Below are 189,178 nucleotides of genomic sequence, written 5' to 3' on the forward strand. Positions count from 1 at the left end.
ACCTGGGCGCCGGGGCGCTCGCCGGCGCCGCCTGATCCGTCCAGAAGCGCGCCCGCCCCGGCCACGACGGAGGTCCCGTGAGCAGGGCCGGAGCCAGGGCCGTGAACGGCACCGGCACCGGGCTCGGCGCCGTCCGGCACGAGGATGTCGACGGCCGCGGCGTCGGCCACCCGGCGCACCAGGAATCCGGCCAGTTCGGCGCAGACGGTCCGTTCGTCGAGCCGGGTGCCTATCTCCATGGCGGCGTGCTCCAGGGCGTCGATCCTGGCGAGGACGGCCTCGTACTCCCCCTCCTGCAAGGACCGCTCCCCCGTTCGTTCCGACACCGCGCCTCCACCACCGTTCCGCTCACCCCCATTCCATCAGCGGCCCGCCCGACCCGCGCGCGGCACCCCCCGGACCAGCAACAGGTCACCCTCCGTGAGGCCCTGGCCTGCGGAGCTCCGGGGCCGTCGGCGGCTGGCGGACGCGGTGGGTTCCCGGGTCGTGAAGACGAGATCGTCTCGTTGTGCCGCTGAGCCGTGCCGGGGCCCGCGCCGGACGGTACGCTGCGACTACTGGCGGGTAACCAAAGCGCGCTCCGGGGGGACCTTCACATGACGACCGGTCACTTCAGCTCCGTCGACGACGTCGCCGCACGGCTCGCCGCCGCCGGCTATCTCGCCTCGCCCGCCGTCGCCACCACGGTGTTCCTCGCCGACCGGCTGGGCAAGCCGCTGCTCGTCGAGGGACCCGCCGGAGTCGGCAAGACGGAGCTCGCCAAGGCGGTCGCCGAGGTCGCCGGGGCGCGGCTGGTCCGGCTCCAGTGCTACGAGGGCGTCGACGAGGCCCGTGCGCTCTACGAGTGGAACCACGCCAAGCAGCTGCTGCGGATCACCGCGGGCCGCGACGAGAGCTGGGACGAGACGCGCACCGACATCTTCGGCGAGGAGTTCCTGCTCCCGCGCCCCCTGCTCACCGCGATCCGCTCCGACGAGCCGACCGTGCTGCTCGTCGACGAGACCGACAAGGCCGACGTGGAGGTCGAGGGGCTGCTCCTGGAGGTCCTCAGCGACTTCCAGGTGACCGTGCCCGAGCTCGGCACCATCACCGCCACCCAGCGGCCCTTCGTGGTCCTCACCTCCAACGCGAGCCGCGAGCTCTCCGAGGCGCTCCGCCGCCGCTGTCTGTTCCTCCACATCGGATTCCCCGAGGAGGAGCTGGAGCGCCGGATCGTCCGGAGCAAGGTGCCCGGCATCGACGAGGCGCTGGCCGCCTCCGTGGTGCGGGTGGTGGGGGCGCTGCGCGCGATGGACCTGCGGAAGGCGCCGTCGGTGGCCGAGACCGTCGACTGGGCCCGCACGCTGCTCGCGCTCGGCGCGGACACCCTCTCCGAGGAGGTCGTACGCGGCAGTCTGGGGGTCATCCTCAAGCATCAGGAGGACATCCGGACGGCGGCCGCCAAGCTCGACCTGGACGCGGTGTGAACTCCCTCCCCAGCGGCCCGGAGCCGGCCGGCACGGCCGATCGGGTCACCGGTCTCGTCCGGGCGCTGCGGGCGCACGGCCTGCGCATCGGCACCGGCGAGACCGTCGACGCCGGCCTCGCCCTGGAGGCGGTGGGCTTCGACGACCGGCAGCGGATGCGGGAGGCGCTCGCCGCGACGCTGCTGCACGGCGAGGGCCAGCGGCGGGTGTTCGACCGGGTCTTCGACCTGTACTTCCCGCTCGTCGAGGGGCGGACGCAGGAGCAGGAGCCGGGGCCGCCCGAGGACGATCCGGCGGCCGCCCTCGCCGACCTGCGCGACCGGCTGGCCGCCGCCCTCGCCGCGGCCGACGAATCCGCGCTGACGGTGCTGGCCGGCGAGGCCGTGGGCGCGCTCGGCGGGTTCGGCGCGACGCCCGGCTCGGACGGCTGGTCCTCGTACCAGACCCTGTCCCGGCTGCGCCCCGAGACCCTGCTGGCCCGGATCCGCGCGGCGCTGCGGGAGGGCGGCGGCGGGCGCGAGCCGGAGTTCGGCGACCGGCTCACCGACGACGAGATCCGGCGGCGCATCGAGGACTTCCGGGAGCGCGTACGGACCGAGGCGCGCCGCCGGGTGGCGTTGCGCCAGGGCCGCGACCAGGTGGCCCGGCGGGCCGTCGCCGCGACACCGGACCGGGTCGACTTCCTGCTCGCCGGACGGGAGCAGCTGGAGGAGCTGAGGCGCACGGTACGGCCGCTGGCGCGCAAGCTCGCGACCCGGCTCGCCGCGCGCCGCCGCCGTGCGTCGCGCGGTGAGATCGACCTGCGGCGCACCCTGCGGCGTTCGCTGTCGACCGGGGGCGTGCCGGTGCGGCCGGTGCTGCGACGGCGGCGCCCCGGGCGGCCCGAGCTGGTCCTGCTCTGCGACGTGTCCGGCTCGGTCGCGGGCTTCGCGCACTTCACGATGCTGCTCGTGCAGGCGCTGCACGACCAGTTCAGCCGGGTACGGGTGTTCGCTTTCGTCAACCGGGTCGACGAGGTCACGGACCTGGTGGCGCGCGGCCGGGCGGACCCGGCGGGGCTCGGCGAGCGGATCCTCGCCGAGGCGACGCTGACCGGCTGGCACGGGCAGAGCGACTACGGGACGGCGCTCGGCGAGTTCGCCGAGCGCTACGCCGACGCGCTCAGCCCCCGGACCGTCGTGTTCGTCCTCGGCGACGCCCGCACCAACCGCAGCGACCCGAACCTGCCCGCGCTGAAGTCCGTCGCGGACCGGGCCCGCCGGGTGTACTGGCTGAACCCGGAACAGCCCGCGCTGTGGTCCACCGGCGACTCCGTCGCCCACGCCTACGCCGAACTGGTCGACATGCGCCCCTGCCGCAACGCGGGACAGCTCGCCGAGCTCATCGGCCGGCTGCTCCCGGTCTGAGCGGCCTGATCAGGGCGGACCGCGTCGTACCGGGTAGCGTGGCCCGCATGGAACTCTTGGGTGAGATCACGGTCGGCCGTCCCCTGCTCGTCCTGGCGGTCAAGGAGGAGGCGCAGCACCTCGACACCGACCTGCCGGTGCTCCTGACCGGCATGGGCAAGGTCAACGCCGCGACGGCACTCGCCTCGGTCCTCGCCCGCGGTCCGCGGCCCTCCGAGATCGTCAACCTGGGCACGGCGGGCGCGCTGCGGCCCGGCTGGACGGGCACCCACGTCGTCGGCACGGTGATCCAGCACGACCTCGACGGCGAGCTGCTGGCGACTCTCACCGGCGAGACGTACGGGGCGCCGATCGCTCTGCGGGAAGGCGGCGACGTGGTCCTCGCGACCGGCGACGCGTTCATCGCGGACGAAACCGCGCGGGAGCGGCTCGCGCTGCGGGCGGCCCTGGTGGACATGGAGGGGTACGCCCTCGCGACCGCCGCCGCCCTCGCCGGGGTCCCGCTGCGGATCGTCAAGCACGTGAGCGACGAGGCCGGCGAGGGCGCCGCCCGCAGCTGGCGCGAGTCGGTCGCCGAGTGCGCCCGGGCGCTGGCCGACTGGGCGGAGGCCAACACCCCGTACCGCGGCTGAGCCCCGCCCCCACCCACGTCAGGCCTGGGCTGCGGACCCCGCCGGGCCTCCCCCGCGCGGCTCCGGGCCGCCGGGAGCCCGGCCGGCGGCGGGCCGCCGGGGGGCCCGGGCGTGCCGCAGGCAGGCGTCGGCGCCTCGGGGCGCCCACCGGCCGAACCCCCCTCCTGACGCCCGGAGTTCCCTTCCTCACGCCACCCCGGCGTCCCTTGACACGGTGGAACCGGCCCTGCCTAAGGTGGGGCGTTCCCTTCCGGACCCGTGGAGGCTCCCGTGCACGCACCGATCGCCGCGCAGCGCCGTGGCCGTCGTGCCGTGCCGACGGGGGCGCTGCTGAGCTGCCGGCGGCATGTCGACTTCTGCCGCACCGCCTCCGCCATCTGTCCTTCCGCGCACCGCTGACCCCACCCCCCGCCGCGCGCCCGCGCCGCGGTGACGGGTCGTCGCATGCCGCACATCCGCTGACCCGCCGTCGGGCGCCACGGCTGCTGCTCGCCGTGCCGTGACGTCGCCGCACCGCTGTGCCCGTCCGGTCGCCGCAGCACCACCGCGTCGTGTCACCCGGCGCGGCCGGGTCGCCCTGTCGCCGCCGTGCCGTCGGCCCGCCGTGCCGCCCCACACGTTCGGAAGGACCTCCATGCCTCACCCCGCCCTGCACCTCGCCGTCGAGATCGACGGTGACGGTGCCCACCCGGCCGCCTGGCGCCGGTCCGCTCACGCGCCGGGAGCGCTGCTGACCCCCCGTCGGGTCGCCAAGGTCGCGGCCGTCGCCGAGAATTCCGGCTTCACCCTGGTCACCCTGGACGACGACGTCCTGCCACCCGGCTCCGCCGCGTCGGGCGGTCCCGCGGGCCGGCTCGGCGCGGTGGAGCGGGCGGCGTTCATCGCCGCCTCGACGAGCGTGATCGGGGTGGCCCCGGTGGTCGCGACCACCTACGCGGAGCCGTTCCACGTCTCCACCCGCCTGGCCTCGCTCGACCACGTCTCGGTGGGCCGGGCCGGTTGGGTCGTCGGGGTGGAGGACGCCCCGGAGGCCGCCCGCGCCTGGGGCAGGCCCCGGGTCGAGGGCGAGCAGGGCCTGCGCCGCGAGGCGGTGGACGGGCTGCGGGTGGTGCGCGACCTGTGGGACTCGTGGGAGGACGACGCCGTCATCCGCTCGGTCGCCACAAGCCGCTACCTGGACGGCGGGCGCCTGCACTACATCGACTTCACGGGCGAGGAGTACAGCGTGAAGGGCCCGGCGATCGTGCCCCGCCCGCCGCAGGGCAGGCCGGTGGTCCTCGCCCCCAAGGGGCTCGTCCCCCCGGAGCTCGTCGACGTCGCGCTCGTCGAGGGCTCCTCCCCCGCGCTGCTCGGGCGGGCCGCCGCCGCCTCCGGCGCGCCGCTCGCCTTCGCCGAGATCGAGGTGGCCCTGGACACGCCGGGCGAGTCGGCCGCCGAGCGGATCGCCGATCTTGACCGGTTCTCGTCCTGGGACTCCGCGCCGGGCCGGCCGCCCGGCCGGCTGCGCTACACCGGCTCCGCCCAGGGGCTCGTCGCCCTCCTGGAGGAGTTGAGCGTTCTGGTCGACGGAGTGCGGCTGCACCCGCTGGTGCTCGACGAGGACCTGGGGGTCCTCTCCCGTCTGGTCCTGCCCGAGCTGTTCGTCCGGCGGGTGGCCGCGCGCCCGCTGCCGGGTACGACGCTCCGCACCTCCCTCGGGCTCCCCCGCCCCGAAAGCCGCTTCGCCACCGCCACCGCCACCGCCACCACCGCGGCCACCCCCACGCCCGCCCGGGAGGAGAACCGATGACCGCCACCGACCCGCACGACGTTCCTCGCCCCGACGCCCAGCTGCACTTCGGCGTCTTCTTCCAAGGCGTCAACCACTGGACGATCTGGTCCCATCCGGAGAGCGGCTCGCAGATCGACCCGGCCTCCTTCCGCCGGGTCGCGCAGACGGCCGAACGCGGGCTCTTCGACGCCTTCTTCCTCGGCGACGGACTGCGGCTGCGCGAGACCGGCGGCGAGATCCACGAGCTGGACGTCGCCGGACGTCCCGACTCCCTCGCCCAGCTGTCCGCACTGGCCGCCGTCACCCGCCGGATCGGTCTGGTCTCGACGTCCAACACGACGTTCAACGAGCCGGTCGACCTCGCCCGCCGGCTCGCCGGCCTCGACCTGTTGTCGGAGGGCCGGGCCGGCTGGAACGTCGTCACCACCGACAACGCCTGGACCGGCGCCAACTTCCGGCGCGGCGGCTTCCTCGACCACGCGGACCGCTACCGGCGCGCCGAGGACTTCCTCACCCTGGCCCGCGCGGTCTGGGACGGCTGGGCGGACGGCGCGGTGGCCGACTCCGTCGACGCCCGCACCTGGTCGGTGCCGGGCACGATCGGCCGGGTGCGGGCCGCCGGCCCGCACTTCGACGTGGACCTGGCACCGACGCTGCCGCGGAGCCCGCAGGGGCATCCGGTGATCTTCCAGGCGGGCGACTCGCCCGACGGCCGGGACTTCGCGGCGCGCAACGCCGACGTCATCTTCTCCGCCCACGGCCAGGACTTCGACGACGCGCTGGCGTTCGCCGGGGACATCCGGCGCCGGCTGCGCGCGGCCGGGCGGGCCGAGGACGCGCTGCGGATCCTGCCGGGCACCGAGATCATCATCGGGGCGACGGAGAAGGAGGCCGAGGAGAAGGCGCGCTGGGTGCGGCTCGAGCAGGTCACCCCGGCGACGGCCCTGGCCGTCGCGGCCCGGCTGTGGAACATCGACCTGTCCGACCGGGACGCGGACGGGCCGCTGCCTTCGGAGGACCCGGTGGTCCTGGAGAACACCGGGGCGTTCGGCTCGTCGCGGATCGCCGATCCGCGGACGGTGGTCGCCGAATGGCGGGCGAAGGCGGAGGCCAACGGCTGGTCGCTGCGGGAGACGGTCATCGAACTGGGGCCGCAGCGCGGGCACGTGGGCACGCCGTCGGGTCTCGCCGAGAAGTTCACGCGCTTCGCCCGGCACGGCGCGGTCGACGGGTTCAACATCTCGCCGTATCTGATCCCGGACGGTCTGGACGACATCGTGGACCTCCTGGTTCCGGCCCTCCAGGAGCGCGGGGCGTATCGGACGGCGTACACGGGCCGCACGCTGCGGGAGCACCTGGACCTCGCCCCGGTGGCCTGACCGGGCCGCGGCGCGACGCGTCCGCATCGCGGACGGCCGACGCGCGGTCAGCATGCCCGGCCCATGGCGGAAGGAGCCACCAGAGGGCGCATGAAGGGCGCGCGAGACACCCGAACGGGACGGCGGGGACACCGATAGCCCGGTTTCGCACGTGCAGCAGCGGGCCGGGGCCCGAGACGTCCCCTAGGGCAGGGCGTCCGGCCCGCGCACGGCGGCCGGTTCCGGCGGGCGCACCACGAGCACGGCGGCCACGTCGTCGTCGAGACCGTCCGCACTGTAGAGCCCGAGGTCCTGGTGGAGGAGGTTCAGGACCCGGCTCCCGGGCTCGTCCGCCCAGCCGCGCAGCCGTTCCTCGAGGGGGTAGAAGTCACCGGCCCGGTCCCGGGTCTCGCTCACCCCGTCGGTGAACAGCAGGAGGCGGTCCCCCGGCCCGAAGGGCGCCTCTTCCACGTGGTGCCGGGAGGCGCACAGTCCCGCGAGGTTGACGGGCAGGGAGGGGTCCGCGAAGGGGACGGCGCGCACCCGGCCCGCGTGCTGGAGCAGCGGCGCCGGGTGGCCGCAGCTCAGCAGGCGTACGAGGTCGCGGTCGTCGGGCAGTTCCAGCAGGAGGACGGTGGCGAAGCGTTCGGCGGCGTCGGAGTCGGGGTCCCAGGCGCCGTAGCGCTGCAGACCCTCTTCGAGGCGGTCGGCGAGGGCCGCGAGATCGGGGGCCTCGGTGACGGCTGCGCGGTAGGCGCCGAGCAGCACGGCGGCCGTCTCGACCGCGCCGAGGCCCTTGCCCTGGACGTCGCCGAGCATGACGCGCACGGCGCCCGGGACCCGTACGGCCTCGTAGAAGTCGCCGCCGATCCGGGCCTTCGCCGCGGCGGAGACGTACAGGAGGTGGAGTTCGACCGAGCCGAGGCGGGGCGCCAGCGGGCGCAGCAGCACCCGCTGGACGACCTCGGCGACCGCGGTCACCTCGCTCAGGTCGCGTTCGTAGCGGGTGCGGGCCCGACTGACCCAGAGGGCCGCGAGGGTGACGGCGGCCAGCACCAGTTCGGCCGCGACGACGTCCGTGGCGGGATCTCCCTGCGCCATGCCCAGGAACACCCTCAGCACCATGGCGAGCAGCCCGATCGCGAGGGTGCCGCGCTCGCTCCAGGTGATGGCGGCGAGCGCCGGGCCGATGACCAGGAGGCGGTCGAAGTGCTGCCCCTCCGAGTTGATCAGGTCGGCGATCACCACGAGGGCGAGGGCCAGGACGGGCAGCGCGAGGCCGAGGTTGAACTGGGCGCGCGTCCCCGTCGCGGCGGGGAGGCGGTGACCACCGGTGGGCATTCCGTGATCGTACGTACGGATCCGCACGATGTGTGGGCGTTACGGCCCCGCTGGCGTGTCCGCGACCCGCGGTCGGGGGCCGTGCTCCCGGCTCGGCGCGCCCGGCAGGCGGAGGGCTGCCGGGACGGCGAGCGCTCCGACGGCGGCGAGGGCGGGCAGGGCTGTGCCGGAGGGGAACAGCAGGGTCGCCAGCGCGACGCCGATGACCGGGCCGGTGTTCATCGCGGTCTGCTGGAGCCCGCCGGCGACCCCGGCGTGCTCCTCCGCCGCGTGGTGCACGACCACGGAGGTGGCGGTCACCATGACGGCCCCGAACCCGGCGCCGATCAGCGCGGCGCAGCCGCCGGTGGCGAGCGCGGAGGCGGTCACCTCGGGCCGGGCGAGCAGCAGGACGCCCACGGCGAGCAGGACGGCGCCGCCGGTGGCGGTGGCCCGCGCGCCGACGCGCTTCTTGATCAGGACGCTGAGCGGCGCCCCGGCGATCATGAGCAGGGCGAGCGGCACCATCCGCAGGGCGGTGGGGAGCGGGCCGAGGCCGAGGGTGTCCTGGAGCAGGTACGTGGCCGTGAACAGGGTGCCGGAGAGCGCGGCCGACACGGCGAGGAGGGCGGCGAGACCGGCGGCGACCGGGCCGGGCCGCAGCATGTCCGGGGGCAGCAGCGGCTGCGGGGCGCGCCGCTCGTGCCCGACGAAGGCACTGGCGGCGAGCACCGCGAGGACGAGGGAGGGCGCGGCGCCGGCGGCGGGCCCTCGGACGATCCCGTGCACGAGGCAGGCGAGGGCGAGGCCGAGCAGACAGGCGCCCGGCAGGTCGAGCGCACCGGCTCCGCCCCGCGTCGCCGCCCGGGGCGGTTCGGGCACGGCGAGGCACAGCAGCGCGATCGCCAGGGTCGGCGGCACGCCGATCAGGAACACGGCCCGCCAGCCGTGGACGTCGACGAGCAGCCCGCCGACCAGCGGCCCGCCGGCGGCCGCCAGGCCGATGGCGCTGGTGCGCAGCGCGACGGGCATGCCGAGCCGCTCGGCCGGATACGCGGCGCGCAGCATCCCCAGGGTGGCGGGCTGCAGCAGCGCGCCGGCGACGCCCTGGAGGACGCGCAGCGCGACGACCCAGCCGATCCCGGGTGCGACGGCGATTCCGGCGGACGCGCCGGCGAAACCGAGGCAGCCGAGCGCGAAGATCCGACGATGCCCGTAGCGGTCCCCGAGCCGGCCGGCGAAGACCAGGAGGCCGGCGACGGCGACGAGGTAGCCGGTGCTGGTCCACTGCACCTGCCCGGTGTCGGCGCCGAGGTCCGCCTGGAGCGCGGGCTGGGCGATGGTGAGCACGGTCCCGTCGAGCGCGACGACGGCGGCGCCGACGACGCTGCAGGTGAGGGCGAGGGGGCGGTGGAGCGCGGGGAGGCCGCCGCGACGCCCGCTCATCGCCCGCCGCCCACGGCTGCGGAGGCCGGACCGGCGGGGGGGCCGGGCCGTCCGGCCGCCGGTCCGAGGTGGGCGTCGAGCGCGGCGGCGAGCAGCGGCGCCACGTCGTCCGTGCCGGTCGCGAGGCGGAGGCTGCCCCAGCGCCGGAGCTGGGCGATGCCGTGGAGGTTGGCCCACAGGGCGCCGGTGGTCAGGACGGGGTCGGCGGCGTCCGGGCGGGCCAGGGCGACGAGCTCGGCGAGGTGGGCGAAGAGCGGGAGGCTGGTGTCGCGCAGGCCGAGCCGGCCGCTCTCCAGCAGGTCGTGACGGAACATCAGCTCGTACATCCCGCCGCGGGTGTGCGCGAAGTCGAGGTAGGCGCGGGCCAGGGCCGCGATCCGGACGCGCGGTTCGCCCTCGGTCACGGCCCGCACCTGGGCGCCGAGCTCGTGGAACCCCTCGCGGGCGATGGCGGAGAGCAGGTCGAGATGGGTCGGGAAGTAGCGGCGGGGCGCGCCGTGGGAGACACCGGCGCGGCGGGCGATCTCGCGCAGCGAGAGGGCGTGGACGCCCTCCGCGTCGACGAGGTCGACACCGGTGCGGACGAGCCGGTCGCGGAGTCCGGTCTCCGGGGAGTGGGGGTCTGCAGTCATGGCACCTGTCCAGTCGATCAAGGTAGACACTGTCTACCCCACTTCGTAGACACTGTCTACCTTGATCGCCCCCACAGGTCCGTTACACTGATCCGCAGCGAAGGGGAGTAGCCCTGCGAACCGGTCGTCGACACACTGGAACCTCCGGGTTCCCGGTGACCGGGTCCGTGCGGAAGCGCGGGCGGGCGAGACCTTCGGCCAGGCAGTACGTCACGTCCGCATCCCTGTGGGCGTGGTCCGTCATGCCGGGCCGAGTGGTCCTCCCGCCGCCCTTCGAGGCGCCGTGCCGGGCCCGGGTCCGGTCCGAGCAGAGAGCCCCGGTATGCACCTCGACCCCTTGGCGATCATCACCGCCTTCGGGCTGATCTTCCTCGCCGAACTTCCCGACAAGACGATGTTCGCGTCGCTCGCCATGGGCACGCGCATGCGTCCGCTGTACGTCTGGTTCGGCACCTCCACCGCGTTCATCGTCCACGTGGCCATCGCCGTCGGCGCCGGAAGCCTGCTCGGCCTCCTCCCCGGCTGGTCCGTCAAGCTCGTGTCGGCCCTGATGTTCGGCTTCGGCGCGTTCATGCTGCTGCGCGGCGGGGACGACGAGGGCGAGGAGGACGCCGGCGGCAAGACGGTGACCGGCTTCTGGCCCGTCTACTCCACGGCGTTCATGGCCGTGTTCATCAGCGAGTGGGGCGACCTGACCCAGATCACCACGGCCAACCTCGCCGCCACCAACGGCACCTGGTCGACCGCGATCGGTTCCGCCGCCGCCCTGATGAGCGTCTCGGCCCTCGCGCTCGTCGCCGGCCGCTTCATCGCCAAGCGCGTCCCGCTGAAAACCGTCCAGCGCATCGGCGGCGTGTGCATGGCGGCACTCGCCCTCTGGTCGTTGGTGGAGATCTTCACCGCCTGACGTCCAGACGCCCTCACACCCTGACGCCCTGACGCGTCCCCCGTCCGTCAGCAGGACCCGGAGGGGACATGCCCGCCGCCCTACGATGCGGGCATGTCCGCCATCCGCGAACCGGCCGACCGCCTCACGGCCTTCGGCAACCAACTCGTCGACGTCCACCTCTACCTCCGCGAGGAGCTGACCCGCCTCCGCGAGGAGGTGGCCGCGCAGCTCGCCGCAGGCGGGGAGCGCCCCCGCGAGCTACGGGCCCACTGCCTCGCGTTCTGCTCCGCCCTCACCCGCCACCACACGGCCGAGGACGAGGGGGTCTTCCCCGCCCTCGCCCGGCGCCACCCCGAGCTGCGTCCGGTGCTCGACGAGCTCGCCCGGGACCACGAGCAGGTGACGGAGCTCCTGCGCGCCGCCCAGGAGCTCGGCGACGGCCTCGGCGCCGGGCCCGAGCCGGATCCGGCCGAGGTACGGCGGACCCTCGGCGAGCTCGACGGGCTCGTCGCCCTGGTCGAGTCCCACTTCACCTTCGAGGAGCGCAAGCTCGTGACCGCGCTCAACGCGCTCGACGAGCCGCTGCCCGGGGACTTCGCCCTCCGCGACCTGACGGAACGCTGAGCGCGCCGACGCCGGATCCCTTGCTGAAGGTGTGAATCACTGCTTCACTCCTTCCATGCCCTACCGACGCACGCCCGCGGTCCAGGCCCGTCTCGACGCACAGCGCACCGCGATCGTCGAGGCCGGCCTCGGTCTGCTCTCCGAACACGGCTACGCCGGCTGCACGATGGCCGCCGTCGCCGCGCGGGCGGGAATCGCCACCGGGAGCGTGTACCGCCACTTCCCCAGCAAGGCCGAACTGTCCGTGGAGCTCTTCCGGACCGTCGTGGGACGGGAGGTCGCCGCCGTGTCCGAGGCGGCCGCCCTCGCCTCGCACCGGACGGCCGCCGACCGTGTGGTCGCGGTCATCGAGACCTTCGCGAGCCGTGCCCTGAAGGCGCCGCGGCTCGCCTACGCACTGCTCGCCGAGCCGGTCGACCCGGCCGTCGACGCCGAGCGGCTGGTCTTCCGCCGCGCCTTCCGCGACGTCTTCGCCGAGCGGATCGCCGCCGGCGTGCGGGACGGCGAGCTGCCGCCGCAGGACGCCCGGCTCACCGCCTCCGCGCTCGTCGGCGCGGGCGCGGAGGCGCTCACCGGCCCGCTGACGGAAGGGGCCCCCGGGCCCGGCACCGTTCCCGCCCTGGTCACCTTCACCCTGCGAGCCCTGGGAGTACCCGATGCCGACCACGCATGAGGTCACCAACCAAGTTCCGCCGCTCACCGACTACGACGTCTCGGCCGACCCGGCCCTCCTGGAGTCGCTGCGGCGCGAGGGCGCCGGCTGGGCCGAGACCGAGCTCCGCGAACTGGGCGTCCTCGCCGGCGGCCGGCAGGCCCAGGAGTGGGGGCGGCTCGCCGAGCGCCACTCCCCCGTCCTGCACACCCACGACCGGTACGGACACCGGATCGACGAGGTCGAGTTCCACCCGTACTGGCACGAGCTGATGACGGTCGCCGTACGGCACGGCCTGCACGGCGCTCCCTGGTCCGACGGGCGCGCGGGCGCCCATGTGGCGCGCGCCGCCAAGGTGTTCGTCTGGGGACAGGCCGACCCGGGGCACCTGTGCCCGATCTCGATGACGTACGCGGCGGTGCCCGCGCTGCGCGCCGAGCCGGAGCTCGCCGCGGAGTACGAGCCGCTGCTGTCCTCCCCGTACTACGACTTCGGCCTGCGGGTGCCGACGGCCAAGCGCGGGATCATCGCGGGCATGTCGATGACGGAGAAGCAGGGCGGCTCCGACGTCCGTGCCAACACCACCCGCGCGGTGCCGACGGGCGAGGCCGGGACGTACGCCCTCACCGGGCACAAGTGGTTCACGTCGGCCCCGATGTCGGACGTCTTCCTGACCCTGGCCCAGGCGCCGGGCGGCCTCTCCTGCTTCCTGGTGCCGCGTGTGCTGCCGGACGGCTCGCTCAACACGATCCGCTTCCAGCGCCTCAAGGACAAGCTGGGCAACCGCTCCAACGCCTCCAGCGAGATCGAGTACGAAGGCGCCCTCGGCCACCTCGTCGGGGAGGAGGGCCGCGGTGTCGCCACCATCATCCGCATGGTGAACATGACCCGGCTCGACTGTGCCGTCAGCTCGGCCTCCGGCATGCGCCTGGGCCTCGTCCAGGCCGTCCACCACGCCACCCACCGCAGCGCGTTCGGCGCCCGCCTGGTCGACCAGCCGCTGATGACCAACGTGCTCGCCGACCTGGCCGTCGAGGCCGAGGCCGCGACGATCGCCTCGCTGCGCCTCGCTGGCGCCGTGGACCGCGCGGCGGCGGGCGACGAGGAGGAGGAGCAGCTGCGCCGCCTCGGCCTCGCGGTCACCAAGTACTGGGTCTGCAAGCGCGCCCCCGCCCACGCGGCCGAGGCCCTGGAGTGCCTCGGCGGCAACGGCTACGTCGAGGACTCGGGCCTGCCCCGGCTCTACCGCGAGTCCCCGCTGCCCTCCATCTGGGAGGGCTCGGGCAACGTGGCCGCGCTCGACGTGCTGCGCGCGATGGCCAAGCAACCCGCCGCCGTCGAGGCCTTCTTCGCCGAGGTCGACCGGGCGGCCGGTGCCGACCGGCGCCTGGACGCGGCGGTGGCCCGCCTCCGCAAGGAACTCGCCGACCTCGGCGACCCAGCGGCCCTCCAGTACCGGGCCCGCCGTCTCGTCGAGCGCCTCGCCCTCGTCCTCCAGGGCTCGCTCCTGGTCCGGCACGGGCACCCGGCGATCGCCGACGCCTTCTGCGCCTCGCGTCTCGACTCCGACTGGGGCATCGCCTTCGGTACGCTCCCTCCCGGCCTCGACACGACGGCGATCATCGAGCGCGGCGCGCCGGGCTTCCCCGGGGCCTGACGGCGGACGTCGGCGTGGGCGACCGGGGAGGCCTCGGCCGGTGCGGGGACGCGTGATCGTTCCGCACCGCTGGGCTGACTCCCGCGTGCGAGGCTGGTGCAGGACGTCCATCCCTCAGGCGAGACGGAGGCCTTGGTGAGCACGGAACCCGCACGCTCCGAGGAAGCCGCGGTCCGCGCGGAGCTCGACCGGGCCGCGGAGAAGGTCGCGCAGCAGGTGATCTCCTGGCGGCGGCACCTGCACCGGCACCCCGAGCTGTCCAACCGGGAGGAGAAGACCGCCGCGCTGGTGGCGGACCATCTGCGCTCCCTGGGTCTGGACGAGGTCCGCACGGGCATCGCCGGCCACGGCGTGGTCGGCGTCCTCCGGGGCGGCCGGCCCGGACCGTACACGGTCGCGCTGCGCGCGGACACGGACGCGCTGCCGGTCAAGGACCTGTGCGGGGTCGACTTCGCGTCCGAGACGGTGGACGCCGACTACCCGGGCGGCCCCTTCCCCGTCTCGCACGCGTGCGGGCACGACTGCCACACCGCCATGCTGATGGGCGCGGCGAGCGTGCTCGCCGGCGTGCGCGAACGCCTCTCCGGCACCGTCCTGTTCGTCTTCCAGCCGGCCGAGGAGGGGCCGCCGGTCACCGAGGAGGGCGGCGCGAGGGCGATGGTGGCCGCGGGCGCGTTCGCCGACCCGGTGCCGACCATGGTCTTCGGCATGCACGTCACCCCGTATCCCCAGGGGTACGTGGGCTACCACGTCGGCAACCAGTACGCGGCCTCCAGCCTCGTCAGGATCGTGGTCACCGGCAAGCAGGTGCACGGCTCCACGCCCTGGCAGGGCGTCGACCCGATGCCGGCGGCCGGCGCGATCCTCACCGGGATCGGCCAGATCTACCGGCAGGTCTCCGCCTACGCGCCGGTCACCGTGACGATCGGACACGTCGAGGACGTCGGCCGGTTCAACATCATCGGCCAGACCGTCACCCTGTGGGGCACGATCCGCTGCGCGGTCGAGTCCGACATGGCGGAGGTCCAGCGGCGGCTCACCACGCTCGCGGAGCACTCGGCCGCGGCGTACGACGCCACGGCGACCGTCGAGCACCTCCAGCCGGTGCCGCCCGTGCACAACGCCGAGGAGTGGGTGACCGCCGGACTGCCGACCCTCCGCCGGGTCGTCGGCGAGGAGCGGGTCGTCGCGACCGGCGCGACGCTCGGCTACGACGACGTGTCCGAGTTCGTGAACCGCTTCGGCGGCCTCTACGTGACGCTCGGCGTCCAGGACGCGACGCTGGACGACGCCGGGCACCCCGTCCCCGTCCCCGGCGGGCGCGGCCTGGTCACCAACCACAACCCGCACTTCTACGCGGACGACGACACGCTGGTCACCGGCGTACGGCTGCACGCGCACATGGCGTACGACCACCTGACCGGTGCCCTGACGACGGGCTGACGACGGCACAGGACGACGAAGCGGCCCTCGCATTGCCCGTTCGCGAGTTCCCCCGCGGACCGGCCGCGGCCCGCCTAACGCACGTCCTGCGCCGTCCTCCGGGGGCGCCGCCGGAGGGCGCCCACGTACACGCCGAGGAGGATCAGCGGGGTGCCCAGGAGCAGCGAGGCGGTCAGGGGTTCGGCGTCGAGCCAGGCGGAGAGCACGATCGTGACGACGGGGATCACGACGAAGACGTACGCGGCGCGGGACGCGTCCCAGCGGTGCACCACGAACAGGTAGAGCACGAAGGTGAGGACGGAGCCGACGACGACCAGGTAGGCGAGCGCCCACCAGGTGGCGGTCCGGTCCGGGAGGCGCCACGTGTCCCCGGCGGCGGCCGAACCGGCGAGGAGGAGGACGGAACCGGCGCTCATGCCCACGGCGTTCATCGTCACGGGGTGGACCTCGGGCAGCCGCCGGACGAGCACCGTGGCCTGCGCGAAGCCCAGCACGCTGCCGAGGATCGCCAGGAAGGACAGCACCGGCACGTCGCCGGTCAGGGGGGTGCGGGAGATGACGGCCACGCCCGCGGTGGCGAGGACGGTGCCGAAGGCGGCGGCGGCCCGGAAGCGTTCGAGGCCCTGGGCGACGGCCAGGAGCAGGGTGGCGAGCGGAGTGAGGGAGAGGACCGTCTGGCCGAGTCCGGCGTGGATGTGCACGAAGGCGTAGTACGCGAGGGCGGACGTCACGCCGAAGTTGAGGACGCCGAAGAGCGCCGCCCCGGCCAGGGCCCTGCCGCGCGGGAAGGACATCCTGCGCAGGCCCATCACGGCGAGGAGCACCAGGGAGGACACGCCGAAGCGGAGGGCGGCGCCCCACAGGGGGTCGAGCTCACGGTTGCTGAAGCGGACGCCGACCGCGTTGCCTCCCGCGAGGAGCGAGACGGCTGCGAACGCGGCGAGCGTCAGCCGGTCCTCGGTGCGCTGCACCGCCTCACCGTAGCCCCGGCTGCTCCGCTCCTCCGGCGGGGACACGCGCCGCCGTCTCGACGAAGGCCCTGATCAGGGCGTTCTCGCTCGCGGTCGCCCAGACGAGGCCGTAGGCGAGGGGCGGGGCGTCGCGGAAGGGCACGTACGCGATGCCGGGGCGCGGGTGGTAGCGGGCGCCACGGGCCGCGCCCGGCGCGACGCCGCGGCCCGCGCCGACGAGGGACAGCACCTCTTCCCAGGTGGCGGCCGCAGGGCCGTGGTGGATCACGGCCCCGGACGGGGTGCGGGTCGGGTAGTGGGCCTCGCGCCAGGCGCGGGAGTGGGCACGGCCGGTGGTGACGAGGGTCTGCCCGGCGAGGTCCTCCAGGCCGAGCGAGGTACGGCGGGCCAGCGGGTGGGCGGCCGGGACGAGCAGCATCCGGTCCTCCCGGGCGAGCACCGGCCCCGCGGTGAGCCCGGGGACGCCGACGGGGAAGGCCGTGTATTGGACGTCGAGTTCGCCGTCCTCGACCGGCCGGGTTCCGGAGTCGACGGGCACTTCGCGGAGGGTGAGCTCGCAGCCCGGGTGGCGGGCCAGGAAGGCGTCGGTGGCGGCGGTGAGCAGCTCGCCGCCCCACGGGGAGCCGAAGCCGACCCTGAGCGTGCCGAGCAGGCCGCGCCCGGCGGCGGTGGCGCGTTCGAGGGCGGCCAGGATCTGGGCGTGGGCGGGGCGGAGTTCCTCGTGGAGGCGGCGGCCGACCGGAGTGAGGGCGACACTGCGGCTGGTCCGGGCGAAGAGCAGGGTGCCGATGCGCCGCTCCAGCTTCTTGACGGTCTGGCTGATCCGGGCCGGGGAGACGCCGAGGCGTTCGGCCGTGCGGCCGAAGTGCAGCTCGTCGCCGAGGGTCAGAAACGTCTCCAGCTCGTGCCGTTCGAGCATCCGCGGCCTCCCTTCGTCCCGTTCCGGCCCTGGCCCGTCCGCGATCGTTAAGTCTCGCTGAACGCCGCTTGCATTCTTTCACCTTGATCGGCCGGATCCCGGGGCGGGAGCCTGATGCCCATGCCCCTCCCTTTCTCCCGCCCGGGTACCGCCACCGTCCCGGCCTCGACTCCGGCCCCGGCCCCGGCTTCCGCCCCGGCCCCGGCCCCGGACCCGGCCCCCGTGAACGTTCTGCTCCTCACCCTGGCCGGGGCCGTCACGGTGGCGAACATCTACTTCCCTCAGCCCCTGCTCGCCGCCGTCGCCCGCGGGCTGGCGGTCTCCGACCGGACGGCGGGCCTGGTCGCCACGGCGGCGCAGATCGGATACGCGCTGGGCATCCTCCTGCTCGTTCCCCTGGCCGACACCGCGCGGCTTCGGCGCCTCACCCGGGCCCTGCTCACGGCGACCACGGCGGCGCTGCTGGTCGCCGCCGCGGCGCCGAACGTCCTGACCCTCCTGCTCGCGACGCTCGCCCTGTCGACCACGACGGTCCTGCCGCAGATCCTCACGCCGGTCGCCGCCGCCCTCGCGGGTCCCGAGCGGCGCGGCCGAGTGGTCGGCGTCATCGGCCTGGGCCTGACGCTGGGCTCCACCCTGTCCCGTACCGTCTCGGGCGCGGTCTCCGACGCGAGCGGCAGCTGGCGGACCGCCTATGCGGTGGCCGCGGCGGCGACGGCGGCGCTGCTGTGGCTGCTGCCGCGCGCCCTCCCGGAGCGGCTCGCCGCGGCGGGCCGGCCCCGCGTCCCGTACGGGCGGATGCTGGCGGGGCTGCCCCGGCTGCTCGGCGAGCACCGCGCGCTGCGGGTTTCGGCGCTGCGGGGCGGATGCGTGTTCGCCGCGTACAGCGTGTTCTGGGCGGCGTCCGCCTTCCATCTGGCGGCCCCTCCGCTGGGGTACGGGCCGGGTGCGGCGGGTCTGTTCGGGCTGCTGACCGTGCCCGCGGCTCTGGCCTCCGCGTACGCGGGGCCGCTCACGGACCGGTACGGCGCGGGGCCGGTCGGAGGCTGGGCGCTGGGGTGTGTGGGTCTCGGCCTGGCGGTCGCGGGCCTGGCGCCCGCCTCCCCCGTCGCCCTGGTGGCGGGCGCCGGGCTCGTGGTGCTCGGGACGAGCTCCTGCCAGGTGGCGAACCAGTCGCGGGTGCTCGGACTGGGACGCGACGTGGCCGCGCGCGTGAACACCGTGTTCATGTTGGCGACGTTCGGCGGCGGCGCGCTGGGCTCGCTGACCGCTGCCTGGCTGTACGGGGCGTACGGCTGGACGGCGGTGGTGCTCGCGGCCGTGGGCTTCTCGGCGCTGGGCCTCCTGGCCGGAAGACGTCGGCCCCGAGTTGCGTGACGCCCGGTACGCGCAAGGCTGGGTTCACCGGTCCGCGCACCCGCAGGGAGACACGATGCAGCAGCCCGCCCCCCTCGACCTCGGCGCCCTCGTCGACGAGCACCTGGCGAAGGCGCGTACGGACGCTCATGGTCGCAGCGCCCATCTGGTGGTGCACGACGGGGTGCTCCGGCAGAGCGTGATCGCCCTGATCGCCGGCATGTCGCTGGACGAGCACAACGCGCCGCCGGCGGCGAGCCTCCAGGTGCTGCGGGGCCGGGTGGAGCTGACGGCCTCGGGGCGGTCGGAGGAGCTGGCGGCGGGGCAGCTCCAGATGATCCCCAAGGAGCGTCACGGGCTCACCGCGCTGGAGGACGCCGTGGTCCTGCTGACCGCCGTCAACGACTGACCGCGGTCACCCGATCCGGTCGAGGTCCTCGGCGTAGTGGGCGATGGCCTCGTGGTACTGCCGGACGTGCGGGTCGTCGCTGGTCTCGGCGAGCAGGCGCAGCAGCAGCCGGACGGCGTCGTGGTGCTCGCCGGTGTTGTACAGGGCCATGGCGAGGAAGGCGCGCAGGGCGCCGTCCTCGGGGAACTCCTCGGTGCCGCGCCGCAGGGTGGCGACGGCCGCCTCGTAGCGGCCGAGGGTCCTGTAGGTGCTGCCGAGGCCGAGCAGGGCGCCCCTGCGGTCCTCGGACGTCAGGCCGCCGTGTGCGGTGCGCGCGGCGAGGGCCCTTTCGTAGTACGGGACGGCTTCTGCCTCCAGGCCGAGGACGTCGTGCGCCCAAGCGGTCTGGTAGGCCACCTCGGCGTCGTCGGGAAGGCGCTCGGCGAGCGCGACGAGCCGGTCGCGGGCCTCCTCGCGGTGGCCGGCCCCGCGCAGGGCGACTGCCTCGGCCAGCGACGCGTCCCTCGTGGCGGTGCGGGCGTGGTCGTCGGTGCTCATGGAGGCATCCTCGCAGGTGGCCGGGGCGGGGCGGACGGCGGCTGCCAGGTCGTGGCACGCCATACCCGGGCGCGCCTTCTGTGGCTGCCGAGCCCATAGGGAGCGGGTTCGCACCGGCTCTACCCTCCGGCGCATCCCCACCCGTTCGAGCCGCACGGGAGTCCTGATGCGACCCACACGAGCACCACACCTCCGACGGCCGCGGCGCCTGGCGGCGCTGCTGCTGTCCGCCGCCACCGCCCTGCTCCTCGCCGCGCCCGCGTCCCCCGCCGCGGCCGCGGCGCCGGCGCCGGTCCCGGGCACCCTGACGCCCTACGCCATCGGCGCGGTGTACACCGCCGGGGTCTCCTCGGGCGGCTACATGGCCACCCAGCTGCACGTGGCCTACTCCGGGACGGTGTCCGGTTCGGCGGCCTTCGCCTCCGGCCCGTACGACTGCGCGCGCGGCAGCCTGCCCACCGCGCTCAACGCGTGCATGAACACGACGCAGGACCTCCAGCTCGCGCAGCTGGAGCAGCTCACCCGCGACCGGTCGGCACAAGGGCTGGTGGATCCGGTGGCCAACCTGGCGGGCGATCCGGTGTACGTCTTCAGCGGGACGAACGACTCCACCGTGAAGCAGCCGGTCGCGACCGCGCTCTCCGACTACTACACGCACTTCGGCGCCCGGGTGCGCTACCAGCGCACCACCCCGGCCGGTCACGCCTGGATCAGCCCGCTCGGCCCCAACGCCTGCGGGGTGACGCAGACTCCGTTCCTGAACGACTGCGGTGTCGACGCCGAGCGTGAACTGCTCGGCCATCTCCTCGGCTCGGTGGCCGCGCCCGCCGCCGCGCCCTCGGGGACCCTGGTCCGCTTCGACCAGAACGCGTACGCGCCGGGCGGCTCGGCCGCGGCCCTGTCGATGGGCGACGAGGGCTTCGCGTACGTCCCGGCGTCGTGCGCGGGCGGCGCGGCCTGCTCGCTGATGGTGGCGCTGCACGGCTGCAAGCAGGGGTACGCGTACCAGGGCTTCGGGACCCGTTTCGTCGAGGGCAGTTATCTCAACGAGTACGCGGACACGAACGCGATGGTCGTGCTCTACCCGCAGGCGGCCCCCACCAGCACGCTGGAGAACCCCAACGGCTGCTGGAACTGGTGGGGTTATCTCGGCGACTCGGCGTACGCGCGGCACGGCGGGAAGCAGATCGAGGCCGTGATGGGCATGGTCCGGGCGCTGCGCGGCGACACTCCCCCGCCGCCGAGCGGTGCCGGCTCGGTGACGCTGCCGAGCGTGGACGCGCAGGACGGGTACGTGAAGGCGGCGGCCGACGGCTCGGGCCCGGCGGTCGGGACCCTGGAGGACACGTACGGCCTCGCGCTCGGCCGGGGCACGGACGGGAAGGTGAACCGGACGCTGCTGTCCTTCGACACGTCGAGGATCCCCGCGGGCAAGGAGGTGACCCGGGCGTATCTGACGGTGTCCCGGTCGAGCGGCTCGGGCGATCCCTGGGCCTCGCCGGCCGGCAACCGGCTGCTCGTGGACGTGCGGACGGGCTGTTTCGGCGGGTGCGCGGTGGAGTCCGGCGACTGGTCCGCGCCGGCCACGGTCGCGGGAGCGGCGGAGATCGGGGCGTTCTCGTCGGGGAGCGCCGTGTCCACGGATCTGTCGCCGGCCGCGCTCGCGGCCCTGGACCGGAGCGGGACGACCCAGCTGCGGCTCGGCTTCGCGTCGGCGCCGGCCTCCACCGCGTACCTCTTCGTCAACCGGGCGGCGCCGGTGACGCTGACCGTCGAGTACCGCTAGCGGGCGTGCCCCGTCCCGGGTCCGGTCCGGCGGATCAGGGCGGGACCCGCCCTGGGGGTCCGTTCACCGCTCCGGCGTCACGAGCACCAGGGGGGTGCCCGTGCAGGGCGTCAGGCGCAGGGCGCCGTGGCGGTGGACGGCAGGCGGTGCCGCGAGCACCGCGCGGAAGTCGGGCCCCTTGGTGAGGGAGCCGGCCAGATGGGCCGGGTCCGTGGAGGCGGCGACCCGGCCGCGCGCGTTCACCAGGCGGGCCGGTTCGGGCAGTTCCTGGAGCACGGGGAGCACTGCGGCCTCGAAGTGGCGCAGGTACACGTCGGCGGCGGCGACCCCGACGAACGCGCCGCCGACGTGGACGGGCGCGCTGAGGGTGAGCCCGTACTGGTCGGAGCAGAGGTAGTCGACGTAGGGCCCGGCGACGGCCCGGCGGCCGGTCTCGCGGGGGAGCTCGTACCAGTCCCAGTGGGTGTAGTCGGAGTACGCGGAGTGCTGCGGGTCGAGGTCGAGCAGCAGCGGCCGGACGGTGCCGTCGGGGGCGCGCTGCCACCACTCCAGCCAGGCGGGCACGTCGGCGAGCAGGCCCGGCCGGGCGACGAAGCCGACGCCGGAGACGAGCGGGTGCTCGGCGAGGCGCCGGTGGAGCGCGGGCCGGAGGGCGGCGAGGTCGGCGGAGACAGGGGTCCCGTCGGCGGCCCCCCGGCCGGACAGCAGGGCCTCGGTGTCCGCGCCGGTGGCGGCGACGGCGGCGAAGACGCCTTCGAGGGTGTCGCGCACGCGTTCCGAGACGGCGTCGGCGAGCCCACCGGTCGGGTCAGCGGCGGCTCCGGCGGGGCGGGCGAGCCCGGTCGTCCTGGCCATCGGGGTCCTCCTCGGGACGCGGCTCGGGTGCGCGGGTGGGGGGCGCGAGGCGCAGGGCGACCAGTCGGCCCACGGACTCGCGTACGCACTGCTCGGCCAGCATTCTGGCGAGCTCGTCGGCCTCATCCTGCACGGCGGAGATTACGGAGCGGTGACGATCCGCCACGCATGCGAGATACGCGGTGTCGTCGAGGACGAGGACGAGGAGGGCTCCCAACTCGGCCTGGAGCGCGATCTCCTCGCGGGTGAGCCGGGCGGACTGGGCGGCGGCGGCGAGTTCGACGTGGAAGCGGCCGTAGAGCCGGCTGCGCGCCGCGGGGTCCTCGGCGTGGGCGAGGTCGTCGACGGTGCGGGCGAGCGGGCGCAGGTCGCCCGGCTGGGTGCGCTGGGCGGCCAGCAGGGCGGCGGCGCCGGAGACGGCGGCCCAGTGGTCGCCGAGGTCGCGCAGCTCTTCGGTGGACCAGTCGGCGAGCCGGGCCCGCAGGCGTTCCTCCGGCGGCCCCTCGGGGAGGGTGACGAAGCTGCCGCCGCCGCGGCCGCGCCGGGTGGTCACGAGGCCCTGCTGGCGCAGGGCCATGAGGGCCTCGCGGAGGGTCACGGTCGAGACGCCGAGCTGGCCCGCCAGGTCGGTCTCGCCGGGCAACTGCTCGCCGTCGGCGAGGAGTCCGAGCTCGATGGCGTCGCCGATCCGGCGCACCACGGTGTCGACCCGGGCCCGGGTGTCGACGGGGGTGAACACGGCCCTGTGCGCACCGCCCCGTGCGCCTTCGCCCCGTCTGCCGTCCGGTCTCACGTCCCACCACCTCGCGCGTTGACTCAGGCTTTACCTTAAGGGGGTCTTGAGATTTGAACTATGACTTCATATGTTTACGTCCACTCCTCAGAACGTCCCCCCGCTCCAGAAAGGTTCCCGATCATGGAGGGAATGGCGATCCGGCTCTCAGGACTCCGCAAGAGCTACGGCCGGACCGAGGCGGTGGCCGGGGTGGACCTGGAGTTGGCCGACGGGGAGTTCTTCTCCATGCTCGGCCCGTCCGGCTCCGGCAAGACAACCGTGCTGCGGATGATCGCCGGCTTCGAGACCCCGAGTGCGGGCACCGTCGAACTGGCCGGCAAGGACGTCACCCGCCTGGCGCCCTTCGAGCGTGACGTGCACACCGTCTTCCAGGACTACGCGCTCTTCCCGCACATGACGATCGAGCAGAACGTCGCCTACGGCCTCAAGGTCCGCGGCGTCCCGACGGCCGAGCGTCTGGTGCGTTCCCGCGCGGCCCTCGCCCAGGTCCGGCTGGAAGGACTCGGCCGCCGCCGCCCCGGCGAACTGTCCGGCGGTCAGCGCCAGCGCGTCGCCCTGGCCCGCGCCCTGGTCGGGCGCCCGCGGGTGCTGCTGCTCGACGAACCGCTGGGCGCCCTCGACCTCAAGCTGCGCGAGCAGATGCAGGTCGAGCTCAAGGCGATCCAGCGGCAGGTCGGGATCACCTTCGTGTTCGTCACGCACGACCAGGAGGAGGCCCTGACCATGAGCGACCGCATCGCCGTCTTCCACCAGGGCCGCGTCGAACAGGTCGGCACCCCGGCCGAGATCTACGAGCGCCCCGCCACCCCGTTCGTCGCGGGATTCGTCGGCACCTCGAACCTGCTCAGCGGCGACACCGCCCGGACCGTGGTCGGCGCCCCCGGCACGTACAGCATCCGGCCGGAGAAGATCCGGGTCGTCAAGGACCCGGGCGCGCCCGCCGAGGCGGGTCACGCGCACGCCGCCGGGACCGTCGCCGAGGTCGTCTACCTCGGGGACGCCACCCGGTTCCTCGTCGACCTGGACGCCGGCGGCCGTCTCACCGCCGTCCAGCAGAACCTGGAGACCTCCTCCGCCGACCTCGCCGCCTACCGCGGCGCCCGGGTGGGACTCCAGTGGCACCCGCGGCACGCGGTACCGGTCCCCGAAGCCGCCCCCGTCACCCCGTGACACCGCCTGCCCGTGGCCCCCGGAGCACCAGCTGCCCGTGGGCTCGTGGCCCCTGAGCACCTCCTGCCCGTCTGCCCGTCTGCCCGTCTGCCCGTCTGCCGGTTGGCCCGTTGGCCTATGGACCCACGGGCCTATGGAACCCCAGGAGCCCATGCGCCTGTGGGCTCGTGGACGCGCAGGCCTTCGGCACCGCTCCCGCACCACTCGCCGTATGGACCGCTCCCCCGTCCCCCGCACCACTCCCCGTACCGCCCCCTCACGCAACGGAGAACCCCGTGCGCCTGCACCGCTCGCTCCTGACGGCCGCCGCCGTCTCCGGCCTCCTGCTCGTCACCTCCTGCGGCTCGGCCGATCAGGCGGGGTCCGGGTCCTCCGGCGGCCTCAACCCGCCCGATCTCAAGGCCCCCACGTCGCTCGGCGCGCCCGAGGGGCAGGTCAACCTCATCGCCTGGGCCGGTTACGTCGAGGACGGCTCCAACGACCCCGCGGTCGACTGGGTGACCGGCTTCGAGAAGCAGACCGGCTGCCAGGTCAAGGCCAAGACGGCCGCCACCTCCGACGAGATGGTGGCGCTGATGAAGACGGGTGAGTACGACGCCGTCTCCGCCTCCGGAGACGCCTCGCTGCGCCTGATCGCCTCCGGAGACGCCGCCCCGGTCAACACCGCGCTCGTCCCCCACTACGCGGATGTCTTCGCAGGCCTCAAGAACAAGGAGTGGAACTCCGTCAAGGGCGTCGCCTACGGCATTCCGCACGGCCGCGGCGCCAACCTCCTCATGTACGACACGGCGAAGGTCACCCCCGCCCCGGACTCCTGGTCGGCGGTGTTCGACCGGGCCTCCGCGCACAGCGGCAAGGTCACCGCGTACGACTCCCCCATCTACCTCGCCGACGCCGCGCTCTACCTCAAGGCCACCAAGCCGGAGCTCGGCATCAAGAACCCCTACGCGCTGGACCAGAAGCAGTTCGACGCCGCCGTCGAGCTCCTGAAGGCACAGAACAAGCACGTCGGCGAGTACTGGAGCGACTACCTCAAGGAGATCTCCGCCTTCAAGAGCGGCGACTCCGTCGTCGGCACCAGCTGGCAGGTCATCGCCAACCTGGCCAAGTCCGAGGGCGCCAAGGTCGAGGCGGTGCTCCCGAAGGAGGGCTCCACCGGCTGGTCCGACACCTGGATGGTCTCCGCCAAGGCCAAGCACCCGACCTGCGCGTACAAGTGGCTCGACTGGATCGTCTCGCCCAAGGCCAACGCCCAGGTCGCCGAGTACTTCGGGGAGGCCCCCGCCAACGCCAAGTCCTGCGCCGAGACCGCGGACAAGGCCCACTGCACCACCTTCCACGCCACCGACGAGGCCTACTGGAAGAACGTCCACTTCTGGACCACGCCCATCGAGCAGTGCCTCGACGGCCGCACGGACGCCAGGTGCGTGCCGTACGCCAAGTGGGTCCAGGCCTGGAACGAGATCAAGGGCTGACCCGTCGCATGACCTCGCTCTCCCCCGTGACGCGAGCCGCCGACGCCGACCGGTCCCCCGGTCCGGCCCGGCGGCTCGCCGGGGCCCTCCACAAGCGGCCCCGGGTCCGGCTCGCCGCCCTGCTGACCGCGCCGCTGCTGTGGCTCGTGCTCGCCTATCTGGGCTCGCTGGCCGCCCTGTTCCTGTCCGCCTTCTGGACCACCGACTCCTTCACCTCCGAGGTCGTCCGGGTCTGGTCGGGACAGAACTTCCAGGAGCTCGTGAGCTCCCCGGTCTACCGGACGGTCGCGCTGCGCACCGTCGGCGTCGCCCTCGCCGTCACCGCTCTGTGCGCCGTCATCGCCTTCCCCGTCGCCTTCTACACCGCCCGGGTCGCGAGCCCGCGCCGCCGGCCGCTGCTCGTGGTCGCCGTCCTCACCCCGCTGTGGGCCAGCTACCTCGTCAAGGTGTACGCGTGGCGGCTGATCCTCTCCGAGGGCGGTCCGCTCGACTGGGCGCTGAAGCCGCTGGGGCTGAGCGGTCCCGGGTACGGGCTCACGGCCACCGTCCTGGTGCTGACGTACCTGTGGCTGCCGTACATGATCCTGCCGATCCACACCGCGCTCGAACAGCTGCCGGACAACCTGCTGCACGCCTCGGCAGACCTCGGGGCACGGGCCGGGCGGACCTTCTTCTCGGTCGTGCTGCCGCTGGTGTGGCCGGCGGTCGCGGCCGGGTCGGTGTTCACCTTCTCGCTCAGCCTGGGCGACTACATCACGGTGCAGATCGTCGGCGGCAAGACCCAGCTGTTCGGCAACCTCGTCTACTCCAACGTCACCCTCAACCTGCCGCTCGCCGCCGCGCTCGGCACGGTGCCGGTGGCCGTCATCGTGCTCTACCTGCTCGCGGTGCGCCGCACCGGAGCACTCCGCAGCCTGTGACCGGCCCCGCCCGCCCGTGGAAGGACACCCGATGAACCTCTCGCGCCCCGCGCGGATCGCACTGCGCACCGCGGCCGGGCTCGGCTTCGCGGTGATCTATCTGCCGCTGCTGCTCGTCCTGATCGGCTCACTCAACCCGGACCGCTCGGCGAGCTGGCCGCCGCCCGGGCTCACCCTGAAGTGGTGGACCGCCGCCTGGGACAACGAGGGTGCGCGCGAGGCCCTGTGGACCTCGGTGCGGGCGGGGCTCGCGGCCACCGCCGTCGCGCTCGTGCTCGGCACGCTCATCGCCATCGCGGTGCAGCGGCACACCTTCTTCGGGCGCGAGGCCATGTCGTTCGCGGTGGTGCTGCCGATCGCGCTGCCCGGCATCGTCACGGGCATCGCGCTCAACTCGGCCTTCGGCACGGTCCTCGAACCGTTGGGGGTGGGCCTCGGACTCTTCACCGTGATCGTCGGACACGCGACGTTCTGCATCGTGGTCGTCTTCAACAACGTGGTCGCGCGGCTGCGCCGGCTGCCCGGCTCCTACGAGGAGGCGGCGATGGACCTGGGCGCGCACACCTTCCGCACCTTCTGGGACGTCACCTTCCCGCTGCTGCGCTCGGCGCTGCTCGCGGGCGGGCTGCTCGCCTTCGCGCTCTCCTTCGACGAGGTCGTGGTGACCACGTTCACGGCCGGCCCCGGGGTGCAGACACTGCCGCTGTGGATCTTCGACAACATGACCCGGCCTCAGCAGGCCCCGGTCGTCAACGTGGTGGCCGCCCTGCTCGTGCTGCTCTCCGTGCTCCCGATCTACGCGGCCCAACGTCTGTCCTCGGACACCGCGGGCGGCGGACGGGTCTGACCGGCCCCGACCGGCGCCCGCGTGCGCCCTTCCGCACGCCGTGCACGGCGCTCTCAGAGCCGCTTCTTGACCCACTCCAGGGTGACCCTGAAATTGGCCGTCGTACTGCCCTGGACGACGAGCGCGGTGAGGACGCCGCTGTCGATGCCGAGCTGGCACCCGAACTCCACGGTCGCCCGTTCGGGCGCGGCGGTGTGCAGGGCGTCGCCGAGCTGTGCGGCGAAGGAGGACAGGGCGCTGGTGAACCCCGACAGATCGGGCAGCCGGCCGCCCCGCCCTTCCGGTTCCACGGCGTCCTGCCCGACGGGGCCGAGCGGCTGCGCCTCCACGTACAGCACGCCGTCGGCGAGTTCGACCTTGGTGATCTCCGTCATCATGACTCCTGGTGTGCGTCGTCGTCCCATCGGGTCGTGAGGCCGTCGGGTCGTGGGGCCGTCGGGTCGTGGGGCCGTCAGAGGGCGGGCCGGAGGGTGCCGGCGGCGGCTCCGCTGCCGGTGGCGGCGGAGCCGAAAGCGCTGCCGCGGCCCCACTCGGGCCAGCTCAGGTTCCAGTCGCCGTAGCCGTTGTCGAAGGGCGTCATCGCCCGGCCGGATCCGTTGACGACCCGGACGACGTCGCCCTCGCGGACGGTGCGGAAGAACCAGGCGGCGTCCTCGGTGCTCATGCCGGTGCAGCCGTGGCTGACGTCCTCGGCCCCCTGGGCGTCGAGCGACCAGGGGGCGGCGTGCAGGTACTCGCCGCTCCAGGTCACCCGGGTGGCCCATTGGACCTTCAGGTCGAAGAAGTCCTTGCTGCCCCGCGCGATGCCGATGGAGTCGCCGCGCATGCGGACCGTCGCCTCCTTGCCCAGGACGACCTTGGTGCCCGTGCGGGTGCGATAGCCCTCCTTGCCGGTGGTGACCGGGATGACGCGGACGACCTGACCGTCGCGCGAGACGGTCATGGTGTGCGCGGCGACGTCGGTGACGGCCTCGATCCGGTCGCCCGTGGTGAGCGTCAGGGGTGCGGAGGGGCCGCCGAAGAGCCGGTCGGTGACGCGGACCCGGTCGAGGGCGCTGCGCATGCGGATGGTGGCGTGCGCGGGCCAGTAGTCGCGCGGCCGGTAGTGCAGGGTGGTGGGGCCGACCCAGTACCAGGAACCTTCGACGTGGGGTGCGGAGCTGACACGGAGGGAGCGTTCGACGGCGCGCCGGCCGCTGGTGTCGCCGGCGGGGACGGGGTGGCTCAGCTCGGCGGTGAGCGGCTGGCCGACCCCGTACGTGCGGCTGCCGGGGCCGAACTCGACGGTGAGCCGCTCGCCCTCCGGGGCGGCGGCGGTGCGCAGGTCGAGCCGGGCGCGGTGGCGGGCCGGTTGGCCGCCGTCGGTGCGTTCGACGAGCATGCGGGCGGTGTAGCGGCTGTCGGCGGCGAGCGGCGCGACGCTGGTCCAGCGGTTGCCGTCGGGACTCACGGTACCGGCGACGCGGCGTCCCTTGTGGTCGGTGACGGTGACGTCGGCGAGGCGGCCCGTGGTGCGCAGCACGAGGTCGAGGGGACCGGACGCGGTCCGGGTGTCGACGCCGAGCGTCCGGCCGTCGAGGACGATGTTGCGGCGGTGCGCGGTGCACAGCCCGCGGTCGGAGGGGCACGCGCCGACGGAGAGGAGGACGCTGCGGGGCTGGGCGGTGCGCGCGCCGACGGTCGCGGGCTGGGCCGCGTTGAGGGCGAGCACCGCTCCGGCGGCGACGGACAGCGCGCTCCACCCGTTGATGTTCCTGCGTGACGACACGTCGGACACCCCGCCCTTCCACACCGGTGCTGACCTGGCCTTACCCGTGTCATCAAAACGGATGAGGGCCGGAAAGTATGATCAACTGACCTGGCGTGGCGTGCGAGAGGCCCGCGAGACGACTCGAATGCACCAATGCGGGCCGCGCGAACGCGGCCGCGGGCCGAAAGGTCAGCGCGGGACCTCGGGCAGCTCCTCGCCGGTCTCCAGGAGCGACTTCAGACTGGAGATCAGCGCCGGCCAGCCCTCGCCGACGAGGCTGCGGATGGTGCCGCCGGGCATCAGGTCGTCGTGGACGACGGTGAGTTTCACGATGTCCCCGGCGGGTTCGATGACGTAGCTGACCTTGGAGCGCCCCTCCTCGACGAGGCGGATCAGGGCGTCGTCGTCGAGGCCGACGGACGCGGCCCATTCCGTGGTGAAGGTGTGCCACGTGTACGAGAGGAGCCGGCCGGGGTCCGCGGCGAGGACCACCTGGTCGGGGTCGGAGGTGATGCGCCCGCCCTCCTCCCAGGCCATGGGCGAGCCGACGATCCAGTCGGTCTCGAAGGCCACGCCCCAGTAGCGGCGGGTGAAGACGGGGTCGGTCAGCGCCTTCCACAGCTCGTCGGTGGTGGTGCGGATGTACGTCGTGTAGACGAACGCCTTGGTGTCCATGCTTCCCTTGCCGTCCATCGGAGCTCGCTCCCTTGCTGACATCGGACCGGCGGACGCACCCGCGTCCGCGCGCTCACGGCCGGAGGGCCGCGGCCACGAGCCCCTCGATCTGCTCGGTCCCCCCGCCCACCGCCTCCTCTCCGGCGACCACCCGGTCCAGGACCAGGCCGTCCACGCAGGCGAGCAGGGTGAGCGTGCGGGCCTCGGGATCCGCCACGCCACGGGCGGCCAGGAAGGTCCGGACCGCGTCGCGCCCCGGGTTCTCCCTCGGCACCAGGATGTCCCGCAGTTCGGGGTCTCGCACGCTCTCCAGGACGCAGGCGTAGCGGGCGAGCGAACGGCGCCGTCCCTCTCCGCCCGTCCGGGCGGCGACGAGGGCGGCGAGTCCGCCGACGAGGTCCTCCGGCGTCCGGAGGGCGGGGGCCTGCTCGGCGGTTGCGCGCAGCTCGGCCTGGTCGAGCTCCACCAGCCTGCGGACCAGCGCGGTGAGCAGCGCCGAACGGGTGCGGAAGTACGCGGAGGTGGTTCCCGCCGGCAGGCCGGCGGCGGCGTCGACGGCGCGGTGGGTGAGACCCCGCATGCCCGCGTCGGCGAGGACGCCGAGCGCGGCGTCGGCGAGCAGGGTGCGGCGGTCGGGTGAGGTCACCCCCTCTTTCTACACCTGTAGAGGCCGGCGTACGCTACACCACACCTCTTCTACAGGTGTAGAAGAGGTGCGAGGAGAGGGGCAAGAACCATGGGACGGACCGCCGTCGTCGTGGGCGCCGGGATCGGTGGGCTCGCCGCCGCCGTCGGACTTGGGCGCATCGGCTGGGAGGTGACGGTCGTCGACCGCACGCCCGTCCTCGCCGACGCCGGGGCCGGGATCTCGCTCGCCGCCAACGGCGTCCACGCCCTCGACGCGCTCGGCGTCGGCGCGGGCGTACGGGCCGCCGGGCGCGGCCAGTACACCGGCGGCACCCGCACGCCCGGCGGCTCATGGCTGGCCCGGATGGACGGTGCCGCGCTCGAACGCGCCGTCGGCTCCCCCATCGTGGGCATCCCGCGTTCCGCACTCCACGGGCTGTTGAGTGGCGCACTGCCGCCGGACACCGTGCGCACGGGCGTGACGGTCGCGGCCGTGACCCCGCTCGGCCGCGACCGGGCACGCGTGGAGACCGATCCCCCGAGCGGAGCTCTGGAGGCGGATCTGGTCGTCGCCGCCGACGGGATCGGCAGCCGCCTGCGTACCGCCCTGTTCCCCGGCCATCCGGGTCCGGTGCACAGCGGCTCGACCGTGTTGCGCGCGATCACGGAGCGCCCGGTTCACCTCCTCAGCGACTTCGAGCTCACCTGGGGACGCGGCGTGGAGTTCGGGCACATCGCGTTCACGGACGGACGGGCGGAATGGCACGCGGTCCTCAACGCGCCCGCCGGGGTGCTTCACGAGGACCCGTTGGCCGCACTCCGCCGCCGCTTCGCCCGCTGGCACTCCCCCGTCCCCGAGCTGCTCGCCGCGACCCGCGCCGAGGACGTCCTCCACCACGACATCGCCGAACTGGCCACTCCTCTGCCGTCCTTCGTCGCCGGCCGTGTGGTGCTCCTCGGCGACGCCGCCCACGCGATGACCCCGAACCTCGGCCAGGGCGCCTGCCAGGCACTGGAGGACGCCGTGGTCCTCGCGGCGCGGCTCGACGGGACGGCGGACATCGACGGCGCGCTCGCCCGGTACGACACCGAGCGGCGGCCCCGCACGACGGCGGTCGCCAGGGCCGCCCGCAGGGCCGGGCGGATGGGCCAGCAGCTGAGTCACCCGCTCGTGGTCCCGCTGCGCAACACCCTCCTGCGGCTGGCACCGTCGGGCGCCTCGATCCGGGCGATCTTGCGGCACGCGGCCTGGACCCCGCCCCTCACCAGGCCTTTCGCAGGTGAATAGGTGTGGAGGAAACTATTCAATTGGCTGCTAATTTATCCGGATGTCTCTCAAGCACGCGGTCCTGGCGGCTCTCCTGGAGGGCGAGGCGTCGGGGTACGACCTGGCCAAGCTCTTCGACGTGGCCGTGGCCAACTTCTGGGCGGCCACGCCGCAGCAGCTCTACCGGGAGCTCGACAAGCTCTCCGAGGCCGGCCTGATCGCGGCGCGCGTGGTGCAGCAGGAACGCCGCCCCAACAAGCGCATGTTCACCCTCACCGAGTCGGGCCTGGCGGACCTCGTCGCGTACACCGCGCACCCGCCCAGGCCGACGGCGGTCCGCGACGAGCTGATGGTCCAGGTCCAGGCGTGCGACGAGGGCGACACGGCGGCGGTGCGCGAGCACGTACGGGAGCGGATGGAGGCGGCCCGGGCGAAGCTCGCGCGCTACGAGCGCCTGCGGGAGCGGCTGCTGGACGGACGGGACGAGGCCTCGTACCTGCGCGGGACCGCGCGCGTGGGACCGTATCTGACGCTGATGCGCGGTATGGCGTTCGAGGAGGAGAACGTGCGCTGGGGCGTGCAGGTGCTCGGGATCCTCGCCGACCGCGAGGCCGCCCGGCAGGAGGCCGGCCGAGGATAGGCCCATCCATCGGTCTGCCTATGCTGGACGGCGTGAGCCATAGGCAGCGGAATGGGCAGGACCGGCCCGCCGGCGACCCGGCGAACGGCACGGAAATCCGGTCGGCCGTGTCCGCGTCGCGCGGGCCGCTCGACCTGTCGCTCCTGCGGACCTTCCTCGCGGTACACCGCACGGGCTCGTTCACTGCGGCAGCACGGCTGCTGAGCCTGTCGCAGCCGACGGTCACCACCCAGATCCGGGCGCTCGAACGGCGCCTCGACCGTGAGCTGTTCGAGCGCGGCCCGCGCGGGACGGCACCGACCCCGTACGCCGACGAGCTCGCCGCGCAGGTCGCGGGGCCGATCGACGAGCTGGCCGCGGTGGCGGACCAGGGCCCGGGCGGCGCCCGGCCGGCACCGCAGCCCGTCCATCTGGCGGGGCCGGCCGAGTTCCTCTCCGTCAGCGCGCTGCCCGTCCTGGCGCCGCTGGTGAGCGAGGGCGTACGGCTGCAGGTGACGCTCGGACTCACCGACGAGCTGCTCGACGGGCTGCGGGCCGGGCACCACGACCTGGTGGTGGCCACCTACCGGCCGCGCGGCCGGGCCCTGGTCTCGGTACCGCTCTCGGACGAGGAGTTCGTCCTCGTCGCCTCCCCCGACCGGGCACGGCGGATCGACCTGGAGGCGCTCACCACGGACGGCCCCGGCGCGCTGCGCGGCGTCCCTATGGTGATGTACGCCGAGGACCTGCCGATCGCCCGGCGCTACTGGCGGCACGTCTTCGGACGCCGGCTCACCGGCGAGGCCGCCGTGACCGTCCCCGACCTACGGGGCGTCCTCGCGGCCGTCACGGCGGGGGCGGGCCTCGCCGTGCTGCCGCGCTACCTGTGCCGTGCCGAGCTGGAGTCGGGCCGGCTCGTGGCCCTGCTCGAACCCGAGGACCCGCCCATCAACACCGCCTACCTGGTGCAGCGTCCGGGGGCCCCCGACAACCCGCACGTCACGCTCGTCCGCGACCGGCTCCTCCAGGCCATGCGGGACTGGTGACCCCTGCCTACCGCCGGGTAGCCCCGTGGGGTAACCTCCGTGCGCATGAACGTCGGTGACATCGTCGAGGACTTCACCCTTCCGGACGAGACGGGGCAGCCCCGCTCGCTCTCCGGGCTGCTGACCGAGGGCCCGGTCGTCCTCTTCTTCTACCCGGCGGCGCTCACCCCCGGCTGCACGGCGGAGGCCTGCCACTTCCGCGACCTCGCGGGCGAGTTCCAGGCCGTCGGCGCCCGGCCCGTCGGCATCAGCACGGACGAGGTGGCGCGCCAGCAGGAGTTCGCCGACCGGCACTCGCTCGGCTATCCGCTCCTTTCCGACCCGTCGGGCGAGATCCGCGACCGCTTCGGGGTGAAGCGGGGCTTCTCGCTGGCTCCCACGAAGCGGGTCACCTTCGTCATAGACGAGGACCGCAGGGTCCTGGAGGTCGTCCGCAGCGAGCTGCGGATGAGCGCCCACGCGGACCGGGCGCTCGCGGCGCTGCGGTCGCGGGGACACTGACCCGCGGGCCCTTCACGTCGCCACGGCGGAGGAACCGGCGGGTCGACGGCCGTACCCGACCTGCGCGCGCGGTCGGCGACGGCGGTCACGCACGAGTGCACCGTCCATGCCGACACGCCCTCCACCGTGCCGCACCCGGAGCGGATCACGACGTGCGGGGTCGCGGGGGTTCGGCCAGACTCGCTGGTACGCGAGGCTTCCCAGGCCCCACCGGGAAACGGAGTACAGGCATGGACGACTACCCCCTGCTCGACCTCTTCTGGACCATGCTCTGGTTCTTCCTCTGGATCATGTGGCTCTTCCTGCTCTTCAAGATCGTGACCGACATCTTCCGCGACCACGAGATGAGCGGCTGGGGCAAGGCCGGCTGGCTGATCTTCTGCATCCTCCTGCCCTTCCTCGGTGTGCTCGTGTACGTCATCGCCCGCGGCAAGGGCATGACCCAGCGCGACCTCAAGCAGGCCAAGGAATCAGAAGCGGCCTTCCAGGAGTACGTCCGCAAGGCGGCGGGGACGTCGGCGGGCGGCAGGACCGGCAGCGCGGACGAGCTGGCACGGCTCGCGGAGCTGAAGGACAAGGGAGCCATCACGGAAGAGGAGTTCCTGAGGGCGAAGGCCAAGGTCCTGTCCTGACCCGGCCGCACGGCGACGAGGAGGCGCCGGTCCGGCTCGCCCGCTCGCTGCTGCGCGAGGCGGTCGCGGAGCCGGGCCGGCTGCCTGAGCTGCTCGCCGCGTTCGGAGCCCGCCACATGGGCCCGCGGGCCGCGCGGTCGGTGTCCCGGCTGCGCCGGGACCTGCCGGGCGCGAGCCCGGAGGAGCTGCGCACCACGGTGGTGGCGCGCGGCGTGCGGAGGGTCTCGGCCGAAGGTTCGTTCGTGGGCGGGCCGTTCCTCGTCCTCGTACCGTTCGCGTTCTGCGGGGCACTGCTCTCCCAGGCCCGGATCGCGCTGGAACTGGCGGCCCTGGAGGGCCGGGACCCGACGGACCCCGAACGGGCCGCCGAACTCCTCGTCCTCCAGGGCGTGTACGCGAACACGGACGCCGCCCGGACCGCGCTGGCCACCAGGGGCACCGAGGAGCACGAGCGGCCCGGCCGGACGGCCGCCCTCTGGGAACTGATCATGCGGATGGCCCGGCTGCTCGGGTTGATCACCCCCTCGGCGGGCACGAGCGGCCTGCTCGTGCGGACCGGCCAATGGGCGCTCGTGGGCGCGGTGTTCCTCGTCGGGCTGGTCGCACCGCTGGTGTGGCTGCCGTATCTGGCCTTCAGCTACCACCGCTCCACGCTCACGTTCACGGACCGGGCGGCGGTGTTCTACGCGGGTGCCGCGCCGCCGCCCCGCGCCTCCCGGATCGATCCCGGTACGGTCTCGGCACTCCTGCGGGCCCTCGTGTCGCTGCTCGTGCCGGTCGGGGCGCTGCTCGTGGTGGCCCTCACCGACACGCAGCTCGCCGGCAGCCGGTGGCCGCTCCTCGTCCTCCTGCTCTTCACCGCCTCGGTCACGGTCGGCGGCTGGTGGGTCTGGCGGAGGGCCGGCCGCAAGGCCGGGGACGACGAGGAACGCCGCAGCGGATGAGCGCTCGCGCACACGGGGACCTCTAATACGAATCGCACATGCGTCTTTGATACGGTCATGCCGTGCGGTTGACGAAATTCACCGACCTGGCGCTGCGTGCCGTGATGCGCCTGGCGGTCTCCGAACGGGACGCGTACCCCACCACGCGCGAGGTGGCGGAGTCCATGGCCGTGCCCCAAGCCCACATGGCGAAGGTGGTCACGCGACTGCAGCACCTCGGCGTGATCGAGGCGCGGCGCGGCCGCGGCGGCGGCCTGGCCCTCACCGAGCTCGGCCGGCGCTCCTCGGTCGGCTGGCTGGCCAGGACCCTGGAGGGCGACGACGAGGTCGTGGCCTGCGAGGGCGATCCACCGTGCCCGCTGCGGACGGCCTGCCGACTGCGCGGCGCGCTGCGCGAGGCCCAGGAGGCGTTCTACCGCACGCTCGATCCGCTCACCGTCGCGGATCTGGTCGGGTCACCGACCGGACCGGTGCTCGTCGCCCTGTCCGCCGGTCGCCCCGCCGACTGACCGCTTCCCCGACCCGTACCGCGCACGTGCGCCCCGCGCCGCGCGCGGTTCACTCCCCCCTTTAAATACGTAGATCATCTACCAGATATGGAGTCGCGATGCTGTCCGAGCAGGCCACCCCGGTCGTCCGTGCCACCCTCCCCGCCGTCGGAGGCGCCCTCGACGAGATCACCGAGCGCTTCTACGCGGGGATGTTCGCCGCCCACCCCGAACTGCTGCGGGACCTGTTCAACCGCGGGAACCAGGCCACCGGCGACCAGCGCAAGGCGCTCGCGGGCTCCATAGCCGCCTTCGCCGGAGCCCTCCTGGAGAGTCCCGACACCCGCCCGGACGTCATGCTCGCGCGGATCGCCCACAAGCACGCCTCGCTCGGGGTCACCTCCGAGCAGTACAAGGTGGTCCACGAGCACCTCTTCGCGGCGATTGTCGCCGTCCTCGGCGACGCCGTGACTCCCGAGGTCGCCCAGGCCTGGGACGAGGTGTACTGGCTGATGGCCAACGCCCTGATCGCCCTGGAGGCCCGCCTCTACCAGGAGCGGGGCCTCACCGAGGGGCAGGTCTGGCAGCCGATGGAGATCACCGGGCGCCACGAGGAGACCGCCGACACGGTCTCCTTCTCCCTGCGCCGCCCCGACGGGCGGCCGGCGGCGGCGTTCCGGCCCGGACAGTACGTGAGCGTCCAGGTGACGCTGCCCGACGGCGCCCGGCAGATCCGCCAGTACAGCCTCTCCGCCGCACCCGGCCGCCCGGAGTGGCGGATCACCGTCAAGCGCGTCGACGGCGACCCTGCCGGCGAGGTCTCCTCCTGGCTGCACGCACAGGCGCGCGTCGGAGACCAGGTGACGGTCTCCGCCCCCTTCGGGGACCTGGTCCTGCCCGACGGCGACGGCCCGCTGCTGCTCGCCTCGGCGGGCATCGGCTCCACCCCGATGCTCGCGATGCTCGACCACCTCGTCGCGACGGGCACGAACCGCCAGGTCGTCGTCGTCCACGCCGACCGTTCCCCGGCCTCCCACGCGCACCGCGAGGAGCTGCTGCGACTGGTCGACGCGCTGCCGCAGGGCACGCTGCACCTCTGGTACGAGGAGCCGGGCGCGGCGGACGCCGCGGAGGGACGGGCGGACATCACGGCGCTCCACCTGCCGGAGGGCGTGACGGCGTACCTCTGCGGCCCCCTGCCCTTCATGCGCGCGGTCCGCGGCGACCTCCTCGCCGGCGGCGTCGCAGCGGCGGACGTCCACTACGAGGTCTTCGGTCCCGACCTGTGGCTGGGCACCGCGGCCTGACCGCGCACCTACGATCCCACGCCCCATAGCTCTATCCGCCCGGATATTGCATAGTGATGCCGCGAATTCACCTCATGATCAGCGGTAGGAGTGGGCGGATGGGAACGGCGCACAAGGCGCTGCGGGGACCCGCGGGCGCGGTCCGCGGGCTCGCCCTCGACATCGGCAGCTCCCGCACCCGCGTGTGGGCACCGGGCGCGGGCGTGCTCGCGGACGTACCGAGCGGCCCGGTCCGGCGCGGCCGGGTCACGGACGCCACCCCGCACCAGGACCTGCTGCGCAGGGTCGCGGCCGCCGCCTTCGGCGACTCCCCGCGCGACACGGTGGTCATGCTCTGCCACCCCGTCCTGGCCGACTCCGAGCAGCGCGAGGCGGCGCGCCGGATGATCACCGGACTCGGCCCGACGCGGGTCGTGTCGGTGGACAGCGCCCGGGCGACCGCCGCCTACGCGGGTCCCGCGGGCGGCGGTCCGCTGCTCGTGGTCGACCTGGGTGCGGAGCTCACCGAGGCGACCCTGCTCGTCGACGGCATGGTCCAGGACGCCCGACTGGCCGAGGTCGGCCTCGCCGACCTCGCGGAGCGGGGCGGCGCACCGGCGTCCCTCGTCCACACGGCCGCGGACATGGTGATGGACCTGTGGCGGTCCGACACCACGGGCGCCGTGCGCGGCGCCCTGCGTCGCGGCGTCCTGGTGACCGGCGGCGGAGCCCTCCGCCTCGACCTGACCAGCCGTCTCGCGCTTCGCCTGGGCGTGCGCCTGCGCCTCGCGAACGACCCGGCCACCAGCACCGTCCGCGGCGCCGGTCTGCTTCTCGCGTCGGCCTTGCGTCACCCGGGGGCGGACCGCCGCTAGCACGAGCGCCCGCCCGCCTCCCTCGCGGCTGTACGGGAGACGGGCGGGCGTTCGCCGTGGCTGCCGGGTTCAGCAGCCGGTGGCCCAGGTGTGGGAGTCACCGCGGTCGTTGGCGGCGCCGTTGTAGCCGACCTCCTGGCCGGGGGCGAGGCAGATCGTCATTGCGCCGCCCTGCCAGGCGGACTCGTAGACCCGGACGTAGTCCTTGATCCCTGGGCCCGAGATGCCGTGGTTGGCCCACGACGAGTCGGTGTCGGCGATCCAGCTCTCCCACCAGCCGTCGTCGCCGCTCCAGTTGGCGCGCTGACCGCCGAAGTTCGCCTCCTGCCAGGCGCAGAACTCCCCGGAGGGACATTCGGCGGCCGCTGCCGGGACGGTCAGGGCCAGTCCGCCCACGAAGGCGAGGAAGGCTGCGGTGGTGGGGCCGAGGAGTCGCTTCATGAAGCGTCGATGCCTTTCGTTTCGGTGGGGTCGGCGGACAGCTCGGCTGCCCGCCGCAGCGCGTGGGCACGCAGCTGCTCGTATGTGGCGACCTGGTCGCGGTGGAGGGTGCGTACGGTGGCCAGCTCGGCCGGTTCGAGCCGCGCCCGTACGTCGGCCAGACCGCTCTCGCGGGCGCAGCGGTCGGCGACGGCCGGGTCCGGCCGGCCTTCGCGCGGCCCCCCGGCGGGCGCGGCGCAGCGGGTCCATCGGTCGAGCGCGGCGCGGTGCGCGGGATCGGCCTTCATCCGGGCCTGGGCCTCGGCGCGCAGGTTGTCGACGGTGACCTGGGCGCGGAACCAGCGGGTCTGGTCGCCGTACAGGTGCGCGCGGGCGCCGGCGACGCAGCCGTCGCTGTTGGCGGTGACGGTGAGGCCGGAGGCGAGGGTGAGGGAGAGTTCGCGGGGACCCTTGCCGAACAGGGCGGCCTGCAGGCGCCTGTCCTCGGCGGGGGCGCGGGCACGGGAGGCCGTGGTCAGGGCGAGCCCCTGGGCGCCGAGACACTCGACCACCAGGTGGTGTTCGGCGGCCTTCAGCAGCTGGTCCTGCTGCTGGCGGTCGGCGGTGGCGGCGGGCGGGCCCGCGGGTCCCGGGCGTACCGCGGCGCACCCGGCGAGCACGAGGGCGGCGGCCGCAACGACGGCGCTGCGAGTGGCGTGGCGCATGATTCCCCCTGGTGGCAGACCTGGACCGAGCCGGCCGGCGAGGTGATCACCGCCCGTTTCGTGGCGATCAATGCCCGGTGCCACGCGGGCCATGCGGAGCTCCGCGCCGACTCACCCGAAGGGGTCGAACGCGCCGGAGCGCGCGCCGCCGAAAGGGCGTCCGCGGGGCTTGCGGCATTCGCCGCACGATGGGGCGTGAAGACGACAAAGCCCCGGTTGGACGGGGGATTCCAACCGGGGCCGATTGCCGTGACGTAAGGAAGGGCGGTCACCTCTGGGGGGGAACCTGGGGACCGGGCCCCTTCACCGTCACATACTGATGAACGGTAAACCATCCACGATTGTTCCGCCCTGTCCCCTGTGCCGGATGTGAGTCACCTCACCCCGTTTGCTCGACTCAGTCGTCCTTCTCGGGGCGGTAGACCACGCCGGGCTCGGCCTTCCCGGGCGCGAGGAGCTGTGGGACGGTCACGAAGGTGTAGCCCTGGCGCTTGAGCTCGTCGATGATCCCGGGCACGGCGGGGACGGTCCCGTCGTAGATGTCGTGCAGCAGGATGATGCCGTCACGGTGGGCCTGGTCGAGGACGCGCTGACGTATCAGGGCGGAGTCGACGGTGGAGTAGTCCTTCGCGGTGATGCTCCAGAGGACCTGGGCGAGGCCGAGGTCGCGACTCACCTCGGCGACGGTGCCGTCGGTGCGCCCCTGGGGCGGGCGCATGAGGGTGGGCTTGCGTCCGGTGATCCGCTCGATCGCGTCCTGCGTCCGGGAGAGCTCGTCACGGACCTCGGCGGCGTCGAGGTCCGTGAGGATGCGATGGCTCCAGGTGTGGTTGGCGACCTCGTGCCCCTCGGCCGCGATGCGCTTGACGACGTCGGGGTAGCGGTCCACGTGCTTGCTGCCGAGCAGGAAGAAGGTGGCCGGGACCTGCTTCTCCTTGAGCGTGTCGAGGAGGCGGGGCGTGTCCTTGCCCGGCCCGGCGTCGAAGGTCAGGGCTATGCACTTCGCCGTGGCGCAGTCGACGGCCCCCGCCGCGCTCCCGCCCTTGCCGTCGCCACCGATCCCGCTGTCCGTACCCGCCTCGGCGCGCGCCTCGCCGGGGGTGACCCGCTCGGCGGAGCAGCCGCTGAGCGCGAGCACCAGCGACGCGGCGGCGACGAGGGCGAGGGCCGGTCCCCGACGCCGGCCCTGCGTGGTTCGGAACATGTACGTCTCGCTTTCCCCGGAATCGTTCGTTCGCCTGCCGGGTCCCACGCCTGGTCATGGCGGCGCCCGACGGCTCGCCGAGGACTATACACACGGTGTATACGCGGGAAAGCGAGGGGGTCCGTACATCCGTCGAGGGGTCCGTACATCCACGGGGAAGGCGTCAGCGGGGAAAGCGTCAGCGGGGAACGCCCCCGTGGGGAAAGCGTCGAAAAGGCCGCTGCGGGCATGACGGCCCCGGGCGGCGCCCGTCCGCTCCGCCCGGGGGTCGGGGACTCGCCCGTCAGCGAGACGCGAGGAGGAGCCGCGCCTCGGTCTCCTGATCACCGGAGACGGACTGCAGGGACTGGATGTCGAAGGCGCGTGCCAGCACCTTCTCCACCTCGTCGACGGCGTGGTAGCCACCGGTGAGCACCGCGCCGACCATGCCGTCGAGCGGAGCCGGGCCGGCTTCCTCGTGCCGACCGCCGGCCGTGTCAAAGGTGGCCGTCCATACGGTGGTGGCCGGCGCGGTGGCCGCCTGCGGGCCGGGCGCCGTCATGTCCTCGACCTCGTAGGTCCGGTCGAGGACATCGAAGACCGCCTGGGCGTCCTCCCGGCTGCAGTCGCTCAGCTGCACGGTGACATCGGTGTCGATGTGCAAGTCGTACACGTCGCTCATCTCCTCGTGTGCCGCTTCCAGCATCCCTCTCGGCGAGGCATCCCGCGAGGTTCGTGCCACGGTGGGAGAAGACGGACATGGGAGGTGGCGTGGCCGGAGACGGACGAGGATCCACGGACCCCACGGGGCGGGACGGCGACGGGCTCTACCGTGGCCGCCACGAAACACCCGACGAGCGCGCTGACCGGCGCTGGACCGAACTGCTGCAGGAGATCCGGGTCGCCCAGACGGGCGTACAGCTGCTGTTCGGCTTCCTTCTGACGGTCGTCTTCACCCCCCGCTTCCCCGAACTGTCCGACTACGACCGGACGCTCTACATCATCACGATCTCCCTGTGCGCCACCGCCACGGGGACGCTGATCGGCCCCGTCTCCTTCCACCGGATCGTCGCGGGCCGGCGGATCAAGCCCCGGGCCGTGATCTGGGCCGCCCGACTCACCTTCGTGGGCCTCATCCTGCTCTTCGCCACCCTGGGTGCCGCGCTGCTGCTGGTGCTGCGCGTGGCCACCGGAGCGACGTTCGTCCCCTGGCTCGTGGCCGGGATCCTCGTCTGGTTCCTCCTCTGCTGGTACGTCCTGCCGTTGTGGGTGCGCAACCGCTACACCTCCCGCGACGACGACTGACGGCCTCGGGCCGGGCCGTGGACGGGGCCTCGGGCCGGGCCGCGGACGGAGCCTCCGCCCGGGCCGTGGACGGGGTACTCCGCCCGGGCCGCGGACGCGCACCCTCGCCTCAGCCGGTGGCGAGGACCGTCTCCACGCCGTCCGCCTCGGTGGCGGACTTGTCCGGGCGGTGCCGCACGACCCGGGCGAACCGCAGCGTCACCCCGGCCGGATACCGGGTGGAACGCTGCAGTCCGTCGTAGGCGATCTCGACGACGAGCTCCGGCCGCACGCGCACGGTGAAGCCGTCGTCCGACACGGCGAGTTCACCGAGCCGCTGGGTCTGCCAGCGCAGCATCTCGTCCGTCAGCCCCTTGAACGTCTTCCCCAGCATCACGAACGTTCCGTCCGCCGCGCGGGCGCCCAGATGCAGGTTGGACAGCAGCCCCGTGCGCCGCCCGTGGCCCCATTCCGCGGCCAGCACCACGAGATCGAGCGTGTGCACCGGCTTCACCTTCAGCCACGTGCGCCCCCGCCGCCCGGCGACGTACGGCGCGTCGAGCGCCTTGACCAGCACGCCCTCGTGGCCGCGGGCGAGGGTGTCCCGGAAGAACCGCTCGGCCATCTCGACCGCCGCCGGGTCGTCGGGCTCGACGACGACGGTCCGGCGCACCCGCAGCGGCTCGGGCAGCAGCCGGGCGAGCACGTCGTGCCGTTCCCGCCCGGGACGGTCCACCAGGATCTCGCCGTCCGCCGCGAGCACGTCGAAGAACACGGGCGACAGCGGCACCGCGGCGGCGGCGCCTGCCACGTCGACCCGGGAGCCGACCCTGGAGGCGATGTCCTGGAACGGCAGCGGCCTGCCCGTCCCCGGGTCGACGGCGATCACCTCGCCGTCCAGCACGAACTCGTCCCCACCGGTCTCCCGCGCGGTCGCGACGACCTCGGGGAGGCGGCCGGTGATGTCGTCGAGCGAACGGGTGTAGACCCGGACCTCGTCGCCCTGCCGGTGGACCTGGATCCGGATGCCGTCGAGCTTCTCCTCGACCGCGCACGGCCCGAGGGCCGCGACGGCCTCGGCGACCCCGCCCGCCGTGTGGGCGAGCATCGGCTGCACGGGGCTGCCCACCCGGAGGGTGAAGGTGTCGAGGACGGCCGGCCCTTCCGCGAGCACGGCCCGGGCGACCCGCGGCAGCGAGCCCTCGAGCATGACGGCCCGCCGCAACTCCTCGGGCGCGATCCCGGCAGCCCTGGCGACACCTTCCAGGGCGATGGCGTCGAGGGCGCCCTGACGGACCTCACCGGAGAGCAGGCGGAGCAGGAACTCCTGTTCCGGCAGGGTCGCCACGCTCAGCAGGTCACGAACCAGCCCGGCCCTCCTCGCCGTCGCGCCCGCCCCCGCGACGCCGGCCAGCTCGGTCATCGCGGTGTCGACACCGGCCAGGGTCAGCTCGGGCTCGTCGGCGGGCGGCACGGCCGGCGGCAGCACGTTCTTGAGCACGCTCCAGCCGACCCCGATCCGTCCCTGGGGGAGCCGCCCGGAGAGGTAGGCGATGACCAGCGGGCTCTCGTCGGGCTCGGCCTCCGCGAAGAGTTCGGCCAGCAGTGCGATCTTCCGCGACCGCGCCGACGTGGCGGCGACCTGCCCCGACACCTCCGCGACTCGGGCAAGGAGCATGCGCCCATCGTGCCCGCGCGCACCCCGTGCCGCACCCCGACCCGCCCGTCCCTCACACGCCCGGCCGCGACCCGGCCTCCTTCCGCCCGCGCAGCCGGTCCAGCAGACTCCGCCGGGTCCGCCTGCCCGGCGGTCGCGGGACACCTGGAGGCCGCGCCGGACCGGGCACCGTCGGGCCGGCGTCCCCCGGCCGACCCGACACCGGTCCCGCGTCCGCCGAGCCCGGCCGCGGGTCGGGCGCCGAGCCCCTGGCCGCCCCCGCCCCATCGCCGACCAGGAACGCCGCCCTGGGCCGTACCGCGTGCGCGGAAGTCGGAGGAAGCGCAGCAGTGGTCGCGCCGAAGGACACGACCGGGGCCGCTCCCGGCATCGGGGCCTGCCGGTCGGCGCGGGCCTCGTCCAGGGCGAGGGCGAGGCTCATCCGGTGCCACAGGATCTCGTCCGGGTCGTCGGCGACGAGCAGTCGGTCGGCGATCTCCCGGGCGGCCGGGGCGTTCGGTCGCCAACTGGGCGGCGTGGGGCGGAAGCGGTCCAGATAGGCCCGCTCGAAGGGGTCGTCGATCACCTCGGCCACGTGGATCGGGTCGAGGAGGGAGGCGATGGCCGCGGCACGGACCCACGGGTCGCCGCTCGACCGCAGCAGCATCCCGAGTCTCCGCGCCCGCCAGTTCCTCGGCCTCCAGTCCTCACGGCCGTCGGCCCTGGTGCGCACGTCCAAGGGCAGCCTGCCCGTGAGCAGCCCGGGGTGCGTGAGGGCGAACTCCCCCAGGTCGGCGGCCGGATAGAGCCACACGACGGCCCGGTAGCGGTTGACGTAGAAGCGCACGGGGCTGAAGTGCCCGGTCCTGGCCAGTCGGGCGAACCGGTCATGGGTGACCGCGAGCAACCGGGCCCCCTCGGCCGTGCCGACGGACCGGACCCGCTCGCGCAGTCCGTCGGGGAAGTCCGGCGCCCCTCTGAGCCGTTCGATCTCGCTGCGGGCCACTCGGCCCCGCGTCGGATCGCCGAGCGGGCCGTCCGCGGTGCCGGGCTCGGAACCCGGCACCGTGCGGACCATGCCCAGCTGCACGGCGAGCTGGAACTCGTCGCGCTTCAGCGCCAGTTCCTGGGCGGCTCGCCCCGGCGCCACCGTGGGCGCACCGCCCTTGTCGAGCCTGACGGCACGCCCGGCCGTCCTTTCCGCCGGCTCCCGAGTCGCCACCCGCCTCGCCTGTGGCGTCACCGCCGGATTCTCGGTCGTCCTCCCAGCCGCCTTGTCGACCGCCCTCTCGGGTGAATTTCCGGCTGCCCGATCGGATGTCGTACCGACCGCCCGCTCGGGCGCCTTCCCGGCTGCCTTCCGAGGCGTCTTCTCGGTCGTCTCTCGCATGGTCATTGCGGTCGGCCTCCCCCGTGCCACGTCCATCTCGAACACTTTCGGTGATGAACATAACGCAGAGTGACGACCGCCCGCCTCCCCTGTGGACAACCGGCTGTGGACAACCTCAGACTTCGTCCCCACCGCCCTTGCCGCCGGGCTGGCGCGCCGCGACGCCCAGGTGCTCGCCGACCCGGTTGACCAGCAGCGTCATCTCGTAGGCGACCTGACCGACATCGGCCTCGGCGGCGCTGAGGACGCACAGGCAGCTGCCTTCGCCGGCCGCCGTCACGAACAGCAGGGCCTCGTCGAACTCGACCATCGTCTGGCGCGCCCGGCCGGCCTTGAAGTGCCGGCCCGAGCCGCGGGCCAGGCTGTGCAACCCCGACGAGACCGCGGCCAGGTGCTCGGCGTCCTCCCGCTCCAGGCCGCTGCTCGCGCCCGTCACCAGGCCGTCGTTCGACAGCACGAGCGCGTGCCGTATGGAGTCGACCCGGCCGGTCAGTTCGTCCAGGAGCCAGTCGAGTTCGCGGTCCAGCGCCATGGGTGGTCCTCCCCCTGTGTAGTGCATGCTTCCGATCAGCCTTACGCACTGTCGTGGACAGGGCAAGCACCCCTCGCCGCCCGCGCGCCGCACCGACGGGCGCCGCCCCTTGTCCACGGCTCGACGTCCTCGCCCGGGGAGTCCGTCCGCCGATCGCTCAGCCGACCGAGTCCAGGAGCCGCGCGGTGTGGACCCGCCCCGCGTACTCGACCAGCCGGATGAGGACTTCCTTGCCGGAATCACGGTCCCGCGCGTCGCACAGGACCACCGGCGTGCCCCGATCCAGGTCCAGGGCACGCGAGACGTCGTGCGCGCCGTAAGTCCGCGAGCCCGCGAAGCAGTTGACGGCCACGACGAACGGGATCCTGCGGTGCTCGAAGTAGTCGACCGCGGGGAAGCAGTCCTCAAGGCGTCGGGTGTCGGCGAGGACGACGGCACCGAGCGCGCCCTGGGAGAGCTCGTCCCACAGGAACCAGAAGCGGTCCTGCCCCGGCGTCCCGAAGAGGTAGAGGGAGAGTCCGGAGCGGATGGTGATGCGGCCGAAGTCCATGGCCACGGTCGTGGTGGTCTTCTGGTCGACGCCGCCGGTGTCGTCGACGGACTCCCCGGCACGGCTGAGCTGTTCCTCGGTGCGCAGCGGCCGGATCTCGCTGACGGCACCCACGAGGGTCGTCTTGCCGACCCCGAAGCCGCCGGCGACGAGGATCTTCAGTGCGAGTGCCGTGGTGTCCACGTCGCCCGGCGGGGTGCTCTCAGAGCGCTCGTAGGCCATCGATGACTTCCCTCAGGATCCGTTCGTGCGGGAGCTGGGCGGGTGGTACGGGTCTGCTGACCTTCACGAAGCCGGCTTCGAGGAGGTCGCCCAGGAGGACCCGGACGACCCCGACGGGCAGGTCTGCGTCGGCGGCGAGTTCGGCGACCGACTGGGTCTCGGCACGGCACAGCGTGAGCAAGGACCGGTGCTCGGGGCCGAGGAGCGACTCCTCGGCCGTGCCCGGCGGCTGGTCGTCGACGACGACGAGCGCGATGAGGTCGAACCGTACGTTGCTCGGTCCTGGTTTGGTACGCCCGCCCGTCATCGCGTACGGCCGGACCAGCGGCCCGGCGTCGGCGTCGTACCACCGACCGCCCGGCACGGCCTGGCCGTGGCCGGTGCTGTCTTCGTTCATGGGTCTCTCCGGTCAACCGGCGGCCGGCGGGGTCACCGTGAGCCGCGGCGGGGTGTGCAGGTGTTCGCCGACCCGCTTCACCAGGCGGGCCATCTCGTAGGCGATGAGGCCGATGTCGGCGTTGACGCCACTCAGCACGGCCAGGCAGGAGCCGTCCCCGGCGGCGGCGACGAAGAGGAAGCCGTCGTCCATCTCGACCATGGTCTGGCGCACGCCGCCGGTGTGGAACTGGCGTCCGGCGCCCTTGGCGAGGCTGTGGAAGCCGGAGGCTATGGCGGCCAGGTGCTCGGCGTCCTCGCGGCTGAGCCCGCTGGAGGCGCCGACGGCGAGGCCGTCGTTGGAGAGCACGACCGTATGACGCACCTCGCGGACGCGCATCACGAGGTCGTCGAGGAGCCAGTCGAGTTCGCCGGAGCGGTGGTGGGAAATCCTCTCGTGGTCGATCATTCGTCGTCTCCTTCACTGCCGGGGTCGCTGGGTTCGTGGCCGTGGCCGGTGCCGAGGGGGCGCCTGGGGCCGGGCGGGGTGTCCTGGACGCCGCCGCCGGGAACCGGACCGCCGGAGAGTGGCCTCTCGGAGAGCGAACTCCCGGCGCGTGCACTCCCCGAGAGCGGACTGCCGGTGAGCAGGCTGTCCGGGAGCGGGCTGCCGGTGAGCGGGCTGCCGGAGCGCGGGCTGTCCGGGAGCGGGCTGCCCGGGGCCCGTCCGCCGCCCCTCTGCCAGCCGTCGCGGTAGGCGGACATCCGGTCCCTGACCTGCTCCGGGGTGCGCTCGACGGCCCCTTCGGGCGCGGCCGGTGCGGCATACGGGCCGGGTTCGGGCGCCTCGCGCAGCTGCGGTACGAGACTCGCCTGCCGTATCCGCCGTGGCAGGTCGCCGCCCGTGTCCTGCCTCGGCGCCGCGGGCCCTGCGGCCGGGTCGGCCGGTCCCGCGGGGGGCGTCGCGGGCGGGGGCGATGCCTGCGGCAGCGTGCGGGGGGCTCGCTGGCGCAGGGCGGTCACACCGGCCGGGGGCCGGGCCGGCTCCGGGGGCGCAGCGAGGGCGGGGATGCGCGGCGGTCGCGGGGTGCCGGGTCCGCGCTCGTCGGCCGCGCCGACAGCGGGGACCGGTGCCGGGCGGGGGCCGGGTACCGGGACTCCCCCGGTCGCGGGGCCAGCGGCCCGGGCCACGGGCTCGGCGGCGGAGGCGGCGGTGACACGGGCGGAGGCCGCGCCCGAGCCCGAGCCCGAGGCCGAGGCGGAGGCGGAGGCCGCGCCCGAGCCCGAGGCCGAGGCGGAGGCGGAGGCCGAGGGGTGTGCGGCGGTCCGGCCGGGCGGGAGGGCACCTTGCAGCAGGTCGGTGGGGAGCAGCACGACGGCGGTGGTGCCGCCGTAGGGCGAGGTGCGCAGGTGGACCTTGATGTCGTGCCGCGAGGACAGCCGGCTGACGACGAACAGGCCGAGCCGGTCGCTGTCGAAGAGGTCCATGGCCTCGGACTGGGCGATGCGGGCGTTGGCCTCCGCCAGGCTGTCCTTGCCCATGCCGAGCCCGCGGTCCTCGATCTCCAGGGCGTAGCCGTTGCCCACCGGTTCGCCGCTGACGCGCACCTTGGTGTGCGGCGGGGAGAACTGGGCGGCGTTCTCGATGAGTTCGGCGAGGAGGTGGGTCAGATCGGCGACGGCGCCGCCGACGACGGCGGCATCGGGAAGCTGACGCAGCTCCACGCGCGCGTAGTCCTCGATTTCGGAGACGGCGGCGCGGACGACGTTGGTGAGCGGGACGGGCATGCGCCAGGCACGGCCGGGCGCGGCGCCCGAGAGGATGATCAGGCTCTCGGCGTGTCGGCGCATGCGGGTGGTGAGGTGGTCGAGCCGGAAGAGGTCACCGAGCTCGTTCGGATCGTCGACGCGCCGCTCCATGCTGTCGAGCAGGTTGAGCTGACGGTGCACCAGGACCTGGCTGCGACGGGCGAGGTTGACGAAGACGCCCGAGATTCCGCTGGCGAGTTCGGCACGTTCGACGGCCGCCGAGAGCGCGGCGCGGTGCACGGTGGTGAGCGCCTCGCCGACCTGGCCGATCTCGTCCACCGGGGCGGACCCGGGCGGGGCCTCGGCCTGGATGTCGATCTCCTCGCCGGCCCGCAGCCGGCGCATGGCGGCGGGAAGTTTGCGGCGGGCGATCTCCAGGGCGCCGTTGCGGAGGCTGACGAGTTCGACGACCAGGCCGCGGCCGATGCGGACGGAGATCACGAGGGAGGCGGCCACGGCGACGAGGCCGAAGACGACAGCGGCGCCTCCCGCGCTGAAGGCGCCCCCGCCGAAGGGGTCGTAGCGGTCCGCGGCACCGGCGCGGGCGGCCTTCGTGACGCCGGTGATGCCGTCGCGTACGAAGGTGTGGGCGGCGTCCCACTCGCCGGAGGTGACGGCCTGCGCGGCGCGTCGGCCGGGGGCGGCCGCGCGCACGCGCTCCTCCGCGGTCTCCAGCTGCCGGTAGGCGGGCTGGGCGGTGAGGTTCCGCCAGGCGGTGCGCTGCGGCTCGGGCAGGTCCGCGGCGGCGGACTCCGTCAGCGTGCGCCGGGCCTCGACGGCGCCGCCGAACTCCCTGAGCCGCCCTGCGTCGAGCTGGCCCGTGAGGTGAGCGGAGCCGAGCAGCGCGTCCTCACGGGCGAGCATCTCCCCCGCGCGGGCGAGTTCGAGCAGGACGCGGGCCTCGGCACCTGACCCGGTGTCCTCGATGCCGGAGAGTGCGCCGCCGACGGCGAACCCGGCGGTGATGGCGGCGGTGTACGCGTCATAGACCTGATCCCCGTCGGCGCGGCCGTCGACGGCCGCGGTGCGCAGCCGGCCCAGCCCTTCGGCCTTGACGACGAAGTCGGCGACCCGTGTCGACACGTCGGCCGGCAGGCTGCCGCTGTCGCCGACCGTGTGCCGCTCGTCGAGGCGCAGCCGGGCGACGGCGGCGTCGGTGGCCCCCACCAGGTCCTTGAGCTCGGCCGCGCGCCCGCTGCCGGGGGCCGCCGCCTGGCGTACGGCGGCACGGCGTTCGTCCTGGAGAGCGGTGATCGCGAGGACCACGGGCCGCCGGACGTCGGTGTCCACGGACTGCAGGAGCCGCAGCCGTGCGATGTCCTGGGCCGTGGTGACGGTGGCGAATCCCCACAGGGCGAGCAGCGAGACGACCGGGACCATGAGCAGTGAGACGATCTTGGCGCGGACGGTGCGGGGGCGTAGTCCCCGGCCCCGGACACGCGTCGCCGGTTTGAGGGCGCGGGCGAGGGCGGGGTCGGGGTCGGGGGCTGCGTCACGGCGGCCGTAGGGCCCGGGAGCGGGGAGGTCGGGAGCCGGTCCGCCGGCCCGGGGCCCACTCGTCATGGACGCACCGGGCTCGGCATCGGCGGGCCGCTCGCTCGGCACCGTCTCGTCGGCGGGCGGCCCGGCGTGGGCACGTCGCCCGCGGGCCGCCGTGGGCGGCTGCGCGGGGGCCCCGGCGTCCGGGGTCCTGCGGGGAGTTCGCATGGCCTCCTCGTTCCTTGGTTCACGGACCTGGCGGGAGCGGGCGGGGTCCGCTGGTGCTGTGGCTTACGGCGGCTGGTGCGCGGGGGGCGCGGCCGGGGGGTGCGCTATGGCGGTCGGCGAGTCCGGCTCCGTATGGGAGAAGGAGCCAGAGGCTGACGGGACGGCGTGGACGGGCCGACGGTCTGGACGTCTGGCTGGTCTTCGGGAGGAGAGGGCGGTCCGGAAGAGCGGCGGCGGGGACGACCGATCGGACAGCGACCTGAGGCGAGCGACGGGGACGGGGCTCGGACAGACGCGGTACGGCAGACGCCAGACGGCAGACTGCGGGCGACCGGTGACGCGCGAGGTGACCGGGGTGCCGGGAGGCAGCGACGGCCTCAAGGGGGCAGGCGGGGTCGGTGAGCAGGAGTTCCCACGCCGCCTCGGGTCCCGAGGGTCCGAGGGTCCGCGGGTCCGCGGGTCCGCGGGTCCCGCGAGGCCCGCGAGTCCGAGCGCCCCAGGGTTCTTCACGCCCCACCCGCCCCGGCGTCTAGGCTCCCCGGGCGTCCGCCGCACCGTGCACCGGACCCGATGGATGGGCGTAAGCCGGTGCGGCGTCACCTTGGCGCGGCCGGGGCGGCGTCGCCTGCGGCCGGAAGCCGGGCGGCGCGACGTCCACCGCCCGCTCGTCCGGTTCGGTCAGGCGCTCGGCGGAGACGTAGGCGGCGCGCTCGCCGGCCGTCGGCGAGAGGGCGACGAACGCGGAGGTGATGAAGAGGTACGAGCCGAGGCCGACGGCGAGCGGGAAGATGAACTGCATGACCGTGGCGCCGGGGAGCTCGGCCGCCGAGGGCTCGACCTCGACGCGCACGGCGAACATGCCGGTGTAGTGCATGCTGCTGACCGCCGCGCCCATGACGAGCGAGGCGAGGGCGACGGCCGCCGGCGCGTGGATGTTGAGGGCCGCCCAGAGCGCCGCCGTCGCCGCGACCACCGCGATGCCGACGGAGAGGGCGACGAGCGCCGGGTCGTACCGCACCTGCCCGTGCAGTCGCAGGGCCGCCATGCCCATGTAGTGCATGCTCGCCACGCCGACGCCCGTCGTCAGGCCGCCGATCAGCAGCGACCGGACCCGGTCGCGGCCGTATCCGACGGCGAACACGCCGACTCCCACCACGCCCATCGCGATGAGCAGGCTGAGCAGGGTGAGGGGGACGTCGTAGCGGATGTCGGTGCCGGTGACGCCGAACCCGAGCATCGCGACGAAGTGCATCGTCCAGATGCCGGTGCCGATGGCGGAGGCGGCGGTGAGCAGCCAGTTGCGGCGCGACCGGCCGGTCGCGTCGAGGGCGCGTACGGTGCAGCGCAGCCCGAGGGCGGCGCCGATGCAGGCCATCGCGTACGACAGCACAGGTGTCAGCCAGCCGTAGGTGGCGTGGTCCAGGTGTCCCATGGCTCAGGGACGCTAGTGCGCCCCCGGGGGCGCACCAGGGGCGCATTTCGAAAGCTGATGGAATATGACATCCGGATGTTCCTGAACGATCGCGACGGGCTCGAACGTGCACACAGAACGTTCACTCCCACGAGGTAAATCTGAGGATCACACTCCTGGAAACTCACGCCTGTGAGTGATTCCAACCTGGGAGATCATGGGGCACATGAGCGATGACCCCACACAGGTACGGGAGTTCTTCGGCGCCCGCGCCGCACACTGGGACGCCCGGTTCCCCGACGACGGCCCCGCCTACGCCGCCGCCGTCGCCGAGCTCGGTCTGCGCCCCGGCGACGCCGTGCTCGACGCCGGCTGTGGCACCGGCCGCGCGCTCCCGCCGCTGCGCGCGGCGGTGGGCCCGAGCGGCACGGTGATCGGCGCGGACCTGACGCCCGAAATGCTCACCGAGGCGGCCAAGGCCGGGCGCGACGAGGCAGGCGAGCTGGTACTCGCGGACGTCGCCCGCTTGCCCCTGCGGGACGGCGGGCTCGACGCCGTGTTCGGCGCGGGGCTCGTCTCCCACCTCGCGGACCCGGCCCGTGATCTGCGGGAGCTGGCCCGCGTGACGCGGGAGGACGGGCGACTCGCACTCTTCCACCCGATCGGACGCGCCGCGCTCGCCGCCCGTCACGGACGACGACTCACGGGCGACGACCTGCGAGCCGAACCCAACCTCCGTCCTCTCCTGGCCGGTTCGGGGTGGGAGCTGACTTCCTACGCGGACGAGGACGACCGTTTCCTCGCGCTCGCGGTGCGCCGCACCGTGTGACGGTCCCACCCTGAGGACCCGACCCGGAGGCCTTGAGCCGGAGGACCCGACCCGGAGGCCTTGAGCCGGAGGCCTTGAGCCGGAGGCCTTGATCCCGAAGAGTCTCGATCCCGAACGCGATGGGCGGGGCGGGAAGAGCCACCCCTGACCGCGATCTTCGCGCGCGCCTGCTCCTGGGGTCGCGAGGACCTCGGGCACCCGTCACCCCTCACCCGTCACCCCTCACCCGTCACCCGCACCGTCCGACCGGCCGACCGGCCCCACCCGCCGACCGGCCGACCCGCCAACCGGCAGACCGGCAGACCGGCCGACCCGCCGACCGGCCGGCCGACGGTCGGGATGTTCCCGCAGCAGCTCTCGACGGGCGGGTTACTCACTGGTTAGGGTGCGCCGACGACCAGATGGGGAGGCTGACGTGGGTGAACCGGAACCCGCCGCGACCGGCGCGGGGCACGGCGACGGTGACGACGACGCGCTGTACGTGCTGACGGCGGCGCTGCTCACGCCCGCGCAGTTCCCGACCGTGCTCGGCGACGACTACGCGGCGGCGTGCGCGGCCCTGTACCTCGAACCGTATGCGGAGGGGTACGGGCTCGTGCTCGGCCAGGACGGTCAGGGGGCGCGTTGGACCGTGATCGTCGACGACGTGTCGCTGGTCGCGGTGGCCATCGCCTCCTGGGACTGCGGGATGGAGTACGACCTCTCCCCCGACGAGCGGTCGGTCGTGACCGCGCTGCCCGGCTGGCCGCTCGCCGTCGCGACGGCAGCGCCCGGCCTCCCGGCGCCCCACGACCCGGAGCCTGAGGAGGGCGATCCGGCCCCCCTCTCGCCGCCGGACGGCGAGCGGTGGGGGCCGGCCCAGCGGCGCCTGGGCGCGGACATGGTGGCGCTCCAGTGGGCCGAGTGGCGCTCCCAGATGGACGAGCCCGAGGACGGCGGGGCGGCGGAGGGCGCAGGCCCGGCCCCCGAGGACACCCGCCCGGAAGGAACGGTCCCCACGGACGTCGTCGCGGGCGAGAAGGCCCCGGATGCCGGTGTCGCCGCCGGCCCCGGCCCGTCCACCGGAGTCCGCCGGGCACTCGAAGAGCTCAGCGGGTACCTGAGGGAGGCGCCGCCGGTCGGGCGGGTGCGGTCGAGCTTCGCCGGGGGCGAGGCCCGCATGCTGCGCGCCGACGGCCCCGGTTGGTCGCTGGTCGCGCGGACCGACGACATGGCGTTCGTGCTGCTGGACGACGAGCCGCACGAGGTCCTTCCGGTGACCCGAGGCCCGAAGCTGCCCGCGCTCCTGGAGGCGCTGGACGCGATGGCGGTCCGGCCGAGCTGAGCGCGCCCCACATGGCGAGGACATCCGAGGTGTGGTGCAGGCCCATGGTCTGGTGATCGGGGCACCCACAGGATGTGGCGGCGCGCTCGTCGGCGCGCCCCCATCCGTACCGTCGTCCCATCGGAGGCCCGCCATGCGCCTGTCCCGAGGCGTTCCCCTGCTCGCCGTGCTCCTGACGGGTCTCACCGTCCTCGGCCCGGCCGCTCCCGCCGGGGCGCGCGAGCCCGGTCACTGCGCGCGGCAGCACCGGCTCGACGTGCCGGGGGCCGCGCACCAGGAGACCACGTGTCTGACGGATCTGACGACAGCAGGGCTCGCGGGCACGCCGTACACCGACATGGCCGATCAGGCGGGCCTCTCGGCGAAGGGCACGGTCAACCCCTCGGGGGTGCCCGGAGTGCAGATCGACGGCTACTTCCCGGACGACTCGCGGCTGAACGCCACCCACGGCTGGGCCCACGACGCCCAGTTCGTGATCCGGCTGCCCGACCACTGGAACGGCGGCCTGGTCGTGACGGGCGCACCCGGCACGCGCCGTCAGTACTCGACGGACGCGCTGATCTCCGACCAGGTGATCGCCCAGGGCTTCGCCTACGCAGCCACCGACAAGGGCAACACCGGACCGGACTTCTTCACGGACGGGCGTGAGCCCGGCGACGCCGTCGCCGAGTGGAACCGGCGGGTCACGGAGCTGGCGCGGGCTGCGAAGAGGGCTGTGCTGCAGCGCTACGGCACGGGCCCGCGGCGCACGTACATGACGGGCATCTCCAACGCCGGCTATCTGACCCGCTGGCAGCTCGAGAACCGACCCGAGCTGTACGACGGCGGCGTGGACTGGGAGGGCGTGCTGTGGAGCACGCGCGGCCCCAACCTCCTCACCAGCCTGCCCGTCACGGTCGCGCGACACTTCGGGACGGCCACCGACGAGGATCTGATCGGGGCCGGCTTCGCGCCCGGGTCACGCTTCCTGTGGCCGTACCACGACAAGGCCTACTGGGGCCTCACGCAGAAGATCTTCCGGGCCGAGTTCGACCCCTCGTACGACCCGGCCTGCCCCGGATCGACGGCCGGCTCGACCCTTGAGCAGATCCTCGCGCCCTGCGCCTCGGACGCCGCGTACGCATACGCGGCGCGCCCCGCTTCCGTACGGAAGGCGGTGGCGAAGGTCGCGCTCACCGGGCGGATCGGCAAGCCTCTGATCACCTTGCACGGCGACCTGGACACCCTGCTGCCGATCGCGACCGACTCGGACGTGTACGCCCGGATGATCGACGCCCGCGGGCGGGGTGCGCTGCACCGCTACTACACCGTCCAGGACGGGACGCACACCGATGGTCTGTACGACACCTACCCGGACCGGCTGCGCCCGATCCTGCCCTGCTACCGCTCGGCGTTCACCGCGCTGACGCGGTGGGTGGAGGCGGACGTGACGCCGCCCGCGGACCGGCTGGTCGCGCGGCCCGCGGGCGGTGACGTGGTCAACTCCTGCGCGCTGGCCTGAGGCGCGGGCGGCCCCGTCCGTGCCTGACGTCGGCGCGGACGGCCCTGCCCGTTCCCGACGTCGGCGCGGACGGCCCCCTCCGCTCCCGACATCGGCGCGGACGGCCCCCTCCGCTCCCGACATCGGCGCGGACGGCCCGGCCCGTTCCCGACGTCGGCGCGGACGGCCCCCTCCGTTCCCGACGTCGGGCGCCGTCAGACCATCTCCAGGGGGCGGTGCGGCTCCGCCGGCAGCTCGACGCGGATCGGGTCGCCGGGCCGGACCTCCCCGCCGGTCAGCACGACGGACATGATCCCCGCCTTGCGGACGACCTGCCCGCTCTCGTCACGGCCGAGGACCTGCTTGAGCAGTCCGTGCTGGTAGTTGTCGATCTGCGCACACGGGTTGCGCAGACCGGTGACTTCCACGACGGCCTCGGTGCCGAGGTGCAGCCGGGTGCCGGTCGGCAGGCCGAGCAGGTCGATACCGCGGGTGGTGACGTTCTCGCCGAGGTCGCCCGGAGCGACCTCGAAACCGGCGCCGGCCACGTCGTCGAACAGTTCCGCGTGGATCAGGTGCACCTGACGCAGGTTGGGGACGGTCGGGTCCTTGGCCACCCGGGAACGGTGCTTGACGGTGACGCCGGCGTGCACGTCGCCCTCCACGCCCAGACCGGCGAGGAGCGTGATGCTCTCCCGGTTGGGCTTGGTGAACGAGTAGACGCCGTTGCTGCTGACCGTCGTGACGGTGCCTTCGGGCGTGGCTGCACTCATGAGGTGGAGTCCCCCTTCTCTCCTGCGGTGATGTCGCGCCCCCGACCCTACGCGAGGCCCTCCGGCCGCAGCGGGGCCCCCACCTCGTGCAGGTGGCCGAGCGCCTGGCGGTAGGAGTCGACGAAGCCGGTCTCCGTGTAGGGGATGCCGATCGCCTCGCAGTGCGCACGCACCGCCGGCTGGGCGAGGCGCAGATGGGGCCTCGGCATGCTCGGGAAGAGGTGGTGCTCGACCTGGTAGTTGAGGCCGCCGAGGAACCAGTCGGTGACGGCCCCGCCGCGGATGTTGCGGGAGGTCAGGACCTGGCGGCGCAGGTGCCCCCAGGAGTCGCCGTCCGGGTGGGCGTCGGGCATCTCCATACCCTTGTGGTTCGGCGCGAAGGCCATACCCAGGTGGACGCCGAGCAGCATCTGGTGGAGCAGCGCGAAGACGAGGGCCTGGAGCGGGGTCAGCAGAGTGAGCAGCAGGGTCGCGTAACCGACGAGGTGAGCGAGGAGCAGGGCTCCTTCGACGAGGCGTTCGCGCCCGGTGCGGTAGGGGCCGGTCCGGGAGAGCAGGGCCTGGATCCCGTACACCTTGAGCGCGATGCCCTCCAGGGTGGTCAACGGGAAGAAGAGCCAGGCCTGGTGGCGGGTGAGCCAGCGGCGCAGTCCCGTGCGGTCGGCGGTCTGGTGGGCGGCGAAGACGAGGACGTCGGCGGCGACGTCCGGGTCCTTGTCGAGATGGTTGGGATTGGCGTGGTGACGGTTGTGCTTGTCGTTCCACCACTCACGGCTCATGCCCAGGAGCAGATTGGCGTGGACGAGCTGGAGGATCCGGCCGAGCCTGCGGTGGTCGGTGATCTGGGAGTGGCCGGCGTCGTGGCCCACGAAGGCGGCGCGGGCGGAGAAGAGCGCGAGCGGCAGGGCGAGCGGCAGCGCCCACCAGGACGGTCCGATGAGCGCGAGGCCGACGAAGACGGCGGCCAGGCCCAGGAGGTTGACCACGATGCCGCGGGCGTACCAGCCGGGGCGGCGGTCGAGGAGGCCCTGTTCCTTGACAGTCCGCAGGAGCGGGGCGAACTCGCTGCCGCCGCCCTTGCCGTGGCCGCCGGCGCCGGCGACACCCTTGCCTCGGCGTCGGGCGGGCTTCGGAGGTCCACTCGGGTCAGCTGCGGAGGGAGGCACGGTGAGCGTCGCGGTGGCCTGGGGCATGGCGGTCTCCGGGGTCCGTGGAAGTGTCCTGGAAGAGGCCGTCGCGCGGGCCGCGTCGGCTCCATGAAACGTACGGATCGGTGATCGCCCGGGACCATGGCGTCACCACCCGGGCCGGCTCGGGGGGCGCCCGGGGGGCGGGGGTGGGGTCTTCCCCACCTCTCGCCCTCCCTCCCCTCCCTCGCCGCCCCTTGGCGCCCCTTGGCGCGCCTTGGCGCGCCTTGGCGCGCCTTGGCGCGCCGCTCCGGCGACGCGTGACACGGATCACTCCGCCCATGCCCACATGAAGGGATGCCTTCCTGTACTCTCGGCCGCTCGGCCCAGTAGTCAAATTTGAGGAATGCGTTGTCGCAGTCTCCGTCGCAGTCGTCGTCCTCGCTCCACCCCGATGAACTCGCCCGCCGATCCGTCCTCTTCCTGCCCGCCGACCCGCCCCGCGCGGGCCGGGTCGCCTTCTGCTCCACCGACGCCTTCCCCAACAGCTCACCCAACAGCTCGCCGCACATCTCGCCGGACATCTCGCCGGATGACTTCCCCCTCACCTCCCCCGACGTCTCGCCCGGCACCCCCTGGCCCGCAGAGAGCGGAACCCTCGCCGCTGTGACGGTCGTCGGCGACGACCTCCGGGCCACGCCCGTGCCCGCGCTCCTGTTGTCCGTACGGGATGCCCTGCCCGTCCTCGCGCGCGCCCGGTTCACCGCGAACGCCTCGGCCTCGGCGGCCTTCTGGGGGGCGGCCTCCCTGTTCTCGCTCGACCTGGTCGCCCGGGGACTGCTCCTCCCCGGCCTCACCACAACCGATCTCGACGCCTGGCGGGCCGGGCCCCTCGGACCGGAGGAGCTGGCCGCGCTGCGTGACCTCGCCGCCTCCATGCCGCCGTCGGCCCACGCCGTGCCGCTGCCGGAGCCGGACGAGGACGGCGGGCCGCTGCTGCCCGAACCCGAGTTTCTGCTACGGGCGTTCGCCGACGCCGTCGCCGACACCCTGCCCCGTACTCCGGCCGCGCCCCTGGCGGCGGGCGGACCCGCCTTCGCGGCCGACGAGCGTCACGAGCCGAAGGCCCTCCCCCACCAGCGCGCCTGGGCGGCGGACGTCGCGGCAGGCCACGACGCCGGCGTCCGGCTGTCGCTGCGCGTGGAGTTGGTGACCGGTGGGGCACACGACGATGCGGACGGGCCCGGCGAGGCCGAGGATGCTGACCCGGCTGCCGATGAGGCAGGGGAGGCCGGGAAGACGTACGCCGACGACACCCACGCCCCCTCCTTCCGGGTCGTCCTGCAGATGCACGGCGCGGCCGACCCGGCCCTCGTCGCGGATGCCGCCGACGTGTGGGCGGGGACGACTCCGGCCGGCGCCGCCTTCGACGCGCGGGCCCGGATGGACGCGCTGCTCGCGCTGCGCCGGGCGGCACGGGCCTGGTCTCCGCTGTCCCCCCTGCTCACCTCCGCCGTGCCCGACGCGGTCGACCTCGCCGACGAGGAGGTCGCCGAACTCCTCGGCCCGGCCGCCCGTGCGCTCGCCGCGTGCGGCGTGCGGGTGCACTGGCCGCGGGAGCTCGCCCACCGGCTCACCGCCCGCGCGGTCATCGGACCGCTCGACGAGGACGGACCGGGATCGGGCTCCGACTCCGACTCCGGCTCCGCATGGGGCTCCGGAGCCGGCCGGCGCTCCGGAACCGGCTCGGGCTCCGGTGACCGGGGCGACTCCCTGCCGTCCTTCATGTCCGCCGACGCCCTGTGCGCCTTCAACTGGCGTTTCGCGATCGGTGACGAGGAGCTCACGCGCGCGGAGCTCGACCGGCTCGCCGAGGCCGGGCGTCCGCTCGTACGGCTGCGCGACCAGTGGGTGCTCGTCGACCCGGACGATCTGCGCCGTGCACGCGAGCGACAGGACCGCACGTTCACCCCGGTCGACGCGCTCGGCGCCGTCCTCACCGGCACCACCGAGATCGACGGCCGAACCGTCGAAGTCCAGGCGACCGGCTGGATGGAGCGGCTGCGAGCACGGCTCGCCGACCCCGAGGGCGGCGAACGGGAGATCGCCCAGCCGCCGGCGCTGGCCGCCACCCTGCGCGACTACCAGCTGCGCGGTCTCGGCTGGCTGCACCGGATGACCTCGCTCGGACTCGGTGGCTGTCTCGCCGACGACATGGGTCTGGGCAAGACGATCACCCTGATCGCACTCCACCTCCACCGGCAGAACGACCCCGCCACGGCCGGACCGACCCTGGTCGTCTGCCCCACCTCGCTGATGGGCAACTGGCAGCGCGAGATCGAGAAGTTCGCGCCCGGCACGCCGGTGCGGCGCTTCCACGGCGCGTCGCGCACGCTGGAGGGCCTCACGAACGGCGCGCCGGCAGACGGCGGTTCGGCCGACGCGGGGGCGGTCGTCGCCGCGTCGGCCGCCGCGGAGTCGGTCGGCGGAGAGCCGATCGACGGCGAGTCGGGCGTCGGCGGACCGGACGTGGGCGCGTCGGGCGGCAGCGGATCGGTCGACGGCGGCTTCGTCCTCACCACGTACGGCACGATGCGGCTCGACGCCGCCCGCCTCGCCGGCGTGCCGTGGGGCCTGGTCGTCGCGGACGAGGCGCAGCACGTGAAGAACCCGTACTCGGCGACCGCGCGCGCTCTGCGCACGATCGGGTCGAAGGCGCGGGTGGCGCTGTCGGGCACGCCCGTCGAGAACAACCTGTCCGAGTTGTGGGCGATCCTCGACTGGACGACCCCGGGCCTGCTCGGCAGGCTCGGCGCGTTCCGCACGCGGTACGCCTCGGCCGTCGAGGGCGGCTCCGATCCGGGCGCGGCGGCGCGACTCGCCGCGCTCGTCGGGCCGTTCCTGCTGCGGCGGCGGAAATCGGATCCGGGCATCGCGCCGGAGCTCCCGCCGAAGACCGAGACCGACCACGCGGTCACACTCACGAAGGAACAGGCGGGTCTCTACGAGGCGGTGGTGCGCGAGACGCTCGCCGCCATCGCCGAGTCCGACGGGATGGAGCGGCGCGGCCTGGTGGTCAAGCTGCTGACCGGGCTCAAGCAGATCTGCAACCACCCGGCGCAGTACCTGAAGGAGGAGCGGCCGCACATCGCCGGCCGTTCGGGCAAGCTGGAGCTGCTCGACGAGCTCCTCGACACGATCCTCGCGGAGGACGCGAGCGTGCTCGTCTTCACGCAGTACGTCGCAATGGCACGCCTGTTGGAGGAGCACCTGGCGGCGCGGGGCGTGCCGACGCAGTTCCTGCACGGCGGCACGCCGGTCGCCGAGCGCGAGGCCATGGTCACGCGCTTCCAGGACGGCCTGGCCCCGGTCTTCCTGCTGTCCCTGAAGGCGGCCGGCACCGGCCTCAACCTCACCCGGGCCGGACACGTCGTGCACTACGACCGCTGGTGGAACCCGGCCGTCGAGGCGCAGGCCACCGACCGGGCGTACCGGATCGGGCAGACCCAGCCGGTGCAGGTCCACCGGCTGATCGCCGAGGGCACGATCGAGGACCGGATCGCGGCCATGCTGGAGCGCAAGCGGGCGCTGGCCGACTCGGTGCTCGGCTCGGGCGAGTCGGCCCTCACGGAGCTGACCGACGCCGAGCTGGCCGAGCTGGTGCGACTGCGCGGGGAGGGCGGACGATGAGCGGGTACGAGGCCGACTACGGGCACGAGGACGGCCACGGGCAGGAGAACGGCTACGAGCAGGAGAACGGCTACGTGCGCGGGAACGACGAGGAGCGGACCTTCGCGGCGCTGGCGCCGGCACAGGGCGGGTCCTTCGCCCGGACCTGGTGGGGGCGCGCGTGGCTGAAAGCCCTCGAGGACACGGCGCTCGACGGACAGCAGCTGAAGGCCGGGCGGCGACACGCGCGGGCCGGAGCGGTCGGAGCGGTGTCCGTGCGACCTGGCCGGATCACCGCCGTGGTCCAGGACCGCGACGGCACGGCCCACCGCAGCGACGTGCTGCTCCAGGAGCTCTCCGACGAGGAGTGGGACCGGCTCGTCGATCTCGCGGTCGACAGCGCGGGGCACATCGCTGCCCTCCTCGACCGGGAGCTGCCACCGCACCTGGTGGAGGACGCGGCTGCCGCAGGTATCGAACTCCTGCCGGGAATAGGCGACTTGGAACCGGAATGCGACTGTGAGGCCTGGGACCACTGCCCTCACACGGCCGCCCTGTGCTACCAGGTGGCGCGGCTGCTCGACGAGGACCCGTTCGTGCTGCTGATGATGCGCGGGCGCGGCGAGCGGGCGATCGTCGAGGCGCTGCAGGAACGCAGCTCGGCGCGTGCGGCGGGTGTCGAGGAGGCCCGCGGCGAGCCGCGCCAGGGCGACGGCGCGCGGGGCGGCTCGGGCGTGTCGGCGGCGGAGGCCTTCGCGGCGCGCGACATCCTGCCGCCGCTGCCGGCCCCGCCGGTCCCGCCCGCGTCCCCGGGCGAGCCACCGTCCCTGGACACGGAGACCGATCCGGAACCGGGAATCGACCCGACGGCCCTGGAGTTCCTCGCCGCGGACGCGGCGGCGCGGGCCCACCGGCTGCTCTCCGGCGCGGCCGCGCCCGGTGAGCCGCCGCTGACGGCTGCTCAGGACGCGGTACGGCTCGCCGCCGGCGCCCCGGCCCCGTGGATCGCGGCCCGCCTCGCCGAGGGCTCCGGGCGCACCCGTACCGACCTGGACCTGGCCGTACGAGCCTGGCACCTCGGCGGTACGGCCGGCCTGGCAGTCCTGGAGGGGGACGGGACGCCGAGCCCCGAGATGCTCCGCCGCGCCGAGGCGCGACTCGCGGAGTCCTGGGAGGAGGACGAACGTCCCGCCCTCCACCGAGTCGCCCCCGCGCACTGGACGGTGCTCGGCACGGACACCCAGCTCCGCCTCGGTGAGGACGGCCACTGGTGGCCGTACCGCAAGGAGCACGACCGCTGGACCCCGGCGGGCCCGGCGGAAAAGGACCCGGCGGCGGCGCTGGCGGGGGCGGTGCCGGTGACGCCGTAGGCGGGACCGGCGGAGGGGGGCGGGCACCCACGACGCGCTGGTGGTCTCACGCCGCCTCGCCCCGGTCGCCGACCGCCTGACGTCTGCCGGCGACCGCGCCCTCCTGCTCGACCACCGGCTGACGCACTCGGCGCTTCAGGGCCTGTCCGACCCCCCGGCCCGCCGGACCGATCCTGGCCGCGCGCCCCCGCGGCGGTCACTGCAGGGGTGCCGTCAGCTTCCGTCCCGTACCGGACGGGACGGCGAGGCTGCAGGCGACCGTGTCCGTGCCGAGGAGGTAGCTGGTGCGGTAGGGGTACTGGACGAAGGTCGTCCAGCGGGTGCCGAGCGGCTGCTCCGCGGCCTTGGCGCGCAGCGGCGCCCGGCACAGGGCGGCCGCCGCGTCCCGGACCGCCTCGTCGTCGGCGAAGCGGCCGGTGAGCCGGAGCCGGGCGACGAGTTCGGCGTCGTGCGGCGCGTCGCAGCCGCGCCGCACGACCGTGCCGGGCGCGTCGCGGTCGATGTCGAAGCAGTCGCCGACGCGCAGCGCGTCGTACGACGTGCGGGCCTGCGCCGCCGGGTCGCGGCGGGTCGCGGTCGGCCGCGGTCGGGGGCGCACGGTGCCCGTGGGTGCGGCGGAGGCGGTGGGCGAGCCCGAGGCCGACGCGTCCGTGCGGCCCCGGTCCGTACGGGACGGCGAGGTGCGGTGGGACGGGCCCGCGGGCAGCGGCGAGGGGCTCTCGCCCTGGGCGGAGGGCTGCTGTCCCCGGGGACGGGAGCGCGCCCCCTCACCGGCGCCGTCGTCCGGGTCCTGCGGCGTGTCGGGCCCGGCGGCGGACGGCTGGAGCGGCGTGGCGCGCAGGTCACCGTCGCCCGAACCGCCACCGCCGTGCGCGGTGACGGCGACGGACAGGGCGAGGATCGCGGCGAGGGCGGCGACCGGCAGGACGACGACGCCCGGCCGTCGTGGCGGCCGGGCGTCGCGGGACGGGGATTCCGTCGACGGGCGGAGCATGGGATTCAGGGTCGCCCGCCTTCGCTGATGTGGCGAGCGATACCGGCGAGTTGGGCCCCGCTCGTACAGAACCGTGACAATCCCGCAGCTCGCACGAGACCCGGAGCCCGCCGCAACTGTGCCTACAGACCGAGCTGGCGCTCGGCCGCGTCGACGGTCTGGGCGAGCAGCACGGCGATGGTCATCGGGCCGACTCCGCCGGGGACGGGGGTGATGAGGGAGGCGCGCTCGGCGGCGCTCTCGAAGTCGACGTCGCCGACGTTGCCGGGGTTGTAGCCGGCGTCGATGACGACGGCGCCGGGCTTGATGTCCTCGCCCTTGATGAACTGCGGCTTCCCGACGGCGGCGACCAGGATGTCGGCCTCGCGGATCGCGGCGGACAGGTCGGTGGTGCGGGAGTGGCAGTAGGTGACGGTCGCGTCGCGGCCGAGGAGCAGCAGGCCGGCCGGCTTGCCGAGGATGGCGCTGCGGCCCACGACCACCGCGCGCTTGCCGCTGAGCTCGACGTCGTACGCGTCGAGCAGCCGCATGATGCCGCCAGGGGTGCAGGACTCGAAGCCGGGGAGGCCGAAGCCCATGGCGGCGAAGGAGGCCATCGTGACGCCGTCGACGTCCTTCTCCGGGGCGATGGCCTCGAAGGCGGCGCGCTCGTCGATGTGCGGGCCGACCGGGTGCTGCAGCAAAATGCCGTGGACGTCGGGGTCCTCGGAGAGTGCCGTGATCGCCGCGACGAGCTCCTCGGTGGTCGTCTCGGCGGGTAGCTCGACGTGCTGGGAGCGGATTCCGGCCTTCGCGCAGCGGTTCTGCTTCATCTTGACGTACGTGACGGAGGCCGGGTCGGCGCCGACGAGCACGGTCGCGAGGCAGGGGGTGACGCCGGTACGGCGGGTGATCTCGGCGGCGCGCACGGCGGTCTCCTCGACCGTGCGGCGGGCGAGCGCGGTGCCGTCCATGAGGCGTGCGGTGCTGGTGGACATGGGCCACTCCTGGGCGTCGTCGAGGAACGGTGGTTCGCCCAGGCGCACGGCTGCGACACGGCCGCGCCGGGTACGCGCGTCCGCCGGACCGCTCCCCGGTGGTGATCCACCTCAAGCGCCAGTCACGGCCCGAGCACCACTGTACGTGACGGGACTGGGGCGGGTACCGGTCAGGGCGCACCTGCGGGCCTGCCCGGCGGCTTGTCGGCAGGCCGCGCGCGCACGACGATGACGGCCACGTGACGAACGACCTCGCCGGGAGGCCGAGTTGAGCGACGGGTGGGCGGCAGCGACGCGAGCCGGTGCGGCGGCGGGCGCCGGTGGGACGGCGGGAGCCGGTGCGGGGGCGCCGGTCGGTCGGGGGGCGCGATCCGGTGGGGCCGGCGCGGCCCGGCCGGCCGGGCTGCGGGGCCGGGCCGGGTCGGAGGGCCCGGCCGTGTCGGAGGGCATGGCCGTGTCGGAGAGCATGGCCGGGGCGGAGGGCATGGCCGGGGCGGAGGGCATGGCCGGGGCGCAAGGCACGACCGGGGCGGCGGTGCGGCGGGCGCACGAGGCGTTCACGGCGGGCGGCGGGGGCCGGAGCGGTCCGGGCACGCTGCCGGTGTCGCCGTCCGTCCGGCCGCTGGTCGCCGAGTCGTGGCGGCGCTCCGTACGGGCCCGGGTGAGCCCGGACGGCGCGGCCTGCATCGAGCTGGACGAGGAGGAGCTGGCCGGGCACAGGGAGGGCCATCCGCTGGCGGCGGTGATGCCGGTCATCCGCGAGCTGATGGGGGCATACGCGCGGGACGGCGAGCATCTGCTCGCGGTGTGCGACGCGGCCGGCCGGATGCTCTGGGTGGAGGGGCACCCGGGGACGCTGCGGAAGGCCGGCGGGATGAACTTCGTCGCCGGCTCGCGCTGGTCCGAGACGGCGGCCGGGACGAACGCGCCGGGGACCGCCCTCGCCGTCGGCCGACCGGTGCAGGTGTGTGCGGCGGAGCACTTCCGGCGACCGGTGCAGGCGTGGACCTGCGCGGCGGCGCCCGTGCACGATCCGCACAGCGGTCGGGTCCTGGGGGCGGTGGACATCACCGGCGGAGACGGGCTCGCGCATCCGCACAGCCTGGCGTTCGTGCAGGCGGTGGCACGGGCCGCCGAGTCGCAGCTCGCCCTCGTCTCCCCCGCCCCGGCGGCCGGCGGCCGACCGCGGCTCACGACACTCGGCCGGGACGAGGCCCTGTTGCACGTGGCGGGGCGGCGCCTGCGGCTGAGCCGTCGGCACAGCGAGATCCTGGTGGTCCTGGCGCACCGGCCGGAAGGGGTGGGCGGTGACGAGCTCCTCACCCTGCTCTACGAGGACGAGTCGGTGACTCCGGTGACCCTGCGGGCGGAGCTGTCCCGCCTGCGGGGGCTGCTCGGCCCCGAGGTGCTGGCCTCGCGCCCGTACCGGCTGACGGAGGAGGTGGACGCGGACTTCGCGACGGTGGACCGGCGGCTGGCCTCGGGCGCGCTCGCCACCGCCCTCGCCGAGTACGCGGGCCCGCTGCTGCCCGGTTCGCGGGCGCCGGGGGTGGTGCGGCTGCGGGAGCGGCTCGCCGGGCGGTTGCGGGCGGCCCTGGTGGACCGGGGCGATCCGGGGCTGCTCGCCGACTGGGCGTACAGCGCGTGGGGCGAGGACGACCTGGCGGTCTGGCGGGCGCTCGCCTCCGCCGTTCCGGCGGACCGGGCCGCGGCCGTACGGGCGGGGCTCGACGCCCTCGACGCCGAACTGGGATCCGGCGCAACGGGGTTGCAACGTCCGGCGGCCCACACTCGCCGCTGAGCGCCGGCCAGGGACGGCCGGACGCGGTCCGAGGGAGGCCATGCCCATGACCCGTTACGCCGCACCCGGTGCCGAGGGTTCGCCCATGTCGTACGAGGCCCGCTACGACCACTGGATCGGTGGTGAGTACGTCGCCCCGGCGCGCGGGCGGTACTTCGAGAACCCGAGCCCGGTCGACGGGCGTCCGTTCACCGAGATGGCCCGCGGCACCGAGGAGGACGTGGAGCGCGCGCTGGACGCGGCGCACGCGGCGGCACCCGGCTGGGGCCGCACGGCCCCGGCGGAACGCGCCCAGGTCCTGCTGCGGATCGCGGACCGGATGGAGGCGTCGCTGGAGGCGCTGGCGGTCGCGGAGAGCTGGGAGAACGGCAAGCCGGTGCGCGAGACGCTGGCCGCCGACATCCCGCTGGCCATCGACCACTTCCGCTACTTCGCGGGTGCGCTGCGCGCCCAGGAGGGCGCGCTCAGCGAGATCGACGAGGACACCGTCGCGTACCACTTCCACGAGCCGCTGGGAGTGGTCGCGCAGATCATCCCGTGGAACTTCCCCATCCTGATGGCGGTCTGGAAGCTGGCGCCCGCCCTCGCCGCGGGCAACGCGGTCGTCCTGAAGCCGGCCGAGCAGACCCCGGCCTCCGTCCACTTCTGGATGAGCCTGGTGGCGGACCTGCTGCCGCCGGGCGTGGTCAACATCGTCAACGGCTTCGGCGAGGAGGCTGGCAAACCCCTCGCCTCCTCGCCCCGCGTCGCGAAGATCGCCTTCACGGGCGAGACGTCGACCGGTCGGCTGATCATGAAGTACGCGGCGGAGAACCTCAAGCCGGTCACCCTGGAGCTGGGCGGCAAGTCGCCGAACATCTTCTTCGACGACGTGTGGGCGGCGGACGACGACTTCCGCGACAAGGCGCTGGAGGGCTTCACCATGTTCGCCCTCAACCAGGGCGAGGTCTGCACGTGCCCCTCCCGCGCCCTGGTGCAGCGCGGCGTCTACCACGAGTTCCTGGAGGCGGCGATCGCCCGCACGGAACGCATCGTCCCCGGTCACCCCCTCGACACCGACACGATGATCGGCGCGCAGGCCTCCGACGACCAGCTCAGGAAGATCCTCTCGTACCTGGAGATCGGCCAGCAGGAGGGCGCCAAGATCCTGACGGGTGGCCAGCGCATCGAGTACGGCGGGGACCTGGCGGGCGGCTACTACGTCCAGCCCACGATCTTCGAGGGCGACAACCGCATGCGCGTCTTCCAGGAGGAGATCTTCGGCCCGGTCGTCGCCGTCACGTCCTTCACGGACTTCGACGACGCCGTCCGCACGGCCAATGACACCCTCTACGGCCTCGGCGCCGGCGTCTGGACCCGCGACACCACCACCGCCTACCGCGCCGGCCGCGCCATCCAGGCCGGCCGCGTCTGGACGAACTGCTACCACGCCTACCCGGCCCACGCCGCCTTCGGCGGCTACAAGCAGTCGGGGGTGGGTCGCGAGACCCACAAGATGATGCTGGACCACTACCAGCAGACGAAGAATCTGCTGGTGAGCTACTCGCCGAAGAAGCTCGGTTTCTTCTGAGCGCCTTGGAGGGTATCCCATATGGCAACCCTTGACCGCGCGGAGTTTGACGGGTCGACGCCACCGCGGTCCCCGGCGAGACCGGACGGCGGTATGGCGCAGATGAACGGCTCGACGGCGAGGCTGTCGTGCATGTTCGCGTCGGACAGGGTGAGCTCATCAGGAACCAGACGCTCCGATAGAGCAGCACTCACGGCCGGAATCGTGCCGCACGAACATCAAGTACACGAGACACCGCTAAGCCTTGATCGGTGCGGCCGATCTGGCGGCCTGCTCGATCTTGGCCCAGTAGGCCGCGCGGGCTTCCTCATCGATCTGCTTCTCGTGTTCGGGGCGCATCCCGGTCCGGCCGTCGAGGCCCTCTCGCAGGATATCGGCATGCCCGGCATGCCGGTTGGACTCGCCGAGGACGTGGACCATGACGGCGAACAGGTTCGTGTTGGGGTAGGTTTCCGGCCACCACTGCACGTGGCCGGGGGCGTCGAGGGAAAGCTCGTTGATCGTCGCGTCCGAGTGTTCCCACGTGCGCCGGTAGAACCCGATGATGTGATCGCGGGTCTCGTCCTCGGTCGCCCACAGGTCGCTGCCGTCGGAGTCCTGCCACCGGCACAGCGGTTCCGGGGAAGGGCGGTCGAAGACCTCGCCGAAGTACCTGGCCTCGACGGTGGCCACGTGTTTAACCAGGCCGAGGAGGTTGGTCCCGGTCGCCGTCAAAGGTCGGCGGACGTCGTATTCGGACAAGCCGTCGAGTTTCCAGAGCAGCGCCTCGCGGTCCCGCCGCAGTCTCACGTGCAGGTTGTCCTTCGCGAATTCATCGATCATGCGGCTTGAGCCTTCCATGGGTCGTTCGTGGTCTCAAGATCCTGTACGTGGTCCGCGACGGGCGGCAGAGCCGAGGTGGGCCGGTGCCAGGTGAGGATCCAACCGGCGGTGAGCGCCGCCGCGCCGCCTGCCAGGGCGATCGCGCCGCCTGTTCCGATGCCTGCGGCCACCGAGCCGAAGCAGGCCGGCCCGATGCCCTGAAGCGTCATGCCGCCGGAGCCGAGCAGGCCGAAGGCCTGGCCCTGGCCCTGGCCCTGGCCATCCTGCGGCAGGGCGTCCAGGAGCGGCCGTTGCAGGCCGAGACCGTAGGCGAATCCGAAGCCGCAGAGCAGCAGCAGACAAAACGAGACACCCAGTCCGGGCGCGGCAGCGAAGCCGACCAGCGGCAGTCCCATCAGCGCAGTCAACGGGACTACCAGTCGCTCCCGGGTGGGTGGCCGTAGCAGTCGGCCCACCAGCAGGTCACCGACGAGCATGCCCACCGGCAGACAGCCCATCAGCACCGCGTACCAGCCGGGCGCGAAGTGGTGTCCTCCCGCGTAGGCGACGATCAGGCCTTCCGCGCCGGCTACGAACGCGGGCGGTAGCCACTGCGCCAGCATCAGTCGTCGTACCGTGTGTTCGCGCAGCAGCCGGCCGGCACCGTGCAGGCTTGCCCGGACGGCCCCGCCGTCGCCCCGAGCGCTGCCGGGTGTGCGGCCGAACGCTCCTGGCAGTCGGGGCAGCCGGAGGCGGATAGCGAGCGCGCAGCCCAGGTAGCCGGTTCGGACTGAAGGCGCAGTCCACGGAGAGGGCCGGAGCCGATCCCGGGATGGAGTAGTCCAAATCTTGCTCAAGGCCGGGCCTGCGCCCGCCGCCCGGGCCTGGGAGGCGTCTAGCTTGTCCTGATATGAATGTCGATCGTGACTGTGGGTCAGAGGTATCTGTCGCGCGTCGCCGACTGGTGCGTGCAGGGTTGCGCGGGGCCGCGGCGTTAGGGGCGGGGCTGGTGTGCGGGGCGTCGGCAGCCTCGGGGTCGCGAGCCGGGGCGGCAGCCGTTGGCAGGGCGCAGCCGTGCGGGCCGGGGCGTGCGTGGCGTGAGCTGGTGGCGGGGAACCGGCGGTGGCGAACGTTTCACGAGAGCCATCCGGACCGTGCCGGTAATGTGCGCCGGGAGCTGGTGGGTGGGCAGCACCCGTTCGCTGTGGTCCTGGGGTGCGTGGACTCGCGGGTGCCGCCGGAGTTGGTCTTCGACCAGGGGCTGGGTGATCTGCTGACCGTGCGGTCGGCGGGCGAGGTCCTGGACGAAGCGGTCCTGGGCAGCATCGCGTACGGGGTGCTGGAACTGGGCGTCCCGCTGATCGTCGTCCTGGGTCATCAGGGGTGCGGGGCGGTTGCCACGGCCGTGCACGCCGAGGCCGGCAGCGCTCTCCCGGCGCACATCCGCTACCTGGCGGAGCGGATCCCGCCGGCGATCGATCACGGGCTCGAGGGCGAGGCCCGGATCGACGCGGCGGTCACCGAGAACGTGCGCCGGGTCCGGGCGCGCCCTACCGCTGAGCCGGACCTCGCCGCTCGGGTCGCTGACGGTTGCCTGGCCATTGTCGGTGCACGCTACGAGCTGACCAGCCAGCTGGTGCGCAAGGTGCCCTGATCAGCCATGGTTGGTGAACTTCCCGGCGGACCCGCACCAGCTAGACTTGCAGAGTTATGCAATTTACTAGTTCTGGATATGGTGGACGGGGGTTGCGGTGTGGCCGGATTCGAGGAAGCGGCGCTGGAACGGGTCCGTGTGGCGCGGGCTCGTATCCAGGCTGCGCAGGAGGCTGACGATGCCTTCGAGGAGGCACAGGCCGCGGAGGAGCTGGAGGACGCGCTGCGCGTGGCCCACGACCACGGCGTGGCCACCGACGCCGGGGACAGCCGATGAACCTCGCGGTGCCTTCGGCGGGTCTGGGGTGTCGGTGATGGCCAGGCACCTCCGCGGGCCTCAGCGAGCTCGTGACCAACGCCGTCCGGCACGCTCAGCACTCCCCGGACGCAGAAGTCACCCTCCACATGACCGAGCACCTGCTTGTGGCCTCCGTCGGGGACTTGGACTCGCGCCCGATAACGCCGGCCGAAGCCGGCCGGGCGGCCGGGCAGGGGCTGCGCACGGTGGCTGACCTGGCGCGGACGTTCGGCGGTGACGTCCGTATCGAGCCTTCCTCCGGCGGGTGCGGCAAGACCGTTGTCGTCCGCTTCATCCTTCCGCAAGGCACGCCGTGACCAGCAGCAGTAGAGAGGCCGTCCAGTTGCATGAGATCACTTACCTCGGCATCGGCCCTGAGCCTGAGGTCCGCACGGTAGAGGCAGGCAAGGTCGTGGCCGTCATCGAGTACGCAGGCGAGCACGGCATGCAGTTTCTCGTTCGTCCGCGCCGCGGCCCGGTCGGGGAGCCGGGCACCAGGAAGGAAGACGCATCATGACGGACAACCCGCCCGAGAAGGACACGGCTGCGGAGCACGAGAAGTGGAAGGAGAAGGGCGTTGCGATGCGGGCCTTCTTCTACATCTTCGGCACGCACGTGTTCGCCGGGTTCATCTGGTTGCTGTTCTACGTGGGCGAGCACGCCCAGAAGTGACACCGGGACCGAATGGGGATCCAGGCGCGCCTGGAATGGGGGTTCGGCATGGGAGAGAGCGGCCGTCTTCCGGTGTCAGAAGCGCGTTGAACCCGCACTGATGGAAGACGGCCGCCGCTTGGGGGTGCCGGCCCTGCAGGGCCGGCACCGTGGGGCACCGTTCAGGTGTGGCGGCCGGCCTTGAGGTCGGCCAGGAGTTCGGCCTGACCCTCCAGGACGCCGGAGAGGATGCCGCGGGCGACCCGCAGGAGCTCGGCGATCTGGGGATGGGTCAGGCTGTAGTAGACGTTCGAGCCTTCGCGGCGGGTGACCACCAGGTTGGCCTTGCGCAGGACGGCCAGCTGCTGGGAGAGGCTCGCGGCCTCGACCCCCGCCTCGGGCAGCATCTCGGCGACCGCGTGCTCGCGTTCGGACAGGAGCTCCAGAACGCGGATGCGCACCGGGTGCCCCAGCGTTTTGAAGAACTCCGCCTTCAGCTGGTACAGCGGCGTGCTCACCCGGGTACCTCTGTCCTGACTGCCCATCTCATCCACCAGGAACCGTTCCGTCGTAGGGGCATCCGTTCACCCCTCTTCATACTTCGTGACCTCCACAATTGCAGATCCCTGCAATTCGTGGACCGGCGGGGGTGCCTCCGTGACATTCGACATGCCGCTCATGGTGCAGGTGCCCTTCGTCGTTCTCGTGGAGGGTGGTGCCGGTCTCAGGTGAGGGCGGATGCCTCGGGCGACTGCGGGTCGGGCCAGTCGTCGGTGGTCCACTGCTTGACCGTCCCACGAGCTCCGTGGGCGGCCAGAGCGGCGGCGAGGTCGCAGTGGACGGGCACGGGCGGGCAGGTCGCATCGGGGACGAGCGAGCCGTCGGCGGGGATCGCGGCGAGCTCGAGCCGGCGTCCGCTCTCGCTGAGGCGGCGGGCGGCCTGGGCGACGGCGATCTGCCCGCCGACCGACCAACCCAGCAGTCCTGTCAGGTCGAGAATGACCGGGCCGGTACCCCGGGCGAGCGCCCATCCGATCGCGCCGGCGAACCGGTCGGTGGCGTCCGCGCCGAGATAGCCGGCCAGGGACAACACGCCCAGGTCCTGACGGGTGGTGTAGCGCCATTCGATCGTCATCGTCAGCTCCTCGACATCACAAGGGAAGGGTGATCCAGATGGCCTTGCCACGCCCGTCCGCATCCGCCCGCACGACAGCGGTGCCGCCGAGCTCCATCGTCAGCTCCACCACCATGGCCAGGCCGCTGCCCGGCGCGGTGCCGGGCGCACCGAACAGAGCGGGCTGGTAGGGGTGACGGTCGTGGACGGCGAACGCAAAAGCGCCGGGTCCGTGGGCGTAGGTCACGGTGATCATCGGTGAGGACACAGCGGCGTGACGGACGGCGTTGGTGACCAACTCGGCCACGATCAGCAGCGCCGGTCCCACGCTCGGATGGCGAAGACCCACCCCGCATTCCACGAGGACCAGCTCGGTGGTCTCCCGGGCGATACGCACGGCCGAGCCCAGGGCCGGCACGTCCAGCACATGCCGGTAGGGCATCGCCTCGGCCTGAACACTCACCGGCCCGCCCCCGAGACCGTACGGGCCGGACGGAACCCGGACACGGACTGCGGGTGCAGGCGCAGCAGGGTGTCGTGCGGGCCGTGACTCCAGCCGGGCAGGGTACGCCGGTAGTGGGCGGCCTCGTCCGGGTCGGCGATGACCTCAGCCGGCCCGTGGGCGCTGACCGTCCAGCCGGTCCCCACCGGGGAGCGGATCTCATCGACCTGGTAGGTCAACAACGCCCGGCCGGGGATCGTGGCGGCCTGTACCGGGGCTCGGACGACGAGGCGTCCATACTCCATCACGTGCGCGGCGGGCCGTACGACGGCCACCTCCCGCTGGACGTGGACGAGGCGACCCTGGGCGGAACCTTCGAGGAGCCACAGGGCCTCGGTGCCGGAAACCTCGATCATGCGCAGGTCGGCGGGGACGGTCATCGTGCGGCCTTCCGGATGCGGTGCGGTCGGTGATGCGTACGGGGCAGCAGTCCCGCCTGCTCCAGGTACTTGCGGGCCCCAGCGATCGCCTCCGGGGTGGTGGCGTACTCGCGGCCCTCCAGGCGCAGCAGCTCCAGTGCGCCGACGGCGTCCAGGGCCTGGCGCTGACCGGGCCGGATACCGGAGGTCATCACGGCGACGCCACGCCGGTTCAGCTTCTCCACCGCGTCTTTCAGGACGAGGGCGCCGGTGGCGTCGAGGGTGGTCACCCGCGCCATGCGCAGGATGACGACCTTCACATCGGCGACCTCGGACAGTTCGAGGAGGAAGCGGTGGGCTCCGGCGAAGAAGAGGGGGCCGTCGATGCGGTAGGCGACGATGTGCTCGGCGAGCAGGGCGTGCTCCTCGTCGCTGTGCTCGCCGGGCAGGTCGGGGCGGAAGTCGACCTGCTCCATCCGGGCCTGGCTCGCCACCGCCTTCAAGGCGAGGGCCCCGGCGACGACGAGGCCGATGATCACGGCGTACACGAGGTCGAGGATCAGTGTGGCGGCGGCGGTCAGGACGAGGACGGCGGCGTCGGAGCGGGTCGCCTTCGCCATCGCGCGCAGCGAGCCGACCTCCACCATGCGAATCGCCGTCGCCAACAGCACCCCCGCCAGCGCCGCGAGCGGGATCTTCGAGACGAGGGGGGCGGCGGCGAACACGATCACCGCGAGGACCACGGCATGGGCGAGCGCGGCCAGCCGGGAGGAGGCGCCGGTACGGACGTTGACCGCGGTCCGGGCGATGGCAGCGGTGGCGGGCACGCCGCCGAACAGCGGGGCCGCGAGGTTGGCGACGCCCTGCCCGAACAGTTCCTTCTCCGGGTCGTGCCGCTGCCCCACCGTCATCCCGTCCGCCACCGTCGCGGACAGCAGGGACTCCAGCGCAGCGAGGGCCGCGACCGCGATCGCCGGGGCCAGCAGCGACCCGGATGCGGAAGCATCGAGGAAGGCCAGGGACGGTGCGGGGAGCCCGGAGGGAAGGTCACCGATCGGGGCCGCCGCGTCCAGGTGGAAGAGCTGCGCGACCGCGGTGGCGGCAATGACCGCAACGATCGAGAACGGGACCGTCGGCTTCCACCGGGCGCCGGCCAGCATCACCGCCGCGACACCCACTGACAGGCCGATCGCCGTCCAGTTCGGGAAGGCCACGAACTCCACGAGCGCCCGCCAGGCCACGATCAGGACCTTCTCGCCCTCCGGCTTCTCGACGCCGAGCGCGTTGGGTATCTGCTGGAGGCCGATCACGCACGCGATCCCCAGGGTGAAGCCCTCCACCACCGGTGCCGGCACGTACCGCATGTACTGCCCGGCCCGCAGCAGCGCGAGACCGACCAGCAGGACACCGGCCATCAGACCTACGGTGAGGACGCCGCCGGGTCCGTACTCGGCGACGATCGGCACCAGGACAACAGTCATCGCACCGGTCGGCCCGGACACTTGGAGGTTCGACCCGCCGAACAAGGCGGCGAGCGCACCCGCGACCACGGCGGTGGCCAGCCCCGCCTCCGCGCCCAGACCGGAGGACACCCCGAACCCGAGCGCGAGGGGAAGGGCGACGATCGCCACGGTCAGGCCGGCCAGCAGGTCCCGGCGGGGGCTACGTGCCATCACCGCGTAGTCGGCCCGGGCGGGCAGGACGGAGCGAACCCGACCCAGCACGGCCGTCACCGCAGTGTTCACGCTCACGAGGCCGCAACCTCGGACTCGCGCAGTTCCTCCAGCAGCACGCTCTGCCCCGTCAGGACCTCGGTCAGGATCCGCCGCGCCGCCAGCATCAGCTGCGCCACGTCCCCGCCCGCCGGCTCGTAGACGACCGTCGCGCCGTTACGGGTCGAGGTGACGATCCCCGACCGGCGCAGGACCGCGAGCTGCTGGGACAGGGCGGAGGGCTCGACCTCGATCGCGGCCAGCAAGTCCCGCACCGGCATCGGCCCGTCCTGCAGCAGCTCCAGAACCCTTATCCGCACCGGGTGCCCGAGCATCCGGAAGAACTCGGCCTTGGCCTGATACAGCGGAACCGGCACGGTCTCGCACCCTTCTCACCACCCCGAACGGGGCAAACGCCTGGTGCTGTGCCCGCGGCTACCTACGGACACAGCACATGCAGGATGTATGAAATTGCAGACTTTTGCAATTTGGTATTATGGCTACTCCATCGCGCGGGTGCCCGACGGTCGGCCAGCCGGCCTGCTCCAGGGTGCTCCCGCTTCCCGACGTCCAGAAACCTGCGTGAATGAGCGACATCCTGCCTCCGTGTCCGAAGTGCTCCAGTGAGTACACCTACGAGATGAACGCTCTGGTGGTCTGCCCGGAGTGCGGCCACGAATGGGTACCTGCAGAGAGCGCTGAAGGCGACGCCGGCGCCACCGGGGAGCGGGTGGTCAAGGACGCGGTCGGCAACGTGCTGTGTGATGGCGACAGCGTGACTGTCGTGAAGGCGTTGAAGGTCAAGGGCAGCCCCTCGGGCATCAAGGCGGGCACCAAGGTCCGCAACATCCGCTTGATCGACGGCGTCGACGGCCACGACATCGACTGCCGGATCGAGGGTTTCGGAGCCATGCAGCTCAAGTCGAGCGTGGTCAAGAAGGCCTGACCCGCGCATCGCGCATCCAAGATTGCCGTCTCCGCTGTCTGGAGCCCAGAGCGCACTTCCCCGCCCCCTCCGCCGGCCTGGTGACGAGCACCCCCGTGGCCGGCATAGGAGCGGGTCATGCGGCGGGGGTGCCGTGCAGGGTCTCGGTGTCGACCCGGACGCCGAGCGCTTCACGGAACCGGGCGGCGCGTCCGGCGCGGGTGTCGCCGGGGACGTTCCACCCTGGGCATCGGCCCCGGCCTCCACGCTCAGCACCGGCGGCAGCGAGGACAGGGAACCCCGACCAGGCCGACGTCGGAAAGACCCAGATCCGGCATTCAGCCCCGAGCTGTAGGGCTACATCTCACAGCTGCACATCGCCATCTCCGGATTCATCGCGGCAACCGGCCTCGCCGTGGCAGCCCTGTGGCCTGGTTCGGCGTGCGCCACGGCCACCTGTGGGCGTGGGTCACCGCCGTCGCGGCGCCCGCGCCCCGTAATAGCCGAGTAACGGCCTCTGTCTAGCGTGCCCCTCACCCCCGAAACATCTCCGAGGAGCACACCCTGATGCACCTGCCCCTGTCACCCCGGCGCGCGTCTGTCGCCTGGGCCGCGGCCGCGCTCGTCGCCGCCGCAGTGTTGACCGGCCCGCCCGCCACCGCGGCCGGCTCCCCGTCGTCCGCCCACGTGGACTCCGCCCTCCTGGACGCGGTGGAGAAGGGCGGTGAGGCGTCGTTCTTCGTCGTGCTCAAGGACCAGGCCGACCTGTCCGCCGCCAAGAAGCAGAAGACGCACGCGAAGGCGGCCGAAGCGGCGTACGAGGAACTGCGCGCGCACGCCGGGGCCAGCCAGCGCCCCCTGACCTCCTTCCTCGACGAGGAGAGGGTCGGCCACACCGACTACTGGATCGCCAACGCCGTCCAGGTGACCGGTGGGCGGGACCTCGTCGAGCGACTCGCGAAGCGTTCCGACGTCGCCTCGCTCGTCAAGTCGCGGACCTACCGGCTCGACGAGATCGAGACGTCCGACAAGGAGGTCGCGTCGTCGCGGCTGAACGCGGACGGGACGGACTCCGGCGTCGACGGCGCTCCCGAGTGGGGCATCGCCGACATCAACGCCGACGACGTGTGGAACCAGTACGAGAACCGCGGCGAGGGCATCGTCATCGCCAACGTCGACTCGGGCGTGCAGTTCGACCACCCGGACCTCGTCGCCGGCTATCGCGGGAACGACGGCAACGGCGGCTTCACGCACGACTACAACTTCTACGACCCGACGGGCCAGTGCGGCACGAGCGGTGTCCCCTGTGACAACAACGGGCACGGCACCCACACCATGGGCACGATGGTCGGCAAGAACGGCGTCGGTGTCGCGCCGAACGCCAAGTGGATAGCCGCCAAGGGCTGCGAGTCGTCGTCGTGTTCGGACGCGTCGCTGCTGGACGCCGGTCAGTGGATCCTCGCGCCGACCGACCACAACGGTCAGAACCCGCGCCCGGACCTCGCGCCGAACATCGTCAACAACTCCTGGGGCGGCGGGGACACGACCTTCTACCAGGACATCGTCGAGGCCTGGAACGCCGCGGGCATCTTCGAGGCGTTCGCCGCCGGCAACGACGGCAACGGCACCACCTGCTCCACCGCGCACGCTCCCGGCTCGCAGGCTCCGTCCTACGGCGTCGGCGCGTACGACTCCTCCGGGAAGATCGCGTCCTTCTCCGGGTTCGGCCCGTCTCTGGTCGACGGCTCGATGAAGCCCGACATCTCGGCGCCCGGCGTCAGCATCCGCTCCACCTGGCCGGGCTCGTCGTACAACACCATCAACGGCACCTCGATGGCGACTCCGCACGTCGCCGGTGCGGTCGCGCTGCTGTGGTCGAGCGCGCCGTCGCTCATCGGCCACATCGACGAGACGCGCGATCTGCTCAACGAGGGCGCCCGGGACACCGACGACACGCACTGCGGCGGCACCGCCGACATGAACAACGTGTGGGGCGAGGGCAAGCTCGACATCCTCGCTTCCGTCGACAAGGCTCCGCACACCGCCGTGACGGTCACCGGCAAGGTCACCGACAAGGCCACCGGTTCCGCCCTGCCCGGCATCGTCGTCAAGGCCACCGCGGGCTCCGACACCCGTACGGTCAGCACCGGCCCCGACGGCGCCTACCGCCTGTCGCTCTCCCCCGGTACGTATGACTTCAGCCTCAGCGGCTACGGCTACGCCACCGGGACGGTGTCCGCCGTCGAGCTGGTCACCGGCCGGCCACTGACGCAGGACGTCGCGCTCGACGCCGTACCGACCCACGGGGTCTCGGGCACGGTCCTCGACGTCACCGGCAAGCCGCTGCCGGGCGCGAAGGTCGAGCTGAACGGCTCGCCGATCGCCTCCGCCACCACCGACGCCCGGGGCGCCTACAGCTTCGCCAAGGTCGCCGAGGGTTCCTTCGGCCTGACCGTGACTCCCGCCGCGCCGGTCCTGTGCAATGGCGTCCACACCGGCTCTATCACCGTCGGCACCACCGATCTGATCAAGAACGTGCAGGTCCCGGCCCGCACCGACCACTCGGGCATCAGCTGCGCCCCGGCCTCGTACTCCTGGATCGCCGGCTCCAAGAAGCTCGCGCTGAGCGGTGACGAGGACGCTGCCACGGTCGCGCTGCCCTTCCCGGTGAAGCACTACGGCGTCTCGTACACCTCCGCCTCGGTCACCACCGACGGGCTGGTCGACTTCCTGTCGTCGCGCGTCGGCGACTACGACAACACCGCCCTTCCGACGGCCGGTTCGAACGGCGTGAAGGGCGTCATCGCCCCGCTGTGGGACGACCTGACGCTGGACCGGAAGTCGACCGTGCAGACCGCCACCACCGGCACCACCGGCAACCGCAGGTTCGCCATCGTCTGGAACAACGCCGCCTACGCCGACGGCACCTCGGGCCGCGCCACCTTCGAGGTCGTCTTCGAGGAGGCCACAGGAGCCGTGACCGTGCAGTACCGGTCGGTCCCGGACAAGGGCGCCGGCGCCACCGTCGGCATCGCCGACCAGGCCGGCACCGACGCCCTCCAGTACGCGTACAACCAGCCGGTCCTCACCGACGGCACCGCCATCCGCTTCTCGCAGGGAGCCAAGTAATGCGATCCCCTCTCTCCCGCCGAGGCCTCCGGCTCGCCTCCGCCCTGGTCGCGGCGGGGCTGTGCCTGAGCGCCGCCCCGAACGCCCTCGCCGACGGTGACAGCGGCACGGCCATGACGCTGACCAGCGCCGAGGCCCAGACGCTGGCCGACCATTTCGCGCTCGACCCGAGCGCCGACGCCACCGCGCAGAGCACGGTGAGCCCGGACTACGACGGCGCCCCGACAGCAGCCGCCGAGGACGGCGGCACGACGGCCACCACCGACGCTTCCGGCAGCGCCTCACAGCTGGTCGGCGCGTCCACGGACGCCGCCGACCCGACCACCAAGGTCACCTTGACCGGCACGTCCACGCTGGAAGGCGTGCGCGGCATGGGCGCCACGGTGCCGGTCGGCGAGAACGGCGACTACTTCACCGTTCACAGCATGGGGTACGTGCAGCGTCACGCCGCCGACGGCAGCGAGAGGTGGGCGCGGACCAGCAGCTCGTTCTACACGGACTGGCAGGTGAAGCCGGCCCAGGTGTGGCGGGTGGAGCCGTACCCGGCCCAGATCCTGATGGGCTACAACGCGGTCTCGCCGTTCTCGGCCACCTCCGACTCGGGCTACTCCACGGGTGACCTGACCGGCGACGGAACCCCGGACCTGGTGTTCTCCGCAGTGGTCGGCGCCAACCCCTACCCGCGTCCGTTCGTCGTGCCCGGCTCCTCGCTGAACGTCGGCACGTTCGTCACCGTCCTGGACGGCGCGACCGGCAGGACGGTGTGGTCGAAGCTGTACAACCGTGCCTCCCTGGTCAAGATCGTCGACGGGACCCTGCTGGTCGCCGACGCGCCCCGGATGAACAGCGACTCGCACATCCCGGCCGGAGCCACCGCGACCCTGACGGGCATCCGGTTCTCCGCAGCCGCCGACGGCACGCTCACCCCGGCGCGGACATGGACGTACGACACAGGTGAAGCCCGCAGGGCGAACTGGGGCGACATCCAGGACCTGGGTCGGGGCAAGGCCGCTGTGTCCTGGAACCTCTCCAAGGCCACCGGCGTCGCCGGCCGCGGCCGCACCCTCGTGCTCGACACGGCGGACGGATCCGTCGCCTGGCAGACCGACAGCACGCTCTACCAGCGCAAGCTGCGCCTCGACGCCGGTCGTGGACGGATCGTCGCCCTGGAGCAGGCGGACGCCACCGACGGCATCCGGTACGAGGTCGCCGCGTACGACCTCGGGACCGGCGTGCGCGCCACCCTGGACCGCCGCGAGAACGTGGTGCCCACCGCACTGGCCGTCGGAAACCTCGGCGCGAAGGACGGCGACGAGTACGCCGTCGCGGAGTCCTCGCTCGACGCGTACCGGTTCGTCAACGCCAGCACCGTGCGCGCCGTGGACGGCACCGATCCCGGCAAGGTGCTCTGGTCGAACACGATCAAGCGCGATGCCGCCAACGCCAAGGACGGGCCCAGCGTGTGGGGCCTGCGGGTGGTCGACGGCAAGCTCGTCACCACCGCCCAGGACGACCGCGCCATCCTCGGCGCCGACAACACAGGCGGGGCACGCTACGCCTCGGTGACCGTGTTCAACGGTCAGGGCTCCGTCCGGTGGCAGGAGAAGGGCGTCGCCGGCGCGCCGATGTACCAGGACGCCTACGCCGACGACCAGGGCGTCCACGTCCGCGTCGTCGACCAGGCGCAGAACGTCCGCACGTTCAAGCTCGCCAACGGCAGGACCGAGAAGGTCACGCCGCTGCAGGCCGACATCGCGTACGCCAAGGCCACCGACCTGGACGGGGACGGCACGAACGACCTCGTCATGGGCGGATCGTCCAACGGCGTATGGGCCTATTCCGGGCCGTCGCTGGCGGGCGGCGGCCAGCCGCGCAAGCTGTGGCAGGCCACGGTGCCCGGTGCCGTGCACGGCATCGAGACCGGTGACGTCGACGGTGACGGCAAGCCCGAGATCGTCGTCGCGGCCGACACCGCGACGGTCGTCCTCAACGGCGCCACCGGCAGCACGATCGCCACGATCGCGGCCGGCGAAGGTCGGTTCGTCCGCTCGGCGCGGCTCGCCGACCTGGACTCGGACGGCGCGCTCGACATCCTCGTACCGACCGACAAACTGCGCGCCTACGACGGCCGGGGCGACGAGCTGTGGGCGTACAGCGCGCCGGCGTCGGCGGGCGACGTCCGCTTCACCGACCCGTCGGTCAACGACGGACAGGTCTACGTGTCCTATGCCGGCCTCGGCGCGTGGGACCTGGAGACGCCGGTCACGAACGCCCTCGCGCTCAGCGCCCGGACCGGCGAGGTCCGCTGGAGCGTCGCGCCCAAGGCACCGGAGACCGCGGTCGACGGCATCCGCACCGCGATCCCCAACGAAGGCGTCCTCGCCTCGAAGGAGATCCCGTACGCGGACGGGCACGCGGTGGTCTACCTGTGGGCCGTCCGGGCCCCGCTCAAGCTGTCCACCGACGCCCCCAGCCCGCGCAACTACTTCGAGATCCGGGACGGCCGGACCGGTGAGGTGCTCCACTCGGGCTTCGCGGGCGGCCTGTGGACGCACAACAACTACTTCGCCAAGGACGGGGTGCTGTACGAGGGCGGCACGGCGGCCTTCCGACGCTACGAGGCCGGCGGCAAGGACTCGCAGGCCGGTGTGCTGCCGCAGTCCTACGGCGGCGGGTTCGCCACCGGACCGGGCGGCCGCGAGCTGCTGATCGCCGGTACCGAGGGCGGTCTCTACCTCTGGGACCCGAGCATCTTCGAGTCGACGGCCACCTGGGCCCCCTCGGTCGGCAGCATCGGCCTCATGGGCGCGCGCAACTACCTGGCCGCCGATCTGGACGGCGACGGGGTGGACGAGGCGCTCACGCTCAACGGTGACGACTTCGGCATGCACCGGATGGCCGAGGAGTTCGGCGGTGGCTACCTGATCCCGGACAACGGCATCCACCAGGTCACGACGTACAAGCTCTCGTAGCACGCCCTGACCCGGGCCGGGCCACCAGCCCGGCCCGAGGGAAGAAGTAGGGGCCCAGGCGCGGTCCCGCTCGAAGATCACGTGCGGGACCGCGCCGTGTGTCCACAGAAGACCCGGCTAGAGTGACGCCCCTCATGAGCACCACAGCACCACAGGACGCGAACGTCCACCGGCACACCCAGCGCCTCCCACCCCTCGTGCGCCTCCGCCTCTTCGGAGGCTTCCGCGCGGAACGGGACGGCGGCCCGCCGCTGCCCAGGCGCTGGTCCCGGCCGAGTGCTCAGATCCTCGTGAAGCTGCTCGCGGTCACACCGAACCACAGCCTCCACCGGGGACAGATCCAGGAGATCTGCTGGCCCGACGCAACACCGCAGGCGGCCACGAACAGCCTTCGGGTGGCGTTGCACGCCGCCCGGCACGCGCTGGAGCCGGAGCTCGCGCCCCGCGCCTCGTCGTCGTACCTGCTCTCCGACGGCTCGATGCTGCGCCTCCATCCGCGGCATGTGTGGATCGACACGGACGAGGCCGAGGAACTGTCCCTCGCCGCCTTGGCCTCCCCCTCCTCGGAAGCCGCCCTTGCCTCCCCATCCGCCGCCTCCACGGAAGCCGCCCTGACCGCGGCCCTGGCGGCGTACACCGGGGAGTTCCTGCCGGAGGACCGCTACACAGCCTGGGCGGGACCGTGCCGCGACCGGCTCGCCGAGTCGCGTCTCGGCGTCCTGCTCGCCCTGGCCGGGAACCGGCTGGCGTCCGGGCGGCACGAGGCCGCCGCGGCGACCGCGCGGCAGGCGCTCGCGGCCTTCCCGGCCGAGGAGCGAGCCCACCAGGTGCTCATGTCCGCCTCCCTCGGCCAGGGCCTGCGGACCCAGGCGGTACGGCAGTACGAGCTCTGCCGCGAAGCTCTCTCCGAGGAGCTGGGCATCGAACCCTCCCCGGAGACCGAACGGCTGCGCGCGCTCGCCGTCCGCACGGCGACGATCCCGGCGCCGCGGTCGGCAGAACACCCCACCGACATGCTGCCGGCCCCGGCACGCGCGGCCGCACGCGAACCGCTCTACGGGCGGGACGAGCTGCTCACGCGTCTCCTCGCCGACGGGGACCACCCCGTGGTGCTGCTCAGCGGCGAGGCCGGTCTCGGCAAGACCCGGCTCGCGGGACACGCAGCACGCCGCCTGGCCGAGTCCGGCGCCGTGGTCCTGTGGGGCGCGACGCACGACGCGGAGGGGCACACGCCGTACGGTCCGTTCGTCGAGGCCCTGGACGGCTGGCTCGTCCGGCGTCCTCCCCACGAACGTGCCCGGCTCGCGGCCGACTGCCCCGAGCTGGCGCCGCTGCTCCCCTCCCTCAGGCCCGTCATGGCGACCCCCGTCCCACCCTCCGATGGGAACCCCGCCACCGAAGGCGCCGTCGGCGCACGCACCCGCCTCTTCCACGCCGTGGAGCAGCTGCTCACCGCCATCGCGGGTGACAACGGTGTCATCGTCGTCCTGGACGACCTGCACGCCGCCGACGCGGGCACCTTCCACCTCCTGACGCGCCTCGCTCGGCGCCGTATGGAGAACGGCACGCCGCACTGCCGCTTCCTGGTGACCTGCCGCGACGACGAGCCGGCCCCGGCGGCTGACCCCCTGCACCTGGAGCGCCTGGTCAGCAGCGGTCTGGCCCGACGCGTCGCCGTACCCCGCCTCGCCCGGACGGACTCCGACGCCGTGGTGCGCGACACCCTGGCCGGGCTCGGGCGTCCGGTCGACGGGGGGCACCTGGATCACATCTGGCGACTGTCCCTGGGCAACCCCCTGTTCGCGGTGGAGCTGGCGAACGCGCGGGCCCCGCAGCAAAACGACGACCCTGCCGATCCCCCGGCACCCGTGGGCGTTCGGCAGCTGGTGGCCGACCGCCTGGCACGCGTCGCCCCCGACGTCAGGCGCATGACCGAGGTCGTGGCCGTGGCAAGAGGCACCGCGCCGCTGTCCGAGGTCCTCGACGTGGCCCGCCACGGCCTGCACCCGCCGCTCACGGAGGCCGAGGCAAGCGCCGCACTGGAGAGCGCCGTGAGCGCGTCGCTGCTCGACGAGCAGCGGATCACCGCGGCCGGCCGGACCACCACCGGCCTCACGTTCCGCCATCCGCTCCTGCGCCGGACCTGCTACGAACTCCTCACCCGACTGCGGTCGCGACAGCTGCACGCGGCCTGGGGCGAGGCCGTGCTCCGGCACCGGCCCCACGACGCGGACGCCCTGGCCTCGCACCTGTGGCAGGCGGAGGACCCGCGCGCGGCGGACCACCTGCGGCAGGCCGCCGAGCGGGCCGCCGGTCTGTACGCGAACGAGGCGGCGGACACGTACTACCGCCGACTTCTCCCGCTGGTCGCCGGCGACCCGCCCCTCGCCGCCGAAGTCGGCCTGGACCACGGCGTGGTGCTGCACCGGATGTCACGGTACGAGGAAGCAGCCGACGTGCTGCGTACGGCCCTCGACGCGGCGCGACGCGCCGACGACGCGGACGCCGCGGACGCCGCGGTGACGATCACCGCCCGGCTCGCCGAGGCCCTCGTCCGTATGGGCAGACACGAGGAGGCCCGGCTGGCCCTCGACGCGAGCCGGCCGGGTCCGGGAACGGCAGCCGACGCCGTGGCCGCCCACCGGCTGGCCCAGGCCATCAGCTTGTTCGCCGAGGGCCGGCACGCGGAGGCCGTGAAGCCCGCGACCGTCTCCGCGCGGGCGGCCGCCCGGCTGGCGGGCCGCTCCGGTTCGCGAGCCCTCGCGCGGGCCCTCGCACAACAGGCGGCCGCCCTCGGCATGGTCCATCGTCTGCCCGAAGCCCAGGAGGTCGCGCAGGAGGCCCTGCGCCACGCGGTCGCGGGCGAGGATCCCGCCGTCGAGGCGATCGTCCTGTCGATCCTCCGGGAGAACTGCCGCAGGACCGGCCGGCTCACCGAGGCGCTCGCCCACGGGGAGGCCGCCGCGCGCCTGGCCGACAGGGTGGGCAGCCCCGAGGCGCAGTCTTTCGAACGTACCAACCTGGCCGAGCTCCACCTCCTCCTCGACCGGGCGCCAGAAGCCGAGGAGCTCGCGAGGGCAGCGGTACGGACGGCTCGTCAGCAGGCCGAGCGGCCCCTGCCTTTCGCGTGCGCCGCGCTGGCCCGGATCCTGATGACCAGGGAGCCGGACGAGGCCCGAGCCCTGCTCGCCGACGGTGAGGCCGTCGCGGAAAGGACCGGTGAACAGCAGGCGCTCGACGAGGTCCTGCTGGCCCAGGCCGAACTCGCCCTGCGCACCGGCCGTCCGGGCTCGGCCTTGGAGCTGCTCGACCGAGTCACCTCGTCCCCGCGCGCGGCCTGCGTGCGGGGCTGGGCCCTGATCCGGACCGGCCGTCGCGAGCAGGCCGCGGCGCTGCTGGAGGCGGAGGCCGTACGCGCGGAGCAGGCCGGACAGCAACTGCTCGCCGTGGAGACCACGACGGCCCTCGCTCTCGCCCTCGGCCTGTGCGGCGAGTCGGAGCGTTCGGAGGCGGCGTTCGCCGCCTCCCGGGACGCCGCGGCGTCGCTCCCCTATCCCTTGGGGCTGACACGGATCCGGATCGCCCAGGAGGAACTGTCGAGGTCACAGCCCTGACGGACGGTCCCACCGGCCGGGCGAGGCAGGCGACGGGGGCACCCGCATCCTCGTCGTGTACCGCCTGCACGACCTCCCGTTGACCGAGGCTCGCGCCACGGCACCCCTCGCCGCGCTCGCCACCACCATCGGCCTGCACTTGTGGAGGAGCAACACCCTGCTCAGCGTCCTCGGCGGGACTGCCGTCCAGGTCACCCTGGCCAGCACCTCTTCGCCTCCCAGGCGGGTCTGATCCACCTGGCCGCCGCCGGCCGCACCCCGCGGGAACTCATCGCGCACGTCGACGCCGAGGAGCAGGCCGCCCATCCCCCGCGGCACAGCAGCCGCATGTACGACGTCCCGGCCGACAGCCCCGGGTCATCGACGGACACGTCAGGCCGGCCGGCCACCGAAACCGTGTGACACCCCCGACCCGCTCGGCGGCGAGACCTGGACGGTCCTCCTGCTGACCCGCTCCGGACCGAGCCACCAAGATCCGGGGCCATACACGGTCCAACACCCCGCGATCGGCTTCCGGCGACCGACTCGCCGCCGACCTGCGGGCCGGCCCCTCGGCTGCCGGGATCTCCGCCGTGACACCGCTGCTCAACGCCACGGGCAGGGCCACCGACCCGGGGCGCCGCAGCGCCCAGCCTCTCGACATCGCGGCCGTCGGGGTGCCCGACGGCGCGATCACCGGCATCACGTTCCGGGAGCGGCTGCCCGGCCTGAACAACGACCCCGCGGTGTGGCAGGCCCTCGCCTCCGACCCCCGCTACGTCGTCCTGGACGGCTTCTTCGGCAGCACCGGCGGCCCGGCGGGCGACTACTACGACCCGGGCGACACCCTCGCCCTGACCGATCCCCGCACCGGCCGCAGCGAACAGAAGGTCATCGCCGGCGTGCTCAGCAACGGGATGGTCTTCTACCCGGGCACGGGGGCCAGTTCGACCACGTACCCCGTGGTGCTCAGCGAGCAGGCGACGCGCGAGCTCTTCGGCGCCCAGGCACAGAACGCCTCCGCCCTCGTCAGCACGAGCCCGGGGACGTCGCCCGACACCCTGGCGACCCGACTGCAGGGCGAGCAGCTGTCGTCCAGCCCGGTCGCCACGCCCATCGAGTCGGACATCCGCCAGCAGTTCGACTCCAGCACCGCCTTCTTCCGCCTCATGCAGGGCTTCCTCGCCCTGGGCCTCGGCGTGCTCACCACCTGGCTCATGGACCGCAACAGCGCCGCGTTCGAGGGCCTCGGAGGAGGATTCCCTGTCGAGTGGGCCGGCATCTGCGGCCTGGCCGCGGCCGCCTTCGCCGCGTCGCTCCTGGCCACGATCGGGCCGGCACGACGCGCGGCCGTCATCCGCCCGGCGCTCGCGGTCCGCGTCACCGAATGACGTAGTGCTGGGGACAGTCCGCGCCTTCCCCCACAACGTCGGCGTCTTCCTCGGCGACGCCGTCCGAACCGTCCGACCCCTTCTTCGGGAGCCGGTCGCCCACGCCACTGCACGACGCCGCCACCTACCAGGGCGACCCGCTCAGGGAGTTCGCCCGCGGCAAGCGGTCGGCGTCACAGCGGCCGGAGGCAGACGTCCCGTCGGCCGGGTCGTGGTGGATGCGGTCCGCGGGCAGTCCCACGGCCATCAGCCTCCGCACCGTGGCGGCGACCACGGCGGGCGGGCCGCTCACATAGGCGACATGCTCGGACCAGTCGCCGTGCCGGGCCACCGTGTCGGCCATCGAGCCGGCCTCACCGAGCACCGGGATGACACGCAGCCAGGGGTGGCGAGTCTCCAGCTCGGCGAGGGCGGTCGTGTCGTACAGGTCGTCCGGTGTGCGGGCGCCGAGGAAGAGGTACGCGCTCCGGCCGCGCGGTCGGCGCATGGCCAACTCGTCGAGCAGTGCCTTGGCCGTGGCCCATCCGGTCCCGGCCGCCACGATCAGTACGTCGCGTGTCAGGCCGTCGTCCAGCGTCGTGGATCCCTGCGCCGGTCCGAGGCGCAGCAGGTCACCCACACGGGTGTGCGCCACCAGGGCGTCGCTCACCCCGCCCGGGCGGGTACGGCGTATGTGGAACTCCAGCTCCCAGTCCGTCCGGGGCGCGCAGGCGACCGAGTACGGCCGCCAGGCGTGCGGCAGCAGCGGAGATTCGAGCCTGGTGTACTGCCCGGCACGGTACGGAAACGGTTCCGCGGTGCGGACTCGGAGGACGGCGACACCGGGACCGCACACCCGGTGTCCCGTCACCGTCGCGTTCCAGTAGGCGGGCTCGGCCAATGCCTCGCGCGCGCCGTCGACCATGGACGTGACGGCGAACCTCACCATGCGCACCCAGGCCTGCTCGAGTTCCTCGACCCAGTGCTCGCCCGCACTGCGGCGCAGGGCCGCGACGAGCGCGGACTCGAACACCTCGAAATGCACGGGCCGCACCCCCAGCTTGCGGTGATCGCGGCCCAAGCGGGCGCAGAAGTCGGCCACCTCTTCCGGCCGGTCCAGGTGCTCGATCAGGTACCAGAAGGCCCGTTCCAGATGAGCCTGCTGGAAGTCCATCGAGTCGGGGAACAGCCCGCGCAGATACGGATGCTGCTCGAACATCGCCTGATAGAGGTGAGTGATGAGGTCGCTGAAGGGGGTCACCAGCGCCAGATGGCGGTTGATCGTCTCCTGGTCGTCGGCCCCGTAGAAGGCCCGCCCCGACTCCGCCGGCCTGACGGCCCCGGCCGGGGCGAGCAGCTGCCGGCGCAGCCGCATCGCGTCCTGGCGCGCGAGGAGCGCGTGGTACTCGTCGTACGTGTCGCTTGTGATGGTGCTCACGTGTTGGCTCAGTCCCTGGCGTATGTCCCGTGTCTCCGCCCGTCCCCGGCGGACGGCAGCGGGGCTTCGTCAATGCCGTTTCGGGGCGATGACACACCGGGGAGGACGTCCGCCGAACAGGCCCGGTGGCAGCGACAGCACCGTGGCCGCGGCCGGAAGACACATCAGTCTTGCACCGCTGTGTCCCTGCCGTCCGGCCTCATCAGGCAGGGTCTTTCGGCCCTTTCACTCCTTGCCCCGCTCTGCCCGGCGCACCCCACGGTCGGGCGCGACCGGCGCGGCCTTCGAGGTGGGCGAGGTGATCAATCGCGCTCCCTGCCCCGCCGCACCGCGCTCGCCGCGACGAACGCGAGGGCGGCGAGGGCGAGGGCGGTGGGCACCGCCACGGTCACGGCGCCGCTCACTCCGCGGCTCCGGCCCCAGACCGGCAGCAGCAGCGCGGTGCCCACGGCGGCGGCCAGGCCCGCTCCGATCCTGCGGGCGACCGCGTGCTGGAGCGGACGGGGTGTCTTGCGGGGCGGGGCGGAGTCCAGGGCCGCCCAGCAGGCCGTGTCCTCCCGCTCCTCGCGGTTGCGCCGAACCGCTGCGCCCGCGCGCGTCGTTGCGCTCGCGGTGGCACCGGCCGTCGCCGCTGCGAGGAGGAACGGGACCGGAACACCCGCGAGGAGCAGCAGGGCGGTCGCGCCGGCGGTGGCCCAACCCGTGACGCACGCCGTAGCGGCCAGGCGGCGGGAGGCGGGGCGGTCCGCGCCCGCGCGCAGGTCGACGAGCGCGGGGACGTACCAGACACACCCGGAGGCGGTCACGGCACCGATTCCCAGGGCCAGGACGGCCGCGGTCACCGGTGCCCCGCCGTCTCGCCGGACCGGTTCTCGAGCCGGTCGAGAGCGGCGATCTCGGGGTGGTGCAGGTCGAACGCGGGAGATTCCGAGCGGATCTTCGGCAGGGTGAGGAAGTTGTGCCGCGGCGGCGGGCAGGACGTCGCCCACTCCAGCGAACGGCCGTAGCCCCACGGGTCGTCGGTCTCGACCCTCTTCCCGTAACGGCCGGTCTTCCAGACGTTGTAGAAGAACGGCAGGAAGGACAGGCCGAGGAGGAACGAGCCGATGGTGGAGACGGTGTTGAGGGCGGTGAAGCCGTCGGCGTCCAGGTAGTCGGCGTAGCGGCGGGGCATTCCTTCGGCGCCGAGCCAGTGCTGGACGAGGAAGGTGGCGTGGAAGCCGACCGTGAGGGTCCAGAACGTGATCTTGCCGAGCCGCTCGTCGAGCATCTTGCCGGTGAACTTGGGCCACCAGAAGTGGAAGCCGGCGAACATCGCGTACACGACGGTGCCGAACAGCGTGTAGTGGAAGTGCGCGACGACGAAGTACGAGTCGGAGACGTGGAAGTCCATCGGGGGCGAGGCCAGGATGACGCCGGTCAGACCACCGAAGGTGAAGGTCATGAGGAAGCCGGTGGCCCAGAGCATCGGGGTCTCGAAGGACAGCGAGCCCTTCCACATCGTTCCGATCCAGTTGAAGAACTTCACACCGGTCGGAACGGCGATGAGGAACGTCATGAAGGAGAAGAACGGGAGGAGCACGCCACCGGTGACGTACATGTGGTGCGCCCACACGGTCACGGACAGACCGGCGATCGCGATGGTCGCGGCCACCAGACCGATGTAGCCGAACATCGGCTTGCGGCTGAAGACCGGGACGACCTCGGAGATGATGCCGAAGAACGGCAGGGCCAGGATGTACACCTCTGGGTGTCCGAAGAACCAGAAGAGGTGCTGCCAGAGCAAGGCTCCGCCGTTGGCCGGGTCGAAGACGTGCGAGCCGAACTTCCGGTCGCATTCGAGGGCGAAGAGCGCGGCGGCGAGCACCGGGAAGACCATCAGCACGAGGAGGGACGTGAGCAGCACGTTCCAGGTGAAGATCGGCATCCGGAACATCGTCATGCCCGGGGCGCGCATGCAGATGATCGTGGTGATGAAGTTGACCGCGCCCGCGATCGATCCGAAGCCCGAGAGCGCGACGCCCATGATCCACAGGTCGGCGCCGAGGCCGGGCGAGTGGATCGCGTCGGAGAGCGGCGCGTAGAGGAACCAGCCGAAGTCCGCGGCCCCGCCGGGGGTGAGGAAGCCGCCGGCGGCGATCAGCGAGCCGAACAGGTACAACCAGTACGCCAGCATGTTGAGCCGCGGGAAGGCCACGTCCGGCGCGCCGATCTGCAGCGGCATGATCCAGTTCGCGAAGCCGGTGAACAGCGGCATGGCGAAGAGCAGCAGCATGATCGAGCCGTGCATCGTGAACGCCTGGTTGAACTGCTCGTTCGACATGATCTGCGTGCCGGGGCGGGCCAGCTCCGCGCGCATCATCAGGGCCATGACACCCCCGATGACGAAGAAGAAGAGCGCGGAGCAGAGATAGAGCGTACCGATCTGCTTGTGGTCGGTGGTCGTCAGCCACCCCACCCACGAGGGCCGGGCCGACCGTGCGGCGCCCTCGTCGGCCGCTCGCGGGAGTCGCGGCTCCCTTGCCTTCACCTGAATACTGCGTGCCTCGTCCACCGGACGGCGACCTCCACTTCCACGTTCTGTTGCCACGGGCCGGGAAGCGGTCGCGTACGGGGGATTTCCGCGGCGCTTCCCGGCCGCCGACCCATGCTCGTGGCCGCCTCCCGGGATCCGGCAGGGCCGAGCGGTACCCGACGGCAGGGCGGCGGGAGGGCCGTTCGACCCCTGCCGTTCGCGGTGACCGGGCACCACGTACCCTGCGGACATGTCCGACACCGCACCACACCCCGCCTGGCCGCGACTCGACGTCCCCGACCGGATGCACGGCCTGCTCACCGCGGTCATGGACCTCGGCCGCGACCTCGAACTCCCCCAGGTGCTGCGGAGCATCGTGGAGGCGGCCGTCAGCCTCACCGACGCCGAGTAGGGAGCGCTCGGCGTGATCGACAACCGGCAGAAGCTCTCCCAGTTCCTGCCCGTGGGCATGGCCGACGACCTGGTGACGCGGATCGGTCCGGCGCCGTGCGGTCACGGCATCCTCGGCGAGCTCATCCGCAACCCCTCACCGCTGCGGCTCGACGACCTCGGCCGGCACCCCAGCAGCTTCGGCTTCCCGCCCCACCATCCGCCGATGCGCACCTTCCTGGGAGCGCCGATCCGGGTACGGGACGAGGTGTTCGGCAACATCTACCTGACCGAGAAGCGGGGCGGCGGCGCCTTCGACGCGGACGACGAGGCGGTGCTCACGACGCTGTCGATGGCGGCGGGTGTCGCGGTCGACAACGCCCGCCTCTACCACGACAGCCGGCGCCGCGAGCACCGCCTGGAGGCGCTGGGCGAGATCACCCGCACTTTGCTCGCGGGCACCGACACCGACGAGGTCCTGCGCCTGATCGCCCGGCGGGCCATGGAGGTGGCCGACGCCGACCTCGCCGCCGTCCTCCTCCCCTCCGGGCCCGCCGGCGACCTGACCGTACGGGTCGCGCACGGCGACACCGCCGAACTCGTCCGGGGAGTCCGGCTGCCGGCGTCGGGCTCGCTCGCAGGCCTCGCGGCGCGCACTCGCGGGCCCGTGGTCACGACCGACGTACGCACCGACCCCCGGGCCCTTCCCGTGGGCGGTACGGCCGGAGAGGAGCACGGCCCCGTGGTGGCCGTGCCGCTGCCCGTCGACGACGCCGTGTGCGGCGCCCTGCGGCTGAGCCGTAGGGCCGGACGGCCGGGCTTCGACACCACGGAGACCCTGCTGATCAGTGGTTTCGCCGATCAGGCGGCGATCGCCCTCGAACTCGCCCGGCGGCGTGCCGAGTCCGAGGAGCTGGCGGTGCTCCAGGACCGCGACCGCATCGCCCGCGACCTGCACGATGTCGCGATCCAGCGGCTGTTCGCCACGGGCATGACGCTGCAGAGCGCAACCCGGACGATCGGGGACGCCGGGGCCGCCGAGCGGGTCACCCGTGCGGTGGACGATCTCGACGCCACCATCCAGATCATCCGCTCGACCATCCTCCAGCTGCGCACGACCGCCGACGACCTGGGCGGTCCCGCGCTGCGTCGACGGCTGGCCGAGACGGTCCAACTGGCCGCCCAGCACCTGGGGTTCACGCCCTCGCTGCGCGTCACGGGGCCGGTCGACAGCGCCGTTCCGGAGGAGCTGGCCGAGCATGTGCTGGCCGTGGCGGCGGAGGCGCTGAGCAACGCCGCGCGGCACGCGAGGGCGAGCCGCGCGGATGTCGTGCTCTCCGTCCCGGACACGGCCGACCAGCTCGTCCTCACCGTCACGGACGACGGTGCCGGCCTGGGGTGCGCCCGGCCGACGGGCGGGCTGCTCAACATGAGTTCGCGAGCGGAACAGTGCCGGGGCACCCTCCGCCTGGAGTCACCCGTCGAGGGCGGCACCAGGGTCACCTGGAGCGCGCCGCTGCCCACCGACTGAGATCGGTCCGCGTACGCGGGCGCGGGGAGCCGTACGCACGGGAAACGGCTCGCGCCCGCGGCCTCCGCCTCACGGTTGGGTGCCCTGCGGCTCCCGGAGCCGTTCGGCGATCAGCGCCGCCTGGACACGCCGCCCCACACCCAGCTTCCCCAGGATGGACGACACGCGGTTCTTCACCGTCTTCTCGGCGAGGAACAGCCGGTCGGCGATCTGCCGGTTCGTCAGTCCCAGACCGATCAGGTCCAGGATCTCCAGCTCCCGGGGCGAGAGGCGGTCGAGCTCTCCGGGCGCGGCGGCCTTGGGCTCGGGATCGGGAGCGGAGCCGCGTATCCGGGCCATCACCCGGCCCGTCATCCGGGGGTCGAGCAACGACCTGCCCGTCGCCACCGTGCGGATGGCGGCCACCAGGTCCGAACCCCCGATCTGCTTGAGGACGTAACCCGCCGCACCGGCCATGATGGCGTCGAACAAGGCCTCGTCGTCGTCGAACGAGGTCAGCATCAGGCAGGCGAGGTCCGGGAGCTCCGCGCGAAGCTCGCGACACACCTCGACGCCCTCGTGATCGCCGCCGGTCGCGCCGCCGAGGCGTACGTCGAGCACGGCGACGTCCGGCCGCGCGGCGGGCACCCGGGCGAGCGCCTCACGGGCGTTCGCGGCCTCGCCCACCACCACGATGCCCGGCTCGGCTTCGAGCAGATCGCGTACGCCCCGCCGGACCACCTCGTGGTCGTCGAGCAGAAAGACCCGCACGGGTGCGGCGGTGGAGGAGGGGTGGCCGGTGGTCAGCATGCCTTCCTCACACAGGAACCGCAGGCTTCGCCGCTTCCGCAGGAGGTCACCGCCGAGTCTGCCGCACGCGCCACCGCACGGGTCCCGCGCGCGCAGTACCAGGCCGCGTTGGAGCAGAACCCCGCCGCGAGCACCCAGACGACTCCGGCCCAGGCACCCCGGGCGAAGGACAGGACGGCGGCGGCCGTGCAGAGCAGGCAGAGCACGAAGGCCGCGAGAGCGACACGACGGGAAGGACGGGGTTTCACGGAGAACTCCTGATCGAGCGGCGACAGCCGCGACGCGAACGGTGGCCCATCGGCCGCGGCGGTGCCGGGCCGAGCACAGGACGAGCGCCAGTATCGCAACGCCCCCACCGGGCCGAACGGCCCTGGTCCGACAGGGCCGAACAGCCCTATCGGACTGTCGGCCCGCCGTGGTCGACTCGCCCTCGCGACCTGGGGCGCCGGCCGCGACACGGTCCGGCCGTCCCCCGGACCCACGGCCGGCGCGCTCGGGCCGCGCCGTAGCGCCCGTACGGACGTCACAGGCTCTGCCACGCCGACCAGAAGCGGGTCGCGATCAGCAGGAGGATGCTCGCGCACCAGACGGCCGGCACGACCCAGTGGAACTCCGTCACCGCGGCGACCAGCGGCCTGGGCGCGCGCAGAATCCGGTGCTGCAGGTTGTGCACCGTGGTGTACCAGAACATGACGACGGTCGCCGCCCAGGCGAGACAGCACCACAGGCACAGGGCACCGATCTCGTACAGCGCCTGGCTCATCAGCCACATGCAGAAGCCCACGCCGAACAGCGTCCCGGCGTTGAGGCCGAGCCAGAACCAGCGGCGGTGACGGGCCCCGGCGAGAGCGCCCGCGCCGATCGCGACGACGACGCCGTACGTGACGAGACCGAGCATCGGGTTCGGGAAACCGAACACCGACGCCTGCTCGCTGCGCATCACGTTCGTGCAGGACAGGACCGGGTTGATCGTGCAGGACGGGACGAAGGCCGGGTCCTCCAGGAGGAGGAACTTGTCGAGTGTGATCACCCACGAGGCGAGGACGCCGAGCCCACCGGTGACGACCAGGAGCCACGCGAAGGCGCGGGAAGCTCCGGTCGTACGATCGGCCGGCGTGGTCGCCGGGGTGGCGACGGAACTACGAAGAGCGTTGGTCATCTCGGCTTTTCCTGGAAACGAACGGGGAAGGGAACAGAGCCGTGGGCCGGCGCGGGCCCGTCTCGTGGCGTATCGGCTCACGGATCGCCGGAACCGGCCACACCACGTCCACCGGCACCCCGCGGGCGCGTGCGTACGCCACCAGGTGTGCGGTGGCGTCCCTCCCGTCGGTAGGGGACCCGTCCCAGACCGCGAGGAGCCGGGAGGACTGGGTGATGAGCACCTCGTCCGCGCCCACGCAGGCGTCACGGGAGTCCGGGGCGTAGGCGAGGAGCCGCACCTCATCGGCCAGGGCGAGCACCGCCCGGGCCGGTTCCAGGTCGGCCGGCGGCAGGACCGCGGGCACCGCTCCCCGGGCGGGCAGGAGTACGACGAGCCGCCGGCCCGACGCGCGCACCGCGCGGCCGAAGGCCGCTGACAGCGCCGAACCGCCGCGGACCAGACCGGGTGCCGGGTCCCCGAGGCGCTCCAACCGCACAAGGAGCTCACGCTCGACCGCTCTCAGCGTGTCCGGTGCCAGGTCGGCGTGTCCCACCGCCGTGATCATCGTTCCCCTCGCTTTCTTACCCTGGGGCGCTACGTCGACGTGCTCCGCGCGGGACCGGCTCGGCCCGCAGGACAGTGAACCGACCCGGCCCGGCGGGCCGACAGGGGCCGAACGGCCCTTCCGTGATGTGAGGCGGCTCGGCCGGATCGTCTTCACCCGTAACCGGTGACCGGCACCCGTGAGTCGGCGATCCGTCCCTCCGCCACATCGTCGGCGCGGACGACGTCGTCATCCGCGCCCCGCCGGCATGCGGGCGCTCCGGGGCTCACGTGCCTCGGAGCGCTCCGGATGCGGGGCCGACCGTGTCACGCGGTCGGGATGCCGGGGAGAAGACGGATGCACCCCGTCCGCGCGGTCGGCCCTCACGGCCCAGTGGGCCCGCGCCTTCACGCGGCGCCCAGCACCTCGTCGGCGGCACGCTGCCCACTCGCCACGCAGTGGGCGATGCCGACACCGTCGTAGGCCGCTCCGCACACCCGTATCCCCGGCAGCTTCGCGACCGCTTCCCTGATCCGCTCGATCCGCCCCGTGTGGCCGACCATGTACTGAGGCAGCCCGTCGTGCCAACGGCTGACCTTCGCCGCGACGGGCGCGGCGGTGAGTCCCAGGATCTCTCCCAGGTCGCGGCGCGCGACCTCGACGAGTTCCGCGTCGTCCAGGTACAAGGCCTGTTCGTCCCCGTGCCGGCCGATCGAGGCCCGCAGGACGAAGAGACCGGTGGCGATCTCCCTCAGCCATCGCCACTTGTGCGTCAGCAGGGTGGCCGCCTTGATCGTGCGCCCCTCCACCGGCGGTACGAGAAATCCGCTGCCGCCGGGCAGGACGGGCAGGTCCGCGCGACGGAAGGCCAGCGTCACAAGCGCGGGCGAGGCGTACTCGACGCCCGACAGTTCGGCCGCCGCCCTCGGACTCTCGGCCTCGAGGAGTCCTGCGGCGGTCCACGCCGGTGCGGCGACGACCACGCCGTCCGCGGTGAGGAGGCGATCGGCCGTACGGATCCGCCAGCCGTCCTCGGTACGGGTCAGCGCGAGGACCGGGGAGTCGAGAAGGATCTCCCCGCCCCGGGCTCGTACGGCATCGGCGACGGCACCCGGCAGCCGGCCGATACCGCCCGTGATCCCCATGAACACCGGGCCGGCGGGCGCGGCCGGCGAGGGCTCGCGGTGCAGGGAGGCGACGGCGTCGAGCAGTGAACCGTGCTTCCGGGCCGCCTCGTAGAGGGCGGGAAGCGTCGCACGCAGGGAGATGCGGTAGGCGTCCCCCGCGTACACACCGTCGAGCAAGGGCTCCAGGAGCCGGTCGACGACCTCCTTGCCGTACCGTTCGGCCACGTACGCGCCGATCGCGACGTCCTCCCCGACGGGGGTACGCGGCAGGGTGCGGTCCTGCTTCATCCGCGCGACGCCCTCCGGGGAGACCAGGCCCTCCAGCGCGGCCCGGTCTCCCGGCACCCCCAGGACGTGGCCACGGGGCATGACGTGGAGCGCGTCGCGGCTCCACACGGAGGCCGAGGTCGTCACGGCCGGCTCCAGGCATTCCCCGAGTCCTACGGCCCGGGCCAGGTCGACCGCCTCGGGCCGGAGCGCGAACAGGGCCTCCGCGCCCAGGTCGACGGGCACACCCGCGATCTCCCCGGCCCACAGCTTGCCGCCCAGCCGCCCGGAGGCTTCCAGAAGCGTCACGCGGGCGCCCGATTCGACGAGCCGGTGAGCGGCCGCGAGACCGGAGACACCTCCTCCCACCACGACGACGTGTCCCGGTGCGTCCTGACCACCCATGTGCGTGCCTTTCGCGCGAGAACTGCTCGGCGGACCTCCGGCCGGGTTCCGGAGCGTCGGTGGGGCCGGAGGTCCACGAGCAGTGAACGCGAACCGTCCGCCCCGGCAGAAGGGGCCGAACGGCCCCATCGGAACACCCCCGCGAGCCCGTAACTTACGGTCCCGTAGGTACGAGAGTTCCCCTGAAAGGCCCGTTCGCCGTGACCCTGCCGCCTCCCCGCACGTCCGATTCCTGGACGGACATCCGCATCCTGCACGCGCTCGAAGAAGTCGTGGAGCGCGAACTCGACCGCCACTTGGGCGTCTTCAAGGACTGGATGCCCCACGAGTACGTTCCGTGGTCCAGGGGGCGGAACTTCGACGGGGTCCTGGAGGGTGAGCCCTGGTCCCCGGAGCAGTCGCCGCTGTCCGAGGTGGGCCGGGGGTCGATGGTGGTGAACCTGCTCACCGAGGACAACCTGCCCAGCTACCACCACGAGATCGCCACCCTGTTCGGGCGCGACGGGGCTTGGGGTACGTGGGTGCACCGCTGGACGGCGGAGGAGGCCCGGCACTCGATCGTGATGCGGGACTACCTGCTCGCCTCGCGCGCCGTGGACCCGGCGGCCCTGGAGCGCGCCCGGATGGCCCACATGTCCGCGGGCTTCGAGTCGGACAACCGCCACTCCCCCCTGCACACGGTGGCCTATGTCGCCTTCCAGGAGCTGGCCACCCGGATCTCGCACCGCAACACCGGTCACAGCTCGGGGGATCCCGTGTGCGACCGGCTGCTCGCGAGGGTCGCCCTCGACGAGAACCTGCACATGGTCTTCTACCGCAACCTCCTCAAGGCGGCCCTGGAGATCGCCCCGGACGACGCCGTGCGCGCCGTCGCCGACGTGGTCTCCGGCTTCCGGATGCCGGGGCACGGCCTGCCCGGCTTCGAGCGGGCCGCGGCCCGCATCGCCCTCGGCGGCGTGTACGACCTGCGCATCCACCACGACGACGTCCTGCAGCCCGTACTCCGTCACCTCAAGGTGATGGAGCTCTCCGGGCTCGGCCCCGAGGGACTCAAGGCCCAGCAGGACCTCGGCGAGTTCCTCACGTCGCTGGACACCCAGGCCGCCCGTTTCGAGGAACGCAGGGCCGCGCTCCTGGCGCGACGGGCCGCCGCCCGGGGCTGAGGCGGCCCTGGTCGGAAGGCGACCGGATCGCCTCCTGATCCACCGCTTCGGCGGGGCCCTGCCACTCGATCTCTCGGGACGTCGGGGCCCCGTCCCCGACAGGGCCGCGTTCACGCCGTCGCCCGTGTGCCGTTCGTCCCGCGCCCGGTTGGACCTGGATCACAGGGAGTCTTCCCACCGCCGGAGGCCGCTCCCCTGGCGTCACGTGCCGTCCACCACTCGGCGATGGGCACGATGGCCGCCTTCCGGGTCCGGTGCCCCTTTGTGGTCAGCATGGGTGAGCCTCCCCGCAGTCCCACGGTGGGCAGGCGACTTCGCCGCACCATGAGGCAGCGCCGTCCGGCGCAGACGGGAGTCCCAAGCCATGCCTTGCCCCATTCCCACCCATTCGGGGGCCCGTTCCACGTCGCGCCACCCTGGCCTGGCCCTCGCCGCCGCCTCGGGTGCGGCAGGACTGCTCAGCGCCTGCGGCGGGGGACATCAGCGACGACCGCAAGTCCCGCGCCTCGTCGAAGGGGTCGGCCGGCCCAGCCGCCGTGCCGGCGTCCTCGCGTACTCGCATCCGGACAGTCCGGCCGAGGCGCTGGCGCGACTCAGGGCCGGCAACGCCCGATGGGTGGAGAGCCGGCCGAGCCATCCCGACCGGAGCAGGCCGCGGCGCGGTGAACAGGCCACCGGGCAGCACCCTTTCGCGTCGGTCTTCTCCTGCATCGACTCGCGGGTGCCGACCGACCTCGTCCTCGACGAGGGCCTCGGCTACCTGCTCGGCATCCGCACGGCCGCGCACACCCTTGACCGGCTCGTGCCGGGCAGCCTCCAGTACGGTCCGCTCGAGAGCGACACCCCGCTCGTCGTCGTCATGGGGCACCAGCGCTGCGGAGCGGTGACCGCCGCGGTCGAGTGGCACGAGAACCCGGTGACGGAGGTGCCCGGCGGGATCGCCGACATCGTCAAAGCGCTCGCCCCCCGCCTCCCGGAAGACCGTCGGGCGAGGAACAAAGCCGTCGGCGTCGCCGGAGCACGCCAAGGCCGCGCTGCTCGAAGCCGACCGCCTCGGCATCCTGGGCGCCTACTGCAGCCTCGACACGGGCATGGTCTCGTTCGACGTCCGACGACGCGACGGCGGTCAGGGCGCCACCGGGAGCGGCGGCGATGGCGGCCGCGAGACGGTCGTGTTCCGCAGCGTCGGCAAGAAGCCCGCAGCCGTCGGCACGACGCAGACCGGGTCACTCGTCGTCCGCCCCATCCGGGACCGGCAGGTTCACAGAGTCCGCCACATCCAACGTCGAATGGGTCCGCCCTGCCTGCGTCGTACCCGTACCGCTGTCGGCCGGGTCGGGTCCATCCGACACCCCCCAAGGATCTCCAGGAGCAGGGCCGGGAGCAGGGAACCGAGAGGGGGCCACCCGACAACGCCCGGCGGCCTTCGCTGCCCGTGCGGGCATAGCCGGAATCCCCGGCACGGCCCGCACCAGGCCCGGCTGTCCCTCGGGCAGGCCCTCCAGTCGGGCGCCCAATTCCGCCTCCACGGCGGCCATCCCGTCCCGGCCCAGGTCGATGTGCCCCACCGCGACGATCACCGGCGGCTCACCGCTTGTGGCCCTCCTGTGCGCGTGTCCCCCGGGCATGGGCGCCGACTCCAGATGCCCGGCCAAGCCGGGATGAGGCCGCGCTCGCAGCAAAACAAGTCGGTCCGGCGGGCACAGGGGCCGAACGGCCCTTTCGCCACGCCCCGCCCAGGCGTCTACTGAAACTCCTCCGCTTCCCGCTCCCAGGACACTACCGATGAACGACACTCCGGCCCACCGGGCATGCGCGGCGCCCGCCGCACCGCGCCGCACCGTGGAACTCCATCCCGACGAGGCCCTGCGCCTGCTGGGCAGTGTCCCCATGGGCCGGATCGTCTTCACCCGGCAGGCGCTGCCGGCCATCCGCCCGGTCAACCACATCCTCGACGAGGGCCAGATCGTCGTCCGCATCCACGAAGGCGCCGCGCTGACACTGAGCGCCCGCGAGGCCGACAGCCTGGGCGTCGTCGTCGCGTACGAGGCCGACGCCATCGACACCACCGCGCGCCTCGGCTGGAGTGCCGTCGTCACCGGATACTGCCGCCTGGTGACCGACCCGGCGGACATCGCCCGATACCAAGCGCTGCTCCACCCATGGTCGGATCAGCACATGGACCAGGTCGTCCGCATCCACCCCGACCTCGTCACGGGCATCCGCCTCCTCGACCCGGGCGATCCCCACTGACCACGTCCGCAAGAAGACTGCTCCAAGGGGCCGAAGGAATCTGTAGCAGCCAGAGCGGTCCCGGCCGAGGACATCGCACATCCGCTTCACCCCGTGGGCGCTCCGGTGCTCGTCGACGAAACGGAAGCGGATCACCGTGTCGTCTTCCGCGCGAAACAGGCGGCGGCCTTCCGGAGGATCTCGTTGTCCTCCTTCAGCCGGGCGTTCTCCCGCCGCAGGCGCTTGAGCTCCTCCTTCTCGTCAGGAGTCATGCCGACGTCACCCGGCCGCCGGCCACCCGACACGGGTCCGGTCGTCGCGGACCCATGTGCGCGGGGTCTCCAGGAGGAAACATCCAGTGCCCAGGTGTCGGAATTTCGGGGGCACTCCGCGTACACCACCCCTTCCGCCTCGCCTGGGCGACCGTACGCGACTCGATCCCGACGGCGGGATCACCTCGCTCAGTCGGGTACGTGGTCGGCGCCGAGATCGCGGCGCATCGCCTCTCGCAGGCGGGCAAGGGCAGCTTCGTGGTCGGCCCGGCCTCCGGAGTACGACGGATCACCGGCCGAGGTTCGGCCGGTTCCGTCACGAAGCTCCTCGCGTGCCGACGGATTCCACACCTCCGAATCCGATCCATAGCCACGTCGCCCACGACCGCACACCCCACCTGCATCGTTCCGGATCCATGACTCGCCAGCGGTGATCGATGTGACAAGCCGCAGGTTCTCCAGAGCAGTCTCAGCCCCTGCCGCGGCCTCATCGTGACCAAGATCCGGACCATTCCCGGACCGCAACGGCGGCTGAAAGGCCTGCGCAGGGCATTTCCCCTGGCCATCTGGGCTGCACTTCACGCACCACCAGCAGACGAAGAACCTGCTGGTGTCGTACTCGCCGAAGAAGCTCGGATTCTTCTGACCGTGATCTCCGCCCCGGGTGGTGAACGGCTTCTCACGCTTGATCACCGGGTGAGGGCTACCGGGGCGCGACTCCAGGCCGCGCACCCCGGGTGCGTCACCGAATGACGGTCAGTTCTCCTGCGACGTGTCGTGTCCCTGAGCTCGCCGGCGGCAGACGTCTTCGCCGGCGAGCTGGGAGGCGATGCCGGAGGCGGCCGGGTGGGTGCGTTTGCCGATGTGGGTCTGGAGCATCCACAGTGTGCCGTGCTCGATGGTGAACTCGATGTCGCAGAGGTCGCGGTAGTGGGCCTCCAGTTGGTCCAGGTAGCCGAGCAGCCGCGTGAACGAGGTGGGGTCGAGAGCGGCCAGGTCCTGGAGGGGCACGGTGTCGCGGATGCCGGATACGACGTCCTCGCCCTGGGCGTTGGGCAGGTAGTCGCCGTAGACGCCCGGCCGGCCGGTGGCCGGATCGCGGGTGAAGACGACGCCGCTGCCGGAGTCGGGGCCGAGGTTGCCGAACACCATGGTCTGGATGGTGACCGCGGCGCCCAGGTCGTCCGGGATGTGCTCACGGCGGCGGTGGAGGCGTGCGCGTTCGCTGTTCCAGGAGGCGAAGACCGCGAGGACCGCCCGCCGCAGCTGTTCGGCCGGATCCTGCGGGAATTCCTCACCGGTCCGCTCCTGGATCAGGTCCTTGAAAGTCTCGACGAGCCGGATGAGGTCGCAGGTGTCCAGTTGCGTGTCGTCGCTGCGTTGGTGCTGCTCCTTGACGGCGACGAGGATCTTCTCGAAGTGCGAGCTGTCGACACCCATGACCGTAGTGCCGAACATCTGCACAAGACGCCGGTAGGAGTCCCAGGCGAAACGTTCGCGCTCAGGCGTCTTGGCGAGGCCCAGGACCGCGTAGTCGTTCAGCCCGATGTCGAGGATGGTCTCCATCACGCCCGGCATCGAGAACTCCGCCCCCGAGCGGACCGAGAGCAGCAGCGGGTCGTCCACCTGCCCCAGCCGCTTCCCCGTCACCCGCTCCAGCGCCGCGAGATGCTCGCCGATCTCGCGGTCGAGGCCGGCCGGAGGCCGGCCCGTGGCGAGGAAGACCCGGCAGGCTTCGGTGGTGACGGTGAAACCGGGCGGGACGGGCAGGCCCATGTCCGCCATCTCCGCGAGGCTCGCGCCCTTGCCTCCCAGGAGACCGGCCATGTCCCGGCCGCCGTCGGCGAAGTCGTACACGTAGGTGGTCATGCTGCTCGCCTGTCTCTTCGGCGGATGTCGGGTCCCCGGGGGCGGGGCGGGCCTGCGGCCCGGTGGTCAGGAGCGGTCGGTCCGGTCAGTCGTGCGGCACCACCGCCACGGGCGCCAGGGAGTGGTGGACGACGGCGTGGGTGACGGCCCCGATGTGGGTGCCGATGCGCGCGCGCCGGTTCCTGCGACCCACCACGACCAGCCGGGCGTCTCGCGAAGCCTCCGCGAGGTCCCGTGCCGGCCAGCCCTGGTGGCATTCGCGGACGACGCGGACGCCCGGGTACTTCAGGGGGCCAGCGCCTCGTCGAGCGCCCGGCGCGCGTCCTGGGCGAGTTCGGACGTGAGCAGCGGCACAGTGGCGCCCAGGTCAGGTCCGTAGAGCGCCGGAAGGGCCCAGGTGTGCAGCACCCGCAGATCGCAGCCGTACCGGTCGGCTTCGGCGAAGCCGAAGCCGAGGACCTCGTCGCCCGGTGCGGACACATCAAGGCCGACCACGACGTCTCCCGCCGGTGCGTCCTCGTCGCGCGTCGGGTGGTTGCGGGGGCGGACCAGCACGACGGGGCCCCGGGTGCGGGCGAGCACGGCCAGCGAGACGGACCCGGCGAAGAAGCCGGCCAGGCCGCTCAGGCCCCGGGAGCCGAGCACCAGGAGCTCTGCCTTGTCGCCGGCGGCGCACAGGGCCTCGACCGGGTCACCGGCGGCCTGTTCCGTACCGACGTCCAGGCTTGGGTGATGCCGGCGCAGTCGGCTCTCCGCCGTGCCGAGCACCCGCTCACCCCAGCCACGGGCCGTCGCCGGGTCCACCACGCGGGTACGCGGGTCGTCGTCCTTGGTCCAGACCTGGAGCAGTCGCAGCGGCACCGCGCGGTGCGCTGCCTCCTCGGCGGCCCAGTCCGCTGCGGCGAGGCTCTCGCGGGATCCGTCGACGCCGACGGTGACAGTACGGGACATGAAACGGCTCCTTGACAGGACGGGGGCGGGGCTGCACCTCCACAGTGATCTCCGCGCGACGGGCCGGGGAAGGGGCCACAGGTCCCTGCCGCGGGACCTGTAGACCCCAAGGACCGCGCGCATGACCGGGCGGGGGGCGGAGACGTCGTGACCGAGCGATGCACCCATGTTCTGTCGCGGTCGTGCCGCACATGAACGTGGCTCCGCCCCGAACGCGGGGCAGGCACGCGGAAGCAGCCCCTGCCCGGCACCCGGGAAGGGCGCTGGGCAGGGGCTGCACCGTTAGCGTGGGAAAGGGCCTGTGTTCAGATCCTCGGAGCGGCCGAGCCGACTCGCTCGTCCTGGGCGGCCTGTGCCTGGGTGGCGATGACGGCGGCCTGTACCCGGCGCTCCACGCCCAGCTTGGCCAGCAGCCGGGAGATGTTGTTCTTCACCGTCTTCTCCGCCAGGTAGAGCCGCTTGCCGATCTCCCGGTTGGTCAGCCCTTCCCCGACCAGGGCGAGGATCTGGCGCTCGCGGTCCGTCAGACCGGGCAGGCCCTGCGGCTGTTCCTCCTGGGAGGCTCCGCTGCGCAGCCGCGCCATCACTCGCGCTGTGGCGCCGGGATCCAGCATGGACTGGCCCGAGGCGACCGTGCGCACGGCGTTGACGAGGTCGGTGCCGGTGATCTGCTTGAGAACGTAACCGGACGCGCCGGCCATGATCGCGTCGAGCAGCGCCTCCTCGTCGTCGAACGACGTCAGCATCAGACACGCCAGGTCGGGCATGCGGGAGCGCAGCTCCCGGCAGACGCTCACGCCGTCCCCGTCCGGCAGGCGCACGTCGAGAACCGCGATCTGGGGGCGCAGCGCGGGGACCCGTACGAGCGCCTGCTCCGCCGTGCCCGCCTCGCCCACCACGGTCAGATCCGGCTCGGCTTCCAGGAGATCGCGCACGCCCCGGCGCACCACCTCGTGGTCGTCGAGGAGGAAGACCCTGACCGGCTCCTTCTCGTGAAGGCCGCCGTTGCTGTCCGTCATCGCACACTCCGTGTTCTCCGAGTTGTTCCGCCAACTGCGGATGCGCCTGCATCATGCCGTGCGCGCGGAACCGACGACAGGGCCGGGTGGCTCTCCTGCGCAGCCCGTCCGGACCGGCTCGCCTGCGGCGCGTGCCGCCGGGAGGGACCTTCGGCCCTCGCGGAAGGGCCCGCCGGGCCTGTCGCCCGAGGGCGCTCCCTTGGTGGACTCCATGCGTCAGCACAGCCGGGGTCGTCAGGACCTCGGGCTTTTCCTGGACGCAGAGAGGCTGCCGCCATGACGACGACCACGATCAGCCTGACCAGTATCGGCTCGCCGGAGGCACCGCCGGCCCGGAGCACGGTGGCCGTCGCCCTGGCCGGGGAGCTCGATGTCTACACCGTTGCACGCATCGAGCCGACGTTGACCGACCTGACCCGGAACGCGCAGGCCGAGCTGACACTCGACCTGACGGACATCACCTTCTGCGACAGCTCCGGAGCGGCGCTCCTCCTCCGCGTGCACGAGCGCTCCCAGGCGGCCGGGGTGCGCTTGAGGCTGTCCGGCATCCAGCGGCTCCCCGCTCGCGTCATCCGTGCTCTGGGCATGGACCGCGACCTGTCCTGCTCCTTCGCCTGACCACCGAACCGTCCGCGCCACGCGCCAGGACGGCCTGAATCGTGCGCCCGCAGGTGAGGTCCGTTCGGCCCTATTGCCGGTGGCCGGAGCCAAGGGACGCTGGCTGAAGGCACGTAGGGCCCACGGGGCCGAGCCGGAGCAGAAGGTGGGCACGATGAAGGACGAAGCCACGCAGCGGGCGGTGGAGGACCACCGTGAGGCGGTGGCGCCACGGCGCATGGCACAGCTCGATCGCGTCGAGGCGCTGCGCCTGCTGGGCACCGTCTCCCTGGGACGCATCGTCTTCACCCAGCACGCTCTGCCGGCCATCCGCCCCGTCAACCACCTGATGGACGGCAACGACGTCATCGTCCAGCTCCACGACGGCGCGACGCTCGCTTCCATCGTCGCTCCCACTGATGCCGCAGGCGTCGTCGTAGCCTACGAGGCGGACGTCATCGATCCCGAAACGCACATCGGCTGGAGCGTCGTGGTCACCGGGTACGCCCGCAGGGTCACCGATCCCGGCGAGCTCGCGCACTTCGCCACCCGCCTGCGTCCATGGATCGACCACCCCGACGTGAACGCCGCGTTGCGCATCCGGCCCGACCTGGTCACGGGCCTGCAGCTCACGGCGGGACGCGCCGGCCTGGAAAAGTGAAGCGGGTCCGAGCGCGGCGCCGGCGCGGGGATCGGCAGGCCGGCCCGTGACGACCGGCGCCCTGCGACGGCGATGTCACGGGCCGTCGGTCAGGACAAGGCCCGCGGTGAGTGGCGCCCGCCACACGAGCCTGCTGCCGGACTCGTCCGTACCCTCGATCCGCAGCGTGCCGCCCACGCTCCGGGCTCGCTCGTCAAGGTTGCTCAGGCCACTCCGTCTGCCGTCGGCAGGGATGCCACGGCCGTTGTCCGTCACCGTGAGAACGACCTCGTCGCTGGTGGCTTGCAGGGACACCTCGACACGCGTCGCATGGGCGTGGCGGGCGGCGTTGCTCAGCATCTCGGTGAGGGACGCCATGACGTGCTCGGCGATCTGCGCCGGAACGTCCGTGTCGAGGAGCCCTTCCATGCTCAGACGGGGCGGGAATCCGAGCGTCGTGGCCGCTTCGCCCACCGCCCGGGCCACGCGAGCCCGCAGGCTCGGTCCCATGTCCGCCTCGCGGGCACGCAGACCGAAGATCGTGGAACGGATGATCTTGATGGTTTCGTCGAGGTCCGCGACGGCTCGCGTGACGCGTTCGGCAGCACCCTCGTGCTGCACGAACCGCGCGGCGCTCTGCAGGGTCATACCGGTTGCGAACAGCCGTTGAATGGCGAGGTCGTGCAGGTCGCGGGCGATACGGTCACGATCCTCCAGGAGCGCGAGCTGCTCGGCATCGTGCCGGCGTTCGGCCAGCTCCAGGGCGAGCGCGGCCTGTCCGGCGAAGACCCGGAGAGGTTCCAGCTCCCCTTCGGTGAAGGCGGGTTCGCCGTGGAGCCGGGCCAGCAACAGGACGCCTCGGGTGTCCTCGGCGACGGTGCCCAGAGGGACGGCGACCGCGGGACCGAGCCCGTCGAAGCGGCGGGGGCCGGCCGCGTAGCGGTCGTCTTCCGCGAGATCGACCGTCGTCACGAGTGCGCCGGCCTTGTACGCGGCGCCGGACAGGGTGCCCACGGCCGGGACCACCAGGCCGCGGCGGGTGTCGCCGTCCCCACCGACGGCCAGTTCCACGACGAGGTCGTCCGTGCCGGCGACGGACACGGAGACGTCGGCGAGCGCCGCGTCCGTGATCTCCTGAGCGCGGCGGGCGATGAGCTCGAGGACCGCCGGTCGCGGGCTGCCGGAGAGCAGGCTGTTGGTGATCTCCGCGTTCGCCCGCAGCCACCGCTGCTGGCGCTGCGACGCCTCGTACAGCCGCGCATTGTCGATGGCGACACCGGCTGCGACGGAGAGTGTGGCGATCACCGACTCGTCGTCGGCGTCGAAGTCCAGGCCGCCGCGCTTGTCGGTCAGATAGAGGTTGCCGAAGACCTCGTCCCGCACACGGATGGGCACGCCCAGGAAGGTCCGCATGGGGGGATGGTGGGCGGGAATGCCGTACGACGCCGCGTGCGCGCCGAGTTCGGTCAGCCGCAACGGCCGGGGGTCGCGGATGAGCTCACCGAGGATGCCGTGGCCTGCCGGCAGGGGACCGATCTTCGCGATCTGCTCCTCCGACAGCCCGACGGTGAGGAATTGTGACAGGGTCCGGCCGTCCGGGCCGATCACTCCCAGGGCTCCGTAGCGGGCGTCCACCAGGAGCGCCGCGGCTTCCACGATGCGTCGCAGCGCCTGGGAGAGGTCCAGCTCGCGCCCCACCGAGACGACGGCCTCCAGCAGGTTGTGCACCCGGTCCCGGGTGCCCCGAGCCGCGTTGATGCGCGCCTCGAGCTCCTCCAGCAGCTCGTCGAGCCGCATCCGAGGCATCCGCGAAAGCGCCTCCTCCACACCCACTGGGCCTCCTCTGTCGATCACCCGCTCAGCCTAACGGCCGTGCGGGGCGTCGGGAGGTCACTCGAATGGCAGCGGCCGGGGCGCGTGGTGGACGGCCGGCGCCCCGGGGTGCGCTGATCGCCGGTCGTCCGCGTCGTGGAGGGCGTCCCGGGATGCGGGTGGCCTCCCGTTCTGTCACCCGAAGCCTCGCGTCCGGGCGGGCGGACAACGACGTGCCGAGGGTCCCTGGGCCGAGGCCCGATGGTCTCTGCCCGTCCGCTCACGCGCTCCTGCGGTCCCACTCCGGGGCCACCCTGGCCCATTCCCGGGCCCACCGCGCGCCGTGGCTCCGCTCGTACGTCCGCCGGACGAGCCGATGGACGGTGAGCGCCGCGAGGCCCAGGCCTGCCGCGACCGCGAGTGCGGCGACCACGGCGTCGAACCGTGCGGCGGCCGGGCCGAGCGGCGCGGAGGTCACCTCCCCGTCCTCGTCGGTCCACACCGGGACCCGCGCTCCGCGTTCCACGTGACTTTCCACCTGTAGTCGGGCGGTGCGCGTGGTGCCGTCGGAGGCGGTCCACCGGGCCGTGGCACGCGCGTGTGCACTGCCGCGGAACATCGGTACCGCGTCCTCCACCAGCGTGGCCGTGGTCAGGTGGCGCTCGGTCCGCTGCTGGGCACTGCCCTCCAGCACGGCGTCCCATGCCACGGCGCCGCCGAGGGCCGCGGCGACGAGCCAGGCCGCGATGAGGGCCAGGATGATCCAGCCCTCGGCCGCGTGGGCGCGCAGGCGCAGGGGATTGCGCCGCCACCGCCACAGTCGCACACTCCCGACGCGCACCGTCTCCCCCGCCGTGTCTGTCGCCCGCTGTCCGCTCATCGGTTGTCGAGGAGGCCGGCGACGTACTGGGTGAGGTCGGCGAGACGGCTGGTGTATCCCCACTCGTTGTCGTACCAGCCGAAGACCTTGACCAGGGTTCCGTGCGCCTGGGTCAGTGGGGCGTCCACGATGCACGAGGCCGGGTCGCCGATGATGTCGCGCGAGACGATCGGGGCGTGGCTCACCCTCAGGATTCCCTTCAGCGGTCCTTCCTCGGCCTCCCGGAACGCGTCGTTCACGTCCTGTGCCGACACGGACTGCTCCAGGACGAGGGTGAGGTCGGTGAGCGAGCCGTCGTCGACCGGCACGCGTACGGCGATGCCGTCCAGGGTGCCCGCGAGTCCGGGGAGCACCAGGCCCACGGCGCGGGCGGCGCCGGTGCTGGTCGGGATGATGTTCACCGCGGCCGAACGGCCCCGGCGCGGGTCCTTGTGCGGTCCGTCGAGCACGACCTGGTCGTTGGTGTAGCCGTGGATGGTGGTCATCAGTCCGTCGACGATCCCGAATCGCTCGTCGAGGACCTTCACCATCGGAGCCACGCAGTTGGTGGTGCAGGACGCGTTGGAGACCACGTCATGGCGGAGCGGGTCGTAGGCGCACTCGTTGACCCCCATGACGACGGTGGCGTCGACGCCCTTGCCCGGCACCGAGAGCAGCACCTTGCGTGCTCCCGCCGTCAGGTGCCGGCCGGCGTCCTCCCGGGTGCGGAAGCGGCCGGTGGCCTCGATGACCACGTCCACGCCAAGGGCCCCCCAGCTCAGGTCGGCAGGGTCGCGCTCGGACGTGACGACGATGCGGTGCCCGTCCACGGTGATGGAGTCGTCGTCGTGCTCGACGGTGCGGCCCAGCCGGCCGTGGGTCGAGTCGTAGGCGAGCAGGTGGGCCAGCGTCCCCGGGGAGGCGAGATCGTTGACGGCCACCACTTCCACCGGGGTGCCGCAGCCGGCCTCCGCGCGTTGCATGACGCAGCGCAGGTAGGCACGCCCGATGCGCCCGAAGCCGTTGATTCCGATGCGTACGGTCATGTCCGCCGCCCTCCCGAGGGGTGCCGATGCAGGTGGTGTCAGCCTCGGGCTCCCGCACCCGCCGGGACAGAGGCCCAAGGGGGTGCCCCGAGGGCCGTTGGTCCCTCCTCTCCCCCGCACCGTCAGCCCGGCGGAGCACGGGCCGAACGGCCCCCGGTGCGGGTACTGACCGGTTCTGTCCCCGGCCTCCCCTGCGGGCCAGGCTGGCAGCACAGACGAACGCGAGGAGCGGGCCATGAAGGCAGCAGTGGTGAAAGCGCTGGGAGAACCGTTGGTGATCGAGGAGCGTCCCGATCCCGTGCCGGGCCGCGGGCAGGTGCGTATTCGTGTCGAGGCGTGCGGGCTGTGTCATACCGACATCCACGCGGCCCGCGGTGACTGGCCGGTCAGGCCCGTCCCTCCGTTCGTCCCCGGACACGAGGGGGTCGGCATCATCGAGGAGCTCGGCGACGGCGTCATGCATCTGTCGGTCGGCCAGCGCGTGGCGGTGCCGTGGCTGGGCTGGGCCTGTGGGCGCTGTGAGCACTGCCTCTCCGGCTGGGAGACACTGTGCGAGAAGCAGATCAACACCGGTTACGGCATCGACGGCGGGTACGCCGAGAAGATGCTCGCCCATGCGGACTTCGCGCAGCCCGTCCCCGACGGCATCGACCCGCGCGACGCAGCTCCGCTGACCTGTGCCGGCGTGACCACGTACAAGGCGCTGAAGGTCGCGGAGGTCGGGCCGGCCGACCTCGTGGCGGTCTCCGGCGTCGGCGGACTGGGACACCTGGCCGTGCAGTACGCGAAGATCGCCGGTGCGACGGTGGCCGCGATCGACGTTTCCGACGAGAAGCTCCGGCTGGCGGCCGACCTGGGCGCGGACATCCTCATCGACGCCCGCAAGGAGGACCCGGCCGAGGTGCTCCAGCGCCACGGCGGAGCCCATGCGGCCCTGGCACTGGCGGTGAACGAGGAGTCCTTCGCGACGGCGCTGGCCGGTCTGCGGCGTGGCGGCAAGCTGGTGATGGTGGCCCTTCCCGCGGAAGGCACCGTCGAGGTGCCGGTCTTCTCGACCGTGCTCGGCGGGAGGTCCGTCATCGGCTCGATCGTCGGTACGCGGCAGGACCTGGCCGAGGTGTTCCAGTTGCATGCCGCCGGACGTACCCGCGTGGTCCATGAGACGGCCGCTGTCGTCCGTCAACGAGTGCATCGACGAGGTGCTGGAGGGCCGGGTCGAGGCACGCATCGTCTTCGAGATGTGAGGCCCTGCGGGGCCATCGCCCCGGGGAGGGGTCCGAGGGATCGCTCCGGCGGCTGCCGGGGCGACCGCGCGAACGACTGGAGAGGAGAACCGTGGTCACTACCCGGATGGTGGGAGAGGTGATGACCAGCGAGGTGGTGCAGGCGCACCCGGACACCTCCTTCGGGGAGTTGACACGGCTGCTCACCTCCCACGGAATCAGTGGCCTGCCGGTGGTGGACCACGATGACAAGGTCATCGGTGTGGTGTCCCGGACCGACCTCGCCGGGCACCGGACAGCTCGCGGCCGGCCCGGGGGCGCCCCGCACCCGATCTCGCGGAGGGTGAAGCGGACGGCCCAGGACCGGCCTGCCTCAAGCCGCGCCCCGACCGCCGGCGAGCTGATGACCAGTCCAGCGGTCACCGTGCATCCCGAACAGCGCGTCGTCGAGGCGGCACGCATCATGGAACGCCGTCACATCGACCGGTTGCCCGTGGTGGACGAGGAGGACCGCCTCGTCGGCATCGCCACGCGCCGCGACCTCCTGCGCGTCTTCCTGCGCACCGACGAGGAGATCCGCGCCGAAGTCGCCGAAGCCGTCTCGGTCCGTGTCCCGGCGCACGGCGCCGACCAGTTGCGTATCCATGTCCGGGACGGTGTGGTCACCCTGGCGGGCCGGCCGCGGCCCGACGCGGACACGTCGGCGCTGATCCGAGCAGCGTGGCGGGTGGACGGGGTGGTCGGTGTGGTGAGCCGGCCGGCGGACAAACGCGGAATCGACCACGCTCGACCGGGCGGGGTAGCGCTGCCGCCCTCCGCCGGCTCGGAACGAACGCGGGACCACAGGACACCGTGACACCGGAGCCCGGCCGCGGCGGTGGACCGAACGGCCTTCACCAGCGTCCGGGAGTCCCTGTCCCCGGCGGTGTCGTGGGTACGGGTGGCCCTCCGTCGCGTGCCCTGATGACTCTGCCCCGGCAGGGCCGACGACGACAGGCTGAGAGCGATCAAGGAGGAGAACCCATGAGCGGTCTCAAGCCCAGTCAATCGGTCGGCATCCAGGTACGGATCCGAGGACAGGTTCCGTACGGTGCGGAAACCTACGCGCGGGAGAAGGTGCTCGCGGCGATCAGCCACGTGAGCGAACCGGTGCTGGCCACCCGGGTGAAGCTCGCTCAGGCCGCCCACGCTCCGGCGGGCCGCCCGGCCACGGCTCAAGCCATGGTGGACGTCAACGGCCGGCCGGTTCGGGCCCATGTGGCCGCCGGCACCATGTTCGAGGCCGTCGACCTCCTGCAGGAGCGCCTGACGGCGCGGCTCGCCCGGGTGCACCGGTACGGCGTGCGCCGGTTGCGCGGCAGCGATCCGGACGGCCACATGAGGTGGGACGGCGAGGACCACGAGCACCGCCCGCACCGCCATCACCTTCCGGCCGATGAGCGCCGCATGGTACGGCACAAGGCGTTCAGCCTGGCCCGGCAGACGCCCGAGGACGCCCTGATCGACCTGGAAGCCATGGACTACGACTTCTGGGTCTTCACGGACCTGACCTCCGGATCCGACAGCGTGGTCTACCGGGACTCCCATACCGGTGGGCATCGCATGGCGTCGCTCGGGCCCGTGGGCCAGGACCGCGAGATCGAGGGCCTGCTGAGCGTCAGCACGGTTCCCGTCACCACGAGCGATGTGGGCGAGGCCGTTCAGCGGCTGCAGCTCACCGGCCTGCCCTTCGTCTTCTTCAAGGACAGCGGCACGGGCCGGGGCAGCGTGCTCTACCACCGCTTCGACGGCCACTACGGACTGATCACTCCGGCCCGGTAGCACTCGCCTCACCACGCCGAGGGGCCGTACCGGCAGCTGCCGCCTCACCCGAGTCCGGCCGGTCGGGCCGGCCGGGACCGGCCACTCACCGCGGTCCTACCGCCTGCGGGCGGCCGGCCCGAACCTCGGCCCCGCCGTACGCGGGGAGGGACATCACACCCGACGGAACGACCGTCACCCGGCACTGGGCCGAGCGCGTCCCTCGTGAAGCGGCCGATCGGCTACGGGAGGGCCATCCCGGCCTGGAGATCGGCATCGAGCAGGTACTCGGCCGTCCCGCCGAGGTGTTGCTCTCCGCGGCGGACACGGCAGAGGTCCTGGTCATGGGATCGCGAGGGCTCGGTGCCCTCGGCGGCTTCCTGGCGGGATCGGTGTCCCTGCCGGTCATCGCGCGTGCCGAGCGCCCGGTCGTCGTCGTACGGGGCGGCGAGCAGACCGCGGACGCACGCCTGTCCGGGACCGGCGACCGTGTGGTCGACAGGGGGCGGGACGGCGATGTGGTGCTCGGTCTCGATCTCTCCCGGCCGTGCGACGAGTTGATCGCGTTCGCCTTCCAAGCCGCCGCCGCGCGTTCGGCCAGGCTGCGCGTCGTCCATGGATGGGCGGATCCGGCCGCCTTCGGATACGACCCCGCAGCCGTCGATCCCGGACACAGAGTCGCATGGGGACACCGCGAGGCGAGCACGCTCACGGACGTGCTGCGGCCGTGGCGTGGCACGTTCCCGGCGGTCGAGGTCACGGAGCAGTGCGTGATCGGCCAAGCCTCGGACCACCTCGTCGATGCCTCGAAGGACGCCTCACTGCTCGTCGTGGGACGACGTATACGCCGCGCGGCGACCGGCACGCACATCGGCCCGGTCACGCACGCGGTGCTGCACCACGCCACCGCCCCCGTGGCGGTGGTCCCCCACCTCTGACCGTCCGGTCGGCGCCGCCGGTGTGAACCGGTGATGGCCGGGGCCGGGTACGACCGCTTCCCAAGGAAGGGGTCGCACCCGGCCCCGGCTTCCGTGTGCCACGGCTCCCGGGGTTTCTGCGGCGAACCCGCCCGGCACCCGGTGTCGATGCGTCGGGCCGACCGCCCGACGGCTCGCGGTGATCCGGCCGGCGACCGGCCACGTGGGTTCTCCGGAGCCTGTGACCGCGTCGATGCGGTTGATGGGCGTCCTGCCTCCGCCGGGTCTCACTGTCGCGGAGCGACAAGGCGCCGCTCGGGGCCTGTCGGTCCCGGCAGGCACAGCCATGAGACCCGCGTCGCTCCGGGCACAGCAGTGGGCGGGCGGAGCCGAGTGGTTCGGCTCCGCCCGCCGTGGAAGGCGCGACCTGACTCAGTGCACAGCCGCGCCGATGGCCAGGAACCCGGCGATCGCCACGAACAGGGCGCCCATGAGCGGCGCCATGAAGCGGAGGTACTGGTCGTAACGGACCTTGGCGAGGGCCAGGCCGCCCATGATGACCGCCGACGTGGGCGTGATGAGATTCACCCATCCGGAAGCCGACTGGTACGCGGTCACCACCAGGGCCCGGCTCACCCCGGCGAAATCCGCCAGGGGGGCGAGGATGGGCATGGCGAGGGCCGCGTGGCCGCTGGACGAAGGGACGAAGAAGGCCAGCGGCAGGTTCACCACGAACATCAGAACGGCGAAGGCGCCGGAGGACGTACCGGACAGCGCGCTCTGCAGCGCGTCGAGAATGGTGTCGGTGACACTGGCGTTGTTCATGATCACCGTGACACCTCGCGCCAGCATGACGATCATCGCCGCTCCGGCGAAGTCGCCCGCGCCGGCGGTGACCGCCTGCATCGTCCCCGTCTCCCCCAAGCCGCCGACCAGCCCGACGAGGATCGCCGCGACGATGAACAGGGCGGCGAGTTCGGGGAAGTACCACCCGAGCGTGGGCACGAAGGTGACGTGCAGATCGGACCAGGGGACCACCGCGAAGATCATGAAGAGAAACGTGGCCGCGAAAAGGCACAGGACGGTGCGCTGACGGCCCGTGAGCTCAGCGGTCTCGTCGCCCTCGTTCTTGACGAGGCGGTCGTCCTCGGTGAGTGGCGTCAGCGACCGCGAGGGGTCTTCGGTGATCCGCCGGGCGTAGCGCACGACGTACACGGCGGCCAGCGCGGTCAGGCAGACCCACATCAGCAGGCGCAGGACGATGCCCTCTCCCGTGCCGATGCCGGCGCTGTCGGACGCCACTCCGGTGGCGAAGGGGTTGATGGTCGAGGCGAGGGTTCCGACCCCGGCGCCGACCATGATGACCGTCGCGGCGACCATCCGGTCGTATCCCAGGCCCAGCATCAGGGGGATCATGAGCCCGTAGAAGCCGAGGGTCTCCTCGGCCATGCCGTAGGTGGTCCCTCCGAGGGAGAACACCGTCAGAAGGACGACGAGGAGCAGGGTTCTGTGGTCATGGAGGCGTCGCGTGAGCCGTGCGACTCCGGCGGTGAGGGCGCCGGTGCGCATCGTCACGGTGATGAAGGAGCCCACGGCCAGGATGAAGAGGAACACTCCGGCGGCACCCGCGAAGGAACCGGTGCCCCCGGGCGCGGTGAGGCCGGTCCCGGCGTCGGTGACACCGTACAGACCGTTGACCGGTGAGAGGAACAGGTCCTTGAGCCGGTCCCAGAAGCCTGTGGCGAGCTCCACGGGGTGGTAGGTGCCCGGGACGGGGCTGCCGTCCTTCATGTCGTAGCGGCCCGCGGGAATCACGAACGTGAGGGCCCAGACCACCACGGTGACGGCGATGAGAACGGTGAAGGCGGACGGGAACCGGAACCGCCGTCGGGGGCCGTGGGGTACGTCGGAGTCGGTTCTCTCCCCGGTCGACTTCGGGGGTGTGGGTGCACTGGCGAGGGTCATGTCAGGTCCTGGGGTCCGTCGTGGTCGGCCTCGCGGTGACGGCCGTCGGGTGTGACGACGGTCCCGGTGGCACCGTCGAGGATGGCGCGGGCGTCCTCCAGGGCGCCGATGGCGGCCATGCCGCCCGTGAGTTCGACGAACCGGCACGCGGCGTCGACCTTCGGCCCCATGGATCCGGCCGGGAACCGGAGGGCTCGCAGGGCCGCGGGCGTGGTCCGTCCGATGGGCTCGGCGTCGGGGGTGCCGTAGCCGACCGAGACATGGGGAACGTCGGTGAGCAGCAGGAGCGCGTCCGCGTCCAGCGCCTCGGCCAGGAGGGCGGCGGTGAGGTCCTTGTCCACCACGGCTTCGACACCGGTCAGCTGCCCTTGTTCGTCGCGGATCACCGGCACGCCGCCGCCTCCGGCGCACACGGCCACCGCTCCCGAGGTCAGCAGCAGCCGGATCAGCCGGGTCTCCACGACGCGTTGCGGGCGGGGGGAAGGCACGACGCGCCGCCAGTGGGTGCCGTCCTGCTTGACGGTCCAGCCTCGTTCGGCGGCCAGTCGCTCGGCTTCGGCCCGGCCGTAGACGGGGCCCACGAACTTGGCCGGGTCGGCGAAGGCGGGGTCGGCCGCGGAGACGAGGGTCTGGTTCAGCAGGGCGCAGACCTGGCGCCCGGGCAGGGCGTTCTGCAGCGACTGGAGCAGCCAGTAGCCGATCATGCCCTGGGTCTCCGCCCCGAGGACGTCGAAGGGGTAGGGACTGCTGAGGGAGTGGTCGGCGGCGCTCTGCAGGGCGAGCACGCCGACCTGCGGGCCGTTCCCGTGGGTGATGACGAGTTCGTGCTCGTGCGCGAGGGGCGCGAGGGCGGACACGGCGGCGCGGATGTTGGTGAGCTGTACGGCGGCGTCCGGCCGCTCCTCGCGGCGCAGCAGGGCGTTGCCGCCCAGGGCGACGACTACACGCATGGTGGGATCTCCGGGTTCGACGGGCTGGCGGCTCAGTCGCCGAGGGTGGCGACGAGAACCGCCTTGATGGTGTGGAGCCGGTTCTCGGCCTGGTCGAACACGATGGAGTGCGCGGACTCGAAGACCTCGTCGGTGACCTCCAGCGCGGTCATGCCGGTCCGCGCGGCGATGCCGGCGCCGACGGCGGTGTCGCTGTTGTGGAACGCCGGAAGGCAGTGCATGAACTTGGCCTTCGGGTTGCCCGTGGCGTTCAGGATCTCCGTGGTCACCTGGTACGGCTTGAGCAGGGCGATGCGCGCGTCCCACATCTCCGGCGGTTCTCCCATGGAGAGCCATACGTCGGTGTAGACGAAGTCGACTCCCGCGACGCCTTCCTTGACGTCCTCGGTCAGGGTGATCCGCGCGCCGCTGAGGGCCGCCAACCGCCGCGCCTCCTCGACGATGCCGGGGGCGGGGCGCAGGGAACGCGGGCCGACCATGCGTATGTCCATGCCGAGCATCGCCGCGGTGATCAGCAGTGAGTTGCCGACGTTGTTCCTGGCATCCCCCAGGTAGGCGAAGGACACCTGGTTCAGGGGCTTGTCGCTGTGCTCTTCCATGGTGAGCACGTCGGCGAGGGACTGGGTGGGGTGCCACTGGTCCGTCAGGCCGTTCCAGACCGGAACGCCGGCGTACTGGGCCAGCTCCTCCACCAGGCTCTGGTCGCTGCCCCGGAATTCGATCCCGTCGTAGTAGCGGCCGAGGACGCGGGCGGTGTCCTTGATGGACTCCTTGTGCCCGAGTTGCGAGCCGGCCGGGTCGAGGTAGGTCACGTGCGCGCCTTGCTGGTGAGCGGCCACTTCGAAGGCACACCGGGTCCTCGTCGAGGTCTTCTCGAAGATGACGGCGATGTTCTTGCCGAGAAGCCGCTGCTTCTCGCACCCCTCTCGGTGGGCGGCTTTCACGGAGGCGGAGAGGTCCAGCAGGTGGCGGAACTCCTGAGGAGTGAAGTCGAGTTCCTTCAGGAACGGACGGTGGTGCAGGTCGACAGGCATGGTCGGGCTCCTTGACACGTACAGGGGTGCGGGGCGGACGGGTGACGGGCTCGGTGTGCGGTCAGGCGGCCTCGCGCTCGATGGGGCAGGTCATGCACCGCGGGCCGCCACGACCGCGGCCGAGTTCGCTGCCCCGTACGGTGATGACCTCGATGCCGCTCTTGCGCAAGTGGGTGTTGGTGGTCACGTTGCGCTCGTAGGCGACGACCACACCGGGTTCCACGGCAAGCACGTTGCAGCCGTCGTCCCACTGCTCCCGCTCTGCGGACCGGATGTCCTGGCTGGGCGTGAGGACGTTGATGGAGGGCAGATCCAGGGCATCGGCGATCGCCTGGTCCATGGAACCGGGGGCGTGGTCGGTGACCTTCAGCCCCTGCCCGCCGGCGCCGGGTTCGATCGTGGAGGTGGGCAGCAGGCCGAGACCCGCGTAGCGGGTGAAGGTGTCACCGCTGACCATGGTCATGACCGTGTCGAGGTGCATGAAGCTGCGGCTCTTCGGCAGACTGACGGCCACCACCCGCCGGGCGGAACCCGATGCGAACATGCGCAGGGCGAGATTCTCCACGGCCTGTGGCGTGGTGCGCTCGCTCATGCCGACGAGCACCGCCCCGTTACCGATGACCAGGACGTCGCCGCCTTCGATGGTGGCGGGGTATGCCTCCTGCCCATCGGTCCACTGATGGAACTCCCCCTTCTCGAACAGGGGGTGGTACCGGTAGATGGCTTCGAAGTGAACCGTTTCACGGCGCCGTGCCCGCTTGTTCATCGGGTTGACGCTGACACCGTCGTACACCCAGCACGATGTGTCCCGGGTGAAGAGATGGTTGGGCAGGGGTGCGAGGAGGAAGTCGTCGGGCGCCATGGCATGCAGTCGGACGCTCGGAACCGGGCCCATGCGGTCGAGCAGCTCACCCTTGGTGACGCCACCGATGAGGCAGGCGGTCAGTGCCGCCGGCTCCAGGGAGTCGAAGTACGCGCGGAGCCGGTCCGTTCCGAGGACGCCGAACTCCCGCTCGTCGAAGACCCGTTCCAGGACGAGTTGCCGCGCGTCGATCACGGAGAGCGTGTCGGTGAGCAGGTCCGCCAGGAGATGCACGCGAACTCCCCGGTCCCGCAGGACATCGGCGAAGGCGTCGTGCTCCTCACGGGCACGCTTGACCCACAGCACGTCGTCGAAGAGGAGCGCGTCCTTGTTGGTGGGTGTGAGGCGTTGCAGTTCCAGGTCCGGCCGGTGCAGGATGACCTGCTTCAGGCGGCCGGTCTCGGAGTCGACGTGAAAGGCCATGAGATCTCCCAAGAGACGAAGGTGCGCCCAACGGGCGCCGCCGCACGCGGATGTGCGGTCGGCCGGGTGTCCGCTGGGGCGCCCCGGGGTGCACTTGAACCCTGTCACCGACGTCCCCTTGGGTCCCCGTCGCGACAGTCCCTGGCGGCGGGCCGGTCGGAGCCCCTCTCGGCGGACCCGTTCGGTCGGTTCGAAGGGCCCTTCGGCCCTGCCGGCCGACGGCCGGGTGGCATGTGCGGCGGCGGCGCGTACTCGGCAGTCAGCCGCCCTCGTGCGGCGCACGGGACACGGGCAGACCGGCGGTCGGGCCTTCGACCGACGCCGAGGGCAGGGGCGACGGCACCTACGGTGTGCCGCGGCGGCCGTACGGCTGCGCCCGCGAACCCGGCGGCCCGCTGCCGACCACCTGGCCCGCCCGCGAGGAGGACGTGCCGGTGTGGAAGGTCGAGCCGGACGGGGGCCGACTCCCCTACACCGAGGGCATCCACCTCGGTTACCGCGCCTGGCTCAAGCAGGAGCGGAGCGGCGGCCGCGGACCGGCGCTGCCGTTCGGGTCCGGCCTCGGCTACACGACCTGGCAGATCGGCGAACCGACGATCACCACCGCCGGGGACCGCGTCGTCGCGCTCGCGGACGTCACCAACACCGGCGCCCGACCGGGCAAGCAGGTCCTGCAGGCCTACCTGTCCCGCCCGGAATCGACCGTCGAACGGCCGGTCGCCTGGCTCTGCGGCTTCACCGCGGTGCGTGCCGACGCGGGCGAGCGCGTGCTCGCCCGCATCGAGATCGCCCCGCGGGCGTTCCAGCACTGGGACACCGACGCGCACGGCTGGGCGACCGAGCCCGGCACCTTCACCCTGCGGCTCGCAACCTCCTCCGCCGAACCCGGCCACACGGTCCCCCCGACGGACGACCGGGCGTAACCACACCGTTCACCCGCAATCCGTCCAAGCACCCGCCCGCAGCGTCGGCTGAAGTCATCCGGCTCGGCGACGCCCGCACAACCAACTCCCTGTCCACCCACGTGCCTGTGGGCGGACAAGGCCCCCGCTGCGGGACCGGAACCTGACACCCGGTCCCGCAGCACCCCTCGCCGCTCTCTCCACGGTGGCATCGGCAGGTACGTACCGGCGTGAGGCGCTCGTACGGGCGAAGACGAGCCCGAACGGGGGCGCTACTGCATCTGCAGTAGCCGGGACTGCCTGCACAGAGCCGACGACAGCGGGCAGCCCGCCGCCGGAGGATGGTGATGCTCCCGATGCCGTGCCCTCCTCGCGGGTCACGGCACGGTTCGTCCCGCATCGGAACGGGCCGTGAGGGAGCGCGCCGCGCAGGGGCAGGACCGTGTTCCGTCCGCTGCCCCGCACGCAGACCTCGTACGACCGATCCCCACCTTGAAGAAGTCCGCTCTCCCCTGGCCACGTTCCTCTATCGCCTGGGCCGATGGTCCTTCGTTCGCCGTCGGCTGGTGACCTTGCTGTGGGTCGCGGTGCCGGCCGTCGTCGGGCTGCTCGCGGCCAAGGCACCGGCCGCGCCCGAAGACGGTTTCGCACTGCCGGGGACCGAGGCGCAGAGCGCCTTCGATCTCATCGACGCGTTTCCCCGGTGCCTCGTCCGACGCCGGCCCACGGCACTTCCCACTCCCTGGCCTTGGAACGGCCCACAGGGCCGCGACCCCACCTCGACCCTGCGTGGGCGTCCGGGCAGCCACCCACCTGACCCGGCCGGTCTCGATCCCTCCCAGTCGCGGCCACTGCAGCTGAGACGCGGCCCGGGCGAGCGACCGCCGGACCAAGATCCGGACCATTCCCGGACCAGCCCTCGCCACAGAGCCACGCCTGCCGCCATTTCCCCAGGTCAACATGGGTTCAGCTGCTGTACCACCAGCAGACGAAGAATCTACTGGTGAGCTACTCGCCGAAGAAGCTCGGGTTCTTCTAGAGGCACGAAAGAGGCACCTGACCTGGGGTTTTCCCCGGGGCAGGTGCCTTCTTGGAGCACTCGAGCCCTCCCCTGGGGGAGGGCTCGACATACCCCCCTTCCTTCGGCTCAGCCCTTGACGCTGCCGGCACACGACACGCACATCGTTGCCGCCGGTCGGATCTCCAGGCGCTCGGGCGGGATCCTGCTGCCGCAGCCCTCGCACTGCCCGTAGGTGCCGTGTTCAAGCCGCTGGAGGGCTCCGTCCAGTTCGGCGAGGTGTCCGTGTGCCTGCTCCATCAGGGAGGCCACATGGGCGCGCTCGAAGGCGGTGGTCCCTCCTTCGGGGTCGTGCTCGTCGTCGACCGCGACCAGGGCGTTAGCCGCGACGATTCCGTCGAAGTCCCGGCCCAGAGCCGCCATGCGTGTCGGTACGGTCGGCCGCCAGGCGTTCACGGACGGTCGCCGGACCGGAGCGGCCGCGCCCGGCAGGAACAGGGACGTCACGCGGGGAAACGCTCATACATACGACAACTGAATCGCCCGGTCCAGTCATTCCAACGGCGCCGATGCCCCCTCCCCTTCCCCCTCCTTCGCCCCCGTCCTGGATTCCGTCGGATAAGGTCCTGGTCGCCGATGGCCCGACCGAGGGGGGGACCGGGATGTCCGACAGAGAGCAACCGCAGGCCGGCGCGACCACCGCCTCCGCCGACAGCGGCGCCGTGGACGAGCGGATCCACCGCATACGCCGGCGGCTGGAGCGGCTCATCGGTGTCGCGGCGACCGAGGGCAACGCCGTACGCCCCCTGCGCAACGGCGACGAGATCTTCGCCGCGATGCTGGACGCGATCGGCAACGCGCGTCACACCGTCGACATGATGACCTTCGTCTACTGGCGGGGCGACATCGCGCGGCGTTTCGCCGAAGCCCTGACCGACCGGGCACGTGCCGGGGTGAGGGTGCGGCTGCTTCTCGACGGCTTCGGCAGCCGCCTGATCGAGAAGGACCTGCTGGACCGGATGAGCACGGCCGGAGTCGAGGTCGCGTGGTTCCGCAAGCCCCTCTATCTCTCGCCGTTCAAGCAGAACCACCGCTGCCACCGCAAGGCCCTCGTGGTCGACGAGCTGACCGCCTTCACCGGAGGCGTCGGGATCGCCGAGGAATGGTGTGGCGACGCCCGCAATCCCGACGAGTGGCGGGACACTCACGTCGAGGTCCGCGGCCCGGCCGTGGACGGCATCGCCGCCGCCTTCGCCCAGAACTGGGCCGAGTGCCACACGGAGCTCTTCGACGAGCGCGACCGGTTCGTCGTCCACCCCCCGAGCGGGAGCGCCATCGTGCAGGTGGTCCGCGGTTCGGCCAGCGTCGGCTGGCAGGACATGCAGACCCTGATACGGGTGATCCTCGAATCGGCGGAGGAACGGATCCGGCTGGCGACCGCCTACTTCGCCCCGGACGACTACTTCATCGACCTGCTCTGCGCCACGGCCCGCCGCGGCGTGGAAGTCGAGATCCTGCTGCCCGGCCCCCACACGGACAAGCGGGTGTGCCAGCTGGCGGGGCAGCACCACTACGAGGCGCTGACCGCCGACGGAGTGCGCATCCACCAGTACCAGCCGACCATGATGCACGCGAAGGTCATCACCATGGACGGCGTCGTGTCCCTGATCGGCTCCACGAACTTCAACCGCCGCTCCCTCGACCACGACGAAGAGGTCATGCTCGCCGTCATGGACTCCGAGTTCACCGCGGCCCTCGACGCGCACTACGACGAGGACCTCAAGGTGAGCGAGCTGATCCGCCCGGGCCGCTGGAAGCGGCGGTCGCTTCTGCAGCGGGCTCGGGAGACGGCGGTACTGCCCATCCGCCGCTACCTGTAGGAGGCGGCGGCCTCGACTTCCCGCGGCTTGTCGTCGGACCGTCCTCCCTGCCGCGCGCGCACCGCGTTGAACTGCGCGCCGGCGAGCAGGGCCAGATTGCCGAACCACAGCCACACGAGGAAGACGATGATTCCCGCCAGCGAACCGTAGAGGCGGCTGTAGGTCCCGAACTGCGTGTAGAGGGTGAAGAGCGCCGAGGCCCCGAGCCACAGGAAGGCCGCAAGGGCTCCACCCGCGAACCCCCGGCGCAGGCCACGGCCCTGGACGGGCCCCGTCCGGTAGAGGATCAGGATCAGCGCCGTGACGATCACCAGCAGCACCGGCCACCGCAGCAGGGTCATGACGTCCGTGCCCGGGCGGCCGGCGGCCGCCGCGAGCCGCCGGGCCACCGGGCCGGTCGCGACGAGGCTCGCGGCGCCCGTGACGAGCAGGGCCAGCAGCGCGCTCGAGGTGAGAACGAGGACGTGGGCGGCACGCAGTGGCCGACGCGTGTCGGGCAGACGGTGCATCGCGTGCAGGGCGCGCCGGAAGACCGACAGGTAGCTGGAGGCCGACCACAGGGCGCTCAGGACGCCGCTGACGAGCAGCGGCCACAGTGAAGAGGGCGAGGAGGTGATGCCCTCCAGGGCCTCCCGGAGCACCTGGGCCGACTGGGGCGGAGCGTACGAGGTGAGGTCGCGGATCAGATGCTCGCGCGTATCGGTCCCGGCCAGTCCCACCAGGGAGACGGAGACGAGCAGCGCGGGCACCAGTGCCAGTACCGCGTAGTAGGTGAGGGCCGCCGCGTGGTCGGTGACGTTGTCCTCCCACAGCCGCACGGCGGTGGTCCACAGGCGGGTGCGGATGCGTTCGAGTAGCTCGAAGGACCGGTTCCCGGGCGTGCTCCGACAGGTGCGGGGACTGTTCGACGTCACGGAGATCTCCTGCCCTGCATGATCGCTCGCACCCTTCTTCCACGCGGTCGATCACGGCCGGCTGAGGAGTGAGGACCGGGGAACGGGGTAGCGGAGGTGCCCAACCGATGTCTCGTCGAACTGGACGGCCCTGTTGCGAGCACCCAGGAACCCTGCGCCCAGGAACCGCAGCTTGCCGACCCCGTTCCCGCGACACGGGACCCTGTCGCGCCGGACCTGCCCGTTCAGGGGCTGGAGGCGCCGGACCTGGTCGTCCGGTCAGTCGCGGCGGCGGGCGGCAGCTCATCGGCAAGCCGCCGCGACTCACCCGGGCATTCGCGTGTCGCCGCAGGCCGACCCCGCAAGCCGCCAGGCAGGCTCATCGTGGACGCGGCGACATCGCGGTGCGTCAGTGCCCGCAGGACGGCCTGACGCGGAACAGCTCGGTCCGCAGTACGGGTGTGCCGTCGACCGGTGCCGGGTTCTCCGCGGTCGGCTCGATGCCTCCGGCGGCGACCTTGTCGAGTGTCGCCAGACCGGCGGTGCCGACCGTGCCGAACACCGTGTAGTTCGGTCGCAGGGCGGAGTCGCCGTAGACGACGAAGAACTGAGAACCGTTCGTGTTCGGGCCGGCGTTGGCCATCGCCAGCAGGCCGCGTCCGTAGAGCCGGCGCGTACCCGTCGGATCGGTGGCGGCGGGCGGCAGGTCCACCGGCAGTTCGTCCTTGTACTTGTACCCGGGCCCGCCCTCACCGGTGCCGGTCGGGTCGCCGCACTGCAGGACCTTCAGCGTCGGGTACGCCGTCAGGCGGTGGCACACCGTATGGTCGTAGAAGCCGTGCCGTGCGAGGTGCAGGAAACTCTGGACCGTGCACGGCGCCTTGGCCCGGTCCAAGCGCAGCGGGAGCGGGCCCTGACTGGTCGGCACAGACAAGTCGACCGTGCCACGAGCAGGGGTGCGCCGTGGGTCGGGCGGCAGCGGAACAGGGCGCGCCGGCGGCTCGTCCGGGGTCTGGGTGTACTGGCAGGGACCGTGCGTGGTGCGCGGCGGAACGCTGTCGGAAGCAGTGGCGACGCTCCCCCCTGTCACCACTAGCGCCGCGGCCGCGAACGCACTGATCAGTGCTCGTCTCATCTTGCACGCCCTCCCGATGATCTCCAGGTCTTGGAGCGGTCGCAGTCTAGGGCGCGGTGTGGCCTGCGGGAGTGGGATTTCCGGCCGATCAGCGTGGCCGGAGCCCTGGCAGTCAGGCCACATGTCACGGTCGGTGTCGCACGGCCACCGGATCCGGTGTCGCGGTGCGAGCCCGTGGTGCTGTGCCGCGGAAGTGGCGCGATGAGTTTCCGGCGGTTGTGCGGTCTACCCGTAAACGAAACTAAGGGAGCGCAGTATGCGCGAGATCATCGTCTGCACGTTCCTGACGCTCGACGGCGTCATGCAGGCACCTGGCGGTCCGGACGAGGATGCGGAGAGCGGCTTCCGGCACGGCGGCTGGCAGAAGCCGGTGGACGACGACGAGGTCGGCGCGGCCGTCGCCGGTTGGTACGAGCGCTCCGACGCGATGTTGCTCGGGCGCAAGACGTACGAGATCTTTGCGTCGTACTGGCCGACGGCCGATCCTGACAACCCGTTCACCGAGCGGATGAACAGCATGCACAAGTACGTGGCGTCTCGGACCCTGACGTCCGTCCGGTGGCAGAACTCCACGCTCCTGGAGGGCGACACCGTCGATGCCGTACGGGCGCTGAAGGCGTCCGACGGCGGCAGCATCAACGTGGTCGGCAGCGGCGACCTCGCCCAGACCCTCATGCGGCACGGCCTGGTCGACGAGTACAGGCTGACCATCCACCCGGTGATCATCGGCACAGGCAAGCGGCTATTCGCCGATGGTGCGATCCCCACGGCGCTGGAGCCGGTCAGCGTCTCGACGACGAAGGGCGGCACCGTGGTCGGTGTCTACCGGCCGACCGGCCAACCCAGCTACGACAGCTACTGAGGGTGGTTGCTGCGGTTTCTCCGCCGACGACCGCCGGCGGCGGACATACGCAATGCGGCAGAGACCACGGAAGAGGGCGCCGCGTCGTCTCTCCGTGAACGTGATCACCTGACGTGGTGGAGAGGCCCGCGCTCCGACCGTGAGCCTCACCCGCCTGGCAATTCGTCCTGCCCGACGATTCGATGCACCACCGAAAGTTCGATCTTGCTGAAGACTGAGCCCGGAGTCGGCGCTGAATCGTTGTCTGCGATGATCAGCATGGACGGCACTCGGACGTCCGGGGGCGTGGACCGGACCCGAAGGGGTCAGTACAGGCCCATGCGGCGGGCGGTGTCCTCCCCGTGCCGCATCCGCTGGTGTGCGTCCTCTCCGAGAGCGGTGAGCACTCCGGCGACGACTGTCTCGATCACGGCGAGGGTGGGGACCAGGCTGTCATAGGGGGAAGGGGCCGCGACCTGGCTGGGCAGGACCACATCGGCGTGGGTGGACGCGGGCGAGAGCCACATGTCGGTGAAGAGGATGACCTTGCCGCCCTGTCCCTGTACGAGTTCGGCCATCGCCACCTTGTCCTGCTCGTAGCGCCGGTAGTCGAAGACGACGAGGACGTCACGCCGGTGGAGAGCCGCGAACACGGCAGTGCGTTCGACATCACGGTCGGGCAGGAACCTCACGTCGTCGCGCAGTTGCATGAGGTGCAGGCCGAGGTACTGGGCAAACAGGTTGGTGAAGCGTCCGCCGGCCAGGGTGATGCGGCGTTTGCCGTCGGACAGCAGTCTGATCGCGTGTTCGAGGTCGTGCGGGGGCAGTTCGGCGAGGGTCTGTGCCACGGCGCCGCTGAAGACGTTGCTGCCCCGCTGGAGGAGCGAGAGGTCCTCGTCCGGCCCGCCCTTGCTGCGCCCGTAATCGGTGGCCTCGTAGAGGGAGAGCGGGGAGGCGTTGCGCTCGTCGAGCTCCGCCCGCAGCGCGGCTTGGAAGTCGGGGAAGCCCCGGTACCCGAGCCGGTTGACGAACCGCAGGACGGTCGGGGCGCTGACGGCCGCCCGCTCGGCGAGAACGGCCATGGTCTCGAAGCCCGCTGACGGATAGCCGGCGAGCAGCACGCGCGCGACCTTGCGTTCGGCGGGGCTGACGTCGCCCAGCTTGAGGCGGATCTCGTCGGCGAGCGTGCCTGGGGCCATGCGCGGGAGCTCCCTTCGGGGTGTGGGACAGGGATGACAGGTGGCGGGTCGAGCCTACTGCCGCTGGTCGGGGGGTGGGGCCGGCCGGCTCCCTTCCCGGTGTCCGGCCGGCCCGGTCACCCGGAGTGGGGTCAGGGCGGAGTCACTCCGGAGCGACGGCGATCCGCAGGCCGATGACGGTGCGCGCGGTGGCGCCGTCACTGGTCCAGGCAGTGAATCCGGGTTGTTTGCCGAAGGTGACGGTGAACCGGGGTCCGCTCTCGAACGTGGACGCGGTCGCGGTGCGCTGGGCGCTGCTGGCCGCGAGGGCGCGCGCGGTGCCCAGGAAGGAGTACGGGACACCGGCGGGGTTGGCCGCGGAGGAGAACACGTCGGGGTTGGCGGGGACGGGTGAGGTCGAGGTCGGCACGAGGGGTCGCTGGCCGGCGGCGGGCTGGACACGCCACAGGTTCGGGTCGTAGCGGTCGCCGTCGGTCAGGTAGTTGTAGCGGGCACCGGTGAGGGACCATGCTCCGGAGGGTGTCCTCCCGGTCCGGGCCTGACGGAGGTCGAGGATGGCGACTCCTTGCCGACCGAGAACGCGCAGGCGCTCGTGCGGCGTGCGGGGAGCCTCCACGATGAGGGCTGTGTTCTCCTCGAGTGCGTACACACGGTCGTTCCCGGTGTCCGCGGCGAGGCGCAGGGCCCTGCCTTCGCGGCCGTACACGCCGGTGTGGGTGTCGATCAGTCCGGAGCTCAGGAAGCCGAAGCCGCCGGCGGGCAAGTAGCCGAGCCGAGTCGCGTCGTCGAAGTAGCCCGGGCTGCTGCCGTCGCATAGTCCCTCGTACGAGTCGCCTCCCGTCACCATGTCGGCTCCGGCGGCGATCTGCGCTCCGGCGCTGGAGCCGGATACGACCGCGCCGGCGGCGAGCTTGGCGCGGATCGTGGCGAGGACCTTGGAGTCGGTGTGGGCGGAACCGTGGAGCAGGGTGGTGACGTAGCGGTACTGGTCGCCGCCACCGAAGAAGAAGCCCGTCATGGAATCGACCTGCCGGACGACCTCGTCGGAGTCGGCATGTGCGATGTGGTCGAGGTCGACGGGGATCCACTGGGCGTCGGCGGCGCCGTACCGCTCGAACAGGTCGGAGTAGTAAGTGCCATTGCACTCCGCGTTGTTGCACTTGTCCGGGTCGGCGGCGTGCGGGTCCTGGCTGACGGGTACCGAGGAGGCGGTGATCACTCCGATCCTCGCCGAGGCTCCTCCGGCCCGCTGGATGATCTCGCCGTAGACCTGGGCGTTGTCGGCCTTCAGTCCGCCGCCGACAAGGACGAGGGAGCCACGGTCGCCGGCACGGCGGAGACTGTCGGCACCGGCCGTCGGGGCGAGGGCGAGCGTGAGCAGGAGCGCGGTGCCGCCCGCCAATGTGGTGCGGCGGGCTCGGGTCGGGACGCGCATGTGGTGCCTCCTGTGGATGGGGTCGTGGTGGCCGGGACCGCGGCGGCGCTGGCCTGCCGCGGTCCCGGCAGGGGCCGCCAGCCCGGTGCGTGCCGGTGGACCGGGCTGCCGGGCCTGGCCCCGTACCGGGCGATGGCGCGATCAGACCGGTACGGGACGGATGGGGGCGTCAGCCGGCGCGTCCGTCGCCGAGTTCGGCGACGAGGGACGCGAGGAGCGCGACGCGGACGGGGACGGTGGAGGTGTCCAGCCATTCCTCGGGGGTGTGGTCTGCGCCGCCGACCGGGCCGAGCCCGTCCAGGGTGGGCACGCCGATGCCCGCGATGAAGTTGGCGTCCCCCACGCCGCCCGTCGCCGCGCCGCCGAGCGGTACCCCGAGGTCCTCGGCGATCTTCCTGGCCCGCTCGAGCATGCGGCGCGAGGGGGGTGTGTCCTCCATGGGCGGGCACAGGTCAAGCTGCTCCACCGTGGCGGTGGTGCCGGGAACGGCCAGGCGTGCGGCGGCGGCCTGGATTGCGGACCTTGCCGCTCCGATGCCGGCGGCTGTGGCCGAACGCACCTCGACCCGCAGTTCGGCTTCCGGGCAGACGATGTTCGCCCGGGTGCCCGCACGGACCACGCCCACGTTGACGGTGACGTCGTCCCAGTGGCCGTTGAGTGCTTGGAGCGCCACGACCAGGTGGGCGGCTGCCAGGGCGGCGTTCGCCCCGCGTTCCGGCTCGATGCCGGCGTGCGCGGCCCGGCCGGTGACCGCCACCCGGAAGTCGGCCACGCCCTTGCGGACGATGACCACGTCGCCGTTCTCCCGCGCGCATTCCAGGGCGAGGGCGAAGTGGGCTCCGCGGGCCGCAGCCTCGATGGCCGGGCGGCTCGCGGGTGAGCCGATCTCCTCGTCCGGGGTGGCGAGGAAGACGAGTTCGGCGTACGTCGCTGCTGTGGTCTCGTGGAGGATCTGCAGCGCGGTGAGCCCTGCGAGGAGTCCGCCCTTGTCATCGCTGACGCCCGGGCCGTACGCCATGTGGCCGTCGAGTTCGAAGGGCCGCGTGGCTGCGGTGCCGTCTTCGAACACGGTGTCCAGGTGCGCGACGAGCAGTACGCGGCGGCCGCCTTCGCTCGCCGGCAGGTCACCGCTCTTGCGGGCGACGATCACGTCGCCGACCGGGTGACCGTGGGTGGGGTCGGGAGCGACGCGCTCGACACTGAATCCGATCCGGAGCAGCCGTTCCTGGATCCAGTCGGCCATCCGGTTGACGCCGGCGGGGCTGTACGAGCCCGAGTCGATGGCGACTAGCTGGGCCAGGTCGGTCAGGTAGCCTTCCAGGCGGGCTTGGGCGTGCCGGAGCAGCGCGGTGGTGCGGAGCTGCTCTCGTGCGGGGGCGGTCACAGGACCTTGGAGAGGAACGCGCGGGTGCGCTCCTGCTCGGGCTCGACGAGGACTTGGCGGGGATCTCCGGATTCGACGACGACTCCGGCGTCCATGAAGACGGCGGTGTCAGCCACCTCGCGTGCGAAGCCGATCTCGTGGGTCACGACGACCATCGTCATGCCGTCAGCGGCGAGCTGCCGCATCACGTCCAGCACGTCTCCGACGAGCTCGGGGTCGAGCGCCGAGGTGGGTTCGTCGAAGAGCATGAGCTTGGGCTTCATGGCCAGAGCGCGGGCGATGGCGACGCGTTGCTGCTGTCCGCCGGACAGCTGTGCCGGGTAGTGGCCGGCCCGGTCGCCCAGGCCCACCCGCTCCAGCAGGTCCTGGGCGTCGGCCTTGGCCCGCGTCTTGTTGACCCCGCAGACCTTCACCGGGGCCTCCATGACGTTGTCGAGGGCTGTCATATGGGGGAAGAGGTTGAACCGCTGGAAGACCATGCCGATGTCACGGCGTCTCGCGGCGACTTCCTTCTCGCGCAGTTCGTGGAGCCGGAGGCCGCTCTGGCGGTAGCCGACCAGCTCGCCGTCGACCGCGAGCTTGCCGCCGTCGACCCTGTCGAGGTGGTTGATGCAGCGCAGGAAGGTGGACTTGCCCGAGCCGGAGGGCCCCAGCAGACAGCAGACCTGGCCGCGTTCGACGGTCAGGTCGATGCCTTTGAGTACTTCGAGCTTCCCGAAGTGCTTGCGCACGCCCTGGGCGTGGACCATGGGGACGTTCACCGGACCGCCTCCGCGGTGTCCTTCTTCGTGCCCGCGGACCGGGTGAGGGCTCCGGCGAACACGCGGCGCAGCGGCGAGACGTGACCGCCGCGGCCGGTGCCGCGCCCGTAGCGGCGCTCCAGCCATGCTTGCGGGATGCCGAGCAGCGTGACCAGTCCGAGGTACCAGAGGCTGGCGACGACGAGCATGGGGATGACCTGGTAGTTCTGCGCGTACACGTCCTGGATGTTGGACATGAGGTCGTGCGCCGAGATGATCGACACCAGGGCGGTCATCTTGAGCATGTTGATCGTCTCGTTGCCCATCGGAGGGATGATGACCCGCATCGCCTGGGGCAGTACGATCCGCCGCAGCGTCAGTGTCGGCCGCATGCCGAGGGAATGGGCTGCCTCGGTCTGGCCGGTGTCCACCGACTGGATGCCGGCCCGGACGATCTCCGAGGCGTAGGCCGCCTCGTTGAGCCCGAGGGCCAGCAGCGCGGCGACGGCCGGGGTGAGCAGAGCGTTGGTCTCGATCTGGAAGAACGTGATGTCGGTGAACGGGATTCCGATCATCACGTACTGGTAGAGGGCGGCGGCGTACCCCCAGAAGATGATCTGGACCAGCAGGGGCGTGCCCCGGAAGAACCAGACGAAGAGGGAGGACATCCCGTACAGCACGGGATTGGCCGACAGGCGCATTACCGCGACCAATGTGCCCAGCGCGAGCCCGAGGGCCATCGCCGCTACGGTGAGCCAGAGGGTGGTGACCAGGCCCGAGAAGATCATGTCGGCGAAGAGGTAGTGGCCGATGATCTCCCAGTGGAGGTTGCCGTTCTTCGCCAGCGATCCGGCCACGCCGACCAGGGCGGCGGCAGCGGCGAGGGCCGCGATCCAGCGGCCGTAGTGGCGCAGCGGAACGACCGTGAGCTGCTCGGGCGACGCACGGTCGAGGTCTGCGGGAGCCGTGGTGGTGGTGGTCATCTTTAGTCCACCGCCGCGTTCTTGGTGGCCTCCTTGACGGCGATCGACGCGACGCCGTACTTGTCGAAGATCTTGGTGACTGTTCCGTCGTCGATCAGGGCCTGCAGCGCCTTCTGGATCGCGTCGCTGAGCTGCGGCAGCTTCTTGGACACGGCGATCCCGTTGGGCGAGGCACCGTAGCCGCCCACGGCGGCCGGGTCGTCGACGACTTCGAAGGCGTTGCCGCTGTCGGCGGTCTTGGCGGTCCAGCCCGCGGCGGGCTTGGTCTGCACCTGGGCGATGACCTTGTCGGAGCGGAGGGCGAGTTGGGCGTCGGAGTCCTTGGGGAAGGTCTGAATGTCGATCTCGGCCTTGCCGGCGGCCCTGCACTTCGCCTGGTGTTCCTGGAGCAGGTCCAGCTGGTTGGTCGCCGCCTGCACCGCGGCCTTCTTGCCGCACAGGTCGTCCAGGGTCGAGATCTTCTCGGGATTGCCCTTCACGACCATGATCCCGGAACCGGAGACGGAGTAGTCGACGAAGTCGACGACCGCCTGCCGTTCCTTGTTGTCGGTCATCGCCGACATCGCCGCGTCGAACTTGCCGGCCTGGATCGCCGGCACGATACCGTCGAACTTCTGCGGCGTGAAGGCGAACTTCACGCCCAGCTTCGCGCCGAGCGCCTGGCCCAGATCGTAGTCGAGACCGGTCAGTTCGGGCTTGCCTTCGGTCACGAACATCTCGAAGGGCGCGTAGGGGACATCGGTCGCCACGCGCACCACACCCGACTGCCTGATCCCCTCGGGCAGGGCGGCGTGGAGCGCCGCGTCCTTGGCGATCGTGACTCCGGCGACCGTGGCGGACGCGGGCGCCTCGGCGGCACCGCCGGAGGCCTCGTCCCCGCAGCCCGAGACCGTCACGAGGATCGCCACGGACAGGGCGGAGGCCGTCGACACGCGACGGAGAGACGGGGTTGGCATCACAGGTAACCCTCTCGGAAGATCGGCCGGCGACGACTGCGCGCGTCACCGTCTGACACGCCAGGAAATTACATCGACGGACGTCAGTTGGCTAGATGTAATCCACGTTTCGTCGAGGTAACGGCCCGCACCCCGTCATCGAGGGAGCACATCAAGGCCTTCCATCTGCCCAATCGACGGATCAGACTGCCGAGGCCCCCACATCCTGCGTTACACCTATCGCAGCTGAAGATCAGTCTGTACCTTCCGTTACTGCAAGCCGCAGTGGCTGCTTCGCCGCTTCGCTGCGGTACCCCTCACCGCTGCTCCTGGAGGACCCATGCGTCCGTTCCCCCACCAAGCCCGCCGCATCGCCGCATCTCTCGCAGCCGCTCTCGCAGTCATCGCCGGCGGGCTCGCCCAGGCCGAACCCGCCGAGGCCGCCGCCAGCCGCATCCGCCTCGGCAACTCCGCCGATGTCGGCCGGGCCACCTGGTCAGGCCCCGCCTTCACCCTGAACGGGTCCGGTGGCATCGTCTCCGCTTCCATGGCCAGGGCCGTCGACGCCATCCGCGGCGGAACCGGCTCGCTCGACGTGGTGGTGCTGGCGGCGTCCACACCCGCTTCCGGCAGCAGAACACCCGAGTGCGATGCCGTCATGCGCCTCAGCGGTATCAACTCCTGCACCACGTGGACGCTCACCAAGCCGAGTGACGGCAACAACTCGCAGGCCAACACCGACATCCGCAACGCGGAGTTCGTCTACTTCGCCGGCGGCGACCAGTGCAAGTACGCGGCCTGGAAGTCCACCTCTCTCCGCGCCTCCGTCCAGTCGGTCGTCGCCAAGGGCGGCGGCTCCGGTGGGGGCAGCGCCGGCCACCACATCAACAGCTCCGTCGTCTACGACGCCTGCCAGGGGAGCATCACCTCCAGCGAGGCCCTGGCCAACCCCTACGACTCCTACGCGACGTTCACCACCGGCATGTTCGACTGGCCGAACTACGGCGACACCATCAACGACTCCCACTTCGTCTCCCGCGACCGCATGGGCCGCACCATGGCCTTCGTCGCCCGCGCGCTCAAGGACGGACTCACCCAGGGCGGACGGGCGTGGGGCGTGGGCGTCGAAGAGGGTGGCTCCCTCTTCATCGACAAAGACGGGCTGGCCACCCTCTCAGGCGCCGACACCTATGTCGTCCTCGGCGACCACACCCCCGAGAAGGCCGTCCCGGGACAGCCCCTCACCTTCACCGGCTTCAAGATCTGGCGCCTGACCGCCGGCCAGACCTTCGACTTCAAGAACCGACCCACCTGCGGCTACTACCTCAGGAGTGTCACCAACGGCGTCACCGACAGCAATCTGTACAACGGCACACCCATCACCAGCTGCTGACCCCGGCGACGAACGGTCCCGGAGGCGGGAAGACAGCGCACCCGGGACCGATCCGGCCAGATTCGGCTGCCCGAGGAGTTCGGCGCCGAAGCCGCTGACAGCAGCGCGACGGCCGGGCGGGCACCGTCGCACGAGAGCGGTGCGGCGTTCGCGCTCAGCCGGCGTGGTCCTCGCCGCCACCTTCGCCGCGCTGATGGTCATCCCGCTGGCCTTCCTGGTGCAGGTCGCCTTCGTCGTCGCCTGCGGTGTCCTCCTCGACACCCTCGTCCTGCGTTCCTTGCTGGTACCGGCCCTGGTCATCGACATCGGCCCGCGCGCCTGGTGGCCCCGCACACTGGCCCGGTCTCCGGCCCCCCGCCCGCGCGGTACAGGGGCTGCACCGGCTCGGCGATATCGACGAGGCACTCCGTGGTGCTGTCCCCGGCCCCCGACGAGCCCTGGGCTTGGTGTTTCTTCGACGAGGTCTTTCTCGTCCGGGAGCCGGAGGGAGAAGGGGCGGACACGGTGCGTCCGCCGCCGCTGACCTGAGGGAAGGCCGGTGGAGGTGGTGGTAAGCGCGGTCCGGGTGGGCGTGTCACGTGCGTCAGGACGTTTCCGGAGCCTTGAGGTCGGCGAGGACCTCGCGGGCCGCCCTCGCTCCCGAGGCCATGGCTCCCTGGAGCGAGCCTGTCGCGCGGTGGTCCCCGCAGACGTAGCGGCCCGGGGCGCAGCGGGTCGTCCGGGTGAGGGGCATCGGCGGCGTCATGGCGGGCAGAGCGTTGTGTACCGTCACGCGGTGCACCGGCTCCCAGGTCGCGGTGTCCGCGCCGTACGCCTCGGCGAGCGCGGTGAGCACGGCGGCCTCCTCGGCCGGGGTCGGGGCGCCGAGCACGGAGGTCGACACCAGGCTCCTGCCGTCACGGGAGTAGCCGGGCTGCACCTCGGTCAGTACGCATGTGTTCAGGAACCTGCGGCGTGCATCGACGAGCAGCGTGGGTTCCGGCAAGGGGGATCGCTCGACCGCGTGGTAGAGGGTCGTGACGGTCCGGCCCGCCGCCGGCTCCAGGCCGGGCAGCAGGCGTGCCGCGGCGGCGCTGCCGGTGGCAACGACGACGGCTCGGGCCGGCAGTTCCGCTCCGCCGACCACCACTCCCCCTGGTGTCAGCCCGGACACCGGCGACAGCGTGCGCAACACCCCGTCGGGCAGTCCGGCCGCGAGCTGGGCCGGTACGGCGCCGATGCCGTCGCGGGGGAGGCAGAGCGTACCGCGCAGCATGCTGCGCCAGACCAGGTGGAAGAACCGGGCGGAGGTCTCCAGGGAGTCCTCCAGGAACACCCCGGACAGGAAGGGCCGGAAGAAGGTTTCGACGAAGTCCTCGGAGAAGCCCGCGGCGTCCAGAGCCGCGCGGGTGGTGGCGTCGGGGCGGGCCCGCACACGGGAGGCGGGTGCGAGCAGGGAGTATGCGGACAGGGTGCCGAAGGCGAGCAGGTCACGCGGCTTGACCTGCCCTCCGGTGAGGAGACCGATCCCGTCGCGGGGGCGCCGCGTGGGATCGGCGAGCCGCAGCCGCCCGCCGTCGGTGTGGACCAGCACACCGGGCGTGAACGGCCGCAGGCGCAGGGTGCGCAGGTCCAGGCGGTGCCTGACCTGCGGGTAGGAGGTGTTGAACACCTGGAAGCCGCGGTCGGCGGTGAAGCCTGCGACACGGTCCGTGCGGATGCGCCCTCCGGGCGTGTCCTCGGCTTCCAGGAGACGCACCCGCAGGCCGGCCGCGGCAAGGTCTGCCGCGCACGCCAGTCCGGCGGCTCCCGCACCGATGACCACCACGTCGGGCCGGTCGTCCTGCGCTCGCGCCATCGGTCCCCTCACGCTCCTTGCCGACTCGTGCGGATGCGGCTGTCGCCAGGGTAAGCACGGCTTCGGCGGGGGAAGTGGGACCGCGCCGCCCCGGGCGTGCCGGGAGGTCAGGGCGTCGCGGAGAGCACGGCGCTGTGGACGGCTCGGGCCAGGCGAGCCCCCCACGGCGAACGGGGCCCTGCGAAGCAGTGGACCTCGTCGCCACGGGCGGGCACGGGGGCGGCGACGCATACCGCGTCGGTCGGGGTGCCGGAGCAGTCGTAGCCGGCCTCGACCAGCGCCTGCACCTTGGCCTCGGTGGCCGTGGCCACCGCGTTGACCAGCGCGGCGTCCGTCAGTGCGACAGGAAGGGCGACGACGATGTTGATCGTCCCGGGCCGGGGCACGAACGCCTCGGTCCGGGCCGCCGTGGCTGCCCAGCCTCGCACTCCGAGCCCTGCCGTGACCGTCGCTTCGACTCCGTCATCGCATCCCCGGCCGTGGTGACGGACATCGGCCGCCGTCATCAATCCCACACCCGCGCCCCGTACGCCCGCCTCGTGAGCCAGGTCGGCCAGATGCCGGTCCGGATCGTCGCGCCGGTAGCCGTGGGACACCTGTGCGTTCAAGACCCACGCTCGCTCCCCGATTCCCCCGCCGAGCACCGCGCTGCTGATCATCCGCCAGCCGGGACCCACTTGCCACAGCAGGGCGTGCAGCTGCTCGCCCTCCTCGACCCGGGACAGCACCCGCACGGGCAGCAGGCCGGCGGAGGTGCCGGACGGACGGATCAACGCGCTCACTGGGGTCACTCCGCTCGGGGGACGTGAAACGGCTGATCCTAAGCGCTCTCGGCGCGGTGACTGCAACGGCGCCGCACGGCCGTGGTCGCACGGGATTCGATGCAGAAGCGCTGCGAGTCTCGTATCCGCCCATACCGGCCATGCTGGGCCCCTCGGGGCAGGACGACTCGAATCCTCTGGGAGGGTCCATGGGCCTGCGAGAAGAACTGCCGGCATCTTTCAGCTTCCTGATGGGCTTGATGGTCATGACCTTCGGCATGTACGGCCGCATCAGCGGCGGACTGCCCCATGACAACCCGTACTGGCGCCGACGTCACCCCGAACGGCGAGCGGTTGAGGCACCCGTCCCCCAGGGCCGGCTCAGTGCCGCGACCACCCGGCCGAACCTGCTGCCGGAGCGCTGAGACCGCCATGCAGGAGAGCACAGCAGGCGTACTGGTGGTAGGAGCCACGTAGGCAAGCATGCGAAGCCTCTGGTGGAGACGGTTCTCTTGGTCGAAAACCCATCTACCAGGGGCTTCATCCGTCTGTCAGGCCAACGACCCAGCTCGCGCGAGAGGTTGGAAAGGGCTCATTGGTTCCTCGCGGTCAGGCTTGGCGGGCGTGGGACGCGAGGCGATCGGCGAGCGCGATGACGAGGTGGCGGAGTTCATCGGGGCGCTCGATGACGAACGGCCGGTCGAGTGAGGCGAGTACCGGAGGCAACCAATCGAGCCGCTCCGCCCGCAGCTCGACGCGCAGCCAGCGCTCGGTCGCCCGGTGCTCGCCTGCAACGGGCGCGTGCTCCTCCAGGCTCGCGACGCCGGCGGGAAGGTGGGCGCGGATCTGGTCGACTGTCCCGTGGATCCGCAAGGTCACCTCATGCCGGTACTCGGCCGTGGCGAAGGCTGACAACAGGCGATGTGCCGGATCGGGACCCGCCGGCGCTTCGAATGAGCCGGGCAGGGTTCGTGCGTCGGCGATGCGATCGAGCCGGAAGGTTCGGTCCTCGCAGATCCGGGCGTCCTGGCCAGTGACGTACCACCGGCCCGCGTGGGCGACGACCCCGTACGCGTGCAACGTGCGTTCACTACGCCGTCCGTCACCGTCGGTGTAGCGGATCGAGACCGGTCGGCGGTGGCGCACCGCATCGGCGATGGTAAGCAGGACCTCAGCGTCCGGGGTGTCGAACTTCCCGGGCTGATCCGTGAAGGCGACGGCATCCAGGAGCGTGTCGAGCCTGCGGGCGATGTGCTTGGGCAGCACCCGCCGGATCTTCGCCGATGCTGTCTCGCTCGCCGTGCGCTCCGTCGTCGTCAACCCCGCTCGGCGACCGGCGACCAGGCCGAGCAGCACGGCCAGCGCCTCGTCGTCGCTGAGCATGAGCGGAGGCAAGCGGTACCCCGGGGCGAGCCGGTACCCGCCGTAGCGCCCGCGCACCGATTCCACCGGCACGTCAAGGTCGATCAGCTGCTCCACATACCGCCGCACGGTGCGCCCTTCGACGCCAAGCCGGTCGGCGAGTTCGGCCACCGTCCGGGTGCCGCCCGACTGCAGCAACTCCAGGAGTGTCAGCACGCGGCCGGTGGGTCGAGGCATGTGCACAGCCTAACGGGAAAGGGGACCGATTCTGTCCACTATTTCTCCTAGCCTGCGACGTACAGCGATTCCATCTGCCAAGGAGATCACCATGGACTTCGTCTCGATCCGCATCATCACCAGCGACGTCGCACGCCTCGTCACGTTCTACGAGCGAGCCACAGGGGTGCAGGCAATGTGGGCCACCGAGGACTTCGCCGAACTCAAGACCGCGGGCGCCACCCTCGTGATCGCCGGCAGCCGCACCGTCCCGCTGTTCGCCCCGGGCTCCGCCCGTCCAGCGGACAACCACAGCGTGATCACCGAGTTCCTCGTCGACGACGTGGACCGCGTTCACCAGAACCTGACCGGCTTCGTCACCGACTTCGTCAACGAGCCCACCACGATGCCCTGGGGCAACCGGTCGATGCTGTTCCGCGACCCCGACGGCAACCTCGTCAACTTCTTCACCCCCATCACCCCGGCTGCCATCGAAAAGTTCGCACGCTGACGCCACGCACAGCCGCTCAAACGGGAGTCCTGAGATCCCCAGGCTCTCGGTGAACGCCCCCGCCGGGTCCAGGAGGGCCACCAGCAGGGGGCACCGGAACGCACCGCTGCCCCCGAAGGACGTCTGCGGTTGTGCCTTCGGGTCGACGCTGGCCGGCCAATCGCCCCTGCCCCGGCGTCGGCGGATGCTTGCGGACGAGGCGATCCGCCGCCGCTACCGCGCCGGGGAGAGCTCCGGTGCTGCGGTCTTCCACACCAGCGTGTACCTCGGCGACATGCAGACCTTCAGACCTTCCTTGATGACGCCGCCGCCCGGGCCCCCGAGCGCGGACCGCACCGGCTCGGTGCGTCCACGGACGAGATCCGCCTGGAGAAGGTGGTCTATCAGTACCGGGCAAGGACAAGCCTGCCGTCGACGGCGTCTCCCTGACCCTGCGGCGCGGCCAGATCCTGGCGATCGTGGGGGCGAACGGCTCGGGGACGTCCACCCTCAGAGGAGGGCCCGCCCGCTGCGCCGGCTGCGGCCTGGACCTGGGCTCGGACCGGTAACCCGTTCGGACCAGGTCCGCTGGGGGGCCGCACAGCGGAGTCCTCGCAGGTCGGACCCGGTGGAGAAGCCGTCGGGTAGGGCTGGTGGAGGCCTTGCGGGCTGGCAGCGCACGACGGCCGGCCGTCTCCTGGCAGCACGTCCGCCAGGAGACAGGAGGAACTCATGGCCAAGCAGGGCAAGGCGAGGTCCGCCTCGCTGAACGAGGTCAAGGCGAGCCTTGAACGGGCCTCCGCCGACGTCGACCGTGTGCTGGGGCTGCAGGGGATGCAGCCCGAAGGGGGTGCTGCCACCCCCGCCGTCGCCGGTTTCCACAGCACCCAGTCGATCGGCTGCAGCACGTACAGCGTGGCATGCGGGCCTGGCGGCAGAACGGTGCAGATGTGACCGCGGAAGGATCACAAGCCGGCCGGGGCCCCTCGCGGGGCCCCGGCGGATGAGCGCCCGTGGACCGTCAGGCGGCCCTGGCTGCCCACCACCTCTTCGGCCTCGCCGATCCCCGGCATTACGAGCCGCTGTCCCGCAGGGCCATCACCCCTGAGTACCGCGACGCGCTGCGCCGGCTGCTGCCGGACGCCTGGGTTCTGGAGCGCGGGGACGTCTGGCTGCACGCGCGGAGGGCGCCGGGATCCACGGGGCGGTCGGCTCCGCCGCCGACCCAGGGCTTCAAGATCCATGTCTCCTCCGCCCCCGTGCACGCCGTCCGCCTGTTCGAACTCGTGGTCCCTGTGTGCGTGTCGTACCGCGTCGAATTCAAGGCCGCCGCCGACCCGGTGATGCTGGCCGTACTCAACTCGAAGACACAGCAACGTGGTTTCTCCGGCAAGTTCATGACGCTGTACCCGCCCGACGAGCACGTCTTCGCCGAGCTGATCGAGACCCTGTACCAGTGCACGGCCGACGAGGCCGTCGAGGGGCCGTACATCCTCTCCGACCGGCGCTATCGGGACAGCAGGGTGCTGTTCTATCGCTACGGGGGCTTCCGGCCGCCACGGCGACTCAACATCGACGGCACGCAGAGCACGTTTCTGGTGGCGCCTGACGGCTCGTACGTGGCCGACGAACGGCTGCCCCTCTTCCGGCTGCCGCCCTGGGTCCGCGACCCCTTCGCCGAGGAGCCGGCTGAGCGACCGGCGTCCGGGGCCGCGGCGCGGTCAGGCGCGGAGTCCGACGTGGAGTCCGACGTGGAGTCCGACGTGGAGTCCGACGGCACACTCCTCCACGATCGCTATCTCGTCGAGGGCGCCCTCGCCTTCTCCAACGTCGGCGGCGTCTATCACGGCACCGACCGGGTCACCGGGGATCGGGTCGTCGTGAAGGAGGCGCGGCGGCTCACCAACTGCTGGACGAGCGGAGACCGCACGGTCGACGCAGTCGACATGCTGCGCCACGAGTACGAGGTACTGCGCCGACTGGAGGGCTTGGACTCCGTTCCCCGTGCGGTGGACCTGTTCCGGGAATGGGAGCACACGTTCCTGGTGGAGGAACGGCTGGAGGGCGTCGCGTTCCACGACTTCTGGGCACGCGACGAGGTCATCCTCGCCCCGTACATCCGACGGGAGGGAAGGGTGGACCGGTTCGTGCCCCTGTTCCGGGAGGTCGCCGGCCGCCTGGTCCCCATGATCGAAGAGGTGCACGCCCGCGGTGTGATCCTCGGCGACCTCTCGCCGAACAACGTCCTGATCGACGCCGACACGCTTCGGATGCGGTTCATCGACTTCGAGAGCGCTGTCCACGAGGACGACGAGGCGGACATGCTGTCCTACGGGACCCGCTGGGGCACACCCGGCTTCCTTCACCCGGACCGCTCCTCGCGCAGCCGGCTCCTCCCCTGCGACGACTGGTACGCCGCGGCCATGCTGCTCTACAGCGCCGTCGCGCCCGCCACCGCGTTCTTCGGCCTCAACCCCGCGGCGAAGGACCTCTTCCTCGACGAACTCGTCGCCCTCGGCGTCCCCACGCAGGTGAGGTCCGTCGTGTCGTGCCTGGCCGCCGCCCGGGTCGACGAGGCGAAGAGGGTCCTGGCCGACTGGAAGGACAGATGACGCCATGACGCCCCTGGTGACCGAAAGGCAGAGGTCCGGGGACGGTGTCCCGGCCTGTCCTGACGCGGAGGTCCGGCGCACCATCGACGGGATCGCCGGCATGCTGCTCCGGACCTTCGACGAGCGGCGCAGCGACCGCCTCTGGCCCGCCGACTACACGGTCTTCGCGACCAACCCCCTGAGCGTGGCCTACGGCGCCTGCGGGCCTGCGCTACTGCTCGGTTCGAGGATGTGCGGCCGGGGGGCGCCGGCGGCCGGGCTGCCGACCGAGGTGGCCGCCTGGATGCTGGGGCGGCCGCTGGACAACGACACCTATCCGCCAGGGTTGTACGTCGGCCTGGCCGGCATCGCATGGGCCTTCCACGACCTGGGCTGGGAGGAGCGGGGCGAGGCCGTGATGACCCTGCTGCGCTCCTCTTCCCTGCTGTACGACGATCCGAGTGTGTTCCTCGGCGTCGCCGGATGGGGACTCGCCTCGCTGCGCTTCCACGCGCGGACCGGGCAGCAGCGGCATCTCGACCATGCCGTGCAGGCGGGCGAGCACCTCCTCAGAACGGCCGAGCACGTGGGCGACACCTGCTCGTGGCGGTCCTCTCTCGACGGTCTCGTCCATTACGGGTACGGCTACGGCGCGAGCGGCATCGCCCTCTTCCTCCTCCACCTGCACCTGGCGACCGGCGAAGAGCGCTTCCGTTCTTACGCCGTACGGGGTCTGGAGTTCGACCTGGGCCGTGCGAGCGAGAGCGGCCTCGGCCTGCAGTGGCAGCGGGTCGAGGGCGACCCCGTGGTGTACCCGTACTGGATCCACGGAGGCGCGGGGGTCGGCAGTGTCCTGGTCCGGTTCCACCGGCTCCTCGGCGACGAGCGGTACGGCGAGCTCGCCCGGCGGGTGGCTGACGACACCTTCGTCACGTACTCCTACGCGCCCGGTCTGTTCGAAGGCCTGGCGGGGATCGGCGAGTTCATGCTGGACATGTACCGCTGCACCGGCGATGAGGAGTACCGGGACAGGGCCCGTGCCGTCGCCAGGACCGTCCTGTGGTTCCGGGTCGAGGAGGAGGGCGGGGTCGCGTTCCCCGGCCGTTGGCTGAACCGAATCGCCCACGACTACGCGACCGGCTCGGCGGGCATCGGCATGTTCCTGTCCCGGCTGGTCGCCCCCGGCGAACGTGCTTTCGTGGACCTGTGAGGGCTCGGCGGGTGCCCGGAGGCCCCTGGCACGCCTCGGTGAGCAGCAGGGGAAACTGCTCCGTGGCCCGACCGCTGTCGGGCCGCGTGCCCCGGCCGGCCAGAACCCACGACTTCGCGGTCGGCGTCGTGCGCTTCCCCGTACGCGTAGGCGTTCCTCCATCGACTGCTCGATGAGGCGATCGGCCTGCTCCCGGACTCCGTCCAGGAACTTGGCGTAGAAGCGGAATGCGATGCCGGCGTCCGTGACGCCCAGGGCATCGTCCCGCCCACGTCGACGGGCTTTGCCCGGATGGGGTAGGCGCCCTCGCGGCGCGTCAGGCACACGCGTTCGGGTTGCCGCGCATCCGAACGCGGGCGCATTCGTTCGCGGCGCGCAAGGCGAATCGCGCGCCGCGGGTGTGCTGCGGCCCGGCCCGGGCACGCCATTGTGGTGATCCGGTCGCCCTACGTAGCGTGGTCAAGCGGAATGACCGGTCTCCGGATCGGGAAACCGCCGCATGCGCATGCAGGCCGCAATCCCCCGAAGCGAAATGGAGTTCGACCATGACGTATGAGCGCCCCACCCTCACCAAGGCCGGCAGCTTCCGCAAGGTGACCGGCATCAAGAACACCGGGCCCAAGGACGTCCTCGGCGGCAAGCAGCTCCTCTGACGTGAGTCCCGTGCCGCCCCGCTGAACCGGCGGCCGGGCCACCGGGTGGCGGCCCCCAGCCGCCACCCGGTCACCCCGCTTCCCGTACATCGCCGACCGAAGGCCGTAGCCGTGGAAGACCCGCTGTCACTCCATGCCCTGCCCACCTGGTTCGCCGTCCTGCCCGACACCGACGCGGCCGCCGCCGTCGCCGCCAAAGCACTCGCCCACGCCACCCAGGGGCTGCGCCACGCATCCGGGCGCCCGTGGCTGGTGGGGCGCTGGGCGCCCTCGAGCATGGTGGTGGGCGAGTGCCGAGGGACCCGCGTCGCCGTGCTCGGCGAACACTCCGTCACCGCCGAAGCGGCCCGCCGCGCAGCCGCAGCCGCCGAAGGCACCTCCCTGTCGGCGCTCGACCGCATCAGTGCCACCTGGACGGGCAGCCTCCATCTCGTGGCCAGCCGAGGCGGGCGGGTCCGGGTCCAGGGCGGCGTCGTCGGCATCAGGCGGGTGTTCTTCACCAGTGCCACCCTCCCGGCGGTCGGCCGTGTCAGCCTGGCCTCCGACCGGGCCGACGTGCTCGCCGAACTGGTCGGCGCCGAACTCGACGAAAGAAGGCTCGCCCTCGAACTGCTCACGCTGGGCGTGCCGCACCCGCTGTCGGGCTCCCCGATGTGGAAGGGCGTACACGCCCAGCCCGGCGGCCACTACCTGACGCTCGACTCCGACGGACGGGCCGAGGAGACCCGCTGGTGGTCGCCCCCCGATCCGCACCTGTCCCTGGCCGAGGGCGCCGGGCGCTTCCGGGAGGCGCTCACCGCCGCCGTCGCCACGCGCACGCGCGGGCGCGAGCTGGTGACGGCCGACCTGGGCGGGCTCGACTCCACCGCCGTGTGCTGCGCCGCCGCCCGCGGCGACGCGAAGGTCGCGGCGTACACCGCCGCCATCCACGACGAACTCGGCGACGACGTGTACTGGGCCCGCCGGACCACCGAGGCACTGGGGACGATCGAGCACCACATCGTCCCCGCCTCCGACCTGGCCATGACGTTCGACGGGATCGACACCCTCGACGACCTCCTGGACACCCCCAGCATCCTCACGGTCGACCGCAACCGTCGCATGCACATCATCGCCCTGGCGGCAGCCCGCGGATCGCGCCTGCACCTGACCGGCCTGGGGGGCGACGAACTCCTCGCCGGAGCGCCCGCCCGCCTGCACGCGCTGATGGGCACGCATCCCCTCACCGCGCTGCGGGACCTGCGCGGATACGCCGCGAAGTACCAGTGGTCCCGGGGGCGCGTGCTGCGCCAGCTCCTGGACCGCCGCTCCTATCGCGCCTGGCTCGGCAGGGTCGCCCGCGACCTCGACGAGCCTCCGGCCCCGGCGGACGAACCGCTGCTCGACTGGTCGGCACCGCCGCGCATGCCGGGCTGGGCCACGCCCGAGGCCGTGGAGGCGGTACGCGAGCTGCTCCGCGCGCACCTCCCCGAAGCCGAGCCCCGTGGCCGCGGGCACGGCGAGCACCGGGAGATGGCCGCGATGGACGGCATTTCCCAGTGGACCCGGCACATCGGCCAGATGGCCGCTCCGCTGGGCATCACGGTGGCGGCCCCCTATTACGACGACCGGGTGATCGAGGCCGCCCTTGCCGTCCGGCCGCAGGAGCGGATCACTCCCTGGCGGTACAAACCGCTGATCGTCGAAGCCATGCGCGGCATCGTCCCCGAGGCCAGCCGCACCCGCGGCACCAAGGCCAACGCCACCTTCGAGGAGGAGGCGGGGCTGCGCCGCCACCGCGCCGGCCTGCTGGCGCTGTGCGAGGAGTCGCGTCTCGCCCGGCTGGGCCTCGTCGACGTGGAGGTCCTGCGCGAGTGGTGCCGCCGGGCCCTGTCGGCAGAGACGGAGAGCTACCTGCTGCACCCGACCGTGGCCTGCGAAGTATGGCTGCGTTCCCGGGAGATGACACCGTCCCGGACGCGATCTCCGACCGAACGGGAAAGGTGAAGCCGATGTGCACGTTGAAGCCCGGAGTGCTGCTGACCGAGACCGAGTACGGCATGGCCCTGCTCGATCAGAAGAGCGCCGAGTACTGGACGCTCAACCCCGCGGCGGCCGTCGTGCTCCGTGAGCTCCTGGACGGCCACAGCACCGAGCGGGCGGCGGCGGCCCTCGTGGAACGGTACGAGGACGTGGACACCGAAGTGGCCGCACAGGACGTCGTGAACATCGTCGAAGACCTCCGCTCCGCCGGGCTCATCACGCTGTAGCCCGCCTCGGCCGCCGACCTCTGACTGCCGACCGCCGACCGCCGACCGCCGACCGCCGACCGCCGACCGCCGAGAGAACGGATACACAGATTGTCGACTCCGGAAGCCGTTCCCTACCGCCCTCGCTCCGTGCCTCCGGGCCGCCGTCTCGGGGCGCGCATGGTGATCGGCTGCGCCCACATACTGGCCACCCTGCCGCCCCAGCGGATCCGGGCCGTCCTGGCCCGGATCCGCCGCGGAGCTCGGCCCGCCACTCTGGCCGAGGCGGAAGCGGCCCGGGAGACGGTGCTCGCCGTGAGCCTGGCCGCAGGCGGGCACAAGGGCTGCCTGCCGCGGTCCCTGGCCACCGTGCTGCTGTGTCGCTGCCGCGGCCAGTGGCCCACCTGGTGCGTGGGCGTGCGCACCCGCCCGCCGTTCGCCGCGCACGCCTGGGTGGAAGCCGAGGGAGAACCCGTCGGCGAGGGCACGCCGGCCGGATACTTCCAGCGCTTCTTCGCGGTGGAGTGAGCCCATGACCACTGCGGTGCTCGCCCTCATCGGGCACCTCCGACCGCAGCGCGGGCGTATGACGGCGGGTGTCCTGTTGGGTCTGCTCGGCAGCGTGATGGGCCTGGCCCAGCCCATGGCGGCCAAGCAGGTGATGGACGACATGGGCCGGGGAGGTCCGGCGTACGGCCCGGTGATCGCTCTCAGCGTGCTGGTGGCGGCGGGAGGGATCCTCGCCGGCCTCGGGCACTACGTGCTGGACCGGTCCGCGGAATCCATCGTCTGCGCCGCCCGGCGCCGACTGATCGACCGTCTGCTGGCGCTGCGCGTACCGGTGGTGGAGCGTACCGAACCGGGGGATCTGATCTCCCGCGTCACCTCGGACACGGCGCTGCTGCGGCACAGCGCTCCTCAGGCGGTGTCGGCTGCGGTCACCGGCACACTGATCACCCTCGCGACGGTGGTCATGATGGGCCTGCTCGACGCCGTGCTGCTCGGCGTCACGCTCGGCGTGATCGCGTTCATCGGCGTCGTCGTCGCTGTCGTGGCCCCGCGGATCGGACGCGCGACCCGGCATACGCAGGAGGCGGTCGGCCGCATGGGCGCCGCGCTGGAGCGAGCCCTGGGTGCCTTTCGTACGATCAAGGCGTCGGGTGCCGAACGGCAGGAGGCGGGGGCGCTGTACCGGGCGGCCGAGCACGCCCGGCGTACCGGTGTCCGCGCTGCCGCGTGGGAAGCGGTGTCCGCGACCCTGTCGGCGGTCGTCGTGCAGGTCTGCTTCCTGGTCGTGCTGGGAGTGGGGGGCGCGCGCGTCACCTCCGGCGCCATCGGCGTCTCCACTCTGGTCGCCTTTCTCCTCTACCTCTTCGCGCTCGCGCCCCGGATCGGCCAGCTGGTGGAAGGCGTCGGCCAGTTCCAGATCGGTTCTGCCGCCGCCGCCCGGATCCGGGAGGTCGAGAACCTGGAGACCGAGAAGCTGGAGGCCGTCGGCCTGGGGGCCGAGGACGACCTGCACGGAGGAGAAGGAGATGCGAGTCGACCGAGAGCGGATCCGCTGCCCGCCCGTGTGGCCTTCCGCGATGTCCACTTCGCCTACCGCCCCGGGCTGCCCCAGGTCCACCACCGTGTCTCCTTCACCGTTCCCGGCGGAGGCCTGACCGCGTTCGTCGGGCCGTCCGGCACGGGCAAGACCACGGTCTTCTCGCTCATCGAGCGCTTCTACGACCCGGACGCCGGCCAGGTACTGCTGGACGGGAAGGACGTGCGCCAGTGGCCCCTGGCGGAACTCCGCGCAGCCATCGGATACGTAGAACAGGACACACCCGTCCTCGCCGGCACCCTGCGCGAGAACCTGACGCTGGGCGCCGTCGGCGCGACGGAGGAAGAACTCCGCCACGCTCTGCGCCTCGTCCGTCTCGACGGGGTGACGGACCGCCTGCCCCGTGGCCTCGACAGTGACGTCGGCCACCGCGGCAGCAGGCTCTCGGGCGGTGAGCGCCAGCGCGTCGCGATTGCCCGGGCCCTGCTGCGCCGCCCGAGACTCCTGCTGCTGGACGAAGCCACCTCGCAGCTCGACGCGGCCAACGAGGCGGCACTGCGCGACACCATCACCGACATCGCCGGTCGCATCACGGTCCTTGTGGTCGCCCACCGCCTGTCCACGGTCACCACGGCCGACCGCATCGTCGTGATGGAGGCCGGCCACGTACGGGCGGTGGGCACCCACGCCGAACTGCTCGAAGCGGACACCCTCTACCGCGAACTGGCCACCACACAGCTGCTGAACGGCCGGTGAGCGACACGACCAGGACCCCACACCCCGGCGCGTATCGCCGGACCCGCACGGCACCGGCGGTCCAGGCGGCGTAACAGGCCCGAACGTGCGACGCCGAACGTGCGACGCCGAACGGCTCGGTGCCGCTTGCCCCTTCGAGCTCGGTGGGCTCCACGTGACCCGACAGGTCTCCGCTCGCCCGCCCCGACAGCGCAGTACCGGAACACAGCCCCGCCGCCCCGGAAGCCGTCCTGCCGAGCGGGCCAAGCTCAGCAGCGGCGCCTCCCCGGAGCCGGGGCGGCCGCTTGCGCGGCGGGCCGGCCCGGACAGCGAGGGCCTGGCCAACGCCGTGCAGGGGGACCGCGACGCCCACCAGCGCTCGGCGAGCTGGAGGGCACGGAGATCCCGGGCGCGGGCGCGGGTGCGGGTGCGGGTGCGGGTGCGGGTGCGGGTGCGACGGGAGGGTGCGGCTCACCGGTGGCTCCCGGGGTGCCGGGTCCATGCGTCGACGCCCGGGGGCTCCGGGTACCCGGCCGTGGAGATCCACACCTTCTCCGCGCCCTCCTTGGTTTCGACGAAGACGGCGCGGAAGGTCCTGGCGGGAACGGCGTCGGCGCCAAAAGCACGCGGGAAGAGGGCGTCGGAGATCGCCACGGCCGCGGGCGCACGGCTGCCCGCCTCCAGCGTCGCGCGCAGCGGCGCCGACTCCACCAGTCGGGCGGCCGTCAGCAGCCCCGGGCCGAACCATCCCGTCCCGCCGCGTTCGACGGGGCCGTGGTGCAGGGCGACGCGCAGTCTCAGCAGCCCGAAGTCATCGTGTTCATGCAGTGCGCTTTCCAGGCGCATGAGCAAGTCGGGCACGAGGAATCCGGGCTGGGTACGCACGGGGAAGAGAACGACCATCCCGTCCCCCGTGCTCCAGCTCTCCCGGAGTACCGCATCCTCGTACGGCAGCACGCGGGAGACGAGATCGTGCAGCGCGCGCTGCGCGTGCTCCTGCTCCCGAGCCGTGCGCCTGGCATGGCTGGCGATCTCCGTGATCAGGATCAGTCGGCCGGGCGGGTCCTTCTGGTGCGCGGCACGGTCGACCAGTGCCTTCACTCCGTGGTCCGACTCGCCCCTGCCCACGCGGCCGAGGCTCCATGCGGTCCCCAGTTCCACCGCCTCGGCCTTCGCTTCCCGGCGCAGGTCGGTGCGTGCGAGCAGCGGGGAGAGGACGAATCGGGCGGCCCGGTCGGTCGTCCGGGGGCGGAGCCAGGCCAGCGCGTGCCCCACGGTGTCGTCCGCCTCCGCAGGGGTGAGGTCGCCGCGGTGGAGCAGAGCGCTCAGGACGAACTGGGCGTCCCGGTCTGCGCCGTGCTCCCCCAGCCACGCCAGGGCGAACGCCGTGCCGGTCCGGACCTCTTCGGGTGCGAGGTCGGAGCGCTGCAGCAGGGGGCGGAGCACGAACTTGGCCGCGGTGTGCCCGTCGACCACCCGCAGCCAGTCGAACCCGATCCGCAGGAACTCGTTTCGGGCGGTTGGGTCCAGGTCTGCGTTGCGCAGCACGGCGCTGAGGGCGAACTGGCTCTGGAGGTCGGTCTCGCGTCCCTGCAGCCAGCCCAGCGCGTGCCCCTCCACCACCCGGGCCCGCTCTTCCGGCAGGTCCCCGCGCAACAGCAGGGGGCGCAGCACGAACTGCGCCGAATCACCCTGTCCGTGGATGCCGAGCCAGTCCAGGGCGTGGTCCACAGTGCGGCTCGCCTGCTCCCCCGACATCGCGGTGACCGCCAGCAGCGGGCCGAGGACGAACTCCGCGGCTCGTGCGGCCCCGTGCACGTCCAGCCAGTCCAGCGCGTGCCGTACCGCTTCGGACTTCGCCTGGCGGGACAGGCCGGCGCGGGAGAGGAGGCCGTTGAGGACGAACTGAGCCTCCTCGGTGAGGGGGTCGACGCGCAGCCACTCCAGTGCCCGGCCCACGGTGGCCTCCGCCTGCTCGTCGCTCAGGTCGGTGCTCCGCAGTAGTTTGCGCAGGGCGGGGGCGGCGATGTCGTGCGGAGTGAGCGCCTCCTCAGGCCGTGGGGTGGGATGGGCGAGGACGTGGAAGCGTTCCGCGCGCCCCGTGTCCCCCCGCTCCCGCGCGGCGCGGGCGACGGCTTCCAGATCATGCCGGGAGGCGTGCGCGGCCAGTGCGTCCCACAGGCCTTCGGGCGGCTCGATGCCGTCCCGGACCCTGCTTCCGTAGCGCTCCAGCTCGTCGGAGAGCAGGTAGTGCTCGGGAAGCCAGTGCTCCCTCCGTGGCTCCGTATCGTGCGCTGGTGCGGGTACGGGGGACAGCAGGGCCGCACCGGTGGGCACGTCGACGCAGAGAGAGTCGACGACGGGCTCCCACCAGCTGTCGAAGCTGTGCCGTTCGGATGCGGGCAGGTAGAGGGGGGCCGCCGCTCCCAGCAGGGCGAGGGGAAGTCGCGGGCCGTGCCCGCAGCGCCGGGCGTCGATCGCGGCGTCCAGGATCGCTCGGGAGGGCGCCGGCTCGGAGAGGTACCGGCTGATCCGGTGCTCTTCCGGTGTCCGGGGCGTACGGATGCGCAGGGCCTCCCGGCACAGGGCGCGGGCCTGCGCGTGGAGGTCCGGGACGCCGGTCGGCGGGGGAGTCGTGAGGCGGTCCCAGACCTCCGGTGTCAGCAGGCCCAGTACCAGCACCGGATCCCGGTCGGTCCTCCGGAGCCGTGCCCGCAGAGCGGCGGAGATCCGTTCGCCGAGGCCTCCGTCCGATTCGTCCAGGAGATGGCGTGCCGCGTCCTTCAGCCGGACCACCGTGCGCGGACCGATCGACGAGGGCTCGTCGAGCCCGGCGGCCAGCGCGGCAGGGGTGGGCGGCTCCCACACCCGGTAACCGTCCGGGAGCAGGCGCAACGCTTCCAGGCTCGAACGGATCCGGCCCGATCCGGGCGCGCCGATGAGCAGGACCAGTCCTCCCGTACCGGCGGCGAAGTCCTGTACAGCCGAGCGCAGTTGAAGGTTCTCCGGCAGCGCGGCGTGCGGTTCGGGCGTGGTCCCGGTGAGTTCGGCGATCGGCCGTCCGAGGCGCTCCGGCCGTGAGCCCTCCGCCCTGCGTTCCTCCCCCAGGGCGTGGTGGCGGAGCGCCGCGAACCGGTGGGGCGACCACGCGGCGTCGTCGGTCAGCCCCGCTCGTCGGACGAGGAAGCGCGTCAGCCAGTCGAAGGCCCGCTCGTCGGCGGGTACGGCGTGTCCGAGGAACCACTCGGTCAGCGTCCCGGGATCGAGCGGGACCGGGGGCGACGCCTCGGCGGCTTCCCTCACCAGTTCCTCGTACGCAGGGAAGTCCGCCAGCCGACGCAGCTCGGCCAGGCGATCGGTCAACGTGGCCCGGCTGTGTGGAGGCGTCCTCCCGTACCGGGTCTGGAGGCGGAGCACCACGACCGCTCCCTGGCCGCTGCTTCCTCTCGGGATCAGCCTCACGCAGGAAGCCGGGTCGTGGAGGCCCTCGGGCTTGTCCGACTCGTCGAGGACGAGCAGGAACTCGACCGGGGGGCCGGATGCCGAGGGAGGATCGATCCCGGACCGCACAGCATCCGTCACACCTGTCCAGGAAAAGCCCGCCTGGGTCTTCAGAGCGACGGAAAGGGTGCCTTCGGAGGTCTTCCAGACCAGGTCCCGCCCGGCGTTGTCCGCGCCCGGCTCCGGCTTCGCAAGGGCGACGCCCTCCGGAGAGAAGCGGTTCGCGAGGTCGTCCAGCACGTCGGCACCGGTGAGGGAGCCCTTCGCGGCACGCAGGTCGTCGAAGCACGTGTCCTGTCCGGGCCAGTCGCCCCAGGGGGCCGGAAGCCGGGAGATCAGGTAGGTGATCAGGTGCCGCAGAAGGGTTTCGGCGTGGTGCGTGACCCGTTCCCCGGGGGTGTGCTCAAGGTGGTGCCGAAGTCGCCGCACCACCGCGTACGCGTCGGTCAGCCCTTCGGCATCGGCCCGGTCTTCGGCCCGGTCATCGGCCCGGTGTTCGGTCACGTCCGCGGGCGTGTCCTCGCGCGGTGCCGTGCCCGGCCGCTGTGCCGCCGGCGGCCCGCCGCGGGCACCGTCGTCCCGCGGTTCCCGTGTCGCCGTTCCGGCTTGCCGTACCAGGACGTCCTTCTCCGCGAACGCCCGGGGCTCCGCCGGGATCTCCGTGCCCGCCGGCGCGTCGTGGAGGACGGCGGTGATGCCCTGGGGGGCGTACGGGCGAGCGGCCGCGTGGCGGCTGAGGGCGGCCTTGGTGAGCCACACGTCGTGAGTCGTCAGATGTGTGCCGAGGTGTTCCCGTGCCTCGGCACGCAGGGCGAGGACGGGGTCGCCGCCAGGATCGCGCCGTACCGCGAACAGCCCGCTGGTGAGCAACTCGGCGAGGTCGGCGTACCGGGCCTCGGGCACCGCCTGGTCACGCAGGACGTGCAGCAGTGGGAGGGGCAGCGCGGGCAGGCCGGCGCACAGGACGGCGAGCCGCACGGCGGAGGTGGGCGCCGTGCGGGTGAACGCCTCGGCCAGCCGCGCGGGGTCGGGCCGCCGGGCAGGGGCCGCTCCGTCCCGTGCCGGGGAGGGGCGGCCGGTGGCGGGGACGAGGACGGCGTTGCAGCCCCGCGGGTCGGCGCGCATCAGGGTGCTCGCCCAGGCTCCCAGGGAGCGCGGGGTGCAGGACACCACAGGCAGGGCGGTCCACGGTCCGGCCGGGTCCGCGCCGTTCGCGGGCGGCTTCAGCCGGGGTGGCAGGGTGTAGCGAAGGTCGCTGTTCCGGGCGCCGGCCCGGCCTGCGGTGACGCGTACGGCGGGCAGGTTGAGGGCGGAGCGGCGCCACAGTCGCGGGGGCAACGGGTCCAGCAGGGCCACCGGGACGCGCTCGCCCCATTCCCGCAGGAGCAGCCAGGGGGCCGGGGTGTGCCAGCCGCGGGCGGCGCAGTCGGAGACCATCAGGACCATGCGCCTGCCCCGGGTGCCGCCTCCGTGGTGGGGAACGCGCCCGCCGGGCACCTCGTGGCCGTGGTGGTCGCGCACCACCGGCCCGCCCTGCTCCCACGCGAGGCGCCAGGTGTGCACCGTGCGGAAGCCTCCCAGGGCGGTCAGGAGCCGGGTCAGGGCACGGGTGGTCTCCTCCCACACGCTCATGGACAGGGAGGAGTCGACGAGGACCACCACTTCGAACCAGGGTTCGGGGGACGCGCGGAACAACGGCACCAACGGACCGCCGCGCGCGTAGTGCTCCACGGTCGCCTCGACGTCGAGGACGTCGCGTCCACCCCGCGGCCACGGTCTGCGGAACGGCTGGATCGCGCGGCCGACGGCGAGGGCGTCGGGCAGCGGGTCGGCGCGCCCCAGGGACATCGGCACGCCGCGCACGGTGGTGGCCGATCCGGTGCCGCGCACGGACAGTTCCCTGCTCTCCGTGCGGTGGACGGTGGCCTCTCCGTCAGCTGGTGCTCCGTCGTCGGCCTGAGGCGTCTCGCGGGGCTCCGGACCGGCGGTCGTGTCGTCGGAGAGCCCGTCGTGGACCTTCGGCGCGCCTTCGGCGGGCGTGCGGGAGGCGGCGAGCCACAGCGCGTCGGCGAGGACGGTGGCCTCCGCTCCGGAGGGCAGCGGGGCGTCGGCCCACGCCCGCAGGAGACGGTCCAGGGCCTCAGACACGGGAGAGTTCGCGCAGGATCAGCGCGCGCAGTTCCTCGTGCTGGGCGCCTCGTGGTGCCTGGTCGCCGGTGAGCAGGGCCACCGCGTTGAGCAGTTGGTCGATGGCCAGGTGTTCGCCCGCCATGACGCGTTCGGCGAACCCCTCGACGAGGTCCTTCCCGCCCTTCGGCACGTCGTCGAAGTGGGCCCGGACGATGCCGTGCAGCAGTTCGGCGGTGAGCGGCGGCATCGTGTATCGGACGCACCGGCGCAGGAAGGCGGGCGAGAAGTCCCGCTCCCCGTTGCTGGTCAGGAGGATGAACGGGAACTGGGTGCACTGCACGCGGCCGTCCTCGACGAGGTGCTCCTCGTCGCTGTCCCACTGCCGGACCATGACGCGGGGGCGCCGGTAACGGACGAGTTCGGGGATCTCGTACTCTCCGCGCTCCAGGACCTCCAGCAGGTCGCTGGGCAGGTCCAGGTCGCTCTTGTCGATCTCGTCGACGAGCAGGGCGCGAGGCCGCTCGGAGGGCAGAAGCGCGGTGCCGAGGGGGCCGAGTTGCAGGAAGGGAGCGATGTCGTCCCGGCTCCGGCCGTTCCGCGCGCCGCGCGCCGTCGCCGTCGCCGTCGCCGTGCGCAGGCTCTGGGCGTGGATGCGGCCCAGGGCGTCATAGCGGTACAGGGCTTCGGCCAGGGTGCTGCGCGAGGTGATGTGCCAGCGCAGCACCGGTCCGAGGTCCAGCTCGTGCGCCACCTGCTCGATCACGGTGGACTTCCCGGAGCCCGCGGGGCCGCTGACCAGCAGCGGCCGGCGCAGGTGGACCGCCGCGTTGACGGCGTCGACGAGGCCGTGGGGTGGCTGGTACTGGCGGTGCTGCGGTGTGCGCGGGAACGATCGCCAAGGCGGCGGGTCGGCCAGCGGGGTGGCCCGCCGCTCGCCGTCACCTCTGTAGTAGGGCTTCCAGGTCACAGCTCCTCCTCGGGGCCGGTCACGACACGCTGTTCGAAGGGTCGGCAGAACTCCAGCCAGGCCTCGTCGTGCCAGACCGCGCGGACGTCGCCGAGGCACGTCACGCATCCTGCGTGCTCCTTCGCCCACCGCTTCCGGTAGGCGGGGGCGAGGTCTTGGGGAAGCCCACGCCAGTGCCGGCGCACCAGCGGCCGCAACCAGTTCCGGTCCGGCGTGTCGCCATGGCCCGGCCAGAGGATGATCGGTGCGTAGGGCAGCAGTTGTTCGAGGGTGTCCTGCAGGTCGTCCGGGTGGTGGTCGAGCCCGACGACGGTGTCGTACCTGCCGGTCATGAGTTCCTGTTCGAAGGTCTGCCGGTCCCCCAGGACGGACGGGTCGATCCATTCCACCGGCGCGGCGGAGCAGTCCGTCATCCTGCTCAGCGCCTTGCGGGCCGCGTCGTTCATCTCGGAGTTCTCCTCGTCCGGGTCCATGCGGCCGCTCCACCGGACGACGACGTCGTGGTGGACGCCGAGCAGCCGGCGGTCGACCCGGGTCTCCTCGGGCCACCAGGAGGCGAGCAGGTGGGCGGGGGCGGCCACGTCCACGTTCTCCAGTCGCTGGGGGGCGGTCAGGAGAGAGCGCGCCCAGGTCAGGGCCGCTCCGATCGCCCGGCCCGTACCGGTGCGGTCCGCGGTGCCGCACGGGAAGCGCTCGTGCGGTGGGAACCTCTCGCCCGTGCCGACCAGCCAGGCGTCCACCTCTTCGGGCCAGTCGGTCAGCGCGCCGGCGAGGCTGACCACGAGCCGGAGCCCGTCCTGCCGTCGTTTCCTCTCGAATCCGGTCACGGCGTCGTTGAACTCGGCGATCACCCCGTTGTCCACCGCCCACTTCCGCAGGTCTTCGACCACGGTGTCGGTTTCGGACAGGTGGGCGAGGGCGCCCACGAACCGCGTGGGCGCCTTCAAGGGGTGCTCGCCCGCGCGCGGTGCCCGTACGGCCGCGTACTCGACCAGGTCACGCAGGAGTTCGGTCCCCTCGGCCTCGGGCGGCAGCCCGGACAGCCGGCGCGCCTTCCTCAGCAGGTCGGTGGACATCACCGAGGCCAGCGCGCTGTCGAGGAGGGGGACGATCCGGGCGCAGACGAGGAGGGCGGCGACCAGCTGGGCGACCCTGCCGTGCCAGTTCCGGTCGCCCATGCCCGCCGCTTCCGGCTGTTGGACGAAGGCCTGCAGGTCCTCCAGCACCGAGCGGGTCAGCGGCGTGGGCAGGCTCTTGCCGGCCTGCCACATCGTCACGGCCTGTTCGAGGGCCTGTCGCCCCACCTGCCCGACGACGCCGCCCGTGGCGCCGGGGGCGAAGCACACGTTGCGGGCCAGCCACAGCTCTTCCTGTGCGAAGGGGTCGTTGTCGTACTCGAACCGGCCGACCGCCTGGCCGACGATGCGGTCGCGCAGCCCGCTGGTCAGCAGGGCGTCGACGCGCACCTTGTCCCCCGCCCCGGTCAGGCCCTCCCGGAGGATGGCGACGAGGGCACGGGTCAGCCGCATGCCGCGGGCCGGCTGGTCGGCGGCGGCGGCCGTGAGCACGGACAGCCGGGTCTGACCCGACCGGACCCCGCCCGCGATCCGGCCCGCGTCCGGCATCCCGCCGGCCGAGTAGCAGGTGTCGATCAGGGCGATCACGCCTTCGACGCCCGACTCGTCGACCGCCATGGCGAGCAGCTGACCGACGTCCACCGCGGAGATGGGACTGCCGGTGCGGGAGCCGGCGACCATGAAGTACAGGTCGGTCTGCTGCGGTGTGGTGAAGCCGTGTCCGAGGAGTGCCAGGACGAGGACCGCCTTGTCCTCCCGGGCCCGGCGCACCGCTTCCCGTACGGCCTTGTGGACGTCCTCGGGTTCGAGGGAGTCGCTCACCACGAGGGAGTCGTACGCACCGGTTCTGGGGACGCACTCCCCGAGCGACGCGTCCGTGAGGACGGCGTGCAGGTCACGGGCGGCTTCCTCCAGCCGGCCCAGGGTGGGCATCGAGGCGCACTGCGCCCCTATGACCAGCACGTGCCGGCGTCGTGCTCCGGTCACTTCTTCAGGGCTTCGACCAAGGGGCCCGCGACGTCGGACTGGCGCAGGTACTTGGTGGCCGTGTGGACCCACAGGCCGTCGGAGTCCACCCGTTCCGTCGCCGGCAGGACGCCCTCGGCGTTGGGCAGCATCCACTTCTCGATGCGGGGACGGCCCACCACGACGTCGTCACGGTCCCAGAAGTTCAGCCACCGCTCGACCCGTGCGGGAGTACGGGGCGGCTGGGGCACCAGGCGGTGCAGGACGGCCGCCGCCGTGGCCAGGGGCGAGCCGAGCGTCATCAGCAGCGGGACCCGGCCTTCGTAGTCGCGCAGTGCCTCGAAGGCGACCACCGTGCCCAGGGAGTGGGCCACCACGATCAGCGGACGTTCGGGGTCCGTCCCCTGGAGGACGCGTTGCCTGATGCGGGCGTCCAGGGCCGGCCCGCCGTCCGCGGCACGGCGCCTGCTGAGATAGCGGCCGACCTGGGAGAGGTGCCCCAGCAGGGGCAGGCCGCTGGCCCACTGGGCACTTCCGCGCAGCCCGGGGATCTGCAGCAGCGACGTCAGCGCCCGGCCGAGGACACGGACGGGCTCTCCGAGCCCCTGCTCCTGCTCGTCGTCCATGCCCGGCAACTGGGCCCGGGCGTCCTCGACGACCGCCGATGCCCTCCTGTCGCCCTGTTCCCGGGCCTGGTGGCCGAGTTCGTCGACCAGTGCGGCGACGAACTCCTCCAGGAAGGCGACGTCCTCGGGGTCGTCGGACACCCCTGCCGATCCCCCCTGCGCCTCGGCGTCCGTGAACAGATCGCTGTAGTTGGCGAACCGGGTTTCCGCCAGCCATCCCCGCGTCAGCCCGGAGATCACATCGGAGTGCCCGGCCCTGCGCGCTCCGTCGGCCAGGGCTTCGAGCCACTCGCGGCGCTGCTGCTCCGTGTCCCGCAGCCCGCCGATCCCGTGGACGAAGACCAACTGAGGAGTAACCGAACCGCTCACCCGAACCCCCGAAAAACACCCGCACACCGTCGTTCAGCCGCACCCTAAGCCACGACCTGCGGGCACCGGACGCGAATCAGCCATTTCTCCGCCGCGGGGCACGCCCCGAGGCGAACGGCCGGTCAGACACCACGGTACGGGCCACAGATGTCGTCCCAGCCGGTCGACGGGAGCCGTGCAGGATGTCGCCGCCACGCGAAGGCCGCAGCCCGCTGCTGGCGGGGCTCGCCCGTCCGCCGAGTCGATGCCGTAACTGCCACCGTCTCCCCCACCGAGGAACACGCGCTGGCGCAACCGGGGGCGCCAAGCACACGAGAGGCCGGAGGCACTGGACTCGAGCGAGTCGGCGGTGGTGGCGGGGCAGAGCGAACGAGGCGTGTGACGTTTCAGTCGCAGCAGTCGCAACAGCACTTGCACGGGTTGCAGCAGCCACCGCCGCAGCCGTCACCCGAGCCGCCGCCGGAGCCGCTCGGCCCGTGACCGCCGCCGGAGCCGCCCGAGTTGCCGCCGCCCTGGCCGCCGCCGAACCAGCCGTCGCCCCCGGAACCATCCCTGCTGGAGCCCCCGGTGCGGTTGCCGTCGCCGAACTGCCAGGGTTCTCCGTCCTGGCCGTCGTCGACGTTGCAGCGGCAGCAGGTGAAGCACAACCTGCAGTCGGCGCACAACGGGCGCCACTCGTGACACCGCCGGCACTGTCCCTCGGACGGTCGGCCCGATGCCATCGGCCCGTCCACCGGGGCCGTGCCCGCGAGCGCCCCGACGCCGCAGGCCGCGCCCGTTTCCGTCGCCGTACGACGTCCCAGCCAGGGCAGCATACGCAGGCCGCCCCGCCTCTGGCGGCGGTGCTCATGGTGGCGGTGCCGTGGGTCGAAGGCCCGCTCGACGGCACGCTCCAACTCGTTGCCCAGAAGTGCCTGTACGAGCCGCCCGTCGACGAACACGGCGTCGGACAGGGCGAGTCGGATCCCGTGTACGGCGTCGTCGCAGAGCCGGCGCACCTCGGCGCGCTGCGCGCCGGTCACGGCGATCGGGTTCCACGCGCCTGCCGCCTCGTCCGCGTCCTGGTCCTCCACCGCGTCCAGCAGATGCGCCAGTCGACCGAACAGGCGGCCGGCTTCCGACAGCGGTTCGGTGTTGCCCGGGCGGTCCGTGAGCACTGCGGTGTACGCGAAGGCGGCCGCCGTCGCCGTCTCCGTGGGCTCCGTGACCGTCAGCAGAGAGCCACCGGGGCCGGTCGACCGCTCGACCTCCGGCTGGCGCTCGACCGCCCCGAGCAGCACCGCGGTGTCGAAGCCGAGTCGTTCGCCGCCCGCTGCGCCCGCACGGGCCCAGCTGCCGGCGATCCGGCGTGTCGCCGGCGCCACCGGGCGGCGCCCCAACAGGGTGTCGCCGTCGGCCACATGGTCACGCATCTTCGCCGCTGCCAGCACCAGCGAGACCGTCGCCGCCAGCCGAGCGCCCTCACCCTGCGCCACGTCCGCCGACCGCATCCCGCGCAGCGGGCACGGACCGGCGCCTCGCCGCCAGTCGCCCGTCCGCTCCGACTGCGCTTCGGTCAGCACCGAGATGATCAGGCCGTCGTAGTTGGTGGCCACCCGCGCGAACTGCCCGTACTCGCTGCGCAACGCCAGGCACAGCCCACACAGGTGCGCCATCCACTCGGTACGCAGGCCTTCGCCCAGGCGATGACGGCACGGCCTGATGATTCCGAACACCGAAGTTCTCCCCCGTAGAAGCAGCTACCCGGACGCAACCCGGCGGACGGCTCATCGGCTTGAGGGCCCACACATGAGACACGACCGCGCGTGCGCCGTCGCAACAGCCTCCCATACGACTCCTGGGACGCCGACGGGCCCTCCGGGCATCTTCTCCATCCGGACAGCCAGAGGGACGAAGTGGCCACCCCGCTGACGTGGGAGCGGGACACCCGCTCCTCCTCGACCCGGCGGATCCGCTCCTCCGCGCGGGGGTCTCTCCCTACCCGTGCCGTCTGGGGCGTACCTGCCCCGGCGCGTCACCAGCCCCAGGTGCCGGGCCCTCCTTTGAAGGGGCCCGTGATCTCCTCCGTGATCCATCCGCCGTAGAATCCCCCGGGCTGGGTCCGCACCCTCTCGCCGTCGACTGTGCAGGCTTCCACCCGGTCGGGGTAGAAGGCCAAATGCCCAGCGATCGCTTCGAATCCGGGACGCGGTGCCTCGTAGCTCCACGCGACATCGGGCACGGGCGGCCGGCCGGCCTTCCCCCGCAGGCTCCAGTAGGTGGCCGCACCCTTCCACTCGCACAGGCTCCGCCGCGCCGAGACGGACAGAAGCTCGATCCGCACGTCCGGACGCGGAACGTAGAACACCGGCGGATGGCTGGTCTCCAGAACCCGCAGACAGCGATGGGAGTCAGCCAAGGTGACGCGGCCATTCCTGACCACCACATGCCGGCTGTCGGCCACGACCCGAGGCGGACGCGGATAGTCCCACACCGATTCTTTCCTCATGGCGCCCTCCGTCTCCCTGTCCGTCACGTGCCTCCTTCCGGTTCCATGGCGCCCGCGACCCGCTGCAGCGGCGAGCGGACCAGAAAGACCTCGTCGATGAAGCACCACGCCCAGTCCTCGTCGGGTGCCAGTGAGAGAGCGACGGGATGTCCGCTCAGCAGATGGTGGGCGTAGGCGTGGCGGCCGCGCGAGGTGTCGCAGCAACCCACGTACCCGCACGTCACGCACCGGCGCAACCGCACCCATCTGTCACCACGACGCAAGCAGTCCGCGCAGCCGGGCGGCTGCGCGGGCGCCGAGGCCCCGGGCGCCACCAGGACACCGACATGCGCGCAGGCACGCCCGGAGGGTCGCCCGCCGTCTGGCGCGACGGCCCAACGGAACGGCTTCTCCATGGATCCTGCCTTCCCGCGGCCACCGTCATCCGTACTGCACGTTCTTCGGCTTTCATCAGAGGAACGGATGCAGGGGTGAGTTCTTTGTTCCGCACCCGCACCTCGGTCTCGCGGCGAACAGATCCAGGGCGGACTCTCGCCCGTGCTCGACAATTGGGAGGGCCTCATGGCAGCGCTGTCAGGCGGCAGTCTTTGTGTCTACCTGAGCTACCGCGACCCGCGGGCCGCACTGGAATGGTTTGCCGCGCTCGGCTTCGACACCGTGGCCCGGCAGGACGACGAGCACGGGTCAGTGGTGCACGCCGAGGTCCGCCTCGGAGAGGCGGTCGTCATGATCGCCGGCGCGGATGCGGCCTACGACGTGCCGGAGCTGAAAGGAGCGAGCACCGGAAGTGGGGTGTATCTGTGGTTCCCGGAGCCCGAGGCCGTGGACGGCTGGTACGACGCGGCCGTCGGCGCCGGGGCCCAGCCGGTCCTTCCGCCTGAGGACACCGCATGGCACAGCCGCCGGGCTCGTGTGCTGGACCGGGAGGGCCACGAATGGAGTGCCGGAACCTACCGTCCGGGCGGCGCCGGGTGATCGACGCGGCACCCGCCAACGCGTCCCGCGCGGCGAGGCCCTCCCCGCCGCGGACGATGAAGAGAGCAGACAGCCCCCACGGTGATGTGCAAGAAATGAGGGACGACGGCCGATGCGCGCGCACTGGCTTTTCGGGGATCAGCTGGGGCCGGCGTTCACCGCTCCCGACGACGGTGGTCCTGCGCCCGAGGCCCCCCTGGTGATGATCGAGTCGCGCTCCGTGTTCCGGCGACGACGGTTCCACCGGGCCAAGGCCCACCTGATCCTCTCGGCGATGCGTCACCGCGCGGCCGAGCTCGGCGACCGCGTGGTCTACGTGAAGGCCGACTCGTACCGGGAGGGGCTGGACCGCGCCGTGGGCAACAGGCCGGTCACCGTCCACCACCCGACGTCGCGGGCCGCTGCCGCCCTGGTGGCCTCACTCGGCAACGTGACGGTCCTGCCGCCACGCGGCTTCCTCGTCACCCGGGAGGTCTTCACGGCATGGGCGGCCTCCCAGCACGCCGGTCTCCGCCTCGAGCAGTTCTACCGCCATGTGCGCCGCGAGCACGACCTGCTGATGGACGCGGGTGAACCGGCGGGAGGCCGCTGGAACCTCGACCACGACAACCGGGAGCCCCCACCCCGGGAAGCACGGACGCTGGCCGCTCCGGCCCCCTACCGCCCCCGTGAGGACGACATCGACGCCGAGGTCCGCCACGACCTGGACCGCTGGGAGCGCGCAGGGGACATCTCGTTCGTCGGCCGGGACGGAGCGAGACTCTTCCCCGCCGACCGGCGACAGGCACTCGCTGCGCTCCGGCGCTTCATCGACCACCGCCTCGCCGGCTTCGGCGCCCACGAAGACGCGATGCTGGCCTCCGACCCCGTCATGAGCCACAGCCTGCTCTCCTCCTCGTTGAACCTGGGCCTGCTGGATCCGGCCGAATGTGTGGAGCGGGCGGAGGCCGCGTGGCGGGCCGGCAAGGCACCGCTGAACTCCGTCGAGGGCTTCGTCCGGCAGATCGCCGGCTGGCGGGAGTACGTCTGGCACCTGTACTGGCACTTCGACGAGGACTACCGCACTTCGAACGAACTCGGGCACACGACGCCGCTGCCTTCCTGGTGGACCGAGCTGGACGCGGACGCGGTCACTGCCGGCTGTCTGTCCACCGTCCTGCGCCAGGTGCGGGACACGGGGTGGACCCACCACATCCCACGCCTCATGGTGCTCGGCAACTACGCGCTCCAGCGGGGCTGGGACCCGGCCGCGCTCACCGACTGGTTCCATCGTTCCTTCGTCGACGGATACGACTGGGTGATGCTCCCCAACGTGCTCGGCATGTCGCAGTACGCGGACGGCGGGAGGATGACCACCAAGCCCTACACCTCGGGCGGCGCCTACATCGACCGGATGAGCGACCTGTGCGGATCGTGCCGCTACCGGCCCGACCGGCGTGTCGGGGCGGACGCCTGCCCTTTCACCGCCGGCTACTGGGCTTTCCTGCACCGGCACCGGCACCGCCTGGCGCACAACGCCCGCACCGCGGGCCCGGTGGGTGGCCTCGACCGACTGACCGACCTGCAGGAGCTGCTGCTCCAGGAGCACGATCGAGGCGAAGCCGCTCCTTGAAGACTGCCACCCGCCGGCGGCGTGGCCCACCCCGGCGCTGCCACCGAGCTGCGGCGGGCTCCTGGCCGGCCCCTCCCCGGGACGCCCGCCCCGGTGCCCCGGCTCCCGCGCGCTCCGCTTCGGCGGCGACCATCGTACGGAAGGCTGCCGAGTACCTCAGGTGACCGGCAGCCAGGGGCCGGGCGAAGCCACAGCAGAGTATTCGATGCAGAATCACTGCGAATGTACACACGGGTCGGCGTCGGTCACGCTGGTCACCTCGGGACAGACGGATGCGATCCTCTGGGAGGGCCCCATGCGCCTGCGAGACGAATTGCCCCTGGACCGCCGCCTCAGCGGCATCTGCGGGTTCGGAGCGCTGTGCGGTCTGCTGCGCTCAGGCCTCCGGGGGCCGAGATGACCACCGCTGACAGGGCCGCACCGGTGCTGGTGGTCGGCGCGACGGGGGAGATAGGCCGGTTGGCGGTCCTGGAGCTCGTGCGTCGCGGCGCCCGCGTCGCGCTGGCGGGCCGGAACGAGAGGAGCCTTCGCGACCTGGCGGCGCGGACGGGCTGCCCGGCCCGACTCCTGGACGCCTACGACCTGGATGCCTGCGCAGAGGCCGGCCCGTGGGCCCTCTCCGAGCTGGGCCGCCTCGACGGCGTCCTCGTCACCGTCGGGGTCGCGGGCTTCGGGACGGCCGCCCAGGTCCCGAACGCTGTCGCCGAGCACCTCATGACCGTCAATGCCCTGTGCCCGATGGCCGTGCTGAGGGGATCCGTGCCCGTGGTCCGCGACGGCGGCTTCTTGGCAGCCGTGACCGGGGCGATCGTCAACGCCCCGCTCACGGGGACCGCCGACTACGCGGCGTCGAAGGCTGCCCTGGCCTGTTGGCTCCGTGTCCTGACGCGGGAGGTCCGCCGACGTCGTATCGCCGTGGTCGACGCCCGCTTCCCGCACCTGGACACCGGGTTCGCCTCCCGAGCCGTCGTGGGAAGTCCACCACCCCTTCGACCGGGCGCAGATCCCTGCACGCACGTGTACGCGCTCCTGGACCAGCTCCTGGGGCACCTGGAGGATCGGGAACCACGACGGGCACCGGTCGGGCCACAGCAGGCGACCGCCCCATCGCCGGGAGCTTCAGCCGCCTGAGAGCTACGGAGGAATCATGTCCACACCCAAGGTGCCGCCGGAAGAGACACCGGAGGCAGAGGGATCGACAGCATCGGCCCATCAGGAACGCCCTGACGGGGGGCTGTGGGAGCACCCCTGGGCCATTCTCGGCCTCATCGCCGTCGGAGCCGTGGCGGTGGCCGCCTTCTTCCTCCTACGCATCGTGGGCTGGTAGACCCAGCCGGCTCTCCGGCGTTTCAGGCATGCGCAGTGGGCCGGTAGACGAGCTCTTGGATGTGTCCGTCGAGCGTCCGGTGCTCCATCAGTTCGAGGAGCCGACACCGAGAGACAGAAAGTCGCCTGGCCTGGGCCTGCCCCGGCGGGCGCCCGTGCCCCGGTCCGGGCGAGCGCCGGGGACCAGGGCGCGCACCGCCGCGGCGGTGCGCGCGAGGGAGGCGGTCAGCCGGTCGGCAGGCCCAGCCCGTAGAAGGTGACGTGGTAGCCGTCCACGTAGCTCGCCTCGCCGCCGATGACCAGGTCGGTGGGATCGCTCGCGCCCGCCGCCCTGGCCGTGGCCACGAGCATCTCGGCAAGTGCGCGGCCCTTCGGTTCGCCGGGGCCGCCCGCGTCCACCCGCCAGACCGGATCGTCGTCGCCGAAGACCGAGGCGGTGTGCGGGAATTCGGCGACCGTCCCCCAGCCGAGTGCGGCGGGATCGACGTCGTCCGGGGCGAAGCAGGCGATCGAGAGCCGGTCGCCGCACACCACGTCGAAAAGAAGGGGCGCACTGTGGCCGTTGCGCCCGTAGAACGGCATCGCGATGCGCACCCCCAGCGCAGTGGTCTCGGCAGGCAGCGCTCCCAGGAAGTCTCCCAGCGACCGGGTGACGGTCTCCCAGCTACGGGCGGTCCAACCGCCCGGGAAACCGAGGCCGACGTTGGCCTGATCACGGTTGCTGCCGAAGAAGCCGCTGATCGAATGCTCCTCCCCGACACCTTGACGCCAGAACCAGTTCTCCGCGGGGTCGGTGGGCTGCAGGACCAGCTCCGGACCCGACTTCCCGGCGCGCAGTTCGAGCGTGTCCGGCCTGCCGCGCCAGCGCAGGAAGGGAGCGCCCCAGAGCGGCTCGCTGTCGTAGAACGGGCCCATGTCACCGTGCGAGCCCATGATGGACGGCTCGCCCAGTGCGGCGGTGACCTCCTCCTTCGCCGCGCGGAAGGCGGCCGCCTGCGCTGCGGCGTCCGGCGCGGGAACCGTCACCGGGACCGCGAGCTCCACGTACGACTCGCCGTCGACGTAACGCTTCTCGTAGTCGCCGACCGGGCGCAGGCGGGCATGGCCCGAGGACCGACCGGTGATCAGCACGGGAGCGTCCGACGTGCCGCCCCAAGCCCATCCCAGCTCAGCCGCGAGGGCCCTCACACCCTCCGGCGTCCAGCCGCCTGTGTCTGCCCCGACGAGTCGCCGGGCGATCTCCCCGATGGATTCCTCAGCCGTGCTTCCCTGTTGTGCGTTCATCGGGCCATCGTGCCCTATCCCGGACCGCATCCCTGCAGGGTGCGCACCGGCAGCCGGCGGTTTCCCCTGCACGGGCAACGGCACGCCTCGACGACAAGTGCGGCGCCGATACGGCGTTCCCGGAGCTCCAGACCGGCGCCCGAGGCGTCACCGGTCACCTCAGCTACCATCCCGACCTGCAGTGTCGGAGCAATCAGCCGTCGCTCGGCAGGTGGCCGTAGTCCCAACCACTCGGAATCGAGCCGGGTGCCCCACGCGGTGGTGCGCCCGGCGAGCGGCGTTCGGAACGGGAGAATCGGAAGTTGTCCGGAGATGCGCAGGCTGCTCGCCGCCTCGTCGGTTGCGTACTTGGCCCCGTCATCGGGGCTGTAGCCGGCTACGGCGGGATGGCGATGCTCGCGAGAGCTTGGGACGAGTGCGAAATAGGAGTCAACGCATCGGCGAATTTCTGGTCCCTGATTCCCGTCTTCTTCGCCGTCTGGGTCGTCGTCGCGCTGATCTGGTCCATCGTGTTCGGGGTGCTCGGCGGAAGGAACCTGCTGCTCGCCGCCGGGGTGGCCGTGCTCCCCACGCTGTGCGTCTACTGGGTGCTCATGGCGACGCTGAATGCTCCCGCCGACTATCCGGTCGGGGTCAGCGCCTGCTCTCCGGACAATGTCCCGCCGTGGTGGCCGGACTGGCTGCCTGTGTGACCCCGCCAGGACGAAGACGTCACAGGACTTGGCCCCTGACCTCCGTTCGTCAGCGGTGCTCTCGACCATGCTGGGAGTGCGCTGTCGGACGCTCGTTCAGTGCCGCGGGAACGCCGGTGCCGTCGGAGCCGGTCCCAGTGTCGTCGTGCCAGGGGTCGACCGATGGCCCAGCCCCGTGCGGTACGCGTCCAGGGCGGCCTCGGTGCGGCCGCCGCGGCGCAGAAGGTCGCCGAGCAGACGGCACAGATCGGCAAGGTCGCCGCTCGCGCCGCTGCGCTCCAGCAGTCCGAGCGCCATGACGTAGTGCTCCTCGGCGGTCTCGCTGTCCCCCCGCTCCTCGGCGATCAGCCCGAGCAGCCTGTGCGCACCCCCCGCGTGCACCGCGCCGTGCCGGTCGCCCAGCTCGAGAAATGCAGAGAGCAGATCCGACGCCTCGCCGTGCCGTCCGAGCCGCCGGAGGACATCGGCCAGCTCCACCTCCACCTGCGCGGTGAACAGCGCCGCGCGCCTGGCGTTCAGCATGTCCCGGGCGAGGCGCAACTCCTTTTCAGCTTCCTCCAGTTCACCCTTCTGCGCCTGCACGTAGCCGCGCATCCAGTGGCAGTGCGCGAGATCGGTGCGCAGGCTGAGCTGCTGGTAGATCGCCTGCGCCTTGGCCAGGGAGGCGTCGGCGTCGGCCGTGCGCCCCTCGGCGAGGAAGGTGCGAGCCACCTGCCGGTGCATGCCCGCCACCAGCGCCGGATCGTCGACCTGCGGAGCCAGCGCCAGGGCGAGCTCGGCGGCGTGCGCGGCACGGGCGTGTGCACCCATGTCGATGTACGGGCCGATCACGGCGGCGTACAGGATGACCAGCGCCTCGGGGTCCGCCAGGCCGCTCGCACCGAGCTCGTCGATGGTGGATTCGAGGAGGTAGCAGGCGTAGCGCAGCTCCCCGGCCAGGAGGTGTGCGACGGCACGGCCTCGGATCGCGCGGGCGCGGCGGGGCAGCGGTTCCTCGGCGAGCAGTCGCTCGGCGGCCTGGAAGTGGTGGCCCGCGTCGCCCAGTTCACCGGTCTCCAGGGCACAGTCGCCGAGCCCGAGCAGCGCCTCGGCCTGCTCGGGAACGAGTCCGAGGTGCTCCGCGTCCGTGAGGAGCCGGCGGTAGCGCACGGCGGCCTCGTCCGCCGTCCCGCCGGCCAGCTGCTGGTGGGCGTCGGTGAGAGCGAGCCGCAGCTCGGTGGCGAGGTGCGCGGGCCGGCCGGTGGCCAGTTCCTCGTACGACGTACCGAGCCGCTCCGCGAGGAAGCGGAGCGCGGTCTCCGAGGGCCTGACCTTGCCCGACTCCAGCGTCGAGACGTATGCGGGGGTGTACGAAGGCTCGGCCAACTGTCTTTGTGTCAACCCGCGTTGAGTGCGCAGCCGCTGTACTCGGTGGCCGATCGTGGCCGGATCGTCCATGGGGACCCCCTGGTTCGTGAACTGCCCAGTATCCAGACGCGGCAGGCATTGCGCACCCCTCGACTTCCCCCTAGGTTAAGCGACTTGTTCAGCAGATTTACTGACGCGCTTAACTCGCCTGACAAGGGGCTGATTTCATGCGTTCAGCACGACGCGGAGCCATGACGGCCGGAGTGGCCGTCGCCCTCGCGGCCGTACTCGCCGCCGCACCCGGCAGCGCCGCCGCGGACCCGACGACACCCCCCACCACCGGAGTCGAGGTCGAGATACCCGGGCCGGAGCACGGGACGCTCGCCGGATCCGGCCACACGCACGTGCCGCCGGAGGGCCGGAACCAGCCGGCCTCGCGCCTAACGGCGACCGAGGCGGTCGCCGACGGCGAGGTGGCGAAGATGGTCGACAACGGCCCCACCGCCGACCGGCTGGACATCGTCGTCGTCGGAGACGGCTACACCGTCGCCGAACTGCCCCGCTTCCACGCCGACGCCCAGCAGAAATGGGCCGAGCTGACGGCCGTCGAGCCGTACACCACCTACCGCAACCTCTTCAACGTCTGGACCGTCGACGCCGTCTCGAACCAGTCCGGCGTCTCCGGCGACCCCGCCCCCGACACCCTCCGCGACACGGCTCTCGGCTCGTACTTCTGGTGCGACGGCATCGAGCGGCTGCTCTGCGTCGACCAGGACAAAGTCGACGGGTACGTGGCGAAGGCCCCCGAGGCCGATCTGGTGCTCGTCCTCGCCAACAGCACCAAGTACGGCGGTGCGGGCTACAACGAGCCCAGCGAGACGCTGGGCTACGAGGGCATATCCACGGCCTCGGCGGGCAACGAGAAGTCCGGCCAGGTCGCGATCCACGAGACCGGCCACTCCCTGGGCAAGCTCGCCGACGAGTACTTCTACCCCGACTACCCCGGCTACGAGCGGTACGTGGGCCCTGAGCCCGCCGACTCCAACATCACCACGCGCACCGCCGACGAGCTGGCCGACCGGGGTGCGAAGTGGCACCGCTGGCTCGGTGAGCAGTCTCCCGACGGCGGCACCGTCGGCGCGTACGAGGGCGGCGGCTACTACGTCACCGGGCTGCGGCGCCCCACCGAGAACTCCCTGATGCGCACCCTCGGCAAGCCCTTCAATCTGCCCGGAGTGGAGGCGATGATCGCCGGCTTCTACCGCGAGGCGCGCATCGCCTCCGCCGTCACGGCCACCGATCGCACCCTCCGCAGGGGCGACACCGCCAAGGCCCTCGTACCGCGGCTCGCGGGGGCGGACGGACGTCAGCTCACGGTCCGCTGGTACCTGGACGGGCGGGAGATGAAGTCCCTCGCGGGCCGCACCGACGTGCGCGTGTCCGAACTGGCCCTGCGGCTGCTCGACCTCCGGACTCACACGCTGACGCTCACCGCCGAGGACCGGACACCTTCGGTGCGGGACGACGCCATCGCCCGGACGATGAGGCCCACGGTCAGCTGGACGGTCCGGTTCTGACGGTTCCGGCCGGCCTGCGTCACGGTGCGTGGCCGGCCCGAGGACGCCGTCGGGGAAGGTGACTCCACGCCTCGCCACCACCTCTGGTCCCGTCGCCGGGTCTCCGACCATGGAGTTCCACGGCCGGAGACCCGGCAGGCAAAAACCTAGACATCCAAAGTTTTGGGACTTACGGTGGCTTCATGGACGGTTTCGAGCCGTCGACCGCGCCCCTCCCCACAGGCGCAAGGAGTCCCCCACATGCCCGTCCCCGCCTCCCCCGCAGCCGTGCGGACCAGCGCACCCGGCATCTCCCCGAACGCCCTCCCCCACCAGCCCGGCCGGGGCCTCGACGGCACCCGGCGGGCCGTGTCCGTCATGGCCGCGACCACCGAGGCGGTCCCTTCACTCCGGCGCTTCGCCCGGGACACGGCCCGCCGATGGAACCTGGGCGACCAGACCGACGAGGCCCTGGCCGTCGTCGTCACCGAACTCGTCGCCAATGTGGTCCGGCACAGCGGCAGCCCGGACGTCGCCGTGCTCCTCACGGCCACCGACCGGACGGTCACGGTCCAGGTCCACGACAGCGGCCGGTGGCGCACCCGGCGCACCCGCCTCCCCGGCGACGGCGTCGGCGCGTGCTGCGGCCGCGGCATCGACCTGGTCCGTGCCTACACCACGGACTGCGCGGTCGTCCCCACGGCACGCGGCACACGCGTGGCCGTGACGCTCCCTTCGGGCGCCGACGTCTCCGGCGCCGACTACTCCTCCGGCTGAGGTGCGGGGCCCGGCCCCGCACCACCGTCGTCGCGCAGGGCGTCGAGCAACACGTCGCGCAACCGCCCGATGTCGCCCGCCATGTCGATGGACGGCTCCAGCAGCCACTGGAGCTGGATGCCGTCCGTCGCGGCGAGCAGGATCCGGGCGGCCCAGTCCGCGTCCGACGCGGACTGGGGGCCGGCGTCCTCCGTCCCCGCGGGCGGACCGGCGAGCAGCAGGGCCGCGATCTGCCGCCGTAGCCCCCGGTAGCGCTCGGTGAAGAACGTGTGCCCGGGATGGTCCGGGTCCGCGGCCGCGGCCGCGATGTCCAGGAACAGTTTGACCAGGCCGGGCGTGGCGGCGTTCTCGGCGAGCAGCTCGGTCCGCCACAGCACGGTCTCCGGGGTGTACGCCGCGGAGGCGGCGGTGTCGCGCGCTTCGACGACTGCGGTGAGCAACGCCTCACGGCTGCCGAAGTGGTGCAGCACCCCCGCGTCGGTCATCCCCACCCGCTGGGCGATGTCCCGCACCGAGACCCCTCGGCTGCCGGCTTCGGCGTAGGCCGCGAGGGCGGCGTCGAGGATCTCCCGTCGCCTGGCGGCGGTCTTGGTGTATGGCCCCCGGGACCCGCGTGTACTCACGCGGGCACTCTAGCCACGGAAGCCCCGCGGCAGGCCGAGTCGGCCCGCGCACCCCGGTGAGCCCCGATCTGCGCGGCGGAGCACAGCTGCGAGCCGACCCGTTGCGGTGGCACCCAAGGCCCGAGCGGCGGACGGACCGCAGCGACTCGCGGATCCCGTCGTCAACGGTGCCCCCGATCAGCGCGCGGAGAACGAGTGCACCGTCGTCGAGCGGTAGGTCTGTCCCGGGCGGAGCACCGTCGACGGGAACGACGGCTGGTTGGGCGAGTCGGGGAAGTGCTGGGTCTCCAGGCAGAAGCCGTCTCCCTGGCGGTAGACCTTCCCGGAGGACCCCGCCAGCGTGGCGTCGAGGAAGTTGCCGCTGTAGAACTGCATGCCCGGCTCGGTGGTCGCGATCTCCATCACGCGGCCGTGGACGGGCTCCGTAACGGTCGCGACGGGGTGCGGGGTGGCGGTGAGCCCCTTGTCGAGCACGAAGTTGTGGTCGTAGCCGCGGCCGAAGACGACCTGCGGGTGCGCCTCGCGGATGTCCCGGCCGATGGGCTTGCCACTGCGGAAGTCGAAGGGGGTGTGCGCGACCCCGGCGAGTGCGCCGGTCGGGATGAGCGTGGAGTCCACCGGGGTGTAGCGGGACGCGGCGATCCTCAGGGTGTGGTCGAGGACGCTGCCGCTGCCCTCCCCCGCGAGGTTGAAGTACGTGTGGTTGGTGAGGTTCACGACGGTGGCCCTGTCCGTCGTGGCCTTGTAGTCGATGCGGAAGTCGCCGCGGGGCGTGAGGACGTAGTCCACCCGGATGCGGAGGGTGCCGGGGTAGCCCATCTCGCCGTCCGCGCTGACGTAGCGCAGGGTGAGGCCGTTGTCCCGTCCCCGCGCGTACGGCTCGACGTCCCACACCCGCTTGTCGAAGCCCTTGTCCCCGCCGTGCAGGCTGTTCGTCGTCGTTGACGGGGAGCCGGTACGTACGGCCGTCGAGGGTGAAGGCCCCGCCCGCGATGCGGTTGCCGTAGCGGCCGATGATCGCGCCGAAGTAGGGGCTGCCCGCCACGTAGTCCTCGAGGTTGTCGAAGCCCAGCGACACGTTGGCGTACCGCCCGCGCCGGTCGGGGATCTCAAGGGCCTGGACGATGCCGCCGTACGAGAGCACGCGCAGCCGGGTGCCTCCCGCGGCCACCGTCCAGCGGTGGACGGGTGTGCCGTCGGGCAGGGTTCCGAACAGCTCCTTCAGCGGCCCCCCGCCCAGCCTTTCCGCGCCGCCCGCGGCGAATGACGGGGCCGCCCCCGCCGCCACTGCCGCCACTCCGGCAGCGCCCGCCGCCATCGCCGTCCGCCTGTTGATGGTCATGTCGATGGGACTCCTTGACGTAGAGCGTTCGATATTTCGACACGCGTTCGAAATCGTGGCGCGACCGTAAGGTCCCCGCGAGGAACGTGTCAACGGTCCGCGCGTCGTGTATTTGCCGGGTCAACTCATGGGGAATGCGCGGGAGATGGTGCCGCCCTCTGACGCGCGCCGACGCGTTTCGCATGGCCGGGGACTCGCATCGTCGAACCGGGAGAGCTGGAACTGAGGTTCAGCGCGTCCAGCACGGATCCGCGGCTGACGGCCCGGGTGGACCTGACCGGCCCGGTGCGGCAGGTGGACCACGGTCGGCGCCTGCATGCCGACTTCGGGGTCCTCCCTCAGGCCTGCGGCTGACCCGCCGGCCCCGCCGCCCGGGGCGGCGGGGCGGAGGTGCTTCAGCGATCCGCTCCGCAGCCGGCGACCTCGGGACGGCAGCCGGCCGGAGTTCCCGTGCGCCGGTGAACCCGCTCGACGCTCCGGACGGCTCCACGGGCCGCGCCCGGGGATCGAACCCGCCTCCGCGCCCGGGGATCGAACCCGCCTCCGCGCCCGGGGATCGAACCCGCCTCCGCGCCCGGGGTCTTCGTCGCCCGTCAGGGGGTGCGGCGAGCCGGCGGGTGCGGCGTTGCGGGGAGCCCCGGCGGCGGCTCGGGCCAGACGAGCAGTACGGGGCAGGGGGCGTGGTCGAGGACGAAGCGTGCGGCGGGGCCGAGGCTGTGCGGACCGAGATGGGTGCGGTCGCCGTCACGGGCCAGGATCAACAGGTCGCACCCCTCGGCCGCGGCGACGACCTCGCGCTCGACGCGCCCGGTGCGCTCGGTACGGACGCAGGGGCGGCCCATGCGGTCGGCGGCGTCCTGGAGCAGTTGCCCCCCGGAGGCGGCGGCGAGGTGTTCCACGCGCGTGCCGGGGTCCCTCCCCCAGCCTTCGGCCGGGCGGTCCCCCGAAGGGTGGCCGCGGCCGAGCAGGCCGGCGAAGGCGCCGTGTGCCGCGCCGGGTACGTCGGCGGGGGTGACGTGCAGCAGGACCACGTCGGCGTCCGCCGGGGTGTGGGCGCGGGCGGCGTCCACGCAGGCGCGCCAGGTGCCCTCGACGATCCAGACGACCACGGCCATGGGGTCAGCCTCCTCCGATGACGGTCAGCGAGAGCCACAGTGCCAGGACTGCGGCGAGGAGGCTCGCCGGTACCGCGTACACGCCGAGGCGGGTGAACTCCTTCAGCTCCACCTCACCGTCGTGTGCGTGGACGATGCGCCGCCACAGCAGGGTGGCCAGCGACCCGGCGTAGGTGAGGTTGGGGCCGATGTTGACCCCGAGCAGGACGGCGAGAACGGCTCCGGGTCCCGACGGGGCGGTCAGCGGCAGCAGCACCAGGACGGCGGGCAGGTTGTTGATGACGTTCGCGAGGACGGCGGCCAGAGCGGCGAGGGCGAGCAGCGCCGGCAGGCCGGTGCCCTCGGGGATCAAGTGCCCCAACGCGTCGTCGAGACCGTTGTCCACCACCGCCAGGACGACGATCCCGAGGGCCAGTACGAAGGCGAGGAAGGGTACGGAGGCAGCGCGGACCAGCGCCCGGGGAGTGGTGCGGCGCCGGATCAGGGCCCGGACGGCGAGGGCCAGCGCGCCTGCCAGGGCGGCCCACGCCGGGTCGATGCCGACCACGGAGGTCAGCACGAAGCCGGCGAGGGTGCATCCCACGGTCACGAGGGCGAACAGCGGCAGCTGCGGGGGCTCGGCCTCCGAGGGGGCCTGCGCTCCGGCGTCCAGGTCGGTGGCGAAGAAGCGCCGGAAGACCAGGTACTCGACGCCGATCGCCGCCGCCCACGGCAGGGCCATCAGTGCGGCGAACCGGGTGAAGCTCAGCCCGCTGGCCGCGAAGGCCAACAGGTTGGTGAGGTTGGAGACGGGCAGCAGCAGGGAGGCCGTGTTCGACAGGTGGGTGCAGGCGTAGACGTGGGGTTTCGGACGTGCGCCGATACGGGCGGCGGTCGCGAACACCACCGGGGTGAGCAGCACCACCGTGGCGTCCAGGCTCAGCACGGCCGTGATCGCCGACGCGGCCAGGAACACCTGGGCCAGCAGACGGCGTGGCCGGCCCGCTGCCGTACGCGCCATCCACGCCCCGCACGACTGGAACAGGCCCTCGTCGTCGCAGAGGTGAGCCAGCACCAGTACGGCCGCCAGGAAGCCGATCACCGGTCCGAGCCGTTCCGCCTCGGCCAGCGCGTCGTCGAAGGAGATGGCCCCCGTGGCGACCACCAGTGCCGCGGCCGGGACGGCCACGACCGCCTCCGGCCACCCGAAGGGGCGGACGACCGCACAGGCGAGCACGAGGACGAGCAGGGCTGCGGACAGGGTCTCCGCGAGCTGGGGGTTCAGGGTCGGTCCTTCCGTAGCGGCGGTCGGGCCGCCCGCACCATCCCGCCGAACGCTACCGCCCCGGACCCGGCCGCCCGCGAATTGGCCAGGGCAGCCGACTTCGCGTCACTGCTGTGGGGCCCGTTGACGGTGGTACAGGTCGTCACTAGTCTCCGCTCCAGATCCCCGACCTGCCGACCGGTGTTCGGCATGTCGCCTTTGGGAGCGCTCCCACTCCCCGTCGGAACCGGAGAAGGAGCACGTCGACCAGGGCGTGGACGCCGGCGGCGGGGCGACCACGTCCGACCGCTGTGGCGGACGGGCCTGCTCACCCGGCCCCGTTCCCCGTTGGTCCACCACGACGACACAGGAGCCGCTCATGCCACGCACCAGTCCGGCGTTACGCCGTCCGACACGCCTCTCCACCGCCCTGCTCGCAGGGACCCTCCTCCTCGGCGGTCTCATGGCCGCACCGGCTGCCGTGGGCGCCACCGTCCCCGCGGCGGCGACCACGGCCGTACGGGTCAACCAGGTCGGATATCTGCCGGACGGCCCCAAGCGCGCCACCGTCGTCACCACGGCGACGGGCGCACTCTCCTGGCAGCTGCGGAACGCGACCGGCACGGTGGTCGCCGCGGGCTCGACCGTCCCCTACGGCGCCGACGCCCCCTCCGGGCAGTCCCTCCACGTGGCCGACTTCTCCTCGTACCGGAGCGCGGGCACGGGATACGTCCTGGCGGTGGAGGGCGGCAGCAGCGTCCCCTTCGACATCCGCGCGGACCTCTACGACACCCTGCGCTCCGACTCGATGGCGTTCTTCCACCACCAGCGCAGCGGCATCCCCGTCGAAGCCTCCCTGGTGGGCTCCGCCTACGCTCGCCCGGCCGGACACCTCGGCGTCGCGCCCAACAAGGGCGACACCGCCGTCCCGTGCCAGGCCACCGTGTGCGACGGCGTCCGGGACGTCAGGGGCGGCTGGTACGACGCGGGTGACCACGGCAAGTACGTGGTGAACGGCGGCATCTCCACCTGGCTGGTGGTCAACTCCTTCGAGCGGGCGAAGCGAGCGGGAAGGGACGCTCCGCTGGGCGACTCCACCCTGCGCGTACCCGAGCGCGGCAACGGCGTGCCGGACGTCCTGGACGAGGCCCGCTGGGAGCTGGACTTCCTGATGCGGATGCAGGTGCCCGAGGGCGAGCGGTACGCGGGCATGGCGTTCCACAAGATCCATGACGCTGCCTGGACCGGCATGCCGATGCGCCCCGAACAGGACGCCCAGCCACGCGAGCTGCACCGCCCGTCCACGGCGGCGACCCTCAACCTCGCGGCGGCGGCCGCACAGTGCGCCCGCGTCTTCCGGCCGTACGACTCCGCGTACGCCGACCGATGCCTGTCGGCCGCCCGCCGTGCCTGGGCCGCGGCGCAGGCGAACCCGGCACTGTACGCGCCGGATTCGGACAGTACGGGCGGAGGCGCGTACGGGGACGCGCAGGTCACCGACGAGTTCTACTGGGCGGCCGCCGAGCTGTACGCGACGACCGGCGAGAGCGCCTACCGGGAGGCGGTCACCTCCTCGTCCTGGCACACCTCCGCCACGGCCTTCACCCCCTACGGCTTCGGCTGGGCGGACACGGCCGCGCTCGGCCGGCTCGTCCTGGCCACGGTCCCCAACGGGTTGCCGGCCACCGACGTCGCCCGGGTCCGCTCCTCGGTGACGGCGGCCGCCGACGGCCATCTCGCCAGGATGACCGCCCAGGGGTACGCGGTTCCCGTCCCGTCGGACGGGTATTTCTGGGGCTCCAACGGCGAGGTCGCCAACGACGCGGTCGTCATGGCCGTCGCCGCGGAGCTGACCGGCGACGGGCGCTACCGGATCGGCGCGCTGGAGGCGATGGACTACCTGCTCGGCCGCAACGCCCTCGGGCAGTCCTACGTGACCGGCTACGGCGAGACGTCCTCGCAGAACCAGCACCACCGTTTCTGGGCACACCAGCTGGACCCCTCGCTCCCCCATCCGCCGGCCGGTTCGCTCGCGGGCGGCCCCAACAGCGCGCTCCAGGACCCCGTGGCCGAGGAGAAGCTGGCCGGCTGCGCCCCCGCGGCCTGCTACGTCGACGACATCGGCTCGTACTCGACCAACGAGGTGGCGGTCAACTGGAACGCCCCGCTGGCCTGGCTCGCCGCCTACGCCGCCGAGCGGACATCCGGCGGCGGCGAACCGCCCACTGCCGCCTGCGCGGTGACGTACACGGTGAACGACGTCTGGAGCAACGGCTTCACCGCGACCCTCACCGTCAAGAACACGGGGCCGACGCCCGTGGACGGATGGCAGCTGACCTGGTCCTACCCGGGTGGCCAGCGCGTCACCGGCGCCTGGAACGCCACCGTCACCCAGAGCGGCACCGCCCTCAGCGCCCGCAACGCCGACTGGAACAGGGTGATCGCGCCCGGTGCGACCGCGAGCTTCGGGGTCCAGGGAACGCACGGCGGGACCAACCCCTCCCCGACGGCCTTCGCGCTCGACGGGACCGCTTGCGTCTGATCAACGGCCGGCCGGGCCCGGGCGGACGGTTCGCCCGGGCCCGACCGGCGCCGCCCACCGCCGGACGCCGGCCGCCGAAGCCCCCTACGACGAGGGCGGCTTCCCGGGTGCACCCTCCCTCCCGCTGCTCACTGAGGGGTGCCCTCCGGCCCGTCCAGGTGATCTCCGCGTCCTCTCGCAGTTTCGAACGACCTGCTGACATCGGGTGGCCCCTGTCAGTAGCCTGTGTTCGCCATACCGATCGACTGTTGATATCTCGAACACACGGAAAGGGGCAGTCATGGGACGCCTCGTACCGGCCGTGGCGCGGGCCCTGGACATCCTGGAGCTGTTCCTCGACGGGGACGGAACGCTCTCGGCCCCCGATATCGTGCGTCGGCTCCAGCTGCCGCGCACCACGGTCCACGAGCTGGTGACCACGCTGGCCGCCCGCTCGTACCTGATGCCGGTGCCGGAGCAGCCCGGGCGCTACCGGCTCGGCGTGCGGCCGTACCAACTCGGCAGCCGGTACGCCGAGCAGCTCGACCTCGCCGCCGAGGGCGGGCAGGTGGCCCGCGCCGTCGCCGAGACCTGCGACGAGACCGTGCACGTCGCCATCCTGGAGGACACGGACGTCATCTACATCGCCAAGGTGGATTCCACGCACGCCGTGCGCATGGTCTCCGCCGCCGGCCGCCGTCTCCCCGCGCACTGCACCTCCGTCGGGAAGATGCTGCTCGCCTCGCTGCCCGAGAAGGAGTTGGCGGACCGTGTCCCCGACGGGGCCGAGCTGGTCGCGATGACCCCGAACAGCGTCACCGACCCGGCCGCGCTGCGCGCGGCGCTGGCCGAGGTGCGGCGGCGCGGCATCGCCCTGGAGAGCCGCGAGTCCAATCCGGACGTCAGCTGTGTGGCCGCCCCCGTGCGGGACCGCTCCGGCCGGGTGGTCGCCGCCCTGTCGATCTCCGTGCCGATGATCCGCTGGAGCGAGGCGCGCCGCGCCGAGCTGGAGGAACTGGCCCTCAAGGGCGCCGCGGAGCTCTCCGAGCGGCTGGGCCACCGGAGCCCCGCGTGATCGAGGTGGCGGTACGGGAGCACGCGGAGCTCGGCGAGGGGCCCACCTGGGATCCCGCCTCCGGGCGGCTGGTCTGGGTCGACATCCTGGGCTCGCGGGTGCACACGTACGACCCTGCCTCCGGTCTCCGCACCGTCCTCGCCACCGAGCAGCACGTGGGCGCGGCCAAGCCGCGCGCGAAGGGCGGTCTCGTCGTCAACCTCCGCGACGGCGTGGGGGTCTACGACGCTCACGGGGCGTTCGGGTGGCTGCACCGCGCGCCGGTGCCCGGCCGCCGGGGCAACGACGCCGCCGTCGCCCCCGACGGGGCCTTGTGGGTGGGCACCATGCGCTACGACGAGGCATCCGGTGGCGGCTCGCTCTCCCGGGTGGCGCCGGACGGCACGGTGCGCGCCGTCCTCGGCGACGTCGCCGTCAGCAACGGCACCGGCTGGAGTCCCGACGGGCGACGGATGTACCACATCGACTCGCCCACCCGCCGCGTCGACGTCTTCGACGTCGATCCCGAGACCCAGGACCCGGTGAACCGCCGCCCGTTGGCCGTGATCGAGGACGGGGCGGGATTCCCCGACGGGCTCGCCGTCGACGCCGACGGCTGTGTGTGGGTGGCGCTGTGGGACGGCGGCGCGGTGCGCCGCTACACGCCTTCCGGGGCTCTCGACCGGATCCTGCCGCTGCCCGTGCGCCGGCCCACGGCCTGCGCGTTCGGCGGGACGGGCCTCACCGACCTGTACGTGACGACGGCGCGGACCGGCCTGGACCGCCCGCACCCGCTGTCCGGCTCCCTGCTCGTGGTGCCCGGCGCGGGACGGGGTCTGCCCCAACCCCCCTTCGGGGGCTGAAAACAGGACGAGGGGCGGCCCTCCCGCGGGCCGCCCCTCGCCGTCCGGGCCCCGCTACGCGCCGACCCGCCGCTTGTTCCACACGTCGAAACCGACCGCTGCCAGCAGCACCAGACCCTTGATGACCTGCTGCCAGTCGGTACCGATGCCGACGAGGTTCATGCCGTTGTTCAGCACACCGAGCACCAGGCCGCCGATGATGGCGCCGAGCACCGTGCCGACGCCGCCGCTCATCGAGGCGCCCCCGATGAACGAGGCGGCGATGGCCTCCAGTTCGAAGTTCAGCCCGGCCTTGGGTGAGGCCGCGTTGAAGCGGGCCGCGAAGACCAGTCCCGCGAGCGCCGCCAGCATGCCCATGTTGAGGAAGACCAGGAAGGTGACCTTCCGGTCCCGTACACCGGACAGCTTCGCCGCGGGCAGGTTGCCACCGATGGCGTACACGTGGCGGCCGATGACCGCGTTGCGCATCAGGTAGCCGAAGCCGACCAGCAGCACAGCCAGGATCAACAGCACCACGGGCGCGCCCTTGTAGCTGGCGAGCAGCAGCGTGAAGATCAGGACCGAGGCGGTCAGCGCGGCGAGTTTCACCGCGAAGAGACCGGCCGGCAGCACGTCGAGCGCGTACGCGCTCTGCCGGCGCCGGTCGCGCACCTCCTGGCGGATCACCACGGCGATCAGTACGACCCCCAGCACCAGGGTCAGATTGTGGTAGTTCGTGGTGGGGCCGACCTCAGGCAGGAAGCCGTTGGCCAGCTTCTGCAGGCTGTCGGGGAACGGACCGAGGGTCTGTCCCTTGAGGAAGACCTCGGTCAGGCCCCGGAAGACCAGCATCCCGGCGAGCGTGACGATGAACGACGGCATCCCTGCGTAGGCGATGAGCAGCCCCTGGGCGGCGCCCGCGACGGCGCCGATCGCCAGGCAGAGCAGTGCCGCGACCGGCCATGGCAGGTGGTGCTGCACCATCAGCACGGCCGCCACACCGCCGACGAACGCGGTGATCGAGCCGACCGACAGGTCGATGTGCCCGGCCACGATGACGATCATCATGCCGATCGCGAGGATCAGGATGTAGCTGTTCTGCAGCACCAGGTTGGACACGTTGCGCGGCAGCAGCAGGTCGCCGCCGGTCCACACCGCGAACAGCGCCACGATGACACCGAGGGCGATCAGCATGCCGTACTGGCGCATGTTGCGGCGCATGCCGTCCAGCAGGGGCCGGGCGGTGCCCCCGGCCGGGCGGGACGCCGGCTTCTCGACCGTGACGTCAGCGCTCATCGTCGTTCTCCCTCGTGTCTTCCTTGGTCATGTGGCGCATCAGCACGTCCTGCGTCGCCTCCGAGCGGTGCACCTCGCCGGTGAGCCGGCCCGCGGCCATGGTGTAGATCCGGTCGCACATGCCGAGCAGTTCGGGCAGTTCGGAGGAGATGACGATCACCGCCTTGCCCTCGGCCGCCAGCCGGTCGATCACGGTGTAGATCTCGTACTTGGCGCCGACGTCGATCCCGCGGGTCGGCTCGTCCAGGATCAGCACGTCCGGACCGGCGAAGATCCACTTGCTGAGGACGACCTTCTGCTGGTTGCCGCCGGACAGCCGGCCCACCGGTTCGAAGACGGTGGGCGCCTTGATGTTCATGGAGGTACGGAACTCCTCGGCGACCCGCCGCTCCTCGTGCGCGTCGACCACGCCCCGTCTGGCGACCCTGCCGAGGGCGCCGAGCGAGATGTTCCGCCCTATGGTGTCGAGGAGGTTCAGCCCGTAGTGCTTGCGGTCCTCGGTGACGTACGCGATGCCGTGAGCGACCGCCTCCGGGACGCTGCGGGTGCGGATGGCCACGCCGTCCTTGAGGACCGTGCCGCCCGCGAACCGCCCGTACGAGCGGCCGAAGACGCTCATCGCGAGCTCGGTGCGGCCCGCGCCCATGAGACCCGCGATGCCGACGATCTCGCCGCGCCGGACCGACAGCGAGACCCCGTCGACGACCCTGCGCTGCCGGTCGATCGGGTGGAGCACGGTCCAGTCGCGGATCTCCAGGGCCGGGGCGGTACCGGGCTCGCCCGCGAACGGAGTGCGGTCCGGGAAGCGGTGGTCGAGGTCCCGCCCGATCATGCCGCTGATGATCCGGTCCTCGCTGGTGGCCGGGTCCGTGACGTCGAGGGTCTCGATGCTCCGGCCGTCGCGCAGGATCGTCACCGTGTCGGCGACCCGCCGGATCTCGCCCAGCTTGTGCGAGATGATGATCGAGGTGATGCCTTGCTGCTTCAACTCCAGTATCAAGCTGAGGAGTTGTGCGCTGTCCTCGTCGTTGAGCGCGGCGGTCGGCTCGTCCAGGACGAGCAGCTTCACCTCCTTCGACAGCGCCTTGGCGATCTCCACGAGCTGCTGCTTGCCGACGCCGATGTCGGCGACCCGGGTCTGCGGGTGCTCGTCGAGGCCGACCCGGCGCATCAGCCGGGCCGCCTCCTTCAGTGTCTCGTTCCAGCTGACGATTCCCCGCGCCGCCCGTTCGTTGCCGAGAAAGATGTTCTCGGCGATGGAGAGGTACGGCACCAGCGCCAGCTCCTGGTGGATGATCACGATGCCGAGGCGTTCGCTCGCCCGGATGTCCCGGAAGCGGCAGGCAGCCCCCTCGAAGAGGATCTCTCCCTCGTAACTGCCGTGCGGGTGGACGCCGGAGAGGACCTTCATCAGGGTCGACTTGCCGGCGCCGTTCTCGCCGCAGAGGGCGTGGACCTCGCCCCGGCGGACCGTCAGCGTGACGTCCGACAGCGCCCGGACTCCGGGGAAGGCCTTGCCGATCGAACGCATCTCCAGGACGGGTCCCGTCATGGTCGCCTCCTCCCGCTACTTCAGGTCCGCGGCGGTGTAGTAGCCGCCGCCGACCAACACCTGCTCGTAGTTGGTCTTGTCGACGCTCACCGGCTGGAGGAGGTAGGCGGGTACGACCTTGCTGCCGTTGTCGTAGGTCTTGTCGTCGTTGACCTCGGGCTTCTTGTCGTGCAGCACCGCGTCCACCATGTTCGCGGCGACCTTCGCGAGCTCCCGGGTGTCCTTGTAGACGGTCTGCGTCTGCTCGCCCGCGACGATCGACTTCACCGAGGCGAGCTCGGCGTCCTGGCCGGTCACCACGGGCAGCGGCTTGGCCTTCGAGCCGTAGTCGTCGGACTTGAGCGCGGACAGGATGCCGATGGAGATGCCGTCGTACGGCGAGAGCACCGCGTCGACCCGCTCGGTCTTGTACGCGGAGGTGAGGATGTCGTCCATCCGCTTCTGCGCGGTGCCGCCGTCCCAGCGCAGGGTGGTGACCTGGTTCAGCGCCGTCTGGCCGGAACCGACCACCAGCTGCTTCTTCTCGATGTACGGGTTCAGCACGCCCATCGCGCCGTTGAAGAAGTACTTGGTGTTGTTGTCGTCGTTGGAGCCGGCGAACAGCTCGATGCGGAACGGGCCCTTCTCCGAGCCGTCCTTCAGGCCGAGCTTCTCGACGATGTACGTGGCCTGGAGCTCGCCGACCTTCGTGTTGTCGAAGGAGGCGTAGTAGTCGACGTTCTTCGAGCCGAGGATCAGCCGGTCGTAGGCGATGACGGGGATGTGCGCGTCGGCGGCCTGCTGGAGCACGTTGTTCAGGGACTTGTTGTCGATCGCGGCGACGACGAGGGCCTTCACGCCCTGCGTGATCAGGTTCTCGATCTGGGCGACCTGCTGGTCCGGGTCGTCCTCGCCGAAGACCAGCTTGGTCTTGTACCCCTTCGCCTCGAGGTTCTTGACGACGTTCTTGCCGTCGGCGATCCACCGCTCGGAGGACTGGGTCGGCATCGCGATGCCGATGGTGGCACCCTCGGTGCCACCCGAGGCGTCCTTGCCTCCGCCCTCGGCGTTCTGCCCGCAGGCGGCGAGCGCGAGGGAGGCGGTCACGGCCAGGGCGCCGGTCACGACAGCTCTGCGGTTACGCATGGTCATCAGTCCTCGTTCTTCTCGTCGTTGAGGTCGAAGCGATTCAGGAGCCCCGGCAGCCGGGAGCCGAGCGGCGCCATCGCGCCGTCCGCGCCGTGCCGGGAGAGCAGGTCCAGGGCGAGGCGGCCGCGCCGCACCCGCTCCCGGGCGGTGTCCAGGGCGAGGGTCCGCAGATGGGTGCCGTACGGATAGATCCCGGGCGCCTTCGAGAGGCCGAACTTCAGGTAGATCGGTGCGCCGCGCCGGATCAGCTCGGCGACCTCGTACATCCGCACGTAGCCGCCGAGGTCGTCGGGAGCCTCGATGTACATGTCCATGGGAGCGGCGGAAACCCGTCGGATGTCGGTGACATGGTCGAGCGTCAGGTCGCTGGGCACGTTGATCGAGTCGGCGCCCAGCCGCTCGTACACCGCGTACGAGGCGGGGTTGACCGGGCCGATCAGCGCGGACACCTTGAGCGTGATGTCGGCCGGGATGACGCCCCGCGTCCGGGCCCGGTGCAGTGTCCACAGCACGCCCTCGTCGGCCACGAGCAGGCACTTCACGCCCAGCTCCGCGGCGCGTACGGCATCTTCGACGCACCCGGCGACGGCGTCGTGCCCGCGCGCCCGCAGCCCGGCCCCCCGCGAGTCGGTGCGCACGGAGCCGCCGATGTCCCAGGTGCCGCGCGGGCCGGTGAACAGGCAGAGCTCGATGGCGCGTTCGTCGGTCGCGGCGACCATCTCGCCGATCTCGGCGTCGGTCAGCATCCACACACCGCTGCCCTGGCTGATCCGGTGCACCGGCACGTCGAGCCGGTCGGCCTCCTCCAGGACCACGGCCAGCGCCTCGGGGCTCTCGCAGGAGGGGATCTCGGTGCGCCAGCGGCCCCCGCCGGGGAAGGTGTGCGGCGAGGCGTCGGCGGGGTCCGGGGCGGGCGCCCCCAGGCCGAGGGCGGCCAGCGCCTGCTCGGCGGGCCGACGGGCGGTCGCGGCGGAAGTGTCGGTCACAGGCTGTCCTTCGCGTTCGAGATTTCGGACATGGTTCGGATCGGTGGGTGCAGGCCGGCCCTCGCCGGCACGTGCCGGGCCGAGGCCCCGTCCGGGCGCCGGGGCGCCGAGGCCTACGGCCGCAGCAGCACCTTGCCGACCTTCGGGTCGCCGGCCCCCACGAGAGCCATGGCCTGCCCGAACGCGGACAGCGGCAGCTCGTGCGTGACCAGCGGCAGCGGGTCGAGCAGCCCGGCCGCGAACAGGCGCGTCGCATGCGCCCAGGCGGCCGGCGGGGCACCGAAGACGGTGTGCACCGTCAGCTGCCGGACGACCAGGCCGGTGGGATCGAGCCCCTCGGCGCCGGGGGCCGGGATGCCGGTCAGGACCAGGCGGCCGCCGCGCCGCAGCAGGCCGGCGGCCGTGCGGGCGGCGTCGGCGGAGCCACCCGCCTCGATCACCACGTCGAAGTCGTCCGGGAGGCCTTGGTCGCGGACACGGAAGTCCGTGGCGCCGAGCCTCCGGGCGAGCTGCTCCCGCTCGGCGTCCGCGCCGACGACGAGCAGCCGTGCCGGGGAGGCCACCGCGAGGAACCGCACCGCGAGCAGCCCGAGGGCTCCGGTGCCCACCACCGCGACCCGCTCTCCGGGCCGGGCGCCCGCACGGAGCGCCGCCGCCGCCACGCAGGCCGCGGGCTCCAGAAGGGCAGCCGCGGTCAGGTCGGCGGCGTCGGGCAGGACGTGCAGCAGTCGGGCCGGGAGGGTGAGGGTGGGGGCCATGGCGCCGGGCCGGGTGAAGCCGGTCTCCTCGTACCCGGCGGTGCACAGGGTCGTCTCGCCCGCGTGGCAGCGGTCGCAGACCTGACAGTTGCGGAATCCCTCCCCCACCACCTTGCGCCCGGTCAGCGTCACGGGCACACCGTCGCCCACCCGCTCGACGGTCCCGGACCACTCGTGACCGGGGACCAGCGGATAGCGGACGTACCCCGGGGGCCGGCTGCCTCGGTAGACCTCGCGGTCACTGCCGCAGACACCGACCGCGTGCACGGCCACCAGCGCCTCGCCCGGGCCGGGCTCGCGCGGCACGTGCGGGACGAGCCGGAACACACCCGGCGCGTCGACGACGAGGGCCTCGCCGCTCACCGGGTCCCCTCTGGGCGTCGCCGCTCCCAGCCCTCGGACCACAGATCGAACCGCGCCTGCTGCTGCGGGAACTCGGCCGCCGCGTCCACATCGAGTGCGACACCGAGGCCGGGCGCCTCGGAGAGGTGGAAGCAGCCCGTGTCCGGGTCCACCTGAGGAGCGCCCTTGACCACCTTCTTGATCTCGGCGTCCGCGAAGTCGTTGAAGTGCTCCAGGACCTTGAAGTTCGGTGTGCTGAAGCCGACGTGGAGGGAGGCGGCGGTGAGCACCGGGCCGCCCACGTTGTGCGGGGCGACCATCATGTAGTGGGTCTCGGCGGTGGCGGCCAGCTTGCGGGTCTCCCAGATGCCGCCGATGTGGCCGACGTCCGGCTGGAGGATGTCGGCGGCCTGGTTCTCGAACAGTTCGCGGAACTCGATCCGGTCGTGGATCCGCTCGCCGGTGGCGACCGGCATGTCCACCTTGTCGGCCACCTTCTTCAGCGCCTTGAGGTTCTCCGGCGGCACCGGCTCCTCCAGCCAAGCCGGCCGGAACGGCGCGAGTTCGTGGGCCAGGCGCACCGCGGTGGAGGGGGAGAAGCGGCCGTGCATCTCCAGCATCAGTTCGGTGTCGGGTCCGATGGCGTCGCGCACCGCCTCGACGAGGGACACGGCGTACCGGGTCCGCTCGTGGTCGAGCTCGTAGTGACCGTTGCCGAAGGGGTCGATCTTGAGGGCTCGGTAGCCGCGCTCGACCACGCCCCGGGCGGCCTTGTGGTAGGCCTCCGGCGTGCGTTCGGTCGTGTACCACCCGTTCGCGTAGGCCTTCACACGATCGGTGACCTTCCCGCCGAGCAGCTGCCAGACGGGGACGCCGAGCGCCTTGCCCTTGATGTCCCAGCAGGCCATCTCCACGACCGCGATGCCGGACATCACGATCTCCCCGGCCCGGCCGAAGTCCCCGTACTTCATGCGTCGTACGAGATCCTCGACGGCGAACGGGTCCGATCCGCGGACGTGGTTGACCTCGGCCTCGCGGAGATAGCCGAGGAGCGCGTCGGTGTGACCGAGCATCCGGGTCTCCCCGACCCCGCTGATCCCCTCGTCGGTGTGGACCTGAACATAGGTCAGGTTCCGCCACGGCGTTCCGACGACGTGCGTGCTGATTCCCGTGATCCGCACAGCGGTTGACTCCCTGCTGTTCGAAATTTCGTCATGCGTTCGAAATTCTGGCGTGACAGTAAGGAGGTCGCACGGGGGGCGTCAAGGGGTCGGACCGGACCGGCGTACGGGCGAGCGACGGCGCACCGCCCCGGGGGCGCTCAGGTGCCGACGCCGGCACGGAGACGGGAAGGACCTCCGCCGTCGATGCGGGTGTGTCAGGAGTTGTCGCCCGCGCTCAGGAACTCGGCCCCGGTGCCGCGGACATGTGCAGGTCGGGTTCCTCCCCCACGGGTGCGGTGACGGGGACGGGCGTGCCCGGGCCGATCAGCCTCTCGGCGCGCAGCTCGTCCCACAGGGCCTCCGGGATCGGGCGCCGCAGCTGCTCCACGGCTGTCCCGCACCTCTTGCCAGGAGGACAGGTTCTGGTGGCGGCCGGTGTCCGGTTCGTCGGTCCGCCGCAGATGACTGCCCGGGACACTCGGCGTTCCGGGCAGGTCCAGCGTCACGGCCTGCGGGCCGACCCCATGCTCAGACCCTGCCTTCGTGTACGGTGCCCGCCCCGGAGCGGTCGTCGGCCGCGTCGTCGTAGTCGACCGTGCCTGAGGTCAGGTGACTCGCGAGCCCCAGGAGCAGGAAGAGCCAGACCAGTACCTGCGCGGCGGTGCTCAGGCGCAGCGGACGCGTCGCGGAGTACGCGGACGGCGCGGCCGTGTCGGGGGCGTCGCCCAGGAGTCCCTTGGGATACACCGGCGTCAGCATCGTCGCGTAGGCCGCCAGTCGCATCCGGTACCGGACGACGGCCGCCGTGGCACCGAAGACCGGCTCGGGGAGGCGGCCCAGGACGATGCCGATCAGCCAGAACACCCAGCCGATCGCGAACCAGCCGGTCTGCGCGAGGCTGTTGACGATCGCCGCCGGGATCATCAGGATCAGCCGGAACAGGACGGCGAGCCGGTTGAGCGGCGTGGCGCGCAGCTCGATGCGCACCGGGTAGTCGGGGGCGTCGAAGGAGAACGGCGGGTAGCGGTCGACGAGGAGGGCCGAGCTGGCCGAGACCCGGGTCTGGTAGGCGAGGACCGAGCCCAGGAAGGACGCGATCGGGTCGGGCAGGCGGCCCAGGACCAGGGCGCTGAACCAGGCCGCGATGGTGACGAAGAACGCGGCGATCGAGAGCACGGCGACGACGATGAACTGTGGCAGGAGCAGCAGCCAGCGCAGGAAGACCGTCCAGCGGCGCTGCTGCCCCGGCGGCGGCACGTCCAGAGCCGGCCGCCATTCGACCCCTTCGGCGTCGGCCGAGGGCCGGGGCTCCCAACCTGCTGTCATGACCGCCTCCGTCTCTCCCGCTTCCCGCGCTCTCGCAGGTCACGTCGATGCTGCCGCAGCCGGCCGACCGGCGCACCGCCACGGGGGCCACCGGGACTACACGGGGCCGCCCGACCTCTCCCAGGTGGCGTACGCGCTCCGTGGCGCCCTGCTGCGGAAGCTCGAGGCCCAGCCCATGGACCCGCTGCTCCGGGCGAACCACCCGCCCATCGGCCCCTGCGCCACCGATCCCCGAGCCCGCCCGCGGGTCCCCGCCGAGAGCGCGCAGGGGCCTGGGACCCTCCAAGGCCGGCCGAGGCCATGCCGCCGGGCGCGCCGCCGGTCATGCGAGGGAGCGGCGGGCGTCGTGATCAGGCCGTTCCGGGAGGGCTCCGCTCCGGAGGTGCCCGACCGGGGGCGGCGGCGATGCCGCCCCCGTCCGTCGAGTCGCCGGATCGGTGCATCGGCGTGGTGCCACTGGACGCGCTTCGTCTCCACCACCAGCCCCGCACCACCTCCGCACCGCCACCACAGACGCTGTCACCGGCCGGCCGCGACGAGCAGCGGGACGAGCGTGCGGCCCTGCAGGACCTGCCGATATGCCCCGCGCCGCTCGGCGTGCACGCTGCGGCGGGCCAGGCACAGCGTCCCGGCCGGCACCTGGCACGTCGGGCAGGGAACACCGAACGCGCCGTGCCGGTACAGACGCTGCGTCTCGTACGCGGCGTCCAGAACCGCGTCGGCGATCCGGTCTCCGACGGACGGCGCACGGCGCGGCGTGAGGGTCGTGCTCATGGCGGGGCGATCTCCTGGGTTTCGGCGGAGGACGGCGCCGTCCCGTCGTCCCGGGACTCCGCCCCGCCGCCGTTCGCCCGTCGACGCAAGCGGGAGTCCTGGATCACGACTCGACTGCGATGGGTCCCGTTCTACGGGAGGGGTCTGACATTGATACTCGGAGCGGGTTCCGGTGGTCGTGGCTCAGGGTCTGACAGTGGGGGTCCAGGGCACTGCGCCGCCCTCCGCGGACCCCCGCCGCACCCGCGCCCCGCATCGATCACCAGGTGATCCCCCGCACACACCGGCCGTCACGTGCACGTTCACGTGCTAGCGTCCGCCAGCGTGACATCCGCCCCCAACGCACCGGCCTCCCCCGCGGACGCATCCGGCTCCTGCCCGTACGACCACTCGGTCTCCGCGGCGCTCCCGGGGGCGGGTCGGCAGGACCCGCTCGGGCTGCTCGACCTGTTCGACCCGTTCGACGAGGGCTTCGTCAGCGACCCGTACGCGTGGCTGGACCGCCTGCGGCGCGACGCCCCGGTCCACCGTGACGGCGCGACGGGGTTGTGGCTGGTCAGCCGGTACGAGGACATCCGCACGGTCCTGCTCGACCCGGCCGCCTTCCGGCCGGACAACGCCCAGAACGCGGTCACGCCCCTGGGCGTTCCGGTGTTGCGGAAGCTCGCCCGGGCGGGCTTCCGGCTGCGCCCCGCACTCGCCAACAACGCGTCCGAGAGCCATGCGGGACTGCGACGCGTCGTCACGCGCTTCTTCAACGCCCCGCGGGTGGCGGCAGCGGTCCCGGTGATCGAGCGGATCGCCGACGAGCTGCTCGACGGGGTACGGGCGGAGCTGGCCGCCACGGGTGAGAGCGACCTCTTCACCGCGTTCGCGCACACGCTGCCCTGCCGGGTGATGATGGAACTCCTCGGCATCGAGGGTCTGGACGCGGCCACGCTGGTGCGCTGGAGCGACGCCTCGCTGGAGCTCTTCTGGGGTCGCCCCTCGGCGGACCGTCAGCTCGAACTGGCTTCGCTGGTCGGGGAGTTCCATCAGTGGCTCACCGAGCTCGTGAGCAGGAGGCCGGTGCCGGAGGACAGCTTCGTCGGCGCGCTCTCACGTCACCGCCTGCCCGACGGGGAGTTGCTCGATCCGCAGACCGCGGTCGGAGCGTGCTTCTTCGTCTTCATCGCCGGGCAGTCCACGACCGGGCAGCTCATCTCCACCGTCCTGCGCCGCGCGCTCGCCGAGCCCGGGGTGTGGCCGCGGCCCGCCGACGAGGAGGGCCTGGCCGAGGCGTGGGTCGAGGAAGTGCTGCGGCGCGAGCCCCCCGTCACCTCGTGGCGCCGGGTCACCGCGCGCCCTGTGCGGTTGGGCGGAGTCGAACTCCCCGCAGGTGCCGAGTTGTTGCTGATGCTCATGGGCAGCGGCTCCGACCCCGACGTCTTCGACGTCCCCGGGCAGATGCTTCCCGGCCGCGCGAACATCCGCCACCACCTCGCCTTCGGCCTGGGGCGCCATCGCTGCCCGGGCGCGGCCCTGGCGCGTACGGAGGCGGCTGTGGCCCTCCGTGCGGCCGCCCGCCGCCTGCCCGCCGTCCGGCTCGCACCTGCCGCCGCCCAGGCACCCACCCTCGGCCTGCTCTCCTTCCGCGCCCCGCTGCGGGTCCCGGTCGGCGAGCCGACCGCGCCGGCCTGAGGGCCGGCCGGCGCGGTCCTCGTGCGCCGCTCGCTCGGACTCGATCGCCGTCGGCGCGTCCGCCTCGGGCGGAGTCGGCCGCCCCCGGGGTGCCGGTGTGTGCCCGACCTCGGCACGCATGACCGCGTACGAGCGGGGAAGACGCCTGGGCAGGTCAACGGATGGCGGGAGGCCGCCATGGCTCGGTCTGTCGGTATCGATCTGGGGACGACGAATTCGGTGGTGTCCGTCCTGGAGGGCGGTGAGCCGACGGTCATCGTGAACGCGGAGGGTGCGCGGACGACACCGTCCGTGGTCGCCTTCGCCAAGGGCGGCGACGTGCTCGTGGGCGAGCTGGCCAAGCGGCAGGCGGTGACCAACGTGGACCGCACCGTGCGCTCGGTCAAGCGGCACATGGGCGAGTCGGCCTGGCGTTTCCCGGCGAGCGGCGACGTCGACGGCCGGCGCTTCACCGCGCAGGAGATCTCCGCGCGGGTGCTGCAGAAACTGAAGCGCGACGCGGAGACGTACCTGGGCGAGGACGTCACGGACGCGGTGGTCACCACTCCGGCCTATTTCGACGACGCGCAGCGCACCGCCACGAAGGAGGCGGGGGAGATCGCGGGCCTCAACGTCCTGCGCATCGTGAACGAGCCGACCGCGGCGGCGCTGGCGTACGGGCTGGACAAGCAGAACGACCAGACCGTCCTCGTCTTCGACCTGGGCGGCGGCACCTTCGACGTGTCGCTCCTGGAGATCGGCGACGGCGTGGTGGAGGTGAAGTCGACCAACGGTGATACGCATCTGGGCGGTGACGACTGGGACCAGAGGGTCGTGGACCACCTGGTCACACGCTTCGAGAACGCGTACGGCATCGACCTCTCGAAGGACAGGATGGCCGTGCAGCGTCTGCGCGAGGCGGCCGAGAAGGCGAAGATCGAGCTGTCCTCGGCCAGGGAGACCACGATCAACCTGCCCTACATCACGGCCTCCGCCGAGGGCCCGCTGCACCTGGACGAGAAGCTCACCCGAGCCGGGTTCGAGAAGTTGACGGACGACCTGTTGGAGCGCTGCAGGGCACCGTTCCACCAGGCGTTGGACGACGCGGGGATCGAGGTCGACGACGTCGACCACGTGATCCTGGTCGGTGGCTCCACCCGTATGCCCGCGGTGACCGAACTGGTCAGGTCACTCAGCGGGAAGGACCCGCACAGGGGTGTGAACCCGGACGAGGTCGTCGCCATCGGCGCCACGCTCCAGGCCGGTGTCCTCAAGGGTGAGGTCAAGGACGTCCTGCTCCTCGACGTGA

163 protein-coding genes, 13 pseudogenes and 1 riboswitch (1 of these 177 running past the window's edge) are annotated in these 189,178 nt (G+C 72.4%); of the genes and pseudogenes, 84 read left to right on the forward strand and 92 right to left on the reverse strand.

Annotation, left to right across the window (positions count from 1 at the left end; all coding sequences use genetic code 11):
* Positions 1 to 299: the 5' end (the start) of a PP2C family protein-serine/threonine phosphatase gene (locus tag AB0M16_RS15445; protein WP_365342909.1), read on the reverse strand. Its footprint begins 874 nt before the window's first position; 299 of the gene's 1,173 nt are visible here — the first part of the coding sequence; it begins with the start codon at positions 297 to 299; its stop codon lies beyond the left edge, outside the window.
* Positions 300 to 596: 297 nt separating this feature from the next.
* On the opposite strand from AB0M16_RS15445, the gene AB0M16_RS15450 reads away from it, so the two are divergent.
* The 5 genes from AB0M16_RS15450 to AB0M16_RS15470 all read left to right on the forward strand — a co-directional run bounded on the left by AB0M16_RS15450 (position 597) and on the right by AB0M16_RS15470 (position 6,654).
* Positions 597 to 1,466: a MoxR family ATPase gene (locus AB0M16_RS15450; RefSeq protein ID WP_365342911.1), complete on the forward strand. Its 870-nt coding sequence runs from the start codon at positions 597 to 599 to the stop codon at positions 1,464 to 1,466.
* Positions 1,463 to 2,872 (forward strand): VWA domain-containing protein, encoded by a 1,410-nt coding sequence (locus AB0M16_RS15455; RefSeq protein WP_365342913.1) that lies wholly within the window; start codon positions 1,463 to 1,465, stop codon positions 2,870 to 2,872. The genes AB0M16_RS15450 and AB0M16_RS15455 overlap by 4 nt, the downstream gene beginning before the upstream one ends.
* Positions 2,873 to 2,919: 47 nt before the next feature.
* On the forward strand, positions 2,920 to 3,504 hold the full coding sequence (locus AB0M16_RS15460) for a nucleosidase (RefSeq protein WP_365342915.1): 585 nt from the start codon (positions 2,920 to 2,922) through the stop codon (positions 3,502 to 3,504).
* Positions 3,505 to 4,138: 634 nt separating this feature from the next.
* Positions 4,139 to 5,293: an LLM class flavin-dependent oxidoreductase gene (locus AB0M16_RS15465; protein WP_365342917.1), complete on the forward strand. Its 1,155-nt coding sequence runs from the start codon at positions 4,139 to 4,141 to the stop codon at positions 5,291 to 5,293.
* Positions 5,290 to 6,654 carry an NtaA/DmoA family FMN-dependent monooxygenase gene (locus AB0M16_RS15470; RefSeq protein WP_365342919.1) on the forward strand — a complete coding sequence of 455 codons (1,365 nt, stop codon included), beginning with the start codon at positions 5,290 to 5,292 and terminating at the stop codon, positions 6,652 to 6,654. The genes AB0M16_RS15465 and AB0M16_RS15470 overlap by 4 nt, the downstream gene beginning before the upstream one ends.
* 183 nt (positions 6,655 to 6,837) lie before the next feature.
* On the opposite strand, the gene AB0M16_RS15475 is transcribed toward AB0M16_RS15470, so the two are convergent.
* The 3 genes from AB0M16_RS15475 to AB0M16_RS15485 are packed head-to-tail and all read right to left on the reverse strand — an operon-like array spanning position 6,838 to position 10,031.
* On the reverse strand, positions 6,838 to 7,974 hold the full coding sequence (locus AB0M16_RS15475; RefSeq protein WP_365342922.1) for a PP2C family protein-serine/threonine phosphatase: 1,137 nt from the start codon (positions 7,972 to 7,974) through the stop codon (positions 6,838 to 6,840).
* Between the two features lie 39 nt (positions 7,975 to 8,013).
* A complete protein-coding gene (locus tag AB0M16_RS15480) occupies positions 8,014 to 9,399 on the reverse strand; it encodes an MFS transporter (protein ID WP_365342924.1) in 1,386 nt (461 codons plus the stop codon).
* Positions 9,396 to 10,031, reverse strand: a complete 636-nt coding sequence (locus AB0M16_RS15485) for a TetR/AcrR family transcriptional regulator (protein ID WP_365342926.1) — start codon at positions 10,029 to 10,031, stop codon at positions 9,396 to 9,398. The genes AB0M16_RS15480 and AB0M16_RS15485 overlap by 4 nt, the downstream gene beginning before the upstream one ends.
* 322 nt (positions 10,032 to 10,353) lie before the next feature.
* On the opposite strand from AB0M16_RS15485, the gene AB0M16_RS15490 reads away from it, so the two are divergent.
* The 5 genes from AB0M16_RS15490 to AB0M16_RS15510 all read left to right on the forward strand — a co-directional run bounded on the left by AB0M16_RS15490 (position 10,354) and on the right by AB0M16_RS15510 (position 15,296).
* Complete coding sequence (locus AB0M16_RS15490; protein WP_365342928.1) at positions 10,354 to 10,938, forward strand: TMEM165/GDT1 family protein; 585 nt, start codon at positions 10,354 to 10,356, stop codon at positions 10,936 to 10,938.
* Between the two features lie 93 nt (positions 10,939 to 11,031).
* Positions 11,032 to 11,544 carry a hemerythrin domain-containing protein gene (locus tag AB0M16_RS15495; protein ID WP_365342930.1) on the forward strand — a complete coding sequence of 171 codons (513 nt, stop codon included), beginning with the start codon at positions 11,032 to 11,034 and terminating at the stop codon, positions 11,542 to 11,544.
* 55 nt (positions 11,545 to 11,599) lie between these two features.
* On the forward strand, positions 11,600 to 12,217 hold the full coding sequence (locus AB0M16_RS15500) for a TetR/AcrR family transcriptional regulator (RefSeq protein WP_365342932.1): 618 nt from the start codon (positions 11,600 to 11,602) through the stop codon (positions 12,215 to 12,217).
* Positions 12,201 to 13,853, forward strand: coding sequence for an acyl-CoA dehydrogenase family protein (locus AB0M16_RS15505; RefSeq protein WP_365342934.1), 1,653 nt, complete (start codon positions 12,201 to 12,203; stop codon positions 13,851 to 13,853). The genes AB0M16_RS15500 and AB0M16_RS15505 overlap by 17 nt, the downstream gene beginning before the upstream one ends.
* A gap of 135 nt (positions 13,854 to 13,988) precedes the next feature.
* Complete coding sequence (locus AB0M16_RS15510; RefSeq protein ID WP_365342936.1) at positions 13,989 to 15,296, forward strand: amidohydrolase; 1,308 nt, start codon at positions 13,989 to 13,991, stop codon at positions 15,294 to 15,296.
* A 74-nt stretch (positions 15,297 to 15,370) separates the two neighbouring features.
* Here AB0M16_RS15510 and AB0M16_RS15515 read toward each other — a convergent pair whose 3' ends face one another.
* Complete coding sequence (locus tag AB0M16_RS15515) at positions 15,371 to 16,267, reverse strand: EamA family transporter (RefSeq protein ID WP_365342939.1); 897 nt, start codon at positions 16,265 to 16,267, stop codon at positions 15,371 to 15,373.
* Positions 16,268 to 16,271: 4 nt separating this feature from the next.
* Entirely contained in the window at positions 16,272 to 17,186 is a 915-nt protein-coding gene (locus AB0M16_RS15520; RefSeq protein WP_365342941.1) for a LysR substrate-binding domain-containing protein, read from the reverse strand.
* Positions 17,187 to 17,408: 222 nt separating this feature from the next.
* Here AB0M16_RS15520 and AB0M16_RS15525 point away from each other — a divergent pair, with 222 nt between their 5' ends.
* Together AB0M16_RS15525 and AB0M16_RS15530 are read left to right on the forward strand one after the other, a co-directional pair.
* Positions 17,409 to 18,563, forward strand: coding sequence for an MFS transporter (locus tag AB0M16_RS15525; protein ID WP_365342943.1), 1,155 nt, complete (start codon positions 17,409 to 17,411; stop codon positions 18,561 to 18,563).
* 55 nt (positions 18,564 to 18,618) lie between these two features.
* Positions 18,619 to 18,951 carry a cupin gene (locus tag AB0M16_RS15530; protein WP_365342945.1) on the forward strand — a complete coding sequence of 111 codons (333 nt, stop codon included), beginning with the start codon at positions 18,619 to 18,621 and terminating at the stop codon, positions 18,949 to 18,951.
* Positions 18,952 to 18,957: 6 nt separating this feature from the next.
* Here the strand turns inward: AB0M16_RS15530 and AB0M16_RS15535 are convergent, their stop codons facing one another.
* Positions 18,958 to 19,488 carry a tetratricopeptide repeat protein gene (locus tag AB0M16_RS15535; RefSeq protein ID WP_365342947.1) on the reverse strand — a complete coding sequence of 177 codons (531 nt, stop codon included), beginning with the start codon at positions 19,486 to 19,488 and terminating at the stop codon, positions 18,958 to 18,960.
* Positions 19,489 to 19,654: 166 nt separating this feature from the next.
* On the opposite strand from AB0M16_RS15535, the gene AB0M16_RS15540 reads away from it, so the two are divergent.
* A complete protein-coding gene (locus AB0M16_RS15540) occupies positions 19,655 to 21,274 on the forward strand; it encodes a PHB depolymerase family esterase (protein ID WP_365342949.1) in 1,620 nt (539 codons plus the stop codon).
* A 63-nt stretch (positions 21,275 to 21,337) separates the two neighbouring features.
* Here the strand turns inward: AB0M16_RS15540 and AB0M16_RS15545 are convergent, their stop codons facing one another.
* Positions 21,338 to 22,129 (reverse strand): cache domain-containing protein, encoded by a 792-nt coding sequence (locus AB0M16_RS15545; protein WP_365342951.1) that lies wholly within the window; start codon positions 22,127 to 22,129, stop codon positions 21,338 to 21,340.
* Complete coding sequence (locus AB0M16_RS15550) at positions 22,083 to 22,868, reverse strand: GntR family transcriptional regulator (RefSeq protein WP_365342954.1); 786 nt, start codon at positions 22,866 to 22,868, stop codon at positions 22,083 to 22,085. The genes AB0M16_RS15545 and AB0M16_RS15550 overlap by 47 nt, the downstream gene beginning before the upstream one ends.
* Before the next feature lie 177 nt (positions 22,869 to 23,045).
* Between AB0M16_RS15550 and AB0M16_RS15555 the strand changes: the two genes are divergently transcribed.
* The 4 genes from AB0M16_RS15555 (at position 23,046) to AB0M16_RS15570 (ending at position 27,337) form a co-directional block, all read left to right on the forward strand.
* Positions 23,046 to 24,095 carry an ABC transporter ATP-binding protein gene (locus AB0M16_RS15555; RefSeq protein ID WP_365342956.1) on the forward strand — a complete coding sequence of 350 codons (1,050 nt, stop codon included), beginning with the start codon at positions 23,046 to 23,048 and terminating at the stop codon, positions 24,093 to 24,095.
* Positions 24,096 to 24,370: 275 nt separating this feature from the next.
* Entirely contained in the window at positions 24,371 to 25,570 is a 1,200-nt protein-coding gene (locus AB0M16_RS15560) for an ABC transporter substrate-binding protein (RefSeq protein WP_365342958.1), read from the forward strand.
* Positions 25,571 to 25,578: 8 nt separating this feature from the next.
* Positions 25,579 to 26,490: an ABC transporter permease gene (locus AB0M16_RS15565; RefSeq protein WP_365342960.1), complete on the forward strand. Its 912-nt coding sequence runs from the start codon at positions 25,579 to 25,581 to the stop codon at positions 26,488 to 26,490.
* Between the two features lie 31 nt (positions 26,491 to 26,521).
* A complete protein-coding gene (locus AB0M16_RS15570) occupies positions 26,522 to 27,337 on the forward strand; it encodes an ABC transporter permease (protein WP_365342962.1) in 816 nt (271 codons plus the stop codon).
* Positions 27,338 to 27,390: 53 nt separating this feature from the next.
* Here the strand turns inward: AB0M16_RS15570 and AB0M16_RS15575 are convergent, their stop codons facing one another.
* From AB0M16_RS15575 to AB0M16_RS15590, 4 genes are all read right to left on the reverse strand, one after another.
* Positions 27,391 to 27,714, reverse strand: a complete 324-nt coding sequence (locus AB0M16_RS15575) for a CU044_2847 family protein (protein WP_365342965.1) — start codon at positions 27,712 to 27,714, stop codon at positions 27,391 to 27,393.
* 74 nt (positions 27,715 to 27,788) lie between these two features.
* Positions 27,789 to 29,105 (reverse strand): Ig-like domain-containing protein, encoded by a 1,317-nt coding sequence (locus tag AB0M16_RS15580; RefSeq protein WP_365342967.1) that lies wholly within the window; start codon positions 29,103 to 29,105, stop codon positions 27,789 to 27,791.
* A gap of 171 nt (positions 29,106 to 29,276) precedes the next feature.
* Entirely contained in the window at positions 29,277 to 29,780 is a 504-nt protein-coding gene (locus AB0M16_RS15585; protein WP_365342969.1) for an SRPBCC family protein, read from the reverse strand.
* Between the two features lie 55 nt (positions 29,781 to 29,835).
* Positions 29,836 to 30,342: a TetR family transcriptional regulator C-terminal domain-containing protein gene (locus tag AB0M16_RS15590; protein ID WP_365343216.1), complete on the reverse strand. Its 507-nt coding sequence runs from the start codon at positions 30,340 to 30,342 to the stop codon at positions 29,836 to 29,838.
* A 156-nt stretch (positions 30,343 to 30,498) separates the two neighbouring features.
* On the opposite strand from AB0M16_RS15590, the gene AB0M16_RS15595 reads away from it, so the two are divergent.
* The 9 genes from AB0M16_RS15595 (at position 30,499) to AB0M16_RS15635 (ending at position 38,047) form a co-directional block, all read left to right on the forward strand.
* Positions 30,499 to 31,677 carry an FAD-dependent monooxygenase gene (locus AB0M16_RS15595; protein ID WP_365342971.1) on the forward strand — a complete coding sequence of 393 codons (1,179 nt, stop codon included), beginning with the start codon at positions 30,499 to 30,501 and terminating at the stop codon, positions 31,675 to 31,677.
* Between the two features lie 40 nt (positions 31,678 to 31,717).
* Positions 31,718 to 32,296, forward strand: a complete 579-nt coding sequence (locus tag AB0M16_RS15600; protein ID WP_365342973.1) for a PadR family transcriptional regulator — start codon at positions 31,718 to 31,720, stop codon at positions 32,294 to 32,296.
* A gap of 95 nt (positions 32,297 to 32,391) precedes the next feature.
* On the forward strand, positions 32,392 to 33,321 hold the full coding sequence (locus tag AB0M16_RS15605; RefSeq protein WP_365343218.1) for a LysR family transcriptional regulator: 930 nt from the start codon (positions 32,392 to 32,394) through the stop codon (positions 33,319 to 33,321).
* A 45-nt stretch (positions 33,322 to 33,366) separates the two neighbouring features.
* Positions 33,367 to 33,822, forward strand: coding sequence for a peroxiredoxin (locus tag AB0M16_RS15610; protein ID WP_365342975.1), 456 nt, complete (start codon positions 33,367 to 33,369; stop codon positions 33,820 to 33,822).
* A gap of 230 nt (positions 33,823 to 34,052) precedes the next feature.
* A complete protein-coding gene (locus tag AB0M16_RS15615; RefSeq protein WP_365342977.1) occupies positions 34,053 to 34,454 on the forward strand; it encodes an SHOCT domain-containing protein in 402 nt (133 codons plus the stop codon).
* A 116-nt stretch (positions 34,455 to 34,570) separates the two neighbouring features.
* Entirely contained in the window at positions 34,571 to 35,398 is an 828-nt protein-coding gene (locus AB0M16_RS15620) for a hypothetical protein (protein ID WP_365342979.1), read from the forward strand.
* Between the two features lie 62 nt (positions 35,399 to 35,460).
* Positions 35,461 to 35,907 carry an Rrf2 family transcriptional regulator gene (locus AB0M16_RS15625; RefSeq protein WP_365342981.1) on the forward strand — a complete coding sequence of 149 codons (447 nt, stop codon included), beginning with the start codon at positions 35,461 to 35,463 and terminating at the stop codon, positions 35,905 to 35,907.
* A 98-nt stretch (positions 35,908 to 36,005) separates the two neighbouring features.
* Positions 36,006 to 37,193, forward strand: a complete 1,188-nt coding sequence (locus tag AB0M16_RS15630; RefSeq protein WP_365342984.1) for a globin domain-containing protein — start codon at positions 36,006 to 36,008, stop codon at positions 37,191 to 37,193.
* Between the two features lie 98 nt (positions 37,194 to 37,291).
* On the forward strand, positions 37,292 to 38,047 hold the full coding sequence (locus tag AB0M16_RS15635) for a rod shape-determining protein MreC (protein ID WP_365342986.1): 756 nt from the start codon (positions 37,292 to 37,294) through the stop codon (positions 38,045 to 38,047).
* Between the two features lie 69 nt (positions 38,048 to 38,116).
* Here the strand turns inward: AB0M16_RS15635 and AB0M16_RS15640 are convergent, their stop codons facing one another.
* From AB0M16_RS15640 to AB0M16_RS15655, 4 genes are all read right to left on the reverse strand, one after another.
* Positions 38,117 to 38,488 (reverse strand): peptidase inhibitor family I36 protein, encoded by a 372-nt coding sequence (locus AB0M16_RS15640; protein ID WP_365342988.1) that lies wholly within the window; start codon positions 38,486 to 38,488, stop codon positions 38,117 to 38,119.
* The gene (locus AB0M16_RS15645; RefSeq protein WP_365342990.1) at positions 38,485 to 39,192 is read right to left on the reverse strand and encodes a hypothetical protein; all 708 of its coding nucleotides are present in this window, start codon (positions 39,190 to 39,192) and stop codon (positions 38,485 to 38,487) included. Before AB0M16_RS15645 ends, AB0M16_RS15640 begins: the two co-directional genes overlap by 4 nt.
* 397 nt (positions 39,193 to 39,589) lie before the next feature.
* Complete coding sequence (locus AB0M16_RS15650; protein ID WP_365342992.1) at positions 39,590 to 40,396, reverse strand: polysaccharide deacetylase family protein; 807 nt, start codon at positions 40,394 to 40,396, stop codon at positions 39,590 to 39,592.
* A 283-nt stretch (positions 40,397 to 40,679) separates the two neighbouring features.
* Entirely contained in the window at positions 40,680 to 41,057 is a 378-nt protein-coding gene (locus AB0M16_RS15655) for a hypothetical protein (protein ID WP_365342994.1), read from the reverse strand.
* Between the two features lie 89 nt (positions 41,058 to 41,146).
* On the opposite strand from AB0M16_RS15655, the gene AB0M16_RS15660 reads away from it, so the two are divergent.
* Positions 41,147 to 41,680: a DUF6328 family protein gene (locus AB0M16_RS15660; protein WP_365342996.1), complete on the forward strand. Its 534-nt coding sequence runs from the start codon at positions 41,147 to 41,149 to the stop codon at positions 41,678 to 41,680.
* Between the two features lie 109 nt (positions 41,681 to 41,789).
* Here AB0M16_RS15660 and AB0M16_RS15665 read toward each other — a convergent pair whose 3' ends face one another.
* The 8 genes from AB0M16_RS15665 to AB0M16_RS15700 form a co-directional block, all read right to left on the reverse strand.
* Positions 41,790 to 43,337, reverse strand: coding sequence for an ATP-dependent DNA ligase (locus AB0M16_RS15665; RefSeq protein WP_365342998.1), 1,548 nt, complete (start codon positions 43,335 to 43,337; stop codon positions 41,790 to 41,792).
* 52 nt (positions 43,338 to 43,389) lie between these two features.
* The gene (locus AB0M16_RS15670) at positions 43,390 to 44,538 is read right to left on the reverse strand and encodes a DUF6397 family protein (RefSeq protein WP_365343000.1); all 1,149 of its coding nucleotides are present in this window, start codon (positions 44,536 to 44,538) and stop codon (positions 43,390 to 43,392) included.
* A gap of 283 nt (positions 44,539 to 44,821) precedes the next feature.
* On the reverse strand, positions 44,822 to 45,238 hold the full coding sequence (locus AB0M16_RS15675; protein ID WP_365343002.1) for a roadblock/LC7 domain-containing protein: 417 nt from the start codon (positions 45,236 to 45,238) through the stop codon (positions 44,822 to 44,824).
* 157 nt (positions 45,239 to 45,395) lie between these two features.
* Positions 45,396 to 46,010 (reverse strand): ATP/GTP-binding protein, encoded by a 615-nt coding sequence (locus tag AB0M16_RS15680; protein ID WP_365343005.1) that lies wholly within the window; start codon positions 46,008 to 46,010, stop codon positions 45,396 to 45,398.
* Positions 45,991 to 46,407: a DUF742 domain-containing protein gene (locus AB0M16_RS15685; protein WP_365343007.1), complete on the reverse strand. Its 417-nt coding sequence runs from the start codon at positions 46,405 to 46,407 to the stop codon at positions 45,991 to 45,993. Before AB0M16_RS15685 ends, AB0M16_RS15680 begins: the two co-directional genes overlap by 20 nt.
* A gap of 12 nt (positions 46,408 to 46,419) precedes the next feature.
* A complete protein-coding gene (locus tag AB0M16_RS15690; RefSeq protein ID WP_365343009.1) occupies positions 46,420 to 46,854 on the reverse strand; it encodes a roadblock/LC7 domain-containing protein in 435 nt (144 codons plus the stop codon).
* Positions 46,851 to 49,901: a nitrate- and nitrite sensing domain-containing protein gene (locus AB0M16_RS15695; RefSeq protein ID WP_365343011.1), complete on the reverse strand. Its 3,051-nt coding sequence runs from the start codon at positions 49,899 to 49,901 to the stop codon at positions 46,851 to 46,853. Before AB0M16_RS15695 ends, AB0M16_RS15690 begins: the two co-directional genes overlap by 4 nt.
* Before the next feature lie 529 nt (positions 49,902 to 50,430).
* Positions 50,431 to 51,333: an MHYT domain-containing protein gene (locus tag AB0M16_RS15700; RefSeq protein WP_365343013.1), complete on the reverse strand. Its 903-nt coding sequence runs from the start codon at positions 51,331 to 51,333 to the stop codon at positions 50,431 to 50,433.
* A 205-nt stretch (positions 51,334 to 51,538) separates the two neighbouring features.
* Between AB0M16_RS15700 and AB0M16_RS15705 the strand changes: the two genes are divergently transcribed.
* The 3 genes from AB0M16_RS15705 (at position 51,539) to AB0M16_RS15715 (ending at position 54,966) form a co-directional block, all read left to right on the forward strand.
* The gene (locus tag AB0M16_RS15705) at positions 51,539 to 52,141 is read left to right on the forward strand and encodes a methyltransferase domain-containing protein (RefSeq protein WP_365343015.1); all 603 of its coding nucleotides are present in this window, start codon (positions 51,539 to 51,541) and stop codon (positions 52,139 to 52,141) included.
* Between the two features lie 415 nt (positions 52,142 to 52,556).
* A complete protein-coding gene (locus AB0M16_RS15710) occupies positions 52,557 to 53,465 on the forward strand; it encodes a hypothetical protein (protein WP_365343016.1) in 909 nt (302 codons plus the stop codon).
* 133 nt (positions 53,466 to 53,598) lie between these two features.
* Positions 53,599 to 54,966, forward strand: a complete 1,368-nt coding sequence (locus AB0M16_RS15715) for a tannase/feruloyl esterase family alpha/beta hydrolase (protein ID WP_365343018.1) — start codon at positions 53,599 to 53,601, stop codon at positions 54,964 to 54,966.
* A 194-nt stretch (positions 54,967 to 55,160) separates the two neighbouring features.
* On the opposite strand, the gene AB0M16_RS15720 is transcribed toward AB0M16_RS15715, so the two are convergent.
* Both AB0M16_RS15720 and AB0M16_RS15725 read right to left on the reverse strand, forming a co-directional pair.
* Complete coding sequence (locus tag AB0M16_RS15720) at positions 55,161 to 55,718, reverse strand: MOSC domain-containing protein (RefSeq protein ID WP_365343020.1); 558 nt, start codon at positions 55,716 to 55,718, stop codon at positions 55,161 to 55,163.
* A gap of 47 nt (positions 55,719 to 55,765) precedes the next feature.
* On the reverse strand, positions 55,766 to 56,911 hold the full coding sequence (locus AB0M16_RS15725) for an acyl-CoA desaturase (protein ID WP_365343022.1): 1,146 nt from the start codon (positions 56,909 to 56,911) through the stop codon (positions 55,766 to 55,768).
* A 345-nt stretch (positions 56,912 to 57,256) separates the two neighbouring features.
* Between AB0M16_RS15725 and AB0M16_RS15730 the strand changes: the two genes are divergently transcribed.
* Both AB0M16_RS15730 and AB0M16_RS15735 read left to right on the forward strand, forming a co-directional pair.
* Positions 57,257 to 60,535, forward strand: coding sequence for a DEAD/DEAH box helicase (locus AB0M16_RS15730; protein ID WP_365343024.1), 3,279 nt, complete (start codon positions 57,257 to 57,259; stop codon positions 60,533 to 60,535).
* Positions 60,532 to 61,884 carry an SWF or SNF family helicase gene (locus tag AB0M16_RS15735; RefSeq protein WP_365343026.1) on the forward strand — a complete coding sequence of 451 codons (1,353 nt, stop codon included), beginning with the start codon at positions 60,532 to 60,534 and terminating at the stop codon, positions 61,882 to 61,884. Before AB0M16_RS15730 ends, AB0M16_RS15735 begins: the two co-directional genes overlap by 4 nt.
* Positions 61,885 to 62,080: 196 nt before the next feature.
* Here AB0M16_RS15735 and AB0M16_RS15740 read toward each other — a convergent pair whose 3' ends face one another.
* Positions 62,081 to 62,878: a hypothetical protein gene (locus AB0M16_RS15740; protein ID WP_365343028.1), complete on the reverse strand. Its 798-nt coding sequence runs from the start codon at positions 62,876 to 62,878 to the stop codon at positions 62,081 to 62,083.
* A gap of 122 nt (positions 62,879 to 63,000) precedes the next feature.
* Positions 63,001 to 63,855: a tetrahydrofolate dehydrogenase/cyclohydrolase catalytic domain-containing protein gene (locus AB0M16_RS15745; protein ID WP_365343030.1), complete on the reverse strand. Its 855-nt coding sequence runs from the start codon at positions 63,853 to 63,855 to the stop codon at positions 63,001 to 63,003.
* Positions 63,856 to 63,884: 29 nt separating this feature from the next.
* Positions 63,885 to 63,991: riboswitch (ZMP/ZTP riboswitch) on the reverse strand.
* Between the two features lie 318 nt (positions 63,992 to 64,309).
* Between AB0M16_RS15745 and AB0M16_RS15750 the strand changes: the two genes are divergently transcribed.
* Positions 64,310 to 65,656, forward strand: a complete 1,347-nt coding sequence (locus tag AB0M16_RS15750) for a GAF domain-containing protein (RefSeq protein WP_365343032.1) — start codon at positions 64,310 to 64,312, stop codon at positions 65,654 to 65,656.
* Positions 65,657 to 65,702: 46 nt separating this feature from the next.
* Positions 65,703 to 67,226, forward strand: coding sequence for an aldehyde dehydrogenase family protein (locus AB0M16_RS15755; protein WP_365343034.1), 1,524 nt, complete (start codon positions 65,703 to 65,705; stop codon positions 67,224 to 67,226).
* A gap of 237 nt (positions 67,227 to 67,463) precedes the next feature.
* Here the strand turns inward: AB0M16_RS15755 and AB0M16_RS15760 are convergent, their stop codons facing one another.
* Both AB0M16_RS15760 and AB0M16_RS15765 read right to left on the reverse strand, forming a co-directional pair.
* Positions 67,464 to 68,048, reverse strand: coding sequence for a DinB family protein (locus tag AB0M16_RS15760; protein WP_365343036.1), 585 nt, complete (start codon positions 68,046 to 68,048; stop codon positions 67,464 to 67,466).
* Positions 68,045 to 68,806 (reverse strand): annotated as a pseudogene (locus tag AB0M16_RS15765) (MFS transporter); the annotation flags it as partial. The gene AB0M16_RS15760 and the pseudogene AB0M16_RS15765, both read right to left, overlap by 4 nt.
* 131 nt (positions 68,807 to 68,937) lie before the next feature.
* Between AB0M16_RS15765 and AB0M16_RS15770 the strand changes: the two are divergent.
* From AB0M16_RS15770 to AB0M16_RS15790, 5 genes are all read left to right on the forward strand, one after another.
* Entirely contained in the window at positions 68,938 to 69,681 is a 744-nt protein-coding gene (locus tag AB0M16_RS15770) for a carbonic anhydrase (RefSeq protein WP_365343038.1), read from the forward strand.
* A gap of 99 nt (positions 69,682 to 69,780) precedes the next feature.
* Positions 69,781 to 69,957, forward strand: coding sequence for a hypothetical protein (locus tag AB0M16_RS15775; protein WP_365343040.1), 177 nt, complete (start codon positions 69,781 to 69,783; stop codon positions 69,955 to 69,957).
* 71 nt (positions 69,958 to 70,028) lie between these two features.
* A complete protein-coding gene (locus tag AB0M16_RS15780) occupies positions 70,029 to 70,295 on the forward strand; it encodes a hypothetical protein (RefSeq protein ID WP_365343042.1) in 267 nt (88 codons plus the stop codon).
* Positions 70,292 to 70,495: a hypothetical protein gene (locus AB0M16_RS15785; RefSeq protein WP_365343044.1), complete on the forward strand. Its 204-nt coding sequence runs from the start codon at positions 70,292 to 70,294 to the stop codon at positions 70,493 to 70,495. Before AB0M16_RS15780 ends, AB0M16_RS15785 begins: the two co-directional genes overlap by 4 nt.
* Positions 70,492 to 70,650, forward strand: coding sequence for a DUF6126 family protein (locus tag AB0M16_RS15790; protein ID WP_365343046.1), 159 nt, complete (start codon positions 70,492 to 70,494; stop codon positions 70,648 to 70,650). The genes AB0M16_RS15785 and AB0M16_RS15790 overlap by 4 nt, the downstream gene beginning before the upstream one ends.
* A gap of 161 nt (positions 70,651 to 70,811) precedes the next feature.
* Here the strand turns inward: AB0M16_RS15790 and AB0M16_RS15795 are convergent, their stop codons facing one another.
* From AB0M16_RS15795 to AB0M16_RS15820, 6 genes are all read right to left on the reverse strand, one after another.
* Complete coding sequence (locus tag AB0M16_RS15795; protein WP_365343048.1) at positions 70,812 to 71,147, reverse strand: metalloregulator ArsR/SmtB family transcription factor; 336 nt, start codon at positions 71,145 to 71,147, stop codon at positions 70,812 to 70,814.
* A 206-nt stretch (positions 71,148 to 71,353) separates the two neighbouring features.
* On the reverse strand, positions 71,354 to 71,764 hold the full coding sequence (locus tag AB0M16_RS15800) for an STAS domain-containing protein (protein WP_365343050.1): 411 nt from the start codon (positions 71,762 to 71,764) through the stop codon (positions 71,354 to 71,356).
* A 16-nt stretch (positions 71,765 to 71,780) separates the two neighbouring features.
* On the reverse strand, positions 71,781 to 72,185 hold the full coding sequence (locus tag AB0M16_RS15805) for an ATP-binding protein (RefSeq protein ID WP_365343220.1): 405 nt from the start codon (positions 72,183 to 72,185) through the stop codon (positions 71,781 to 71,783).
* Positions 72,186 to 72,202: 17 nt separating this feature from the next.
* Positions 72,203 to 72,625: a pyridoxamine 5'-phosphate oxidase family protein gene (locus tag AB0M16_RS15810; RefSeq protein WP_365343052.1), complete on the reverse strand. Its 423-nt coding sequence runs from the start codon at positions 72,623 to 72,625 to the stop codon at positions 72,203 to 72,205.
* Positions 72,622 to 74,277, reverse strand: a complete 1,656-nt coding sequence (locus AB0M16_RS15815) for a SulP family inorganic anion transporter (protein ID WP_365343222.1) — start codon at positions 74,275 to 74,277, stop codon at positions 72,622 to 72,624. The genes AB0M16_RS15810 and AB0M16_RS15815 overlap by 4 nt, the downstream gene beginning before the upstream one ends.
* A gap of 74 nt (positions 74,278 to 74,351) precedes the next feature.
* Positions 74,352 to 74,693: a metalloregulator ArsR/SmtB family transcription factor gene (locus tag AB0M16_RS15820; RefSeq protein ID WP_365343054.1), complete on the reverse strand. Its 342-nt coding sequence runs from the start codon at positions 74,691 to 74,693 to the stop codon at positions 74,352 to 74,354.
* Positions 74,694 to 74,902: 209 nt separating this feature from the next.
* Here AB0M16_RS15820 and AB0M16_RS15825 point away from each other — a divergent pair, with 209 nt between their 5' ends.
* The 6 genes and pseudogenes from AB0M16_RS15825 (at position 74,903) to AB0M16_RS15850 (ending at position 86,326) form a co-directional block, all read left to right on the forward strand.
* Positions 74,903 to 75,262, forward strand: coding sequence for a zinc ribbon domain-containing protein YjdM (locus AB0M16_RS15825; RefSeq protein ID WP_365343056.1), 360 nt, complete (start codon positions 74,903 to 74,905; stop codon positions 75,260 to 75,262).
* 546 nt (positions 75,263 to 75,808) lie between these two features.
* Entirely contained in the window at positions 75,809 to 78,370 is a 2,562-nt protein-coding gene (locus AB0M16_RS15830) for a S8 family serine peptidase (RefSeq protein ID WP_365343058.1), read from the forward strand.
* The gene (locus tag AB0M16_RS15835; RefSeq protein ID WP_365343060.1) at positions 78,370 to 81,342 is read left to right on the forward strand and encodes a VCBS repeat-containing protein; all 2,973 of its coding nucleotides are present in this window, start codon (positions 78,370 to 78,372) and stop codon (positions 81,340 to 81,342) included. Before AB0M16_RS15830 ends, AB0M16_RS15835 begins: the two co-directional genes overlap by 1 nt.
* Before the next feature lie 134 nt (positions 81,343 to 81,476).
* Positions 81,477 to 84,956, forward strand: coding sequence for an AAA family ATPase (locus AB0M16_RS15840; protein WP_365343062.1), 3,480 nt, complete (start codon positions 81,477 to 81,479; stop codon positions 84,954 to 84,956).
* A 46-nt stretch (positions 84,957 to 85,002) separates the two neighbouring features.
* Positions 85,003 to 85,188, forward strand: a pseudogene (locus AB0M16_RS15845) (branched-chain amino acid ABC transporter); the annotation flags it as partial.
* A 340-nt stretch (positions 85,189 to 85,528) separates the two neighbouring features.
* Positions 85,529 to 86,326 (forward strand): hypothetical protein, encoded by a 798-nt coding sequence (locus tag AB0M16_RS15850; RefSeq protein ID WP_365343064.1) that lies wholly within the window; start codon positions 85,529 to 85,531, stop codon positions 86,324 to 86,326.
* 124 nt (positions 86,327 to 86,450) lie between these two features.
* On the opposite strand, the gene AB0M16_RS15855 is transcribed toward AB0M16_RS15850, so the two are convergent.
* From AB0M16_RS15855 to ctaD, 3 genes are all read right to left on the reverse strand, one after another.
* Entirely contained in the window at positions 86,451 to 87,743 is a 1,293-nt protein-coding gene (locus tag AB0M16_RS15855; RefSeq protein ID WP_365343066.1) for a globin domain-containing protein, read from the reverse strand.
* A 302-nt stretch (positions 87,744 to 88,045) separates the two neighbouring features.
* The gene (locus AB0M16_RS15860) at positions 88,046 to 88,549 is read right to left on the reverse strand and encodes a hypothetical protein (RefSeq protein WP_365343068.1); all 504 of its coding nucleotides are present in this window, start codon (positions 88,547 to 88,549) and stop codon (positions 88,046 to 88,048) included.
* 32 nt (positions 88,550 to 88,581) lie between these two features.
* Positions 88,582 to 90,201: a cytochrome c oxidase subunit I gene (gene ctaD / locus AB0M16_RS15865; protein ID WP_365343224.1), complete on the reverse strand. Its 1,620-nt coding sequence runs from the start codon at positions 90,199 to 90,201 to the stop codon at positions 88,582 to 88,584.
* Between the two features lie 361 nt (positions 90,202 to 90,562).
* Here ctaD and AB0M16_RS15870 point away from each other — a divergent pair.
* Positions 90,563 to 92,179 (forward strand): annotated as a pseudogene (locus tag AB0M16_RS15870) (GAF domain-containing protein).
* A gap of 69 nt (positions 92,180 to 92,248) precedes the next feature.
* Here the strand turns inward: AB0M16_RS15870 and AB0M16_RS15875 are convergent.
* The 4 genes from AB0M16_RS15875 to hemG all read right to left on the reverse strand — a co-directional run bounded on the left by AB0M16_RS15875 (position 92,249) and on the right by hemG (position 96,581).
* Complete coding sequence (locus AB0M16_RS15875; protein ID WP_365343070.1) at positions 92,249 to 92,968, reverse strand: response regulator transcription factor; 720 nt, start codon at positions 92,966 to 92,968, stop codon at positions 92,249 to 92,251.
* Positions 92,969 to 93,491: 523 nt separating this feature from the next.
* Positions 93,492 to 94,127, reverse strand: coding sequence for a vitamin K epoxide reductase family protein (locus AB0M16_RS15880; protein WP_365343072.1), 636 nt, complete (start codon positions 94,125 to 94,127; stop codon positions 93,492 to 93,494).
* Positions 94,108 to 94,662: a hypothetical protein gene (locus AB0M16_RS15885; protein WP_365343074.1), complete on the reverse strand. Its 555-nt coding sequence runs from the start codon at positions 94,660 to 94,662 to the stop codon at positions 94,108 to 94,110. Before AB0M16_RS15885 ends, AB0M16_RS15880 begins: the two co-directional genes overlap by 20 nt.
* A 398-nt stretch (positions 94,663 to 95,060) precedes the next feature.
* Positions 95,061 to 96,581 carry a protoporphyrinogen oxidase gene (gene hemG, locus AB0M16_RS15890; RefSeq protein ID WP_365343076.1) on the reverse strand — a complete coding sequence of 507 codons (1,521 nt, stop codon included), beginning with the start codon at positions 96,579 to 96,581 and terminating at the stop codon, positions 95,061 to 95,063.
* A gap of 71 nt (positions 96,582 to 96,652) precedes the next feature.
* Here hemG and AB0M16_RS15895 point away from each other — a divergent pair, with 71 nt between their 5' ends.
* The 3 genes from AB0M16_RS15895 (at position 96,653) to AB0M16_RS15905 (ending at position 99,868) form a co-directional block, all read left to right on the forward strand.
* Entirely contained in the window at positions 96,653 to 97,615 is a 963-nt protein-coding gene (locus tag AB0M16_RS15895; RefSeq protein ID WP_365343078.1) for an acyl-ACP desaturase, read from the forward strand.
* Between the two features lie 364 nt (positions 97,616 to 97,979).
* Complete coding sequence (locus tag AB0M16_RS15900; RefSeq protein ID WP_365343080.1) at positions 97,980 to 99,062, forward strand: carbonic anhydrase; 1,083 nt, start codon at positions 97,980 to 97,982, stop codon at positions 99,060 to 99,062.
* A 338-nt stretch (positions 99,063 to 99,400) separates the two neighbouring features.
* Positions 99,401 to 99,868: a pyridoxamine 5'-phosphate oxidase family protein gene (locus AB0M16_RS15905; RefSeq protein ID WP_365343082.1), complete on the forward strand. Its 468-nt coding sequence runs from the start codon at positions 99,401 to 99,403 to the stop codon at positions 99,866 to 99,868.
* A 144-nt stretch (positions 99,869 to 100,012) separates the two neighbouring features.
* Here AB0M16_RS15905 and AB0M16_RS15910 read toward each other — a convergent pair.
* The 6 genes and pseudogenes from AB0M16_RS15910 to AB0M16_RS15935 all read right to left on the reverse strand — a co-directional run.
* Positions 100,013 to 100,119 (reverse strand): annotated as a pseudogene (locus AB0M16_RS15910) (XRE family transcriptional regulator); the annotation flags it as partial.
* 189 nt (positions 100,120 to 100,308) lie between these two features.
* Complete coding sequence (locus AB0M16_RS15915; RefSeq protein WP_365343084.1) at positions 100,309 to 100,812, reverse strand: hypothetical protein; 504 nt, start codon at positions 100,810 to 100,812, stop codon at positions 100,309 to 100,311.
* A gap of 123 nt (positions 100,813 to 100,935) precedes the next feature.
* Positions 100,936 to 101,988, reverse strand: a pseudogene (locus tag AB0M16_RS15920) (PEP/pyruvate-binding domain-containing protein); the annotation flags it as partial.
* Between the two features lie 85 nt (positions 101,989 to 102,073).
* Positions 102,074 to 102,277: a universal stress protein gene (locus AB0M16_RS15925; protein WP_365343226.1), complete on the reverse strand. Its 204-nt coding sequence runs from the start codon at positions 102,275 to 102,277 to the stop codon at positions 102,074 to 102,076.
* Entirely contained in the window at positions 102,274 to 102,939 is a 666-nt protein-coding gene (locus AB0M16_RS15930; RefSeq protein WP_365343086.1) for a universal stress protein, read from the reverse strand. Before AB0M16_RS15930 ends, AB0M16_RS15925 begins: the two co-directional genes overlap by 4 nt.
* 305 nt (positions 102,940 to 103,244) lie before the next feature.
* A complete protein-coding gene (locus tag AB0M16_RS15935) occupies positions 103,245 to 103,958 on the reverse strand; it encodes a response regulator transcription factor (RefSeq protein WP_365343088.1) in 714 nt (237 codons plus the stop codon).
* 276 nt (positions 103,959 to 104,234) lie between these two features.
* On the opposite strand from AB0M16_RS15935, the gene AB0M16_RS15940 reads away from it, so the two are divergent.
* Complete coding sequence (locus tag AB0M16_RS15940) at positions 104,235 to 104,576, forward strand: STAS domain-containing protein (protein ID WP_365343090.1); 342 nt, start codon at positions 104,235 to 104,237, stop codon at positions 104,574 to 104,576.
* 154 nt (positions 104,577 to 104,730) lie between these two features.
* On the forward strand, positions 104,731 to 105,216 hold the full coding sequence (locus AB0M16_RS15945; RefSeq protein ID WP_365343092.1) for a pyridoxamine 5'-phosphate oxidase family protein: 486 nt from the start codon (positions 104,731 to 104,733) through the stop codon (positions 105,214 to 105,216).
* A 75-nt stretch (positions 105,217 to 105,291) separates the two neighbouring features.
* Here the strand turns inward: AB0M16_RS15945 and AB0M16_RS15950 are convergent, their stop codons facing one another.
* From AB0M16_RS15950 to gap, 3 genes are all read right to left on the reverse strand, one after another.
* On the reverse strand, positions 105,292 to 106,992 hold the full coding sequence (locus AB0M16_RS15950; RefSeq protein ID WP_365343228.1) for a GAF domain-containing sensor histidine kinase: 1,701 nt from the start codon (positions 106,990 to 106,992) through the stop codon (positions 105,292 to 105,294).
* Positions 106,993 to 107,287: 295 nt separating this feature from the next.
* Positions 107,288 to 107,848 carry a hypothetical protein gene (locus tag AB0M16_RS15955; RefSeq protein ID WP_365343094.1) on the reverse strand — a complete coding sequence of 187 codons (561 nt, stop codon included), beginning with the start codon at positions 107,846 to 107,848 and terminating at the stop codon, positions 107,288 to 107,290.
* 35 nt (positions 107,849 to 107,883) lie between these two features.
* A complete protein-coding gene (gap, locus tag AB0M16_RS15960; RefSeq protein WP_365343096.1) occupies positions 107,884 to 108,912 on the reverse strand; it encodes a type I glyceraldehyde-3-phosphate dehydrogenase in 1,029 nt (342 codons plus the stop codon).
* A 235-nt stretch (positions 108,913 to 109,147) separates the two neighbouring features.
* Here gap and AB0M16_RS15965 point away from each other — a divergent pair.
* The 4 genes and pseudogenes from AB0M16_RS15965 (at position 109,148) to AB0M16_RS15980 (ending at position 112,873) form a co-directional block, all read left to right on the forward strand.
* Positions 109,148 to 110,156 (forward strand): annotated as a pseudogene (locus tag AB0M16_RS15965) (zinc-dependent alcohol dehydrogenase).
* A gap of 121 nt (positions 110,157 to 110,277) precedes the next feature.
* Entirely contained in the window at positions 110,278 to 110,991 is a 714-nt protein-coding gene (locus tag AB0M16_RS15970; RefSeq protein ID WP_365343098.1) for a CBS domain-containing protein, read from the forward strand.
* A 167-nt stretch (positions 110,992 to 111,158) separates the two neighbouring features.
* Positions 111,159 to 111,956, forward strand: a complete 798-nt coding sequence (locus AB0M16_RS15975) for a sigma 54 modulation/S30EA ribosomal C-terminal domain-containing protein (RefSeq protein ID WP_365343101.1) — start codon at positions 111,159 to 111,161, stop codon at positions 111,954 to 111,956.
* A gap of 152 nt (positions 111,957 to 112,108) precedes the next feature.
* Positions 112,109 to 112,873 (forward strand): universal stress protein, encoded by a 765-nt coding sequence (locus AB0M16_RS15980; RefSeq protein ID WP_365343230.1) that lies wholly within the window; start codon positions 112,109 to 112,111, stop codon positions 112,871 to 112,873.
* 411 nt (positions 112,874 to 113,284) lie between these two features.
* Here AB0M16_RS15980 and AB0M16_RS15985 read toward each other — a convergent pair whose 3' ends face one another.
* The 4 genes from AB0M16_RS15985 to AB0M16_RS16000 all read right to left on the reverse strand — a co-directional run bounded on the left by AB0M16_RS15985 (position 113,285) and on the right by AB0M16_RS16000 (position 118,086).
* Positions 113,285 to 114,817, reverse strand: a complete 1,533-nt coding sequence (locus tag AB0M16_RS15985; protein ID WP_365343103.1) for a TIGR00366 family protein — start codon at positions 114,815 to 114,817, stop codon at positions 113,285 to 113,287.
* Positions 114,814 to 115,767, reverse strand: a complete 954-nt coding sequence (gene arcC / locus AB0M16_RS15990; RefSeq protein WP_365343105.1) for a carbamate kinase — start codon at positions 115,765 to 115,767, stop codon at positions 114,814 to 114,816. The genes AB0M16_RS15985 and arcC overlap by 4 nt, the downstream gene beginning before the upstream one ends.
* Before the next feature lie 32 nt (positions 115,768 to 115,799).
* Positions 115,800 to 116,801, reverse strand: a complete 1,002-nt coding sequence (gene argF, locus AB0M16_RS15995; protein WP_365343107.1) for an ornithine carbamoyltransferase — start codon at positions 116,799 to 116,801, stop codon at positions 115,800 to 115,802.
* Positions 116,802 to 116,862: 61 nt separating this feature from the next.
* Positions 116,863 to 118,086 carry an arginine deiminase gene (locus AB0M16_RS16000; RefSeq protein WP_365343109.1) on the reverse strand — a complete coding sequence of 408 codons (1,224 nt, stop codon included), beginning with the start codon at positions 118,084 to 118,086 and terminating at the stop codon, positions 116,863 to 116,865.
* Between the two features lie 350 nt (positions 118,087 to 118,436).
* Between AB0M16_RS16000 and AB0M16_RS16005 the strand changes: the two genes are divergently transcribed.
* Both AB0M16_RS16005 and AB0M16_RS16010 read left to right on the forward strand, forming a co-directional pair.
* Positions 118,437 to 119,009, forward strand: a complete 573-nt coding sequence (locus tag AB0M16_RS16005; protein ID WP_365343111.1) for a fibronectin type III-like domain-contianing protein — start codon at positions 118,437 to 118,439, stop codon at positions 119,007 to 119,009.
* 491 nt (positions 119,010 to 119,500) lie between these two features.
* Positions 119,501 to 119,705, forward strand: a pseudogene (locus AB0M16_RS16010) (hypothetical protein); the annotation flags it as partial.
* A gap of 430 nt (positions 119,706 to 120,135) precedes the next feature.
* Here the strand turns inward: AB0M16_RS16010 and AB0M16_RS16015 are convergent.
* Positions 120,136 to 120,529, reverse strand: a pseudogene (locus AB0M16_RS16015) (TraR/DksA C4-type zinc finger protein).
* A gap of 139 nt (positions 120,530 to 120,668) precedes the next feature.
* Between AB0M16_RS16015 and AB0M16_RS16020 the strand changes: the two are divergent.
* Positions 120,669 to 121,886, forward strand: coding sequence for a phospholipase D-like domain-containing protein (locus AB0M16_RS16020; protein ID WP_365343113.1), 1,218 nt, complete (start codon positions 120,669 to 120,671; stop codon positions 121,884 to 121,886).
* On the opposite strand, the gene AB0M16_RS16025 is transcribed toward AB0M16_RS16020, so the two are convergent.
* Together AB0M16_RS16025 and AB0M16_RS16030 are read right to left on the reverse strand one after the other, a co-directional pair.
* On the reverse strand, positions 121,877 to 122,800 hold the full coding sequence (locus tag AB0M16_RS16025; protein ID WP_365343115.1) for a YihY/virulence factor BrkB family protein: 924 nt from the start codon (positions 122,798 to 122,800) through the stop codon (positions 121,877 to 121,879). The genes AB0M16_RS16020 and AB0M16_RS16025 overlap by 10 nt on opposite strands.
* Before the next feature lie 388 nt (positions 122,801 to 123,188).
* Positions 123,189 to 123,707, reverse strand: a complete 519-nt coding sequence (locus AB0M16_RS16030) for a peptidylprolyl isomerase (protein WP_365343117.1) — start codon at positions 123,705 to 123,707, stop codon at positions 123,189 to 123,191.
* 463 nt (positions 123,708 to 124,170) lie between these two features.
* Between AB0M16_RS16030 and AB0M16_RS16035 the strand changes: the two genes are divergently transcribed.
* Positions 124,171 to 124,776 (forward strand): dihydrofolate reductase family protein, encoded by a 606-nt coding sequence (locus AB0M16_RS16035; protein ID WP_365343119.1) that lies wholly within the window; start codon positions 124,171 to 124,173, stop codon positions 124,774 to 124,776.
* A gap of 305 nt (positions 124,777 to 125,081) precedes the next feature.
* On the opposite strand, the gene AB0M16_RS16040 is transcribed toward AB0M16_RS16035, so the two are convergent.
* The 6 genes from AB0M16_RS16040 to AB0M16_RS16065 form a co-directional block, all read right to left on the reverse strand.
* On the reverse strand, positions 125,082 to 125,954 hold the full coding sequence (locus AB0M16_RS16040) for a MurR/RpiR family transcriptional regulator (protein ID WP_365343121.1): 873 nt from the start codon (positions 125,952 to 125,954) through the stop codon (positions 125,082 to 125,084).
* Between the two features lie 142 nt (positions 125,955 to 126,096).
* Entirely contained in the window at positions 126,097 to 127,389 is a 1,293-nt protein-coding gene (locus tag AB0M16_RS16045) for a cyanophycinase (protein ID WP_365343123.1), read from the reverse strand.
* A 169-nt stretch (positions 127,390 to 127,558) separates the two neighbouring features.
* Positions 127,559 to 128,773 carry a M20/M25/M40 family metallo-hydrolase gene (locus AB0M16_RS16050; protein WP_365343125.1) on the reverse strand — a complete coding sequence of 405 codons (1,215 nt, stop codon included), beginning with the start codon at positions 128,771 to 128,773 and terminating at the stop codon, positions 127,559 to 127,561.
* Positions 128,770 to 129,522, reverse strand: coding sequence for an amino acid ABC transporter ATP-binding protein (locus AB0M16_RS16055; RefSeq protein ID WP_365343232.1), 753 nt, complete (start codon positions 129,520 to 129,522; stop codon positions 128,770 to 128,772). The genes AB0M16_RS16050 and AB0M16_RS16055 overlap by 4 nt, the downstream gene beginning before the upstream one ends.
* An 8-nt stretch (positions 129,523 to 129,530) precedes the next feature.
* Positions 129,531 to 130,496 (reverse strand): amino acid ABC transporter permease, encoded by a 966-nt coding sequence (locus AB0M16_RS16060; RefSeq protein WP_365343127.1) that lies wholly within the window; start codon positions 130,494 to 130,496, stop codon positions 129,531 to 129,533.
* 2 nt (positions 130,497 to 130,498) lie between these two features.
* Complete coding sequence (locus tag AB0M16_RS16065; RefSeq protein ID WP_365343129.1) at positions 130,499 to 131,452, reverse strand: ABC transporter substrate-binding protein; 954 nt, start codon at positions 131,450 to 131,452, stop codon at positions 130,499 to 130,501.
* 319 nt (positions 131,453 to 131,771) lie between these two features.
* On the opposite strand from AB0M16_RS16065, the gene AB0M16_RS16070 reads away from it, so the two are divergent.
* Both AB0M16_RS16070 and AB0M16_RS16075 read left to right on the forward strand, forming a co-directional pair.
* A complete protein-coding gene (locus AB0M16_RS16070) occupies positions 131,772 to 132,824 on the forward strand; it encodes a hypothetical protein (RefSeq protein WP_365343131.1) in 1,053 nt (350 codons plus the stop codon).
* Positions 132,825 to 132,978: 154 nt separating this feature from the next.
* A pseudogene (locus tag AB0M16_RS16075) lies at positions 132,979 to 133,170 on the forward strand (MMPL family transporter); the annotation flags it as partial.
* Between the two features lie 237 nt (positions 133,171 to 133,407).
* On the opposite strand, the gene AB0M16_RS16080 reads toward AB0M16_RS16075, so the two are convergent.
* Complete coding sequence (locus AB0M16_RS16080) at positions 133,408 to 134,661, reverse strand: NAD(P)/FAD-dependent oxidoreductase (protein ID WP_365343133.1); 1,254 nt, start codon at positions 134,659 to 134,661, stop codon at positions 133,408 to 133,410.
* Between the two features lie 107 nt (positions 134,662 to 134,768).
* Positions 134,769 to 135,443: an adenosylcobinamide amidohydrolase gene (locus AB0M16_RS16085; RefSeq protein WP_365343135.1), complete on the reverse strand. Its 675-nt coding sequence runs from the start codon at positions 135,441 to 135,443 to the stop codon at positions 134,769 to 134,771.
* A 218-nt stretch (positions 135,444 to 135,661) separates the two neighbouring features.
* Between AB0M16_RS16085 and AB0M16_RS16090 the strand changes: the two are divergent.
* Positions 135,662 to 135,847: pseudogene (locus AB0M16_RS16090) on the forward strand (hypothetical protein); the annotation flags it as partial.
* 184 nt (positions 135,848 to 136,031) lie between these two features.
* Here the strand turns inward: AB0M16_RS16090 and AB0M16_RS16095 are convergent.
* A complete protein-coding gene (locus AB0M16_RS16095; protein WP_365343137.1) occupies positions 136,032 to 137,021 on the reverse strand; it encodes a YafY family protein in 990 nt (329 codons plus the stop codon).
* 91 nt (positions 137,022 to 137,112) lie between these two features.
* Here AB0M16_RS16095 and AB0M16_RS16100 point away from each other — a divergent pair, with 91 nt between their 5' ends.
* The 10 genes and pseudogenes from AB0M16_RS16100 to AB0M16_RS16145 all read left to right on the forward strand — a co-directional run bounded on the left by AB0M16_RS16100 (position 137,113) and on the right by AB0M16_RS16145 (position 146,474).
* The gene (locus AB0M16_RS16100) at positions 137,113 to 137,511 is read left to right on the forward strand and encodes a VOC family protein (protein ID WP_365343139.1); all 399 of its coding nucleotides are present in this window, start codon (positions 137,113 to 137,115) and stop codon (positions 137,509 to 137,511) included.
* Between the two features lie 232 nt (positions 137,512 to 137,743).
* Positions 137,744 to 138,002, forward strand: a pseudogene (locus tag AB0M16_RS16105) (ATP-binding cassette domain-containing protein); the annotation flags it as partial.
* 220 nt (positions 138,003 to 138,222) lie between these two features.
* Entirely contained in the window at positions 138,223 to 138,444 is a 222-nt protein-coding gene (locus AB0M16_RS16110) for a hypothetical protein (RefSeq protein ID WP_123458135.1), read from the forward strand.
* 59 nt (positions 138,445 to 138,503) lie between these two features.
* Entirely contained in the window at positions 138,504 to 140,102 is a 1,599-nt protein-coding gene (locus tag AB0M16_RS16115) for a hypothetical protein (RefSeq protein WP_365343141.1), read from the forward strand.
* Between the two features lie 4 nt (positions 140,103 to 140,106).
* A complete protein-coding gene (locus tag AB0M16_RS16120; protein WP_365343143.1) occupies positions 140,107 to 141,291 on the forward strand; it encodes a lanthionine synthetase C family protein in 1,185 nt (394 codons plus the stop codon).
* Positions 141,292 to 141,836: 545 nt separating this feature from the next.
* A complete protein-coding gene (locus AB0M16_RS16125) occupies positions 141,837 to 141,944 on the forward strand; it encodes a keywimysin-related RiPP (protein WP_158688462.1) in 108 nt (35 codons plus the stop codon).
* A 111-nt stretch (positions 141,945 to 142,055) separates the two neighbouring features.
* The gene (locus tag AB0M16_RS16130; RefSeq protein WP_365343147.1) at positions 142,056 to 143,930 is read left to right on the forward strand and encodes a lasso peptide isopeptide bond-forming cyclase; all 1,875 of its coding nucleotides are present in this window, start codon (positions 142,056 to 142,058) and stop codon (positions 143,928 to 143,930) included.
* Positions 143,931 to 143,935: 5 nt separating this feature from the next.
* On the forward strand, positions 143,936 to 144,193 hold the full coding sequence (locus AB0M16_RS16135) for a lasso peptide biosynthesis PqqD family chaperone (RefSeq protein ID WP_365343149.1): 258 nt from the start codon (positions 143,936 to 143,938) through the stop codon (positions 144,191 to 144,193).
* 90 nt (positions 144,194 to 144,283) lie between these two features.
* A complete protein-coding gene (locus AB0M16_RS16140; protein ID WP_365343151.1) occupies positions 144,284 to 144,700 on the forward strand; it encodes a lasso peptide biosynthesis B2 protein in 417 nt (138 codons plus the stop codon).
* Between the two features lie 4 nt (positions 144,701 to 144,704).
* Positions 144,705 to 146,474 carry an ABC transporter ATP-binding protein gene (locus AB0M16_RS16145; protein WP_365343153.1) on the forward strand — a complete coding sequence of 590 codons (1,770 nt, stop codon included), beginning with the start codon at positions 144,705 to 144,707 and terminating at the stop codon, positions 146,472 to 146,474.
* Positions 146,475 to 146,924: 450 nt separating this feature from the next.
* Here the strand turns inward: AB0M16_RS16145 and AB0M16_RS16150 are convergent, their stop codons facing one another.
* From AB0M16_RS16150 to AB0M16_RS16180, 7 genes are all read right to left on the reverse strand, one after another.
* A complete protein-coding gene (locus AB0M16_RS16150; RefSeq protein WP_365343155.1) occupies positions 146,925 to 152,102 on the reverse strand; it encodes an SAV_2336 N-terminal domain-related protein in 5,178 nt (1,725 codons plus the stop codon).
* The gene (locus tag AB0M16_RS16155; protein ID WP_365343157.1) at positions 152,095 to 153,051 is read right to left on the reverse strand and encodes a MoxR family ATPase; all 957 of its coding nucleotides are present in this window, start codon (positions 153,049 to 153,051) and stop codon (positions 152,095 to 152,097) included. The genes AB0M16_RS16150 and AB0M16_RS16155 overlap by 8 nt, the downstream gene beginning before the upstream one ends.
* Positions 153,048 to 155,114 carry a hypothetical protein gene (locus AB0M16_RS16160; protein ID WP_365343159.1) on the reverse strand — a complete coding sequence of 689 codons (2,067 nt, stop codon included), beginning with the start codon at positions 155,112 to 155,114 and terminating at the stop codon, positions 153,048 to 153,050. Before AB0M16_RS16160 ends, AB0M16_RS16155 begins: the two co-directional genes overlap by 4 nt.
* Positions 155,111 to 156,088, reverse strand: coding sequence for a hypothetical protein (locus AB0M16_RS16165; RefSeq protein WP_365343161.1), 978 nt, complete (start codon positions 156,086 to 156,088; stop codon positions 155,111 to 155,113). Before AB0M16_RS16165 ends, AB0M16_RS16160 begins: the two co-directional genes overlap by 4 nt.
* Positions 156,089 to 156,474: 386 nt before the next feature.
* A complete protein-coding gene (locus AB0M16_RS16170; RefSeq protein ID WP_365343163.1) occupies positions 156,475 to 157,803 on the reverse strand; it encodes a DUF5685 family protein in 1,329 nt (442 codons plus the stop codon).
* Between the two features lie 299 nt (positions 157,804 to 158,102).
* Positions 158,103 to 158,603, reverse strand: a complete 501-nt coding sequence (locus AB0M16_RS16175; protein ID WP_365343165.1) for a DUF427 domain-containing protein — start codon at positions 158,601 to 158,603, stop codon at positions 158,103 to 158,105.
* Positions 158,600 to 159,139, reverse strand: a complete 540-nt coding sequence (locus tag AB0M16_RS16180; protein ID WP_365343166.1) for a UBP-type zinc finger domain-containing protein — start codon at positions 159,137 to 159,139, stop codon at positions 158,600 to 158,602. The genes AB0M16_RS16175 and AB0M16_RS16180 overlap by 4 nt, the downstream gene beginning before the upstream one ends.
* Here AB0M16_RS16180 and AB0M16_RS16185 point away from each other — a divergent pair.
* The 4 genes from AB0M16_RS16185 to AB0M16_RS16200 all read left to right on the forward strand — a co-directional run bounded on the left by AB0M16_RS16185 (position 159,138) and on the right by AB0M16_RS16200 (position 162,490).
* The gene (locus AB0M16_RS16185) at positions 159,138 to 159,551 is read left to right on the forward strand and encodes a VOC family protein (protein WP_365343168.1); all 414 of its coding nucleotides are present in this window, start codon (positions 159,138 to 159,140) and stop codon (positions 159,549 to 159,551) included. The two genes, AB0M16_RS16180 and AB0M16_RS16185, sit on opposite strands and share 2 nt — an antisense overlap.
* A gap of 112 nt (positions 159,552 to 159,663) precedes the next feature.
* Positions 159,664 to 161,163, forward strand: coding sequence for a cryptochrome/photolyase family protein (locus AB0M16_RS16190; protein ID WP_365343170.1), 1,500 nt, complete (start codon positions 159,664 to 159,666; stop codon positions 161,161 to 161,163).
* A 396-nt stretch (positions 161,164 to 161,559) separates the two neighbouring features.
* Complete coding sequence (locus AB0M16_RS16195; RefSeq protein WP_365343172.1) at positions 161,560 to 162,294, forward strand: SDR family oxidoreductase; 735 nt, start codon at positions 161,560 to 161,562, stop codon at positions 162,292 to 162,294.
* 16 nt (positions 162,295 to 162,310) lie between these two features.
* Positions 162,311 to 162,490 carry a DUF6480 family protein gene (locus AB0M16_RS16200; protein WP_365343174.1) on the forward strand — a complete coding sequence of 60 codons (180 nt, stop codon included), beginning with the start codon at positions 162,311 to 162,313 and terminating at the stop codon, positions 162,488 to 162,490.
* 224 nt (positions 162,491 to 162,714) lie between these two features.
* Here AB0M16_RS16200 and AB0M16_RS16205 read toward each other — a convergent pair whose 3' ends face one another.
* On the reverse strand, positions 162,715 to 163,620 hold the full coding sequence (locus tag AB0M16_RS16205) for a hypothetical protein (RefSeq protein WP_365343176.1): 906 nt from the start codon (positions 163,618 to 163,620) through the stop codon (positions 162,715 to 162,717).
* A 545-nt stretch (positions 163,621 to 164,165) separates the two neighbouring features.
* Between AB0M16_RS16205 and AB0M16_RS16210 the strand changes: the two genes are divergently transcribed.
* A complete protein-coding gene (locus AB0M16_RS16210) occupies positions 164,166 to 164,465 on the forward strand; it encodes a hypothetical protein (RefSeq protein WP_365343178.1) in 300 nt (99 codons plus the stop codon).
* A gap of 96 nt (positions 164,466 to 164,561) precedes the next feature.
* On the opposite strand, the gene AB0M16_RS16215 is transcribed toward AB0M16_RS16210, so the two are convergent.
* Positions 164,562 to 165,902, reverse strand: coding sequence for a helix-turn-helix transcriptional regulator (locus AB0M16_RS16215; RefSeq protein ID WP_365343180.1), 1,341 nt, complete (start codon positions 165,900 to 165,902; stop codon positions 164,562 to 164,564).
* A 161-nt stretch (positions 165,903 to 166,063) separates the two neighbouring features.
* Between AB0M16_RS16215 and AB0M16_RS16220 the strand changes: the two genes are divergently transcribed.
* Together AB0M16_RS16220 and AB0M16_RS16225 are read left to right on the forward strand one after the other, a co-directional pair.
* On the forward strand, positions 166,064 to 167,389 hold the full coding sequence (locus AB0M16_RS16220) for a M64 family metallopeptidase (protein WP_365343234.1): 1,326 nt from the start codon (positions 166,064 to 166,066) through the stop codon (positions 167,387 to 167,389).
* A gap of 240 nt (positions 167,390 to 167,629) precedes the next feature.
* Entirely contained in the window at positions 167,630 to 168,145 is a 516-nt protein-coding gene (locus AB0M16_RS16225) for an ATP-binding protein (protein ID WP_365343182.1), read from the forward strand.
* Here the strand turns inward: AB0M16_RS16225 and AB0M16_RS16230 are convergent.
* From AB0M16_RS16230 to AB0M16_RS16245, 4 genes and pseudogenes are all read right to left on the reverse strand, one after another.
* Positions 168,130 to 168,768, reverse strand: coding sequence for a TetR/AcrR family transcriptional regulator (locus AB0M16_RS16230; RefSeq protein ID WP_365343184.1), 639 nt, complete (start codon positions 168,766 to 168,768; stop codon positions 168,130 to 168,132). The two genes, AB0M16_RS16225 and AB0M16_RS16230, sit on opposite strands and share 16 nt — an antisense overlap.
* Before the next feature lie 177 nt (positions 168,769 to 168,945).
* Positions 168,946 to 170,110, reverse strand: a pseudogene (locus tag AB0M16_RS16235) (aldose epimerase family protein).
* A 593-nt stretch (positions 170,111 to 170,703) separates the two neighbouring features.
* Positions 170,704 to 171,225, reverse strand: coding sequence for a universal stress protein (locus tag AB0M16_RS16240; RefSeq protein ID WP_365343186.1), 522 nt, complete (start codon positions 171,223 to 171,225; stop codon positions 170,704 to 170,706).
* A 4-nt stretch (positions 171,226 to 171,229) separates the two neighbouring features.
* The gene (locus AB0M16_RS16245; RefSeq protein ID WP_365343236.1) at positions 171,230 to 172,489 is read right to left on the reverse strand and encodes an SLC13 family permease; all 1,260 of its coding nucleotides are present in this window, start codon (positions 172,487 to 172,489) and stop codon (positions 171,230 to 171,232) included.
* Between the two features lie 358 nt (positions 172,490 to 172,847).
* On the opposite strand from AB0M16_RS16245, the gene AB0M16_RS16250 reads away from it, so the two are divergent.
* The 3 genes from AB0M16_RS16250 (at position 172,848) to AB0M16_RS16260 (ending at position 176,906) form a co-directional block, all read left to right on the forward strand.
* Positions 172,848 to 175,010, forward strand: a complete 2,163-nt coding sequence (locus AB0M16_RS16250; protein ID WP_365343188.1) for a glycoside hydrolase family 9 protein — start codon at positions 172,848 to 172,850, stop codon at positions 175,008 to 175,010.
* Between the two features lie 280 nt (positions 175,011 to 175,290).
* Entirely contained in the window at positions 175,291 to 176,064 is a 774-nt protein-coding gene (locus AB0M16_RS16255) for an IclR family transcriptional regulator (protein WP_365343190.1), read from the forward strand.
* Positions 176,061 to 176,906, forward strand: a complete 846-nt coding sequence (locus tag AB0M16_RS16260; RefSeq protein ID WP_365343192.1) for an SMP-30/gluconolactonase/LRE family protein — start codon at positions 176,061 to 176,063, stop codon at positions 176,904 to 176,906. The genes AB0M16_RS16255 and AB0M16_RS16260 overlap by 4 nt, the downstream gene beginning before the upstream one ends.
* A 54-nt stretch (positions 176,907 to 176,960) precedes the next feature.
* Here AB0M16_RS16260 and mmsB read toward each other — a convergent pair whose 3' ends face one another.
* The 10 genes and pseudogenes from mmsB to AB0M16_RS16310 all read right to left on the reverse strand — a co-directional run bounded on the left by mmsB (position 176,961) and on the right by AB0M16_RS16310 (position 186,210).
* Positions 176,961 to 178,181, reverse strand: a complete 1,221-nt coding sequence (gene mmsB / locus AB0M16_RS16265; protein WP_365343194.1) for a multiple monosaccharide ABC transporter permease — start codon at positions 178,179 to 178,181, stop codon at positions 176,961 to 176,963.
* A complete protein-coding gene (gene mmsA, locus AB0M16_RS16270) occupies positions 178,171 to 179,733 on the reverse strand; it encodes a multiple monosaccharide ABC transporter ATP-binding protein (RefSeq protein ID WP_365343195.1) in 1,563 nt (520 codons plus the stop codon). Before mmsA ends, mmsB begins: the two co-directional genes overlap by 11 nt.
* A 15-nt stretch (positions 179,734 to 179,748) precedes the next feature.
* Positions 179,749 to 180,858: a multiple monosaccharide ABC transporter substrate-binding protein gene (gene chvE / locus AB0M16_RS16275; RefSeq protein WP_365343197.1), complete on the reverse strand. Its 1,110-nt coding sequence runs from the start codon at positions 180,856 to 180,858 to the stop codon at positions 179,749 to 179,751.
* A 5-nt stretch (positions 180,859 to 180,863) separates the two neighbouring features.
* Positions 180,864 to 181,847 (reverse strand): hypothetical protein, encoded by a 984-nt coding sequence (locus tag AB0M16_RS16280; RefSeq protein WP_365343199.1) that lies wholly within the window; start codon positions 181,845 to 181,847, stop codon positions 180,864 to 180,866.
* Between the two features lie 113 nt (positions 181,848 to 181,960).
* Positions 181,961 to 182,968: an alcohol dehydrogenase catalytic domain-containing protein gene (locus AB0M16_RS16285; RefSeq protein WP_365343201.1), complete on the reverse strand. Its 1,008-nt coding sequence runs from the start codon at positions 182,966 to 182,968 to the stop codon at positions 181,961 to 181,963.
* On the reverse strand, positions 182,965 to 184,128 hold the full coding sequence (locus AB0M16_RS16290; RefSeq protein ID WP_365343203.1) for a mandelate racemase/muconate lactonizing enzyme family protein: 1,164 nt from the start codon (positions 184,126 to 184,128) through the stop codon (positions 182,965 to 182,967). Before AB0M16_RS16290 ends, AB0M16_RS16285 begins: the two co-directional genes overlap by 4 nt.
* A gap of 217 nt (positions 184,129 to 184,345) precedes the next feature.
* A complete protein-coding gene (locus AB0M16_RS16295; protein ID WP_365343238.1) occupies positions 184,346 to 184,498 on the reverse strand; it encodes a hypothetical protein in 153 nt (50 codons plus the stop codon).
* Positions 184,499 to 184,526: 28 nt separating this feature from the next.
* Positions 184,527 to 184,616, reverse strand: a pseudogene (locus AB0M16_RS16300) (phytanoyl-CoA dioxygenase); the annotation flags it as partial.
* A 22-nt stretch (positions 184,617 to 184,638) separates the two neighbouring features.
* Complete coding sequence (locus AB0M16_RS16305) at positions 184,639 to 185,436, reverse strand: DUF4389 domain-containing protein (RefSeq protein WP_365343205.1); 798 nt, start codon at positions 185,434 to 185,436, stop codon at positions 184,639 to 184,641.
* Between the two features lie 519 nt (positions 185,437 to 185,955).
* Positions 185,956 to 186,210, reverse strand: a complete 255-nt coding sequence (locus tag AB0M16_RS16310; protein ID WP_365343207.1) for a hypothetical protein — start codon at positions 186,208 to 186,210, stop codon at positions 185,956 to 185,958.
* 324 nt (positions 186,211 to 186,534) lie between these two features.
* Here AB0M16_RS16310 and AB0M16_RS16315 point away from each other — a divergent pair, with 324 nt between their 5' ends.
* Together AB0M16_RS16315 and AB0M16_RS16320 are read left to right on the forward strand one after the other, a co-directional pair.
* Positions 186,535 to 187,890, forward strand: a complete 1,356-nt coding sequence (locus tag AB0M16_RS16315; protein ID WP_365343209.1) for a cytochrome P450 — start codon at positions 186,535 to 186,537, stop codon at positions 187,888 to 187,890.
* A gap of 177 nt (positions 187,891 to 188,067) precedes the next feature.
* Positions 188,068 to 189,178 (forward strand): Hsp70 family protein (locus AB0M16_RS16320; RefSeq protein WP_365343212.1); only part of this gene is annotated, 1,111 nt, incomplete at its 3' end.

The sequence above is a fragment of the Streptomyces sp. NPDC051921 genome (genome assembly GCF_040680975.1).
Classification (GTDB): Bacteria; Actinomycetota; Actinomycetes; order Streptomycetales; family Streptomycetaceae; genus Streptomyces.

Bases quoted from the DNA above. Each gene is read 5' to 3' on its own strand.
- AB0M16_RS16125 (WP_158688462.1), top strand. From the start codon at position 141,837: ATGACGTATGAGCGCCCCACCCTCACCAAGGCCGGCAGCTTCCGCAAG.
- AB0M16_RS15835 (WP_365343060.1), top strand. From the start codon at position 78,370: ATGCGATCCCCTCTCTCCCGCCGAGGCCTCCGGCTCGCCTCCGCCCTG.
- AB0M16_RS15595 (WP_365342971.1), top strand. From the start codon at position 30,499: ATGGGACGGACCGCCGTCGTCGTGGGCGCCGGGATCGGTGGGCTCGCC.
- AB0M16_RS15620 (WP_365342979.1), top strand. From the start codon at position 34,571: ATGGGCCCGCGGGCCGCGCGGTCGGTGTCCCGGCTGCGCCGGGACCTG.
- AB0M16_RS15685 (WP_365343007.1), bottom strand. From the start codon at position 46,407: ATGAACGAAGACAGCACCGGCCACGGCCAGGCCGTGCCGGGCGGTCGG.
- gap (WP_365343096.1), bottom strand. From the start codon at position 108,912: ATGACCGTACGCATCGGAATCAACGGCTTCGGGCGCATCGGGCGTGCC.
- AB0M16_RS15755 (WP_365343034.1), top strand. From the start codon at position 65,703: ATGACCCGTTACGCCGCACCCGGTGCCGAGGGTTCGCCCATGTCGTAC.
- AB0M16_RS16305 (WP_365343205.1), bottom strand. From the start codon at position 185,436: ATGACAGCAGGTTGGGAGCCCCGGCCCTCGGCCGACGCCGAAGGGGTC.
- AB0M16_RS16035 (WP_365343119.1), top strand. From the start codon at position 124,171: ATGCGCGAGATCATCGTCTGCACGTTCCTGACGCTCGACGGCGTCATG.
- AB0M16_RS15610 (WP_365342975.1), top strand. From the start codon at position 33,367: ATGAACGTCGGTGACATCGTCGAGGACTTCACCCTTCCGGACGAGACG.
- AB0M16_RS15505 (WP_365342934.1), top strand. From the start codon at position 12,201: ATGCCGACCACGCATGAGGTCACCAACCAAGTTCCGCCGCTCACCGAC.
- AB0M16_RS15690 (WP_365343009.1), bottom strand. From the start codon at position 46,854: ATGATCGACCACGAGAGGATTTCCCACCACCGCTCCGGCGAACTCGAC.
- AB0M16_RS15450 (WP_365342911.1), top strand. From the start codon at position 597: ATGACGACCGGTCACTTCAGCTCCGTCGACGACGTCGCCGCACGGCTC.
- AB0M16_RS15615 (WP_365342977.1), top strand. From the start codon at position 34,053: ATGGACGACTACCCCCTGCTCGACCTCTTCTGGACCATGCTCTGGTTC.
- AB0M16_RS16225 (WP_365343182.1), top strand. From the start codon at position 167,630: ATGCCCGTCCCCGCCTCCCCCGCAGCCGTGCGGACCAGCGCACCCGGC.
- AB0M16_RS16190 (WP_365343170.1), top strand. From the start codon at position 159,664: ATGCGCGCGCACTGGCTTTTCGGGGATCAGCTGGGGCCGGCGTTCACC.
- AB0M16_RS16065 (WP_365343129.1), bottom strand. From the start codon at position 131,452: ATGCCAACCCCGTCTCTCCGTCGCGTGTCGACGGCCTCCGCCCTGTCC.
- AB0M16_RS15530 (WP_365342945.1), top strand. From the start codon at position 18,619: ATGCAGCAGCCCGCCCCCCTCGACCTCGGCGCCCTCGTCGACGAGCAC.
- AB0M16_RS16145 (WP_365343153.1), top strand. From the start codon at position 144,705: ATGACCACTGCGGTGCTCGCCCTCATCGGGCACCTCCGACCGCAGCGC.
- AB0M16_RS15540 (WP_365342949.1), top strand. From the start codon at position 19,655: ATGCGACCCACACGAGCACCACACCTCCGACGGCCGCGGCGCCTGGCG.
- AB0M16_RS15830 (WP_365343058.1), top strand. From the start codon at position 75,809: ATGCACCTGCCCCTGTCACCCCGGCGCGCGTCTGTCGCCTGGGCCGCG.
- AB0M16_RS16020 (WP_365343113.1), top strand. From the start codon at position 120,669: ATGTCCGACAGAGAGCAACCGCAGGCCGGCGCGACCACCGCCTCCGCC.
- AB0M16_RS15720 (WP_365343020.1), bottom strand. From the start codon at position 55,718: ATGAGTGCAGCCACGCCCGAAGGCACCGTCACGACGGTCAGCAGCAAC.
- AB0M16_RS15460 (WP_365342915.1), top strand. From the start codon at position 2,920: ATGGAACTCTTGGGTGAGATCACGGTCGGCCGTCCCCTGCTCGTCCTG.
- AB0M16_RS15680 (WP_365343005.1), bottom strand. From the start codon at position 46,010: ATGGCCTACGAGCGCTCTGAGAGCACCCCGCCGGGCGACGTGGACACC.
- AB0M16_RS15535 (WP_365342947.1), bottom strand. From the start codon at position 19,488: ATGAGCACCGACGACCACGCCCGCACCGCCACGAGGGACGCGTCGCTG.
- AB0M16_RS15940 (WP_365343090.1), top strand. From the start codon at position 104,235: ATGACGACGACCACGATCAGCCTGACCAGTATCGGCTCGCCGGAGGCA.
- AB0M16_RS15565 (WP_365342960.1), top strand. From the start codon at position 25,579: ATGACCTCGCTCTCCCCCGTGACGCGAGCCGCCGACGCCGACCGGTCC.
- AB0M16_RS16100 (WP_365343139.1), top strand. From the start codon at position 137,113: ATGGACTTCGTCTCGATCCGCATCATCACCAGCGACGTCGCACGCCTC.
- AB0M16_RS15970 (WP_365343098.1), top strand. From the start codon at position 110,278: ATGACCAGCGAGGTGGTGCAGGCGCACCCGGACACCTCCTTCGGGGAG.
- AB0M16_RS15600 (WP_365342973.1), top strand. From the start codon at position 31,718: ATGTCTCTCAAGCACGCGGTCCTGGCGGCTCTCCTGGAGGGCGAGGCG.
- AB0M16_RS15650 (WP_365342992.1), bottom strand. From the start codon at position 40,396: ATGTTCCGAACCACGCAGGGCCGGCGTCGGGGACCGGCCCTCGCCCTC.
- AB0M16_RS16310 (WP_365343207.1), bottom strand. From the start codon at position 186,210: ATGAGCACGACCCTCACGCCGCGCCGTGCGCCGTCCGTCGGAGACCGG.
- AB0M16_RS15465 (WP_365342917.1), top strand. From the start codon at position 4,139: ATGCCTCACCCCGCCCTGCACCTCGCCGTCGAGATCGACGGTGACGGT.
- AB0M16_RS15745 (WP_365343030.1), bottom strand. From the start codon at position 63,855: ATGTCCACCAGCACCGCACGCCTCATGGACGGCACCGCGCTCGCCCGC.
- AB0M16_RS15640 (WP_365342988.1), bottom strand. From the start codon at position 38,488: ATGAAGCGACTCCTCGGCCCCACCACCGCAGCCTTCCTCGCCTTCGTG.
- AB0M16_RS15825 (WP_365343056.1), top strand. From the start codon at position 74,903: ATGAGCGACATCCTGCCTCCGTGTCCGAAGTGCTCCAGTGAGTACACC.
- AB0M16_RS16195 (WP_365343172.1), top strand. From the start codon at position 161,560: ATGACCACCGCTGACAGGGCCGCACCGGTGCTGGTGGTCGGCGCGACG.
- AB0M16_RS16110 (WP_123458135.1), top strand. From the start codon at position 138,223: ATGGCCAAGCAGGGCAAGGCGAGGTCCGCCTCGCTGAACGAGGTCAAG.
- AB0M16_RS16240 (WP_365343186.1), bottom strand. From the start codon at position 171,225: ATGGCCGTGGTCGTCTGGATCGTCGAGGGCACCTGGCGCGCCTGCGTG.
- AB0M16_RS15735 (WP_365343026.1), top strand. From the start codon at position 60,532: ATGAGCGGGTACGAGGCCGACTACGGGCACGAGGACGGCCACGGGCAG.
- AB0M16_RS15575 (WP_365342965.1), bottom strand. From the start codon at position 27,714: ATGATGACGGAGATCACCAAGGTCGAACTCGCCGACGGCGTGCTGTAC.
- AB0M16_RS15880 (WP_365343072.1), bottom strand. From the start codon at position 94,127: ATGACCAACGCTCTTCGTAGTTCCGTCGCCACCCCGGCGACCACGCCG.
- AB0M16_RS15930 (WP_365343086.1), bottom strand. From the start codon at position 102,939: ATGTCCCGTACTGTCACCGTCGGCGTCGACGGATCCCGCGAGAGCCTC.
- AB0M16_RS15740 (WP_365343028.1), bottom strand. From the start codon at position 62,878: ATGCTCCGCCCGTCGACGGAATCCCCGTCCCGCGACGCCCGGCCGCCA.
- AB0M16_RS15810 (WP_365343052.1), bottom strand. From the start codon at position 72,625: ATGACCGTCCCCGCCGACCTGCGCATGATCGAGGTTTCCGGCACCGAG.
- AB0M16_RS15770 (WP_365343038.1), top strand. From the start codon at position 68,938: ATGAATGTCGATCGTGACTGTGGGTCAGAGGTATCTGTCGCGCGTCGC.
- AB0M16_RS16045 (WP_365343123.1), bottom strand. From the start codon at position 127,389: ATGCGCGTCCCGACCCGAGCCCGCCGCACCACATTGGCGGGCGGCACC.
- AB0M16_RS15630 (WP_365342984.1), top strand. From the start codon at position 36,006: ATGCTGTCCGAGCAGGCCACCCCGGTCGTCCGTGCCACCCTCCCCGCC.
- AB0M16_RS16060 (WP_365343127.1), bottom strand. From the start codon at position 130,496: ATGACCACCACCACCACGGCTCCCGCAGACCTCGACCGTGCGTCGCCC.
- AB0M16_RS15480 (WP_365342924.1), bottom strand. From the start codon at position 9,399: ATGAGCGGGCGTCGCGGCGGCCTCCCCGCGCTCCACCGCCCCCTCGCC.
- AB0M16_RS15725 (WP_365343022.1), bottom strand. From the start codon at position 56,911: ATGCCCCAGGCCACCGCGACGCTCACCGTGCCTCCCTCCGCAGCTGAC.
- AB0M16_RS15950 (WP_365343228.1), bottom strand. From the start codon at position 106,992: ATGCGGCTCGACGAGCTGCTGGAGGAGCTCGAGGCGCGCATCAACGCG.
- AB0M16_RS16180 (WP_365343166.1), bottom strand. From the start codon at position 159,139: ATGAGGCCCTCCCAATTGTCGAGCACGGGCGAGAGTCCGCCCTGGATC.
- AB0M16_RS16095 (WP_365343137.1), bottom strand. From the start codon at position 137,021: ATGCCTCGACCCACCGGCCGCGTGCTGACACTCCTGGAGTTGCTGCAG.
- AB0M16_RS15945 (WP_365343092.1), top strand. From the start codon at position 104,731: ATGAAGGACGAAGCCACGCAGCGGGCGGTGGAGGACCACCGTGAGGCG.
- AB0M16_RS15760 (WP_365343036.1), bottom strand. From the start codon at position 68,048: ATGATCGATGAATTCGCGAAGGACAACCTGCACGTGAGACTGCGGCGG.
- AB0M16_RS16055 (WP_365343232.1), bottom strand. From the start codon at position 129,522: ATGGTCCACGCCCAGGGCGTGCGCAAGCACTTCGGGAAGCTCGAAGTA.
- mmsB (WP_365343194.1), bottom strand. From the start codon at position 178,181: ATGAGCGCTGACGTCACGGTCGAGAAGCCGGCGTCCCGCCCGGCCGGG.
- AB0M16_RS15635 (WP_365342986.1), top strand. From the start codon at position 37,292: ATGGGAACGGCGCACAAGGCGCTGCGGGGACCCGCGGGCGCGGTCCGC.
- AB0M16_RS15790 (WP_365343046.1), top strand. From the start codon at position 70,492: ATGACGGACAACCCGCCCGAGAAGGACACGGCTGCGGAGCACGAGAAG.
- AB0M16_RS15905 (WP_365343082.1), top strand. From the start codon at position 99,401: ATGAACGACACTCCGGCCCACCGGGCATGCGCGGCGCCCGCCGCACCG.
- AB0M16_RS15705 (WP_365343015.1), top strand. From the start codon at position 51,539: ATGAGCGATGACCCCACACAGGTACGGGAGTTCTTCGGCGCCCGCGCC.
- AB0M16_RS15555 (WP_365342956.1), top strand. From the start codon at position 23,046: ATGGAGGGAATGGCGATCCGGCTCTCAGGACTCCGCAAGAGCTACGGC.
- AB0M16_RS16200 (WP_365343174.1), top strand. From the start codon at position 162,311: ATGTCCACACCCAAGGTGCCGCCGGAAGAGACACCGGAGGCAGAGGGA.
- AB0M16_RS16040 (WP_365343121.1), bottom strand. From the start codon at position 125,954: ATGGCCCCAGGCACGCTCGCCGACGAGATCCGCCTCAAGCTGGGCGAC.
- hemG (WP_365343076.1), bottom strand. From the start codon at position 96,581: ATGGGGCCGTTCGGCCCCTTCTGCCGGGGCGGACGGTTCGCGTTCACT.
- AB0M16_RS16255 (WP_365343190.1), top strand. From the start codon at position 175,291: ATGGGACGCCTCGTACCGGCCGTGGCGCGGGCCCTGGACATCCTGGAG.
- AB0M16_RS15715 (WP_365343018.1), top strand. From the start codon at position 53,599: ATGCGCCTGTCCCGAGGCGTTCCCCTGCTCGCCGTGCTCCTGACGGGT.
- AB0M16_RS15490 (WP_365342928.1), top strand. From the start codon at position 10,354: ATGCACCTCGACCCCTTGGCGATCATCACCGCCTTCGGGCTGATCTTC.
- AB0M16_RS16000 (WP_365343109.1), bottom strand. From the start codon at position 118,086: ATGGCCTTTCACGTCGACTCCGAGACCGGCCGCCTGAAGCAGGTCATC.
- AB0M16_RS15485 (WP_365342926.1), bottom strand. From the start codon at position 10,031: ATGACTGCAGACCCCCACTCCCCGGAGACCGGACTCCGCGACCGGCTC.
- AB0M16_RS15475 (WP_365342922.1), bottom strand. From the start codon at position 7,974: ATGCCCACCGGTGGTCACCGCCTCCCCGCCGCGACGGGGACGCGCGCC.
- AB0M16_RS15695 (WP_365343011.1), bottom strand. From the start codon at position 49,901: ATGCGAACTCCCCGCAGGACCCCGGACGCCGGGGCCCCCGCGCAGCCG.
- AB0M16_RS15585 (WP_365342969.1), bottom strand. From the start codon at position 29,780: ATGGACGGCAAGGGAAGCATGGACACCAAGGCGTTCGTCTACACGACG.
- AB0M16_RS15700 (WP_365343013.1), bottom strand. From the start codon at position 51,333: ATGGGACACCTGGACCACGCCACCTACGGCTGGCTGACACCTGTGCTG.
- AB0M16_RS16185 (WP_365343168.1), top strand. From the start codon at position 159,138: ATGGCAGCGCTGTCAGGCGGCAGTCTTTGTGTCTACCTGAGCTACCGC.
- AB0M16_RS16215 (WP_365343180.1), bottom strand. From the start codon at position 165,902: ATGGACGATCCGGCCACGATCGGCCACCGAGTACAGCGGCTGCGCACT.
- chvE (WP_365343197.1), bottom strand. From the start codon at position 180,858: ATGCGTAACCGCAGAGCTGTCGTGACCGGCGCCCTGGCCGTGACCGCC.
- mmsA (WP_365343195.1), bottom strand. From the start codon at position 179,733: ATGACGGGACCCGTCCTGGAGATGCGTTCGATCGGCAAGGCCTTCCCC.
- argF (WP_365343107.1), bottom strand. From the start codon at position 116,801: ATGCCTGTCGACCTGCACCACCGTCCGTTCCTGAAGGAACTCGACTTC.
- AB0M16_RS16120 (WP_365343143.1), top strand. From the start codon at position 140,107: ATGACGCCCCTGGTGACCGAAAGGCAGAGGTCCGGGGACGGTGTCCCG.
- AB0M16_RS15645 (WP_365342990.1), bottom strand. From the start codon at position 39,192: ATGCGCCACGCCACTCGCAGCGCCGTCGTTGCGGCCGCCGCCCTCGTG.
- AB0M16_RS16070 (WP_365343131.1), top strand. From the start codon at position 131,772: ATGCGTCCGTTCCCCCACCAAGCCCGCCGCATCGCCGCATCTCTCGCA.
- AB0M16_RS15590 (WP_365343216.1), bottom strand. From the start codon at position 30,342: ATGCGGGGTCTCACCCACCGCGCCGTCGACGCCGCCGCCGGCCTGCCG.
- AB0M16_RS15985 (WP_365343103.1), bottom strand. From the start codon at position 114,817: ATGACCCTCGCCAGTGCACCCACACCCCCGAAGTCGACCGGGGAGAGA.
- arcC (WP_365343105.1), bottom strand. From the start codon at position 115,767: ATGCGTGTAGTCGTCGCCCTGGGCGGCAACGCCCTGCTGCGCCGCGAG.
- AB0M16_RS15900 (WP_365343080.1), top strand. From the start codon at position 97,980: ATGCCTTGCCCCATTCCCACCCATTCGGGGGCCCGTTCCACGTCGCGC.
- AB0M16_RS15805 (WP_365343220.1), bottom strand. From the start codon at position 72,185: ATGCCCTACCGGCATGTGCTGGACGTGCCGGCCCTGGGCTCGGCCGTG.
- AB0M16_RS15655 (WP_365342994.1), bottom strand. From the start codon at position 41,057: ATGAGCGACGTGTACGACTTGCACATCGACACCGATGTCACCGTGCAG.
- AB0M16_RS16250 (WP_365343188.1), top strand. From the start codon at position 172,848: ATGCCACGCACCAGTCCGGCGTTACGCCGTCCGACACGCCTCTCCACC.
- AB0M16_RS16220 (WP_365343234.1), top strand. From the start codon at position 166,064: ATGACGGCCGGAGTGGCCGTCGCCCTCGCGGCCGTACTCGCCGCCGCA.
- AB0M16_RS15570 (WP_365342962.1), top strand. From the start codon at position 26,522: ATGAACCTCTCGCGCCCCGCGCGGATCGCACTGCGCACCGCGGCCGGG.
- AB0M16_RS15875 (WP_365343070.1), bottom strand. From the start codon at position 92,968: ATGCTGACCACCGGCCACCCCTCCTCCACCGCCGCACCCGTGCGGGTC.
- AB0M16_RS15495 (WP_365342930.1), top strand. From the start codon at position 11,032: ATGTCCGCCATCCGCGAACCGGCCGACCGCCTCACGGCCTTCGGCAAC.
- AB0M16_RS15975 (WP_365343101.1), top strand. From the start codon at position 111,159: ATGAGCGGTCTCAAGCCCAGTCAATCGGTCGGCATCCAGGTACGGATC.
- AB0M16_RS15665 (WP_365342998.1), bottom strand. From the start codon at position 43,337: ATGCTCCTTGCCCGAGTCGCGGAGGTGTCGGGGCAGGTCGCCGCCACG.
- AB0M16_RS15675 (WP_365343002.1), bottom strand. From the start codon at position 45,238: ATGGCGCTGGACCGCGAACTCGACTGGCTCCTGGACGAACTGACCGGC.
- AB0M16_RS16210 (WP_365343178.1), top strand. From the start codon at position 164,166: ATGCTCGCGAGAGCTTGGGACGAGTGCGAAATAGGAGTCAACGCATCG.
- AB0M16_RS15520 (WP_365342941.1), bottom strand. From the start codon at position 17,186: ATGCTCGAACGGCACGAGCTGGAGACGTTTCTGACCCTCGGCGACGAG.
- AB0M16_RS15470 (WP_365342919.1), top strand. From the start codon at position 5,290: ATGACCGCCACCGACCCGCACGACGTTCCTCGCCCCGACGCCCAGCTG.
- AB0M16_RS15935 (WP_365343088.1), bottom strand. From the start codon at position 103,958: ATGACGGACAGCAACGGCGGCCTTCACGAGAAGGAGCCGGTCAGGGTC.
- AB0M16_RS16080 (WP_365343133.1), bottom strand. From the start codon at position 134,661: ATGGCGCGAGCGCAGGACGACCGGCCCGACGTGGTGGTCATCGGTGCG.
- AB0M16_RS16135 (WP_365343149.1), top strand. From the start codon at position 143,936: ATGTGCACGTTGAAGCCCGGAGTGCTGCTGACCGAGACCGAGTACGGC.
- AB0M16_RS15500 (WP_365342932.1), top strand. From the start codon at position 11,600: ATGCCCTACCGACGCACGCCCGCGGTCCAGGCCCGTCTCGACGCACAG.
- AB0M16_RS15800 (WP_365343050.1), bottom strand. From the start codon at position 71,764: ATGACGATCGAATGGCGCTACACCACCCGTCAGGACCTGGGCGTGTTG.
- AB0M16_RS15545 (WP_365342951.1), bottom strand. From the start codon at position 22,129: ATGGCCAGGACGACCGGGCTCGCCCGCCCCGCCGGAGCCGCCGCTGAC.
- AB0M16_RS15815 (WP_365343222.1), bottom strand. From the start codon at position 74,277: ATGGCACGTAGCCCCCGCCGGGACCTGCTGGCCGGCCTGACCGTGGCG.
- AB0M16_RS15840 (WP_365343062.1), top strand. From the start codon at position 81,477: ATGAGCACCACAGCACCACAGGACGCGAACGTCCACCGGCACACCCAG.